Source organism: Marinobacter sp. LV10R510-11A, assembly GCF_900215155.1.
Classification (GTDB): Bacteria; Pseudomonadota; Gammaproteobacteria; order Pseudomonadales; family Oleiphilaceae; genus Marinobacter.
The window spans coordinates 2865521-3092171 of sequence record NZ_LT907980.1 but is presented as its reverse complement, the minus strand read 5'-3'; the positions used below and the strand labels follow the sequence as shown (position 1 = coordinate 3092171).

Here is a 226651-nt window from a genome sequence, read left to right as displayed (position 1 = left end):
GCTATTGGGCAGAAGGGCTGGCCAACCAAGACAGCGACAAAGAGCTGAAAGAGTTCTTCGTTAAAATGTCTGGGGAACTGGAAAAGAACAAGGACAAGATCCTGGAAGAATTGAGTGTTATCCAGGGCCATCCAGCAGATATTGGTGGTTACTACCATGCACCTTTAGACAAGGTGAGGGCGGTCATGCAGCCGAGTGAAACGCTGAATCGGATTATGGAAGATGCCCGCGCATCCGTGAAGTAATCCTGGATCGCCGCCGGGCATTTCGCCCGGTCGTCGGAGGCAGAAACCCGGACAGTCGTTGATGACTCTCCGGGTTTTTTTGGGCTGGCCTTAATCGTCGTCCGGCTCTTCCTCGTAGCCTTTGCCGCTCTCTCCGGCCTTGCTGAGCTGATACATGGTGATCGGTGGCCCGATCAGCTCGAATAACACGGTGGAGCCGATAATCAGCGGCAGGATGAAGGCGATCTCCGGCATGCGGTGAGTTGCGACCAGAGCCAGGCCCATGGCCACCCCTGCCTGAGGTAACAGGCAGGCGCCGTTGCGCCAGCGTACGACATGGCTGGAGCCGGCAAGAACTCCGCCGGTATACCCGCCGAGAACCCGGCCGGCGATCCGGGCAAGGATATAGACGGCTCCAAGCATCCCCAGCGTCGGCAGCAATTCCCAGTCCAGACCGAAACCAGCCAGGAAGAAAAACGTTGCAAGGAAGGGTTCAACGATGCCCTCAATGGAACGGAATGGCCGCACATGATGGTGTGCCCTGTTTGCCACAGTTATACCCAGTGTCATGCAGGTAAGCAGGTAGGACACGTCCAGTAAGCCGGCAATGCCGGCTGCCAGGAAAACAAACCCCGCGGATTCCAGCAGCATCGGCTCGCCCGGTTTAATGCGCCCCGTCATCCAAGCCATGGGCAGGCCCAAGAGCACGCCGAGCACCATGGCACCGAGAACTTCATAGATCCCGTACCCTATGGTTGCGAACGGGTTCATGCCGTTTCCTGAGAACAGTTCGGCAAAGACCAGCAGGATGCTGAACAGAATGGCACCCCAGGCATCGTCGATGGCAACAACCTGTGCCACTACCCGGGTCAGCGGCCCACGGGATCCGGTTTCTCGCATTACATCGAGGGTGGCCGCCGGGTCGGTCGCCGTTGCGATGGCCGCAAGCACCAATGAGGCCGATAAATTTTGCGTGACTGTCCAGGTGGCGGCGAAGATCAACAAGGCCGTCACCAAGGTCACGGTCAGGCTCACGATAATGGCTTCCCGACCCTCCCTGAGATCGCGCAGAGACATGCGCTCGCCGAGCAGAAAACCCACCATCGCCAGAGTAAGCTCGGTAACCAGACCAAAATTATCACTGACCCTGGCTGGAATCAGATTAAGAACCTCGGGGCCGGACAGTGCACCCACCAGTAACAAGAGGGTCACTCTGGGGACATGCACGCGTTGGCCCAGCGTGTGGGCCCCCAGAGCAAGCAACATGATGCCGCCAATTAGCAGCAGATCCAACGCGTGGGACATAGCTTATTCCTGTTGCAACGGCACCAGTTGCCCGCCGGTCAGCCGAGCCAGATCTTCGGGTGAAAGCTCAATCTCCAGCCCCCGACGGCCAGCGCTGATATAGACGGTGTCGAAGCGCTTGGCAGAGGCATCAATGAAGGTCTTCAGCTGGATCTTTTGGCCCAGAGGGCTAACGCCCCCCAGCACATAACCGGTGCGGCGCTGGACTTCCTGGGGGTCGGCCATGCTTGCCTTCTTTCCGCCCGCAGCCTTAGCTATCAGCTTCATGCTAAGCATGCCAGTGACGGGTACTACACCCACAGCCAGGGTTTTGCCATCAACAGCGACCACCAGTGTTTTAAATATTCGTGCCGGTTCTACACCCAGTTTTTCCGCCGCCTCGTTGCCGTAACCCGCGCTGGCAGGGTCGTGCTCGTATTCATGGATGGTGTGAGAAATACCGGCTTTACTCGCCGCATTAATACCGGGCGTCATAAGCTGCTCCTGAAATCGTTGGTGGCTACCATAATCAACTGCCTATGATAGCTCCGGGGGCCGGCCTGCAATACATTATGGCGTGCCGAGCGGTTTTCAGTGTACGCTTTGACGCACAGGCAGGCGGGTTTCGGCCAATGAATTGGATACCCTCCACCTCGAAGATAGGATAGAAGTAGCCACCAATACCAAGGCGTATCCGATGCATTCAATAGCTCGTTGTGCTCTGCACAGCTGCAAGGTTCCTAAGGATCTTTCTACCGTTACTCACCGCGACGCAGCCGGCGAAAACCCGGAAGCAGTTGGCGTTGATGCCCGCATCGTCGACACTATCTGGAAAAGCGTCGAAGCCTTGTATCGCACCGGTGTCCATCCCGGCATCCAGATCTCCGTACGGCACCGGGGCGAGCAGATACTGCACAGGGCGATTGGTCATGCGAGCGGCAATGGCCCCGATGATCCCGCCGATACGCCCAAAGTAGCCATGACCACAGACACGCCCGTCTGCTACTTCTCCGCCTCCAAGGCGGTTACCGCGTTGCTGATGCACATGTTGGTCGAGCAGGGCTTGGTTAACCTGATGGACCCTGTTTCCTATTACTGCCCAGAGTTTGCGACAAACGGAAAGCGCACCATCACTGTGCACCAAATTCTATCGCACCGGGGTGGTATTCCGGCCATTCCGACGGAAACCCCAATTGATGTTCTGTGGGACAAGGATGAGGTCTGGCGCCTGCTTTGTGAAGCCAGAGCGGTAGAGGTCAACGGCTCTAAAGTCGCGTATCACGCGATAACGGGGGGCTACGTACTGCAGCGAGTGCTTGAAAAGGTGACCGGCGACACCATCGAAAACTATCTCGATAAACATCTGCGCCAACCCATGGGTATGAAGTGGTTCACCTATGGGGTTCAGCCTGAAAACCTGCATGAATTGGCAACCAACTACGCCACCGGGCCAACACCGCGCTTTCCGGTGTCTTGGATTGTAAACCGCGCGTTGGGTGGAGACATTGCAACGGTGGAGCAGGTAACAAACGATCCCCGTTTTCAGGAAGCTGTTATTCCTGCAGGCAACCTGTGCGGAACCGCCGAGGAGATCGGGCGTTTCTTCCAGATGATGTTGAACGGCGGGGTTTGGAATGGCCAGCGCATTTGCAAAGAGATTACCGTTCGACGCGCCATTCAGCAGTTCGGCTCGTTACAGATTGACCGCACCATGTTGATGCCAATGCGCTTTAGTGCCGGCATGATGCTGGGCGGCAATCCGATCGGTTTGTGGGGGCAGCAAAGCCGCTATGCCTTTGGGCATGTGGGGCTGATCAACAAGCTTTGCTGGGCGGATGCCGCGCGGGATATCTCCGTAAGCTTGCTCAACACCGGGTTCCCCATCGTCGGGCACCATATTCCGGCATTGGGCAAATTTGTTTATACCATGGCCCGGCAGTTCCCTCTTCTCCCCGAAAGTGAGCGCCCCCTCGTCGCCACTTAAGGCGACGACTCACAGAGTTCTGAGCTGATCCTCAAGAATACCGAGCACGGATGAAAGAATATCGCGGAAGTCAGTCAGCGTCTGAGTGCGCTGAATGATTTCTTCGCGGTTCTCATCCAGCCGTTCCAGCGCTGGCACAACACGACGAATGCCTTCAGTAATCACCTCATAGGGGTAGTGGTGATCCTGAATGCTAAGTTTGTTTATCTCGGATACTTCCTGGCTGAAAATACTGATGGTGTCGTACAGCATGTCTTTGTGCTGAATAGTGGCGGCTTCCCAGTAGGCGTCGTCTAGCAGCTCAAGCAGTGAGAGGTACTCCCGGAGGGTATCGGCAACGGATGTTTGGCTCATAAACAATCCTGGTAGCGTGGGTTGTTACGCGATTATGGCGTAGAAGTGAAAATCTATTCATTTTCTTGCACTTTGTCTGACAGTTGTGCAAACTGAACTTTAGTAAAGGAACTGTTGCCACTCAATGGACAAGCCCACATACCCGCACCAAGAATACCCCTACATGCTCCGAAAGGTACGGCTCGATCATCACGATAGCGTCCGAAGCCATGTACATCAGCAAGTCAGCACAGAAGTAGAACGGCTTGAACGCCGTATTGAGGTTCTGCGCCTGGCCAAAGCTCCCCATGTAGCCGTTATGATCTCAGCCTATGAGCGAATGATTGATCGCAAAAAAGGTTTTTTGCAGAACTGGGATCTTGATGGGCAGCGTCAATACTGACGATTCTCGATCGTGACCATAGCGTACTCCAAAGCCGGCGTTTCGTTTACCTGATTGCCGCAGTGGTTGGGATCTTTCGGTTGCTTGTCTTTGGATATAAACACTCTTACACGCGATGTGTTGTATTGAAACACGGCCTTTACGCAGTCTGGCTCACTACCATTTAGGGTAATGCCCGAGACACCTGTGAGTGTAAGAGCGTCTTTCTGAAACCCGATAAATTCTTGTAGGAGTTCGACCTTTCCTAATGTGCGACCGGTAAGGCTCGTTGCGGCATACTCCGGCGTGTTAAACCCGCTGGAGCCAAAATCCTTTCCATAGCGCCCACTCCAAGCCGCGCTCGCGATTTCTGGCGTTGAGGCGTCGACCTGATCAGGGCTTGTGGCAACAAATTGCATAGCACGGAATACTTTTCCGATGGCAGAGTTGTAAGTCCAATCCAGCATCGTGTAAATCCAAGCCTGGTCTTCCGGAGGCGTATTCTCATCACTGTTGTTTTCCGAAAAGCGGGTTAGAGCCTTGTTTGCTGGCGTGTTGTACGTTGCGGCCCTGTTATCTCTAATGCTTGAGACCATGAGTCGCCGGCCCTCATTAAAATTGTCTACCTGCCCAGAGCGAATCACTTCGTTCATCAGATCAATTGGGTTGCGGACGCTTTTGTAGTCGGTGCCGCTATCATTCGGAACGGCATTCAAAAACGTATTAAGGTGTGCTCGTAGCTCTGTTGAAAAGCCGTCGTCGTCGCCCGCGCTAAGAGGTTCTGCGCCACGATATAGGTCACGGAAAACGGTATAGGGTAAAACTGGCTCAAGGCCTTCCTGGTTTGTCAGCGTAAGAGACGGAAGTGAATAGTCCACATTAGTTGCAGGGTTGAGCGCGGACGATGACCCAGTATCCTCCATCCCACACCCGCTTAGTAGCGTGAATGAAATGGCGGAAAAAAAGCAGAAGTGTCTCATTTCAGAAGGCCCTGAGGTGCGAAACCAGCCGTAAACGGCTAAAGTGAATACCCGCGGGGCTCTGCGCCCCGATCCGACTGCTGACAATAAACCATAAGACAGGCATCTACCCTCGCGGAGATCACATCTTGCAGCAACGGTGCAAACCGGCTTCAGGCAAAGCAGTGCAATGGCTGCTTGTCGCGATATTTTTGGTAACGGCTCTGGTGCCTGGTCTGGTGGCCGCCCAAGAGCAGTGCCAGAATGGCCAACTCGTTCTAAAAAACAGCACTGAAAGCGTCCGTGATTTTGGCGGCTGCATCTCGTACCTAGAAGACGCCGGCCAGCGCTACCTTCTGCCAGATATTCTTGCCATGGAGCCCGAGCGGTTTACCCGGCATGAAAGCGGTGTGCTGAACTTTGGCTATACCGAATCGGCCTACTGGACTCGGTTTGATTTGCGCGCAGACACCGGGGAGTTGGGTACAGAGTGGATTCTGGAGCTTGCACTGCCGTTGGTAGACGAAGTGGTTCTGTACCTGGTGCATGATGGTGAGCTAATCGGCCAGCGCAAGGCAGGTTATCAGGACGACTGGGCAGAGCGCGATCTGGCCGTGCCCAATCCCACGTTCCGCCTGCATCTGGAGCCTGGCAGCGTTACCTCTGTGTATCTGCGCATCATCAACACCAATACCTTCCGCCTGCCTATCAGCCTCTGGAGCCCGGATCGATACATTGAAAAGGTGTCGGTAGACGAAGTTATCCGCGGTGCTCTGTTGGGCAGTTTGCTGGCGATATTGGCGTATAACCTGTTTGTGGCGGTTTCGGTTCGTGAGCGCAGTAACATCTACTATGTGCTGTATCTGGTATCGGCTGCGGTGTTTATCGCGACCGAGCAGGTTCATGGTATCCAGTTGCTAGATAGCCGCCCGGCGCTGCTCAGTAAGGAATACCTGCACTTTCAGATCATCCTGACCTGGTTTTGGGGGCTGTTGATGGCCCGTGCGCTGCTCGAAACCCGCACCCGCTCGATGGATCTGGATCGGGTTATCAAGATGTGCATCCACTCGGTGCTTCTCACGTTCGCGTTGTCGCTGTTCCTTCCCTATCACATTGCCATGGAATGGATTGTTATCGGGTCGGTACTGCTCTGCCTTATTTTGATTGTGGTGAGCTATCTGTCCTGGCGCTATTACAATCCTGCGGCACGCTCCTACTTTTTCGCTTGGACGCTGGCGCTCATCGGCTTTGGCATCTATGCCCTTACGGTTATGGGCTATTTGCCGCTCAATACCTTTACCAGTTATGCGCCCCAGATTGGGCTCACGGCCCAGATTATCTTGTTTTCCTTTGCCCTGGCCGACCGGATCAAACAAGTTCAGGGCCAGGCACTGAGCTGGAGCCGGCGAGCGCTATCCAACCTACAGCGCTATCAGTCACTGTTTGATAACGCCATTGAGGGCGTTTTCCAGATGTCTGCAGGGCGCCAGTTTATAACGGCCAACCCGGCCATGGCGCGATTGATGGGCTTCACTAGCAGCCAAGAGCTGCTAGAACGTAACCCGGATGTGCTGGAGGCATGCATTGCAGATGATCGGCTGCGGGAGCTGGTGATTGAACAGCTGGAGGCACGGGGCACTGTAAAAGGTGTGGAGGCCCGTTACCTAACGCAAGACGGAGAGGAACGCTGGGTTATTATTTCACTTCATACGGCTTACGATGCCGAGGGTGAGCCCACGCACCTAGAAGGAACTTGCGTTGATTCCACTGAAAGCCATCGGCGCCAGCGCATTGAGCGTGAGCGTGAGCAGGAGCGGCTTGAAAAAGAGCTGGCGCGCAATTCTGCAGAGGCTAAGAGCCAGTTCCTAGCCAACATGAGCCACGAGATCCGAACCCCGTTGGCGGCCATCATTGGCTACGGCGAAACGTTGATGGATCCGGACCTGAATGATCAAGAAAAGCGCAGCAGTGCGGAAACGGTTGTCCGGAGCGGGCGGCATTTGTTGGAACTGGTTAATGACATTCTTGATCATTCCAAAATCGACGCCAACAAGCTGGATGTAGATGTAGTCTCGGTGAACCTTCCGGAGCTAATAGATGAGATTCGCGCGTTTTTTGCTCCGCGAGCCCGAGAAAAAGGGCTGGATTTCAATATAATCAGTGAGTTCCCGCTGCCCGAACAAATTCAGACAGACCCAACGCGGTTGCGCCAAATAATTATCAACTTGTGCGGAAATGCGCTTAAATTTACCGATAAAGGGTCGATCTCCCTGTCAGTGCGCTGTGATCGAGACCAAGAAATGCTGGTCGCGCGGGTTGTAGACACCGGAATCGGCATGAAGCCGGAGCAGATTGGCCGGCTGTTTGACCCCTTTGCTCAGGGCAGTGCGGCTATTTCCCGGCAGTATGGTGGTACCGGCCTTGGCTTGAGTATTTCGCGGCGGTTGGCGGAAATGCTGGGCGGTAGCATTCGTGTCAGCAGCACCTACGGAGAGGGCAGCGAGTTTGAGTTGTCGATTCGCACCGGTGGTCTGGAACAGGTGCACTTTCTGCGGGATGCCTCGGAGCTTAGCCAACGGCGGCGAGCTATGCCGGTGGTTTTGGCGCCGCGCCTATCCGGGCGCATACTCTGTGCCGAGGACAACGATGTGAACCGCCGCTTGATTTCGCTGCTGATCGGTCGAACCGGTGCTGAATTGGTGCACGTAAGTAACGGTGCAGAAGCACTGGAAATGGCGGTTAAAGAATCGTTTGATTTGATTCTGATGGATATTCAGATGCCCGTCATGAACGGCCGTGATGCGACGGCGGCACTGCGCGAAGCCGAAGTGAAGACACCGGTGATTGCGCTTACGGCTAATGTCATGTCTGAGGACATTGCCGATTACCGGCTGGCAGGCTGCAACGAACATCTGGCCAAACCCATCGACAAGCAGCGCTTCTATGAGGTTTTGGCCCGCTATCTGAAGGTTCATGCGGGCAGTGTCGAAGAGCCGAGCCGACAATACCATGGCAGGGTATTGGTAGCAGAGGATAACGCCGAAAACCGACAGCTGGTGGAGCGGATGCTGAGCCGCCTGGGGCTGGATGTTGTAACCGTTACCTCAGGCGACGAAGCCGTTCGTAAAGCGCTTTCAGAGCCTGTGCAGCTGGTGCTTATGGACCGGCACATGCCGGAAATGGACGGCGTTGAGGCAACCCATCTGCTCAGGCAGGCAGGCTTCCGGCGCCCGATTATTGCGTTTACGGCAGGCGTTCAGCGCGAAGCCGACGCGCTACGTGATGCGGGCTGTAACGGGGTGCTGGATAAGCCGATAGATGAGCGCCGTCTGCAAGCGCTGTTGGGTCGTTTTCTGGACTCTGCGCCGCCCAGCGCGAACAGTGCTGATGAAGATGAGGATATCAGTCGCCTGGTATTCCGATTCCTGTCAGGGTTGGGTGAACGCCGGCAGAGAATGAACCAAGCAATAATAGACAGTGACCGGAAGGTGCTTGAATCTGAAACACACCAGATAAAAGGCACTGCGGGCGCTATGGGGTACCCAGCTATGACTCATCAGGCGGGCATTGTGGAGGCACTCCTAAAAGCTGCCGACCCGCAATGGAGCCAGGTTCGCAGCGAACTCGCGGTGCTGGACGAAATGATAGAACGCGAACAACCACAGAACAAAACAGGACCGGGCAAATGAGTGAGCGCCAATTACAACATGAACATCGGTCAATGAGCACGATGTACGGCACCTATGCCGATATCCTGTTCGTACTTTTTCCGTTTCTTGTTATCGGCATGCAGCGTCTTTGGGATGGCCGCCTCTATGAGACTCTGATGCAATCAGATTTGAGTGTCGCGGCAGCGATTCTTGCCGGGCTGGCCATTGGAAAATTCGTGTTGGGACTTGTCACGAATCGGGATCTTGGCCGCTACAAGGAGCGTATTGTATTCTTTATTGCTCTGACGCTGTTTGTGGTGTTGGGGCCTGCCATTATCCTGATGCTGAGCATCACCGGGGGGGCGGAAGTGCCGGGGTTTGTGGCGTTTGTGCAGCCTATACTGCTGATTATTGCGATCTCTCTGTACTCAACGGCAGTTAGTATCAGCAATATACTGACCCAGGATGATGGTCAGGAGCCCTACGCAACGGGCGCAGAAGGGCTTTCAGAAAACAATGGCAGCCCCGCTCGGGCCGGGCACGCGCCGCTGGATCTTCCCCGCCACACCGGTACAGATTCATGGTAAATAGTCGCTTTGCAAGGAACTTTGGCAGCCATACGCCCGGCAAAAAAGGAGATATGAATGGATAAATTGACGGTACTGGTTGTGGAAGATGAGCCGGTGATGCGCAAACGGCTGGTTGATATGCTCTATAAGGCTGGAGCTACGGATGTGGCGGAGTGTGAGAATGCCGCCACGGCTCGAAAGGCATTTGATGCAGGCCAGTTCCAGATCATATTGCTGGATCTCGGTTTGCCAGATGGTGACGGGCATGAGTTGATGAAGGCGTTCAAAGTGGCTCGGGCGGAGCAACACATTGTACTGGTTACTGCGGATGACTCCATTGACAGCATTCAGCGAGCAATCAGTGCCGGAGCCAACGGTTATGTGGTTAAGCCCTACTCCCAGGAAAAGATTCACGATGTGGTCGGTAACTATGCGGTGGTGCATGGTGGTGACGCAACCCGGGCATCGAGCCTGAACCGGCACCACTGATCGGCGCAAATGGCTTGCCAGCCAGGCATCCTATTGCCCGGCCTTTACAGAACCCCTTATCCCTTTGCTAGGAGCCTGCATGACTGACACCGTGGTTGTAATCTATTCCGGAGGTATGGACTCCTTTACCCTGCTTCATCGTGCTCGCGCCCGTGGGTTACGAGTGCATGCGCTGTCTTTCAATTACGGCCAGCGCCATGTTCGCGAGCTGGATGTTGCGAGTTCTGTATGTACCGCTCTGGATATCCCCCACAAGGTTATCGATATTCGTGCCATGAGCGAGGTTATGTCTGGCTCTGCGTTAACCTCTGGCGACGACATACCCGAAGGCCATTACGAAGAAGAAAACATGAAGGCCACGGTGGTGCCCAACCGCAATATGATCTTGCTGTCTCTGGCCACCGGCTATGCCGTAACCGTTGATGCTGGTGCGGTTTGGTACGGCGCCCACGGTGGCGATCATGCTATTTACCCTGATTGCCGGCCGGAATTTGTAGAAAAAATGGATGCCGTGTGCCGGGTGGCCAACTATGAGGCAGTGGGTGTCGAGGCGCCGTTTATGCACATGAGCAAAGGCGATATTTTGGCAGAAGGCCTGAAGCTCGGGCTCGACTACGCCAATACCTGGACTTGCTACAACGGGCGGGAAAAGGCTTGCGGGCGCTGTGGCTCTTGCGTAGAACGGCTTGAAGCCTTTGCTGAAAATGGCCTTGCGGATCCACTGGCCTACGAGGCAGGCCGCTAATGTACAAAGTTAAGGAAGCCTTTTACACCTTGCAAGGGGAAGGTGCCCAGGCGGGGCGTGCTGCGGTGTTCTGTCGTTTCAGCAAGTGCAACCTGTGGACAGGCCGGGAAAAAGACCGCGCGACCGCGGTCTGTAATTTTTGCGATACGGATTTTGTGGGGACAGATGGCCAGAACGGTGGGGCTTTCGAAACCGCGGAGGCTCTGGCAGCCCATATTCATAGCTTGTGGCCGGATGCACCCGGGGCGCCCTATGTGGTTTGCACCGGGGGAGAGCCGTTACTGCAGCTGAACGAACTACTGATTGATGCCTTCCATCAACAGGGTTTTGAGGTAGGCGTAGAAACCAACGGCACCTTGCCAGCGCCCGCCGGCATTGACTGGCTCTGTGTGAGCCCGAAGGCGGATGCCCCCGTGGTGATTGAAGCGTGCGATGAGCTAAAGCTGGTTTACCCCCAGCCGAAGGCCCCGCCCGAAAGGTTCACCCACATAAACGCTCGGCACTTTTTTCTGTCGCCCATGGCGTCCCCGTCAGCCCCCGATGCTGGCGCAGACCCGGTGAAGCAGAGCAATACCCGTAAGGCAACGGATTACTGCTTGGCTCACCCCCGTTGGCGCCTGACCCTGCAAATGCACAAAATCATCGGCATCGATTGAACAGGTTATACAGGCGCCAGGGTGCTCGGAACCACGCCGGCTGATTGCTGCTCAGTTACTCTGTAATGGCTTGGGCTGACGCCTGTCCAGCGTTTGAATGCACGGGTAAAATTCGCAGCATCTGCATAGCCTAAAACATCCGCAATCTGGTTCAGGTTCATGCCAGTGCCGGTCAGAAACTCCCGGGCACGTTCTAGCCGCACCTGGTCTACTAGGTTTTGGAAACTGGCGTTTTCTTCCTGCAGCCGACGTTTTAGTGTTCGCTCAGACACAAACAGAGTGGCCGCCACCCGGGCAAGTTTTGGTGGAAACGGATAGCTGGTTTCAATGACTCGGCGCACTCGGCAATCAAAGCCCGCATCTCCAGTTAACTGCTTCAGAGCAGCCTCGCACTGAACACGAGAAGATTCCGCAAGCTGGTCGTCGCTGAAACGGATGGGTTCCGACAGCATGGCTGTTGGGACAACCAATGCATCGTTCGTGGCGCCGTATTCAACCGGAATCGGAATACTCAGTTGGAACCGCTTGAAATACGATGGCTCGGTTCCCTTTCTGAGAATTCTCGCCCCCCCCGATTGCGTTTCCGGTAAGTTGTTCTCCCATGAATGCGCAGCCGAACAGCATAGAATCCATAACAAATCCCATCAGTGGCCCCTGGTCGCCTTCGCAGAGAATGGTGTAATGCATGTTGTCACCGTATTCGCAACGGCTGACACTTAGATGAGGAGCCCGCAAGGTGAGATAACGGGTCATCAAGTCCATTGCATCCTGCAATGTGCGGCTGCTCATGATAGCAACGCCTAAGGCCCCGTGCAGGGGCAGCTTCAGTTCGCTCGCCAGCATAATGCCGAGGCCGGGTTCGCCGCTCTCTATGATGGCGCGGGTAATAAACTCACTGGCCTGCGCTTGGCTTACTCTGACATCGGTAGATTTCAACCGAACCGGATCCAGCCCAACCCGAAGCAGTAGGTCGCGCTCGTCCAGACCAATGGAACGCAACAGTTCGGCCAGTAAATGCAGGTAGATGGCCGGCAGACCCAGATCCTGTGTGATAGAGGCGGAGATACGCATGGGAATCCTTGTTATAAACGGTTCTTGTTGTTTAATGTATTAAACACTGACTGTGATTATGACCTTTGCAGCACCTTGCCCCCATGACTTCAATGACGCGTCAATGGGCGTGAGAGGCCAATTGGCGGGTATCTTGGCGGAATCGTTCAGAAATCTGAGGGTGTGATTAGAGCCGAATATCGATAATCACAGGGTTGTGATCGGAGGAGCGCCAGGGTGACGCGGTCGTGCCCGGCAGGTTGTTTTTGTATCCTAGCGCCCGTGGCTCGTCGGCGTTGATGGCCCAGGTTTGGGCCTCAAGAACCCTTGCCTTGAGCGCAGCTGAGGCGAGCGCGTAATCCAGCGATCCTTTCTCACCCTTGTATCGATATGTGTAATGGTCGCACTGCTGCGCCGTGCAGGGATGAAAGTGATGCACCATGCTAGTGAACCCCGCGTGCTGCAGAACCTGCAGTGGCTCCTCCTGAAAATAACTGTTGAGATCGCCGGTGATCAGTGTGCCGGCAAGATCGGGAATCGGTGGTAGCTGCTCAATCCATTCCACTAGAGCGTGCGCTGCACGGGTTCGGCGTTTGGCGTAGCAGCCTTGGCCATCATTTCGGTCACGGTTGTCGCCCTTTGCGCCTCGGCAGGATTTTGATTTCAGGTGTGGCACGACTATCTGAATGGATATGCGCTGACCTTCAGGCCGAAAGGTCTGTGCCAGTGGAGGCCGGCCTCGCTGGCTAAACAGGCCGGTATTCAGGCGCTCTGCGGGCGTCTCGGCTACGATACGATCGCTACGGTACAGCAAGCCGGTGCGTATCTGGTCGCTGCCATCGGCCCCCGGGGTCTCTACAAAGGCCCATTGCGGGCCGAGCGCGCGGGCCAGCTGTGCTATTGCGCTGGTGTCGCTATAACCGTCGTTCTCCAGCTCAGTAACTGCCAGAATATCCGGATCTGGGCGACGCAAAGCCTCTACCAGCCGCCGACGTTGTATCTCAAGTGTCGGCGCGGTGGTTGCACCGCGGGTTGTTGGAAAACCTTCGCCTTCGCCATTGCCGTTAAAATAGTTTTCCAGGTTCATGGTCATAACACGAACATGGGGATCTTCCGGCCGTGCAGGCGCGGGTGGCCTGGTGTTCACAGGTTCGAAAACCGGTGGCTTTTTCGGCTGTAATCGCCAGGCTCCGAAGCGATAATCAAGAATGCCCAACAGCTCGTGGATCTTATCGCCGCTGCGAACCGTGTTCTTGCCATTAAGGCCGCCCGGGGGCCAAGGGATTGGGTTGGGTTGGCGCACGCCGCGGCCGTCATCCAGCAGTAGTCGTTGCTGTCGGTTTCGATGGGATATTTGCGCAGCCTGTGGGCCGGGTTGCAGGTATTCCGTAGGCACCACCTGATCGCCGGCGGCCAGTGTGAGCTCGCCGTAACGTGCCAGGTTCCAAGAATCGATAATCGTTAACGGCTGGGCCACCTTAACGCGCATGTTTTCGAAGGATTCAAGGGCGTTCGGCCACAGCAGCGTTAGAACTTGAGCTCTCGGGAGAGGCGCGGAGCCACAGGCTGTAATGGATCGGACGTTGGCCAGTTCGGTTAGGCCATGGAATTCCTTTACGCTAGCCGTTACACGCAGGCGCTCACCGGGTTCACCGGTTTTCTTGCGAGTATAAACAAACAGGGCTTCAGAGGTTTCGGGGTTATTGTCGGTTTCGCTGTCAGCCTGTTGCAGATAAAAGCCAGAAAACCCGCCGTCCATGCGAGCGTCGAAGGTGAGAATGCCCTCAACCGTAACGCCTTGACCCGCTAACGGTGAAGTGTCGCCTTGGCCTTGAACTGCAGAAATGGGAGTTGCGGGGCTACCGCAGGCGCCCGCTGCCAGCACGTGAGAGGCTGGCAGCAGCAACAGAATAAGAGCGAAGGCACTAAAACATCGTGTGCTTAAGGTCACGTTGATTGCTTAACGGCTAGCTTAGGCCGGCGACGGCTTTCAGGGCGCGCTCGCGTTTGCTGCCAAACCCAAGCTGATCGGGGTTGGTCAGTTCAAGCTGCTGTATCATCGGGTCCTGATGATGAGTGTCTAGGTTTATTCCGAGCTGCGACAAAACGTACGGTGCCAGGGCTGCCCGGGCATCAACGATCAAACGACCATTCTCCATGCCGTAATCCAGCGCGATGATCTTTTGCTGGGCTGCGGTCAGGCGATTGTCGGGGGAGATCATCATTGTAACGTTGCGGTTCCAGTCGTCATCTTTCTGGCTTTTATGTTTGGCTTTTTGCCGCAGAGCCGTAGGCGCTGTGTGGAAACGGCTGAGGGCAAAATCCCGGAACTCCCGATTGGAGTCACACCAGGCACGCAGGTGCCAGTTGTTGCCGGTACACACCAGTGTATGCGGCTCCAGAATGTCCTCTACGACTTCAGGGCGGCTCAGGGACGAGTAGCTTGCCCGTAGCTGCCGGCCATGGCGGGTGGCACCTACGACGGCGCGCATGGTCTCGGGCGCGACGACACGATTGGGGCCGTATACCACAGTGTTGTCTGGCAGGCCGACCTCAAGGGTTTCAAAGGTGCTGCTAAGGCTTTGCTGGCGTGCGAGCAAATCTTGATATTCGCTGACATGCCCCCGCGTTACGACCGGCTTGTAGTTGGCCGAAGGCACGTAACCCTTGAGGTGGCGATCGTAAACAAGATTGCCAGGGGCGAGTTCGCGCAGGTATGTATTTATATCCTTGGATGCCTGCTGCCGTCCGATACCGAAACTATGGCAGATGTGGTTTGTCGTTAGGCGACCTTCCCACAGTGCGATGGTTTCAATGAGTCGGTAGCGAAGCAGCAAATCCCACCGGATGGGCCAGTCCGTTTTTTTCATAACCAGACGCTCACGGGTTTATTGAATAATTGCCATTTATATTACCTACTATGGCACAGTGGGTCTGTTACGGCGCATTAATGTGAAACATTGTGAAACGGCGGCACAACCGCGCTTTACGCCCACAGGCATTTGGTAAGATGTCGGCAACTGCGTATTAGTCACACCCTGAAAGGGCTGATCTAATACTGCGCCTGCAATATCCGGAGTTTCCGCGATGACCCGAACGGTCGCCTCCCTTTCTGCTCTTCTTTTGAGCATCGTTTTGCTGATCAGCGGAAATGCTTTTCTGACGACGTTGCTGGGTATCCGCCTGAGTGTTGAGTCGGTTTCTCCCGACATTATCGGCTGGGTGCTGGTTTGTTACTCCGTAGGGTTTGTTCTGGGTACTCTTTACGTGCACCAGATCATTGGTCGTGTTGGCCATATCCGGGCATTTGCGGCGTTCGCAGCTATTGCGGCGGTTGTATCACTGATGTACCCCATGGCCATTTCCATGGCGTTCTGGGCGTGCCTGCGAGTGCTCTCGGGCTTCAGTATTGCAGCCGTGCTGGTGGTGATCGAGAGCTGGTTCTCCAGCCGTGCCAGTAATAGCAATCGTGGTTCGCTATTTGCGGTGTACCAGATCGTTTTTTACCTCTCCGCTGCGGGCGGCCAGCTGTTCGTTAACGTGGGCGATCCGTCTAACTTTATGCCATTTTCCCTAGCCGCCATTTTGCTGGCACTAGCCCTAGTTCCTCTCGCCCTGACCCGCATGGAAGCTCCGATTATTGAGAAGGTTCAACGAATCTCTTTTTTCACGCTTGCGCGCGAGTCTTTCACGGGTGTCTCCGGCGCTTTGATCTGCGGTGTGTTGGTTGGCGGTTTTTATGCACTGGGGCCTGTATACGCCACTTTGATGGGCCTTGATGTCGCCAAAACGTCAACGTTTATGGCCAGCGCCATTGTTGCGGCCATGCTTCTTGCTTGGCCATTGGGGCGGCTGTGCGACCGCTTTGATCGCCGCCGAGTGATGTTCTGGGTGGCCATGCTTGCCTCTCTTGCAGCGATTGCTGTCAGCTTTACCGGCGCCAGCAACCTTTGGTTGCTCACGCTTCTTGTGGGGTTGTTCACCGGCCTCTCGGCAATGATTTACCCGATTTCTGTCGCGATAACCAATGACCGCATGGAAAGCACCCGTATTGTTGCGGCCAGTGCCACGCTGCTGCTCAGTTACGGTGTTGGCAGTGTTATTGGCCCCGTCGCGATGGCCGAACTGATCAACCTGATGGGCCCGAAAGGTCTGTTCGTAGGCAATGCCGGGTTCTTGTTGGTTCTTGCGGTGATTACTTCCTTGCGCATAACTTACACGGACGATGTGGCGGTGGAGGATCAGGAGCAGTATGTACCTGCAATGCCCGAGACCTCTGCTGTGCTGACCGAGATGGATCCGCGAAACACGGAGTTTCAGGCGTCTCCAGAGATTGAGGAAATGGTTGAGGAGCCCATGCGTCAGAGCGGCTGACCTGTGGGATTGAGTCATTTTTCGGCTTTACTCGATTCTGTTTTAGTCGCAGATCTGTTTTTATCTCAATTGTTAGCTTACTATTGGTAACATTCGTAAAATGTTAGCCTTTTGGTTGGAGCAGTCATCATGAAAGATCAGTTCCCCTTTGCCGTCGCCCGGGTAACCCGTCGCTGGCGCAAGCTGCTAGATGGACGTTTAAAAGATTTGGGCGTTACTCAGGCCCGCTGGACCACCATGGTCTATTTGCAGCAGGGTGGCGAAGGCCTAACCCAGCGTGAACTGGCCAGCCTGATGGCCATTGAAAACCCTACGCTTGTGCGCCTGCTAGACAGCTTGGAGCAACAAGACTTAATTGAGCGCCGGGCCTGCCCCAATGATCGTCGTGCTCGTCGCTTGCATCTCACCGATACCGGGCGGAGCTTCATGGAGGTACTTTCTGCCCGGGCCGGTCAACTGCGGGACGGGATGCTTGATGGCGTGAGCGATAAAGATATTGAAGTTGCGTTGAAAGTGTTTCATAAAATCATGGAAAACGCTGAAAAGCAGAAGTAATCCTTGAGTGACAATTCTGTTGAGGGCCTGACCGCCCGCTATGGCGCCAACTGGCGATGGCTTGCTGTTTGTACGGTAATGATGGGTACCATCGCGACCGTATTGAGTGCCACCGTGGTTAACGTTGCGCTCCACGATATTATGGTGGAGTTCGGTATCCGCCAGGGCCAGGTGCACTGGCTGGCCACCGGGTTTATCGCGGCCATGACAACCACCATGCTGGCCTCTTCGTGGCTGCTTGATCATTTTGGTGTGCGCAAAACGCTAGCCTTCGCCATGGCGATGTTTACGTTGATCTCGCTGGCTGGCGGGTTTGCTAATGCTCGGAGCCACTGTAGGGCTTTCCCTCGATACCCTAAACCGCTTGCAGGGCCTAGACGGCCAACAAACCCGGGTGGTCATCGAAGGGCTTGTGGCGTTGGTGTTTCTGGTTATGTTTGTGCTGCGCGAAAAGCGCATAAAACACCCCCTGATGAATATCAGCCTGCTGCGCAAACCTAGCTTTCTGTATGCCAACTTAGGCGCTATGGCGCTGGGGCTGGCTCTGTTCGGGTCCACCTACCTAATACCGTTATACGTTCAGACGGCTCTGGGCTATACAGCGACAGAAGCGGGCCTGCTGATGCTGCCGGCAGGCATTGTTCTTGGCATGACATTCCCGTTGGCAGGAAGGCTGGCGGAACGGGGCAGCGCCCGGAAGTTGGTTATCTTCGGAATGGGCCTGTTTGCTTCATCAGCCATCCTGTTTGCGATGTCTGACCTGACGTTGGCCTTCGGCTGGCTAGCGTTCTGGACAGTGCTTGGCCGGATAGGAATAGGGTTTATGTTACCGTCTCTGTCCATAGGCGCGCTGAACCCACTCAAACCCGAAGAACTGGGCGCCGGCTCCAGTACGATCAACTTTACCCGTCAACTGGGTGGCGCTTTCGGGGTAAACATCGTGGCATTGACCATTGAGTTCGGCGAACATAGCGGGGCGTACCCACTATTAATGCCTTTCACACGGCCTGGTGGCTGGTTGCCGTATTTGTAGCCATGGCCGTCGTACCCGTTTGGCGAATGCGGGTGTAGAACCGTGCGTTGCTGGCCCGGAACTCTTGAGGGTATCGGCTGTCACTGCACGTTAAGAAACCGGTTTTTCTGGAATGGAATTTATGGGATTTATCAAATACTCAGTACTGCTGCTGATCGGGGTCGTGGCATTGCAGCCGGCGTGGGCGGAGATGCAGAGCAGCACGCCAGAAAAAACCGAAACACCCGATCTTAGCCCACGCGTGCCAACACTCAAGATAAACGGTGATCTGGCCGGGCGGCTGGATGTATTCACCACCCGTTACGAAGACACGTTTGCCGGAGTAGGTAATCAGCTGGCGCTAGGCTATCTCGAACTGGTTAAAGCCAACCCGGGCGTGGATCCTTGGTTGCCCGGTGAAGGCACCGTTATTACCCTGCCGCGTCAGTATGTTATTCCAGAAGCCCGCAGAGAAGGCATTGTGATTAATCTGGCTGAGTACCGGCTTTACTATTTCACAGGCGACAGCGTAGAGGTTTATCCGGTAGGCGTTGGCACAGCGGAGAACCCATCTCCGCTGACCGATGCCGAAGTGACTATGCCGCTTGAGTCGCCGGCATGGTATCCCCCAGCCAGTATTCGCGCAGATCGTGAGGCCTCCGGTGACCCGCTGCCCCGAATGGTTCCCCCCGGCCCGGGCAACCCGCTGGGCAGCCATGCCCTGATGTTGAGCGAGAAGGGCTACCTGATTCACGGCACCAACAAACAGTTTGGTGTAGGCATGCCCGTTAGCCATGGTTGTTTCCGCATGTATAACGAGGATATATCCCGCTTTGTCTATCAGGTGAGCAAGGGCACGCCGGTTCAGATTGTGAACGATCCCGTCAAATTGGGAATCTCCGGCGGCGAAGTGTGGCTTGAAGTTCATCGCCCCCACGAAGATTACAGCCAACAAGAGCGGGATCGATTGTGGCAGGAGGTGCTGCAAGAGGTTGCGGAATTCCGCCAGAAGCATCCAAACGTTGAGGTTCAACGCAGGGCAATCGAGCTAGCGGTAGACCAGGCGGACGGCATTCCGGCCATGGTTGGTGAACAAATCGCGCACGTGGCGTCTGAAAAGGCGACCAAAGACAAGCAGTCTCCGGAATCGAAAGAGCAGGAACAGAAACTGTATTTCTGACGCTCTAGTCACCGGTGTTCACTATAACGATAAACTAGGAGAGCCCATGAGCCGCACCATTGTGATCACCGGAGCCAGCTCCGGCTTGGGCGAGGGTATGGCCCGCGAGTTTGCAGGAAGAGGTGAAAATCTAGCGCTGTGTGCCCGTCGCACCGAGCGCTTGGAGGCCCTGCGGGACGAGCTTGCTGGCAAGTACCCGCAAATCACCATCAGTCTTCGTGCCCTGGACGTTAATAATCATGACCAGATATTTGAGGTTTTCCGGGTTTTTCAGCAGGAGTTTGGCACCCTCGACCGTATTATCGTTAACGCCGGTATTGGCAAAGGCCAGCCCCTAGGTACCGGTAAGTTCCATGCTAATCGCCAAACCGCAGAAACCAACTTTGTGGCCGCTCTGGCGCAGATGGAAGCGGCTATGGAGATATTCCGTGAGCAAAAACAGGGTCACCTTGTTACGGTTTCTTCTGTCACCGCAGTACGGGGTATGCCGGGCAATGTGAACACCTACGCAGCGACCAAAGTGGGCCTTGCGGCACTTTCTGAAGGTTTGCGTGTCGAATTAAGGAAGGCGAAGTCTGCCATCAAGGTGACAACGCTTTATCCGGGTTATATCCGGACGGAAATCAACGAAAAGGTGAAAAACACGCCTTTCATCGTGGATGCAGAAACTGGCTGTAGGGCGATGGTAAAAGCCATCGAGTCTGGCAAGAACGAATGTTTTGTGCCCGGTTGGCCCTGGACACCTATTGGTTTTGTATTGCGGCGCTTGCCGGTTTCAGTGCTCGCTAAGTTGTTTTGACGAGGCACAAGCAATAAAAAAAGCCGGGAATCCCGGCCTTTTTTCACAACGTTTAAGCCTTACTTCTGGCTTGCACGCTCGAGCATACGCTTAGCGCGCTCGTTTGCTTCGTCAGCAGACTTTTGAGCTGCTTTAGCTGCAGCGAGTGCCTTGTCTGCTGTGTTCTGTGCAGAACGCGCAGAGCTTGCAGCGCTGTTAGCCGTGTTCATTGCCTTATCTGCAGACTGCTCAGCAGAACTGGCAGTTGCATTAGCTTCGTCCATAGCGCCCTGGTCGGAAGTTGCACAACCTGCAGTCAGAGCAGTAGCAAGTGCGATTCCGGCGATTGTAAGTTTACGCATTATAAATCCCCTTATTGGTCGAGTTATTTCCTGTAAGCTTCGGCCCGATAGGCGTTGACTACCGGAGTCGTGAAACAGTGTAAAACACTCTGAGAGGAAATGTTAACTAAGTATACGTAAATTCTCTGACGTTATGACAACAACTTAATGCTGCGGTCATGGGAGTGTGGTTAGGGAATGATGCGTATTGGGGTGCCATCGTTAACCAGTTGCCAGATTTCATCCATCTCCTGATTATTAACGGCGATGCATCCGTTGGTCCAGTCTAAACCTGTATAAGCAAACGCCATGTCTTCTTCGCCATTGGGCAAACCGTGAATCATGATGCTGCCACCAGGGCTTAAGCCCCAGTTTTCTGCCATCTCACGGTCTTCGACGCTTGGGTAGGAAATATGAATAGACTTGTAAAAGCTACTGCCGGAATTGCGCCAATCTAGCGTGTACTGGCCTTCTGGCGTGCGTTCGTCGCCTTCATAAAGCTTGTGCCCCTCGGGATTATCCCCAAGGGATATGCGGTAACTGCGAACGATCTCTTCTCCGTTCATCAGATAAAGCCGGCGCTTCTCTTTTCTTACCAACACTTTGCTAACCATCAGAGATTCGCCTGGTGAGCTGTCGATGACCGGCATGCGGGTGTCCGCTTTCGCCAGCAGCTCTGCGCTGTGTGCTGGAAAGCTTGCGATAACAAACAGAGCCAGAAGGCACCGGGGTAATAAACGAGGCATAGCCATAACCTTAACTTACCAATGATTAATCTTTACGCAGAACTGTTTATAGCATAACCGGTCGGCTAAATGTTAAAGGGTTTTGTTAACTTTTATAGTTATCTGGTGCACGGGTCAGACATGCTGTGAACTTTCCATTTTCAGACCAACTTTCGTGACCTGATCTGCCTCTATGGCTCTTGCCACCAGAGTGACGGGCCCCAGAACAACTGTATCGCCAATAACCGGGTGGCCCTTGGTGCGTTTGGCAAAGCATTCCGCCAGTGACAGCTCTGGGGGCAATTCATGGAACTCGATACCATAAACCTGTTCAACATCCCCAAGCATCGCGTCTCCGTTCAGCACAAAGTCTCCGAAGAACGCTCGTTCCGCCAAGTGCTTTGGAGGTTGCCGGCCGCTGAGGGCCTTGCCCAGCTGTTTTAGTACGCTGGGGGTGGCGAACATGGCAACCACGTCGCCACTGGATACTTCCAGGTCGGCCTTTGGTTGCAGGCAAACACGGTTGCGGAACACACCGGCAACGGCTGTGTTTTCCGGAAAGCGCAGCTGGCCCAACACACGTGGCGTTTCCCAATGCTTCCCGCGCAAAGGGAACAGCATTAGCTCGTGGTCACCGGCTGCTGGAGCATCCAGTGGCAAGCGCCGGTAAGGCTCGCCGTCTGCAGGGACTTCCAAGCGTAACTTGCGGGCAAGAGGGGCGATGGTAGTGCCCTGAACCAGCAAGGACACCAGCACAATAAAGAAGGCGGCATGGAACACCAGTTGCGCTTCCGGCAGGCCGGCAATAATTGGGAACAGCGCCAAAACAATCGGCACCGCGCCCCGGAGCCCCACCCAGCTGATAAAGCCTAGTTCACGACGGTTAAAGCCAAAAGGCCAGACAGTGAGTATGACGGTTAACGGACGAATCACAAAAATCAGAGCCAGGGCTAATATCAGGCCGCTTCCGGCCAGGGGCAGCAAATCCGAGGGGTTTACCAGCAAACCGAGTAACAGGAACAGACAGAGCTGAGCCAGCCACGCCAGGCCATCGTGCACCTGCAAAATCATGGGCATCATCCGCACCTGACGGTTGCCGATTACAACGCCACACAGGTAGATGGCCAAAAACCCGCTGCCCCCGAGGGCGTTGATGGCGGAAAACACCGAAATACCTGCGGCGACCACAAGCAACGGATACAGAGACGGGTTGAGCCGAATGCGGTTGGCCAGTTCTGCGATCAAGAAGCCGCCGACAACACCGCCAACGCCGCCAATGCTGAACTGTTTGACCAGCAGGATCAGGGAGTCCTGAATGGCATGATCGCCATCACTGGCAATCATGGTGACCATCATCAGGGTGAGGAATATCGCCATCGGGTCGTTGCTGCCAGATTCAATCTCCAACGTGGCGCTAACACGCTCGTTCAGGTGCAGGCCACGACCCTGCAACAGTGAAAACACGGCGGCTGCGTCGGTTGATGAGATGATCGAGCCAATGAGCAAGGCGCTCATCCAGTGCAGGTCGAAAACCAGCCAGGCCACGAAACCAGCCCCTAAGGCGGTCATGGCAACCCCAACGGTGGCCAACATCAGTGCCGGCTTTAGCCCTACGCGGAAGGTTTCGGCCCGGGTGCGCATGCCGCCATCAAGCAAAATAACGCCCAGCGCCAGGTTGGCGACCAGAAATGAAAGCTGGAAATCATCGAACTCAATGCCGCCCGGGCCGTCTTTGCCCATCATCATGCCCACCGCCAAAAAGATCAGCAGCACCGGCATACCGACTCGGCTTGAAATAGGGCTAAGAACGATGCTGATAACAAGCATCATGGCACCTACCAAGGTAAGCATTGGATCCATCAGAACTCCATTTAGACAAGGCTTGCCGGGGACCGGCTAAAGCGCTTATATTGCGCGGGTAGTCACGCCTTTTGGCGGGTGTAGTTCAATGGTAGAACGGCAGCTTCCCAAGCTGCACACGTGGGTTCGATTCCCATCACCCGCTCCATACCCCTCAATTTTGCCCATCGCGGGCCCGGTAGACAAGCAAGAGTGAATATCAGATTGTTCATCCTGCTCAATCGCAACGTTACAGGACTCAAGTAAAAATAACTTTTACGCATCTTTATAGGTGGCAAATCACCAATGCCAGAGCTGCGCTTGAGAAAGGTTCATGCGGATCTCTTCAATAGCCGAATGGAATTTAACCATCATTTACAAGTCTGCCTCTCTTTTTGCGTTAAAGTCTGACGTTGATAGTTTTCACAACTGAGCCAGAGCCATGCGAGGGACATACGTTGAGCTTGTTGAAGCCCAGATCGATGTTGCTGATCTGGAAATTGGCATGCATGTGATCCGGTTGGATAGACCTTGGGAAGAAACAGACTTTCTCATGCAGGGGTTTATTATCAAGGACCTGACAGAAGTACACGCGTTGCGTCATCAGTGTGATTTCGTGGTTATACAAGGCGTGGCAGAGGAAAAGCGGAAGCCCACGGAGAAAGTTCCCAGCCGGGGTGCTCTTGCGGGCTTTTTCAAAGGCAAACGGAAGCATACGCAACCGCCGACGCCTGACTCAGCCCGGACTATTCCCCGCAAGCGCGTTTCCTACATAAATCAGGTGAGTGTGGGCCGGGAAATGCAAACGGCCACTATGCGGTTTGAAGAAGCTCAGGGCACGGCCAAGTCCATCATGGCCGGTTTGCGTGTCAGCCGCACCTTGGATTTAAACAACGCCCGGGCTGTCGTGAATAGTTGTGTAGAGAGTGTGCTACGTAACGAAAATGCATTGATGCTGCTCACCAAGATCAAGAATCAGGATGAGTATACCGCCGAGCATTGCCTCAACGTTTCCATTCTGGCCGCAGCGTTTGGAAAATATCTGGGCATGATAGAGGGCGAAATTCAGAATCTGGCCCTATGCGGCCTGCTGCACGACGTTGGTAAAACCAAAATTCCGATCGAGGTTCTGAATAAGCCGGGCAGCCTGACTAACGAAGAGTTTGCTTTAATGCGATACCATACGGTTCATGGCCGTACCATTCTTATGAGCACTGGCGCCTCCCTGCAGACCGCTGTGGATGTGGCGTTTTCTCATCACGAGCGAATAGATGGGAAAGGCTATCCCCGAGGGCTTCCGGCGGAAAACATACCGTACTTTGCGAAGATCATCGCGCTGGTGGATACCTACGATGCGATTACCAGCACGCGCGTTTATCAAAAAGCCCTCGCGTCCATGCATGCTCTGGATATCATCCACAAAAATCGCGGAACCCAGTTTGATGCTGAATTGGCTGATGCTTTTATTCTGATGGTTGGCATATATCCACCCGGATCCATCGTCGAAATGCTGAGCGGTGACGTGGGGATCGTGGTCGAAAGCTATGAGGCGCATAGGCTCAAACCGAAGGTGTTAATGGTTCGGGATGCGAACAAAGCACTGATATCCTCTCCCAAAGTATTGGACCTAAGGGCGGCCCCAAAAGACGATAACGGGATAGCCTATCAAATTGCCAAAGAGGTTCCAGACGGGACCTACGATATAGTTCTGCAGGACTTTGTGAAGGACGGCTTGATCACAGCAGCGCCTTTGTCTTCGCTTGACGCAGACTAGACGATATTGTGCTCTGTCGATCATAAAAGGGTGTTTCCCGGCATGAGCCAATCGGTTGCCTACTACAACGTGCACGCACAGCAGTTTATGGACGAAACACTGCATTTGGACATGTCTGCGCTGTACGATGCGTTTTTGCCGCATTTATCCGAAAACGCCCACATTCTCGACGCCGGCTGCGGTTCTGGCCGAGACTCACGTGAGTTTCTTGTCCGCAACTATCGCGTTACTGCATTCGATGCGTCTGAAAAGCTAGCTACCCTGGCATCCGCCGCCATCTGCCACCCGGTTGCCGTGCGTACGTTTGATCAGGTTAGTGAATACCAGGCCTACGATGGGATTTGGGCCTGCGCCAGCTTGCTCCACCTCCCCCAGCAGCAAATACCCCAAGCACTCGCGACACTCTGGCAGGCTTTAAAACCTGGCGGCGTGTTATACGTGAGCTTCAAGCGTGGTGAGGGGCAGCGGGAACACAATGGCCGTCACTTTACTGATGCTACTGAAGAGCAATTGCAGAGCTGGGCAGACGCCCTACAGCGGCTTGAGAAGATAACGATCTGGCAAACGGCAGATCGCAGGCCGGGGCGTGATGAGCATTGGTTGAATGGTGTGTTTGACAAAAGCCCCAAGCAGTCAGACAAGTTGATTACTGGTGGGAAGCATCGGCATTTCTTGCCTCACCTTTGCGCCAGCATCAACAAATCCAGCGAAATAGACATGGCTGTGGCGTTTGTAAAAGCCACTGGCTTAAAGCTGCTGGTACCCGACCTGCAAGGGGCGCTCGGTCGAGAAGAGTTGCCAGCGCGGGTTCGTGTTCTGACCAGCGACTACATGGACATTACCGACCCAGAGGCGTTACGCAGCCTGATGTTGCTGCAAGAACAGGGTGCCCAAGTGCGAGTGTTTCAAAGCGCTGGAACAAGTTTTCATCTTAAAGCCTACATTTTCACCTATGTTGGCCATGACAAATCTCGTCACGGTACGGCTTTTATTGGCTCTAGCAATATCAGCCGCCAAGCCCTACAAGATGGTTTGGAGTGGAATTATCGTGTTGATTACCCCAGCGATGATGGTTTCTTTGAAGCACTAAGCCGTTTTGAAGAACTGTTCCGGCACGACAATACCGTACCTTTGTCAGATGGCTGGATTGATGAGTACGAGGCCCGTCGGGTTTTGCCACCAACCCCCACGGAAGCCGGAAGCCACGAAGTTGAAGAACCACCAGCGCCCACACCGGTGCAAACAGCTGCTTTAGTCGCCCTGAAGGAGACACGGGCTGAAGGCTACAGCCGTGGTTTGGTGGTCTTAGCGACTGGCTTGGGTAAAACGTGGCTGTCAGCGTTCGATGCGGCCCAAATGGGCGCGAGGCGGGTGTTATTTGTCGCGCATCGTGAAGAAATCCTCCACCAAGCTGCTGAAACCTTTATCCGCATTCGCCCGAAAAGTCGTGTGGGCTTTTACATGGGCAAACAGCGCGACATGGCGGTGGATGTGCTCTGTGCCTCGGTTCAAACTCTGGGTAAAAATGCACACTTGGAACGGTTTTCGCCACAGCATTTTGACTACATAGTGGTGGATGAATTTCACCATGCTGCGGCACCCACCTATTGCCGCTTGCTGAGCTATTTTGCGCCCACCTTCATGCTCGGTTTAACCGCTACGCCAGACAGGACAGATCGCTCGGATATTCTGTCCCTTTGCGATGACAATTTGGTTTACGCCCATAATTTGTTTGAAGGTATTCGCAGTAAGTTGCTAGCACCTTTTCACTACTACGGTATCTACGACGACAGCGTTGATTACGCAGAGATTCCTTGGCGGAACGGTAAATTCGATCCGAGCCAGCTAGCCCATAAACTCGCTACTCTAGGTCGCGCCCGCCATGCCGAGCGGGTGTGGGAAAAGCATGGGCAACAACGCACCTTGGCGTTCTGTGTTTCGATCAATCATGCGGATTTTATGGCTGAGCAGTTCCAGAAAAGAGGGTTTTCTGCCGCGGCTGTTCATGGGCGCTCCGAGCTGTCCCGGGGTGAAGCCCTAGAGCAGCTTAGATCCGGCGAACTGGTCATCCTTTTTTCAGTAGACCTGTTCAACGAAGGCGTGGACTTGCCGACGATTGATACGGTGATGTTGCTGCGCCCTACTGAATCCAAGATTTTGTTTTTGCAGCAGCTTGGCCGAGGTCTGCGAAGGGCAGAAGGTAAAGACAAACTGGTGGTGTTGGACTTTATTGGCAACCACCAAGGCTTTTTGCATAAGCCGCAAGCGCTGATGGGCGCGGATATGAATCACCGGCAGTTAGCGCAATACGCCCGAAAAGCAGCTTCTCAAAAGCTGGACTTACCGGATGGTTGCTTCATCAATTACGACCTGCAGTTGATCGATTTCTTGAAGTCGCTAGACGGCGAAGGCACCGAGAAAGATTACTGCCTGCTACGAGATACCCTCGGTCGCCGCCCGACGCTAACAGAGTTCTACCGTTTCGGAGCCAATCTCAGTCAGCTGCGTAAGCAGTTTGGCCATTGGTTCGCTCTGGTGGCGCACATGGATGATCTGGACGAGACAGAATCCAAGCTTGTGGAGCAGCAATCTGCGTTTCTCACTGAGCTTGAAAAAACGCCCATGAGTAAGTCGTTCAAAATGGTGCTTCTTGAGGCGTTTCAAGAACTGGATGGCTGGCGCAACCCGCCTGAGCTATCAGCGCTGGCAAGCCAATCGCTAAAGGTTCTTCAGCGCCGACGCTCTTTGTTGGGAGAGCTACCGGAAGCCATGCGGGAGAGCCCTGATCAAAAAACTTGGCAGGCGTATTGGCAAAGAAATCCTGTTAAAGCCTGGGTTGGTGGAAATACCAAAACAGCGGGCTCCTTCAAAATCGCTGATGGGTACTTTGCCGCTGCCATCACGCTAGCGAGTGACCAAATAGACACTTTTACAGCTTTGGTTCAGGAGTTGGTGGATTATCGGCTAGCCAGCTATGAAGCTCGGGGGAACATAGAGCCGGTTGATCATAATGTGTCTGTACTGCCGAACAGTGAATTAGCACGCACAGGGTTACCATTTTTCCCCACTTTAAAAATCGCCTGTGGTCATTTTCGCACTAGCTTGGTAGAGGCGGAAGAATACCGCCATCTTGGCGAAGGCTATGGCCAACTGAATCCCAACCGCCATTTTATTGCCCAGGCATCGGGCGACTCTATGAATGGCGGGAAAAATCCAATTCGCGATGGCGATTATTTATTGCTTGAACAAGTTAGCCCAAATCAAGCTGGCAGCATCACTGGTAAGACTTTGGCTATTGAACGAATGGATGAAGCTGGCGACACCCAATATTTGCTTCGTGTGATCGAGAAGACCGCCCAAGGTCAGTACGTTCTAAAAGCTAAGAATCCAAGCTATGACGATATTCTGGTGACAGACGAATTGAGCGAGCAGTTTCGGACGTTTGCGCGATTAGAGTCGGTGATTGATCCATTAGAACTGGCGGTTGGTCAGGACTTTATGCGGGAGGATATCGCTGGCTTGTTTGGTGCAGAATTCAATCGGGGCAGCTGGAACGTTGGGCATGTGTTTTTAGCAGATGCATCTGCACATGTATTGCTGGTGACTTTGAATAAGCAAGGCAAAGCAGATAATCATCGCTATATGGATCATTGGCTGGGTGAACAACGCTTTCACTGGCAAAGCCAAGACAAAACCACGCCTGAGAGCAAGCGAGGCCGGGAGTTGATTAATCACCAAGAGCTTGGCTTAACGATTCATCTATTTGTGCGTGAAAACAGGCTTTTGAACAAACAGGCAGCTCCGTTTACTTACTACGGAAAAGTGGGCTACCAAAGCCATGAGGGCAGCAGCCCCATGAGTGTTATTTTGAAAAGGGTATAAAGGCCGCAGAAGCAAGCGGAGTCAAATCATACTTGGCGGCATACGCTTCAACAGCATCCGCTGCAGGCTCGTCTCCAAAACGATCCAGCCATTCGTCCGCGTCTAACCCAGCATCCTCTAACGAAATGCCGTAGTGCTTTTCGAGAAGCTGGTCGACATCTGAAATATACGTAGCCCGTTTCATCATTCAGCCCTATATTTTATTGTATAAAAAGGCACTCACGATGCCAGCGCATAAACTCGGGTGATGGCGAGAACTTATGGGGCAGCTCAACTGTAGTTCCCGCTAGTTCCAGAAAGGTCTCTCGTATGTGGTTGTTGCTTTTTTGCTTTTCTAAGTCCGGTGAAACCATCAGTTTGTAGTCATCAGCGAACGTAATTAAGCCGATATCAAAGGCTCGGTCATAAAACGTGCTGAGGCATAGACCATTACGAGGGTTTAGGCGGTTGTGCTCATCTTCAGCCCACGGTTTGATGTGACTGGCCACCAAAAAGCGCGTATCGGAAATGCCGGTGACACAGCACTGATAGTCATAAGCAGAAAGCACTGCTTCACGAAATAGATTTTGGCCTTTGCGACGTTGGATGATCGCCGAGGTCGTCTCACCACGGTAGCTGTGCAGGTCGGAAGCTTCTTCGTTACTGGCTGCGGCGGTGTCCAGGCTTTCCAGGGCTACCGCTATCTCGGGCATCATCTGCGCGGGGTGCTGGCTAAACTCCTGCCATAACTCACGATCCGCTTGCGAAGCCCCGGCCAGCCCTTTACGTCCAGAGCCGGTGATAACTGGATCCAGGCTGGCAAGATTGCTTAGCTTCATAGCAACGGAGCTGGGTGATCGCTCTAACTTGTGTGCGACCTCAATTATTCGAGGATGACGCTGGTGAAACTTGCCGAAGGGAAGTTCGCAATAAAGCCCCAAGGCAATCAATAGATCAAATTTCGACCATTTCTTTCTTGTTGTCATGCAGTGCCTTCGCCAGAACGCGGGTGTTTAATTCCTCAATGCAACTTCAACCTAGGCTGCATCGCCCTGCTAATCTTATCCATAAACCAGATAACCCCGGTGCGCAAAAATCCGTGCAGAGCCACCTGGTGCATGCGGTACAGCGACACGTAAAACATCCGGGCCACTTTGCCTTCAATGTACAGGCCTCGTCCAGATAGGCTGCCCATCAAGTTGCCTACGGTGGTGTAGTGGCTGAAGTTGATCAGCGAGCCGTAGTCGTTATAAACGAAGGGTACGGCGTCTTTGCCTTCCAGCCGGTTGCACAGGGTTTTAAATAGGGTGGCGGCCTGTTGGTGCGCCGCTTGGGCGCGGGGTGCTACGGGCTTGTCGGTATTCGGTTGCGGGCATGCAGCACAGTCGCCGAAGGCGAAAATGTTGGAATCCCGGGTGGTTTCCATAGTTTGGTGCACAACCAGTTGGTTGCCCCGGTTAGATTCCAGCCCATCTACGTTGGCGAGAAAGGCGGGGGCCTTAATGCCTGCGGCCCAAATGGTCATGTCTGAGGGTAGCTCTGTGCCGTCTTTCATTACCACAATACCAGGGCGAATCTCGCTTACGGGCTGGCCGTTAAGCACGGTAACATGTTGGTTCCCGAGCTCCTTGGTAGCCGCTGCCGAGAGCCGCTCTGGCAGTGCGGGCAAAATTCGATCGGCGGCTTCAATTACGGTGATGGTTACATCAGAGGCTTTTAGATGGTTCATGCCGTACACCGGCAGTTCCCGTGAGGCTAGCCGCAGCTCGGCAGCTAACTCAACACCCGTGGCGCCCGCACCTATAATGCTGATGTTCAGTGCGTGCTCCTGGCCTTGGCGGGCTTCGTGGTTTTTGCGTAAAAAGGCATTGAGCAGCAGGTTATGAAAGCGGCGGGCCTGTTTCAGGCTGTCGAGGAAAAGGCAGTTTTCTTGCGCGCCGGGAGTGCCAAAATCGTTGGCGGTGCTGCCTACGGCGATAACCAGCGTGTCGTACTGAAGGTTTCGCTCGGGCACCACTTCTTTGCCGTCCTCATCGAGGAAGGGCGATATCACCAGGGTTTTGGTTTCTCGGTTAACGTTGCTCATGCGTCCGAGCTGGAATTCATAATGATGCTGGCGGGCGTGGGCCCGATAGTTCACTTCATTTGAGTTTGCGTCTAGCGAGCCTGATGCAACCTCGTGCAGTAGGGGCTTCCACACATGGGTTAGCCCGGCATCAACAAGGGTGATGCGTGCTTTGCCCTTTTTACCGAGCTTTCTGCCCAGGCTGGTAACAAGTTCGAGACCGCCGGCACCGCCGCCGACCACCACAATATGATGAAGCTTATCCATAGCAATCAGACCTATAAGTAAAGAAAGCCAAACGCTCTTTCAGAAAAACGCTTGGCTGTCGCCACTGGGGCCGGCTTACGAGGTAGGATACTGATGCTGCTAGAATAATGCTAACGCGCTCCAGGCAGCCTGCACAATAACCCGGAACACGTATCTACCCATTCGACACATAGTAAGAGACAGGAAAGTATGAAAGTAGCAGTTTACTGTGGTTCCCGTTCAGGTAATGAGCCGCTATACGCTGAAAAGGCCAAAGAATTGGGCGAGTTTTTCGGTAGTAACGGCATAGATCTGGTGTTTGGCGGCGGGCATGTCGGCCTGATGGGTGTTATCGCCGATGCGGTGCTGGCCAGCGGCGGCAAGGTCTATGGTGTTATCCCGCAGCATCTGGTTAATCGGGAGCTGGCGCACCCGGGCCTTACCGAGCTTTTTGTTGTAAAAAACATGCACGAGCGCAAAGCGAAGATGACCGATCTGGCTGATAGCTTTGTTGCGTTACCCGGTGGGGTTGGCACGCTGGAAGAAATTTTTGAGGTGTGGACTTGGGGCCAGCTTGGTTTCCACCGGAAACCTTGTGCTTTTTATAACGTTGACGGTTTTTATGATTCGCTGCTGGACATGGCGAAAACCATGGTAGCCGCCGGGTTTGTAAGGCAGCAGTACCTGGACATGATCGTGGTGGCGAAAACTCCGACAGAACTGCTCGATGGCTTCAGGAGCTACACGCCGCCTCAGGAAAAGTGGACCTGAGGGGTATGTTTACCCCAGCTGCATTTATGGGCGGCTAACTCTGCCCATTAGCCGGCTCCGAGTATAGTTGCCCCTAGGGCGCCGGTAGAAAACCATCTTTACCATCGGTCAAGTTGAAGGCCGTGCTGGTTAAGATACTCCCCATGCTCTTTCAGATAGTCCTTAACCCATATTGAGTAATCGTTTTTCTCATCTTCAAAAGGCACCGCTTTATAACGCCCCACTTCGATGGCGGTCTCACCCCAATTCATAATCCACATGACAACCGTACCGCCGGGGGCGAGCCCTAGAACCAAGTTATATCGGGGCAAGTTATGTAGTTTTCCCCACTTATGCACGGGCGCGGGCTGTTCCATACGCTCGCGCAAGGCATCCGGGTCAGGGATGTGGATCAGCCGGGTATAGGATTGCTGCTCGGCGAAGGAATACCACGTTACGTGGATGTAGTCGGGCATGGGCTCCAGTTCTCCCCCCCCCGTTCCCCGGCTTTTCCAGCAACAGCCGGTGAGTCCAATTGGCCACCACCAGGCTCGCTCATCTGTTGCCTCAAACTGCAACGGCTTGACCCAGACATCATAATGGCGTGGGACAGCCACTCGAACGCCGTACGTTACAGGGCGATCCCACTTGGGAGTGCCCGCCAGGGTGCAACCGCCTGACAGAGCACTCGTGCAGAGCACTATTGCAAGCATCACGATTTTTTTGATTATTTGAGCCCCCTGTTTGGATGGATACCCCGCACGCCACCGGGTGCAGGTTTGAATGGGAAAAGTGGCCCGGCAATCTGGTAATGGGCGGAGTGATGAATGTAGCGTTGGCGAAGCAGGGCTTCCTCTGCAGCAGACAGTCGCAGTGGCTGGCCTTCGTTGATGTGATGGGTGATGCGGGTGGCGATGGGTTGCAGTTCGTCGGGCAGGGCATACTCTTCCAAGGCAGGGTTCAATTTGTTAAACGGCACCCCCCGCATCTTTTGCCAACCGGTACATCTGTCGCAGGGCCACACGGGAATACTCGGCCTGTACGCGCCGGTCCAGCCAGAGCCGGAATTCCAGCTCCACTTCCCCTTCTTTCAATTGTCGCCGGTAGGCTTCTTCCACCGTTAGCGTGCCATCAGGGTTGTACGGCCCCAGCCAGCCTTCACCGGCTATCCGCTGACGGTCCATCAGGATTCTTGTGTATTCATAGCTGTCTCTGGGGTGGTAACCTCGAAACTCGCGGGGCAGGGCCACTTGAATGTGTTCGTGGAAGTTATCAGGGTAGCCACCACCTATGTCGGAGTGGGCACTAGGCAACACCCACTCGTTAAAATGGCCCGGCAGGCTGCCATCCTGCCCTCGCAGGCTATTGAGGGAAAAGTTGTAACGCCATTCGTCCCGGGCCGTCAGGTGTACTGCTCGTTGGACTGCATCGCCGGTGATATCCACACTCACCGCCAGAGCTTTTATGGGGCTCGCTAGCAAATGTCGTTACCAACGCTCAAGCTGAAGACCGTGCTCCTGGAGATAGTCACCATGATCCGATAAATAGCGTTCTGTTCTCTTCTCATAGTACTCAGGATGAGTTTCTATCTTGGCCGCTTTATAGCGTCCCACTTCGACGGCTGTTTCGGCTTTGTTCATAATCCACATGACAACGGTCCCTCCTGGAGCGAGACCTAGTACCAGGTTATAGCGAGGAAGGTTATAAAGTTTGCCAATCTTGTGAACCGGTGCAGGTTGCTCCATACGTTCACGCAACGCTTCCGGGTCGGGGATGTGGATAAGTCTGGCGTAAGCCTGCTGTTCGGCAAATGAGAACCAACTGATGTAAATATAGTCGGGCATGGGTTCCAGTTGGGGACCTCCACTCAACCCCGAGCTTTTCCAGCAACAGGTGGTGATGCCTCCCGGCCACCACCAGGCTCGCTCGCCGGTCGCCTCCAGTTCCAGAGATTTGACCCAGACATCGTAGTGCCGGGGAGCTGTGACCTTGAGTTGGTACATCACCGGTTGGTCCCATTTGGGTGTACCCGCGATGGAGCAGCCACTTAATAGGAAGCTCGTGCAGAGCACCGTCACAAGCACTACGAATCTTCTGATCATTTGAGTCCCTTGTTTGGATACACTCCCCGTACGCCACCGGGTGCGGGCTTGAATGGAAAAAGTGGCCCGGCAATCTGGTAATGAGCTGAGTGGTGGATGTAGCGTTGGCGAAGCAGGTCTTCCTCTGTGGCAGACAGTCGCAGTGGCTGACGTTCGTTGATGTGGCGGGTGATCTGGGCAGCTATAGATTGGAGTTCATCCGGCAAGATGATATCCGGGTCGGCAGGGTCTACCGGGTCAAGCGGCACACCCGCATCTTTTGCCAGCCGATACATTTGCCGCAGGGCCACACGAGAATATTCGGCCTGCACCCTTCGATCCAGCCAGAGCCGGAATTGCAGTTCAACTTCGCCTTCTTTCAATTGTCGCCGGTAGGCTTCTTCCACCGTTAGCGTGCCATCAGGGTTGTACGGGCCCAGCCAGCCTTCACCGGCTATCCGCTGACGGTCCATCAGGATTTTTGTGTATTCATGGCTGTCTCTGGGATGGTAGCCTCGAAACTTGCGGGGCAGGACCACCTGAATGTGTTCGTGGAAGTTATCAGGGTAGCCACCACCTATGTCGGAGTGGGCACCGGGCAACACCCACTCGTTAAAATGGCCCGGCAGGCTGCCATCCTGCCCTCGCAGGCTATTGAGGGAAAAGTTGTAACGCCATTCGTCCCGGGCCGTCAGGTGCACGGCCCGCTGGACTGCGTCGGCAGCGATATCCACGCGCACCTCACCATTGTTGGTATTGTGAGCTGAAAAGTCGCCATCCAGTACATCGACAACCGCAGCAACGGTATCAAACAGCCCCAGAAAACGAATGGTGACGGTTTTCGGCCAGGCAATGCCCTGCTTCTGAAAAGCTTGGCCCAAAGCTCCGCTGGCACTATCCCGCACCTCGTTCACAAAATGTCGGGCGGTAGCCGCGCCCCGGCTGAAGCCGAAGACATCGAGAATCAGCTCATCCATTTGGGCTGTTAGCATATTGGAAAGATCAGACGACAACTGTTCCACTGCTAACTCAATCTTGGCGAGAACACCACGTTCACCCGTACCGGTACCCATGGCCCAGGCATCGTCCTCTTTACCGGACTTGGTGCCGACACCTGAGACGTAAGTACGAATTCGGTGATTCTCTACGGTGAGCGTGTCGGTGGAAAAGGGTTGATAAAGATCACGCAGCTTCGCCACATTGGTCTCAGCATTAAGATAACTCCCCTCCATCAATTGCGAGATTTCAGCACTGCAAGCTTCCTCACTGATGGCTCCTGCCGCCTGAGCGGTCAGGCATTCATCCACCTTCCGCTCAAAGGCACCGGTGTTATCACGGCTATTGCCGGTGCCATCAAAGAAAACGCCAGCTTCAACAGTCACTTTAGGGCGGAGGTCAGGCTGGCCTTCTGCATGGCGTTTCGAGGCTTCAATTTCTTCCGGGGTCGCGCCTTCCAGGCCTTCGTCTACCAGTGCGCCTTTGGCTTTGGCCCACTCAACAAAGCCGAAAGGGTCTTTATTCAGCGCCTGTTCAGCTTCCGGGGTCAGTTGGCCTTGGCTGTTTAGAGCACCCGCTTTGGCGAAATCCACCACCGGTGCTGTGAAGGTGGCTACGCCTAATATGACACGGGGTTTGCCGGTAATAATCTGGCCACCGTGGGAGGTAGGGCTGCCCATGTGGGCCAGGGGGCGGCCGTCCAGCAGGGCCAGTGGGTAACCCTGAACGATCACGGCACCGCAACCGCAGGCGTCGCCCACCCGGGCGATGGGTACACCATCCACATTGGCGGTAGCGCCGTTCGCAACAATGGGGCTGCTGCCGTGGCCGGGAATGGGGCAAACGTGGGTGTCGCCAACGCAGGCGACCATGAGGTTACTCATGAGGTATTCCTTCCATGGATAAGACCGGTTTTAATCCGAAAACCGGCTTGCATTAGTAAGGCAGAAGACTATACGTTTTTTTATCAAGTTGCCATGATCAGCCTGGCAGCGTGGCGAAGAGCAACTGGGTGAATTCAAAGCCGGCTAACTCTGCCCATTAGCTGGCTCCAGTCGATGGGTAGCCGTTTTTGTAGGCTGACCAATGCGGGGTCTTTTGGATCCATGGCTTCGAAGGGCTGTTTTCTGGCGTACACAACGGTATTGTTGGTTTTGCTTTTGAACGACAGCAGCACGGCAAAGTGTTTTCTCAGCTGGCGGAAATAGGGGCCTTCAAGGTCGGGTGTGCGGTGGTAGTTCAGAACCAGCCAGCCACTGGGGCTTAGTGCCCGGCTGCAGCTTTCTACAAACTGGCGTTGTGCTTGTGCGGGGCTCATGCGGTCTGCGTTGTACAGGTCGGCCAGGATCATATCGGTACTGGCCTCAGGCAGTTCGCTCAGGGCATTGCGGGCATCGGCAATGGTCACGCTCAGGCGTTCACTGCTAGGTAACTCAAAGTATTCCCGGGCCACATCCAACACTGCCTGTCGCAGTTCAACCGCGTGTACGTGGCATTCCGGGTACAGGTGGTGAAACGCACTGGCCATCACGCCGCCACCCAACCCCAAAATGGTGACGTGCCGCGGATTGCTAAAGGCAGCTGGCAGCAGCATCGCCCGGTTGTACTCGTGCACGGGAACATGCGGAAATCGCCGGTCGATCTTGCTTTGTTCAAACATCGAGTTGAAGGTTAGTACTCGGTGTTTGCGGTAGTCGATCACCAGAATGCTGCCGAGTTTGTCCCGGCTGTGGTGAATAATCTCGCCTTTGTTGAACATGCGGTGCTCTTTGAGGAGGTCGGAGGCTTAGCGATCCAAGTGTTTGATGACGTCCTGTGCGCCCATGGCTCGGGCAAGGCTCAGTGCGGTATTGCCATCTGCGTCTTGGAGTTCCGGGTTGGCGCCTTTTTCCAACAGAAGTTGCACTGTATCTACATGGCCGTTGCGGGCGGCAAGCATCAGCAGGCTCTCGCCGTTGCTGGTGCGTATGTTTACGGGCACTCCGGCTTCCAGCATAGGGCGCAGCATGTGGGTGCCGCCGTTACGTGCCAACTCAAAAATCCCCTGAGCGAAGGCGATGGCGTCTTCATCCAATTGGTTCTCTGGTTGCTGTGGCTGGCCGGGCTTGTGCTTGCTCATCTGGGCTCCGTATAACAAGATTACCGAAAAGTGGTTGTAGCCATCGCTGTAGCTGTTGTTGTAAATAGAGGTACGATACCGTTGATACAACCTATTATCACAGAATAAGGTCGTCTCTGGCACAATCATCAGAATAGAGGCGAACTATTAACCGCAATAACCGATAGGAGAAAGCACCATGAAACTGAACGTTGTGGGTATTGAAGAGGGCAAGCCGGTCCCGGAGATATTCGCGTTCGGCGTGTTCCATCCGGACGATCACATGAGCTTTGGCCCAAACCGCAACCCGGAAATATCTTGGAGTGATGCACCCGAAGGCACGAAAAGCTTCGTGGTGATGATGTTTGACCCGGATGTGCCCAGTGTGGCGGATGATGCAAACCAGGAAGGTAAAACGGTTTCAAAGGATATTCCGCGGGTGGATTTCTTCCACTGGCTGCTGGTCGATATTCCCGCCAGTGTTGGCCGTATTCCAGAAGGCGAGGACAGCGATGGTGTTACACCCAAAGGTAAAGACGGCGGCCCCGGCCCGGTAGGCCTGCGTGGGGTAAACAATTTTACACAGTTTTTGGCTGGTAACCCCGATATGGCTGGCACTTACAGCGGCTACGACGGCCCCTGCCCGCCTTGGAACGATGAGCTACTGCACCACTACCACTACGAAGTGCATGCGTTAGATGTGGAGTCTTTGGGGCTTTCTGGCGAGTTTGATGGCGAAGCTGTGCGCAGCGCCATGAAAGGTCACGTTTTGGCCAGCGGCCGGGTGACCGGTACTTATACGCTGAACCCAGATTTGCGCTAACTGTGCGACTGAGGCAGTTTATAAGTCTGCCCAGTCGATGGCTCTGAAATCGAAGTTTTTTTCCAGCGTTGGTTTGATGATTCGAAAATACGGCGATGCATCGAAATCCCGCGGCGTAAACAAGGATGTTTGCCGGATTCGGTAGTGCTCACGAATACAGTCTGCGCAGTTCGGATCGTCTGCTGGCATTGTGTTGATAGTTGGCAGGATCGGATAACGTAGGCGCTGAAACCCCTCGGCAATAAACGTGGAACAGATAGCCCGTGTGGGGTCGCCGCTTCCTAACGACAGCAGTTTGTGTCTGTGCCGCGCAGGAACAGGCGGTGTCTGGATAAGATAGCGCGCCAGATCAAACACATTCTTCATGTCGTACTGGTTGCCCAGTCGGCTCATGGCGTAATCGGTGAGCTGGCGGATGTTATCCTCATCAAGCCCCACCGGGCGGCAGATGCGGGTATGGCTGTTGCGATAAAATGACAGCGCCAGAGGGCGAATGCCGAACTCCAGATCCGCTTCGATCAGTGTATGAGGCTCACCGCTTGCTGAAGTTCCCAGGCCCGCGTCCGGCCCCAAGCAGAGAGCGGCGTGAGACCAGGTGGACTGGGTCAGGTACTTTATCGCCACGCTGATGCGCGTATCGCCCTCCACCAGCAGAACATCTCCGGGCCTGAGTGTTTTTCCCAGAGCGTCATAGGTTGAGGTGGGCACGGAATGCTGTGCCACTTGTTTGGAAAGGTAAGCGGCGAGATGCTTCGCTAGCCAGTTCAGGAACATGCTTCACTCCGGTGGTGTGCGGGGGGTGTTAATAGCCACCTGTTGGCCTTCCACGCAGTAACTCTACACGCAGTAACTCTACACGCAGTAACTCTAGTTGCCCTTGCCGGATTGTTGAATGCTTAGCGCGTCTTCTGCGCTGTCAGTCGGCTCGGTAAGCGTCAAGAATATGCGCCATATCGTCGCCCAAAGCCTCCAAATCCCCGGCAGAGAGATTCCGCTCTGCAATGGAGCGCAGCCCCATGATCTGATTTTGCATCAGCCGGGCCAGGCGGGCGCAATCTGTTGAGTCTTTCAGTTCGCCCCGTTGTTTGGCCTCCTCCAGCAATTCCGAGAAAGATTGCTCGATGGCTCCGAGGATTTCCCGGGCCTGGTCTGAATGCCCGGTGTGTGTATTGCTTGCCTCCAGCAGGGTTTTAACGATGAGACAGGCCCGGGAAGATACTTCGTCTTTATCGGAACAGTTACTTGCGATTTTCCGCAGGTAGCCTTTGAGCCCGTCCACAATGGATTCGTAGCCAGCCATATGCCTGGCCAGCTCCGCACCGCCAGCCTCGGCATAACGCGCCAGGGCTTCAGAATAGAGCCCATCCTTGCTGCCAAACGTTGCGTAGATGCTGCCAGGACGCATATCCAGAGCACGCTCGATCTGCTTCATTGAGCTGCCGTGATAGCCTCTCTTCCGGAACAGGCCAATGGCCTGGCCAAGGGCCGATTCCCGATCAAAACTGGGACTTCTCGCCATGGATGTCACCGTTAATTGCGATTTTGAATGCTTGCTCAATTATATCTTGAATGATCGCTCAGTAACAGTTACGGTAACGATGTAGTTGAACTATCACTCATGAATCTGGAGGTGAACATGACAGATTTTAAAAAGCACGATATGGACAGCGCACCGGAAGGATCCAAGCCGTTCCTGGAAAACTCACAGAAGAACATGGGTATGATCCCAGGACTTCATGGGGTAATGGCGGAATCACCTCAGGTGCTTGAGGCGTATCAGAAGCTGCACCAGCTGGTTCTGGACAGCAGCTTCGACAACGACGAGAAAACCGTGGTCTGGCAAACCATCAACGTTGAGAATGCCTGTCATTACTGTGTGCCCGCACACACTGGCATCGCCAAAATGATGAAAGTGTCTGACGACATTACCAACGCCTTGCGGGATGAAACGCCGCTGCCCAGCGACAAACTGGAAGCATTGCGCACCTTTACGCTGGCCGTTATGAACAAACGGGGCAATGTTAGCCAGGATGATCTGGACGCGTTCTTCAAGGCCGGTTACAAAAACCGCCAGGTGCTGGAGGTGATTCTGGGGTTGTCCCAGAAAGTGATGAGCAACTACATCAACCATATTGCCGACACGCCGATAGACGAGCCGGCCAAGAAATTTGCCTGGAGCAAGAGCCAGTAAAGACTGCTCAGGCCGCGCGGTGCGTTCCGCGCGGCCTGAAAATTTCCGAAAACCCTTCCCGCCCTCAACGTGGCCGGTAGAATACCCTGATGAACCGTTCACAATGGGCTTTCCGTCTCACTATTCTGATCATTGTCGCACTCGTGATGGGGGCCATCTGGCTGATCCTTCGTCAACTGGGCATGCCTGTGAGTCTGGCACCAGTAGCGCTGTCTGAGTGGCTTAACGACCAGGGGATGTCCGGGCCATTGTTGCTGATGCTGTTGATGATTCTCGCAGTGGTTGTCGGGCCGATTCCCACTCTGCCAATCAGTGCCGCTGCCGGGCTCGTTTATGGCATGTTCACCGGAACCGCGATTGCGGTGACTGGCGCCCTGGCGGGAGCCATCATTGCTTTTTATCTGGCGCGGATCCTGGGGCGTGAGGCGGTTCGGCGCAAACTGGGCGACAACCCGGTATTCTCAGCTACTGGCTCCCAGCGTTTTCTGTTCATCGCGGTGACGTTGACGCGCCTGATCCCGTTGTTTTCGTTTGCCCTGATCAGCTATGCCGCCGGCGTCACTGCGATATCGTTCTGGCGCTATGCGCTTGCGACCACGCTCGGCATGCTGCCCATGACCTTCGTATTTGCCGGACTGGGCCGCAGCTTTGAATTCAGTCCCGTGCTGACGGTGGTGGCCGCTGCCGTAATCCTCGTTGTGATGAGCACATTGCCGCTGTATCTCAGCAGGCGCCCCCACTCCCGGCTGTCTCGTTTCCTGCATCTGGATACTGAGGTCTGAGGTTTCCGGCATTGCCTGTTTAACAGAATGGCGTTGTCCTGGTCTGTAGTCATGATTCTGAAGGACTACCTATCTGACTGACCTTGGAGTGATTATGCGTGGATATCGATTAGTGACAGGCTTTGTTGCATGGGTCCTATTGCCCGGCCTGGGTTGGGCGGATATCAATCCCGGCCTCTACAAGCCTTACCAACGGCTGTTATCCGACTATCTCATTGAACGAACAGACATTGCCCGGTAACGGACTGGTCTCCGCGTTTGATTACCAGTCCGCATTGGCGGATACAGGTTTGGCGCAGACGCTGGCACAGCAGCGCAAGGCTCTGGCGGAATTTGATACCGGAACCCTTGAGGCCCGGGAAGAGTCCGTAGCCTTCTGGATTAACGCCTACAATTTTTTCATGCTCGAACAGATTCTTACTGAGCGGCCGCATGGCCAACTGGTTTCATCCGTCTGGGATTATGGCGGCCGAGTGAACCCGTTTGTCGACAGTGTCTTTGAGCGGGAAAACTTTGTGATTGGCGGGGAACGCTTCAGCCTGAACCAGATCGAAAAAGGCGTTTTGCTGGGTGAGGACTATCAATCCCGGGGCTGGAAGGATGCGCGGGTTCACTTTGCGGTGAACTGTGCCTCTGTTGGGTGCCCGCCCCTGCGGGACACGCTCTATACAGCTGACAACATTGAACGCTTGCTGGCCGAGAGCACCCGGCGCGCATTCAATACCGACCGCCACCTGAAAATGCAAGGCGATACCCTCTACTTGACGGAATTGTTCAAGTGGTACGAGGATGATTTCAACGAGGCATCCGGTTCCACAAAGGCTTTTATTGAGGAATGGGCGGATTCCGCAGTGGTGGAAGCGGGTGTTGGAACATCGAATATAAAGTTCATCAACTACGACTGGGCCCTGAACCTGCGAGCTAACTTTCCCGAATTACGCTAGGGTCTGTTGACAATTGCTCGTAAGTCTTTGAAAGGTAAGAGCAAGTTCGTATAATGAAGTTCCACAACAACAATCATACGAGCCCGCAATGCCCAGATACAGGCTCACAGAGGAGCTGTGGTCCAAGCTAAGAGAAATATTGCTTCAATTCAGTCTGTATAACAAGGCAGGTCTGCGCAAAACAGTCGAAGGCATTCTGTTCAGAATGCGGACCGGTGTGCCCTGGAGAGATCTGCCAGACCCTTTCGGAAAATGGAATTCTGTCTACAAAGTCTTCAATCACTGGTCGAAAAAAAGGCATCTGGAAAAAGCTCTTCAACGTGCTGAAAACAGACTCCGATCTGGAATGGGTCTTCATTGATGGCCGCTATGTGAAAGCACACCAGCACAGTGCCGGAGCCGCGGGTGGCTACGACGAGAATATCGGTAAAAGCTGGGCTGGCAACACCTCCAAGGTGCATCTGGCGGTGAATGCTTACGGCCTGCCGGAGGTGTTCACCATGACAGGCGGTCACATCAATGACTGCACTGAAGCGCCAACACTCATCGAAAAAATTGACGCTGCGCAGGTGCTGATAGCGGATAAAGGCTACGACAGCCAGATAATACGTGACAAGGGAGAAGCCCTCGGAATGAGCGTTATTATTCCCAGAAAGAAAAATTCGATCAAGGGCAACAAGGGACTCGACTGGCCGTTGTACAAGCTCAGGCATCTGGTGGAGAACGCGTTTGCCAGACTCAAGCATTATCGGGCCGTCGCCACCCGATATGACAAACTGACTCGTCATTATGAGAGCATCGTGTCATTGGCTTGCGCATTTCTCTGGCTGCCGATGTGAATTGTCAACAGACCCTAATCGGATGGGGATGCGGGGCCGAAAAATACCGGTCTAAGCCTCCGGTAAACCGCTCACGAATGCGTTCGGGCGAATAGAACCAATGACCGGCCTGGCAAGCGCATCGCCGATGAAGGCGCCCTAGAGCGCATTCTCAATGCGCCGGACAACCGGATTGTTCATGGTTCTGCTCTTTCGGTGTCCAGGTTTGGTTAACCAGTGCCTCAATATCCGTGAGGATCGCAGGGGCATCGGTTACCCGGGCCAGCCAGCTCAGAGGAATGCCGCGTTCCCCGCCAACGCCGTGCAGGACTGCCATCGCCGGCCCGATGATCCAGGCCCGCCCGCAGGAATCACCCCCGCAATGGATATTGGCGCGAACGGCCTCAGTAAAACTGTCGGCATGGCTCAGGATATGAAAGATCACCGGCATGGCTTCGCCCAGGTAGCAGGTGCGTCCGTAGGTGTCGCCGGCACCTGGCGCGTCCAGCGAGGAACCGGAACGGGCGTTTGCCAGGCTTTGCGGACCGGTTCCGCCAGTTGATCGCCGCTCAGGTGCCGGGTGTAGGGCAAAACCTTCTGCACCAGCACGCGCTTTTGTTTAACGGTCAGTTCGGCAGTGGTGGTCGATTGCGCCTGCTCAATGGCTTTCTGTTCGATGGCGCTCAGGTTGTTCAGAGTGACCCGGGTCGGGTTGTCAATATAACCCTGCCAGAGGCCGCCGGGGCCAAAGAAAGCGCGAAAGCGCCGCTGGTAATCGCGGATATCCAGAGCCCCTTCACTGGCCAGCAGGCTGTCTGTCAGTACCCGTGTGGCGGCGCCATAATGGCTGGTGTCACCGGAGTGTTTGCCCTCATGGGCAAAATACCCAAACCCACCTTTGAAATAGTCGGCCCGGGGCGGCAGGAATTCAGGTGATTGGCCGCCAACCTCATGGATGCGTTGACTGTCATAGAGCCAGTGCAGACCAAGACTGGCCGCATCTGCGACCCAGCCGCCGGCAAGGGCGTTGATGAGACGTGAGCTCTCTCCGGACTTTGATTCATGATTCATGCGGATGCCTCCTGATGGCACAGTTTTGTAGGCGAGTATGAACAGTCTCAGAACCTGACGTTCATAAGATTGCTTTGTGCCTTATTCACGGGCGCAACGTCAAGTCTGCATTTGCGAGGCCAGGGTATGGGCCAGTTGCTGCAGTTCATCTGCGCGTTCAAGGCCGTCCAGTAACCGCTGCGGAATACCGGCAAGGCCCACCTGCGCGCCCACCAGCGCCCCGGTCAGCATGGCCTGGGACTGATTCTGGCCGCCGCCATTGATGGCGTGGAGTACCGCATTTTCGAAATCATCATTGAAACGTGCCGCAAGGTACCAGGCGGCCGGCAGCTGGTGGTAGAAGGCGCAGGGCATGCCATACAGGTGGGAGACCTTCCAGGCCGGCTCAATACGAACGTTCGGGTTTCTTGCCATGGCGGCGGCGCTGAAAGCGGCCGAGCGCGGCGCGCGTATCACGCTGATTGAGCGAGGGACCATCGGTGGCACCTGTGTGAATACCGGCTGCGTACCCTCGAACAGATCCTGTCTGGATGTCATTGCTGTGTTGATCTCCTTCGAATACTTCGAATCGGTCGTTTGCCAGTGCTGGCAAGGGCGTCCTCAAAGGGAGCCGCCCTGCGCAGGCCGATGGATTACTTACGGGGATCGTGTTCAGGATTGATGTATTCAATACCCCAGGGTCCCGTGCCATGCAGCTGAATGATGGTCTCTTCATCCCCGGAGTGGCCGAACATGGGCTCGCCGGGTGCCATGATAGCCACGCTGCCCGGTGTGAGCGCCTGGGTTTCGCCGGCATTGAACGTTTTGCCATGACCGAAATTCAGGGTGCCGGAAAGCACGGTAACCCGTTCATATTCCGAGTGAATGTGCGGGTCCAGTGTGTAGTTGGCCGGCAGCTTGAGCCGGAAGGTGAACGGGATTTTTTTGGAAAGGTCGCCCTCGATCACGGCGATTTTCGCATCGCCCGTCATGGAGCCGACGGGACCCCACTCAAGCTCATCGGGAGTGATCATGATATGGCCATCGCCCTTGTATGGTGTATCCGCAGCCATGACCGGGAGTGCTAATGCCACTGCAAGAAGAGAGCCGGTCATTGTTTTTATCAGAGTCATGGTGTTCTCCTGATTATTGAAACCATGTGATCACGATGTCCGGTTAATTTTTCTGATATTGAACCAGCGTCGGTCATTTCATGGATATCGACATTCTTTTACGCTAACAAATATCAGAATTTTGGCAAATACTGTGGTCAAGGTGTGAAAGCAGGGATGTAGCCTTGAGCTTCGAGGGGTGCTGATGTCCTGAACGTGCTTTCTCCTCCGTCAGATTGATGTATATCACCCATGACCCGCACTTATGGGTCCACACTGGGCAAACGCCCACCTTTCAGGAAAGGAGATCTCAGAATGGCTCACCTAGATATCCCCAAGACAGCATCCTCAAAACTGCGAGCCCATATTGACGCGCTGGAGGCGCAGGGTGTCGGTGTAACCCCAGACGCATGTGGAGCGGCATCATGCTGGCAAGAATCTGGCTTGGGGCCAGGTTAACGAGCCACCGGCCAGTCAGTCACAACCCGCAACGGTCCATCCATTGAGCGATAGCCTGGCCAATTTTCTGTGGTTGGTCTTCCTGAATGTAGTGCAGGCCAGACCCCACAAACGCTGTTTCCAGGTTGGGTAACTGTTGGCGATACTGGTCCATGAAACCAGCCTGACCAATACTTACTGGAAGTTGCTGGAAGTTGCTGGAAGTTGCTGGAAGTTGATGACGAAGAGGTTCGTGTTCAGGACAATCAACAATAACCCCATCTGATTTTTCGCGACGACGGCCAGGTGGTGGGGCATACCGGCTGCAATAGTCTAATGGGAGAATACAGTGTCAGCGAGGGCAAGCTCGGTTTTCTGGCCATGGCTTCAACGCGTATGGCATGCTCTGGCGACACCACCGAAGGTCTGATGCTGGATGCGATGAAGAATACCGCGGACCTTGTTATTGAGGGCGACCGGATGACCTTGCTGAATGAGCAGGGTGACCGGTTGGCGACACTTGGAGCAGTCTATCTGAATTAGTTTGTCCGTGAGCCTCAGGATCAGGAGGCTTCAGCTGTTGGAGCGCTGCTGAAGGAAAGTTCCTGCTGGCTGGCGAGGCGCCAGATTACGCGGTTGTGGCCTTCGGCTTTGCCTTGATAGAGCCGGTGGTCGGCAACTGAAAGCAGCGCCTTGAGTTCGTTTCCATCCGGCCCGAATTCCGCCACTCCAACACTCATGGTCAAGGCGATGGAATCAGTCAATGTAAGGTAAGAACCGTCAAACTAGTCGAGCCTTGCCATGCTTACAAGATGCCGAAATGACGGATCAGGCTAAGTCATTGATAGTCGTGTTTGGTTACATAAAAAACGACAATTTTCAGGACTAAAGTCTAAGGCGAAATCATGACCCTCAGTCGCAGCATTGAAGATGAATGGCCCAGAACGACAAATAAATGTCTTCGCCGTTTTGTAAGTTTCCACTCTGGCGGAAGAGGTTTTTGCCGTCGCCAACAAAATCTATGTGCCGCTGATTCCGACCTGGCTTTCTATGAACAGTTGGGAACAGCAGCAGGCCTTTATTACCGACAGGAACCTCGACAAGAAGAAATTCGCGCCGTTCCTGTCCATGGTGGACCGACGTAAGAGCCTGCACCGGGAGTTTCTGGACACGCCACTGAAAGCACTCAAACGGTTGTTGGTGGGGTACATTCCTTACGCCAGCGATGTCGAACGCATGGGCGAACATCGCAGCGCAGTCAGCCATTTTGCTCCCCGCTCCACCGCAGCCCTGGCGTACCGGTTAATGTGGAACAACATGAAAAAGTAGTTAAAGCTCTAACCCAGATCGTAGGAGCGACTTCCGTCGCGAATCTAGTCGAGGTGTTGAAAAATCAGTAGGTCCAGATACCTCTAATGACCGCAGCAGCGCCAGCCACGGCTGCTATGCCTAGGATAATGGGCCGCAGACCGCCGAAGGGTACCCGGTTTACCAATAGGCCAGATAGCAGAAAGCCAGCCAGTACGCCAGGAAACGTGACGACAAACAGCATTACCTCACGCATTCCGAGATGGCCCGAGGCCAGCAGGGCAATCGCACTGGCGAAGCTGGCAAACAAAAAGAACGCCGACATATTGGCCCGCACCAGGGGGCCTTGCTCGTTCTGATAGATCAGGGCGATGGGTGGCCCGCCCACTGCAGTAATCGTCCCCATATAGCCGGAGGCGGCTCCGGCAATGACACTATTGCGCGGTGTCAGTGTTGGCCTCAACCCGGCCACACTCAGCGCCACTGCCGCCAGGATCAAACCGCCGAAAATCAGCCCAATGGCCTGGGTGGACACCACCGCGAGGGTCATTCCCGCCAACACCGTGCCCACCACATCACCGCCTATAGCAAACCGCACTTCCCGGAAACTCAGGCTGGCGCGATTGCGGACCAGCATCATGATGGTCAGCAATACAGCGTTGAGAACCAATGGGCCGGGTATCAGCAGCGGGCTGACCAGAAACATCAGCGGTGCTGCCAGGGTGCCGATTCCGTAGCCGACAACCCCTTGCAGGCAGGCGCCTGCCAGCAGGGCGATGTTGGCCAGTAGAATCTGGATCAGGCTGATGTCGGTCACGGCAATCGAAGCTCCTGTTTAGGTCCGTTTTGTCAGAATGGCTCCGTGCAAACCTGGATGAGCAGTGTCGTACGGTTTTGGAAAGACCTGTCCGCTTACTTTGTTATTCATCAGTATGAGAGAGGCCAGTCCACAGCGTCCACTGTGTGTAGCCCCACGGGTTGCTCTGCATCGCCGCCTCAGCGGTCTATGAAAGTGCCGACCGGGTCGTATTGCTGTGTCTGTTTTGCCAGATTGAACTGGCGCAGTCCTCGGGGGTCAGCCCCAACGCCAGCCAGATACTGCCAGTTTCCATAGTTGCTTGCCACATCATAGTCGATCAGTTGTTCTTCGAACCATGCCGCACCGTAACGCCAGTCCTGCCGCTTCTCCGCCCGAAAAAACCACCGGGTGTTGTGGCTCCGGAATCGGCGGGCAATCGCCCCGGTTGTCTTCCGGGAAGCCCGGTGGTGGCGGTAATGCCGTCAAGGTTTCGGGCTCACCGTAAGCAAGATGCACCCGCTGGCCTAATTGTCTCAGATTGCGTTCCAGCACCATCAGGCTTTACCACAGAAAACGCCAGCGATGGCCGCCCATCGCTTTGCAGCGGCGCCGGAGCAAACCAGCGCGGACCCACCACATACACACACAGCAGCATGTCAGAGTTTGATGCGGCCAGCAGCGCTGCGCTGTCGTGCAGACGCAAGTCGCGGGTAAACCAGTAGAAAGTATTCAAGGTAAAACTTCCCTTTTACTGCGTAGTTGATCACGAGTTTACGTTGCTGGCTGTGCAAAAGATTAGAGAGAGTGCGGAATAACAATGCGGGATAGCAGAGAAGTTCAATGGGAAAGCGGGTAGTGCCTCGTCTGATAAACGAATAACCAGACGAGGCACTAGTGTTGCCATCAGCATTCGTTCAGGGCTGATGACAGGTCGGGTTAAAGCTCCTGTGCGGTCGGACGCAGGATGATCTCGTTGATATCCACGTCGTGGGGCTGCTCGATGGCATAGACGATCGCTCGGGCGACAGCGTCGGCATCGATAGCCACTTTATAGAGCTCCTCGGCCGCTTCGGCAGCGGTGGGGTCGGTGATGGTGCTGGTCAGCTCTGTGTCTATCGCGCCTGGCGATATGTTGGTACTGCGAATCTCGTCACCGGCTTCCATCCGCAGCCCTTCGGACAGCGCTTTCACGGCGAATTTTGTAGCGCAGTAAACAGCAGCGCCCGGGAACACTTTGTGACCGGCCACGGAGGACAGGTTGATTACGTGCCCGCTGTGCTGTTCACGCATGGTCGGCAACACAGCTGCGATGCCGTACATGACGCCCTTGATGTTCACATCCACCATCTGATCCCACTCGTCAACTTTCAGTGCGTCCAGCGGTGCCAGTGGCATCAGGCCGGCGTTGTTGATCAGCACATCAATACGGCCAAAGGTGTCTTTTGCGGTTTTGGCCAGCGCTTCCACCTGCTTGCGATCGGTCACATCGGTGGTTTGCCAGATGGCCTCACCGCCGTTGGCTTTGAGTTCTTCCGTCAGCTTGATCAGGCGATCTTCCCGGCGTGCGGCCAGAACGAGCTTGGCGCCGCGCTCTGACAGCCGGCGGGCGGTGGCTTCACCAAGCCCGCTGCTGGCGCCGGTGATAATAACGATTTTGCCTGCGATCTGGTCGTTTGCTGCAGTCATAAAGACTCCTTGTAGGAATGTTTGGAATGAATTACGCGGTGGCTTTTTGCTCGGCCAGCGCCGGGTAATCGGTGTAGCCCTTCGCATCGCCACCATAGAAGGTGCTGTCGTCCCACTCGTTCAGTGGCGCATCCTGCCGGAAACGTTCTGGCAGGTCCGGGTTGGCGATAAACGGACGTCCGAACGTGACCAGGTCGCAGCGACCTGCGCTGATGCGCCGTCTTGCTTCTTCTGCGGTGTAGGCGCCGTTGGCAATGTAGCGGCCTTTGAAGTTGGCCTGGATGGCGTCGATGACGGATTCCGGGCGGCCATTGGCGTGGTTGCCCTGGAACGAATCCTCTACCACTTCGATGTAGGCAACGCCCAGATCATTCAGATGTTTGGCAAGTACGGTATAGGTTTCGAGCGGGTCTTCGTCGTACATGGCGTTGAAACTGCCGGTCGGGCTGACGCGAATACCCACGTTTTCTTTGCCCCATACATCGATAGCCGCTTGGGTGACCATCAAGGTGAGTTTGGCGCGGTTCTCGGCAGAGCCGCCGTATTCATCGGTGCGGTGGTTGCTGCCGCTCTTGAGGAACTGGTCAAGCAGATAACCATTGGCGGCGTGAACTTCCACTCCGTCAAAGCCTGCCGCTTTCGCGTTCTCGGCGCCGGTGCGGAATTGCTCCACAATGCCGGCAATTTCGTCTGTCTCAAGTGCGCGGGGTTCAGCAATGTCGACCATGCCGGAATCCGCGCTGACATAGGTTTTGGCGCCTTCCGGAGCGATGGCAGAGGGGGCTACGGGCTTGCGGCCGTCCGGCTGCAGGTCGGTATGGGAAATCCGGCCCACGTGCCAAAGCTGCAGGTGAATCCGGCCACCGGAGTGGTGAACCGCATCAGTCACTTTTTTCCAGCCGGCAATCTGCTCTTTTGAATGAATGCCCGGTGTGAAGGCGTAGCCTTTGCCCTGGGGAGAAACCTGCGTGGCTTCGCTGATGATCAGGCCAGCACTGGCGCGCTGCTGGTAATACTCGGCATTCATATCATTGGGAACGTCGCCGGGTTGGCTGGACCGCGAGCGAGTCAGGGGAGACATCAGCACCCGGTTTGGCAGCGCCAGATTGCCAAGCTTGAAGGTTTCGAACAGCACGTCCTGGGGGTTGTCGTTACTCATGTAGGTATCTCCTGTTGGATTAACTTTAATTAATTAGACCAGTCTACCAGTAAGAAAGTGAAAATTTATCCGGTGCGCAGGCACTGCTGGAAGAAGACTTTAACGAAACGTTCCATGGGCTCGGTGGATTTCACCACCTTCGCACGCAGAATGGCGCCCTCCCAGCCGGACAACAGAAAACTGGCTACTTCGTCAGGGTCCAGGGTCTGGTCAATGTCACCGTTTGCCTGAGCTTCGGCGATACACCGGGCGAACTTTTTTTCCCAGCCTGAGAATACTTTATCCAGCCGGGTCCGGAATATCTCATGCTGGCCAGCCAATTCCTGCCCCAGATTGCCCATCAGGCAGCCTTGTGAACACTCACATTCGGTCATGGTTTCCAGCCCGGTGTCGAAATAGGCGTAAAGACGATCGATGCAGGATCGGCTGGAGTCTGTAAGGATCTGCTCCAGCTTGATCTCGTATTCTTCTCCGAATGACTCAATGACCGCCAGACCGAAATCATTCTTGCTGCTAAAATAATGGTAGAACGAGCCTTTGGGCACACCCGAAGCTGTCAGCACCGCATTCAGGCCGGTTCCACCAAAGCCTTTGCGGGCGATCAGATCAGCGCCGACCTGAATGATGTGATTGCGGGTATCGTTTGATGTCATGGTCGTTATATTAGACCGGTCGTCTACAATGAGTCAAACACGTAAAACCCGAAACACATTTAAGCTGAAAGATGTTTAATAAGGAGTAACCAGTGATTAAATCTCGCGCGGCCGTGGCGTTTGCCCCCAACAAGCCACTGGAAATTGTCGAAGTGGATGTTGCACCACTTCAAAAAGGCGAAGTACTGGTGCGCATTGTGGCGACCGGCGTCTGCCACACAGACGCTTACACCTTGTCCGGCGCCGATTCCAAGGGCATTTTCCCCGGTTTTCATACCAGGGAAAGCCGGTTTACCACTACATGGGCTGTTCCACCTTTTCCGAATACACCGTACTGCCGGAAGTATCGTTGGCTAAAATCCCGAAAGAGGCCCCGCTGGACGTTTTCATCACCCACAACATGCCGCTGGAAGACATCAATAAGGCGTTTGAGTTGATGCATGAAGGCAAGAGTATTCGGACAGTAATCCACTTCTGACAAGAGCTGCCGATACGTGTTTTGCGCGCGCGGATCTCGCGAATTGAGGGAGGAGGTAATAACGCTATCCCCTGTCCCCCAGATCTTCGAACAATCGCGCCACCGCTTCGGCCCCCGGGTCAATGTGGCCCTGAAGTTGTTCTGCGTTTATGTAGGATGCACGCCCAACCCTAGCTTTGACTATGGTGGAGGTGTGGACTGCGCCCTTGCGAGCATCCACCATCGATCTGTCGCCCAACTGTGCCCCACCAATCTGCTGCATCCGGTCAAGCCCCTCTTTTAACGACGCGACCATGGGTAGCCCGCTGGAGGCCGCGTCAGCCGTCGCCGTGAAGAATATAGAAAGCAGTACACCGCAGGAGCCACCCATGGTTTGGCTGAGTTCTTGTCCTATTGCACGGTAAAGCTGCGTAGGGTCCGACAGGGGCATTCGGTCGAGGGCGCTTATCAATGCTTTGGCAGCTCCAGCCAGCGTGGCACCGGTGTCTCCATCGCCGGATTTTGCATCAAGCGCGTTCAGGTCAGCTTCCGAGTCGATCAGGACCTGGCACCATCTGGTTATAAAATTCGCTGTTGGTTCGTGCCAGGACGGAACGAGTTTAACTGGCGTCAAGCCGTCAGGGAGCTCTTTTATAATAACGGAATTGACCGCTTTGCAGCCGGGCCAGGCGCTGGGGGCGCAGGGCGCGCCAAGCAAGGCTTCATCCTCATTATTAACCGCATAAACGGATACCGAGAACCCTCGCATATCCAATGAGGTCATCATTGGCGCAGGCCCGATGATGAGTTTCAGGTTGTCGGCAATGGAGGACACCAAAAGCTCATTGGCCAGAACCGACATCTCAAGTGTCGACGCGCCGCCGAGGTTATTTAGCAATACTACATGGGTTTTTTTGTCCATGACGGTGGCCAGCTTTGCGGCGACTGCTTCAATGGCATTTTTTGCGCCATTGTAAGCGACCTGCTCGACACCCGGTTCACCGTGAATGCCAAGGCCCAACTCCGCGATGCCGGGCGGAATGCGCTGCTGCCTGGGGGATCCGGGCACAGTGCAGGTATCAAGTGACATGCCGATGCTTTGAGTGTCTCTTACCACCCGCTCGGCGGCTTTCGTCAGAGTGTCCAGATCGGCTCCCTGTTCCGCCAACGCACCTGCTATTTTATAAACAAAGAGTGTGCCAGCAACCCCGCGTGCCTGAGGCAGGTCGGGCAGGGCAATGTCGTCGTCAACCACAACCATGGATACTTTGTAGCCAGCGGCGCGGGCACGTTCGGCTGCCAGCCCGAAATTCAGGCGGTCGCCGGTGTAGTTCTTAACGATCAGTAAACAGCCTGCGGGCCCCGTCACCGCCAATATTCCAGCCAGAACGGCATCGACAGAGGGAGAGGCAAAAACATCGCCGCAGACAGCTGCGGTCAGCATACCCTTACCGACAAAGCCGGCATGGGCTGGTTCATGGCCCGATCCGCCGCCAGAGACCAACGCCACCTTTGACTTGTCCCAGTCGGCCCGCACTACAACGCGAATATGCGGATAACCGTCAAGGCGTGCCAGTTGGCCGCCGGAAGCTCTTATAAGGCCGTCCACGGCTTCGGTGACTATGTTTTCTTTTTTGTTGATAAATTGAGACATGGTATTTTCCCTCAAGCGATACGTGCGCCATTGGCGTTAGAATAGAAAGCGATTAAATAAATCTGTCCCGGTTTTCCCAAGGCTTCGCCGCAGCTGAGCTGGCGCATTAAATGCCGGTTACCGCAAAGTCCAGGGCGCCCGCGATCTGGTCTCGGAAATGCGTTAATGAGCCGACAGAGTGTTCAAGTTGCTTGGTGGACACCGAAGAAATCTGAGGTGTCAGCAAAAGAAGTTTTTGATCATCGAAGGTGATTTCCGGAGTGAGGCCTTGCATCACTTTGTCTCCGAAGGACGAGAGTTTGCCAAGCGGAATAACAATGCGAGTTGTCAGGTCGGCCAAATCTTGGCTTTGGATGTCCACCAGGTAAGGATAAAACGATTTGCTGGTTTTGCTCGGGTTGGGGTACACGTCGAACTGGGCCATCAAAATCCCCGGAACTCGTCACCGAAACAGCCATGCTGTTCAACGAATTCGTTGTAACTTGTGATGGCTGCGCGATTTTCTTCAGCCCATTGAACAAGTCAATTAAGTTCGTTCGGAACTCGCTATATCTCTGCTGGAGCTATGGCCCCAGTGGTGCGACGTTGCAGACAGGAGGGATAGGGTCTGGTGGTGCTCGTCAGACTGGATTGGTCGCCAGAATCTTTTTCAGAAAGTCCTGTGTGCGGGGGTCTTGCGGGTTCGAGAAGATCTCGCTGGGTGGCCCTTGTTCTACAATCCTGCCGCCATCGATAAAAATCACCCGGTCGGCGACATCCCTTGCGAAGGACATTTCGTGGGTGACCACCATCATGGTCTGGCGTTCCGATGCCAATTGTTTCATCAGTCCCAGCACTTCCTCCACCCACTCCGGATCGAGGGATGAGGTGGGCTCGTCAAACAGGATGACGTCGGCTCCAGTGGCCATGGCGCGGCCGATACCCACCCGCTGCTGCTGGCCACCGGACATCGAGGCAGGGTAGGCATCGGCTTTGTCCGCGAGGCCGATACGCTCGAGAATCTCGCGGGCGCGCTGGTAGGCCTTTTCTTTTGGCCACCGATCCACCACCACCAGCCGTTCGGCCACGTTTTCCAATGCGGTTTTGTTAGCAAACAAAGCGTAATTCTGAAACACAAAGGCCGTTCGCCGGCGTAGTGAGAGAATCTCCGCCCGGCTTGCCCGGTTCACATCCACCGTAAGGTCGCCGACGGTGATTTCGCCAGCCGTGGGGTGTTCCAGAAAGTTAACGCAGCGCAACAGCGTGGATTTACCTGTTCCCGATGGACCAATAATGACAATGATCTCTCCCTTATCGACGGTCAGATCAATACCGTCGAGAACCACACTCTTGCCGAAGTGTTTACTGAGAGACTTGAGTTCAATCATCGGCTGTAAGCCTTGTTCAGACGGGTTTCCAGATACTTCTGCAATTGTGAAAGCAGCTCGACCACGATCCAGTACATCACTGCGGCGACGATGAACGCCTCAAAATACAGGAAGCTGCCGGATGCTTCTTTCTGGGTGGCCCCCATCAGTTCCGTGACCCCCAGGGTAAACGCCAGGGAGGTGGCCTTGATCATGTCGATGAAGTAGTTCATCAGGGTGGGCAGAGCAACCCGGGTGGCCTGCGGCAGGATGATGCGGCGCATCAGCTGGCTATTGGTCATGCCAATCGAGAGCGCGGCCTCGGTCTGGCTGCGATCCACCCCGATGATAGCGGCTCGAATCGATTCCGCCATATACGCTGAAAAGTGCAGGGTCAGGCCCATGATGGTCGCGGTGACGCCGTCTATCACGGTTAACACGCTGAACAATTGTGGCAGCCCGTAATAGAACAAAAACAACTGCACCAACAGCGGCGTGCCCCGGAAAAACGAGATGAACACGATGGTGAGTTGATTGAGTACCGGGATACGCAGCACCCGCACCACGGCGAATACACAAGCAAGAATCAATGCCATAACCATGGCAACCCCCGCCAGTTGCAGAGTAAGGGGCAGATAGCCAAGCAGAACAGGCACCAGTCCCAGCATGTACTCTACGTTCAGAACGTCCATAGGGTGTCAGGCCTTGTGGCGCCCATCAGGGCTGGGTGATGTCAGTGCCGAACCATTTTTCGGAAATGGACGCCAGGGTGCCGTTTTCCCGCAAGGTTTTCAGGGCCTGATTGACCTCGTCTCGCAGGGCCCGACCTGTTTCTGTGTCCTGGAACGGATAGGCGTTGGTGATTTGCGAGAAGGGCTTACCGGCCAGTGCCAGCGGCAGGGGTTTGTCTTTGATGATCTGGCTGGCGCTGACCCGATCCATCACAAAGGCATCCACGCGGCCCAGGGCGGTGTCGCGCTCAATATTGCTCTCGTAGGTTTTGATGTTGATCTGATCGGAGTAAGGCAATTCACGCAACAGTGTTTCGAAATTAGAGCCGAGGTTCACCGCGACCGTTTTGCCTTTGAGATCTTCAACATCCTGAATCTCGGCGTTACCTTCTTTGACCACCACCTGGGCGCCGTCGTAAACGTAGGGTTCGCTAAAAATATACGCTTTCTGGCGATCTTCGGTGATGGTGATTTGATTGGCGACGGTGTCGATACGACCGGCTCCCAGCATACCAAACAGCCCCGAGAAATTGGCAGTCTGGAAGGTAATCTCGCGCCCCATCTCCTTGCCCAGCGCGGTCATAACATCTACTTCAAAGCCTTTAAGTTCGTCCAGCTCCACGAAGGTGAACGGGAAATATTGCCCCGACATGCCGACTCTCATCGGGTCTTCCTGGGCCAGTAACTGCGGGCTGACAATGAGCGACAAAACCATGAGTGTGTTGACTAGCCAGAGTTTCATAGTATCTCCTGAGTTTGTGTGCCAGTACGCCAATTATAGGCCGGATTGAAATCGGATATCACTCAACATACAAGATATGAGTAGCGAAATCCTCATGTCCAGGCTAAAGCCGGTAATGGTCTAGAATACCAGCCATGTCCTCGCCCAGCTCGACCACATTGGGGGCGCAAGTGTCTCTCTGTGCAAAGGAGCGTAAACCAATGATTTGCGCCTGGAGGAGGCGGGCAAGACGTTTGCAGTCCACGTCGGGTTTGAGTTCGTGATCGTTTTTGGCCTGCTCCAGTACCTCTCCGAGGCGGTGCTCGATTGCATCAAGTACCCGGTTAACCTCCTGGTTGATCGGCAGATGAGTGTTACTGGTTTCCAGTAGGGTCTTTATCACCATGCAAGCGCGCGAAGGCATTGATCCGCCCGGATTACAGGCCAGTGCAATGTCTCTCAGGTAATCCTGCAAGCCCTCAATAGTAGAGGGGTATGTTGCCAGGTGACGGGAAAGATGGTCGCCGGACTCTTTGGCATAACAGGCCAACGCTTCGAGAAACAGACCGTCTTTGCTGCCAAACGCTGCATAGATGCTCCCCGGGCGCATATCGAGAGCATGCTCGACCTGTTTGATAGAGGAATTGTGGTACCCCTTCTGCCAAAACAGAACGACGGCTTTGTCGAGTGCGGATTGTCTGTCGTAGCGTGCGATTCTTGCCATGGTGTTCAACTTCTCGGTGTCGCTGTGCAGTCCGGGCCAACGGCTCTTGATGTGCTGCACAAGTCATTAAAAGACGTTTAGCGGAAGCAATTGTATATTGAATGATCGCTCAACAACAGGTACGGTGACGAAGTAGCTGAACGATCGCTCATTAGTCTGGAGGTGAACATGACAGATTTTAAAAAGCATGATATAGACAGTGCGCCGGAAGGGTCCAAGCCTTTCCTGGAAAACTCACAGAAGAACATGGGCATGATCCCGGGGCTTCATGCGGTAATGGCGGAGTCACCTCAGGTGCTTGAGGCGTATCAGAAACTGCACCAGCTGGTTCTGGACAGCAGCTTTGACAACGACGAGAAAACCGTGGTCTGGCAAACTATTAACGTCGAGAATGCCTGCCATTACTGCGTGCCCTCGCATACCGGCATTGCCAAAATGATGAAAGTGTCTGATGACATTATCGATGCCTTGCGTGATGAAACGCCGCTGCCCAGCGACAAGCTGGAAGCATTGCGCACCTTCACGCTGGCCGTTATGAACAAACGGGGCAATGTTAGCCAGGATGATCTGGAAGCGTTCTTCAAGGCCGGTTACAAAAACCGCCAGGTGCTGGAAGTCATTATGGTGCTGTCCCAGAAAGTAATGAGTAACTACATCAACCATATCGCCGAAACGCCGGTGGATGAGCCGTTCAAGAAATTTGCCTGGAGCAAGAACCAGTAATGATCGGTCAGACCGCGTGGCGCGTTCCGCGCGGTCTGCAATTTTCCTTCGCCCCTTCCCGCCCTCTACGATACCGGTAGAATACCCGGATGCACCGTCCAAAATGGGTTTTCCGAGTTTCCGTGTTAGTCATCGTCGCGCTCCTGATGGCGGTGATTTGGCTGGTGCTTCGCCAGCTGGGCGATAACCCGGGGTTCCCAGCGCTTTCTGTTCGTTGCGGTGATGTTGACCCGCTTGATTCCGCTGTTTTCGTTTGCCCTGATCAGTTACGCAGCCGGTGTCACTGCGATCTCGCTCTGGCGTTACGCGCTCGCGACAACCATCGGGATGTTACCCATGGCCTTCGTGTTTGCCGGACTGGGCCACAGTTTTGAACTCAATGCGATGCTGACGGTCGTGGCCGCTGCCGTCATTCTGGTGGTCATGAGCACCCTGCCGTTGTATCTCGGCAGACGCCCGCACTCCCGGCTGGCCCGCTGGCTGCATCTGGATACTTAGGGAGGCTCTGAACCTGCGAGCTAACTTTTCCGAATTCCGTTAGTCATTGATCGTCAAAAACCGCCCATTAAAAAGCCGCTATTTCTCATAATAGCGGCTTTTGTCGCTTATCGGATAAAAAATCCAGAGATTTCCTTATAACAAAACGCAATAGATAGGGCTCTATGCATTCCAGAGAATTACAACCATAATGGTCGCTCAAGAATTATCAGCAGAGGAGTAGCACCATGGTTCGGATTTTGGTAGTGGTTTTGGCTTTTGCCGCCAGTTCGCTGGCAATGGCTGAAAGCGACAGAACGCCGCCTCTGGTGGATGCCAGTTGGCTGGACACTAATCTCAATCAGGGTAATCTGGTGATGCTGGACGTTCGTTCCAGCATCGATAACGGTGGTGACCGCAGCAGTTTCCAGAAGGCCCACATTCCAGGATCTGTGTACAGTAGCTACACTGGGGATGGTTGGCGTGAAAGCCGGGATGGCGTGGCTGGCCTCCTGCCACCGGTTACCAGCCTGGAGCGCCTGATTGGTGGCCTCGGGATCAGTAATGACGATGTCGTTGTCATTGTCCCCGCCGGTACTGGCGCGACGGATTTTGGCAGCGCCGCCCGGGTATACTGGACCTTCCGGGTGTTGGGCCATAATGACGTTACCATTCTCAATGGCGGTTTTGCTGGCTGGCAGGCCGCCGGTTTCGAGGTGGCCAGCGGTGAGAGTGGTCAGGGTGCGGTGACCGAATTCAAAGGGTCACTCCAGCGGAATCTGATTGCTTCACTGGAGGAAGTAGAGGAGGCCCGGGGCACCCAGGCCCAGCTGGTAGATGCACGCCCTTCGGATTATTTCCGGGGTGAAAACAAGTCGCCAGCGGTCAAGGCACTGGGCACGATTCCCGGTTCACGAAGCCTGCCCCATGGGGACTTTTTGGGTGAACGCGGTCAAGTCTGGTATCTCAACCAGGCCAGTATCACCGAACGGGTAAACCAGGCCGAACTGAACCCCGGCACCCGCACCATCGCGTTCTGCAACACTGGCCATTGGGCCGCCACAGACTGGTTTGTATTGAGTGAGTTGGCCGGGTTTGAAGAGGTTGCCCTCTACGATGGCTCCATGGCGGAATGGTCTCAGGACAGCAATCGTCCGCTCCAGGTTGCCAAAAAAGGATTGGGTAAAGTTCTGGACTGGTTTAACTGAGAGGCGACGTAATGACTGATTCCGCAGTTCTGCAGCCCAGTATTCAACAGCCGGTATGGCAGGTGGATCGCTTTATTGTATCAACCGCCCTGGTTGGCCTTGCCCTGTTGGGTGGCCTGATCTGGCTGGAAACGGCGCCGTTCATGGTGGCACTGTTTGTGGTGGGCACGGTGCTTGGCATGGCGCTCTACCATGGAGCTTTTGGCTTCACTGCCGGTTGGCGCAATCTGGTGGTGAAAAAGCGCGGTGCCGGCATGCGGGCCCAGTTACTGCTGTTCGGCGTGACCTCATTGATCATGGTGCCCATGCTGCACAGTGGCCAAGAAGGTCTGGTGGGTGCGGTGGCGCCGGTAGGTACCTCTCTGGTTTTGGGCTCTTTCCTGTTTGGTATGGGAATGCAACTGGGTGGTGGCTGTGGCTCCGGCACCCTGTTCACCGTTGGTGCCGGTAATATACGGATGGTGGTGACGCTGGTGTTCTTTATCGCCGGTACCGTTCTCGGTTCCATTCATCTGCCCTGGTGGCTGGATCAGCCAGGGTTCGATCCGGTGCCACTGGTCAACACCTTCGGCGTCAGCGGCGCGATCCTGGTGCAGTTTGTCGCGCTCGGGCTGCTTGCCTGGTGGGTCAACCGCATTGAGCGCAAGGCCCATGGCTCAATTGAACGGGATGAACTGCTGTGGAAAAGCCAACACCACGGCGTGCTGAGAACGTTGCTCAGTGGCCGCTGGCCATTTACTTGGGCGATCCTGATTCTGGCCGCTGGCAATGCCCTCACCCTCGCCATCGGTGGCGCACCCTGGAGCATTACCTTCGCGTTTAACGTCTGGGGTGCCAAGACGCTGGAGGTGGTAGGTGTGAACATGTCCCAGTTCGAATTCTGGCAATGGGACTACCCGGCTATGGCTCTCAAGGATTCAGTGCTCACCAACATCCCATCGGTAATGAACTTCGGATTGCTGCTCGGTGCCATGCTCGCGGCGGGCCTGGCTAACCGCTTCAATGAAGCCAGTCGCAACAGGCCCGAAGGCCGGCAGTTTCTGGCCTCAGTGGTGGGCGGATTGCTGCTCGGCTATGGCGCCAGGCTGGGCTTTGGATGCAACATCGGGGCGCTGTTTTCTGGCATTGCCTCGGCCAGCCTGCATGCCTGGGTATGGTTCGCCAGCGCCTTCGTCGGGTCGTTGATTGGTATCCGGCTACGGCCCTGGTTCCGGTTGCCAAACTGATGCGGGAGAAAACGATGGAACGAGCCTACAATCGCACCCGTATCCTGTTGATTCTCGCAATGATTTTGGCGCTGATCTTGGTGGATCATCTGAACAGTCCAACCTATGCATTTAATTCCGGGCAGGGTAACGTAGAGACGGCGTTAAACCAGAGGGACGAAACGGCTTGCGCGCCTTGTGGAGCACCTTGCCCCTCAACACGAGACTGACCAGTTCCTGACAAACTAGCCGGTGTGACCGACGAGAGAGACAGCAGATGAACAAGGTATGTGTTGTTATGGGTGTTGGGCCAGGCAACGGCGAGGCCTTTGTGCGGCGTTTCAGCGCCGAGGGCTTTCAGGTGGCGATGCTGGCCCGTAGCCAAGACTATCTGAAGCAGCTGGAGCAATTGGTCACCGGCGCCCGTGCCTTTGTGTGTGACATGATGGAACCAGAGCAGATCACCGCAGTGCTGGCCGCAGTCGATAGCGAGCTCGGGCCGGTTTCGGTGATGATGTATAACGCCGGCGGCGGTGTCTTCAAGAACGTGGAAGAGGCCAGCCTAGAAGACTTCGAGGCCAACTGGCGCATCAATGTACAGGGCCTGGTGGCGGCCACCAAAGCAGCGCTGCCTCAGCTGCGCCAGCATGAAACCGCCAGCATTATCATCACCAGTGCCTCAGCGGCGACCCGGGGTCGAGCCAATACCGCACCCTTTGCCTCGGCCAAAGCCGCCCAGCGCAGTCTGGTCCAGTCAATGGCGCGCCAGCTTGGGCCGGAGAAGATCCATGTGGCCAATGTGGTGATTGATGGCGTGGTGGACCTGCCTCGTACCCGCGAGTGGCTCGCGGGCAAGCCGGACGATTTCTTCGTGAAACCTGCAGCCGTGGCTGATGCCGTCTGGAATCTCTGCCAGCAGGATCCCTCAGCCTGGACCTTCGAGCTGGATATCCGACCGTTCGGGGAAACTTGGTAAGGGGTGCCCGTGACTCGCGAAGCGGTTTGTCGGGGTTGAAAATAAGCGAATAGCCAACTTATCAGGGCCTGGACCTTTAGATTATGGATGTCGCCAGTGGTCGGCCTTTGCTTGGTGCCAGTCGCTGGCCCAGGCACTCGGTGCACAGTTGGTGTGCAAGAGGCAGCCCTCATCAATACAGGGATAAAGCTCGGCATAGTTCATAACACTGCCTTGATTGACCCGCCGATTAATATCCGCGGGCTCCAGATCTTCCATCGCGCTTTTCCCGGCCCGGCCCAAAGGACTTGTGGTACCGCTCGTGGTTTCCTCGTCGTTCCTTTTTGGCGTAATTTGTACTATTATCATGGAGTACTTGCTACGTTTTCCTGGAGGGATTATGAGTACTCAGCTAGAAACGGACACCGCTAGCGGGCAGTATGTGACAATTCAGCTAGAAGACTCTGAAGATAATCGAAAGGCAGTAGTGATCGGCAGCATAGACGACCTATTGCGGTTTCGAGTCGGAAATGCGAAGGCTCGGCCGGTCTCTCGTATAGTTACTGCTGAGCTAATATCCAGGGCCCCGGCATCAGGTGGAGCTCTACACGCCATAGCGAAAGCGATTCCTCGGGATGTAGTTGCCGGCTCGCTGGATATCAACCCGACCAATCTCTCAAAACTCTATCGGCGGAAAGCGCTTTCGCGCACGCAAACGGAAGAATTGGATAACCTTACCCAGGTATGGACAGACGCTCTCCAAGGGTTGTTTGAGGGGGATAAGGAGCTAATGGCCCGTTGGCTGGATTCGCCGGTACCGGCGCTCAACCTAAATACCCCTCGTCAGCTAATGAGTTCGCTATCTGGCCGACGCGTGCTGGAGGGTTTCATTCAGGATATTCAGTACGGAGACTACTCTTGATCTTGTTCAAATCAGCGAACAAGAAGTTCGTCGACAAGCTGGCAGACTACAAAAAGGCCAGGAGTTATCGCGAAGGAGCGCGATGGAACAGTGCCAGCATCCCAGTCCAATACTTCAGCAGCAATGTCCAAAACGCGATGCTCGAATTGAGCAATTATATGCCAGACCCGTTGGTGGCGAACAAACTCAACGTTATGGGTGTATACGAATCGCCTTCATTGAGACTGCACCATATAACCCCTGAAGAATTACCGGATGGGTGGCACCTTTACCCGTACCCTTCTGCCACCCAGTTTTTAGGTGACCGCTACCTCCTCGATGAGCGGTTTGATGGTTTTGTAGTACCTTCTTGTGCAATAAATACTGACCTGGCAGAGTCGAATCACAATGAAGTTCGAAACTGCATATATGCCAACATTGTTCTAAACCCCGAGAGGCCTTCGGTCCAACAAATTCGCCTAATGAATTATTGCAGTCCTATATACTCCAATCGGTCGTTCAACGGACCCAAGAAAAAAAGCGGGAAACGCTAGGGAAGCGCTGGTGTTCGGCGCAGTTTTCCGGAGCGGTGCCCTGGCTGTAATGCTCGAACCAGCGCCGCAGGTAAATCTCGGTGTAAGGGTCCCGATCGCCAAGAGAGAAACCAAAGTTACTGTAACTGGTCTGGTCCGGTAAAAGCGGGCGTGTTGATGGAGTATGTCGTAGGGACGCCCGGAAGCCTCGGCCTTCTCCAGGTCCGGTTGATAGGTCATGCCCAGCATGAAGGCATCCGGATGGGGGTGCGGGGCCGGAAAATACCGGTCTATGCCCCCGGGAAACCGCTCACGAATGCGTTCGGTTGAACAGAACCAATGCACCGGCATGGCAAGCGCATCGCCGATGAAGGCGCCCTAGAGCGCATTCTCAATGCGCCGGACAACCGGATTGTTCATGGTTCTGCTCTTTCGGTGTCCAGGTTTGGTTAACCAGTGCCTCAATATCCGTGAGGATCGCAGGGGCATCGGTTACCCGGGCCAGCCAGCTCAGAGGAATGCCGCGTTCCCCGCCAACGCCGTGCAGGACTGCCATCGCCGGCCCGATGATCCAGGCCCGCCCGCAGGAATCACCCCCGCAATGGATATTGGCGCGAACGGCCTCAGTAAAGCTGTCGGCATGGCTCAGGATATGAAAGATCACCGGCATGGCTTCGCCCAGGTAGCAGGTGCGTCCGTAGGTGTCGCCGGCACCTGGCGCGTCCAGCGAGGAACCGGAACGGGCGTTTGCCAGGCTTTGCGGACCGGTTCCGCCAGTTGATCGCCGCTCAGGTGCCGGGTGTAGGGTAAAACTTTCTGCACCAGCAAACGCTTCTGTTTGTCTGTCAGTTCGGTGGTGGTTGTCGACCTGGCCTGTTCAATGGCGTTCTGTTCGATGGTGTTCAAGTTATCCAGAGTGACTCGGGTCGGGTTATCGATATAACCCTGCCAGCGGCCGCCGGGGCCAAAGAAAGCGCGAAAGCGCCGCTGATAATCACGGACATCCAGAGCCCCTTCATTGGCCAGCAGGCTATCTGTCAGCACCCCTGTGGCTGCGCCATAGTGACTGACGTCACCAGGCTGTTTACCTTCATGGGCAAAGTAACCGAATCCACCTTTGAAATAGTCGGCCTTCGGCGGCAGGAATTCGGGTGACTGGCCGCCAACCTCAAGAATGCGCTGGCTGTCATACAACCAGTGCAGGCCCAGGCTGGCTGCGTCCGCGACCCAACCGCCAGCAAGGGCGTTGATGATACGTGAGCGTTGCTCTGACTTTGATTGATGACTCATGCGGATACCTCCTGATGGCACAGTTTTGTAGGCGAGGATGAACAGTCTCAGAACCTGACTTTCATAAGATTGCTTTGTGCTCTTTTAATCAGCTCGCGATCGGTCATTGCTCCGAACCTGACCGTTTCCTCCCATCGCTTACGTCCATTGTGTTCTGCAGAACGGTGAAATAACAGGAGTTGGCCATCCACGATCTTGAAGTTCGTGGGATCAATGGGTTCGCTTCGGCCCATGGCGAGATTGTAAGGGCAGTGATTGGGGAAAGCCGGTGCGAAATTCTCGGGTGCAGCGTCAAAAATTCTCTTTTCTTTGCCATTGGTAAACCAGTAGGTCGTTCCTTGATCCAAGGAACAGCTTTGGCTCGTTCATGGCGGAGTACCGGTTTTAGAACCACCCGATGCGTTGGATTCCGGCTTCATGTCGGCGAGAAACTTTTGGAATGGCTCTGATTGCTGCAGAAGCTCCCCGCCAAGCGCGATCAGAGCGTCGACTTCATCAGCGTCCAGCGCCGCCGTGGGGAGCCCGTGATACTTCTCCCGCCTGGCAAGATCCTCAACCTGATTGAATGTCAGGGTTGTAAAGTAGACATTAACAGGGGACGTTTCGGGTGGACTGCGGCGGTTGAGGCTTTCACCGGAATAACCAGTACTTTTTCGACCTTATCGAGGGCCGTTTCGGTAAAAGCACCGGCCATGCGTTTAACATCGCCACGATGGGCGATCGGGCTCATCATGGAGCCCCGCACCCCTATGTTGTCGGTAATTCCACCGTCGGCCAGTTGCGACGCAGGAAGCGCTCACCGAAATCCTCAAACAGTCTATCCCCGAACAGACCATAGTAGGCAGCGGTATAGCTGCCGCCGGAAACTGCGGAAATCACATCGACCTGATCCAGCAACCGGGTGCTTGCGCCGAAATTTGTGACCTGGCTATCGTCGGGGCCACTAAAATCGCTCTCGCATCCAGTTGATGAGGCCGCCGGCCAGCAATAGGTCCACTTGGCGCGGGGACAACGCGTGCTCCAGCACCAGCTCGTTGCCGTTGGTCAGGCGCGCGCATAGGCGGGCTCCCTTTTGCAGCGCCTGCCGAAGATCGGCGAAATGCAGTCTTTCGCCCTGCTCAAGGTGGTCGTAGTCGCCGGGATCGGCAAAGGTCAGCGGCAGTACGCCGAAGTTCACCAGGTTCTGCCAGTGAATGCGGGCGAATTTCTTGGCGATGACTACCCGCAGACCCAGGTAGCGCGGAGCAAGCGCGGCGTGCTCACGCGAGCTGCCTTGGCCGTAGTTGTCCCCGCCCACGATGGCGTGATCTCCCGTTTCTTCAGCACGCTGCGGGTAAGTCTTGTCTACCTTATCGTAGACGAAGCGGCTGATCTGCGGAATATTGGAGCGGAACGGCAGCACTTCGGCGCCGGCGCGTAGGATTTCATCGGTGGAAATGTCGTCGCCGACCTTAAGCAATATGGGCAATTCCAGGGTGTCGGGCAGCCCCTCGAACTCCGGCAGCGAGGCAATATTGGGGCCCTTGATCAGCTCGATCTTCCGGGCATCCTCTTTCGTGGGCGGCGGTTGCAGCAGATCCTCGTTAATGATGGGATCGTCCGGCTCGGTCACATGAGGGTAGGCGAAATCAAGATCCCGCGGATCGGTGATCTCGCCTTTTAGCGCGCTCGCGGTCGCGGTCTCGGGGCTGCACAGGAAGACCGAGTCCTCTTCGGTACCGGAGCGCCCCGGGAAATTGCGTGGTACGGTGCGCAGGGAGTTGCGGCCGGACGCTGGCGCCTGTCCCATGCCGATGCAGCCGTTGCAGCCGGCCTGGTGCAGCCGGGCGCCGCTGTGGATCAGGTGTGCGAGATGGCCTTCGCGGATCAGCGTCTCCAGGAGCGAGCGCGACGTCGGGTTGATGTCGAACGACACCGCCGGGTCCACCCTGCGCCCGGCCACCATCATCGCAGGCATGGCAAAGTCTCGGTAGCCCGGGTTGGCGGAGGAGCCGATATAGGCTTGGTAAAGCGACTGCCCGGCAACCTCGCGCACCGGCACCACATTGCCCGGCGAGGTGGGTTTGGCGATTAATGGCTCCAGCTCGGACAGCTCAATGGATTCGTGAACGTCGTAGTCGCAGCCCGGGTCTGCCGTCAGCTCGGTGAAGTCCGCTTCACGCTTTTGGGTTTTCAGGAAACGGCGTATTTCGTCGTCAGCGGGAAACACCGTGGTGGTGGCGCCTAGCTCGGCGCCCATGTTGGCGATCACATGTCGATCCATAGCCGACAGATTAGCCAGGCCGGGGCCATAGTACTCAATGATCCGGCCCACGCCACCGTTCACGCCATGCCGACGCAGCATCTCCAGGATTACGTCCTTGGCCGACACCCAGTCGTTCAGCGCGCCGGTCAGTTTGACCCCCCAGATCTCGAGTTATGGTTATAACTGGTGTTTAAGGATTTGAAAAGAAGCGGCGTATCTGGTTGATTGGTAATCGCCAAACAACCCACCCACCAGAGGGACGCCACCATGACGAAGAGTAACGTGATCGACCTGGCAGGTCGAGAAGAGGACAAGGATCCATTGACTGCATTGCTGCGAACAGGAGCCAGGACACTCATTCATAACGCTGTAGAAGCGGAACTGAAAGAGGTCCTGGAAAGCCACCGTGATCGACGCCTGGAAGACGGCAGAGCCGGCGTGGTTCGCAACGGCTATCAGCCTGAACGCCAGCTCCAGACCGGCATTGGTCCGGTGACTGTGCGGATCCCGAAAGTGCGGGCCAAGACGGGTGAACCAGTGACATTCCGCTCTGCTCTGGTGCCGCCCTATGTACGGAAGACGAAGTCACTCGAGGCGGCGCTCCCGTGGCTCTATCTCAAAGGCATCTCAACCGGTGAGATGAGCGAAGCGCTGGAAGTGCTGGTCGGGCCGCAAGCCCGTGGCCTGTCAGCCGCTACGGTGGCTCGCCTGAAGAAAACCTGGGGGCAAGAGTACAGCACCTGGCGTGACAGTCCGCTGGATCGGGACAAGTGGGCCTATATCTGGGCAGATGGCGTCTACAGTGGCCTGCGTAGCCAGGAAGACAAGCTGTGCGCGCTGGTTATCATCGGCGTCAACGAACATGGCCAGAAACGCCTGCTGGCTGTCGAAGACGGTGTCCGTGAATCCACCCAGAGCTGGCGGGAAGTCCTTCTCAAGCTCAAGGGCCGCGGTATGAACGTACCGAAGCTGGCCATCGGTGACGGTGCCATGGGCTTCTGGGCCGCGCTTGAGGAAGTCTACGGCAAGACCCGTCAGCAGCGCTGCTGGATGCACAAGACCATGAACATCCTGAACTGCCTGCCGAAGTCGTCGCAGCCAAAGGCGAAGGGGATGCTGCACGAGATCTGGCAGGCAGAGACCCGAGCTGCAGCGGAGAAAGCCTTCACGCTGTTCGTTCACACGTATGAGGCGAAATACCCAAAGGCGACCCGCAAGCTGCAGACTGATCATGACGAGCTTCTGGCCTTCTACGATTTCCCTGCCATGCACTGGCAGAGCCTGCGCACGACCAACCCGATCGAATCGACCTTCGGCACCATTCGCCACAGAACGAAGCGCTCGAAGGGTTGTCTGAGCCGTGACGGCATGCTGCATATGATGTTCAAGCTGGGTCAGTGCGCGGAGCAGAAATGGAGACGCTTGCGCGGCTATCAATCGCTGGGCCAGGTCATTGCTAACGTGAAGTTCAAGGACGGTATTGAAGAGTCCGAATCAGATCAGAAGGTCGCTTGATGAAATTCTTTGAACACCACTATTGACCATAACTCCCAGATCTCGGGCATCTTGGTGTAGAGTGGTTCGCCGGCCATAGCCATGGCCACCTCCAGGCCGCCGGCGCCGATCGCCAGCATGCCCATGGAGCCTGCTGCGGGGGTGTGACTGTCCGAACCCAGGAGTGTCTTGCCGGGTTTACCGAAACGCTCCATGTGCACTGCGTGGGAGACGCCGTTGCCGGCACGGGAGAACCACACCCCAAAGTGTTGACAGGCGCTGTACAAGAACAAGTGATCGTCGGGATTCTTATGATCTTCCTGGATCAGGTTGTGATCCACATACTGGGCCGACAGTTCGGTCCTGACCCGATCTAGGCCCATGGCCTCCAGTTCCAGCATCACCAGGGTGCCGGTGGCATCCTGGGTCAGGGTCTGGTCGATTTTTAAAGCGATTTCGGTGCCCGGTATCATCTCGCCGTCGACGAGGTGATTGCGTATTAGTTTCTGTGCGACATTGTCGGTCATTGGTTTTTCTCCCTTTGATGTTGACGAATGCAAACTCGTTGGGATGTGGTGAAATCCCTAATAGCGGGGATCATGCATGGACTCGGCAATGGCTTGGGTGATGCGTTGTGAAACGGCGCGGATCTCGCAAACCAAATGCTTCACGCTCTTCACGAGTATAGACGGTTGACATGTTGGTGGCTGGATTTGTCAGTAGCGCTTTTCCATAAAGTTGATTCATGTTTGAGCCTTGTCATGTGCGTGGTGCAGGCGGGTGCCCGTGGTGCTGATCATGCGTGCCTGGAACGATTACAATCCCGGACTCTTGATGACCATCAATTTTTCTCGTGTCATTTCGTGTATCGAGTAGGGAATGCTGCCCATGCCCAGGCCCGAGCTGCCCCGTCCACCAAAAGGCATCCAGTCGACACGAAACGCAGTATGGTCGTTTACCATGACGGCGGTGGCGTTGAGTTTGCGCACGCTATCCATGGCCACATCGAGATCACGAGTAAAAACGGCGGTCTGGTCGCTGGCCGGATCACCCACGGTGAGTTTATCGGCCAGTGCCACCAGCGCGGTTGCGAGCGCATCACAGTCATCCTCATGCACAAAGACCTTTTGTACCGATACGCAGACTTGGCCCGCGTGATAAAAACCGCCTTTAACCAACAACGGCAGCATGGCATCAAAATCGGCGTTTATATCGGCAATGACGGGGGCCACGCCACCGTGTTCAAGCGCGCAACCGGTGCCGGGTGCCAACTGGGAGCGCAGGTGCCAGCCGACGCTGGAGGAGCCGATAAACGACAGGAAGCCGACCCTTGGATCGGTTGCCAATTGTTGCGCTGTGTCATTATCGCAGATGACGGCCTGACACCAATCTTCCGGCATGCCGGCTTCTTTTAGTAACGCGACAAACGCCAGGTTCAAGGGATGGTTAAACGCACTGATGGACACCACCACACCAATGGGTTCTCGGGCGGTGAAGGCAATGCGGTTTGCGTGAGTGATTCCACCCGTTCCGGCATTAGCGCAACCGCGCGCTCGAGGATTTCAATACGGTGATGGCGCGCCAGCCAGCGCGACTGATCTTGAAACAGTTGATGCGCCCTAGCCAGGGCACCCATGACCGTTTACGCCGAGTCCATGGGGATCTCGCGGATCACGCATTGATCATATGGCCGCAACACTTGCAAGCTGTTGGTTGTGTTCACAGTTGGCATGTTTTCTCCTTAAGCATGACGTTGAGGATTTCATGATTGAGTGAGTAATCCACGGGCAGTTCAATGACGTGAACCCCGGTAGACGTCAAGCAGGTGTCCAGAGTTTGTTGAAAGTGCTCATCGTTTTGTATCCGGTAGCCGTGGGCGCCGTAACTTTGGGCGTAAGTAACAAAATCCGGGTTGGCGTAATCCAGGCCAAAATTGTCAAAACCCATGGCATGCTGTTTCCATTTAATCATGCCGTAGGCATTGTCGTTGACGATGATCACCACGAGATTAAGCTTCAGGCGAACAGCGGTTTCCAGCTCCTGCGAATTCATCATGAAACCGCCATCACCACAAACAGCCACGACTTGAGTATTGGGGTACAACATTTTAGCCATCATGGCGCTGGACAAGCCCGCGCCCATCGTAGCCAGTGCATTATCCAGCAGCATGGTGTTGGGGGAATAACATTTGTAGTTGCGGGCAAACCATATTTTGTAAACGCCGTTATCCAGGCTAAGCACTGCATCTTCCGCCAGGGTTTCTCGCAGCACATGTACTAAACGTTGCGGCAGCATCGGGAACCGGGTATCGAAAAAATACTTCGAAAGATGCTGGTCTACTTCTGTTTTGATGGTTTTGAAAAAGGACAAGTCCCAATGTTGTTTGTTTTTAATAAGCCTCGCCAGTTGTTGCACGGAAAAGGCGATATCCCCCACCACGTTGAGCTGGGGAAAGTACACCGCGTCCACCTCGGCGGGTGAGAAATTCACATGAAGTACTTGCTGGCCGTCATGCTCCATAAAGAACGGTGGCTTTTCCACCACATCGTGGCCCACATTGATAATCAGATCCGCCCGGTCAATGGCGCAATGCAGAAAATCGTGGTCGGACAAGGCGGCTGATCCCAGATACAGTGGGTGGCGTTCGTCGACAACACCCTTGCCCATTTGGGTCGTGAAAAACGGCATGCCGGTGGCCTCGACGAAAGCCGTCAATGCCTCGCTGACGCGTTTGCGGTTAGCACCCGCACCGATCAGCAGCAGCGGGCTTTTTGCCGCCTCGATCATGCTGGTTGCTTCGCGCAGTACGTCTTGCGTGGCGTGGGGGCGGCGATGACCAATGGGCGGAAAAACCGTCTCCGCGCATTCCTCGTTGGCGATGTCCTCCGGTAATTCCAGATGCACGGCCCCTGGCCTTTCTTCGATGGCCAAGCGAAACGACTCGCGCACCAGTGAGGCAATGGTGTTGCCATTGACAATCTGCTTGGTGAATTTGGTGACCGAGCGCATCAAATCCACCACATCGAGGATTTGAAAGCGACCTTGCTTGCTTGTTTTGATTGGTTTTTGCCCAGTAATCATGAGCATCGGCATGGCGCCCAACTGGGCGAAAGCCGCCGGCGTGATCAGATTGGTTGCGCCAGGCCCAAGGGTTGCCAGGCAGACGCCGGGCTGACCGGTTAAACGGCCATAGGTGGCTGCCATGAACCCCGCGCCTTGTTCATGGCGGGTGAGAATCAAGCGGATGCTCGAGTTCTTTAATGAATTCAGTAAATCGAGATTTTCTTCGCCGGGAACGCCAAAAATGTACTGGACTCCCTCATTTTCCAACGCTTTTACGAATAAGTCAGATGCTTTCATCAGTCTTGCGCGAGATTTTCTGTCGCTGGGCACGTTGTTGGTCATTGGAAATCCTTATTGGTCAGGCTCAGAATTGGAGATCAAGAAAGTGCACTTCTAGCGCCAACTGTACGCAGTTGCCTGATGCCAGTCGCTGGCCCATGAATCCGGCGCGCAGTCCGTATGCAAGAGGCAGCCCTCATCAATGCAGGGATAAAGCTCGGCATAGTTCTTGAAGCTGTCTTGATTGACTCTTCGATTAATATCCTCGGGCTCCAGATCTTCCAGCTGATCCTTGCCCAGGATGCTGAGCAATTCCGCCAGGGCTTCCAGGGAGGAGTGGTGGTAGTTCGCAACCCGCATGCCCTTGTCGGTAACATCCAGCTGTTTGTAGCGGGCGGGGTTCTGGGTGGTGATACCGGTAGGGCATTTGTCAGTATTGCAGCTGCGGGACTGGATGCAGCCCAGTGCCAGCATCATGCCGCGGGCTGAGTTCACGGTGTTGGCCCCGAGAGCCATCATTCGCAAGATATGAAACGCAGAGAAGGCCTTTCCGGAAGCAATAATTCTGATCTTGTCGCGAACACCGATACCTCGTAAGGCATTGTGCACAAAATGTAGGCCATCGCGCAGCGGCATGCCCACCGAGTTTGTCAACTCAACCGGCGCGGCGCCGGTGCCGCCTTCACCGCCGTCTACGGTAATGAAATCCGGCCGCAGGCCGGTTTCCAGCATGGCTTTACAGACACCCAGGAACTCCCGCCGGTTACCTGGACACAGCTTGAATCCCACCGGCTTGCCGCCCGAGAGTTTGCGGAGCTGGGCAACGAACTGCAGCAATTCCACGGGACTGGAGAAAGCCGAGTGCCCGGGTGGTGACAATACATCCTCCCCCATGGGCACCATGCGGATACGGGCAATCTCTTCGGTAAGCTTGGCGGCTGGCAGCAGGCCGCCATGCCCGGGCTTGGCACCCTGAGACAGTTTGATCTCAATCATCTTGACCACATCCTGTGTCGCCTGCTCTGTAAACAGGTCCGGATCGAATACCCCGTCCGGCGTGCGGCAACCAAAATAACCGGTTCCGATTTGCCAGATCAAGTCACCACCGTACTCAAGGTGCCACTCGCTGATCCCACCTTCGCCGGTGTTGTGGGCAAAATTTCCGAGTTTCGCGCCCCGGTTGAGTGCCATCACGGCATTGCGGCTCAGGGCGCCGTAACTCATGGCCGAGATGTTTAACGGGGAGGCCTCATAGGGCCTGGTGCATTCTGGCCCACCAAAAGAAACCCGCAGATTGACCGGGAGGCACTTCTTGGGTGCCAGGGAGTGGTTTACCCATTCGTAACCGTCGCGGTAAACATCGAAGATGGTGCCGAAGGCGCGGGTATCGTCAGCTTTTTTGGCACGCTGATAGGCCAGGCTGCGAAATTCCCGATTGATCGGGGCGCCATCGAGATCGGACTCTACAAAGTACTGCTGCAGCTCCCTGCGAACGGATTCGAACAGGTAACGGAAGTGTCCGATCACCGGGTAGATCTTGAGCAGGGTATGTTTGTTCTGGATCAGATCATGGGCGCCGATCAAAAGCAGCGGCCCGATAAGCAACCAGACCCAGTTCACTCCCGGCCATACAATACCGGCGAGGAGCAATACAGCGCTTAGCACCAGACCTGAAAGAATAAAAATGTGGCGGAACACCATGAGGCAAACCCTGTTTTCTACTGATGAAATTTTTTTGTTGATCACTAGTAAACGACACGCTGTAAGTCTGATTGTTACAGTGAGTCTTCCCCGCCCGTCTCGGCGTTGGCTCTGAGCGTGCGGGTAAGATCACAATCATTCCGATAGCCTAGCGCCCCAGAGGGCATTCTCAATGCGCCGGGCAACCGGGTTGTTCATGGTTCTGCTCCTTCGGTGCCCAGGTTTGGTTAACCAGCGCCTCTATATCAGCAAGTATAGCGGGAGCATCCGTTGTGCGGGCCAGCCAGCTCAGAGGAATGCCGTGTTCCCCGCCGACGCCGTGCTGGGCTGCCATCGCCGGCCCGATGATCCAGGCCCGCCCGCAGGAATCGCCCCCGCAGTGGATATTGGCGCGAACGGCTTCGGTGAAGCTGTTGGCATGGCTCAGGATATGAAAGATCACCGGCATGGCTTCGCCCAGGTAGCAGGTGCGTCCGTAGGTGTCGCCGGCACCTGGCGCGTCCAGCGAGGAACCGGACCGGGCGTTACTCAAGCTTTGCGGGTCTGGTGCCTCCTGGCTGGCGGCGTCGAGAGCCGCTGACATGGGCTCGCCCTGGAGCAGATGGTCCAGAAGTCGCGCTGCGCACCTTGCCCAGGCCACGGCTTCGTCGTTGTGATTGGTCACCCGGACAGCGGCTTCTGTTACCGCCATCAGGTTACTCTGACCACAATAGCTGGCCACCAGTGGTGGCAGTTTGGAAACCGCCGGCAGTTGCATGTCGTCGGCGCCGCTCTCCGGCAGCAGGTGGCGGTCGATGGTTTCGGCAAGATGCACGCCCGCGTCCTGGATCTTCTTCTCCTGATACGTGAGATTGATGGCCTTGCGGACTGGTTCCGCCAGTTGATCGCCGCTCAGGTACCGGGTGTAGGGCATAACCTTCTGAACCAACAAGCGCTTCTGTTTGTCTGTCAGCTCGGTTGTGGTTGTCGACCTGGCCTGCTCAATGGCGTTGTGTTCGATGGTGTTCAGGTTATCCAGAGTGACCCGGGTCGGGTTGTCGATATAACCCTGCCAGCGGCCACCGGGACCAAAGAAAGCGCGAAAGCGCCGCTGATAGTCACGGATATCCAAAGCCCCTTCACTGGCCAGCAGGCTATCGGTTATTACCCCTGTGGCGGCGCCATAGTGACTGACGTCACCAGGCTGTTTGCCTTCATGAGCAAAGTAACCAAATCCACCTTTGAAATAGTCGGCCTTCGGCGGCAGGAACTCCGGTGACTGGCCGCCAACCTCAAGGATGCGCTGGCTGTCGTACAACCAGTGCAAACCAAGACTGGCCGCATCCGCGACCCAGCCGCCGGCAAGGGCGTTGATTATACGTGAGTTGTCTGCGGACTTTGATTCATGATTCATGCGTGTGCCTCCAGATGGCTCGGTTTTTTAAGCGAGGATGAACAGCCTCAGAACTTGATGTTCAGAAGATTGCTTTGAGCCTTATACACAGGCGCAACGTCAATTCTGCATTTGCGAGGCCAGGGTATGGGCCATTTTCTGCAGTTCATCTGCGTGTTCAAGGCCGTCCAGTAACCGCTGGGGAATACCGGCAAGGCCCACCTGCGCGCCCACCAGCGCCCCGGTCAGCATGGCGCGGGACTGATTCTGGCCGCCGCCATTAATGGCATGGAGTACCGCACTTTCGAAATCATCACGGAACCGCGCAGCCAGGTAATAAGCGGCGGGTAACTGATGGTAGAAGGCGCAAGGCATGCCGTAGAGATGGGAGACCTTCCAAGCCGGCTCAATACGGACGTTCTGGTCCCGTGCCATGGCCGCGATATCGGAAGCAGCGTGCAGGGCATCTCTGACAATGTGTCTTCTGGCCCTGAGTGGCAACTCCGGATGATCTGGGGCTGGTTGGCGGGTGGTGACCGGTTCGAAAGCCAGCGCCCCCTCTGCTATCCACTTCATTGGGTGCTGTGAGATGCCCTCATCCAGTGTATCCCCCTGAATCAGCCGCGCCAGAATACAGCCATAGGCAACGCTCATGGAGACCATGGTTTCGCTGCTTTGGGTCAGTGCTGTGTTGTTGGCAATGGCCTGGGACATCAGGGCGGGCTCGACGGCATGGCGCACGGCAATGGCGAGGGTTCGTTCCATGGCCTCGGTGGTGTCGGCGGCGCCGCCAATATCGTGCCACGGGCGCTTCTGAACTACACGCCGATGCCAGGCGTGGCGAATGGATTCACTGGTGTAGTGGCCAGGGCCGCTTTTGGGCTGGCCATCCAGCAACGGGAATAGCTGGTGATCCAGGCGATGGCAGAAATCGGATTCATCGTAGCCGTCGCGTTCAACCAGCGAACGCAGCATCAGTTCCAGAATAAAACCGGCCTGGGCATTCTGCCCGGCTTTCAGGCCGTGATGAAAACGCCCCGGTTTCGGTGTGGTGTAGTCGTTAATCCAGTCACCGTAGGTTTGATGCAGGTCCTTGACGTCATAATACCAGTGTGGGCCAACGCCCAGGGCTTCTCCCACGAACGCGCCCATGATGGCGCCTATGGCGCGATCCTGATGTGTTGCCCTCATTTTTGTACTTCCTCGGTCGGGGCGTCGGGATTGCCTTGCAATGAGTGAATGATTGGGCATCGCTGTGGGTCTGTACTGCAACGGCAACGTTCAACTAGGCTATCCAGAGTGGATTCCATCTGTCGCAAGCCGGCGATCTTGCGTCGCAAATCATCCAGTTTGCGCTCAGCCAGGGCTCGAGCCTCATCACAATGGGCGCCGTCTTCCAGCTTAAGCAGCCCTCCGATTTCATCCAGACTGAATCCCAGCCATTGGGCCGTTCGAATGAAGTGAAGGCGTGCCAATGTCTGGTTGTCGTAATGACGAATGCTGCCATAGGGTTTTTCAGGTTCTGTCACCAACCCCCTGCGCTGGTAATAGCGGATGGTTTCCACCCCCATACCGGCGGCCTTAGCCAAGACTCCAATGGTCATTGAGCGTAGTTTTTTAGACATATGGGTTGATTCCGTAGCTGACTACGGAAGTAACCTTAACGCGGTCATCCATATCATGAAAGGAGCCATTGTAATGTCAGAGTCCAAATCCGGTCGCGGTTCGCTGTTTGCAGGGGGCGTCGCAGCCATTCTGGCATCCGCCTGCTGCCTCGGTCCCCTGGTGTTAATCACGTTGGGCATTTCCGGCGCCTGGATCGGTAACCTGGCCGCCCTGGAACCCTACCGACCATGGTTCATCGGTGCTGCGTTGGTGGCAATGGTTTTTGCCTGGCGTCGGATATACCGGCCTGCGGAGGCCTGTCAGCCGGGCGAGGTCTGCGCGGTACCGCAAGTGCGCACGGCTTATAAGGTCGTTTTCTGGATCGTCGCGCTGCTCATTCTAACCGCGTTGGCGTTTCCCTTTGTCTTACCCCTATTTTACTGAGAGGCAATACACCATGGAAAAATCACTGATCGCCACTGCGTTGTTCCTACTCTTCAGTTTGCCCGCCCTGGCGGCGCAACAAACGGTCACCTTGTCGGTTCCCGGTATGACCTGCTCGGCCTGTCCGATCACCGTTAAAGCCGCTCTCAACCGGGTCGAGGGGGTGAGCGCTGTCGATGTCCGTTATGAAGAACGTGATGCTACGGTCACCTTCGACGATGCGAAAACCTCCGTTGTGGCACTGACTCGGGCCACGACTAACGCAGGCTATCCGTCCACGCTGAAACAAAGCCAGGCGACACAGGAGTAACCATGCAAAACCCCAAAACCCTGTTGCGAGTGAGTGTCATTGGCACCGTACTGGTTGCGCTTTGCTGCTTTACGCCGATATTGGTGATTTTGCTTGGGACAGTAGGCCTGGCTGCGCTGACCGGTTATCTCGACTACGTGCTGTTGCCCGCGCTCGTCTTTTTTATTGGCCTGACCTGTTATGCCGTATGGCGCAAGAAGAAACACGATGCCTGCTGCGATAGCCCATCTACCAAGGAGTAACGTTTATGAGTGACAACAAACTTCACATTGCAGTGATTGGCAGTGGCGGTAGTGCCATGGCCGCCGCCCTGAAGGCGACCGAACGCGGTGCCCGAGTGACACTGATCGAGCGCGGCACCATTGGCGGAACCTGTGTCAACACTGGCTGTGTACCTTCCAAAATCATGATCCGAGCGGCCCACATCGCTCATTTGCGTCGCAAAAGTCCATTTGATGAAAGCATCACGGCAACTGAACCCACGATCGACCGGCCCCTGTTGCTGGCCCAACAGCAGGCACGTGTCGATGAACTGCGGCACGCCAAGTACGAAGGGATCCTGGCAGATAACCCTGATATTACGGTCGTGCAGGGTGAGGCTCGTTTTATGGATGCCCGCACGCTGCTGGTCAAAGGTACTGACGGCAAAGAACACGAGATCGGCTTTGACCGTGCATTCATTGGTACCGGTGCGCGGCCAACCATTCCCCCGATTCCGGGCTTGTCCGATACGCCGTATTGGACCTCCACCACGGCGCTCGCCAGCGGCACCATTCCGAATCGACTGATCGTCATCGGGGCTTCGGTGGTGGCGGTGGAACTGGCCCAGGCGTTTGCCCGGCTGGGCAGCGAGGTGACGATTCTGGCGCGCAGTCGGCTATTATCTCGTGAAGACCCTGCTGTTGGAGAAGCCATTCAAACAGCGTTCCAGGCCGAGGGCATAAGCGTCATGAATGAGACTCAGGCGAGCCAGGTCAGCTATACCAATGATGAGTTCATTGTCGCCTCGAATGCGGGGGAATTGCGGGCTGATCGACTTCTGGTGGCGGTGGGTCGCACCCCGAACACTGAATTGCTGAACCTGAACGCGATCGACGTAGAGACCGATCATGGGGCCGTGATCGTGAACGAGCACCTCGAGACCCGTGTGCCGGGTGTTTACGCTGCGGGCGACTGCACCAACCAGCCCCAGTTTGTTTATGTAGCCGCCGCCGGAGGCAGCCGGGCTGCGGTGAATATGACCGGTGGCGATGCACGGCTGGATCTCAGCGCCATGCCGGCGGTGGTCTTTACCGATCCGCAAATTGCGACCGTCGGTCTGTCCGAGGCGGAAGCCAAAGCAAGAGGCTACGCCACCGACAGCCGCACCCTGACCCTCGATAACGTGCCACGGGCTTTGGTCAACTTCGATACCCGAGGTTTCATCAAGATCGTCGCCGAGCGTGACAGCGGTCAATTGCTCGGCGTTCAGGCCGTGGCAGGGGAGGCCGGTGAACTGATCCAGACCGCCGTGATGGCGTTGCGCGCGCGCATGACGGTAAATGATATAGCCAATGAGTTGTTCCCCTATCTGACCATGGTTGAGGGGTTGAAATTATGTGCTCAGACGTTTACCAAAGACGTCACCCAGCTCTCCTGTTGTGCAGGATAAGGCGGAGACGCCGATGAACGAGATCCATCAGATCGTATAACGGCCAGGCCTGGCCGGAGAAATGGAGGCAGCTAACAGCACGATATCTTTCAGCAGGAATTCGCCCGGCATACCGGAAAGGATCGGGAAACTCGCACCCTCTGGAACCACGCCCGGCGAGCAGTAAGAGCCCAATAATAATTTCTACCGTCTCTTTTTTCCGTGAGATTATCGCCATGGAGTATGTTGTGCCTTAACTGCGAAACCGGCAGCCAAGTACGAATGTACTTCTTCTAACTTCGACATTATTCGCCTGCGGTCAACAATCTGTCTGTGCGGAACCGCACGCGGCATTTGGTTTTGAGCGTGTAGCGCTTAGGGAAGAGCTGGTGTCTTTGTTTGGACTCATAGCACCCATCCCGCCGATTCCGGGCCTGACGGAAGCGGAGGCCATCAGAAAGGCTTCAAAGTGGACACCCGTTCGCTCGATCTGGGAAACGTGCCACGGGCGCTGGTGAATTTCGAGACCAGCGGTTTTATCAAGATGGTGGCCGAGCGTGGCTCGGGCCGATTACTGGGTGTCCAGGCGGTCACCGGCGAGGCGGGCGAACTGATCCAGACGGCGGTGATGGCATTGCGTGCGCGCATGACGGTACAGGAAATTGGCGATGAGCTGTTTCCCTATCTCACCATGGTGGAAGGGCTGAAGCTCTGTGCCCAGACTTTTACCAAGGACGTTAGTCAGCTGTCCTGTTGTGCCGCATAGTAGAAGGAATGCACCTTGACCTGGGAGCAGGTGCAAGGTTTTAGACTGGTACGACCCAAACGAGGACAGTGTCATGGTCAAAAAACTTACCCTGCTGCTATCGGCTCTGATATTCAGCATGGCTGTGCTGGCGGCCGATAATCACTATGTTCTGGGAGTGGATGGTCTGGCTTGCCCGTTCTGTGCCTACGGTATCGAAAAACGCCTGAACAAGATTGAGGGTGTCACTGACGTGCAGGTCGATGTTGGCGAAAGCGTGGTGCGTGTGGCCCTGCACGAGGGCAAGACACTCACCGAGGAGCGGGCGCGCCAGGCCGTTGACGAGGCGGGTTTTACGCTCAGATCCTACTCGCAAGCCGAGGGCGAAACAGGTGATGGCAATGAACAGTAGCCGTCGGCCAGCTAGCGTGATGGCGCTGGTTGGCAGTTTGCTGCTTATGGGCGGAACCATGGCGCAAGCCGCACCCAACACCTTCAATACCGCCCTTCCGGTGGCCCAGGGCCAAAGTATCTGGCGTGAGCAGCTTGTATTGCGGGAGCGCTCCGACGACGGCCCGATGAATCGCGAAGTCTCGATACAGGCTTTGGGCAGCGTACTGGGTTATGGCGTCACTTCAAGGCTCGCCGTATTCGGCGTGGTCCCCTACTTCTTCTATAAAGAGCTGGACGTTACTATGCCGATGGGGCCCACGGGCCGGATCGAGCGTAAAACCAGCGGCTTTGGTGACCTGTCGCTGTTTGGGCGCTACACGCTTTACAAGAAAGATTTCACCGGTAGCACCTTCCGCGTAGCGCCGGTGTTCGGCCTCACCGCCCCCACAGGCGACCATAACGACAGCGATCGCTTTGGCGAGCTGCCACGCCCGCTGCAAGCTGGCGATGGCGCATGGGACGGCTTCGGTGGTGTGGTAACCACTTATCAGACCCTGCAGTACCAGCTGGATGGGCAGTTGCTTTACCGTGAAAACGGGCGTCACGACGGTTTCGCACGAGGCGACGAGACGCACTTCGACGCCTCGCTGCAATACCGGATCTGGCCGCGAAGTATGAAGGGTGTCTCCGGCACGCCGGCCTTCGTCTACGCTCTGCTGGAATCCAATCTCGTCCATCGTGAGCGCGATGAGTTGGGCAGCGGCACTGATGCCAATTCCGGCGGCACTCAGTGGCTGCTCGCGCCGGGGTTGCAATACGTAACCCGGCGCTGGATCGTCGAAGGCACGGTACAGCTACCCGTCGCCGAAAATCCCCATGGTGACGCCATCGAGGATGATTACATTGTGCGTGTCGGTTTTCGTCGCAACTTCTAGTTTCCGGGGCAGAGCATGAAAAAAATCGGTCAATGGCTGGGTTACAGCGTCCTCGGTCTCGCAGCCGCACTGACCCTGCTCGCCTGGGTGGGCGGAGCGATCAACTGGAATCAGGAGACGCCTTACGCTCTGGCTCTTTCCTGGGGTGAAAAAGGCAGTGGGCCGGGGCAGCTTAATGACCCCACCGGCATTGCCGTAACGAACACCGAAGTCTTCGTATCCGATGCACGCAACGGGCGAATCCAGGTCTTTGATCACGAGGGGAAATTCAAACGGGAATTCGGTGCCACTGGCGATGGCATCGGCGAGCTCGGGCGGCCGATGAACCTGACCATCCACGACGAAAAGCTTTATGTTCCCGAGTACATGAACGACCGGATTCAGGTGTTCAGCCTGGCTGGCGAGCCCCTGGAAATCATTGGTGAACCCGGTGAGGGACCCGGGCGGTTCAATACCCCGGGAGGTGTGGCTGTTGCCGACAATGGCGACCTGTTTGTAACCGACTTCTACAATCAGCGCGTGCAGCATTTGAGGGCGGACGGTTCCTTCGTCAAGCAGTGGGGAACCACCGGCGAGACGGCAAAAGGCGCCGGTGAATTCACCTATCCCACCGATGTGGCGCTCGCCGATGACGGAACTCTCTACGTGGCAGATGGTTATGGTAATCGTGTCCAGCTCTTTGATGCCAAAGGCGACTTTCTGCGCAAATGGGGTGGACCCTTTGCCCTGGGTCTCTACGGGCCATTCAAAGGCTGGCTCACCACCGCAACATCCATTGCCATCGGCCCTAAAGGCAATGTCTTTGTGGCTGACTTTTATAACGACCGTATCCAGAAGTTCACGGCGCAAGGGGACTATCTCACCGCATTCGGCAGCGTACCGGATAACCCCAGCCATACGGCAATGGCCGTCGCCATTGGGAGTGACGGAACAGTGTGGAGCGTGAACTTTGCCGACAACCAGGTCGAGAAGTGGCAGCCCCTACAGAAGTATTGACCGTCTATCCGTTTCACTGGTCTATCCCCTTGGGTGGTTTTGTGTTTGGCATTGGGTCAGCGATCAATGGTACCTGGTTCATCTCCACCTTTTTTTGATCTCATCTTCTATCAACCATAGCCGGTCCTGGCCCCAGCAGCTGACGGTCCCGTAACGGAAACTGGGAACGCCCCAGAGCCCGCAGCCATACATCGCTTTACGGTTATCCTCTGCCCCTTCGCGCCAGCTCTGGTCGGCAAGCAGAGCCTTGGCTTTCGGCCAATCCAGGCCGGCGCGTTCAACGATGATTCGCAGGCCGGTATCGGTTTCCGAACGAATACCTTCGGCGTTGACGGCTCGGGCATAGCTGCGCATGTAATCGATTTCACGCCCAAGGGATCGAGCGTATTCAAACAGCGCATAGCACCTTTCGACCCCCGGCCCCAGTGGGTCCGCGACAAGGCCGTAGGGGATGCCAAGCTTCAGGGCCTCCCGTTTGGTGTCTTGAAAGATGTACCACTTTTTGGTGTCTGGCACGGATTGGCCGCGCATCAGCATGGGCAAGACCGGGCGTAGGCGCAGGGGGATATTCCACGCTTGCGCCAGTGGGGCCGCCCGCTCCAGGCCAAGGTACGAGTAAGGGCTGCGGATGGAAAAGAAAACTTCCAGCTCGATATCCCGGGCCGGTTGGGGATCAACCAGAGCCGTGGCCTGCTGCCCCAGATTGGCCCAGGTTTTGTCCCAGACCGGTTCTTCTGCCGGGTGATGGGCTCGTCCTTCACGAATCAGCAGCCGTTCCAGATGGTCGAGTCGGTCCACGCCCCAGAACCACTCACCCCGAAAATGCAGCATGCTGCCCTGATAGTGACCGAGCTCGGACAGATGTTGCTCGTTCTTCCTAAGCCTTTCCTCCAGCTCGGGCGTTGTTGGCCCACTTTCTCCGATAGCGCCCGATTCGTCCGCCTGCCATAGCACCCCCATGGTAGCGGTGGCCCGGGCCAGATAATCTTCGGAATGTTCAAGGCCCAGAAGTTTATCCCGGCAGGCGATCAGCCTTGCTTCGGTGGGCGGTGCGTGTAATCCGGGACCTTCCAGTCCGTATAGATTGGCCAGTCGCGCGGCATCCCGGATTGCCCAGTCCGTCCACATTGCAGGTTCCGGGAACATATCCCCAGGTTGGTGCCAGACAGTCTGAAAACGCAGCTGAATATCGAACCGGTTGGTCAGGTTAGGCAAGGCGTGTAACAGAACAAAACTGAAAGGATCGCGGGGGTTGATGAACACGTCAACCACTCTACTTTCACCTTTGAGCAGTGACTTCCAGCGGAAGGCAGCTTGACGGTATCGCCGGGTTGTCGGACTGGAAATGATCCGCGCGCCCCATGGCATCAAGTCGGCTTTTTGAGGGAGTCTCATTCACTTACTCATATTGTCTTTGTTTTTGAACAGCCGCGAACGTGCAAGGATAGGAGGTGTAACAACTGTAAGCCTGCAGTGTCGATAGTACGTGGAATCAATGTGCACGCCAAACAACGGAAGACTTCTGTCCCGGTTTTCCCGACCTATCCTTATTTGTTATACCGCATTTCCAACTGGATTTTCGAAGCCGAATCGCTCCCCGGCTTTCCATGCCTCGCGGTCATTTCCCTCGTTCGGGATTCCACCAGCCTCCTTCAGCATATGTGCGATGTGCATGCAATTCCAGGTCATGATCGTGGTATTTTGTTGCGTAAAGTCACTGTCGAAACCCGCACGACCGCCACCTTCAATCTCGTCACCATAGGAGGGTCCAGGACCCGCCTCGCCAATCCATCCACAATCGGCCTGGGGCGGGATTGTATAACCCAAATGGTTGAGCGCAAATCCGATTGTCATCGCCGTGTGCTTGATCCCGTCTTCGTTGCCGGTGATGACGCAGCCTCCGACTTTGCCATAATAAATTGATTGCCCCTTCTCATTGAGCTGTCCAGACATTGCGTAGAGTCGCTCGATCAGTACGCGGCATATCGAGCTTTCCTCCCCCAGCCAAAGGGGGGTTCCCACTATGAGAATGTCGGCCTCCTTTACCTTCTCCCAGATCGCAGGCCACTCGTCTATGGCCCATCCGTATTCGGTCATATCAGGATAGACACCCGGTGGAACGTCGTGCGCAGCCAAATGCAGGTGTTCTACAGAAACACCGCACTTCTTCATGATGGCAGCAGAAGCATTGAGGAGTAATCTGGTGTGGCTTTCGTCTTCTTTCTTCTGTAGAGATGTGTTAACGAAGAGGGCACTAATATCTGCGAAATCAGCCATGGTATGTCTCCGGTTAAATTGTTGGGATTGCGATAAATTGATTGATGCGATCTCCGATTTCAGCAGGCTTCTCGTCAATTAGCCAATGACCGGCATCTTTGATCCAGACAAGCTCTGCATTCGGAATCGCTTTCGCCAGCTTCGGGGCATAATCCGGTTTCTGAAAGGAATCCTTGTCACCCCATATAATGAGCGTTTGATGTGGAAGGTGACTAAGTTCGTCAGCTATGGCCTGAGTATATTCTTTGTTCAACCGTCTAAGATTGCGAAAAAATGCCCGCTTACCGTTTTCGGTTGACCAAGGTGCAAGATAGAGCTCAATAAGCTCATCAGTCATGACGCTCTTGTCATATACGCCGTTTGGCATAAAGCCTCGCATCATGCTCAGAAAACCGTCGAGACTCATTTCAGACTCAGCCCCGGGTTTCTGTAACGGCTCAAACTCTGGTATGGGCCACGAATCGAAGCAGATGCTATCCATCAAAACGAGCTCACGAATTTTCTCTGGATAATTGACTGCCAGCAACTGAGCAACACCTCCACCAATATCATGCCCCACAATATCGGCTCGCCGCACACCCAGGACATCCATGAGTTTCACGAGCATGTGGCTTTGGGCATTGATGGATACATCCGCGCTTTCCGGTTTCGCAGATTGACCATAATTGAGCAGGTCTGGGGCGATGACGCGATGTGTTTTGGCGAGCTGTGGAATAATATTTCGCCACATGAGGCTGTTCGTTGGAATCCCGTGAATCAGGATTACCGGGCTACCCGTGCCCTGTTCCAAAAATGCAATTTTGTGCCCGTCAATGTACGTATGGTTTTCTGTTGTTTGAGTGCTCATTGCATCCTCCTGAAGGTGAGAAGCGACGATCGTGAGGCCAATCAACGATAGGCGCACCCGCGGAAAAGAAAAGGGGACGCGCCAATATCGGAATGATAGGCCGGTGCCGCCGACCAAAACTCGTGTGCGTGAGTCAATGCTATGCCCAGCAACAAGAAAGCTGTTGAAAACAGCTGCAACTGTGTCCAGACATACGTTCGCCTGTCTGTTCGTTAACGCACGCACCATCCTATGAGGTCGCCTGCGACCCTCCATGCTGCAGCGCTTTGCCGCCAAGTGATGCCTAACCCCTCGCTTGCATAGGTAGAGGCAGGTGTTGTCTTTTGCCTTACCTCGCCTGAAAAATAAATCTGTCCCCTTTTTTCGGTCCCCTTTTTTCGTGTTGGCTAACGCACCGAAGGCAGGAAGACATTGGCGTAGGCTCGGATGTACTTCACTTGAAGGCACAACCTGGGGGGAGGGGTACGCAATGACGAACGAAGCGAATTCAAATCGAACATCAGTGACGCGTGAACCTACTGCTGCTGCCCTCGCATTGATGCAAGGGCCGCAAAATAACGATCTCGCGCTTCAGTTGCGCAAGCATGGCATTGGCAAAGTTATTCTGGCCGGTATGTCCGCCAATTTGTGCGTCGAGTCGCACTTGCGCGATCTTATTGAGCGCGGATTTGAAGTGGCAGTGGTCAAGGACGCTACCGCAGCCGCCAAACATCCGGATATGGGCGATGGCTATGAAGCAGCGATGGTGAACTTCCGCTATATCGCTAGCGACGTACTGTCGACCGACGACGCAACAAGCGCCATCTCCAACATGTGATCGTTAGGCGATTCAGGAGTTATTCAGGCTCCCTAATATTCAATCAGGACTGGGAAGAGGTTACTCATATGAGCGACGTAATGCAGAGTACCCGATTTACCAATCAGACACTGGCCAATCGGTTTGCACTTGCGCCCATGACACGGATCAGCGCTGAGCCGAACGGCACGCCCAATGACATAATGGCCGATCACTACGAAGCCTATGCTAAAGGTGGCTTTGGCCTGCTGATTACAGAGGGCACGTATACCGATGACGGTGCCAGCCAGGGCTACGCTAACCAGCCCGGCATTATCAACGACGCCCAGATTGAAGGTTGGAAAGCCATCGTTAACCGCGTCCACGCAGCGGGCAGCAAAATTTTCGTTCAGCTTATGCATGCGGGTGCACAGGTCCAGGCGAACCAGTATACCAATCAACCCGCTGCCCCCCAGCGCAGTCAAACCCAAGGGCGCGCCACTCGGTTTCTATGGCGGTCAGACGGAATGGCAGACGCCAAAGATCATGACCATAGCGGACATCCAGTTCGCGATCAGCGGGTCTGTCCAGTCGGCGGTCAATGCCAAAGCCGCCGGATTTGATGGCATTGAGCTGCACGGTGCAAACGGCTACTTGTTGAACCAGTTTCTGAGCACCCATTTTAACCAGCGCGATGACCGTTACGGTGGCAATCTCGAAAATCGTCTGCGTATTGTGGTTGAAACCATCAAAGCCGTCCGGGAAGCGGTAGGTAAGGACTTCGCGCTCGGTATTCGCCTGTCACAGGTAACAGTAACCGATCCGGACTATCAAATCCCGGAAGGTGAAGCGGGCTTCCGCCAGATCGCCGAGGCGGTGCGCGATGCCGGTGCTGACTTCGTTCATACCACCGACGGGGATGTCCGCCGCACACCCTTCATCGAAGGCACAAATACGCTTGCCGATGTTGTCGCTGAAGTGGATAACCTTGAACTGATCATCAATGGCGGCATCGACGAGACCAACTATCAGGATTTTGCTGCTGACTACCCAGAAGCTTTGCTGGCAGTCGCCAAGAAAGCGCTGGCCAACCCCGACTTTGTTCAGCGACTGAAAGATGGCAAGGAAATTGATGATCTGGACTTTGCCATGCTTCAGCCCAAGGCCACGATTCCTAACGAACTCGCGTGGCGCCGCAAACAGGTCGTCTGAATCAGATCCCCACTCATCCGAACCTCCGAGTTGGTGTTGCGGTGGGCTTCGATCCGGACTGATTTGGCTCACCAGCTAGGCGCGCCTGATTCATCTCCACTTTTTTTGATCTCATCATCTATTAACCACAGCCGATCCTGGCCCCAGCAGCTGACGGGCCCGTAACGGAAACTGGGAACGCCCCAGAGCCCGCAGTCATACATAGCCTTGCGGTTGTCTTCCGCCCATTCACGCCAGCTCTGGTCTGCAAGCAAAGCCTTTGCGTTCTGCCAGTCGAGTCCCGCACGCTCAACGATGATTCTCAGACCCTCATCGGTTTCCGAGCGAATGCCCTCAGCGTTGACGGCCCGGGCGTAGGTACGCATGTAATCGACTTCACGCCCAAGGGAGCGGGCGTATTCAAACAGCGCATAGCACCTTTCGACTCCCGGCCCCAGAGGATCGGCGACAAAGCCGTAGGGTATACCCAGCTTGAGAGCCTCGCGTTTGGTGTCATGAAAGATGTACCACTTTTTGGCATCAGGTACCGATTGCCCACGCATCAGCATCGGTAGAACCGGCCTCAGACGAAGGGGGATATTCCAGTTGCGAGCCAGAGTGATTGCCCGTTCCAGACCGAGGTAGGAATAAGGGCTGCGGATAGAGAAGAACACCTCCAGCGGGATGTCGGAAGCCGGATGATCTTCGGGCAGACCGGCGGAGGTGCATCCCACCCCGGTCCTGGTTCGATTAAAAACGATGTCAACGGAGTCGCCGCGATTGAGCCCCTGGGCAATGAGGCTTCGTTCAAGATGATCAAGCCGATCCACGCCCCAGAACCATTCGCCAAGATAATAGGTCATGCTGCCCTGATAGTGGCCAAGGCGTCGGAGTTTTTGTTCATTCTCTGCCAGAGTTTGTTGTTGATGCTCTGAAAATTCGGTATCTGATGCATTGTGGCCATTTTTGCCCCAGAGATCAGACATCGTCCGCGCAGCCGAGAGCAGCCCGTCGTCCGCCTGTTCCGCCTCAAGTAACCGGACCACCGCGGTTAAAAACTCGTTTTGTGAAGGCAGGGTTGGCCGGTCAGGCGGATCGAGATTGTATAACGTGGAGATCCTTGTGGCGTCTTGTTGAGCCCACAACCGCCAGAGTTCCGGTTCGGGGTACATCTCCTCATCCAGCTGCCAGACGGTGTGGAGCTGGAAGCGCACCATGAAGCGCTTCTGTAACTGGGCAAGTGCTTGCAGCAGGGGTAATCCGAACGGATCCCGGGGGTTCACGAAAGCTAGAACAAGGTCGGTCTCGCCTCTTACCCTGGCTCGTGCGCTGTAAATGCACCGTCGCGGGTTGCGAGCTCCTGTACTGGAAAGCGCGCGGGCAAGCCATGGCATCAGATCCGCCTTTGTCGGGCGACGCATAGGGCAATCCCTTTTTTGTTGTTAACGAACTTTTGACCAAAGCAACCATATCATAACGGCCAAGATGGCCAGCCTGCCAGCCAGACTCGAACAGGTAACTAAAAAATTCAGTTGACGCTGTAACAGTTGCAACTCACATGTGTCTCTATCCTCGAAACGCCAATAAATCACTGTCTTGCAAAGCGTCGAGGCAGTGGCCAATCGGAACGGAGAGCGCGGCACGATGACTCGGTACTACTGGATGGGTGGCAACAGGTCCTACGAGCAGGACAGGTTCTTTGAGCAATCGCTGGACAAATCTCAGTGGCAAAAGGCAGAAAGTGCTGAGAAGTGGGACGCCTGCTGGTATACCGGCATGCCGGATCAGAACGACTTCAGCGAGGTCGGGCCGGAACGGAAAATCAATCACATTCCGGGCAACAATGCGCTCACAGTAAAGAGCCGCCTTTACCGCAGCCTGATGGACCTGCGCGAGCGGGTTGAACAACAGGACAAAGGTAGCGGACACCTGACCGAACGCCTCGGGTTTGTGCCAGGAGTATTCTCTATGCCGGAAGACTACCACGCGTTCCAGCAGGCAGCGCTGGATAATCCGGGTAAACGCTGGATTCTGAAGCCGAAGAACGCCGCGCGAGGTAAAGGTATCCAATTGGTTGGGGACCCGGCCGATGTGCCGCTGGAATCCTCCTGGATGGTTCAGGAATACCTCGAAAACCCCCACACCATGCATGGCCGGAAGTATGTTCTCCGTCTTTATGTTCTGGTGTCCTCGGTATCGCCTTTTCGGGTGTATCTCTACCGGCAGGGCTTTGCCAAGCTGGCTTCCGCGCCCTATAACGAGGAAAACGCTAACAATCCATACAGCTATCTGACCAACCCGGACGTTAATGCCCTGAACCTGGATGCCGAGGTGCCGGTGGAGTTCGTGGACTTTGACCGTTACCGGGAGTGGCTTCGGGAACAGGGCCATGATGACAAGGCCCTGTTTGCCAAGATTGAAGACCTGGTGGCCCTGACCTGTCTGGCAGCCCTGGAACCCATGCGTGAACGCTCAAGGGTGGTGGGTGCGGACACCCGGGGCTGTTATGAGTTGATGGGTATTGACTGTCTGGTCGATGAAGAGCTCAAACCCTGGGTGCTGGAGTGCAACCTGAGCCCCTCTCTGGAAGTGTGCGCCGGGCCGGAAAGCGGCGGCGACATTGAGGAGGGTATCAAGGGCTCACTGGTTGCCGACATGGTTAAAATCGTGAGCCTTAATAGCAAGCCTGTCGCTTTGGAAACCGGCTCTGTGGTTGAGCGGCTAGTCCGGGAATCCCAAGATGAAATAGCCCGCAGCGGCGGCTTCAAGAACCTGGTTCCCGGGGCAGACCCGGCAGCGTATCTGCCTTTCATGGCGCTGCCACGGCTGTCCGACTGGGTGGTGGCCCAGGCATTGTCTGATCGTCCCTTACAGCAACCACGCCTTGAACGCTGGGTGGCGGAAGACACCCTCAGTGAAGACCAGGTGTATCTATATGACACCCGCCTCGGTCACCTGAGCGGTCTAAACGAAACCGCTTCCCTGATCTGGCTAATGGCCACCGAAGGTGCAGGGCCGGACGACATTGCTGCAACCCTTTACGAATCGGCCAGCCGCAGTATGCCCGCCGCTCCGGACGCCTGGGCAATTCGCAACGATGTCTGGAATACCCTCGGCGACTGGGTGAATAACCGATTCCTGATCCAGTCCGACGCATCCGCTAACCAGCCGGCAGCACCGGCAACCTCGCCGAGCCCTGACTCCACGCCGTTTTCGAGAGTACTGGACTGCGGACGCTTCCGGGTGCGGTTGTTCACGGACAGTGCGCCGCTGATTGGCCGGATCGAAGCCTTGCTTGAGCCTATGGCGGTTGCCGGTGTCGCCGGGACCGAGTTGCTTGCCAGGCTGGAGATCGTGCGCGATACACCGGGTTTCACCCTGATTCTGGAGGGCAGGGTGCTTCGTTCCCGTCTGCCCCTGTCCGGCGTTGCCTCAGCGCTCATGGCCTGCCTGGCGACGCATGCCGCCGAAGCGCAGGAAATTGCCATAGACGCCGGTCTGATTGCGGGCCCGACCCTGGCCGGGCAGGCCTTTCTGGTCGGCAACTCCGAACCAGCCGTCCATGATGCCCTGACGCTGGCGTTGTCGGCCTGTCTGAAGGCTGACCATAGCCGCGGCGCGCTGCTGCTTTCGGGCACCGACTACCAGATTTCGGGCCTGGGGTTGCCGCTGCAGGTTTCGGAGGGTTTATCCGAAAGCGTCTTTGGCGACCAGGGTATTGGTGGCCGATTGTCGCCGGAGTCTGGCAAGGGTTGTCTTGTGCCGGCTTCTTCGGCTGTCACCGGCAGTCGCTACACGGTGTCTGCGGTGCTCATTCCCAGTATGGCCCGGCTCCGGGAAGAGGACGGCTTACGGGCAATTCCGGTCAATGAGACGCTGAGGCAGCTTATTTCGGGGTGTTGTTCCGCTGGTGGCCAGCCGCTCGATACCCATGGGTTTACCCGGCTCGCGGAGTGGCTGGAAAGCTGCGATCGGTACCTGGTTGATATGAACAATATTGAGGTCGCTGCCGCGGCACTCGACAAGCGGTGTTCTACAGCACAGCCGCAAAAATCCGGGAGCCTTTGAGGTCCGCTGGACCTCTGGCTCCGGGTATAACGAAAGCCGGGCAACCCGCCCGGCGGTAATGTGAAACAACGGAAGGGGATACATCATGTCCAAAGAAACACAGAAACAGCGGTTGCTTGGCAAGCTCGCGCGGGGTGTCGCGTACACAGGACCCGTTTTCGCCATCATTGTCGGCGCTTCGGCGTTCAACGTATCGGCCGCGGAAACCACCCTTGACGCTAACTATCTGATGGTCGCTGCGGGCGAAGCAGAGGCCGAGGGTAAAGCCAAGGGCGAAGGCGAGGCAGAAGGTAAGGCCAAGGGCGAAGGAGAAGCAGAAGGCAACGCCGAAGGCGAAGGAGAAGGAGAAGGTAAAGCCGAGGGCGAAGGCGAAGCAGAAGGTAAAGCCAAGGGCTGATGAGCGAACAAGTGTGGGCATGAGTCCGTCTTGTGTCCACACGGCCGTTAACAGCGCCGTAAAGAACAACGTAAAACGGATAAATGCGATGAAACAGCCAGTTTCAGACAATAACCGGGCCTTGGGCCAGATCGTTGATGAAAATGTTCATGCGATCGGGCAGCTTGTCCAGCTGCTTGACCAGATGCCGGGAACTTTGTACCGGCAGTGCTTTGGTGCGAGAAATCAACATGTTATCGGCAAGCATGTCCGGCACATTATCGATCACTACAGCGCGCTGCTGACAGCCACTTCTGGTGTTGGCGGTCTGCTTGACTACGAGAACCGCAACCGGGATCTGTCCCTGGAAAAAGACAGAAGGGCGGCACGGGATTGCCTGGAGGAGACCGTTGGGGCCCTTCGCAGTCGATTTGAAGGACCCTGTGCGGATGAGCTGAACATGCGCCATAACAGTGCCGGTAAGCATCAGACTGTGAAGACAAGCGTGGAACGTGAACTGGTGTTTCTGGCCAGCCACACCATCCACCATATGGCCATCATCGGCATGCTGGCCGAACAGGCCGGGGTGAAGGTCAGCTCTGATTTCGGCGTTCATCCCTCAACGCTGCGATATCTGGAAGGCCAGGCGGCAGACCTGGCCCGAAGTGCCTGAACTCAGAAAATGCGCGGCAAGGGTGTCCGTGCTTCAAAGACCTGCATGAAGGGTCTACACCCTGAATAACGAAAATACGACCGGAGGTTGCTGACATGTCCAAAGAAAAAAAAACGAAAGGCGCTTTTAAGCAAGCTGTCGCGAAATCTCATGATATCCGTACCTATGATGACCGTGGTGGCTGTGGCAGGTTTCAACATACACTCAGGCTCTAATCTTGGCCTGATTCCCTCTGCGGAAGCCGCACAGGGAGAGGCTGAAGGGGAAGCAAAGGGCGAAGCTGAAGGCCGCGCCGAAGGCGAGGGAGAAGCCGAGGGCAAGGCGGAAGGAGAGGCTGAAGGCGAAGGCGTATCAGCGAGCCTCAAGAAAGCCGTGCGCCGCCCCGAAGGTTACGCACCCTACCAGGGTGATGTTGCGGAACTGAGAGCCTTGGGCGAAAAGCTGTTCAACGACAATAGTCTGTCCTCCAATGGTTTGTCCTGTGCCACCTGTCATACCAACGGTATGGTCTACCTGGACACGTTCAAGAATCAGTACCCGCATTTTGTTGCCATGGGCAAGCGGGACTTCGGTATGGACATGGTGCACCTGGATGAAATGGTCCAGATATGCATGGTGGCACCGATGGCCGCCGAGCCTCTTGGATGGGGCTCCAAGGAGTTGGCAGCATTGACCGAATACACTCTCCAGGAGCAGCAGAAGTATATCGACAAACAGTAGCGTTGTTCGCATTGACAATTCCATTGTCGATTTTGGGTGGGGCCGCGCGCCCCGCTTTTTTTTGTGATGGCAAAGGACCCTCGAGTGAGTGCTGATTCTTGCGCGCAAGAAAACCCACCGAACGGATCGTTTTGGTGTAATTTTTCGGTATTTACCGTGTCTGTTTAGCAATGTTCGAATTGAGAGTCTGTGGGGTGCGCATGAAATCCGGAGAGGGAACAGAGGCTGAATTGATTGCTGACGTGTCGAAAACTGCCGCTAATCTGGAGCTGCGGCGCTCTTTCAGAGAGTGGGCCAGGCGGCTTGCTGGTTGCGGTCTTTGCAGGAACCTTACTCTCGCGGCTTTCGCCGCTATTCTGACCATTGAAGTGGCGATTCTCTTCCCCTCCTATCGCAATTACGAGGAAGATCTGCTCCGCCAGCGTGCTGAGGTTGCCATCCAGGCGATAACCATGTTTCTTAACAGCAAAAGCGGGCAGGCGGTTACCCCCGGCAGGCTTGAGGTGCTTCTGGCAAATAGCTCTCTGACCGGTATTTCCATGATAGCGGGAGGCACCCGCATTGAAGCGGGTGAGCCGGTTACGCATCCACAACCTGCGAACGGCGATCTTCGAGGTGCAGTACGGCCGGCTGAAGGGGTCATTGACCTATCCTGGAGTACGAGTCCCGGACTGTCAGATTATGAAATTCTGGCCCGGGCGGATGTGAGCGATGTGTCGGGCAAGCTGATCGCGTTTGTTTTTCGTATTCTGGGCCTCTCACTTCTTATCGCGGTGTTTGTCACTGTGGTTACTATGGCTGTGGTCGACCGAATGATGCTGTCGCCCTTACTTAAACTTCGGGAGCGAATTGCCAGGGCTGGCGACGATGCAGAGCACCCTGGGAAATACGTGGCATCTCCGGAGCGAAGTGACGAGTTTGGGGAAGTGGAACGCGCATTCAATGGCATGCTGACACAGAATGCCTCCTACCTGTCACGGATGCAGCTGCTGAATAAAAATCTGGACCAGTTACTCGATGAGCGTACCCGTTCCCTGCGCAAGACCGAACAGGAACTGGAGATCAGAACACTTTACGATCAATTAACCGGCCTTGCCAATCGGAACCTTTTTGAAGACCAGCTGGATCGCCATTTAAATCGTGGTGATCTGGAACAGGCTGGCAGCGAGGCGGTCCTCGTTCTTGGCCTGAATGATTTTCAGGCCCTCAATGGTCTGGCGGGACATGAGACCGGAGACCGCGTTTTGCAAGAAATTGCGCGTCGATTAGCGGGACGTGTAGTAGATCATGGCCATGTCGCCAGGCTCGGGGGTGACGTATTCGGGTTGCTGATCACCGTGGGTTCCCGGGGGGCGTCTGACAGTCTCGAAGCCCGTATTTCCGCGATTATTGAAGCCTGTGAAGCGCCCGTGCGTATTGGCCAAAAAACCTATGGATGCGAGGTGAGCGCGGGTGTAGCTATCACTCCTCTGGACGGAAACTATGCCCGAACGCTGTTGAGTCACGCAGAAATCGCCATGCACCGTGCCAAGAAATCGCCCAGCGAGCGGGTTCAGTTCTTTGCATCGGAGTTTGGTGACCAGATGCATCGCCGGCAGGAAATGATTGGGGATCTGAAACTCGCTGTCCAGAAGCATCAGTTTCAGCTGTATTACCAGCCTCTGTTTGATCGACTCAAGCGTTGTGTCGGTTATGAGGCACTGCTGCGCTGGCATCGTCCTGTGCATGGGCTGGTGTCGCCCGCTGAATTTATACCGTTGGCTGAGCAAACCGGACTGATTTCCGGAGTCGGTGACTGGGTTCTGGAGCAGGCGATCCGTCAGCTAAAAGCCTGGATCGATGAAGGATTTACCGGACGGATTGCGGTCAATGTATCGGCCTTGCAGTTGTCTGATCGGGACTTGAGTCAACGCATTAATGAAATGCTGAAACGGTTTGACGTCAGTGCCGGCCAGTTGGAACTGGAGATTACTGAAACCGCTCTGATGGACGATGTCGAATGCTCAATGGCAACGCTGAAGCGCTTTCGCGATCTGGGTCTGACCCTGGCGGTGGATGATTTTGGAACCGGGTACTCCTCGCTGGCTTATCTCAAGGCCTTGCCGGTCTCGCGGATAAAGATCGATCGTGCGTTCGTGACCGGCTTGCCGGATAACGATCAGGATGAAGCCTTGTGCAGAACCATCATCACCTTGGCTCACAACCTGGGCTTTGAGGTCATTGCCGAAGGGGTTGAAACAGAAGCCCAGGCGAGGTGGCTGGCGGTATCAGGCTGTGATGAGATGCAAGGATTTCTGCTCGGCAGGCCCGCATTGAAAGGTTATCCCCGCAATTCTTGACGTCGGCACAGGATTCGAGGAAGCCTCAGGCTTGCCTGTCCTCCCAGTCGATGGTTCGGTAATCGAATTCGCCTTCAATGGTGGGTCTGACACGTTTTTCATATCGTACTGATGGCTGAGCCTGCCGAGGCGGTGGCTGAAACTGGTTGCCGCGATAGTGTCAGCGTGTCGTATTCCCGTAACAGGAACACGATAAATACGCCGAGTCTGAGTAAAAAAAGGGCGAGGGGTAAATGCTTGGGCATTTCTCTATCCTTTGGTTTTTGAATGATCGTTCCAATGACAAAGGGTTGTAAGGTAAGTTCAAGAAAAATCAAAGATTTGTAACAAATTGGAAGAGCCGATGTCCGGGTATGTCACATCACTCACTATTTTCTGAGGCTTGAATGATTGTTAACCGTAATCTGCACCTGCGCCGGGAAGCCGAAGTCGCAGAGCAGACGGTGCACGAGGAAGCACAGAAAATACAGTTTCAGAAAGGCGCTTCGTAACACTCCGGTTGTTCAGGGGTCTCTCACCTTGTAAGCCGTCAGGCTTGAGTGGAGGTGGTGATTATGAAAATACTGACTATACGGACACAGATAATTGTTATCGCAGCGTTCCTGGCTGCGGCACAGCCGCTCATTGCAGAGCAGAAAAACGGATTTGATCTCAGCACCGCACGGGTGCCGGTTGATGAAATCCTCCGGGGAGGTCCACCCCGTGATGGCATCCCCTCAATAGATGATCCAATATTTGAGAACCCCACGAAAACCTTACTCTGGCGTGCTGATGATTTGATGCTGACCTACGATCATGGGGGAGCCCGGTTTGCTTACCCTGTTGGCATTCTGAATTGGCATGAAATCGTCAATCACGCTATTGACGACGAACCGATATTGATCACCTTCTGCCCGCTCTGTGGCACCGGCATGGCATTTGACCCAGTGGTGGATGGCCGGCATTTGACCTTTGGTGTTTCGGGCCTGCTCTACAACAGTGACTTGCTGATGTACGACCACCAGACCGAATCTCTATGGTCACAGATTGAGGGTCGGGCGGTTTCCGGTGACCCACACCAGCCGGAAATATCACCCGAAAACCTGGGTGTTGGGCTGGACTCACAATGGCGAGAGCAAGGCCTGGCCATTCCCCGAACTGGCTGATCATGGTGCCGTTCTTGAGGATCGGGTAGGCGGTAAGAACGTCAGCATTCATTATAATCCGGACGTACCCTCAGCTGAATTGCGCGATGAATCCGGCCAACTGTTGCCCGCGACCAGGGCTTTCTGGTTTGCCTGGTACACTTTTCACCCGGAAACCCTGATTTTTGAAGCCGATTAAATTTGTGGATGGACGTAATAGCCGAAAAGCCATCCGCAGTTCCTATGAACATCGGCGTACTACCTGGCGGCTTGCAAAGGCGATCGTTACGAGGTTATTTCACTACGGCAAGAGCCGGAAGGTTATTCGTCTCCGCTATTCTCTTTCCAAGCTTGAAGGGCCTCTGCCACCCGTTCATCAATTCGACGCATGAATTCCTCGTTCGGCTTGCCGGAGGAGTGTGCCTTCATAAGATCCGTGCTCGTGCGAAGGTTGCCGATAAACGTGCGGCAGTCCTTGCACATCATCAGATGCATCTTCACAGACAGGTCCTGTCGGCCGGCCAGTTCACCATCGATGTAGTCGCTGGCAATTCCGGCCAAGTCCCTGCACATTAACATTCGCCCGTCTCCTGGAAGGTTTCCACCATGAGAAAGATCTTCTGCCTCGCACGGTGTAAAAGTACACGAAGGTTAGAGGCACTGACATCCAGAATGTTACAGACATCCTCGGATTTGTGTTGGTGGGCTTCGTAAAGCATCAGAGCTGAGCACTGGGTTTCTGGCAATGCCGACAGATGTTTATCCAGGCAATCACTGAGCGCGTCTTTTTCCATCAATATATCTGCAGATTCGTGAAACTTAAGTTTTGGCGGCAGGTCCCAGCGGCCTTTGGCATTGAAACGGTCGGCAAGCGCCGGCTCGAGACTTTCGGTAAAATCAATGGCTACTTCCCTGTTGCTGGATCGGAGCTTGTTCTTGCAGCGGTTGGCGACAATTCGGTGCAGCCAGGTTTTCAGGCCGGAACGGCCTTCAAATTTCTGAATGGCATCGATCACCGTAACCCAACAGTCCTGGACAATCTCTTCCGCACTGGAATGATCCAGATAAAACCGAGCAACGGCCAGCATGCCCGGAGAGTATTCCCGAACGGCCTTTTTGTAGGCAGATGAATCGCCTCTCTTCAGGTCTTCGATCAGTGAATCTTGGGGGGCTGGATGCACCGAAGTTTTCATGGGATTCCGCTCCTTAGCAGCTTGGGGGGAGTCTCTGTATTTGTTTAGGTTCCGGAAAAGTTCCGGTATTCTGGAACGAGTGCTCAAAAATTTTAGTTCAACAGCAATGTAACATCCAGTCGGTGATCGTGTCTTAACGGTATCAACGTATTGGTTTATACATTCTAAAAGGCATGGATATGACTCGTAGCAAGCTCTTACTCATTTTGGTTATCGTCGTGATCGTCGGTTCTTTTCTTGGCTTCGACGGGCACAAGCTGCTGACCCTGGAGAACCTGCAGGCGAATCAGGATGCCCTGGCACAATGGATTGACCAGAATCTTCTGGTGGCCGTTGCGGGTTACGCCGCAATCTATGTGGTGGTGACGGCCCTGTCCCTGCCGGGGGCGACCATTATGACACTGGCCGGCGGCGCCTTCTTTGGCAACCTTTATGGCCTGGCGGCGGTGTCCGTTGCTTCAACCCTGGGGGCTTCCTTGGCGTTTCTGGTGGCAAGATTCCTCATGCGTGACACCCTGCGGGCGCGCTATCGGGAAACCGTTGCCAAAATGGATCGTGGAATTGAAAAGGATGGCGCTTTTTACCTGGCAACACTTCGTCTTGTGCCGGTATTCCCTTTCTTTCTGATCAACCTCGCGATGGGCCTGACGGCGATGAAGTTGCGAACCTATGCTCTGGTCAGCTGGATTGCCATGCTTCCGGGGACCTTTGTTTTCGTAAATGCTGGTACCCAGCTGGGCCAAATCCAGTCCACCGGCGACATCGTTTCTGCGGATCTGCTGATTTCCTTTGCGTTGCTCGGGCTTTTCCCCCTGATTGCCAAATTTGTGGTGGGCTTTATTCGCCGTCGCAAGGTCTATGCCGGCTGGCAGAAGCCCAAAAGCTTTGATTACAACCTGCTGGTGATTGGCGGTGGCTCGGCAGGGTTGGTATCTGCCTACATTGCGGCTGCTGTTAAGGCGAAAGTGGCACTGATTGAAAAACACAAAATGGGCGGTGACTGCCTGAATACCGGTTGTATACCTTCGAAGGCACTGATTCGAAGCGCGAAGGCGGCGGATACCTTGCGCCATGCTAATCGTTACGGTCTTGAATCGGTGACGGTGAAAGGGTCATTCCGGAACATCATGAACCGGGTGAAAGACGTGATTGCCAAAGTAGAGCCTCATGACTCTCCTGAACGGTATCGAGAATTGGGCGTGGATTGCATCTCTGGCGAGGCGAGCTTCGTATCTCCCTGGGAGTTGGAGGTAAGGCACAACGATGGTCACACAGAGCGGCTGACGGCACGGAGTATTATTGTCGCCACTGGTGGCAAGCCGGCCATGCCGCCGATTCCAGGGCTTAAAGATATGGAGCCTTTGAATTCTGACAATCTTTGGGAATTGCAGGCGCAGCCGGAGCGTTTGCTGGTGCTGGGTGGTGGCCCCATCGGTTGCGAACTGGCTCATGCGTTTGCCCGCCTGGGCAGCCAGGTGATTCAGGTAGAAATGGGTGATCGGTTGTTGGCTAAAGAAGACAGCGACGTATCAGAACTGGTGAAAACTCAGTTTGAAAGTGATGGCGTTGACCTTCGCCTGGAACACGCGGCGAAAGAATTCGCCATCGAAGAAGGCGAGAAGGTGGTTTACTGCGAGCACAAGGGCGAGCGGGTTCGTATTGCCTTTGATCAGGTGCTGGTCGCGGTGGGCCGCGCCGCAAACACCAAAGGCCTGGGGCTCGACAAAATCGGTATCGACACTCTGCCCAATGGAACTGTACCGGTGGAAGAAGACATGAGCCTGCGCTATCCGAATGTGTTCGCCTGTGGTGATGTTGCTGGGCCCTACCAGTTTACCCATGCCGCAGCGCATCAGGCGTGGTATGCCGCGGTGAATGGCCTGTTTGGGCAGTTCAAGCGCTTCAAGGTGGATTACCGGGTTATGCCCTGGGTCACCTTTACTTCGCCAGAAGTGGCACGCGTTGGGCTAAGCGAAGCCGAAGCGAAAGAGCAGGGTGTTGCTTATGAGCTTACCCGCTACGGCTTAGACGATTTGGATAGGGCGATTGCAGACAGCGACAACTATGGCTTCATCAAAGTGCTCACTCCGCCGGGCAAGGATAAAATCCTCGGCGTGGTGGTGGTGGGCGCCCACGCTGCTGAAATCCTGGCGGAGTTTACGCTGGCTATGAAACACGGCCTGGGCCTGAATAAGATTCTGGGTACCATTCATCCGTATCCGACTTGGAATGAGTCTGCCAAGTTTGCTGCAGGGGAATGGAAGCGCGCCCATGCGCCTCAGGGTATTCTCAAGCTGCTGGAAAAACTCCATGGCTGGCGTCGCGGAAAGGGCCAAAGCAACTAGGCGAAACGTAAAGAAGTGACCACGGGCTGAAATAACAGGCGGTCGTTGTAACCCTGGATTCATAGAATAAGTGCAGCACCGCCTGTGTCCGTATCCTAATACCATTAACATCAAGGAGCATGTATGCCCCTGGCTGAAACCCGATCTGCCAGAAAACGTATTCCGGCGGTGGAAGTGCTGGAGCCCAGAGCGCGCGATAGCTGGACTCATACCCGCAATGGCGACCCCCGGGGTTACATTGACGCGAATAAGCTGAAAGAGCTGTGGATTCACACCGGTACGGCCTGCAACCTGGCCTGCCCGTTTTGTTTGGAAGGCAGCCATCCGGGCGATGGCCGCATTCCGGGTATGAAGCTGAGTGATGTGAAGCCGTTTATTCACGAGGCCATTGATATGGGCGTGGAGCAACTTTCCTTCACCGGTGGCGAGCCGTTTGTGATTCGCGATTTCGTGAACATTCTGGATTACGCCAGCCAGCACCGGCCCTGTTTTGTGCTGACCAATGCCACCGAGCCTTTATTGAAGCGCCGGCACCAGGTGCTGCCGCTGCTGGATAACCCCTACCCGATTCATTTTCGCGTCAGCCTGGATTTCCCCGACCGCGCCCGCCATGACAAGGATCGCGGAGGGGGCAGTTTTGATCAGGCGTTGGAGGGAATTCAGTGGTTGGTCGAGCAAGGCTTTAAGGTTTCTATTGCTCGCCAGACGGATTTGGATGAAGTTCCGGCTGAGGTGGAAACTGCGTTTCGCGGGATATTCCGAGAATGGCAGATTCCGGAAAACCTGGCGTTTACGGCGTTTCCTGATTTGGGTACTCCGGGTTCGGAGGATGGCAGCCCGGAGATTACTGAGAACTGCATGGAGAAGTTTCCGACCGTCGATAGTCGTGGTCATTTTATGTGTACGTATACGCGGATGCTGGTGAAGAAGGGCGATTCGGTGCGGGTTTATGCTTGTACGCTGGTGGATGATGATCCGCAATATGATTTGGGTGGGTCGCTGGCCGAGAGCATGGAGGAGCGCGTGATGTTGCGGCACCATCGGTGTTTTTCCTGTTATCGCTATGGGGCTAGTTGTTCGGCGCCTGGTTGATTGTTGAAGCCTGCTCGCCGTGCTGTTCGCTGATAGAAACGTGGATTTGTGTGATGACGACTTTTGAAGGCGCCCTGTTCTGGGGGTTTCTGGTGGTTTACGGCATTGTGATGTACGTGCTGTCGCCGAAGAGCAAGAATGCGAATTCGTTCTACAAGGGTGCGGACGATCAGGGCAATCCGGTGAGTCAGTGGTCGCTGACGGCCAGTATTTTTATTAGCTGGATTTTTGCCAAGTCGGTGACCAATGCGGCGAATCTGGGAGCCACATACGGGGTGACTGGTGGGCTGGCCTATGCCAGTTACTGGCTGTCGATTCCGGTGGCCGGTTACATCATCTACCTGATCCGGACTCAAACCGGGGCCCGCAGCCTGCAGGATTTTCTTACGTCGCGGTTTGGGCGTTTTGCGGGGCTGGCGTTCGCGGCGGCGATTCTGATCCGGTTGTATAACGAGGTGTGGAGTAATACCGCAGTGGTGGGTGGTTATTTCGGTCTGCCAGGCGAGTGGGAATACTATGCGTCGGCCATGCTATTTACCGTATTTACCCTTGCCTATAGCCTCAAGGGCGGGCTGCGTTCTTCGATTTTTACCGATGTGATCCAGACCTTTGTGTTTGTGTTTTTCCTGGGTGCGGTGCTGTTCATGATCATTCCGGCCAACGATACCTCTGCGTTGCTGAGCGAGGGCGAGTTCCGGTTGAACGCGGGGTTTGATTTGCTGCTGGTGGCTCTGTTGCAGATGTTCAGTTACCCGTTTCACGACCCGGTGCTGACGGATCGAGGGTTTGTGAACAAGGAAAAAACCATGCTTAAGAGCTTTGTGGTTGCGGGCTTGTTGGGCTTTGTGGCGGTGTTCGCCTTCAGCTTGGTAGGGGTTCATGCGCGCCTGAACGGTATTGATGCCATGGGCAATGCCCCAGCGGCGGTCGGGCAGTCACTGGGCCTTGCGGCGTTGTTTTTTATGAGTGTGGTAATGATGACCTCAGCCGGCTCGACTCTGGATTCCACCTTTTCGTCCTTGGCCAAGTCGCTGGCGGTAGATCTGCCGCGCTTGGCACGAAGGGCAAAGGATAAGTTGCCGAGTATCCGTGTAGGTGCAGTGGTGATGATCGTCTTTGCATTCGCGGGTAACCTGCCGATGTTTGCAGGCACCGATATCCTCAAGGCCACCACCGTTTCCGGCACTATGGTAATGGGGCTGGGCCCTGTATTTCTGTTCTATGGTTTCACCCGCTGGTCGCCCTGGAGTTTCCATCTGAGCTTCTGGACCGGTCTTGGCCTTGGCGTGATGCTGGCGGTGGGGCTGGTTCCGGCCAGTTGGGCCATCGGCGATGGCAAGTACGCTATGTTGCTCGGGGTGAATGCGTACGGCTTCCTGATTTGTACTGGCGGCTTTTTTCTGCCACTGGCATTTCGGCGTTTGGTACGGCGTTCGCTGGCGGCCGGGGAAGTATGAGGTACCACCATGACCGAAGGCCGTAGTTGTCCGTTAGCCTACCGATACAGGCCTAAATCTCTCTGCCAGGAGCCGGACGAGGTATCGGAGGATGTGTTTGATGTTTGGAGGACTAAAGGTTCTGGTTTTGCATGGTGACCCCGAATCTCTTGCCGGTTGGGAGTTGGCCCATGAATCCTTTAGTGCGGCTAACGACTCCGTTGTGCTGCAGTGGCTGCGCGCAACCGATGCCGATGTGATTGCCTGCACTCATACCTGGCTGCCCGTGCTCTGGTCAGCGGGCTCGGATGCCGCTGCATCCTATAGGCGGCGCATCCTGCAAGGTACTTCCCTATGTTCTGAGTAGGTCGTTTTTTCTTCCGATATCTTACGAATTTGTCACTGGCGAAAGCTCTAATCCGGTCTATTCTGAGTGAAAGGGTCGGCGTACTTTGCTGTGGTTCCGTCAAGCCCGACTTGAAATATATTTTGAGGTCTATATAATTTAGCACTAACTTTTAAGGCGAACCCCTCACGTTATGACATCAGAAGGATCGAATACCACCGCCATCACCCTACGCACACCCGTTAAGGATGATGGCTTCAGGCTTCACCAGCTGGTAGCGGAATGCCCTCCTCTGGACGCCAACTCAATTTACTGCAACCTGTTGCAGTGCAGCCATTTTGCCGATACCGGCGTAGCTGCGGAGAAGGACGGCGACCTAGTCGGCTTTATCTCCGGGCACATCCCTCCCCAAAAGCCCGAAACCGTGTTTGTGTGGCAAGTAGCGGTTCACGAGAAAGGTCGTGGGCAGGGCGTGGCCAAGCGGATGCTGAAAGAAATTGTGGCACGGGACGCGTGCAAAAACGTGACCCACATGGAAACCACGATTACCGCCGACAATGAAGCTTCATGGGCATTGTTCCGCTCGTTTGCGCGGGATATGGGTGCCGAGATTGTCCACCATGAGCACTTCAAGAAAGACACCCATTTTGGCGGCCTGCACGATTCAGAATTCCTGCTGCGTATTGGGCCGTTTGCCAAGTAACTCTTAGACAACTCTGAGTTAACTCTGAGACTTTTTTTGGAACGTTTTTAAGGGGCACTTTGTCTGCTCACGCGCCCCAATTCCAGAGCCATCATTAAAGAATTCTATTTAAAAAGCCGAACAGGCTGAGAGGAAATATAATGGACGTTTTCAAAAGTGAATCCGAAGTACGTGTATATAGCCGTGCCTTTCCAGTGGTTTTTAATCGTGCGAAGAACGCGCATCTTTACACTGAAGACGGTAAGCCGTACCTAGATTTTTTGGCCGGCGCCGGTTCCCTAAACTACGGCCACAACAACGATATTCTGAAAAAAGCACTGCTTGAGTACATCGAATCAGACGGTGTGAGCCAAGGCTTGGACTTGCACACCACCGCCAAGCGCGGCTTTATGGAAGCCTATAAGAAGTACATTCTGGATCCCCGTGGTCTGGATTACAAAATGCAGTTTACCGGGCCAACCGGTACCAACAGCGTAGAAGCCGCCCTGAAGCTGGCCCGTAAAGTAAAAGGCCGCACCGGTATCATCTCGTTCACCAACGGCTTTCACGGTGTAACCATGGGTGCGGTTGCCGCAACCGGTAACAAGCATCACCGTGGCGGTGTTGGCGCACCGCTGAGCAACGTAGACTTCATGTTCTACGACGGCTACCTGGGTGAAGACGTAGACACCTTGGCTGTTATGGATAAGTTGCTGTCTGACAGCTCTTCCGGTGTTGAAGTGCCGGCCGCGGTAATCGTGGAAGCGGTTCAGGGCGAAGGTGGTCTGAACGCCGCCGGTGCGCAGTGGCTGAAAGGTTTGGAAACTCTGTGTAAGAAGCACGACATGCTGCTGATTCTCGATGATATCCAGGCAGGTAATGGCCGTACCGGTGAGTTCTTCAGCTTTGAATTTGCGGGCATCAAGCCTGATATCGTAACGGTTTCCAAATCGTTGAGTGGCTATGGTCTGCCGATGGCACTGGTGCTGCTCAAGCCAGAGCTGGACATTTGGGGCTCGGGTGAGCACAACGGCACCTTCCGTGGCAACAACATGGCGTTCATCACCGCCCGTGTTGCGGTAGAGACTTACTGGAAAGATGACAAGTTCGCCAATGAGGTGAAAGAAAAGACTCAGGTGCTGGGTGATGCGCTGCAGGCGATTTGCGATAAATACCTAGGCCAGTTCAAAATGAAAGGGCGCGGTTTGATGCGAGGCATTGAAGCGGCTAACGCGGAGATCACAGGCCCTGTTACTAAGCGTGCCTTCGAGCACGGACTGATCATCGAGACCAGTGGTCCGAATGATGAAGTCATCAAATGCCTGATGCCGCTTACAACCAGCAAGGAGGATCTGAAACTGGGTGCTGAACTGCTGGCAAAAAGTGTGGATGAGATCATGCAGGAAGGGATCAGCGAGGCGTCTTAATACGCCTCACCATTCCGGACATTCATTCTGCAGGTTAGCCAGGGAAGAGTTATGACAAGTCAATTACATACCGTCGAGAAAATCGGCGGTACCTCAATGAGTAACTACGAAGCTGTGCGCGATAATATCATTGTCGCGAATCACAGCAAGGAAGAGCTCTACCAGCGTATTTTCGTGGTGTCTGCATACAGCGGCGTAACCAACGAGTTGCTGGAGCACAAAAAAACTGGCGAGCCGGGCGTGTATGCGCTGTTCGCTGATGCGGAATCAGACTGGGCTTGGGCTTGGGCGGATGACCTTACCAAGCTGATTCAGTTTGTTACCGATATCAACGGTGAACTGTTTGAAGATTCGATGCTTAAGCAGCAGGCAGATCAGTTTATTACCGACCGTATTGAAGGTGTTCGCGGTTGTTTGATCGACTTGCAGCGCTTGTGTTCCTACGGCCAGTTCCAGCTTGAAGAACACCTGCTAACGGTTCGTGAAATGCTTGCGGGCATTGGCGAAGCGCACAGTGCGTTCAACACTACGCTGAAGCTGCAGCAAGAAGGTATCAATGCACGCTTTGTGGATCTTACCGGCTGGCGCGATACAGAGCTGCTGCCGCTGGACGAAAAGCTGAAGCAGGCTTTTGATGCCGTGGATCTCACCCGTGAGCTGCCGATTGTGACCGGTTATGCCCAGTGTAAAGAAGGGCTGATGCGCAGCTTCGACCGGGGCTATAGCGAGATGACATTCAGCCGAGTGGCGGTTATTACCGACGCCCGCGAAGCCGTTATTCATAAGGAATACCACTTGAGCTCTGCCGACCCCAACATTGTGGGCGCGGAAAAAGTGGTTCCTTTGGGCAGCACCAATTACGACGTGGCAGATCAGCTGGCGAACCTGGGTATGGAAGCGATTCATCCCCGTGCCGGCAAGGGCCTTCGCCAGGCGGAAATTCCGCTGCGAGTGATGAACACCTTTGAGCCAGAGCACACCGGCACCCTGATCACTGGCGATTACATCAGTGAAAAACCACAGGTTGAGATCATTGCCGGCGCCAAGGGCGTGTTTGCGATCGAAGTGTATGATCAGGACATGCAGGGTGAGCCGGGATCGGATCGTCGTATTCTGGACATCCTGAGCCGCTTCAAAGTGCGCTTCATGGCCAAGGACACGAACGCCAACACCATTACTCATTACGTGGGCAGCACACTCAAGCACGTCAAGCGCGTGGTGAGCGCGTTGAAACAAGAGTTCTCCAACGGTGAGATTAGTACCCGTAAAGTGGCGATGGTTTCAGCGATTGGCAGCGATATGAAGGTGCCAGGCATTCTTGCACGGTCGGTTAAATCGTTGGCCGACGCTGAAATCAGCGTGTTGGCTATGCACCAGTGCATGCGCCAGGTTGATATGCAGTTTGTAATCGATGAAGACGATTACGAGAAAGCGATCATTGCGTTGCACGGTGCTCTTATAGAGCCCCACAACCATGAATACGCGATTGTAGCTGCCCAGTCTTAACGGTGAAAGCTCGGGTGGATTTGTCGCATGGGCCGGGCTACCTGCGATGAATCCATCGGTGGCATGAGGTCGTATCCTCTTTAAATTGTCACCGGTACCAAGCCATGGTAAATAGCGCAGTGCTGGGCCCGTCCCCTAAAATGCCCAACGATAATGAAAGGGGTTTCTTGGTTGGGCTGTATTTCAGGGATGCGTCCCGTTATGACATGCTCACAGAGGCGTCTGAGCGCCGCCTTTCCCGAAAGTTAACCCTTTGCTTTCGCATCATCAGCGCGCAATTGGTTTTGCCTGATGACACCCCCCAAACCTACCGCGCCGTAATAGGCACGATTGTTGATACCAGCGCCTTCTCGCCTAGATGCCTTCGGGCTTTCCGCCTTGCCAATGCCTGTCGCCGTAAGCTCATTCAGAGCAACTTGCGGTTGGCCGTGCACATTGCCCGCCGTTACAACCAACAAAGTATGCCCATGTCGGATTTGATTCAGGACGCCAATGTTGGCTTGATCAAAGCGGTTGAACGATTCGATCCGACCAAGGGCTTCCGTTTTTCAACCTACGCGTATTGGTGGATCACTGAAGAGGTTAAGCGGTGTTTGCAGCGTGGCGCACGGTTGGTGCACACGCCAGAAAACGTGGTGGACGAAATACGAAATCTGCACAAAGTGTCTTTGCAGATGCACCAGAACCTCGGGCGCATGCCCTCTCAGTCGGAACTGGCGCAAGCCATGGAGGCAACGCCCTCGAGGATCAGCAAGCTGAGGGCACTGGCGTTGCGTGAAGTATCAACGGATGTTCCCTTGATTGAAGACGGCTTAATGACTCTGGGTGACAGCCTTAAGGCAGATGATCAGGCAAGCCCGGAGCAAAGGATGTCGGGCCGCGACGATCGGCGAGCTCTGAAGGCAATGCTCAGTGAACTCACCGATCGTGAGCAGGCCATTCTCTCGCGCCGCTACGGCCTTGATTTGCCAGAGCCGGACACTTTGCAGGTTATTTCAGCCGATATGGGCATAAGCCGCGAACGGGTTCGGCAAATTGAGAAGCTTGCTTTACGTAAGCTCCAGACGTCGTTTGATGGTGGGCTGTACGAGGCTTTCCCAGAACCTAAGAGCCCGAGTACATTTAAAATTATTGAGCCGGTGAGCGGCACTGCATGTGTTGTGGGCAGCTAACCAAATGGTCGTTGACCATGCCCACAGCCTGCATAAATGCATAAACAATGGTTGGCCCCACAAACGTAAACCCCGCTCGCTTTAGCGCCTTAGACATAGCTTCGGATTCTGGGGTAGTAACCGGTACTTCATCGATGCTGCGCCAGTTATTTTGGATAGGGCCGTTCCCCACAAAAGACCAGAGGAACCTAGAAAAACCAGTGCCTTCCTCTTTCAAGCCCAGATAACCTCTGGCATTTTTAATGATCGACTTCACCTTTAGCTTGTTCCGCACAATACCTGGATTCGTCAGCAGTTCCGCAATCTTGTTGTCATCGTACTGAACGATTTTTTCTGGATCAAAAAAATCATAAGCGGCCTGATAGCTTTGCTGCTTGCGCAGAATGGTAATCCAGCTTAGCCCCGCCTGTTGGCCGTCTAAGCAGAGCTTTTCGAACAGGGCCAGGTCGTCGTACTCGGGCCGGCCCCAGACCTTATCATGGTAATCCACATAGAGCCGATCGGTGCCGCACCATGGGCAGCGCTCGGCGGCTTTGTCATCTTTGTGCAAAACAGGCATATGGCTGTCTCCCGGCGAAGTTATCGATGCTATCAGCGCTTTGAACGAATTCTACGCTGAAACATCGGCTCCCAGTGTGTATCCAGTGGCTCTGCTTTACTCAGGCTGTAATCGTCGGGCGGAGGCTCGAGCAGTGTGATCGTGGGCCATGAGCCTGGTCGGTCACCTTCGGCTTGTCTGTAAACCAGTGTGGCCAGAAAACCCTCCGTGTAAAAGCAACAAGCCTGCCAGTGATCGTCTGGCTGGTCGCCGTAGAGCTCAAAGTTCCGGCGCACTTCCAGAGTTTGTAGGTTGCCAGCGATGCCCCGACCCGTGGCCTTTAGCCAAGCCTCTTTTAGAGTCCAAACCCTGAGGAAGTTGTGAGAGTCATCCTCCTGAAACAACCATTCTTGTTCAACGGGAGAGAACCAGCGCTTAACCACTTTTTGCCATTGTGGATGTCGTTTGCTGGGTTCAATATCTATTCCCAGCGCAGAGCCGTATTGAGTACCGCAGGCAGACAGCCCGTGACTATGGCTTAGGGAAAGGTGCCAACCCGACGGGCTGGCAGAAACAGTTGCGCGCCCTTCCATCGGCCAGCACTGATCTGGCCGTACAGAGCCTGCTTTGCTTAAAGCTTGGCGTATCAGCCAACGACTGGTGAGGAACTCTGAGGCCCCCGTGCCGCTGAGCCCGGCAAATCTCTCGCGTTCGTGAGCAGTTAACCAATCCGGTGCAACCTCCGGCAGTTGTCCGGTTTGATGGCACAGTTTGATGGTTGGCTTCTGCCGAACTCCGGCGGAATCAGGGCTGGAGTCGTTGGATGAGCCAGCCATCGCCTTCCCTCACGTATTCAAATCGATCGTGGAGACGGCTAGGGCGGCCTTGCCAGAATTCGATGCGCTCCGGAACAACGCGGTATCCACCCCAAAAACCGGGTAGCGGAACCTCACCTTCGCTGAACTTGCGCTTCATTTCTGCCACCTTCTGCTCCAGCAGCCCCCGTGAGGTAATGGCCTTGCTCTGCTCGGATACCCAAGCGCCAATCTGGCTGCCGCGCGGGCGTGAGGCAAAATACTTCAGGGATTCGGTCTTACTGACCTTTTCAACCCGGCCCTGAATCCGCACCTGTCGGTTTAGGCCTATCCAGGGAAATAACAGGGCAGCCCGGGGGTTCTCATGAATCTCATGGGCTTTGCGGCTTTCGTAATTGGTGTAGAACACGAACCCGCGATCATCGAAGTATTTCAGCAGCACCGTGCGCAAATCTGGCATGCTGTCGGCACCGGTGGTGGCCAATGACATGGCGTTCGGCTCGAGAATACCGGCTTCGCGGGCGTCGCCGAACCAGGATTCGAACTGTTGGGCCGGGTTTTCGCTTAATGCTTCGCGATCCAACCCTTCACTTTCAAAATCGCGACGCATATCGCCGATGTCCATAAACGCCTGCCCCCGTTCGCTAAAAACCAGAAAAGTAGTGTTAAAAAGAGATGACCAAGAAGGTACGGTACGAAAGCTCAGGATATAGAGTTCAGTTTCCCCTGTCAGCGGTTGGCTGACAAACCGGTACCGGGCCGTCTATCCTTATACAAAGGCTACGTACTTTAGTCCTCAACGCCTTAAAGGAGAAATCCGTGGCCCAAAGCCATCAGCGCAGTCGCCTTCCCAGAAACCTGGTGATCGGTGCGCTCGTACTCATCGTGTTATACAGCCTAGCCGGTTTTCTGGTGCTGCCTTGGTGGCTGAAGCGTGCGCTGCCCGATCAGCTGGAACAGCGCATGGGGTGGCAAGCGGATGTTAGCGACATCAGCAGTAACCCGTTTGCGCTGAGTGTGGAAGCTTTAAGCCTGTCTGCGCAAGACAGCGACAACGAAAAGGTTGTGGGTTTTGATCGCCTGTACATCAACCTGAATTTCTTTGAGCTGATTCGTGGGGTGATCGCGTTTGAGGCCATTGAGCTTGAAGAGCCGTTTATCCGGCTGGATCTGCTTGAAGACTACAGTGTGAACTTCGCCCGGGATTTTCAGGCTGCCAACGCAGGCGAGGATAATTCGCCGGCAGAGCAGGCTGAGCCAGAGGACAATCAGGCGCTGCCCTCGCTGTATTTTCAGCAGTTCACCGTAAACGGTGGCGAGCTGTTGTTCCGGGATTTCACTCAGCCAGAAATGGCAGAGTTCCGGATTACACCGCTGGATCTCACCTTAAGCGATCTGGCCACCTGGCAGCGGGACGATCGCAACAGCGATTATTATCTGCAGGCGGCCTTGGGTAACCAGACCATTGAGTGGCAGGGTAACCTCAGTGTTACACCGCTATATTCCAGTGGAAACCTGGCCATCTCCGGCGTTGATCACAAGACCCTCGGGCATTTCCTGGCGCCTTACCTACCCTACGATTTGCGCGGGGGTAAAGTAACGGTGCGTTCAGATTATGAATTGCAGACCAGCGACACTCTGTATCTTTCAACCAGCAAGGGTCGGGTGTCGGTGGAGGATCTGGCTGTTGCGCCGGACAAGCAGAGTGAACAGCCGCGCCTGACCACAGCATCTATTGTCATCGAGGACATCGGGTTTGACCTTAATGCCCGTGAAGCCCGCGTTGGGCAGATTTCCTTGGAACAGCCGGACATTGCGTTAGCGCGTAATAAAGCCGGAGAGATTGATTGGATTGCTACGCTTGCTGCATTTACCAAGAGCAGCGAGACGAAAGAGCCGAACACAGAAGCGTCGGAGCCCGCAGCAGCTGAGCCGCCTTTCCGCTGGTCGCTGGCGGGCATAGAGGTCTCTGATGGCCGTGTGCTCTGGCAGGATCAGCAGCCGGGCTCTGCTGCAGAACTGACACTGGAGCAGCTTTCCCTGTCCACCGGTGACATCAGCAGCGCGATGGAAGACCCCATGTCGTACCAGCTGCAGGCGGCTCTGGCCAGTGGCGGCACTCTCTCCCTGAATGGCCAGGTGACACCTGAGCCATTTACTCTGGAAGCGGCTATCTCCGGCTCCGGAATTGTGCTGGCGGCGTTTGAACCCTATTTGCAGGAGTCGGCTAATTTAGCGGTTACGGGCGGCAACCTGGGGCTGGATGGAAATCTTGATTTGGATGGCCAGCAGGAACCCTTAACGGGCACTTTCAGTGGCACCGCAGAGGTTACTGGGTTGAATCTTCAATTGCCCGGCAGCAGCGAACGGTTGATTTCATGGCAAACGCTGCGCTTGGCCCCCATTGAGTACAACGTGCATCCGGCCAGGCTGGAAATCGGCACGGTTACCTTGGCTCAGCCTGCCATCAACCTGGTTCGCAACACGAACAGTGTTCATAACGTGGCGCAGATTATCCCGCAGTCTAAGGCTGGGGATGCCTCTGCAGCGCCACAACACAACGCTGACGAAGAGGCGCAGTTTATCTTCCGCATCGGCCAGCTAATGGTTGAGAAAGGCGCGCTCGATTACACAGATCGCACTTTAGACCCGGCTTTTACAACGTCACTTGACCAGCTCAACGGCTCGGTTACCGGCCTCAGCAATGTATCGCCCCAGCAAGGCAAAGTCTCCCTGAAAGGGCGAATGGATGGTAGTGCCAGCGTCGAATTTGACGGCACAATTGGTACCTTGGGAACCGAAGAAACCAGCGACCTGAAACTGACGATGAAAGACTTGTCACTGCCAGTGCTTTCACCCTACTTTGGCCGCTACTTGGGCTATGGCGTAGACAGTGGAAAGCTGGAGCTGGATTTGGCCTATCAGATTACCGGAAACCAGATTGACGCATCGAACAGGATTGTGATGGATCGCCTCGGGTTAGGGCAGGCAGTTGCAAGCCAGCAAGCCGTCAATGCGCCGGTGAAGCTCGGGCTGGCTCTGCTGCGGGACAGCAATGGGGTTATCGAAGTGAACCTGCCAATCAGCGGGAACCTGGCCAGCCCTGATTTCGGCGTTGGCCAGGTGGTTATGCGCACGTTTGTGAACCTGCTGGCGAAAGCTGCTACATCGCCGTTTAGTATGCTTGGGTCGATTGCCGAACTGGCGGGCTTAAGTGGTGAAGAGCTAGGCCAGATGAGCTTTGAGCCTGGTACGGCCAAGCTGGCACAGGGTGAGGCTGAAAAGCTGGCTGCTCTGGCGAACGCATTGTTTGATCGCCCGGACCTTTTGCTGAATATCCGAGGCGGTGTTTCGCCCTCTGCTGACGGGCTGGTGTTTCTGCGTGATGAGCTGTTGGCAAGTCAAGGCGGGGAACTTTCTGAGCAGGATTGGGAAGAGGCTCGTGAGGCCTATCTGGCGGGGGAGCGAAAGCTGGCGGCGCCTGAAGTGCTGACCAATCTTGCCAATGCGAGGGGCTCTGCGGTGCAAGAGATACTGCGGGACACCCACGGTGTTCCGGCGAGCCAGTTGTTTATGCTCGACCCCTCGCGCAACGCAGAGGTGTCGGACGAGGGCAACGTCATTGTCGGGTTTACTCTGGATGCCCGCTAAGAAATCGCGGGATTACACCAAGAAGTCACAAAGGATTAAAACGCGTGCCACAGGCCCTGAGTCATTTTTTTGCTTACGTTTCCCGCCTGCGCTGGATCAAACGCTGGGGGTTGATGCGTAATGCGATTGAAGAAAACGTAGCAACCCATTCCTGGGAAGTGGCCACTTTGGCCCACGCCTTAGCGCTAATTCGTAACCGGCACTTCAACGGACAGGTGAATGCCGACAGAATCGCCGCTGCAGCGCTGTACCACGATGCAACCGAAGTGATAACGGGGGATATGCCCACGCCCATAAAGTACCACTCCAAGGTCATGAGGGAGGCCTTTGGCGACATTGAGCACAAAGCCGAGGCGGAACTACTGGCTCTGCTGCCGGCGGATTTGCGAGAGGATTTTTCACCGTATCTTCGGGAATCCCAGCAGCCGGCGGAAGATCGCGAGTTGATCAAGGCGGCAGATCGGCTGTCAGCCTGGCTGAAATGTCAGGCAGAAGTGCGTGCGGGTAACCGGGAGTTTGAACCAGCTGAGAAGCAGATTCGACAAAAGCTCGTGCAGGAGGGGTTACCGGAAGTGACCTACTTTATGGAAGTGTTCGCACCCAGCTATGAACAACCGCTGGACAACCTGCTGGGCTGATCCCAGGAGGTTGTCCGTGCGTTCGTGAGGGTTAAGCGTGGCTGGCGCCGCCTACCAAGCCGCCGCGCAGGCCGTCTTTCTGCAGCGATTGGCGCACCGCATCTTCGGGGCTGCCGGCCAGTTCTCGGAACATGCCCATGGAACCCAGCAGAGCAGAAGACTCGTAGGGTACAAACACCCGCTCGCCGTCTTTCGCCATATTCGGCAATACCTTGATGTAGCTTTGCCCCAGCAGGTAGCCGATAACCGTCTGCTTGTTGTCTTCGGTATCACCTAACGCACTCAGCACCAGACGAATGGATTCTTGCTCGCCCTGTGCACGCAAAATGGCGGATTCTCTGTCGCCTTCAGCGTTGAGGATGGAAGATTCGCGCTGGCCTTGTGCCTTGGCAATAGCGGCTGTTTTCTCACCCTCGGCCTCAGTTACCGTGGCCCGGCGCTTACGCTCAGCGGCCATCTGAAGGCGCATGGCGTCTTCTACTTCTTCGGGCATGTTGATGTCTTGAACTTCCACCCGGGTGAGTTTTACACCCCACTTGGAGGCCGCGTCTTCCATTTCGGCCTGAATGGCGTTATTCACCTCGGCGCGGGATTCAAACAGTTTATCCAGCTCCATTTTGCCGACCACCGAACGCAGAGTGGTTTTGGCGAGCACTTCAACGGCCTGGCTCATATTGGCCACTTCGTAAACGGCACGGCGGGGGTCAATGATCTGGTAGTACAGAGCACCGTTGATTTTCACGGTCACGTTATCGGTGGTCACCACCGGCTGCCCCGGGAAGTCCATCACCGTTTCCCTGCGGTCGATGCGAATTTCATCGGTGGTCATCGGGTGGTATTCCTCGCCCATGCGCATGTAGCGGATCATGGTGATGGGGCGGGGCCGCTCGACAAAGGGGATGATGATGTTCACGCCGCTTTCCAGAACGCGGTTGAACGAACCCAGGCGTTCAATGACCATAACTTCCGACTGTCGGATGATTACTAGCCCTTTGGCGATGATGAAGATGCCGATGGCGACAACAATCAGGCTGATGATTAGCCCCGGTGTAATAAACGATTCCATGCTTACTGTTCCTTGAGTGTGACTGCTTGGATAATGGCAGTGGTGCCATCAAATTTTCTGAAAATGACGTCGGTTCCCGCAGGGAAATCGGTAGCCCCGGTATTGTCGTCTCTCAAGCGATAAAAGTCGCCGTTGACTTTGATACCTGTAGCGCCGTCGAAATCTCGCTTCAGTGTGTGATAGCGCTTACCTTGCTCGACGCCTGTACCAGTGGTTCCATATGCCACCCCTTTTGGGGAAAAGCATGGGCGGATCCAGCGGATAGCGATGGGCACCATCAGACCCGAGAACACGCCCATGCCGACAAGCTGCCACTCGAATGACATACCGACGAAGGCCAGTACTGCGGTAAGAGCGGCAGCAATAGCCAGCGTTAGCAGCACAAGCACGCCGGATGTCAGTTCAGCTAGGCCCAGCACGAGGGCTAGAATCAGCCAAAAATGCGTAAGACTCCATTCCATACAGAAAATCCGCAGGTTCAGGGTTTAAGAAATCCGCAAGACCAAGGCCTGCGGAGATTGGGGATTGTACCGAAAAGCCCGGGCCGAGTCAGAGTGGCCCAGGTGTCGGCAAGACAGGCATTCATAGCCATATGCGGTGCAGGTGCAGTTGTTAGAGTATCTGCTTTAACTAGCACAACACACAACAAGAGGCCTATGGCCATGAAAGATCTGAAAAACAAAGTGGTTGTTGTTACCGGAGCGGGTTCTGGTATCGGGCGAGCTCTCGCGCAAGCGCTGGCCGTGCGCGGTTGTAGGCTGGCGATCTCGGATGTTAAAACCTATAAGCTAGACGTAGGCGATAGGGACGCGGTTTTCCCGCAAGAATTTATATAGCTGACACTAGCCTGCCCGCTCAATTCCGGTATTCTTGCGGTAGAATTCCAGACCCTGCAAGGAGCTGTCTCGTTTTATGTGCGAACTACTGGCCATGAGCGCCAATACACCCACTGATCTCTGCTTCAGCTTTACCGGGCTGACCCGCAGAGGCGGCGACACCGGCCCCCACAAGGACGGCTGGGGTGTGGCTTTTTACGAGGGCAAGGGCGTGCGGGCGTTCCACGATGTGGATGCCAGTGCCAACTCGCGCATTGCCGAAGTGGTTCAGACTCACCCTATCAAAAGCGAAGTGGCGATCTGCCATATTCGCCAGGCCAATGTGGGCGAAATCTGCCTGGCCAATACCCATCCGTTTATACGGGAACTCTGGGGCCGGTACTGGGTGTTTGCCCATAACGGGCAGCTTTCTGAGTTCCGGCCATCGCTGGGGTTTTACGAGCCCGTAGGCGGCACAGACAGCGAGGCGCTGTTCTGCGATATCCTCAACCACCTGCGCAACCACTGTGATCGCAATGACGCGGTAGAAGCTATTACAGAACGCTTGGTTCAGCTTTCAAAGGCCTATGCGGGCCAGGGCATTTTCAATCTTCTGCTGAGCAACGGCGATTGGCTGTTCACCTACTGCACCACCAAAATGGCCAGTATTACCCGCCGTGCGCCCTTCGGCCCGGCAAGGCTGAAAGACGCAGACGTTATTGTGGACTTTGAGTCGGAAACCACGCCGAACGACGTCGTAAGCGTGATCGTAACCGAGCCGCTGACAAGCGATGAAGAATGGGATATCTACCAGCCAGGCGAGTGGCGGTTGTGGCGCAAGGGTATTGTGGAGGCTAAAGGTATCGCGGTGCAATGTGGGCCTGGATCTCAGTTTTAAAACGTGCGATCAGCTCGCTGTTGTCATGATCCCAAGGGTGGTAGCCCGGCTTAAAGTAGCTGAGCCAATTCGGGATCAGGCTGGAGAAGGTGCCGTTCTTTCCCCGCAGACGCCATAGGCCGCCGGCGGTATCGGCAATGGAAAAGCGTTTGGCATCATTCAGCATCATCCGGCAGGTGAAATAAGTGCTCATAACACCCAGAGCCGCCGTACTGAAGGCCAGATAGAAGGTTCGTTCAACGTAGGTGCCTCCGGCCTGCTGAAACACATCGTAAGCCACCGCCTTGTGCTCGGTTTCCTCAATGGCGTGCCATGCCCAGAGCGGGCGCATGCTCTCATGCATGCCTTCACGCACATCGTCGCGCTCCAGAAGCATATCCGCCATCATGGCCGTCATGTGTTCCAGGCGCAGGTAATCGCCAGCTGGTGACGCTTTGGTAGCTTTTTGGCTATACCTAAAACAACAGTTAGATGCTTTTCCATACCTTCAACTGGCATGCCCTGATCCCGTATATGCTGGTTTATGGCGATATGCTCCAGGGAGTGCATGGCTTCCTGTCCAATAAAACGCCGCACGTCGGCTTTCAGCTTGGGATCGCTGATCTGACCTTGAAAGGCCCGCACCGAATCCACAAAAAATTGCTCGCCTTGTGGGAAAAGCACCGACAGTGCATTCATGGTGTGGCTTAGGAAATGGCTGTTCTCCAGCCAGTACTGGGGCACTTTTTCGTTAAACTCAAACCCCATGCGCTGGGCTTTGATGTGGACGCTATCCGGGGTTTTTGATGCCCGACTGGCTGCTGTAGCGTGTTTTTCGGTGGTTTTTGTATTCAGCATGGGTCTACTCCTCACATGGGCTGATGTCATGGCTTCAGTGTGTCGGAGTCCAGCGTTGGGATGAATGCGAAAACGGGACGGCCACCATTCTAAATGGGACAAAGCGGCAGAAAAGTTGGCCAACGCGACGCGGGCCCGGGTGCAACTCGCCCCACTGTAGTGGCTGAGGGCTTCTGCTAGAGTCGTTTTGAGGCTTTCACTCAGGCAATCAGGGAAACCTATGGCGATCACCCGATCGGAAAAAGAACGGCAGATGCTGGGTTTATTCCTGGTGCCGGGCGTGTACATGCGGGTGATGGCTGAGACTGTCAGGCAGCTTGGTCACAATGACAGGTTGCTTTACGAGGGCCTGAATTTTGGCCCGGAAGATCTGAAAGCCAACGACAGCCGGGTGTTCGTTACTGATGCCATGATTATGGCCGAGCGTGCGCTGGCTCTGGCGGGTAAAGACGGCTTGAGCTTTATGCTTGCCCGGGAGCTGCGGGTAACCATTCACGGCACTCTTGGATTTGCTGCGCTAACCAGCCCTACGTTTGCCGGTTCCCTAGATTCTGTGCGCCGTTATCTTCAGTTGCGGGCGCCTTTTCTGAGCATGAGCCAGTCCGAAACTGATGATCATGTACTGGTTAAGCTGCGTACTGAGATTGACGCACCGGGCCTCTATCTGTTTTTGGCAGAAACAGTCAGCGCGACCCTTATTCTGCTTACCGAACAGTTACTAGATCGCAGCGATGCGGAAAAACGCGGATTTGGCCTTGCGGACGGCAAACTGCCGGGCGTAACCGTACGCCTTGGCGGGCCAGAACCAGCTTATTACCGCCAGTTTGCGGATCAGCTACCGGTGCGGTTCGAGTATGACCAGCCCGATGAACTGCTGATGCTCCCGAAAGCGTTGCTGGACGTGCGTATGCGGCTGGCAGATGCCGAGGCCTCCCAGATGGCCCGCGACGAGTGTGAGTTCGAGCTGCAGAAAGCTCTGAAGGAGCAAGGCGACCTCGCGATGGCTGTGCGCAATATGCTGCGCATGATGCCCGGGCCTTTGCCCTCGCTGGAAGCCATGGCAGAGCGTTTTTGCGTGTCTTCTCGAACGTTAAAGCGCCGGCTGGCGGAGAAAGAAACCAGTTACCGTGAAATTGTAGAGGCCGTTCTAAAAGACCGTGCGATTCAGTTGCTGCGCTATACCAATCAATCGGTAAGCGAGATTGGCTATGAGCTGGGTTATGGCGACCTTTCAAACTTCAGCCGTGCTTTCAGAAAGTGGACCGGTAAATCGGCCAGTGAGTTCCGCGAAGGAGGGCCTGATCCGGCTCCGGAAGTAGGGCCATAAATACAACCCTCCGGCCCGGCACCTTACTAGCAGACCTTGTGGAACCAAAGCACTGGCCCCATATTAAAAAAACCTTCGAATTTAATCGTTATCGGAACGTTTTATGGCTAATCGACAGAATACTCACAACATGCTGCTCGGATACCTTATCTGGATCTTTGGGTTTCTTGGTTCCCATCGTTTTTACTACGGAAAACCGATTACGGGAACGATCTGGTTTTTTACCTTTGGTTTGTTTTTCATCGGCTGGATTATCGATCTGTTCTTGATTCCGTCCATGGATGAGGAAGCAGACAGCCGGTTTCGTGAGGGCGAGGTCAATTACAGCATTGGTTGGTTGCTACTGACCTTTACCGGCGTTTTTGGCTTGCACAGGATGTATATGGGCAAGTGGATCACCGGGATTATTTATCTGCTGACCGGTGGCTTGTTCCTGATGGGTATTCTTTACGATTTTTGGACGCTGAATGACCAAATTTCCGAGCGTAACCGGGAAGTAACATTTAGCTGATTGCACCCTGCTCCAGCTCTACCAGCCCATCTTCCAAGTAATCCAGCATCCGCTGGAGGCTTGGTAGCGTGCGGCGACAACCGATCAGCCCGAACTCCACCTGATCGTTGTAACTGGTCAGTGTCATGTTCAGACCTAATCGATCCATGGCGATGGACACGGGGTACATGCCCTCAAGTTTGGCACCGTTCCAGTAACAGGTCTTTTTGGGTCCGGGCACGTTGGAAATCACCACGTTGAATGTCTGCCATTTTGGAGCCATGCCGGTCAGCAGGTGAAACGCCGCTGGCGCCAGCGTCAAGGCGGTGTAATTGACGATTTCTTCGGGCGACATTCGAGAGTAGCGTTCTTTCGCTTCCTGAATGCCTTGGTGAATCTTCCGCAGTCGCGTGCCTGCGTCGCTCTCATCTGTATACAGGTTGGCCAGAATAACGCCCACTTGATTGCCTTCGGCCTGGTTGTTTTCCGCTTTATCGCCGGCAGAGCTCTCATACTTACGCAGCGATACCGGAACCATAGCGATCAATGGTTTATCTGGCAGCGCATCCTGATTCATGAGGTAGGTGCGCAGAGCGCTGGCGCACATGGCCGTGACCACGTCGTTTACGGTGGCGCTATACGCATGGCAAACCGCTTTTATCCGTTTCAGACAATACGACTGGGCGGCAAAACGCCGGGAGCCGGTAATTTTCTGGTTCAGAATACTGCGCGGCGCTTGAAAGACGGAGTTGTAGGCCGGGTCTTTGCGGGCGGTGTTAACCGTGCGCAACAGCTCACGCGCCACGGTCGGCACCGTACCCAGTTGTTTTCCCGATGCTCCCAGAAAATGACTAATACTGCTCCATAGCGAAGGGCCGCTGCTGTCCTCATCCCGCCGTGGTCGTACCGATAAGTCCCAGATCGGTGGCATATTGCGCTTTGAAGGATTGGTAGACAGCATCCTTTGAGTCATCCGCATGGCAGAAATGCCATCCATCAGGGAGTGGTGTATCTTGATATAAACTGCAAATTGCCTTTCGCCCAGCCCCTCTATGAGATGAAACTCCCAAAGCGGCCGTTCCCGATCCATAAGGTGTGAGTGTTCCGCAGAGACAAAACCAAGCAATTCACGGATTCGGCCGGGCGTGGGCAGGGCCTCAAAGCGGAAGTGATGTTCTAGATCCAGATGCTTGTCCTGCACCCAGACAGGCTGCGCCAGCCGGCTGTCCAGGCGCCGGTTAAATGGCGCCGTCACCTCAGTATCGTTTCGAAGTTGCGCGGCAAGCCTGGCCACATAATCATCAGGTGCATCGTCGGGAAACGAAAAAATCTGCAGCCCGCCCACATGCATGGGTTGCTGGCGCTTCTCCAACCAGAGGAAAAGCTGATCGGTGGGGCTGAGAGGCTTCACGGTCGGCGTCCTTTTTATGGGTGTTCTGCTGATCTTAATCCATGCATTGAGAGTAGCAGCGTTTTCACGTTGCGCGCCGCAGCATTTGCATTGGCACTCGGTAACGTGTGCCCCGGGATTTACCTGTGCCATGCACGGTGCAGGTCTTGCGATTGACTCTTACAATCTCGCCCTGAAAATCCCGCAGGCCGTGATCAAAACACACTGCTTCACCCACATTCCAGCCTGCCCGCTGTTGGCTTGGGTTCGGTAACTCAAAGGTCTGCTCAGGCAATGGCATTCCGATTTGCCCCGCACGTTCTGCCAGCTCTTCTCGCACGGCGTTTGCTCCGCCATTTTCATGCAGTTCATCAAGAATCGTGTAGAAATGTCGGTTGTGAACCGAGCCACGAAATCGTTGCCCAGCACTGTGTTGCAGCAGATGCGCGAACTCGTGGCAGCAGGTGTGCGCCAATAAGTTTAGTGTGCTCAGCTCACCGTCGAAATAACCCCGCTTCAGGATCTCCCGGCTGGAGAGCCAGCCACTGGCCGTATTTGGCTGGTGTTTGGCCTGAATCATACGAAGGCCATAGGTAATCTGATGCTGTTTGTACTGCGGATCAAAGCGATGATAGGTGGCCTGACCAGAACCGACTCGGCATACCAGGGTGCTGCTGGGAACGCGGTTTTTGACCCAGGCGGCTGCCGGTTGCCAGAGAGTGCTTTGCGTAACTTCGCACATCAGTTCGCCGAGCCTACGGGCTTGATATTTAGGGTCATTCATAGCAATTAACGAGCTGCAAACCTCATAATCTGAGAAGTAGAGTTCGACAAGTTTAGCGACCAACTTACTTGATTCTTGGTATTGAGTCAGACAAAACGTCGCCAGATGAGAATAAATGGTGACAGTATGTCTGAATTTAGGCCATTAAATGCCGGACGAGACCGTCCCAGCAATTTTATCAAAATCATCTTCCGGAAAGCTGAAAATAAGGATTGAGTCAGGGTTCTCCTCACTGAATAGATAGCCGGTCACGTAGTTACGATACTTTGCTGAAAATCCTCTGAACCCTGATGAAAAGCTCAGCGATTTTGTTTCAACGGTCTCTGATTCAGAGTCGGATCTGAGTTTGCTCAGAAAGTCGGATGTTGAAGCAACATTTTCGGGTACGGGTTCAACCCTAATGAATCCGATGGCTTTTCCGTTGCGAAAGAGGGATGTGTCGTTCTCGTCGATACGCACAGCATCAAATAAAGATGATTGAACCGACACCGCGTAATCTTGACTGGGTGAAAACGATATTGGCTGGGTCGATGCACAGCCGGAGAGAATCAAAATGAGTATGACGGTTGCAATGAGCTTCATTTGTTTCAGGCGTCCTTGTCTTATCCGAGAGAGGCTTCCAGTGGGCTCCTAAATTGTAACCCACGAGTCAATTTGCAGGTAAGGCTGATTTTGACCGAGCCTCGGGCGAATGGCGCTCCAGGTGCTCACTACCAATTTCCCTTTGATAGATGGAATGAAAAAAGAGGGGCCTCAGCCCCCCTCTCTTTGACATCAAGGCGGTGAGTCTTACGCCTCGATTGGCGAACGCCAGTCGTCTGCACCGGAAGTACCGGCAACAGTGTGTTCCCAGGTTACTTTGCGATAGGACACGGAAACGGTAACCAGCTGCGTGAAGTCAGCACTGGCGGTGTCTTGGCAGTGTGGCATGTTGCAGCTGATGTCGATGATGGTGGCATCTTCTAGGATGGTAGAGAAGAAATGCTCCTGCTTACCTTCTACAGAAGTGCGGTACCACTTCAGCTCAACCTTTGGCAGCATTTCGCCCGAAGCCAGAGAGTTGTACATCAGCGGTGTGGATTTGTTCAGTGCCGATGTGAATTTGAACGGCTTGTGTACACGCTGACCGGAAGGCTGACCGGACTGGGGATCTGTAGGTACGGTGACAACGTGGCTGAATTCTTGAACCAGCACTTCGTCTTCGTGGCCTTCAACGTAGATGTTGCCTACGGAATCGGAAGTGAATGCACCAGCGGTGATGTTACCCTGGGTCTTGCCTTCGATAGAGATATAACAAGGAGTTGGCATAGTCTGCTCCGTGACGTTTGAATGAGTAAATGTCCTTGGGTCTTCCCTGGACGACAAGATATATACAAAGCCCGTGCCAGATTCATAAAGATCATATAAAACAATAAGTAAAGAGTATTTATGACAATGTTTGGCCGCGGCGGGCAAGCTTGTGCCCGGGTTTTGAGCGAGGAATTGCTGGCCGAGCGAAAATTTGCCCGGGCAGTGGATGTCAGCGCAATCGCTTGAATTGCTCTCCATAACCAGACAAACTGTCACCACATGTTGATAAGTGGTGACAGTTTGTCTGACTCAGGCTTCGCCCATAACTTCCGGGCACAGCTCCAAGTTTTGTTCCGACAGCACGGCGGCCAACTCCGTATGAGCGAGGCGCTGGCGCAGGGTGTTAGCCGTTACCAGTTCTACCAGCTTCGGGATGAGGGGCAGATTAAGCAGGTTAGTCGTGGACTCTACCGGCTGGCAGATCTACCCCTGATACAGAATCCGGATCTGGTGACAGTCGCCACTCGTTTTCCCCATGCGGTGCTGTGCCTGATATCCGCATTGGACTGGCATGGCATCACCACACAAATTCCCCATGAGGTTCACCTCGCGGTAGAGCGGGGTGCCCGTTTGCCGGTTCTTGATTATCCTCCAGTGGCCGGCTACCGGTTTTCGGGTCAGGCCTTCCGTGAAGGTATTGAGCAGGCGGAGGTCGATGGCATCACTTTGCAGGTTTACAGTCCGGAGAAAACTCTGGCGGACTGCTTCAAGTTCCGTAATCACATTGGAATGGATGTAGTGCTGGAAGCTCTCGAGCTATATCGTACCCGCAAAATTTTTAGGCCAGGCAAGCTGATGGAATACGCCCGAATCTGCAGAGTCGCCAATGTGATGGCCCCGTATGTGGAAGCCAAACTGTAAACGGAATTAGCCTAACGTGAAAGGAGATCACCGTGGCCAAGAATATCGCCGCCTCTGTGCGACAGAAACTGCTGAATAAATCCCAAGAGGAAAAGCGTCCCTTTCAGGAATTGCTTCAATACTTTGCCATGGAGCGGTTTTTATACCGACTGAGCCAGTCAACCCATAACCGTTGCTTTACGCTCAAGGGAGCGCTGATGCTTTGGGTTATACAGGGGCCAAATAGCCGTCCCACCCGAGACATTGATATGTTGGGCCAGACCAGTAATGAGCCTAGGGCTATTTTGGCTCAAGTCCGTGAGGTGATTGCTACCAAAGTCGTTGATGATGGCCTGAGCTTTGATCCGAATACGCTGAAAGCTGAGTTGATTACTGCAGATGCCGATTATCAAGGGTTGAGGGTGACGTTCACTGGAACACTTGATAAGGCGCGAGTTCCCATGCAGCTGGATATCGGCTTTGGCGACACGGTCTTTCCATTACCCTCCTGGCAAGACTTTCCAGCGTTACTGGATTTTCCCTCTGCCAGAATCCAGTGCTACACCCCGGAATCTTCGATTGCCGAGAAGTTTCAGGCGATGGTTAATCTTGGCGAACTGAACAGCCGCATGAAAGACTTTTACGATATCTGGCTGTTGTCGCGCCAGCATGTATTCACGTTGCTTGATCTGTTTGGGGCCGTGGGGCAAACCTTTCAGAATCGGGGCACCGAGCTCCCTCAAATTAGCCCCTTTTCTACTGCTTTTACGGACAGCAAGCAGCCACAATGGCAAGCCTTTCATAAGCGTCTTGGCCAGCCGCATGTGCCGCAGGCGTTCTCGGCGATTGTTGCTGCGGTGGTTACATTCCTTGCTCCTGTGATGGAGAACAAGTCTGCCGAGACCGAGCAGAAAATATGGTACCCACCCGGGCCATGGATTCGGCAGGTTGATGAATAGTTCTATTTCGAAAGGCAACATCATGCGAGCCTTATCGCTTATGTTTTCGCCCTCTATGTCAGCGCAAGCTGAATCTGACGGGCAGTGCGTAGCTGAAAGTGCTGCCGGACATATCATCCGGTACAGGAGGTAGAGGTGCAGCTTGTTCAAGCATGGAAAGAGCCGCTTTATCCAGCAGGGAGTGGCCGGATTTTGTGCGCAGGCTGTGGCCGATAAGTGAGCCGTCTCGGCGGAATTTGAAGGTTATAACCGGCGCACCTTCCTGCCCCAGCCTGCGGGCACGGCGGGGGTATTTATAAAACCGGGAAAGGTGCCTGCTGAGTTTTGCCAGGTACTCATCAACCGCTGAGGGGTTGCCAGCATTTTGCAATGGCACTGAAGATTGCGACTGGGAATCCCCGTTTTCTGGCGCCGGCTCTGGCGTCTCGCTGGCGGAAGCCTCTGGTTGAGAATTATCCGTTCGTTCTTCGGGTGTTGCTTCGGTCGTCTCAGGTTCCGCTACCGTTTCTGGCTCTGGCTCGGGCTTTGGTTTGGCTTTCTGCACAGGTTCGGGCTTTGCCTTCTCTGCAGGCGCGGGCGCTGCCTTGCCCGCAAGCGAGATTTTGATAGCCGGTGCTGTATTGACGGCGGCGTTGCCTAGCTGGTTGATCTCGATGGGTTTCTCTGGCGTGGCAGCCATGAGAATTCCCGCGCTCAATACAACGGCAATTACCAGTAGTCCGAGACGGGCAAGCCTTCCGGTATCCTTCACGTGTCAGGCTCCGTAAGCAGTAGTATTTCCTCGTAACCGCCCTTTTCCAATGTGCGTAAAAGACTTTCTAGGTCGGCCATGGAAATGCTGCTGGCGGCGGCAATTCTTAGTGGGTTCTGTGCATCTGGTTCGGGCAGCCGCTGAAGCAGGGTTTGTGCATCCAGCGTTTCGCCGCTTATTCGCCAATGGCCCCTAGCGTTGACTAACAGATCGGCATGGGGCGACTGTTGCTCGGCACTCGGAGGCGTAGCCGGCAGGTCGGGCAAGGGGTCGTCAGCAAGCTGGCCAGCCACGATGAAAAACATCAGGAGCAAGAAAACCAGATTGATGAGTGGCAGGAGTGCATCTTCTACTCGCTCCATCAAAGACTTGTCGGAGGTGGAGGGCGGTGGGATCAGTTCGGTCATGGAGCTTCTTCGGTTGCACGTTTCCAATGGGTTTGAATGCCGTTGCGGGACAGCTCACCCAGAGTGGCTGTGAACAGGCTAAGCTGGGTATCTGGTGCGGTAGTGAGGTTGACCTCAGAAACGCCTGCACTGCGGAGCTCCGGTAGCAACTGGCCGATAGGCAAAGTAAGTTCCTGCCATGTTACGTCGCCCCCTTGGGCCACCGTCAGCAATGGTAGAGGTTCGCCTGTTACCGTGCTGCGGCTTTCAGTACTGTTGGCAAGCTCCAGATGATTCACCGGCATCAGCCGGCTTGTGAGCATAAAAAACACCAGCAGGATGAACACCACATCAATCAGTGGTGTGATACGGATAGGAACGGGCCGGCTGGGCCTGGGTTCAACCAGTTGCATGGGCGAAATGCTGCTGGGAAGAGGCTTCCGGCGTCACGGTAAGCACAGACACCAACGTGCTGTTAACCACCTTATGAATGCGCCGCAACCGGAACTCAATCCAGGCCGCCAGAGCGGCAAATGGAATGGCGACCACAAGGCCAGCCGCGGTGGTGGTCAGTGCCTCGTAAATGCCGCCACTTAGCTGCGATGCGTTGGCGCGACCTTCTGTCGCAGCCATAGCGCTGAAGGCTTCCATCATGCCAAGAACGGTGCCTAGCAGGCCTAGTAGAGGTGCAAGGGCCGCGATCACTTCAATGATTTTGAGGGGGGCTTCAAAGGGTTCAAGGCCTTGCTGTGCGTCTCGTGCAGCGGTCTCGCGAACCTGTCGATTGTCTTGATTGCTTTGCAGTGACTCAATGGTGTTGGTTACCACATTTTGCAGAGGGTTTAGTTTTCCCCAACGGTTAGCCTGCTGACGAATGACTTGTGGGTTCACGCCGGCGGGGTTCTGTTGCCAAAGCGTAATAATGCTTTTAAGTTTTCTGGACAACCTGGGTGCATAAAGCGCGCCTAGGAGTATCAGGTAGATAAACGTGACGAGGCCCAGAACCGCCATTACAAGCAGCACCGTCATCACTGGGCCGCCCATGACTAGCAGTTGGTTAAGGGGGCCATCTGTCAGCGTGGAGCTGAAGGGTGCCAAGAAATCGCTCATGCGAGATATCGCTCTTACTGAGGTGTGATACAAATCATAACGATTATCATTGTGTTTGCAAGTATGTAAGCTGTTGCATCACCACGCTCTGATAGAATTCATGTCGTTGCTAAACGCATTCTTGAACGATATGACCGAATACGGAGGCTGTACCATTCACATAGAATTCTTGCAGTGCGGAGTGGCTCTGCGGTGCTGATTAGTCGATGGTTAGGTAGCCTCGTTAACCGGGCGGTGCTTCTGGTAGTGGGTGTCGTTGTTCTGACAGCGCTGCTGGTTGCATTCGCGGGTACGCTCATTAGCCGGTCGGAGCTCGAACAGCAGGCGGCAAATCAGGTGACCACTATTTGCCCAGCTGGTTGCAGGAGAGCTAGACGACAAGCTGTCGCAGCGCCTCGACGCACTCAGCCATGTCGCGCAAGGGTTCACTATGAGCGAGACGGCTTTTCAGGTGCGGGCGAAAGTATTGATGCGCTGCCAGACCGCATTGCAGCACTTGTTTGATGGCCTCTATCTGATCGATGCGAAAGGCAACATTGTTGCCGAGTCCCCCGAGGCTTTGAATATGATCGGGATGGATGTTAGTAGCCGTTCATACTTCCAGCAGGCCTCCGGGCAACTGATCCCGTTTATTAGCGAACCCTACCGATCAAACAACGAAGGCAAACCCGCAGTGATGGTGACCGCGCCCGTGTTCGATCACCAGAAGCGTTTTATCGGGATGCTCGGGGGTGCGATTTCGCTTGCGGGCAAGCACCTTATGGAAGGATTTTCCGGTATTCGCATTGGTAAAACCGGGTATCTGGCCGTCGTAGCTCGCAACGGCATCATGCTTGCTCATGGCCGCACGGGCGAAGTCATGCGGCCGTTAAAGGGCATTACCCCGATGCTTCAGAGCGCCATGGATGGTTTTGAGGGTACCGCCCAGAGCCGCGATAGCGACGGTGATCCCGTTATTTTGTCGGTGCAGCAAATGTCTGAGATGCCCTGGTTTGTGGCAGCTGTTTGGCCTGCCCGTGAAGCCTATGCTCCCGTTACTCGCATGAAAGACGCATTTCTTTGGATTCTGTTGGCAGTGATCTTGCTGATTGTGCCCTTGGCCCTGTGGCGCTTCCGGCGCTTGATGGCACCGCTGCACGAATTGGGGCAACAAGTACACGAACGTCACTTGGGTGTGCGAAGCAACCCCGTGGGTGGCTCCGGTGGCTCGGAGATCCGCCAGGTAGCAGATATATTCAACATGGTGATGGACGAGCGCGACGATGTTATGAGCTCTCTGGCCGACCTTAGCGGCACGCATTTGTTCGACTGTGTCTCGGATGATGATCGTGGTGCTGTTATTAATGGCTGGCAGCAAGCCCTTGAGCGGCAGGACGTATTCCGCGACCGCTTGCGATTGCAGGGGCTGAATGCTAGCACCCCGGTTTGGTGCCAGGTAATGACAGCGTCTCTTGAAACCCCAGAAAAGGTTATGGGCACCATTACGGTTGTGCGGGCTAAGACCCTTGCCGAGCGTATCCGCGCCGGTGTTGAGTCTCTCAAGGTAGAACAGAACGGCCGAATGTTTGGCGTTACGGCGAGTATCGGTATGACTGAGCTGATTGTTGCGGACAAGGAACCCAAAGAGGTGGGCGCCCGGGCAGACGAAGGTACCTACGCTGCGAAATCCGAAGGCCGCAACCGGGTTGTGGTAATGCCTGCACCATAGCGATAACACGCCAGGGCTTTATCGGGTCAGGGCTGCTTTCCTGCGCAGAACTCCGTGGATTCGAGCTTGGCCGTTCGACACAGTGCCTCGGTTGCCAGTTGCACGTCGGCAACGTAATACAGTGAGGCCAGCCCCAGCCTGTCTCGGCCTAAATTATGAAACACCATGCCAAAGGCGATGTCGCCCGCGGTAAACCGCTCGTGATTCGATGCAAAATAGTCTGCTGGCTTAGCCAGTATCTCGTCATCCAAAAGCGCCTGAACGCGGCCAGCGCCCCCGTGGTATGCCTGAACCAGCAAGAGTAAGAATAGCGCGTCGCGTTTGCTTTCTGGCAAGTGGCCAAATCTCTCGTCAAAGACCGGCTGCAGGTTGCGGGCATTCTGGTGCATTAGGCGTAACGCGCAATCGATCTGCGCCAGCCGGTGCCAATAGTTTTGTGGCTTGATTTGGCAATCTTTCAGAGCAGAGGGTGAAAGCTGGAGAATGCCCTTGGCATCTGCTCGTGAGTGCGCTCGTGCCTGTCCGCCGCTTTCAATCAAAATTTGTCCGGCCAGATAGTTAGGCAAAACGGCGGGTAGTTTAAAGCGGTTTTGCTCGCTGCGGCGCTGCACGATATACATCAGTGCATCGTGCAGAGAGCCAGGCTGGTCACGGGTTGCGAAAGAGAGGTCGTCCCAGGCACCCCATACACGATCTTTGGTACGGGCGCCCAGATAGCGGCCAACAGCAAGGTCTAGGTTTACATGGGGTTGGTCACAGGCCAAGGCGAACGGATAGCCCTTGGTGTTTGCATCACCGGCAACCCACTCCTCGGTGAGTCCTTTTTTGTGTAGCGACTGGCGAGTATCGTTTAGGCGCTTTTGGGTTTCTGCACTGTCGTCGCCGTTGCTGATCCAGCCCAAGAACTGCCCGCGCATGTCGAACAGAATGTGGCGGTCGGTGCTTGAGCAATAACCGGATTCCTTCAGAACCCAGCGACGGATGGTGAGAATGTTCGTGTAAACGCCCTGGCTGACCCAGTAAGGAGAGCTCCTCACAATGGCAGTCCAACCGGTGGTGTCAGCACCTTCACCCCCAGCCTGATCCTCTTCAGCGAGCACAGGTGCTTGCGCCAATGTTGTCAGGATGAAAATCAGGGCAAGCTGACGTAAGCTTGCAAATCTTGAGTTCATAAACGATGTGTCCGTGGCATTCTGGGCACCACAATAACAAATGGACGCCATTATGAAGCAATCTGAGTATCTTCGTTACGACGCCACCGCGCTGGCGGATTTAATACGCCGTGGCGAAGTAACCTCCAGAGAAGTATGCGAGGCCGCAGTGGAACGGGCAAGCTCTGTGAACGGCTCCCTCAATGCCATCTGCTTTCCCCAGTTTTCCGAAGCTCTGGCGCAGCGTTTTCCTGAGCAAGGGGTGTTCGCCGGTGTCCCATTGTTGCTCAAAGATCTCGCGCAGGAGCAGGCGGACCGGCCGTGCACCTACGGTAGCCGCGGTTTTAGAAATAACATTGCGCCACAAGATTCAGAGTTTGTGCGTCGGGCCCGTGCGGGTGGGTTGGTGTTTTTAGGGCGAACCGCAACGCCGGAATTCGGCCTTAAGGCAGTTACCGAATCCGAGTTGTGGGGGGCTTCCCGCAACCCTTGGAACACCAAACTCACTCCCGGGGGCTCAAGTGGCGGCTCTGGCGCCGCAGCCGCAGCGGGCATTGTGCCTATGGCCGGCGCCAACGATGGCGGTGGCTCGATTCGCATACCTGCAGCCTACAACGGGCTGTTTGGGCTCAAGCCATCTCGCGGGCGCGTCTCCAGCGGCCCCTTGATGGGCGAAACCTGGACTGGCGCGTCTTCGGACCACGTGGTTACCCGCACCGTACGCGACAGTGCTGCCATGCTAGATGTGCTCAGTGGCCCTGCCTCTGGCGATCCATTTATTATTCCCGCCCCCGGTGCCGCCTATGCTGATTTAATGCAAAAGTCGCCCGGCAGCCTAAAAATTGGCGTGTTCACCGCGTCCCCTTACGACACAGAGGTGGCTCCCGAATGCGTTGCAGCCGTTGAGGAAACGGCGCGGATTCTGGAAAACCTGGGGCACAAGGTTGAGTATGCCCGGCCGGAATTCGATGGCATGGCGCTGGCAAGTTGCTACCTTGGGCTTTATTTTGGTGAAGTGTCCGCCATGATGGCGAAAGCCAAAGAGCAGCTTGGTGCATCTGATAGTGATTTTGAGTTGGATACCCGGCTGATGGGTATGTTGGGTAATACCATGCCACTGTCCGACTACGTGCTTCGGCGCCAGCAGTGGAATGAATTCGCCCGGGCTCTGGGTGCATTTTTTAGTGGATACGATCTTTACCTCTGCCCCACAACCGGCCAGTTGCCGGCCCGTATCGGTGAGCTGGAGACCCCGGGGCACCTGAAACTGGCGGCAAAACTGATGCTGACACTTAAAGCCGGGAAAATGCTGCACCGCAGTGGCCAGGTGGATCAGATGGCTATGGAGAGCCTTGCCCGCACGCCGTTCACTCAGCTTGCCAACCTCACGGGAACGCCGGCCATGTCTGTGCCCATGCACTGGACGGCCGAGGGGCTGCCCGTAGGCGTGCAACTAGGCGCACCCCATGGTGGTGAAGATGTGTTGTTGCAACTGGCGGCCCAGCTTGAAGAGGCTGCGCCCTGGTTTGGCTATTACGAGCGGCTTGAAAATGCTTTTCCCGCTGCAGGCTTGTGATCCGTTGATCGAAACCCCACGTTTATCTTTGTGCCCGTAACAGGCTATGCTGTGTGTCAGGGAGACCATCTTCCTGATACATCCTGATGGCATCGAGGAGGCGAGCGTATTATGAACCAACCGATGGCAATCGACGAACTGGTATCAGTAGCACAGGCAGAAGCCATGGGGGAGCTAGACGCCCCGATGATGGCGATTGTTTTGTCCAGCGAACAAAGCTATGACCTGCCCATCAACTCACTTGAAACCGATGCCGACAAGGCACGCTGGGGACTGATTCTCCGCGCTGCCCGCGAGCATGTTGAAGCGGATGCCGTGGCGGTTCTGTACCCCGCCTGGACAACCATTCGCCATAAAAATACGGAAAAAACAGAAGAAAGTAGCGATACAAAAGAAGGTGCTCTTGAGGCTTCGGCAGATGATGATGCCGAGCATGAATCAAACGAGCCGATAGACACGTTGTTTGTACAACTGCATACCCGGGATCACGTGTACTGGCGTGGATTTGAACAGATCCGGGATCCGAAGCATCAGCGCATCATCGGCTTTCGCCGTATCAAGGCGCTGTCTACGGATTACAAGCGCGATGAAGAGCCTTCGATTGCATCCTGGCTCAGCACACTGTTTGAGCCCCTACCGGAGCATGGTGAAGAGAGTGACGTGGATCTTGAACTTTCCGATCTTCTGGAAGAACCCGAAGTAAGTGCGGCATTGTATCCACGGCAATTACGAGCGATGCACTAGGCTTGCCGGTCGCGGTCAGTATTAAGGTGTGTGGGGGAAACCCGGATTCGGGTTTGGCAAGCGAATAGTCTATAATCGCCGGCTTTAATACTGCACCCACAAGGCGCTGACCGTGATTGTATTTAACCAGGTACAGAAGTCGTATCAGGTGGGCGGCCGGGCGATCCCCGCGCTCCACCCTACTGATATGACCATTGAAACCGGCGAGGTGTTCGGCATTGTTGGGCATTCCGGGGCCGGGAAATCTACCCTGGTGCGCCTGATCAACCTGCTGGAGCCAGCCACTGACGGCGATATTCTGGTTGATAACGAGAATATCACCCAGTACAGCGCCGCAGAGCTGCGAGCCTTCCGTCGTAAAGTCGGCATGATTTTCCAGCACTTTAACCTGCTGTCCTCCAAAACGGCCGCAGACAACATTGCCTTCCCGATGAAGCTTGCGGGCATTTATTCCAAAGCGGAAATTCGGGATCGTGTGCAGGAATTACTGGCCCGCGTTAGCCTTATGGATCAGGCCGATAAATACCCTTCTCAGTTATCCGGTGGCCAAAAGCAGCGAGTTGGTATTGCCCGCGCACTGGCCTGCAGGCCCACGATTCTTCTGTGTGATGAAGCCACTAGCGCACTGGATCCGCAAACCACCCAGTCTGTGCTCCGCTTGCTGGCGGAGATTAATAAAGAGCTGGGCCTCACCATTGTACTCATCACCCACGAGATGGACGTGGTACGCCGTGTGTGTGACCGGGTTGCCGTGATGGACGGTGGCCGTGTGGTGGAAATGGGGTTGGTTAGCGACGTATTCCTGCACCCACAGCACCCCACCACCCGGGAATTCGTGTTTGAAAGCGAGAATGTTGATAGCCAAAGTCGGCAAGAAGATCTGCAAAAGGCCAAAGGCCGTATTTTGCGCCTGACGTTCAAGGGTGAATCCACCTATCAGCCGCTGTTGGGCAGCGTAGCTCGCGCCTCCGGCGTAGATTTCAGCATCCTCTCTGGCCGCATTGATCACATCAAGGATACGCCCTACGGCCAGCTGACGCTGTCTTTGGTAGGCGGCGATCTAGCGGTGGCTATGGGCGCACTAGAAGCGGCCGATGTTCACGTGGAGGTGTTGCGCTGATGGAAGCCTTACTGAGTAATGTGGACTGGCCAGAGATTGGCATAGCGAGCTGGGATACCCTGATAATGGTCGGCATGTCGCTGCTGTTCAGTGTGCTGGCTGGCCTGCCGATAGGCGTGTTGCTGTTTTTGACGGGTAAACGCCAGCTGCTGGAGCAGCCGGTCGCCTATGCAGTGCTGTCGTTTGTGGTGAACGTATTACGCTCCGTGCCGTTTATTATCCTGCTGATTGTGATGATACCGTTTACCGTGATGCTTATTGGTACGTCTCTCGGCGTGGCGGGTGCTATCCCGCCGCTGGTTGCAGGCGGTGCGCCGTTCTTTGCCCGGCTGGTGGAAACATCCCTGCGGGAGGTCGACCGGGGTATCATCGAAGCAACGCAAGCCATGGGAGCCAGCGTGCGGCAGATCGTTTTCGGTGCCTTGCTGCCAGAAGCGCTTCCGGGCATTATCGCGGGTATTACGGTAACCGCGATTACGCTGGTGTCTTATGCCGCCATGTCTGGCGTTATCGGTGGTGGCGGCTTAGGTGACTTGGCGATTCGTTTTGGTTACCAGCGTTTTCAGACCGATGTAATGGTGATTACCGTGGCCTTGCTGGTGATTTTCGTGCAGGTGCTGCAGATGATTGGTGATCGATTGGTTCTGCATTTCAGCCGGAAGTAATTTGATCCAAAGTAAATATCAGTTAACAGGAGAGTACATTTATGAAGTTTAAAACAGCCTTGGTAGCCCTAGCTGCCGCATCCTTTTTTTCTGCTGCGGTATCCGCCGAAAAGCTGTCTGTAGCCGCAACGCCTGTACCCCATGCCGAGCTGCTGGAATTTGTGAAGCCGAAGCTGGCTGAACAGGGCGTGGAGTTGGATGTGAAGGTGTTTACCGACTATATCCAGCCGAACGTTCAAGTCGACCAGAAACGTATGGACGCCAACTTCTTCCAGCACCAGCCGTACCTGGACGAGTTCAATGACGGCCGTGGCACCAGCCTAGTCACCGTTGCCGGCATTCACGTTGAGCCATTTGGCGCCTATTCCAACAAGATCGACTCTCTGGATGATCTGAAAAAGGGCGACGTTGTCGCTATTCCAAACGACCCCACCAACGGTGGCCGGGCCTTGTTGCTCCTGCAAAAAGCCGGGCTGATCATGTTGAAGGAAGGCAGCAAGATCACCGCAACCCCGCGCGACATTGCTGACAACCCCAAAGATCTCGACTTCAAAGAGCTGGAGGCGGCAACACTGCCCCGGATTCTTGATCAGGTGGATGTAGCGCTGATCAACACCAACTACGCGTTGGAAGCAGGCCTGAACCCGACGGAAGATGCTCTGATCATCGAAGGCTCCGACTCTCCGTACGTGAATATTCTAGTGGCGCGCCCTGATAACAAAGACAGCGAAGCTATGCAAAAGCTGGCGAAAGCGTTGAAATCTGACGAAGTTCGCGAGTTCATCAAGGAAAACTATAAAGGTGCTGTTGTTCCGGCATTCTGATTAGGGCCCGGGTGATACCGGGCATAATCTGAAAAGTAGGCAAAAAAAGGCCGGGTAGCGAAAGCTGCCCGGCCTTTTACATTCAGTACCTTCTGCACTCAGTACCTTCTAAATTCAGTGCCGGGCGCTCGTGATTAATCACCGCTCCAGTTAGCCGTGGGGTCCGGTGTCATCCGCAAGTAGGATTTCACCGCCTTATAGCCTTTCGGGAAACGCTTCTTGATTTCGTCTTCATCCTGAAGTGACGGCACAATAACGACATCTCCGCCGCGCTCCCAGTTGCCCGGGGTGGCGACTTTGTGGTTGTCGGTCAGCTGCAGGGAATCAATCACCCGAATAACTTCGTTGAAGTTACGGCCGGTGCTGGCTGGGTATGTGATGATTAGGCGAACTTTTTTGTTCGGATCAATCACAAACAGCGAGCGCACGGTAAGCGTGCTGTCGGCGTTGGGGTGAATCATGTCGTACAGCTCAGCCACCTTGCCATCGTGGTCGGCGATGATCGGGAAGTTCACTGCGCAGCCTTGGGTTTCGTTGATGTCTTTGATCCACTCGTGGTGGGAATCAACGGGATCAACGCTCAGTGCGATGGCTTTTACGTTGCGCTGTGCAAACTCGTCTTTAAGCTTCGCAGTTAGGCCAAGTTCCGTTGTGCACACTGGAGTAAAGTCTGCAGGGTGAGAGAACAGCACGCCCCAGCCATTACCTAGCCATTCGTGGAACGAAATTTTGCCTTCACTGGAATCCTGTTCGAAATCCGGTGCGGTATCCCCTAAACGTAAGCTCATATTCGCTCTCCTTTAGTGCAACTTCTCTTGATGTTGCTTGAAATTCCGGCAGCTTGGCTGCCGGATCTATTCACTGAGTGTATACAAGAATCATTGGTGCCGGATGATGGGATTGCAAGGGTCAATCACACCCCCGCCGCCTTTTCCCGTTCAAAGTGCTCTTTGGTCAGCTTGAATACCACTGGGCTGAGGAGGATAAGAGCGATCAGGTTGGGCAGTGCCATCATGGCGTTCAACGTGTCGGCCACCAGCCAGATTAGGCCCAGATTTACCGTTGCGCCAAGAGGAATGGCGAGAACCCAAACCACACGATAAGGCACGATGGCTTTCACACCGAACAGAAACTCGACACAGCGTTCACCGTAGAAGGACCAGCCCAGCAAGGTAGTGAACGCAAACACCGCCAGAGCAATGGCCACTACATAATCACCAACCCCGGGCAGCGCCTTCGAAAACGCCATGGAGGTAAGTGCGGCGCCAGATTCGCCGGATGTCCAAACACCAGAAGTGATGATAACCAAACCGGTGATGGTGCAAATAATGATGGTGTCGATAAAGGTGCCCAGCATGGCCACCAAGCCCTGATTGATCGGGTTCTTGGTTTGCGCGGCGGCATGGGCGATAGGGGCAGAACCTAAGCCTGCCTCGTTAGAAAAGACACCCCGGGCGACACCAAACCGAATGGCGGCCCAAACAGCAGCACCGGCAAAGCCACCTTCGGCGGCGATGGGGCTGAAGGCATGCTCGAAAATCAGTGCAAAGGCGGCGGGGATATCAGCAACGTTCAGTGCCAGTACAACCAAGCCGGTGATCACATACGACACAGCCATGAGAGGAACCAGAGCGCTGGCTACCTGACCGATGCGGCGGATACCGCCAATGAGTACCAAACCTACCATTACCATCAGAATAATGCCGGAAATCCAGTGTGGCAGGCCAAAGGTGGCTTCCATAACGTCTGCCACCGAGTTGGCTTGCACGGTGTTGCCAATGCCAAACCCTGCGATGGCGGCAAAAATGGCAAACAACACACCTAGCCACGCCCATTTTTTGCCAAGACCGTTTCGAATATAATACATGGGGCCGCCAACGTGGGCGCCGCGCTCATCTACCTCGCGAAAGCGTACAGCGAGTACTGCTTCGGAGTACTTGGTGGCCATGCCCACCAGAGCGGTTAGCCACATCCAGAACAACGCGCCCGGGCCCCCGAGGAAAACAGCGGTCGCGACACCGGCGATGTTACCTGTTCCCACCGTTGCCGCGAGCGCTGTCATTAACGCTTGGAATGGCGGAATTTCACCATCCGATTCTGCACCTGTTGCGCTACGGCCACTCCACATTAGGCGTATGCCGGCGCCAAGTTTGAGCATTGGCATCAGTTTCAGGCCGAGGCTCAGAAACAGGCCGACACCCAGAATTAGCACCAGCATGGGTGGGCCCCAGACCAGACTGTTGATTTGCCCTAGAATGTTTTCGATGGCTTCCATGGGGTTCCCCTGTTTTTGCCATAGTTGATGTTTTTGTTGTACCCGTAAGGGTTATAACTGACTGAGTTTAGTCGAATATGGCAATCTGTAAACTTATAGGCTCGGAAAGTTGGAGGATTTGGAGCTAATTGCCTATGTTTACAGTGTAGGGCTTCGGTGGGCATGTGCTGCCGGTGGTTGATGCGGATCGGCGTTTGCTGGGCTTTGTTTCTGAACAGGATTGCATCCACGCACTGTTGGTGAGCGGTTATCACTGTGAGGGAGACCCTATTGTTGACGATGTCATGTTCCGTGAGCCTTTGTCGATTTCACCTGGCACAGCGATTGTTGATCTTGCCCAGAAGCTCGGTTCTGGCAAACCGAAAGTGTACCCTGTAGTGGAACACGGAAAACTCATTGGCATAGTTACGCGCGCTGCTGTGCTAGCGGAGCTGGCTCGCATTGGTTGCGGGATTAAGCTTTCTAAGCGCAGGGGCGCCGACGACTGATTAAGCTGTGCTCTTAAGCGGTGCTCTCATAAACCGCACTTTCAATTGGCACTCTCAATTCGCACTCTCAATCCATATTCTACAGAGGACACTATGGAACTCTTATCCACCAACGTTAGTTTTGACGGGGAGCATCGCCGCTATCGCCATACGTCTGCCACTCTAGAGTGCACGATGGAATTTGCCGTGTACCTGCCCCCGGCCGCGGTGGGGCCAGAACCGAAAACAGTGCCCGCCCTGTGGTGGCTGTCGGGGCTGACCTGTAATGACCAGAATTTCATGCAGAAGGCGGGTGCTCAGAAAAAGGCAGCGGAGCTGGGTATGGCAATTATTTGCCCGGATACCAGCCCTCGCGGCATTAACCTGCCGGGGGAAGATGACAGCTACGATTTCGGAAGTGGAGCAGGATTTTATATCAACGCCACGCAGCAGCCTTGGGCGCCCCACTATCGGATGTACGACTATGTGGTGAAGGAGTTGCCGCAGTTGGTTGAAAACGAGCTGCCGCTAACCGACAAGCGTAGTGTCAGCGGGCACTCTATGGGTGGTCATGGCGCACTGATCTGCGCACTCCGCAATCCAGGTCGCTATGCGTCGGTTTCTGCATTTGCCCCCGTCGCCCACCCCACCAAATGCCCTTGGGGCGAGAAGGCGTTCAGCGGTTACCTTGGTGACAACACGGCGAGCTGGGAAGAGTGGGATGCCACATTGCTTATCCCACAAGCCAGTGAGCGATTGCCCCTACTAATAGACCAGGGCACGGCGGATGATTTCCTTGAAAGCCAGCTCAATCCTGAAGCGTTGGTAGAGGCTTGCGATAAACACAGCCACCCCATTAATCTGCGTATGCGCGATGGGTACGATCACAGCTACTTCTTTATCGCTTCGTTTATTGAAGACCACCTAAACCACCATGCCAAGGCTTTGGGCCTGAGCTGAGCGGTTCACCCGATCTGGGGCTGGCCCGGGAAGCCCCAGATTTGGCTGAAGTTCATGGATGGCATAATGTCGGGCTCTTCTATTGCCTGGACATTGAAGTCCAGCGCGCTGGTGTCGCGCTCTCGGTGGGAGGCCTCGCTTTTGCCCGAAGAATCGAACACAACCCGCACAAAAGGCCCGCGAGCCCGCACTGGCCTGCCTGTTACTACGCCAACTTCGTTGTTTTCTAGCCGCACCAAGGTTCCTGGCGGGTATTCGCCCAGAACTTGGAGCAAGGCTTTGGGAAGGGCTGGCCGGAAGTTTCCGTCTGCCAGGTTGGCTATCAGTTTGCGCGCGGCTGTTACGTTCATCCGCTTGCGATAAGCGCGTTTTGTGATCATGGCGACGTAGCGCTCGGCCAGCGCCAGGATTTCCGCCTCGGGCCGAATGTCCGCACCGCTCAGGCCATTCGGGTAACCGCTGCCGTCTGCCTGCTCATGGTGCTGCGCAATGATGGTAAACAACAGGTCGCTATCAATACCCACCGCGTTCAGAGCGCGAATGCTCCGTTGTGGGTGCTTGCGAATAACGTTTCTCTGCTCACTGCTGAGTATTTTGTTGAAGGCGTTAAGCTTGTCGGCGATTGGCACCAGGGCGAGATTTGCACTCAGTGCGGCTTCTGTCAGTATCGGGATACGCTTCTCATCGAGCCCGAATTGTCGGGCGATAAGCTGGCAGAGAATGGCGTAAAAAATGATCTGTTCGTGGATGGTCGGTCCGACGGAGTACAGGTGTATGAGCGCTAAGCTGGAATCCGGCGCCTGTATGCAAGCCTGCTCCAGAGCGTGAGCCAGATCCTGCAAATGCTTGCGAGCTTCTGGCTCGCCAGCGGCGATCGCGGCCAGAGCTTTTTCAAGTGCGTGAAGATAGTCCGGGTAACGGGCAAACGGGTTGCAGCCCACTTCATCACCAAGTGCCCCGTCGTCTTCCAGCGGTGCCTCAATAACCCGTGGTTTGAAAAGGCCGCGCTCAAACAGTTGTTCGAGCTGTGAATTTGTCTGTATCACATAGCCCTGGCACAGCAACACGTTGCCGTCGGCGTCTAACACCTCCCATGGCAGCGGGCGGCCAATGGTTAATGCGCCGGGGGCTATTCGAACGAGTTCACTCAAAATCCCTTTGATCCCTTTAGAGCAGGTCTGGTTTTAATACGGCTGCGACTATAGTAATGGTAATTGAATTGTCAGAGCTACCCGACTGAGGGTCAAATGCGTCGATAACATGTCTTTTTCATGACACTTTGCGGTCATTTTGTTAAAAAACGTAGGATTCAGCGCTTATTGCGCCTCTCTGGATTATGCTTGAGGGGTAAACTCTGCTTGGCGGGAAGATGACAGGCATGCTAAATCGCCTCAAAAATGACTTTCGGTTGTCGATTATTACTATCTTGGGTGCCAGTGCATTACTGGGGATTACCCCGTTTGCTGCCATGCGCTTTCTGCAGGGTAATGTTGTCGCCGGATTGATAGATACGTCTATTCTGCTGGGTATCTCTAGCGCAATGGCTTATGCGTGGATAACCGGCGACACCCGTCGCAGCGGGATGGTGCTCGCTGTCATCGCCTGCTCTGGGGCAGTTGCGGTAGCTGCGGTGGTTGGGGAGGTAGGTTTGTTCTGGCTTTATCCCTGCCTTGTGACCGCCTTCTTCCTGGTTAGCCCCCGCATTGCCACCTTTCTCAATCTTGCGTCGATCGCCGCCATGATGGTTCAGGGCGATCTTTTTCAGAGCGATGTCCAAATGTGGAGCTTTGCGGCAACCGCCATTGTGGTCAGCGCCACCGCCTATGCGTTTGCCCAGCGTTCAGACGAGCAGCGCGAGCGCTTGGAACAGTTAGCGACCCTGGACCCGCTGACCGGTGTAAAAAATCGGCGCTCCATGGATGAGGAGCTTAACTTGGCAGCAGCCTACGCTGAGCGCACCGGTTTGCTATACGCTCTGGTGATGCTGGATATTGATCACTTCAAGAAGGTGAACGATGAGTACGGTCATGGAGTTGGAGATGGTGTACTGGTTGACCTGGTGACACTGGTTCAGCAGCACACACGCAAATCCGACCAGCTTTTTCGTTATGGCGGCGAAGAGTTTGTACTCCTGCTGCCAGGTGTTGACGGGGATGGGCTGACAGCGGTAATGAATAACCTTCAGCATATTATGCGTAAAAAGATTAAGCATCCGGGGGGCACTATCAGCACATCGTTCGGAGTAGCACTGCTCAAACACGGTGAAGGTGTTGATAGCTGGCTGAAGCGGGCGGATACGGCGCTTTATGAGGCTAAAGAAACTGGCCGCGACCGAGTCGTTTTTTCGGATAATATACCAGCGGCTGACAAGAGCTCGCCTGCTGGCAGCCCCGAGCTAACCGGCTAGTTGCCCACTGGGTTTCGGGCGATAGCGAAATAGCCTCCACCCCAGCAACACACTGGCAGATGCCAGGCCCCCGGTCAGCCCCACCCAGAAGCCTGCCGCGCCCATAGCGGGAGTAATCAAGTCGGTAAACGTTAGGGCATAACCCAGCGGCAACCCCACACCCCAGAATGAGAACAGCATGATCAACATGGGTATGCCCGTGTCCTTGTAGCCTCTCAGGGCGCTGATGCAGGTAACCTGGATAACATCCGCCACCTGGAATATAGCCGCAAACATCAACAGTCTTGTAGTAACCGCCTGAACATCGGCATCGCTGGTGTAAAGAGCTGAGATGCCCTGTGAGAAAGCAAACAGGAGAATGGCGAACACCAAGGCTGTGGTGGCCGCAAGAATCAGTGAACTGCGGGAAATCAAGCGGGCCGTATCTGGCGCGCCTGCACCCAGAAGAAAACTAACTCGCAGTGTAAGAGCCATGCCGATACTCAGCGGCAGCATGAACAGCAGAGACACCACGTTCAATGCCACCTGATGACCGGCCACGACAACCGGCCCCAGTGGCGCAAGAAACAGCGCAATCACCGAGAACATGCTGGCTTCAACAAAAATTGTGAACCCGATGGGTATGCCAATGCTGAGGATATAGCGAATCAGGCGCGCGTTGGGCTTTGCACGGCTGCCAATCAGGTGAAACTGCTTGAAGAGTTTGCTTCGATTCAGATAGATCAGCAGTGCGATTGCGGCGAACCCGTTGGAAAGTGACGTTGCCCAGCCACAACCAATGCCGCCCATGGCAGGCAGGCCCAGCTTTCCATAAATAAAAATGTAATTGAGCGGCAGGTTAATCAGCGTGCTCAGCACAGAAAACGCCATAATCACCCGGGTGTACCCCAGGCCGTCAGTTAGTCCTCGGAGCGCGGTCATCAACAAGAGCGCGGGAATGCCCCAGGCAAAGGCATTCAGGTAACCTTGGGTAATGCGTGCCGTGCTGGCTTCCAGGTTCAGCCCCTCCAGAACCGGGTGCACGTTGGTGAGCAGCAGAATCATGATGATTGCGCCCACACCGGCGATGTATAAGCCTTGCCAAGTGGCCGGCATGATTTTCTCTGGCGTGCGGGCACCGTTGTAACCGGAAATAATGGGCTGCAGTGCTCCGAGCATACCCATAAAAAACAGGAACAACGGCATCCACAGGCTGCTACCGATACCCACGCCCGCAAGGTCTTCGGCACTGGCATGGCCGGCCATGACCGTGTCGATAACACCGTTGGCCATTTGCGCTATCTGGGCAATCAGAATCGGCCCGCCCAGTATTGCCAGGGTTTTCCATTCAATCAGCGTCCGCGAAATTAGCGGCTTGCGGACTTGTGGAAGTGGCTGGTGGGCTTCATCCATAGGGTGTTGTCCGAAGAGCTGAAACTGACAAATGTCTCGGCTGGTTTATTTGCGGGCTGAACATGCTACCGGGTTGCGATGGTTCATGTCATAAGGAATTGCCACTCAGAGACACTGAAACCAGCTTGAAAACCCGCTAAGATACTCGCCCTAATTCATACAGATGGCAGTCATTATGGGACTACTGGTCTTTGTAACAGTGCTCTGGGCTTTTTCCTTCAGCTTGATTGGCGAGTTTCTCGCCGGGCAGGTAGACAGCGATTTTGCGGTACTTAGCCGTGTGTTGCTGGCGACGCTGATTTTTCTGCCTTTTACCCGGTGGCGGGGTGTACCCGGAGGGCTCCGGTTGGGCATTCTGGTAACGGGTATGCTGCAGTTTGGCATTACCTACCTGTGCCTGTATCGCTCGTTCAGCTATCTAACGGTACCGGAAGTGCTGCTGTTCACCATATTCACGCCGCTTTACGTAACCTTGCTTGACGACGCGCTGTTCCGTCGATTTTCCCCAGTTGCACTGGTGGCTGCCGCGATAGCCACACTCGGCGCCGGAATAATTCGTTACGATGGCCTCAGCGAGGATTTCATTACGGGTTTCTTGCTGCTGCAGGTTGCGAACTTCACCTTTGCCGCAGGCCAGGTTGGCTATAAACACGTTATGAAGCGCTACCCGGTTGATATCCCCGCGTATCGTACCTTTGGCTACTTCTTTATGGGTGCGCTGATTATCGCATTGCCGTCTTTTATAGTGTTCGGCAATGCCGACCGCTTGCCCACAACGGCGCTGCAATGGGGCGTTTTGACGTGGCTGGGGCTGGCAGCTTCCGGGATTGGCCTGTTCCTGTGGAACCGCGGCGCCTGCAAAGTGGATGCGGGCACACTCGCCATCATGAACAACGTTCTGGTGCCAGCGGGGTTGCTGGTAAACCTCCTGATCTGGAACCAGGACGCCGATCTGTTTCGGCTTGCCATAGGGGGCGCTGTTTTAGCGTTTTCACTGTGGGTGAACGCTCGCCTTCATCCCCGTGCTTCCCACAGCTATTTTGTGGGCGAAAGTTAGTCCTCCGCGTCGTTTGTGACGGCTTGCAACGCTTTCACGTGGGGTTTGACGGCTTCAATGTCAGCGGGGGGCGCTTCGCTGGCCATTTTAGTAACACCAAGCGCCGCTTCCATCATCGATCGCATTTGGGCTTTTTGCTGATCGCTCATGTTCGGATTATTCTCTAGCTCGGCCATGGCGCTTTGCATTTCCTGATTGATCTCAGGGCTTTGATCCGCCATTTCAATGGCCATCCAGGCAGCGTAAATACGGTCGCCGGTGGCGGCCCATTCGTTTAGGTCGTTGAAGCCATTGTCTTGAACCAAGTCTTCCAAGCGCCCGTAGGCATCCTCGCCTTTTAGTTCTTCAACGGAAGAGCTAAAAATTCGTGAGAGATCAATCGATTCAATGTTCTGTTCGTCATTCAGTTCCTCAAACTCTGGCGCCAAAGTCTGGGCTTTTTCCAACGACGTGATGAAGGCGCGGATTGTGCTGTCCGTTAGCTTCTCTGCGTGGGCGCTGAACGATACTAAAGACAGCATGAGCGCCAGCACAACCGTCAGCTGGCGGTAATGAAAGGTAGTGTGTTGCGTGTTAAACGGATTCATAAGCGGAACCTGTCAACCTCATATGGACAGCTCTTTAAAAAGTTAATATCGATTTGCCCGCGCCAACGCTTCGCGTGCGGCAGACAAAGTCGGGAAGTTCACGGCGGCGCTGTCCTCGCTGCCTGAGTCTTCGGATGTAATCGGGTTGATGTGAGCGGCCTCCGGCGGCAAGGCTGAAGTAGGTTTGCCGCGCACAAAGCGTTCAGAGTGCTTCTCGTAATAGCGTGTCAGGGCACTCGTTTAGGTCCGCTGGCAGTGGCCAGCTCAGACCTGCCTCGGCCGTACGGCGCAGGTATTCGCTCACCGTGGGGCGGCTGACGCCACAGGCCGCCGCAATCTGGCGGTTACTCAGCCCTCGCTCCCACTTGAGGCGAAGAACTTCTTTGATCTTACGCATGGATAACCTTTTCGCTGGCATCTGGCCTTCTCCGGATGAAAAGGGTCAGGTGGTAAATATCAGATAATGCCCCCCGGTGGGTAAAGTCGGTCATGGCGTATCCACGCGTCTTGCTTGAGATCTTGGTCTTGATCAATCAACAAGATACACCACCTTTCCTACCTACCGTCTCCCGTACACAGACTTTAGCTTAATTTCTTGCTGGCCCGAAAAGAGGGTTTATGGTGCCATATCCATGAAACGTTGGTCCCTGGTGAGATGCCGATCTGACTCCGGTTTTTCCTTCGGGCCTGCCACCGCGCAAGAGCGCATTTGGATGCCAGCTCTGGGGCTCGGCGCGATCCTTGTCGGTATCGTGTTGATCGCGCCGGCATTCGCCTACGGGGCGCCGCCCGACCCATACAGCGCATCAGCTTTTACGGACTTGATGATGGCTGCCGGCGTGTCGACGCTGATCCGATTCATCCCTCAGGCGTGCCTGACCCGGCGCCAGCTACTGCTGATGCTGGCTGTCGGGGACGTGTTCCGACTGATGTTCTTCTCGTCTACCCCGATTTATGTAGTAACCGGCCCAACCACTTGCTCAAAAAGCCTTGGCAGCATCGCGGGCTTGGGCTTGCGCCGCGGCTCGGTCTTCATCGGGATTGGCGGTAAGCACAGTCGGCTGGAAGCGGATCTCGGTAATGTCCGTAATGCCGATGAAGCGCAGCCAGTCGTCGAAGAAGCTGCGTTGGAAATCCTGGCCAAAGGCCGGGTGTACGCCGCTGGTGTAGATGGTGGTGGCCTTCTTGCCCTGGATCAGGCCGGTGTAGCCGGCCTCCGGATCGAGTCCGAACGCCCAGCCGGGCTGGGTGATGATGTCGATCCATTGCTTGAGGATGTAGGGAACGCCGGCGTTCCACATGGGCACGCTGAACAGGTAGGCATCCGCTGCAGCGAAGCGATCGAAGATCGCTCTGGCTTGTTCCCACGCAGACACCTGATCATTGCCGGCGGGTTCGCCGCCGCCGAAGACAGCCATCTTCGCGCTGGCCGAATCGAAGCCAAACGCCGGCAAGTTGGCCTGCCACAGGTCGAGGCGCTCCACCTCTACCTCGGGATGCTTGGCGGTGTAGGCATCAAGAAATACCTCGGCGAGGGCCAACGACTCACTTTCCCCACGGCGCGGGGACGAACTGACATGAAGCAGACGGAACATCGTTTTCTCCCATGGAATGACTGAAACTGGCGGTTCCCAGTGTTAGCCGTATTCGGTCGAGGTATGAAGTCGTAGTGCGCAAACCGGTGGCGGATATTGAAGACCCCAGTATAAATAGTATAAAAGCCTTTTCGAACCTGTCAACCTCATATGGACAGCTCTTTAAAAAGTTAATATCGATTTGCCCGTGCCAACGCTTCGCGTGCGGCAGACAGAGTCGGGAAGTTCACGGCGGCGCTGTCCTCGCTGCCTGAGTCTTCTGATGTAATCGAGTTGATGTGAGCGGCCTCCGGCGGCAAGGCTGAAGTAGGTTTGCCGCGTACAAAGCGTTCAGAGTGCTTCTCGTAATAGCGTGTCAGGGCAGCTTGTCGGTTTTTCGCGATACCCGTGAATTCACCGGTATAGACTTGGGCCGGCGTAAAGCCGTTCAAGCCACCGTGGTGGTGTTCATGGTTATACCAGGCAAAGTAATCGGAGGCCCAGAGCCGGGCATGCCCCGGACTGTCGAACCGGCCCGGATAGTCGGGCTGGTGTTTAAGTGTCTTGAACTGGTTTTCACTGTACGGATTGTCGTTGCTGACTCTGGGGCGACTGTGGCTGCAGACCACGCCGAAGTCCGCCATCAGGTCGAGGAAGCTCTTGGCGATCATCGGGGAGCCGCGATCCTGATGCAGGGTGACCTGCTGGTTGTCCAGGCCATAGCGTGTCAATGTCTGCTCCATGAGTTGTTGAGCCAGCTGACTGTTCTCCTTGCGAGAGACCATCCAGGCAACCACATAACGGCTGAACAGATCCATGACCACGTACAAATTGAGGTAAACGCCCCGCCGGGTTGTCGCTAATTTGGTAATGTCCCACGTCCACACTGCGTTGGGCCGTGTGGACGTGAGCCGTGGCATGGCATGCGATTGGGGTGCACGCTGGTTGCGTCGCTCGCCGGTCTGGTTAGCTTCTCTCAGCACCCGATACAACGTACTGAGCGACCCCAGGCATTCACCGCGTTCGAGCAGCGTGTGATAGACCTGATACGGTGTCTGGTCCCAGAACATCACAGGCCAGTGTCAGCGGCATAAGCTCAGGACGCTGCGTCAGAACCCTCATGATGGATCCTTCCCATTGTTCGACAGATCGAGCATCGACAAGGCTTTTTTTTGGAGATCCACACAGTCTTCAGTGACCCGCAACCGGTGTTGCGTTTTCGCCAGTTCCTTTTCCAACTGCTCAATGCGCTTCTGCTCTGGAGTCTTGGCGGCTTTCGGCCCCGGCGAAGACTTGGACAGACCGGCCTCCCCGCCGATCTCAAGCTGCTTGCGCCATTCGCTCAACTGGTTGCTGTAGAGCTTTTCACGACGCAATAACTGGTCCAGTTCACCATGGGCGCATTGATCCGCTTCAGCCAATATTCTCAGCTTGTATTCCGTAGAAAACCGACGACGGGTACGCTTCTCCAAACGGGCATCCGGCTGGACCTGGTTATCAGGGATCTGTGACTCGGGTTTTGGCATAGCTTTTACTCCTCAATCCGCGCCCTGAAATCTATGTTAACTCATAGACTGAGTGTATGGACTGAGGTTGACACACAGGGTAAGGCTCTCCTTATTAGTGACATGTTTCAGGTTCCATCCATCGGGAAGTTTCTTTAGCGTAGGCTCAAAAAGAACAAACTGCCACGTGTGACAGATTCGTGAAGTTTTCACGTTAGACTGCACTAAGAACCCTAAGCGTAATGGGCTGATTGCACAGCACAGACAAATGAGCCGGAGCACCATGACACGAGCCGTACTGATTATTGAGGACAACCCCGGGATCGGCGAGCTGGTCAGTATGCAGATCAAAGATCTGGATATGCAGCCGGTGCTCGTGGATCGGGGAGATTCGTGGGATTCCCGGTTATGTTCCGGTGCTTATGCTGACCGCCAAAAGCACCGAGCTGGATCGAGTGCTTGGGCTAGAAATGGGTGCGGATGATTATCTCACCAAACCCTTCAGCATCGCTGAGCTTTCTGCTCGCATTAAAGCCTTGTTCCGGCGGGTAGATCCGCCCCCTGTTTCAAACCCTTTATGCGCGCCTGGCCCTGGGCCTGTTTTTGCTGCTGGTGATTGTTGGCGGGCTGTTTACGGCGCTAAGCCTATATTCCGTGCGTGAGTACAGCGCAGCCGTAGGCCAGGAACTCAACCGCGATCTAGCCAGCAACCTAGTCTCAGATCGTAATCTGGTGACTAACGGCAAAATCAACCACAGCGAGCTGGAACGCCTGTTTGAGCTTTACATGAGCATCAACCCCAGCATCGAGATTTATCTGCTGGATCAGGCCGGGCGTATTCTTTCCTACTCCGCCGATCCGGCCAAGATCAAACGCAAGCACGTATCGCTGGAGCCTATTCACAAGCTGCTGAATAACCCAGACGCCTATCCTATACAGGGCGATGACCCGCGCAGCCATGACCGGCACAAGGTGTTCTCAGTCACCCCGGTACCCAGCGCCGAACATCCCACTGGTTACCTGTATGTCGTGCTCCGGGGCGAGGAATACGATTTTGCTGAGGGCATGGTGCACAGCGATCGATTATTGCGGATGGGCGGAGGCGCTCTGGCCATCAGTCTTTTTGTGGGGCTGCTGGCAGGCCTGGTGTTCTTCCGGCTACTGACACGACGCCTGTCGGGGCTGACCGCTCGTGTGGAGGCCTTTGAAGCGGAGACAAAAGATACCGCGAGTATTGGCATTGCAGATGAAACCGGTGTCCCGGGGGACGATGTAGATTATCTGGCGATTCGGTTTGATCAAATGGCGGCGCGTATTGCAGGCCAACTGGAACTGCTGAAAGACAAAGATCACCAGCGCCGTCAGTTAGTGGCTCAGGTGTCACACGATTTGCGCACACCGCTGGCGTCGATTCAGGGCTACTTGGAAACCCTGGGAATGAAGCAGCAGGAACTGAGCCCAGATGAGCGCCGGCGCTTTCTTAATGTGGCACTGGCTGAAACCCTTCGCCTCAGCAAACTGGTTGATGAGCTGTTTGAACTTGCAGCCTTGGATGCCCGCGAACGGCAGCCTTTTGCAGAGCCGTTCATGCCAGCAGAACTGCTGCACGATGTGGTGCAAAAGCACAGACCGAAGGCAGAGCAGGCAAGCGTTGCGCTTAACATCACCACGGCTCAGCCTGCGATGGTGCTGGCAGATATCGACCATGTGTTCGACCCGTTTTATCAGGGGCCTGGCGCGAGCCGCACAGGGCATGCTGGCCTGGGCCTTGCCATTGCACGCAGGATGGCGGAATTGCAGCAGGGGCGGGTCTCCGTAGAAAGCCATCCGAGGGCAGGTGCCACGTTCTGTTTCTGGTTGCCGCTGGCTGATTCAGCGGAAAAAGAATCCACAACGTTATAGATTCGTAAGAATTAGGGAACGTTTTGGTGAAGTCACGGCGATAGGATGGCTTACGTTATTACTCTTAGGAGAGTTGTTATGAACCGAAAAATACTCGCTATGGTCGCCGCGCTGCTCGTAGCGGCCACCGGCGCCTTCTATGCCGCCATTGCCACGGCCGAAAAGAGTACAGCTAGTGCCAATGAAAGCGCCAATGAATATGCACCGTCAGATCCCCGCCTGAAGGTCGCGACTGTTGCCGGTGGCTGTTTCTGGTGTGTGGAATCCGGTTACGAGAAAATCCCCGGCGTGGTAGAGGCCGTTTCTGGCTATACCGGCGGGGATGAGACCAACCCGACCTATCAGCAGGTGGCTTCCGGCAGCACCGGACACACCGAAGCTGTGCAGGTTTACTACGACCCGAAAGAAATCACCTACGAAGGTTTGCTGCAAGGCCTTTGGAGAATGATGAACCCCACAGACGCCAATGGTCAGTTTGTTGACCGTGGCAAACAGTACCGCCCGGGTATTTTCTACCACAACGCCGAACAGAAGCGCGTGGCTGAAACCGCTAAGAAAGAGCTGCAGGCGTCTGGTATTTATGACAACCCGGTAGTCATCGAGATTACACCGCTGAAGACCTTTTATGCCGCTGAGAAGTATCACCAGGATTACTACAAAAAGAATCCGGTGCGCTATAATTTCTACACCTTCAACTCGGGCCGTTACCAGTTCATCGAAGATGTTTATGGTGATGATTATGAGCTGGACTTCAGCCAGTTCAAACCAGCCGCCAGTGCCGCAAAGAGCACTAAAGAGAACGTAGGAGCAAGTAGCTCGGGTGGCAAAAAAGGTTTTGATCCACAGGCGTTCGTTAAGCCGGATGCAGACACTCTGAAACAGCGCCTTACCAGCACTCAGTTTAACGTAACACAGAACGACGGCACGGAGCGGGCATTCAGTAATCCGTATTGGGATAACAAACGCCTAGGACTATACGTAGATGTTGTGTCGGGTGAGCCTCTGTTCTCCTCCCGCGACCAGTATAAATCCGGCACTGGCTGGCCGAGTTTCACCCGCCCGCTGAGCACGGATATGGTCGTGGAAAAAGAAGACAACGGGTTTTTTACCACTCGCACAGAGATTCGCAGCCGCTTTGCCGATTCACACGTAGGGCATGTATTCAATGATGGCCCCGCGCCTACCGGCCTGCGTTACTGCATGAACTCCGCCGCTATGACGTTCATCCCTCTGGAAGAAATGGCGGAGGCTGGCTACGGCGACTGGATAGCCCAAGTGAAGGCGTCGCAGTAAAGCCTGAAGAGTGCATCAAAGCCACAAGTCACCAATAGGAGTTTGCGGGCTGAAGTGATGAAGTATCTCGGCCTGCAGTAATTCCGCAGTGGCAATGGCATCAATCAGAGCGTTATGGGCGGCGTAGTGAGGCAGCCCATAGCGTTTTCTGCTGTCTGCCAAGCGGATAGATACCGATTGCTTACCCATAACCCGTTGCACAAAAGACGGTTGCCGATCTGGGTGCAGGTGCGCCTCAATGGCCATGGTGTCGATCACTGGGAAACGAATCCCCTCATTAAGGCGGCTCAGCAAAGCCACATTCAGGAAAGGTCGCTCGATATTCCTGAAGTGCACCACGGGAATGCGGCCGTTCAGGCTGGCAAAGACCTCCTCAAGTATTTCTGACAGATCCGGCGCTGCGTCTATGTCGGCGTGGGTGATGCCGTGAAAGGTAACTGACGTTTGGTGTAGCGGTAGTCTGGGGCGAACTACCCAGTGTTTTGCCTGGTTAAGCTGAATGGCGTCCAGTGTAAAGGGTACCAGCCCAATACTGACGATCGAGTGCCCCTCTGCCTCCATACCTGTGGTCTCAAAATCCAGTGCCACCATGGGCACCTCGGATATTGGGGTTTCCGCAGAGGGGCAGCCAGCTTCGTAAAAGGCTTTCAGTACGGGCGCTTCGGCACTGTTGGCTAGAGCTTGGTACTGCTCTGGCCAAGGCAAGCGTTTTACGGCATCGGGTATGGATGGGATCTCAGACATGCCGAGTCGCCTGGGTGTTGTAACGGAACCGGAGAAACTTCTGGGCGTTGCTAACAACCTGGAAAGCATCCTTCAGATGGCTACGCTCAAATGGCGACAAGTCTTCTGGCCGCACGTTGTTGTCCGGCTCTTCACCCGCCTCGAGAGACAGTGCCTGGTGGCGTATGCGCACAATAGAAATGAACTCGAGCGCGTCTCTCAAGTTACCTAAATCATCTTCAAGGATAAGCTTGGTGCTGCCGATATCCTTCAGACGCTCAAAGGAGTTCTGTGCCCGGGAACCGCATGCCAGAGCGTGAATGCGGATAAGATCAGACAGAGGCGCCGTGCCCCGACGCTTTAGGTTGAACGTTTTCTGGTGCTTGCCGTCTTCCTCGAGCACAAAGGTGCGGAAAAAGCCGAGCGGGGGCGTGCGGTTGAGTGCATTGCGCGCCATCAAGGTTAAGAAAAGCTGACTGTTACTGGCTTTTTCTGCAATCAGAGTTTTGAGATCTTCTGCAAACCCCGTACGGCCGTAGATGCCATCGAGATCAAAGAAGATGTTGCTGTTCAGCAGGGCTTCCGCCTTGGGGTTTCCAATCCAGTCGATAAAGTAACTCCGCCATACCTTTAAAGGTTGGCGCCACTTTGGGTTGGTGGCCATGATATCGCCAGTGCAGTAGATATAGCCGCAATCGGCCAGGCCGTCGGACACAAACTTCGCCAGCGCCAGAAAGTACTCATCGTGCTCTTCCGGCACAAAGCTGTCGTCTAGAATCATGGCGTTGTCTTGGTCGGTCACCACCAACTGTTCGTCCCGCGCCATGGAACCCAGAGCCATGAAGCAGTAGGGCACAGGTGGTGGGCCCAGTTCTTCCTCACCCAACTCCAGCAGGCGCTGGGTAAAGCTGCGGCCAATACCGGCCATGGCACTGCCGATCATGTGCGAGTTGGCATCTTCATTGACCATACGCACAAAGCTGTCGCGGACATCGCGGCTGATTTTCTTCAGGCCTTTTACATGCTTTTGATGGTAGATATTGCTTACTAGGTACAGGCTGCTTTGGCTTTCATATTTCACAATATCCGCAAGCGCGACCACGCCCCGAACCTCATGGCCATCTACCACCGGAAGGTGGTGCACGTTGTTGTGCAACATGGTGAGCATGGCTTCAAAGATATAGCTGCTGGCACGTATGGTGATCAGCCCTTCAGACATGATTTCGCTGACGGGTGTTTCAGAGGGCAGTGCTTCGGTGACAGCGCGGGTGCGCAGATCACGGTCGGTGATAATGCCCGCCAGGCGTGCACTGTCGCCCTCACCGTCCATCAGTAGCAGAGCCGATACGCCGTTATCCGTCATAATGCGCGCGGCTTCCTGCAACCGCACGGTGCTGGGTGCTGACACGGTTTTACGGGAGATCAGGCGGCTAACGCGGGAGGTCATCAGTGCGTTGGACTTTTCCCGGCGTGAGAGCGCCGAGCGCAAACGGCTGCGATCCTCTATCTCCACAAAGTCGGCAAAGCTTTCATCGTTTTCAAACACGGAATGGAAGATCTCGGCTGGCACTCGGTATAGCAGGCTGTCTTCTAGCGCCCGGGCAGGAAACCGCACCTGCCGCTGCATAAGAAGGCCAAACTGGCCGAAAATTTCGCCCTCACCTATGCGGTTATAGAGCTCGCCGGAGCGACGGAAAATTTCCACGGCACCGCTGCGCAAATAATACATGTGGGTGCTGGGTTGCCCTGTTTCCAGGATCTGGGTTCCCGCTCGCACATAGCTGATTTCAATGCTGGCAGTGAGCTGATTAACCAGCTCCTCCGGCATGTCGTTAAACGGCGAATGCTGGACAAGGTGGTTGCGGATATCGATCAGTTCAGCCTGCATGCTGTCTCCCGGATGAAAAAATAGCGCTTTGGCAAAACTATAGCAGAAACCACCGGTTGCGCGGCGAGGCCGGGGTTTTTGCTTTGCGGCGTATCAGCCGGTTAGCATGCCTGCATGATTCTGAGAGAAACACCCAAACATGCATACTCTTGTTCTTGGCGGCATCCGTTCAGGTAAAACCGCGCTTGCAGAGCGCTTGGCATCAAACACAGCAAATAGCTCCGTTGTGTATCTCGCCACGGCAACGGCGAATGATGACGAGATGCGGGCGCGTATTCAGCGCCACCAGCAGCAACGCCCCGCCGACTGGGGGCTGGAGGAAGAGGCGCTTGCTCTGGGGCAGGTGCTTGCCCGCTATGCACAGACACAGAGCGCGCCGTGCCTTCTGGTGGACTGCATGAGCCTGTGGCTGAGTAACCTGCTGCACGCCGGTGAAGAAACGTTTGCCTGTGAGCGAGAAGCGTTTTTACAACACGTAAGCCGTTATCCCGGCGAGCTGGTAATTGTTAGCAACGAAGTAGGGCTGGGTACGATTGGGATGGATCCGCTCACCCGCCGGTTTGCCGATGAGCTGGGTTGGCTGAATCAGTCACTGGCAACGGTAAGCGACAAGGTGGTGATGAGTGTCGCCGGGTTGTCTATGGTGTTGAAGCCGTGAATGCTCCGTGCGCCACCAGGCTTTGAAACCGCCCGTGATCTGAGGTGTCTACCCGTATTCTGCTTCGGCAAGCATAAGGTGTGGTTAGGCTGGAGAATGAGTGCTGCAGTGGGATGTTCATGGCGTTCGCAATAACCATCCTTATGACACCGCCGTGGCAAACAATCAGTACATTCTGGCCCGCAAGCGCTTGTTGCCAGTGATGCCAACTTTCAACAACACGTTGGTTGAAGTGCGCAGCCCGCTCACCGCCCGGTGGCGTGCAGGCAACCGGGTCCGCCCAGAACCGGCTGAGCCTGTCGCCATCGCTGGCCATTACCTCATCCGCCGTGCGCCCTTCCCAATCTCCAAAGTTGATCTCTCGCAGGCGTTCATCTTTGTTTAGAGGGATTCCGTAGCGGTCTGCCAATTCCTGAGCAAAGTGAACGCAGCGCAGCATGGGTGAGGTGACAATCGCATCCCAGGTATCGGTTTCCGTAATAGCGCCCCGCATTTGCTGCCAGCCAGCCTCGCTTAACGGGTCGTCTTTGCTGCCACGATACATGGGCCCACCTTCGGGCTCGCCATGGCGAATGAGATCAAACACTGTGGTGCTATCAGACATCGTGACTGCCCTCTTTATAACTACTCTTTGTTACTACTCTTTGTTACTAACCCCAGCGTCTTCAAAGCTGGCCATGCCGTTGTGTAGCTCACAGGCAATTCTAAGCAGTGGAACGGCTGTAGCTGCACCGCTACCCTCGCCAAGGCGCATGCCAAGATCAAGCAGTGGTTCGGCATTCAGTGCTGACAAAATAGCCTGGTGGCCAGGCTCGGCAGAACGGTGGGCAAATAGTAGCCATGGGCGAATGTCTGGTTGATGGCTTATGGCAATCAACGCGGCTACAGAGACAATATAACCGTCAATCAGCACCGGAATGGATCGCGCTGCACAGCCGGCAATGGCGCCCACCAACGCCGCAATCTCAAAGCCGCCAAAGGCTTTGAGCACGGCCATCGCATCTTCGCCATCATCATCGTTATCGTGGCGCTGAACAGCACTGATAATAACTTCGGCTTTGTGGCGTACGCCGGCTACGTCTAAGCCTGTGCCGGGGCCGGTCAGCTTCATAGGGTTCTTACCCATCAGCGAACACGCCATGGCTGTTGCCGACGTGGTGTTACCTATGCCCATTTCGCCGCCTATAAACAATTGGCAGCCCTTATCTGCCGCCCGCTGAGCCGCTGCATCGCCATGTGTAAGCGCGGCGCATACCTGCTCGGTGGTCATGGCATCAATTTCCGCAAAATTGCGGGTGCACGGAGCGATGCGGGCATCTATTACGCCCGGTAAATCAGGCGCGACGTCTGCAACCGTGCCGAGGTTAACAACTTCCAGCTCCGCGCCCAGTGATTTGGCCAATACACTGATTGCCGCGCCACCACTGGCAAAGTTGGCAATCATCTGGGCAGTAACCGCCTGGGGGTATGCGGAAATCCCTTCCTCACAAATACCGTGATCACCCACAAACACACTAATTTGGACGCGATCAAGCGTCGGCTTGTCTGTGCCCTGAAGCCCAGCAAGCTGAACCGCAACATTTTCCAGCCGGCCTAGAGATCCTGCGGGTTTGGTCAACACGCTTTGGCGCTGTGCGGCCCGCTCAAAAAAACGTGCTTCGGGTTGCTGGGGAGAGGTAGTCCAACTGCTAGGAAACGACATTTCACATACCTTTAGGCATCAATAGACGGTAAAGCGGGTTCTGATTACGGAGGTGGAGCTTGAGTTCAATCCAATACAATGCGGGATCATACTCCGACTGGATGTAATCAGGTAGGCTTGACGGCTTCACCTTTTGACCGGCCCGGGAACACCTGTGTTGTTATTCGCTCCCTTCATTGTTTGTGTGCTTGCTCTCGCACTTGATCACTTATTGGGCGAGCCACGCCGCATGCACCCGATTGTTGGGTTTGGGCGGTTGGTAACCGTTGTAGAAAAGAGGCTCAACATCGCACCAGAAAACCCCTGGCGAAGTCTACCTGCGGGGATGTTAGCGGTGCTTTTGCTAACGGTACCCATGCTGATCTTGGCCGTTTGGGTTTCTGTGGCACTTGAGGGGCTATTGTTGATGCTAGCTCAGGCAGTAATGCTCTGGTTGGCGATTTCTCTTAGAGGGCTGGCGGAGCATGGGCAAGCTGTAGCGCAACCGCTGCATGAGGGTGACCTTGACGGGGCTCGTGAACAGGTTAGCCGTATTGTCAGCCGCCAAGCCAGTGCGCTGGATGAGCAAGGCGTGGCCGCTGCGGCGACCGAGTCCATGCTTGAAAACGGAGCAGATGCGGTGTTTGCCAGCCTGTTCTGGTTCCTGATAGCGGGTATTCCAGGCGTGGTTTTGCATCGAATGGTGAATACCCTGGATGCCATGTGGGGGTATCGCAACCCGCGATTTCTGTATTTTGGCCGGGCTGCAGCGCGGCTGGATGACCTGATGGGCTGGGTGCCCGCCCGGCTGACAGCGCTCACCTATATGCTGTTGGGCGACCGCAAGCTGGCTTGGTGGTGCTGGCGAACCCAAGCGCCACTATGGGACAGCCCCAATGCCGGGCCTGTTATGGCGGCGGGTGCAGGTGCATTAAATGTGCGGCTTGGTGGGCCCTCGCCTTATCCCTCTGGTGTTAAGCAGCGCCCGACTCTGGGTGGCATTCAGGATGCGAGTTCAGCCAGTATTGAAGCTGCAATCACGCTGGTGCGGCACGGGGTTTGGCTCTGGGTTGGTGTTGTTCTGGCAGTGACAGCGCTTATCTTTTTGATGGTGCACTCATAATGATGTTGGAACACGGTGGGCGGTTGAATGAAGCGGCAGAACGTTGGGGCATTCCCCGCGCTGATTGGCTGGACCTGTCCACTGGCATAAACCCGATTGGCTGGCCGGTGCCCGATATACCGGCGGAGCTATGGCAAAGGCTGCCGGAAGCCGATGACGGGCTCGAGGAGATTATTCGCCAGTGGTCCGGCGCGCCTTTCTCTGCAGCCTGTGTTCCTGTGCCCGGCAGCCAAGCGGCCATTATGGCTTTGCCGAGATTGCGCAAACCCTGCCGTGTCGGCATACCTGTGCCTGGCTATCGTGAACATGGGCACAGCTGGCGAAATGCGGGCCACACGGTTATCCCCATAGGGCCTGAGCAAACCCGTTGTGGCGCGTCAGGTTGCGATAATCGTTGGTTAGATCAGCTGGATGTGCTGGTGTGGATTAACCCCAATAATCCCACCGGGGAAATAATCCCGCCCTCTACATTGATGCGCTGGTGCCAGCGGCTCCAAAAGCGCGGTGGCTGGTTGGTTGTTGATGAGGCATTTATGGATGCTACGCCAGCGTTCAGTTTGTGTTCTCATGCTGGGCTGCCAGGTTTAATAGTGCTCCGCTCGCTTGGGAAGTTTTTTGGTTTGGCGGGCGTGCGCGCCGGGGTGGTGCTTGCGGACTCTGCAGTTGCTGATGCTTTAAAGCGAGTGCTTGGCCCTTGGTCGCTTGGTGGGCCGGCTCGCTACGTGATGGCGCAGGCGCTGAGCGATACGGATTGGCAGCTTCAGGCTCGTGCCCGCTTGCAGCGGAGTGCGGGCAGATTGCGCGGGGTGTTGCAGGCAGCCGGGCTTACGCTGGCTGGTGGTAGTGCGCTGTTCCTGACAGTTCGCACTGATTATCCACGGCTGCTGGCGGATCAACTGGCTGAGCAGGGGGTTTTGGTTCGGGTCTTTGAGCAGCCGGGAATGTCGAGGTTTGGCCTGGCAGCAGATGAAAGTCAGTGGCGAAAGCTGGAAATGGCTTTGGTTGGAAAGAGTTGTGATTAGTCATTGACCAAACATTAACGCATTGTTAGCCTTTCCCGGCGTTTGTAGGTGCTGTTGTGGTGCAATCATCGTCGTTACAACAGTGAAACGGGAAGCCGGTTAAAGTCCGGCACTGCCCCCGCAACGGTAAGTGAGTGATCGGCGAAGAGAGATGCCACTGTGCGCAAGCATGGGAAGGCTTACGCTGCTCAGTATTACAACTCACAAGTCCGGAGACCGGCCTGTAAACACACCGAACGCTGCGGAGGGCAGTTGCGGTGGGTAAACACCGGCCTGTCTTACGGAATTTCCCCACCCTTTGTATTGCTCCAGCCTGGCTTGCCGCCGGGTTTTCTCTCCCTTTGCAGCACCAATAATCAGCCATGCGGGTGCGCGTGGTGCGTATTTGAGTGCGTTTTATGAAAGTCTCCCGGCCAGTTATCAGAGCTCTGGTAGTCCCGTTTGCGTTTAGCCCCCTCTCAATTGCCATCGCTCAGGATTCACAGACTCCTCAGTTAGACCCGATTGTTGTCACGGCAACTCTTGGGCCGAAAACGGTGGGCGAAAGCCTGACGTCCGTTACTGTCATTGAGGAAGATGATATTCGCTATCAACAACCCAAAGAGTTTCGTGAGCTCATTGAATCTCAGCCTGGTGTGTCTGTAGTGCCCAATGGCTCTTTTGGTAAAACAACGAGTGTTTTCATCCGAGGGAATTCTTCAGATGCTTCGGTGCTTTTGGTTGATGGTATTCGGATTCGTTCCGCAACTCTCGGCGGGGCTGCTTGGCAGCATCTGCCACCACAATTAATTAACCGAGTTGAGATTGTTCGGGGAAGCCGCAGCAGTCTATATGGCGCTGACGCCACTGGCGGCGTGATACAGGCTTTTACTTTGCCTCAAAATGAGGGGGAGACTGGCTGGCTAGAAGCGGGTGGTGGCAACTATAACAGCCAGCAGTATGCTGCAGGAGCTGCGCTTGCGAACGACTCTTCAAAGCTCAGCATTGGTATAAATCAGTTCCGTACAGATGGTGCGCCTGTAGTTACTGGCGGGGAAGATAAAAGCTATAAGAATACGTCTGGTGTGGCAAGTGGACGTCATCAATTTGATAATGGTGTCCGTCTTGGCTTCACATTCCTGAATGCCGAAGGTAACACTGAGTATGACGGCGGGGAACAAGACTTCGTCTTTCAGGTTGCAGGTGTGAATCTGGATGTTCCAATTACCGCAAATTGGCGCGCATCATTGCAGTTTTCTGATGCGAGAGACGAAATGGAAGATTTCAGCTCATTTCCTGGAGTATTTAATACTAGAACGAGAAATTCTCGATTAGAGAATTGGCTGACCTTTGGGGCGCACGAGTTTGTGTTGGGCGCTGAGTATACGGTGGATCAGGTAGATAGCACCGTAGTTTATGATGAACGTAGCCGTTCTAATAGTGCGTTTTTTAGCCAGGCATTATTGAATTTTGACGCTCTGGATGTCCATTTGAGCTTACGAAGTGACGACAATGAAACGTTCGGTACAGAGCAAACTTGGGGTGTAGGAGTTGGGTATGCTCTGAATAAAAATTATCGGGTACGCGCCAGTGCCGGCACTTCGTTCAAGGCACCGACTTTTAATGATCTCTATTATCCGGGTTTTGGCAATCCTGACCTTCAGCCAGAAGAAGCAACTAGCTATGAGCTTGGAATAGAAGGCCGTTATACAAGATGGTTTTGGGACGCAGCTGTATTCCAATCCGATGTAGAAGACCTATCTCTGCCATCGCAAAATGCCGCTGGGAGTATACCGGAAGCTCGGTTGCGTGGCGTCGAACTTAGTAGTGGTTGGCGTCAAAATGGCTGGAACTTGAGGGCGGTTGCGAGTGTCGGTGATTTCGAGAACAAGGAAGATGGAAAGCAACTGATACGCAGGGCGGAGAACACCATTCGTGTAGATCTAGACAAAGAAGTAGGTACTTGGGTTTTTGGAACAACAATCAGGGCTGAAGACCAGCGCCCTGATCAGTATTACGACATGAGCACTTTTAGTAGCGTGCGTACACAAATGCCAGGTTATGGCGTATGGGATCTTCGCGCCCAGAAAACGTTTGCCTCAGGTTTTGTCGCTTCCCTAACTGTTGGTAACGTGTTGGACAAAGAATATGCTACAGCGAAAAAAGATGTTAGCACCGATTACATCAGCGCTGGTCGCCTTGCATTCCTCTCTGTGAGGTACAATTTTGGCCATTAATATGTGTGGCAACTAGTTTTGTTCAGCCTGGACGATAGTTTGAATACTAGGACGCATGGAATCAATGTATGGCCAGTCTTGGCCATTCTGGTTTTCGTTGTTTTTACGCTATATGGCAGAGAGAGCTTTGCCGCTCTCTGCGTCCAGGATGATCTCAAGAAAGAAGTGTGTCTAACGCAGTCAGCAAAAAGAATAGTTTCGCTGTCTCCTGGCGCCAGCGAGTTATTGTTCTCTGCTGGCGCAGGTGATTTAGTGGTCGCCGTCGTAGCGTACAGCGATTACCCTCCGGCAGCTCAGAAGCTACCCTCCGTTGGTAATCACACCCGAATAGATCTCGAAGCCCTACTGGCACTCGATCCAGATCTGGTGATTACTTGGGTAACGGGCAACCCGCCAGCACAGGTTGAGCTGCTGCAAGAGCTAGGCTTGCCTCTGTTTGCCATTGAACCCCGCACATTCGAAGGGGTTTCCAGTGCTATTGAGCGCCTCTCTGTTTTGGCAGGAACGGAGGCCGAGGGTTTTGCGGAAGCTAAACGCTTTCGTACTGGCATTGCTGAGCTGTCTGAGCAGTACCGCAATGCCGAACCGATACCGGTTTTCTATCAGGTGTGGGAGCAGCCTCTGATGACGATCAATAATGATCATTTGATTGGCAAGGTTCTGCAGTTGTGTGGTGGGGTCAATGTGTTTGGCGATATGCCGCGCCTGGTACCGCGGATCAGCGCAGAAGTTGTGTTGCAAGCCAACCCTCAAGCCATTCTTACCGGAAGTTCCGAAGGTGTAAACGATGGCCAACTCGACCGATGGAAAGGTTATTCTGGATTGGGTGCGGTAGCCCGGGACAATCTTGTTTTTGTTCCAGCATCACCGATTTCCAGACCCACCCCCAGGCTTCTCGAAGCCAGCAAATTGATCTGTCAAAAGCTGGATGTTGCCCGTGAACATTGATGACACGAATGAGCAATTGTGGGCTTGCTGTCAGTGATCCGCTCTCTGCTTGTCCTTGGTGTGCTGGCTTTGGCCGCTATGTTGCTGGCCCTTGCCATAGGCAGTGTGACTATCCCGCTGCCTGATCTCTGGCAGGTTGTTCAGGGCGAAGGCAGTGCATTAAACCGTACCCTCCTGTTGGATCTGCGTCTGCCGCGCGCACTCGCGGCGTTTGCCACCGGTGGTCTGTTGGGTGTAGCAGGCGCGCTTATGCAAGTGCTGCTGCGCAACCCCTTGGCCGATCCCTATATTTTGGGGTTATCTGGCGGTGCTGCCGTCGGGGCTCTGTTAGCTATGCTGGCTGGAATGGGAACACTGCTGATATCGGGTTCAGCCTTTGCCGGCGCCATGCTGGCCATCTTACTAGTATTTGGCCTCGCTCATGGTACCGGCAGTTGGACGCCTACCCGCCTCTTGCTCACTGGCGTTGTGGTTGCATCCGGCTGGGGGGCGGTGATTACGTTAATGCTGGCAATTACTCCGTCCTACAAACTTCCCGGCATGCTGTACTGGCTGATGGGCGATGTTTCATACGCCCGCACACCCTGGCCGGCATTGGTTGTGCTGGTTGTATCCATCGTATTGATTATGCCGCTTGCCCGGAATCTTAATGTGCTGGCGCGCGGCCCTATGCAAGCAGCCGCGCTTGGCGTCTCTGTGCGGCCGTTGGAATGGACGGTTTATCTGTTCGCTGGCCTGCTAACGGCTACTGCTGTAACGACGGCGGGCAGTATCGGCTTTGTGGGCCTGATTGTGCCTCACATGCTCCGGCTGGTGCTGGGCAATGACCAGCGCATTATCCTGCCTGCCAGCGCTTTGGCCGGTGGTACATTGCTGGTGCTTGCGGATACTCTGGCACGTACTGTCGTTGCTCCCGAACAGTTGCCGGTTGGCGTCATTACCGCCTTGTTGGGTGTGCCCATGTTCCTGTACCTGCTGCACCGGAGCCGTTGATGAGCACGTTGCATACGCGCGATCTGATTATAAACATCCCGGGAAGGCCGGATGGCTTTGCACTGAATCTCAGCATTGAGCCTGGCCAGATATGGGGCGTGCTTGGTCCCAACGGTGCCGGGAAAACCACCCTGCTTCATACACTCGCCGGTTTACGTCCCGCTCGCAGCGGAAAGGTGATGCTGAATGAATCGTCGCTATCAGAGCTGAAGCGCCGTGATATTGCCCAACAAGTCGGCCTGGTGTTTCAGGAGCGGCAGGACAGTTTTCCGGCGACAGTCATGGAAGCCGCCCTTATCGGCCGTCATCCTTGGTTGTCGCCTTGGGAAAATGAGCAGGGTGAAGATCAGGAGCGTGCGCAGCAGGCATTGGCTGCGTTGGATGTCGGTCACTTGTCTGATCGCTTGCTGGACACATTGTCTGGTGGTGAGCGTCAGCGTGTCGCCATCGCTACGCTGATGACCCAAAATCCCAATGTCTGGCTCCTGGATGAGCCCACCAACCATCTGGATCTGCACCATCAGGTAAAAGTGATGAACCTGCTTCGTGATCAGGCCCAGTCTGGTAAAGCCGTTTTTATGTGCCTGCACGACCTGAATTTGGCCGCTCGCTGGTGCAGCCATGTTTTGCTGCTTTATACCAATGGCGATGCCTGCTGGGGGCCGGCAGAAAATATGCTGGTGCCTGATGCGCTGGAGCGCTTATACAACCAGCGATTGATGACCCTTAAGGCAGACGGTGTGTTGGTGTTTGTGCCGGCACAATAAATCAATTTTTCTGGGAGACATACACCATGAAGGAACGCGCAAAAGACCCCGAACGCCACGCCAAACGCATGGCAGCCAAGCAGAAAATCATGCACGAACGAATCGCCAATGCTCAGAAAGAGCAGGGCATATTGCTGGTTCTGACCGGTCCGGGCAAAGGTAAAAGCAGCTCGGGTTTTGGCATGGTGGCCCGCTCTTTGGGGCACGGCATGAAAGTAGGCATCGTGCAGTTCATCAAAGGTGCATTCAGCACCGGCGAAGAAGCCTTCTTCCGGGATTTGCCCAATGTGGACTACCACGTGATGGGGCAGGGCTACACCTGGGAGACCCAGAACCGTGAGCAGGACGTGGCCTCCGCCAATGCTGCCTGGGACATAGTTGCCGGCATGTTGAAAGATGATAGCTATGATTTGATTATGCTGGATGAACTCAACATTGCGCTGAAGTACGATTACCTTGATCTGGATCGTGTACTGGATGATCTGCAGGCCCGTCCTGAGATGCAGCATGTGGTTGTCACCGGCCGTAACGCCCCGCAAGAGCTGATCGACATCGCCGATACGGTCACCGAAATGGGCGTTGTGAAGCACGCTTTCAACGATCAGGGCATCAAGGCCCAGAAGGGTGTCGAACTGTAAATGACCACCCTGATGATCCAGGGCACCACCTCCGACGCAGGTAAAACCACCGTTGTTGCGGCCCTGTGTCGCTGGCTGGCCCGTCAAGGTGTGTCGGTAGCACCGTTCAAGCCCCAAAACATGGCTCTGAACAGTGCAGTCACAGTGGATGGCGGTGAGATCGGTCGCTCCACGGCGCTGCAGGCATTGGCCTGTGGCCTTGAACCCCACAGCGACATGAACCCGGTATTGCTCAAGCCCCAAAGCGACTGTGGCGCCCAGGTTATTCTGCGCGGCCAAGTGCATGGCAATATGGATGCACTGGATTATCACGCTTACAAAGCCGAGGCCATGACGGCGGTTATGGAAGCCTGGCGTTCACTCAGCGAACGCTACGATGTGATCATTGCCGAGGGTGCAGGTAGCCCGGCTGAGATTAACCTGCGCGCCAACGACGTCGCCAACATGGGCTTTGCAGAGGCGACGGATTGCCTACCTTCACGGCTTGATTGTGGATTCCGAAGACAGCATCGGTACTTCGGGCACCAGCGAAGCTGAGGCTCTCAACGTGATTGTGCCTGTTGTACCCCGCATCAGTAATCACAACGATTTTGATCCGTTGCGCCTGCATCCAGGCGTGAACCTTCAGTTTATCGGCCCGGATCAGCCCATTCCGCCGGCGGATCTTATTATCCTTCCCGGTAGCAAAAGCACCCGCGCGGATCTGACTTGGCTGCACGCGCAGGGCGGGGCACAGGTGTTGCGCTGGACGATGAGGCGTTGCTGACCAAATTGACAAAGTAAGCGGCTATGAAATTTTATGATACCCACGAGCCTACAATCTGACGATCTGGGGCGCCACGCTCGACGCCGAAAAAACCCACCGCAGCCTTGGCCACGTTAAAGAGTTTCTGGATCCACTGCGTCGCAGCGGTTGGTGACAGGTTTAGTAGTTTGTAAATTTTACTAACGTTTACAAAGCAGGGATTGTTAACAGTCGGTAATGCTGAAATAATATTTTGAGATATTTCTATTGATTTCAATCACAAAGATAACTTAATGCCTCCCCCGTGCACCTCTGCTCATGAGGTTTTTCTTTCGGGATAAGAATCTACATAGTTTGTGTTCGCCTGCTTATACTCGCTGGCTTCAGAAAAGGTATCTGAGAAACTCTATGAACCCGTTGAAGCATTTCGTGAGCATTAATAAATGAGCGACGCCCAGCAACAGGATGAAGCCAACTCAGATACTCGCTTTCGCCAGAAAGTGTTGAGCTGGGTAGCCGCATTAACATTGCCCGTTATTGCTCTTGGCAACTTTTCTGAAGCAATCATGATTGTTGAAAGTGCCACCGACCGTGCCATATCGACCTTTACCAATATTCCCGAATACAAAGACCTAGGTTATCTCCAGTCTGGCATAAGCTTGGATTACGCCAGAGAAATATTCGGTACGCCGCAAGTCAGTCGCAACTTGGAGCGGGAACTAAGCGCAGAATATTTTTTTGATGAAAAATACCTACTTACCCTGCTTGTGAAATCAGATGAAGTTGCTGGTTTTGTTGTGATCAGCCTTCAGGAAGGCTTTGCCCCGTCTGTGTTCGGCGAGTGGGGAGGTGACCTCGGGGAGTTTACCTTTGCAGAGCTGAAAGGTATGCCGGACGAGTTTGTTGCGGACTGGACAAAAAACAGTGCGACTTACCTCGAATCAGTCAATCTTGGGGGAGGGTCGCTGAATCAAAAGGCCTTTGCCGGTTGGGTCAATTACGGTGATGGCAGTCGTGAGCAAGGACTGGCAGAACTTTATCAGAGCGTCTTGCTGGGTGGTGATTCCGAAGCGTTGCGCAAGGTCTTGCGCGAGTCGACCAAACCTAATGTTTATGGTTGGGGCACTGTGTCCCTTGGCGATCTGAAATCGTCAATCCTGAGCCCGGCGGATCTGGGTCATTATCTCTCGGCCTATCAGTAATAAAACGACAATCGAAGGAGCGTGTAATGATTCATTCAAAGATCAAATTAGTAACCGCAATGTTGGCAGCAAGCCTGATGGCAGGTTGTGCCAGCAATCAGGCGCCTGAACAGCCCACATCCAATAGCGGCTTGCCAGCCTGGGTTATGACGCCTGCTAGTGTGGCAGGAGAGGGCGCATTGGCAGCCACGGAGTGCGTTCCCGATAACGCCAACATGAGCATTCTTAAAGCCAAATCCGTTGCTTTGGCTCGAGCGGCATTGGCGCAGCAGATCGGGGTGAATGTCCAGGCGATGGACAAAACCTATCAGACACTCACCGAGAACGGTGACGAAGCGGGCTCAGGCTCTACTTTCGAGAGTGTCTCGAAGCAGGTGGCTGATCAGATGCTCAACGGCGCGATTCCCCAGCGAATGGATTATCTGGAAGGCCCGGGCGACAAGATGCTGTTCTGCAGCATGGTAGTGCTGGCCCCAGAGAAGAATCGCAAGATTTTCGAGCAAATTATCGACAAGTCCAACCGTCAGTTGAACCCCAACAACGAAGCCCTGTTGTATCAGGAATATCGCGCCAAGCGTGCGGCTGAAGAGCTAGACGAAGCCCTAGAAGGATAAGAAATGAGTCGTTTTCGTAGAGCCATGTCTGTGCTGCTGATTGGTTGCCCTCTTGCATTGGGTAGCTACCACTTAGCTGCAAAATCTGAATACAAATCGGGCGACTCGGGCTTTGCGGCGTATAAGCAAGACGTGCAGCAAGGCTACGCGTCCTATCGGGACCAGGTGCAGAAAGAGGCGCGTGAATTCGCAGCGCTTCATGAACAGGTATCGGCTGGTTACGAGAGCCGAATTGCCGATGTATGGGCTGATCCTGAGCAGTCGTCCCAAACCCGCTGGGTGCTCTACGAAGACGAGTATAAACGCAAGCGCGTCGTTGATTTTAAGAAGGGCACGATCGTTTGGTCTACGCCTGAGCGTTACGCCAATTCTGGCTTTGATCTGGCGGAGGCTAAAACCGTGCTTGCTGAGCTGATGTCGCTCACGCATCGGCAAGCTTTTGAGCAGGACGAAGTGGCGAGCGAGGTTGAATCCAAGAGTCTTGCCCAGTTCGATCATCTGGAAACGGCGGAGCTGGATGACAAGCCTGTTTTGCCCGCCTACCTGTTTGGTGATAGTGCGGCGAGCCAGTCACGGGTTGATGGGGCGATTGACTCCATGGTTGCCTCGGCCAAGAAGGTTGAGCGAAATCAACAGGGACAATCAGTTGTCGTTTGGACTTTTCCGATGGCAATTGATGAGGGCTCAATCGAGCCGCCAACAGTCGAAACGCCGCAATCTAAGCCAATGTCCAAGCCTAAGGCTAAACCCAAGATCAAGGCAGCACCGACTCCCATGCTGGGCTCAGGTGAAGTATGGAGGACGAAAGCCATCGACGCGGATCAGCTTAAGCATCTCCCAGCTCGGGCGCGTCCTTTCGTTTCATCTATCAACCGTGAAAACGTGAAGTTCGAGCTTTCAGCAGAACTACTGCTGGCCATTATGGAGACAGAGTCGGCTTTTAACCCGATGGCAAAATCACCGATTCCCGCTTTCGGCCTTATGCAAATAGTACCGGCTAGCGCAGGGCAAGACGCAACCGAGAAGCTGTTTGGTAAGCCTAGGCTGCTTGCACCGTCTTATCTTTACAATCCTGAAAACAATATTAAGGTTGGTGCGGCTTATTTCAATATTCTGTATTACCGCTATTTCCGCGGTATCGAGGATCCGCTCTCTCGCCTGTACTGCTCGATTGCGGCCTATAACACAGGGCCGGGCAACGTATCCAAGGCTTTAACCGGTAACTCCATGGCTCTCAAGCCGGCTACTCGTATCGCCAATACCATGTCGCCCTCAGAGGTTCACGCCCATTTGATGAGCAATCTGCCTTATGAGGAGACGGTTAACTATCTGCGCAAAGTGACCAGTCGTTTGGCCAAGTATGAGGAGGTACTGTCGAGTGATTAACGTGCGTACTAATAGCCCGGCGCTTCTGATTACCCTGTTCTTAAGCCTTGTGCTGAGCGGATGTGCGAGCAACGGCAAATCGGGAGTGTTGGCGGAATGGGTGCTCAGCCCGCCGGTAGATACCTCGTCAACAATTTACGGGGTTGGTGAAGGAATGGCATTGCGTGGCGCGCGAGATGATGCCCTGGCAGTGATTGCGGGGAAGCTTGAAACCCACGTGACGTCCGATGTTCAAACCGAAACAGTGCTGACGGATGGTCAAGAAACTTCAAAAACGCGAAATCGCGTTCGTACGACCACAGAATCGTTAAAATTGTCGGAGTTTCGGACGGTCAATAATGCCCAGGCTGGTAACCGACTGTTCGTGTTGTTATCTGTGGATCGTCAAACCCTAGTCGATTCCATCCTAAAGGATATTGATCGGTTGGGCCGGGAAATTGACGCTCGCCTATCCGATGTAGAAAACAGCACCCGTGTGAAATACCTTTACCGTCTTACCCTTGCCCGAGGCCTGATCACAGAGGCTATCGATAAGGTCTTGCTGGTGCAGTCAGCCGGTCAGGATGGCAGTTTGAGGCAGGGGGCGTTGTCTCGGTATCAGTCGTTGCTGGCAGAGCGCGACCGTATTCAGCAGTCCCTGAACCTGGCAGTAACTTGGGACCCTTACACGTCGAATGTTGGCGAAGAGCTTTTGACGATGCTGTTGGAGCTTGGTTTGCGAGCAGAAGTTGGTACCCCAAATGGAAATTATGATGGCGTGATTGCCGTGACTGGCGACCCTTCCAAACGTGAAATATTTGATGAGTATCACGTTCAGCTGAAGGCACTGATTTCGCTTAATGATAACAAAGGTAGTGAGATCTCATCTGCTCGTTACGACGCTGCCGCCAGCTCGCTTACCGATTTTGATCTGGCGTTGAAAACAACAAACCGATTGGTTGCTGAGGAAATTCAAGAGCGTGGTATTTGGCGTGCTCTGAATATGCATAAAGAGCCTTGAGTGCGGGGCCCGTGTTCAAGTTTTTAAAAAAAGGAGTTAGTTTCATGATGAGAAGTACTTTAACGCTGAGTGTGGTTATTGCTGGTGTGTTGGCTGCAGGCTGCTCTTCAACACCAATTGTTAAGCAAGAGCATCTGACGGATATAATGGATTTGCCGGTTTCCGCGTCGAACCCATCGCCGCGTGGCGCAGATGTCAGTAAGGTCGTGATTTTCGATGTCGACACTTCGAATTCGGGAACAGCGGACAAGGCCCAAGCAGGCGAGCCAATTCGTTTTGCTATTGACGGTTATCTTAACGACGCGGGTGCAGAACTGGTTGATCGCACTCTGGCCGCAGAGCTAAAAGATGAAGTGCTCAGGGCAGAAATGGGCGGAGCAGGAGCTTATAAAGGTGCACCAGTTGCAGACTATGCTATTAAAACAACGGTGACACAGGCAAGTTTCGGTACAAGCTTCACTGAAGCCAGTAGCTGGACTGACGATGACGGTAAACGCCGCACAACCCCGCCCAAGTGCAGCTATTCTGGCAAAGTGAGTATTAGCGTAAACGTCTACACGGTTCCAGAATTGACGCGCGTTAAATCATTTCGTGGCCAGGGCAGTGAGAGCAGCTCTGAGGAAACGCGCAACTCCAATTGCCCGGCTAACGGCGGTAACTTGGTTCGTGCGGCAGCCAAAGATTCCGTTTATGAAGTTCAGGAAGAGTTGAAGGCTTTCTTCTCCCCTACCGGCTACGTTCTTGAAGGTTATAAAACCTCCGAAGGCAAATTTGTACTGAAGACATCTTTGACGTCAGATCTGGGTGCAAAGGCTGGTGGGAATGTTCGCCTGATTAACGTAACGGCCGATGGCGATCGCTATCCGGTTGGTGAAGGTAGAATCGGCGATCCCGTTGTTCGCAGCGGGGCTTTTGTGGTTGTAGACGATGAAGTGATTTCAAAAGTACGCGTCGGTGATGAAGTGCGTGTCGATCACAGCTGCTCATTCATGGGTTGCAATATGGATTCAACTCTTGGGATGAACTGAAGTTTCTATTGTAATTGTTGAATAGAAATCGCATCCGAACCGCAGTCTTAAGGCTGCGGTTTTTTTTGGGCTTCTTCAACGCCTCAAAACCAATAATCACATCCATCAGTTCATTGGTTATTTCGTCTTGCCGTACCGATCTCAACTCACCTTTTACATCTTCTATGCGCTCATCCACGGACTGCTCCGCCTGCTGCATAAGGGCCAAACGCGCCGAGTTTTCAGTGACCATGGCTTCTGCGGAGGCGCGGAAAACACTGGCAAAGATATGGCTGCGAATCAGCGATGACAGCAGGGCTTCCGCCTCCATGGTGTAATCCGGAAGCGAGCGGGAATTCCAGTGTTTTGAGCGTTGTAGCAACGCAGGCTCCAGTGGCAGAAGCCTTTGTGTCACCGGTTCCCGCAGGCCCTGTTCGCCACGCTGGGTGAACGCCAGAGTGACGGCCAGGCGGTACAGTGGTTGTCCCCGGCTGAATTTGTCTATGCGGGTAACTATGTCGCCGGCAATGCGGCCGATGCCTTCGGCAGACGCCGGTGGTAGCAGAACAGCATCGGGCGTCAGGCCCTGATCATCCAGGGCATCGTTCATCTGCGCGCCAATGCAGAGCATGCGTTTTTTGCCGTTTGTTGGTGCTTGGTCGTGCTGCTTAACGATCTCCGCGAGAACCTCGTTGTAGTTGCCACAAAGACCGTGGTCGGAGCCGAACACGATCACCAGATGCTCCAGCGCGTCCTCCTGGCGCAGGGCGATCCCGCCGGTTCGGTAAGCGAAGGCGGCGAAACCCTGAAGTATGGTCTGGTGATAGGCTTCGATTGATCGGGCAGCGTGTTCATAAGGTGACGCGTTAATCGCCGACAGGGTTTTCATGGTGTGGACAATGCCACGAATGCTGGTCAGCGTTTCGCTGTGGCGAGTTAGGGTCTCAAGCGTCTGGGCCATTACTGACCTCGTTTGCGCTGGGTGAACGGCTCGCAGGCAGCGCGTTGCGAGCGGTCGTGATAATCCGTTCTCGGTCTTCTTTGCTTAGCCCTTTGTTTTCACTGATGCGCTCGTCAATGAACTGCAATTGTTTGCTGGCAGCGGCACGGATACGTGCCATGGCATCGGTCAGTTGCTGCTCAGACAAGGTATCGAAAAGTCCTTCCATTGCGGCAATCAAAACCGCCAGTTGCTCAGCGGCCGGCATGGGGTCACGTTCGGCTTGGCGCAACGCTGTGCGAACGGCTGCGCCCCGGGTTAGCCGTGCGCGGGTTGTGTCGTCCAGCCGCGTACCAAAGCGCGCGAAGTCCTCCAGCTCTTCAAACTGCGACAAGGTAACCCGCAAGTTACCAGCCACTTCGCGTAGGGCGCGGCTCTGGGCCTTGCCACCTACCCGAGAGACCGACAGCCCCAGATCAACCGCAGGAAACTGGTTTTTGCGTACCAGCCTTGGCGAGAGGTAAATCTGGCCATCGGTAATGGAAATCAGGTTGGTGGGAATATAGGCCGACAGGTTCTCCGCCTGGGTTTCTACCACCGGCAATGCGGTAATCGAGCCACCGCCGACTTCCTGGGTAAACTGGCCGGCCCGCTCCAGCAAGCGGGCGTGGACGTAGAAAATATCGCCGGGGAAGGCTTCACGTCCCGGGGGCCGGCGTAAGAGCAGCGACAGTTCCCGGTAGGAGCGAGCGTGGTGGGTCAGGTCGTCAAAAATGATCAGCACATCCCGGCCCTGATCTGAAAAGTACTCGGCCATGGCCATAGCGGCATAGGGTGCGATGTAGGCTAGCCCCGGTGTTTCTTCATCACCAACAGACATGATTACGCTGCGTGCCAGCATGTTGCCTTTTTTCACGGCAGCGATCACCCGGGAGACCGCATCACCACGCTGTCCGATGGCGCAATAGATACAGATAACCTGTGATCGCGACTGATTGAGGATGGTGTCCACAGCAATGGAGGTTTTACCTGTCTGGCGATCGCCGATGATCAGCTCGCGTTGGCCCAGGCCAACGGGGACAGCGGCATCGATGGCTTTGATACCGGTTGCCAGTGGCCGAAAGATAGCCGAACGGCTTAAAACGCCCGGCGCTTCCGCTTCAATCGGTGTTTCGGCCACTGCTACGATAGGCCCTAGACCGTCTCTTGGGCGGCCCATGGCATCAACCACGCGCCCGAGCAGTGCGGGGCCAACGGGCACACTCACCACCTTACGTGTGCGCCGCACATCCTCGCCCATGGTTATGAGTTCAGAGGGGCCAAGCAGGATGACACCAAGCCGGCCGGGCTCCAGATCTAGCACTATGCCGCGCACGCCGCATTCAAATATCAGTAACTCATCCGCCAATGCGCGGGCGAGGCCGGTAACAACAGCAACACCGTCGCCCACTTCCGTTACCCTGCCAACTTCGGTCAGCACCGGGGCGGGCGTAGGCGTCGCTAGCAGCGCTTCCCGCCAGCTATCAAACTGCTCGGGAGAATGCAGCTCAGAGTGGGATTGAGGGCGCGGTTGAGAGTGGGATTGAGAGTGCTTTTCCGAAGCGCTGTGATCGGTGTCGGTCATAGCGTTTTATCTATCCTTTTTGTGCACAACGGGGTTTAAGCATCACCGGGCTGAACTCGCCCGGAAGCACCGGCACCCATGCGTTCGCTTAACAGCGCATCAAACTCTTCGGTGTAGCTGTCGACCGTCCAGGCAACTTGCGCGCCGCCAATACGCAGAACCAGCCCCGGCGCTTGCTGCGGGTCGGTTTCAAAGTGCAGAGTCATGCTTGGCAACAGGCTTTTGAGATCTGCCTGCATCAGCGCCTGCGCCGCATCCGGTAAGGGATCGCGGGTGGTGGCTACCGCCTCCTTGCTGTCGCCTGCGGCTTCGGAAAGCTCGCTCGCAATCGGGCGCAGTCTTGCGCTGACGTGGCGAACAATAGCTTCTTCCAGCGATTCATCCGCGAGATCGCGCAGGGCTTTGCGAGTGAGTTCCAGCAGGGTTTCTTCTCCGGCTCGCTGCAGCTGAGCCGTGAATTTCTGGCGCTCTCGTTCAAGGTGTTTGTGCCAGTCTTTCTGCTCTTGCTCAAGCTTGGTGCGTGCTTCGGCCAGCAGAGAGTCACGCTGGTTTTCTGATTCTTGCAGGGCCTGTTCGATTGCCGAATCTTGATCTGACAGCAGCTGTTTTTGCTGTTGGCGAAATTCCGTTTCTGCCGTCTGCGCCTTTTTTTCCGCCTCTCCGGCTTCGGCCATGCGGCGGGTTATCTCAGCCTCGCGGGCATCAATACCGTCAAGGATTGGGCGGTAGAGAAAGCGTTTCAGCAGCCAAACCAGCACCAGGAAGTTGGCGATCTGCGCGATAACGGTAATCCAGTCAATGGACATGATTGGCTCTAGCCTCCTGCGGCGGCTGCCCGTCCTTCGCCCAGAGCGGGGCCAATGGCACCTATGGCGATGGTAAAGCCGGCGGTAAAAATCGAAATGGCCGCAATGATGGCAAGATCGGTCATGACTTATCCTCGTGCTGTGGTGATGAAGGGTCTGGCTCTGCTGTAGCAGATGAGATGTAAACGGTGGCGAGAATGGCGAAAATGTAGGCTTGGATCATGCCGGTTAGTAATCCGAGCATGTCCATTATCACCGGGAAGAAAAACGGCGCGACGGTAAGCAAAATGGCTGCGATAACGGCGCCACTCATCACGTTGCCGTAAAGCCGAATGGCCAGAGATATGCCCCGTGAGAATTCACCGATGATGTTGAACGGCAGCATAATAACTGAAGGCTCAATAAACGTTTTGAGATACCGGCCTACACCGCCGCTGGCAATTCCGAATACAGGTACAGCCACCAACACAGACAAGGCCAGGGCTACCGTGGTGGATAACGAAGAGGTGGGTGGCGAAAACCCAGGTATCACCAGCATCAAGTTTGATAAGGCAATGAACAGAAACAAGGTACCAGCAAAGTACATCACGTGGCGCGCGGAGTTACGGGTAACTTCTTCGATTTGGCCCTGAATCAGCTTTACGATGACTTCCAGAGCGGTGCGCCAGCGATTGGGCGGCACATCGGCCCGTAGATTGCGGGTAATCATCATGGAAATACCCACCAGCAGTGCCATCACGATCCAGGTGTTGACGAGGGTGGCGTTGACCTCCCAGCCGGCAAGCGTGAAAACAATAATGTCATCAGGGGTAAGTTGCATTATGCGCCCTCTTGTTTGGCGGTGGCGGGTGTTTTGCTCACCCTGGCCCAGAGCACGGCAATCAGCCGGGCTAGGAAAAACGCCAGCCCGTAGCCGGCCACTGCCCAGTTGCTCCCGGCGCTTGCGGTTACCCAAAAACCAACGGCCAGCAGTACCGCAATGCGGCAGAAAGAACTGGCCATCAGCCAGAGCCCGGGTCGGTCAGAACCCAGGGCGCGTCGCATACCCCAAGCCAGGCCCGCAAAGAACAGGGCGCTGAAGGGCAAACCCACTGAAACTCCCAGCAGTACCGCTTGCCAGTCTACTGTTATCACCGTTTGTCTCCCTTCTGATTCGGGCCTTCTTTATCGATCCAGCTCCAAGCAATAATGCCCCCGACGACTACGCCACCCAGAATTAATGCAATGGGCCAGGAAAAGGTCTGTGGCACCACCTTGTTCAGCCATAATCCCAGAAATGCGCCACCCACTGTGGGCACCGCGATGGACCAGCCGATGATCCCGAAGGCGCCCAGCCCCCGCAGAGGGCTGAACCCGGGCTCAGTGCGCGCGCGCTTCATGCGTTCAGCACTGCGGCGGATGTCTTCTGCAGAACGGTCGTTTTTCGTACTCATACCGTGGGTTTCCGCAAGTCGCCAAAGCGCCGGACTATGCCTGCTTCAAGCCGTGACAGCGCCGAGCGGGCAACCCGTTCTTCTTCGTCTACTTCGATAAAGGCGGTTTGGATGGTCTCGTGCAGAGAGTCGAGATCCTTGCCCTGAACACCGCGACGTATGGCGATGTCTACCTGGTGGCCTGTTTTCATCAGCACGCCTTCATCAACGCCAAAAAATAGTTCTGTGCCGTCTGCTGAGGTGAGAATCAGCACTGAGGGCACCAGTGCCGTAACGAAGTCCGTATGGTTCGGTAGCATGCCAAACGCACCGTTTTGAGCTGTTGCAAACAGCCGTTGTGCGCTGCCTTCGAACAGCGTGCGGGTTGGCAGCCGCAGCGTTACCTGCATGGTGTTCGCAAGGCTCATGATTTTTTCTCCAGATCCTTCAGCGAGCCAATCATGTAGTAGTCGGTTTCGTTATCGTGGAATTCCGTCTGGTTCAGGATGGTTTCGCAGCCGTCTAGAGTGTCCTTGATGGATACGCGCCTGCCGCTATCACCGGTTAACGCGCCGACGGTGAAAAACGGTTGCGTGAGAAAGCGCTCAAGTCGTCGCGCCCGGGCCACGGTGGAGCGGTCGGCGGCAGAGAGCTCTTCCATGCCCAGCATCGCAATAATATCGCGTAGGTCTTCGTACTCGGCCAGGGTGCGCCTTACCGCGCGGGCAATGTCATAATGGCGTTGGCCGACCATGGCGGATGTAAGCATAACGGAGGCGGAGCCAAGCGGATCGACCGCGGGATACAAGCCCTCACTGGCGCGCTTGCGCGAAAGCACCACAGAGGCGGAAAGATGCGAGAAAATATGCGCTGCTGCCGGATCGGTGAAGTCATCCGCAGGCACGTACACCGCCTGAATAGAGGTGATCGCGCCGTTGCGTGTGGAGGTAATACGCTCCTGCAGTGTGGCCAATTCGGTGGCCAGCGTGGGTTGATAACCAACCCGCGAGGGCATCCGGCCCATGAGCCCCGAGATCTCCGAGCCCGCCTGCACGAAGCGGAAAATATTATCGATGAGCAGCAGCACATCCTGCTTTTGATCATCGCGGAAGTACTCAGCCATGGTGAGCGCGGTTTTGCCCACTAGAAAACGCACGCCCGGGGCTTCGTTCATCTGGCCGAACAACATGACGGTTTTGTCCCGCACGCCGGCGTCGCCCATTTCGCGATATAGCTCTTCTGCTTCCCGCGAGCGTTCGCCAATGCCGCAGAACAGGCTGACCCCCTGATAATGCTGAACCGTGTTGTTGATCAATTCGGTGATCAGTACGGTTTTGCCGACCCCAGCGCCGCCGAACAGCCCGGTTTTACCACCGCGCTCTATGGGTGATAGTAAATCGATCGCCTTGATGCCGGTTTCGAGGATGTCGCTGTGTATAACGCGATCTTCCAAGGCCGGAGGAGGCTGATGAATGGAGCGTCGGATCGTTGTGGCGGGCGCTGGTTTGCCGTCAATGGGTTCGCCAAACACGTTGAGCATGCGCCCCAGTACCGCGTCGCCCACCGGTACTTGGATCGGTGCTCCGGTGGCCCGCACCGACATGCCTAGGCCGAGCCCGCGCACAGGTGCCAAGGCCATGCAGCGCACGGCACCGCTTTCCAGCAAGGAGGTCACTTCCAGCGCCAGCTTACCGGCATAGATCAAGTCGTGGATGCGCGGAGAGGTTCCCGGGAACTTTACATCAACCACACCGCCGCGAATTCCCACGATCTGTCCGGCATCGTCATTGCCAGCATCCGGCATCAGATTCGCATCGTTAACGACCAGACTAGACATAATAACGTGCCTGAATAGTCATGAGTTTTCAGCAGCTGTTCTGGTAATAAGCGTCCCCGCATGGCCATCCAGAATAGCGAGAGCATCCTCCAGCCGGCCAATGCCGCTGATGCCGCCAGCCTCCGCGAAATCGCAGGCTGCTTTCACCTTCGGCCCCATGGAACCGGCTGGCACATCCAGTGTCCTTGCCTGTTCCGGGGTGGCTGTGCGAACCGGGGCTGCCGCTGGTTTGCCAAAGTCGCGATACACCGCATCCACGTCGGTCAGCAGTAGGAGGGCATCCGCGCCCAACTCCCGTGCCAGCAAAGCGCTGGCGGCATCCTTGTCGATGACGGCCTCAACGCCAGTCATGCTGCCGTCGTTACGGCGCAGTACCGGAATACCACCACCACCGGTGCAGATAACAACCACACCCTGAGCCAGTAGCAATTTCAGCACGCGCATATCAGGGATTTCTTTGGGAGCGGGCGAGGGCACTACTCTGCGCCACTTGTCGCCATCGGCTGCGATATGCCAGCCGGCCGCCGCTGCCCGGGATTCTGCTTCTTCTTTATCGTAAACCGGGCCGATAAATTTGGTCGGGTTGGCGAAAGCTGGGTCGTCTCGATCGACAACCACCTGTGTGAGCAGAGTTGCCACCGGGCGATCATGGCCCAGAGCATTCTCCATTTCCTGCTCGATCATATAACCAATCATGCCGCCAGTTTCGGCGCCCAACACATCCAGCGGATAGGCCTCTTCAGGTTTGTAGGCGGCACCCTGTAGTGCCAGCAGACCTACCTGAGGGCCGTTGCCGTGGGTAATCACCAGCTGATGCCCAGCACGCACCAGTTCAGCCAATGATTTTGCTGCGGTTTGAACGTTGGTGCGCTGGGCCTCAGCCGTCAGTGGCTCGCCGCGTTTCAACAGGGCGTTGCCGCCCAGAGCTGCAACAATCAGCATACTGTGCATCCTTTATCAGCATTTCGCGCCGGGATCAGGCCCCAAGGGTGGCTACCAATACCGCTTTGATGGTGTGCATGCGGTTTTCCGCCTGGTCGAAAACAATCGACGCGGGGCTCTCGAAAACCTCGTCGGTCACCTCCATGGCACTGATCCCGAACTCTGCCTGAATTTCTTTGCCAACGATGGTGTCGGTATTGTGGAACGCCGGCAGGCAGTGCATGAATCGGGCGCGGGGGTTGCCGGTTTTTTCCATCACGGCCGCGTTCACCTGATAGGGCATTAACAGCTTGATTCGGTCACCCCACTTTTCTTTCGGCTCACCCATGGATACCCAAACATCGGTGTAGATAAAATCTACCCCGGCGACAGCGGCATCCAAGTCTTCGGTAATGGTTATACGGGCACCGGTTTCCCGGGCAATCGCCTGGGCTTCATCTTGTATCGACTGGTGTGGCCAGCAGACTTTGGGTGCGCACAGGCGCACATCCATGCCCATTTTGGCACCGCCGATCAGCAAGCTGTCGCCCATGTTGTTGGCGGCATCGCCGAGGAAAGCATAGGCCACCTGATGCAATGGCTTCTCCACGTGCTCCTGCATGGTGAGAAAGTCAGCGAGAATCTGCGTGGGGTGGAACTCATCGGTCAGGCCGTTGTAAACCGGCACGCCGGCATACTCTGCCAACTCCTCGACAATTTTCTGACCGAAACCACGATACTCGATGGCATCGTAAACCCGGCCCAACACCCGGGCGGTATCCTTTACCGACTCCTTGTGGCCGATATGGGTGCCCGAAGGCCCGAGATAGGTGACTCGGGCGCCTTGGTCATAAGCCGCTACCTCGAACCCCACCCGTGTCCGGGTGGAGTTCTTTTCGAAGATCAAAGCGATTTCCTTGCCGGTTAGCTGCGGGACCTCGGTGCCAGCGTATTTGGCCGCCTTCAGATCTTTGGACAATTTCAGCAGAAAACTGATCTCCTGCGGGGAGAAATCCCGCAAGGTCAGGAAGTGACGATTCTTCAGATTAAAAGCCATGGTCGTTATCCTTTCCGGTCAGATGGGGTCACGAATCGTAGGGCAGCTCATGCAGCGCCCGCCGCCTCGGCCACGGCCAAGTTCAGCACCGGGAATGGCCAGTACTTCAATGCCCGCCGCTTTAAGTGCCGCGTTGGTGTCATCGTTACGGTCATAACCCACGACCACGCCTGGGCTCAGCGCCAGCACGTTGTTGCCATCGTTCCACTGCTCCCGCTCCCGCTCCGCCGGGTTATCGCCACCGGTGGGAACAACCTCCAGAGATTTATAGCCGAGAACTTCAGCAACCACGTCAAACATCGGCCGAGGATCCTGGTGGAAAGTCAGGTGTTTCTTGCCCTCACCGGCGCGCAGGTCGTAGCAGACCACTTCATCTGCGACTTCTTTGAAAGCGGTGACCACGTTGCCGCCACAGAAGGTGAAGATTGTGTCTAGGTGCATAGCGGTACGAGATTTCGGAATCTGACAGGCAATCACCCGCTCCGCTGTGCCTTTTTCAAACAGGGTGTTGGCCAGTTGCCCGACGGCTTGTGGAGATGAGCGTTCTCCCATACCCACAAGCACGGTGCCGTTGCCCACGGGCATTACATCGCCGCCTTCGAGCGTGGCAAGGCCATGTTCTTTTGTCGGGTCACCCCAGAGTACGTCTACTTTTCCGGCAAATTTCGGATGGAAACGGTACACACCTGCCATCAACAGTGTTTCGGGTTTGCGAGCGGCCCAGTACATGGGATTAAGCGTCACGCCACTGTAAATCCAGGCGCTGTTGTCCCGTGTAAACAGATAGTTGGGCAGCGGCGGCAGCACAAATCCGTAGTGCCCCAGGTGGTTGCCAAAAAGTCCGGTTGGATCAAACGGCAGATCCCCTATCTCAAGGCCGCCAATCAGGTGTTCTGAAAGCTTGCTGCCCGGAAGCTCGTCCATCCAGGCGCGCAGGTCCGAAATCATCCCTACGCCAATATCGTTCCAAGTAATCCGGTGATCCAGGATCCATTTGCGGGCTTCGGGAATGTCCAAGGTCTCGGCCAGCAACTCGTTAACATCAAGTACTTCGACCCCCCGCTCCCGCATCACGCTGGTAAACACATCGTGATCTTTCTGTGCCTGTTTAACCCAGAACACGTCGTCAAACAGCAGAGAATCGCAGTTGGTCGGCGTCAGGCGCCGGTGTGCCAGCCCCGGGCGGCAGACAATGACCTGCCGCAGGGTTCCGGTTTCGGAATGTACTCCAAGCTTGTGTTCAGACATGGTTCAATCCTCCGTTAAACCAGTGCGGCTGCACTGATAACCACCGAAATGAAAATGGTAAGAATCAATAGCAAAGGCCAGATGAATGCGATCCAGCGATCGTAGGACACACGGCCAATCGCCAGCCCACCAACCACTACGGCAAAGGTTGGGTTGATCAGGTTTACCAGGCCGTTGGCAGACTGGTAAGCGGTTACGACAAGATCACGCCCCACGTTAGCGAAGTCCGCAAGCGGTGCCAGAATCGGCATGGAGAGAACCGCCAAACCGGATGAAGAGGGTACGAAGAAGCTCATGCCCACCTCTATCCAGAACATCAGGTTGATAAACGCCAATTCAGGCAGGCCGCCCAGAGACGCTTCAGCGCTGTGCAAAATGGTATCGGCAATCATCCCTTGATCCATGATCACCACAATGCCCCGTGCAAGGCCTACAACAAGCGCAACACCCAAGAGATCACGTGCGCCATCAACAAAGCTGCCGGTGAGCTTTTTCTCGCCAAGACGGGCAACAATACCGATCACAACGGCTGCGCCAAAAAACAGTGCGCCCATACGGGCCATCCACCAGCCCTGTGACGATACGCCCCAGATCATGACAACGAAGGTTGCGGCGAAGATCAGGAGGGCAATAATTTGTGTTCTGGTGAGTGTGGAGTCATGAAATTCATCCTCATGCTTGCCTAGGAACAGCCGGCGGTGAGCATCCCACTGTTTGGCGACAACAGAGCGGGAGGGATCTGCTTTTACGCGCAGTGCGTAACGCATAACGTACGCCGCACAGATCAGCAGGCCGCCAATCAGCAGAATAAAGCGCACGACAATGCCGTCAGTAAACGGTATGTCGGCCGCGTTAGCGGCGATGACTGTGGCAAACGGGTTGATGGTGGAGCCCAGTACGCCGATACCGGCTCCGATCAAAATAATAGCCACCCCGGTTACGGCGTCGTACCCCGCGGCCATCATTACTGGTATCAGAATGGCATAGAAAGCCAGGGTCTCCTCGGCCATGCCATAGGTTGTTCCGCCGATGGCAAACAGGGTCATCAGGATTGGTATCATCCAGATTTCATGGCCTTTGAGATGGCGCATGGCGCTGCGTATACCAGTATCAATTGCCCCCGTGGCGTTCATCACCCCAAGGAAACCGCCAAGGAAGAGCACGAATAGGGCAACATCAATGGCGTTGGCCACATAGCTATCGGGATCATAGAACCCGGCCGTAGGCGCGAGCATAATGTCCATAAAGCCTTGAGGGTTGGGGTCGACGGTCTGGTAGGTACCAGGCACGGCTACCTCGCGCCCGACTTCTTCGTTCATCGCCCGGTCGTATTGGCCGGCAGGTATGATCCAGGTCAGGGCAGCAACGAGAATGATCAGCAGAAAAAGAATGGTATAGGCGGTGGGAAACCGCGTTGCCAAATCCTGCTCTGGGTCGTTGGACTGATCATCTGGCGAGTTATTTAAAGAATTATCTAAAGGGTTATCCGAAGGGTTTTCCGTGGGGCGGTTCTTATCATTCACAGCACTTCTCCTTTATCCACACCGACAGCTATGTATAGAGCCAATGAAATTCCCGATCCAGGCTGTGAATGTTGTTGTTCTTATCCAGCCAAGCGGGACTACGATTTCCAGATCGTTAGCCAACAGGGTAGTTGAGAAGTGACAAATTGGAATTGAGTTAGGTCACTATTAATACGAATGTGATATTAAATTCTAAGAGTTCCATCAATACCCAAAAGACGAGAAATTATGCGTTTTTCGAATATTCATGAGCGCGCAATTGCGCGAAAAGGTGGCGTTGAAGCGCTGAACGCGTTGCTGCCAAAATTGCTACCTGCCACGGAGCTGGAGCTGCGAACGGATGATCGCTACCTTTCAGAGATCACCCGTTGTGTGTTTAAAGCGGGGTTTGTCTGGCGTGTTATTGATAACAAGTGGGCGGGTTTCGAAGCGGCTTTCCACGGTTTTGTACCCGCCTATTGGCAGCAGGTGCCGCCGGATGTTCTGGAAGAGCTGGCCCGTGATGAACGCATTGTGCGCAACATGCAGAAGATTCGAACGGTGCCGGAGAACGCCCGCATGATTGTGGATGCCGCGCGGGAATACGGCAGTTTTGGTGCTTTCTTGCAGCAGTGGCCGTCGGAAGATCAGTTTGGTTTGTTGCTTTGGCTTAAACGCAACGGTGCCCGCTTGGGTGGTAACAGCGCTCAGTATTTTCTGCGCCGTGTCGGCTGGGATGGCTTCATTCTGTCTCACGATGTGATTACGGGTCTTCGCCACGCCGATCTTCTGGATGCCTCGCCAACGAGTATAAAAGGGCTGCAGCAAGCGCAGACGGCTTTTACCGACTGGCACCAGGAAACAGGCCTGCCATACAGCCAGTTATCGCGCATTTTGTCGTATTCCGTGGAGGGTTAGACGCCTACTCTTCGTAAGCGCTATCATGCCTGCCATTATTGGATCTGTTACCACCGAGTCCGTAAAAAGGCAGTTCATGAGCAAGCAGTCTTCCTTCGTAAAAAAGAACACCCGCACCTTCGAACAAACCCTCTGGGATACCGCCGACAAGCTGCGCGGCACGGTGGAATCGTCGGAATACAAGCACGTGGTGCTGAGCCTGATTTTCCTGAAATTCGTCAGTGACAAATTTGAAGCCCGCAAGCAGGCGCTGATTAACGAGGGACAAGAAGCCTACGTAGACATGGTGGAGTTTTACACCATGAAAAACGTGTTCTATCTGCCGGAGCACGCCCGCTGGAATACCCTGCAAAAACAGGCCAAGCAGGACGACATTGCCGTAAAAATCGACACGGCTCTGTATTCCATTGAAAAGCTGAACCCGTCATTAAGGGGCGCATTGCCGGATAACTACTTCTCTCGCATGGGGTTGGAGGCCAGCAAGCTGGCTGCGTTGATTGATTCCATCAACAACATTGCCACCGTGAGTGACCAAAGCAGTACCAAACCCGGAGGCAATGAAGAAGACCTGGTGGGCCGGGTGTACGAATACTTCCTCGGCAAATTCGCTGCCACCGAAGGCAAGGGCGGTGGCGAATTCTATACCCCCAAGTGCATCGTTAATTTGCTGGCGGAAATGATCGAGCCTTATCAGGGCAAAATTTACGACCCCTGTTGCGGCTCCGGTGGCATGTTTGTGCAGTCGGTGAAGTTTCTGCGCAACCACGAGGGCAACCAGAAAGACATCTCCATATACGGCCAGGAATACACCGCCACCACCTACAAGCTGGCGAAAATGAACCTGGCCATTCGCGGCATCGCCAGCAACCTTGGCGACGTACCGGCGGATACCTTCTTCAAAGACCAGCACCCGGATTTGAAAGCCGACTTCATCATGGCGAACCCGCCGTTCAACATGAAAGCCTGGCGCGGCGCGGACGAGCTCAGCACCGACCCGCGCTGGGCGGGTTACGATGCGCCGCCCACCGGCAACGCCAACTACGCGTGGATTCTGCACATGGTGTCCAAGTTGTCAGCACAGGGCACCGCCGGCTTCGTTATGGCCAACGGATCCATGTCGACCAACACCAGCGGTGAAGGCGCCATTCGCCAGAAGCTGATCGAAAACGACCTGGTGGACTGCATGATCTCCCTGCCCGGTCAGTTGTTTTACACCACCCAGATTCCGGTGTGCCTGTGGTTCGTTACCAAGAACAAAAAGGCACAGACCATTACCGGCCACAGCGACAGCAACCACCGTAGCCGCGAAGGCGAAACGCTATTCATCGACGCCCGTAACATGGGCTCCATGATCAGCCGCACCCACAAAGAGCTCACCACCGACGACATCGCCGAAATCACCCGCACCTACCACGCCTGGCGCGGCGAAGCCAAAGACGGCGGTTATGAAGACCTACCCGGTTTCTGCAAAGCCACCACTCTGGCTGACATCAAAGCTAACGATTATGTGCTCACCCCTGGCCGTTACGTGGGCGCAGCTGCGATTGAAGATGACGGCATTCCCTTTGAAGTGAAAATGACCGAATTGAGTAAGACTCTTTATCAACAGATGGCGGAAGCGGAACGGCTGGATGTGGTGATTCGGGAGAATTTGGAGGGGTTGGGTTATGGGGAGTGAGTGGAACTTATCAACTCTTGGTGAAATCGCTCGCGCCGGAAACCATGGCCTAGTTGATGGACCCTTTGGGTCAAATTTACCAGCTTCATCTTATACGGAATCAGGAGTGCCAGTTATAAGAGGGAGTAATTTGACGTTGGGGCTAGGTCGTTTCCGTGCTGCTGAATTTGTGTATGTGTCTGAGGAAACTGCTGAGAGGCTTTCGAGAAGCATTTGTATTCCCAGCGATATAGTTTTTACGAAAAAAGGCACATTGGGTCAAACAGGATTTGTGCCTGATACACCGTTTTCTAAGTATTTAATTTCCTCAAACCAAATGAAGCTTTCTGTTGATCGGCGTAAAGCTGACCCACTCTTTGTGTACTATTATGTGTCGTCTGCGAGTAGTGTCGAGAGAATCATACGCGACTCAGAGTCAACGGGCGTTCCGAAAACAAATCTAAACTATCTCAAGAGTTTTTCGATTCTATTGCCAACTTTGACAGAGCAAAAAGCAATAGCATGTATTCTCGGTACCCTCGACGAAAAAATCGACCTCAACCGCCAAATGAACACCACCCTAGAAGCCATGGCCCAAGCCCTGTTCAAAAGCTGGTTCGTCGATTTCGACCCGGTGATTGACAACGCCATGGCTGCCGGCAATCCCATTCCCGAACCTTTCCGCGCCCGCGCCGAAGCCCGCAAAACGCTGGGTGACCAGCGCAAACCCCTGCCTGTCGCCATTCAGCATCAGTTCCCGGATCGGTTTGTGTTAACCGAGGAAATGGGATGGGTGCCGGAGGGGTGGGAGGTTGCATCTTTTGGGTCCAAAATTGAGCTTGCATACGGTAAGTCACTGGCCGTTTCTGTCCGGGTTCCCGGATTGATCCCGGTTTATGGTTCAGGGGGCGCTACAGGGTTCCATAACGCGGCGCTTGTAAAGGGGCCGGGAATCATCGTTGGAAGGAAGGGCACCGTTGGTTCGCTATACTGGGTAGAGAAAGATTTTTTCCCGATCGACACGGTTTTCTACGTTGTGAATAATTCTGGACTTCCACTGTACTGGATTTATCAAGCTCTTCAGCTGTTCGATATTAGGTCTATGGGCGAGGACTCAGCAGTTCCCGGGGTCAATCGAAACGTAATTTACTCAAAGAAAATGGTGTTTCCTAAGCTCCAAGCGCTCGAAGAGTACAGCAAACAGGTCTCAGCAATGACGAGTCGAAAAAAAGCTCTAGATACTGCAAATGAAGCTCTTATAACTCTGAGAGATACCCTCCTTCCCAAACTCCTCTCCGGCGAACTCCGCATCCCCGAGGGCGAGCAGTAAATCGCCGAGGTGCTCTGATTTCATGGCTAGGTTCATGGATGAGCCAAAGGGGGTGGCTTGCGAGCGCCTATAGGGCGGGGAAACCCTAAGGGTATTCCTGTCGTGAGTGCAGAATTCGCAGGATATCGACGAACTCGACGCCCGCCTGATAGACCACAAGATAATTCGGGTGGACAACCGCCTCGCGAGTGCCGGTTACTCGCCCGCCTTTGAAGATCAGAGGTGCTGCTGGAAGGCTTTCTACGGTGCGCAATATTTCAGAGTGTAGAGATAGCGCCGCTATGGGGTTACGCTGGTCGATGTAATCGATGATTTCAATAAGGTCGCTGGTGGCTTCCTCAGACCAGCGGACGGTTAGCACGGGCTTTCCTGCGTTCTTCAAGTTCAGCCCGCACCTTCGACATGGCTTCGTCATGTGCCAGTTTTGGCTTTGTGCTGTTCATCGCTTCCTGCACCTTGGCGCGGAACCAGTGATCATAGCTGACCGCTTGTTCCTCGGTCTCAAATTCGGACACGATCGGTGATAATTGAGCGCTCATGTTTTGTCTCCTCTTCTCAAAGCAGTATACAGTATCGGTTGATGGTTTGGATTAACTATCCATATCGAGTGGTTTACATCCGTTTTGTCGGTACCCATCGGCAGTACGACGAAATCGATGTACAGACAATCTAAGGTGAATTATGGACATTCGTCCCATTAAATCGGACACAGACTATAGTGAGACGCTTAAAGAAATTGAGTCTCTGATGATGGCGGAGGCAAACTCGCCGGAAGGTGATCGTCTAGACGTTTTAGTGACCCTTGTTGAAGCGTATGAGCGAAAGCATTATCCAATCGACTTCCCCGATCCTATTGAAGCCATCAAATTCCGTATGGAGCAGCAAGGGCTTACGGTAGAAGATCTTGTTCCGGTGATTGGGCGCAAGAATCGCGTCTATGAAATTTTGGCTCGTAAGCGCCCACTGACGCTTCGGATGATTGAGGGTTTACATAGCTCTTTTTCAATTCCAGCCGAAAGCCTGATAAAACACTCGACTCATCGAAACGGCCAAACAGCTTAGGGGCAAACAATGGGCTTTAATGAAGCACGGCTGGAACAGGCCATCATCGAACTGCTGCAGGCTCAGGGTTACCCCTATTGCCCCGGTTCTTCCCTGGTGCGCGAACCCACCGATGTGCTGATTAAAGCCGATTTAACGGCGTTTCTAACCAAGCGTTACGAAGGCGATCACATTACCGCGGCTGAAGTCGAATCCATCATTCGCCGGCTGGAAAGCCTCTCCCCGCTCGACTTGTACGAATCCAACAAAGCGATTCACAAAATGGTCGCCGACGGTTTCTTGTTAAAAAGGGAAGACCGCAGCCGCAAAGACCTCTATATCCAGCTGATTGATTACCAAGGCCTGGCGGAAATGCGCCTGCCCCGTGAAGGGGAGGTATTCACGCTGGCGGCGGAAGTGCCGGAAAGCTACGGTGGCCCCCGCAACATTTACAAGCTGGTGAGCCAGATGGAAATCACCGGCAGCGAGAAGCGCATTCCCGATGCCGTGCTTTACATCAACGGCCTGCCGCTGGTGGTGTTTGAGTTCAAAAGTGCAGTGCGCGAAGAAGCCACCATTCATGACGCCTACATGCAACTGACCACCCGCTATGCCCGGGATATTCCCCAGTTGATGAAGTACAACGCGTTGTGTGTAATCAGCGACGGCGTTAATAGCAAAATGGGCTCGTTGTTTGCGCCCTATGAGTTTTTCTATACTTGGCGCAAAGTGAGCGGCAACGAAATTATTGGGCAAGATGGCATTAATAGCCTGCACACCATGATTGAGGGCTTGTTCAACCAGGATCGGCTGCGCCAGGTGATTCGTCACTTTATCTACTTTCCGGATGTGTCCAATCAGGAAGTAAAAGTGGTGTGCCGTTACCCGCAGTTTTACGCTGCCAACAAGCTGTATGCCAATATCCTGCAACACCGTAAGCCGGAAGGCGACGGCAAGGGCGGTACCTACTTTGGTGCGACCGGCTGCGGCAAGAGCTTTACCATGCTGTTTTTGGCGCGGTTGCTGATGAAAAGCCTGGCTTTTGAAAGCCCCACGCTTGTGCTGATCACCGACCGTACCGATTTGGATGATCAACTGTCCCGCGAGTTTACCAATGCAAAAAACTACATTGGCGATCAAGCTGTTGTGAGTGTGGAAAGCCGCGCCCATCTGCGTGAGCTGCTCAAGGGCCGTAACAGTGGTGGGGTATTTCTGACCACCATTCACAAGTTTACCGAAGACGCCCAGCTACTCACCGATCGTACCAACGTTATTGTCATTTCTGATGAGGCGCACCGCAGCCAAGTCAACCTGGATCAGAAAGTGCGTGTGACCGAGAAAGGCGTTCAGCGCACCTACGGCTTCGCCAAATACCTGCACGACTCTTTGCCCAACGCTACCTACGTAGGCTTCACCGGCACCCCCATTGACGCGACGCTGGATGTGTTCGGCCCGGTGGTGGACAGCTACACCATGACTGAGTCGGTGCATGATGAGATTACCGTGCGCATTGTGTACGAAGGCCGTGCGGCCAAGGTGATCCTGGATAACGGCAAGCTGGAGGAAGTTGAGGCTTATTACGCCCGTTGTGCGGATGACGGCGCCAGCGATTATCAGATCGAGGAAAGCAAGAAGGCCAGCGCGCAGATGAACGCCATTCTGGGGGACCCGGACAGGTTGCGGGCGTTGGCGCTGGATTTTGTGCACCATTACGAACGTCGGGTTGAAGAGGGTTCATCGGTCAAAGGCAAGGCGATGTTTGTGTGCAGCAAACGAGATATTGCCTGGGCGTTGTTTCAGGAAGTGATTGCCCTACGACCACAATGGAACGAAGTGCTGGAGTGTGAAGCCGGAGCCGAGTTGAGCGAACAGGAACGAAAGGCGCTTAAACCTCTGGAGCGGATCAAAATGATCATGACTCGCGGTCAGGATGACGACAAAGAGCTTTACGACTTGCTGGGCACCAAAGACTACCGCAAGGATCTGGCCACGCAGTTCAAAGACCCCAAATCCAACTTCAAAATCGCTATTGTGGTGGATATGTGGCTGACCGGGTTCGATGTGCCATTTCTGGATACCTTGTACATTGATAAGCCCATTCAGCGCCACAACCTGATCCAGACCATCTCCCGGGTAAATCGTAAGTTTGAGGGCAAGGATAAGGGCCTGGTGGTGGATTACATCGGCATCAAAAAACAGATGAATCTGGCACTGGCGCACTACAACAAAGCGGATCAGCAGAATATCGAAGAGATCAACCAGTCCATTGTGGTGGTGAAAGACCACCTCGATCTACTCAACAAACTATTTCACCCGTTCGACAGCCAGCTCTATTATCACGGCAGCCCTTTAGAGCAGCTGCATTGCCTGACCAAGGCGGCGGAGTTTGCCCAGACCACTTACAAGTTTGAGAAGCGCTTTATGCATCTGGTTAAACGCCTGAAAGTGGCCTATGACATTTGCAGCGGCTCGGAGGGTGTCAGCCAGGGTGAGCGTGACCAGATTCATTTTTACCTGGCGGTGCGCTCCATTGTTTTCAAACTGACCCGTGGCAATGCGCCGGACAGCGCTCAGATGAATGCCAAAGTGCGCCAGATGGTCGCAGAAGCGCTGAAAAGTGACGGTGTGGAAGAGATTTTCAAGATGGGCAGTGAGAGCCAAGGCGAAACTGACATTTTTGACGCCGATTACCTGGCCAAGATCGACAAGATCAAACTGCCAAATACCAAAATCAAGCTGCTGCAACAATTGCTGGCGAAGGCCATTGATGACTTCAAAAAAGTAAACAAAGCTAAGGGTGTGGATTTCTCCAAGAAGCTCAAGGCGTTGGTGGAGCACTATAACGAACGCAAGGAAGATGATGTTTTAGTCGGCAATGTGCTGGAAGATTTCACCGATACCATCATCGACCGTTATATGGATCTGATTCAGTCGCTGAAGCAGGAGCTCGGATCGTTTGAAGAGCTGGGCATTGATCTTGAAGAGAAAGCCTTTTACGACATTCTGAAAGACCTAGCCATTAAGTACGATTTCAGTTACCCGGAAGACAAGCTGTTACCGTTGGCGAAAGCCGTCAAAGTAGTGGTACAGGAAAAAGTAAAATACACCGATTGGAACCAGCGCGAGGACATTAAGGCCGAATTGAAAGTTGGTCTGATTCTTCTGCTGGCAAAACACGGCTACCCGCCGGTAGACCGTGATGAGGTGTACAAGGAAATTTTTGAGCAGGCGGAGAATTTCAAGCAGCACCAAGTCAGCGACGGATCTTGAAGCGAGTAAACTCTGGAGCTGCCTTTTGTTGGCTTCTGAGCTTACCCAATAATAACTGAGCCACTTCCTTTGGTTACATGGCCATAACTGATCGCGCTGCCGGTTGCCGCTGCGGCACATCGCTGAGTAAGTGGCGTGGTTCTTAACTGCTAATGAGCGGCGAACTCTAGGATGCTGTCTTTTTCAGTGTATAGCACCACCTCAATAGCATCGTCCGCCAGAGAATCCCGCGCTTCTTCGAAGGCCTGAAATCTGATGTCTGAAGGGGGAACGTCTTCGGGCCCTTTAACTGGAAATAGAACTGGGCCATGAAGCAAGTTACGCTTCCTCAGCTGGTTCACCTTGAGTTTCCAGTGACCGCCGTGCTCGATAATCGCTGTAGAGTCAGCTTGTCCAAGAAATAGGGGTTTTATAACTTTTATAGCTTTATCGTCGTCTTGTTCGACAAATGGGAATGTGACGCTATAAAGATGATCTTCAACTTTGCGTTTTGAGAAGTGGCGAGCCAAGTTGCGTTGTTCAAGTAGTTTTTTGATACCTTTTTCCAGAATAGTTTCCTGGTATTCCCTGGTTACGAAGTTCCGGCCAACGTAATAGTCGAATAACTCTTGCAGGGTTTTCTGTGGATCTTCAGAAAGGATGCTGCGCCGCTCGCTGAATCGCGCGATGGTTTCTCTGGGACGAATCAGCTCGTCGAATATGCCATTATGGAAGCCGTATTCCATGACGTTACCACTAAACTCGGTGGTCTTGTTATGAAGCATCATACTTTGAACCCTAAACAGTTCTGCTTCTATGTTAGCCATGGTTTTCAGGTAAACAGCCTTGTCCAACTCTTCAAAAAACTGGGTGATCCGGGCGTATTTTCGACGCAATAACTTGAAGCTTAAGTGGCGTGTTTTTGGCACCCACAATAATATACCGACATTGGCAAACTCGCCGGTTTCAATGTAAGGCATAAATCGCACTATGGCGTATTGACACGCGAACCTAGTCATTTCCGACTCCAGAAATCACCGTTGTTAAAGCGTTGAAGATTCTCAAGCAGTGAATCCAGATTCAGGTTGATTTTCATCGTCATTTCCTGATCGCTATAAAGCCATTCCTCTGGAATACTATCCATAATGGATCGCCAGTTGTGAAGAGCCTGCTCTGCTCTCGAAGTATAGTGCTCTCGTTCCAATAAGTCATCGGAGATACCAGGTGCGAAATCTTTAAATATATGAAATTTAAAGAACTCCTCGTTAGAGAACTCTGAGTCAAAAGCTTGGTTATGATCAATTACGACTAAGCGCTGGGTATTGGGCTCCCAAAATAGGTTCGGATTTCCTCCGCTCTCTGTCAGCATGCGATCTGCATTGGAAATCCACCAGTCAAAAAACAGGACGGCGCGCCGAAGCTCGGGACCGACGTTGTTAACTTGAGAGTACGATAGCTCCGTCACCATTTGCTCAACGGAGCCGAAAGCTGGCCCAGTACCAAGATCACTAGCTTGTTCGACTGAAAGTAATTCGATTAACTCTTCAGGTACGTAAACGATGCTAAATGGCGCTACAGGTATGCCAAAGTTTTGAGCAAGATTGCCCGCGATCCATTCCTTGATCTGACTATCTCTGCCGGCACCAAACCCTTTCACGAAATACGTATTATCGTCGTCACCACGACAAATAAATGGACGAGTTATACCTTGCTCTGAGCGACGGATAACCTCGACTATCTCGACGACGGATTGTTCTGGAGGCGACACAGGTTAGTTGATTCCTTTCTCTTATGCCTGATAAAGAAGTCACACCACTATAAGGGCATGATACTGGGAGTCAATGCAGTGTCTACACTCCCAAAAGCAGCACCAATTCACAAAACACCACGCTGGCCCCGAGTGCATCGCCGGTGTAACCGCCCAGTTGCCGTTGCAGATACCAACCCCATAGCAGCGCGACAGTAATGATTGCAGTGAGTGCCGCCAGCCACAGCCCTGGCAACCAGAAGCTGAATACGAGCGCGATCAGCGCGGTAAAAGCACAGCTGACCATCAATCGGCGGCGGGAAAAGGCTTCTGCCACAGGCTTACTTTTGCTTTTATCCGGATCGGTTACGTATGGCATAAACGCCATCAATAGCAGTGGCGTTACACGGCTGATAGCGGGCACTAACAAAAGCGCCAGCCAGATGCTTTGGGTGTCCATCAACAGCGCAGCCTTCAAGCCCAGGGCCATCACCAAAGCCACGGTGCCGTAGGTGCCGATGCGGCTGTCTTTCATAATTTCCAAGCGCTTCTCAACCGTATAGCCTCCGCCCAACGCATCCACGCTGTCGGCAAGGCCATCTTCATGGAAGGCGCCAGTAATAAACAGATGGAAGCACATCACCAGCAGCACGCAGGCCAGCGGGCTCCATGCCAAGCTGAGGAGCGTGAATAATCCGGCATAGAGTGCGCCCAGCAAGAGGCCGACCAGCGGAAAGTACATGCTGCACTGATTCATCAGCTTTTGGGAGTAATCGATGCGCACCAGCATGGGAATGCGGGTGAGAAAACCTATGGACAGCCAGAACGCCTGCCATTCACGGGAACGCAGCGAGCTGCGTGGTGGTTCGAATGCTGAGGAGTCAGAATCGGATTGCGAGGTGCGGTCCGTCACGGCCGGCTCCTGTTGCCAGAGAAGAACGCATGATACCGAATACGAAGTATCCGGCAGCTACTAAAAGGTGGAAAGGTAGATTTGTTGCCGGAAATTGGCTGCTACCCTGGTTCCGGCACGCCATTCCATCAAACTGCAACTGCTTGTCACGAAGGGCTTGCGCAATTTTGTCCAGCGATTGTCTTAACCAACCGCCCGTAAGTATGGAAGCTCCCGCTACTAATCCTGTCACAAGCTCTTTCATGCTGGCATTGCACTTTATAAGCTCTTCTATAGCCTGCTCGACAATATATGCGGTATCTTCATTGAAGTTGCTTTTTAATCTACGTAGCTGATTATCATCAAAAAGAATGTCGATAACCGCCAAAAGATCTTCTTTTTCCGTCCTTGAGAGCATGTTTAGTGTTCCTTGATTCCTTTCAAGATCTCGTTTTCAATTTCTTCCCAGCTAAACCTATTTAATACCAGTCGTGTAAACAAGTCTGGCTTATCTGGAGAGGAAAGCATGATGATTGATTTTTCAGGGTTGAAGGCAATGTAGGCTGTAATTTTACCAATTGTCATCACGCTCAAAACCTTTTCTACAGCAGGCTCGAGTGTTATGAGGATTATGCCCTCAAGCTCCTTTCGAAACTCTGGGTCATGGATTGAGGCGAGGTCACGTTTAAAAACATACTCTGGTACGCGGTGAAAATCTGCCAGAGTGGTGCCCCAGTCTTCTTGCGTAACGACACTGGCATAGAGACCTTTGTTACCCTCGTAGACTATCAGTTCCCCTTCGCTACCTATAAAAGTTGCACCGGCAAGAGTTCCTAGAGGAAGCATAATGGGATGGGCTGTGCGGTTTATTGTAATGCCTGATGTTGCTGCTCTTGCTTCGACAGGCACAAGCACATTGAGATCTTGGGAGGCACAGGCAATTTCTGAAAGGCTCAGTAAGATGATTAAGGCTGTCCTGCCTATGTATTTCATATTCGATTCCATTCGCAGTAGGTCAACTCATATTCCAGCAGTCTACTCAATTTTTTTGGTGATTGTAAATTTGTTAAATCTGCCGGATTTCAGCTTTGAGCCCCTCGGCAGCCTGTTAGTACATCTAACCCGGCAACAAGTAGCGCTGCCGTAGAAGGTTGCTAGTACGCGCTGGTGTGCTTCGTAGAAGGCCGCGCGGCGGGTTGGGAATGCCAGCACCATGGCCGCGATTACCGCCATCATTATGTCTGAAGGCTGCATTACCGCATAAAGTCAGAAGCGAATGAATGCGCCGGTTATGAAATAGCCGTGCATGGAACTGTGGACTACACTTTTGGAATCAATCTGGTTTACGCCCGTAAGACGAGTGGTTCATGACAACACAGACCGGCCAGGGGCCGCGATACACCGACTCTGATTATTTTTTTAGAAAGCTGGCTTCGGGCATTCCCGGCGTTCTTTTTACCTATTGGCTGAGTGCCGACAGTGAGTCTCATCGGTATCTGTTTGTTGGCGACCAGGTGAATAGCATTCTGGGGCTCGATCCTGATGTTTTGCGCAAAAATGCCGATCCGATGTTTTCTGCGGTCCACCCAGAGGACATCGACGGTGTTGGCGCCAGCATTGAAGAATCCGCTATGGTCTCCAAGCCCTGGCGGTATCAGGCCCGCATGAGAGTGAGCGCCGGACACTACGAGTGGTTTGAAGCCCACGCAACGCCAGAGCGCCAGGCCGATGGCAGCACGGTTTGGTATGGCCAGCTTCATAATATCCAGCACTACAAAGATCTTGAACGCACGCTCAGGGAGGGCGAGGCCGAGTCAGCTTTTCAAGCCGATTTTCAGAAGTTAATTGCCAGACTGTCCACCGAGTTTATCAACTTGGGCTTTGGCACCATTGATCAGTGTATTTCTGAGTTGCTGAAAACCATTGGCGGTTTCTTCGAGGTGGATCGGGCTTACCTGTATGACCTCTCGCCGGACTATCGCACCATGGACAATACCCACGAATGGTGTGCAGCTGACGTGCCATCGCTTATCGACAGCCAGCGTAACGTACTGACCGTCGATTTTGAGTGGTGGCAGGATAAGATTGATGAGATGGTCGGTGGCAACCGGGTCGTTTTTGTTGAAGAGCTTGAGCAGATACCAGGGGGCCCAGAACGCACCATGCTGGAGAAACAGGGTATCTGTTCCATGTTCTGCGTGCCGGTTCGTGTCAGGGGCCTGGTCACCGGTTTTTTTGGCGTGGACTCCATCCGCAAACGAGCATGGCGTGAAGATCAGGCTGATCTTCTGATTATTGTATCGGGCCTGCTCTCGGGGGCGCTTGAGCGCAGCCGGCTTGAGGGCGAACTTCTTAATCAGTCTGTTCGTGATCCCTTAACTACCCTGCACAACCGCCGCTACCTGATGCCCAGGTTGAATGAAATGCTGAGCCGCTCCAGTCGTTACGGCGAGCACTTCACCCTGGCGATGTTTGATTTGGATCGGTTCAAGCACATCAACGATTCCATCGGCCATCTTGGGGGAGATTTCTGTTTGCGCGAGTTTGCGAACATTCTTCTGGAGCAGACTCGAGACGCAGACGTGGTGGCACGGTTTGGCGGGGAAGAGTTTGTTGTCGCTTTCAGCGATGTGAGTCAGGCAGGCGTTAGGCGCACGGTTAGCCGGATTATCCGCGCAGTGCGTGATCACGATTTTATTTTTGAAGAAAGGATCTTACCGCTAACGGTCAGTGCGGGTGTTGCCTCCATTGGGGAGTTGAGTGGCATTCCAGCATCGCCAGATCCGCTTATCAGCCTGGCGGACAACCGGCTTTATCGAGCAAAGCAGGCGGGGCGAGACTGCCTTGTGGATGCATCAGGGGTATCGCGCATATAAGAAAAGAGAATTTCACCTTATATTCCGTTTTGGTATATCCTTAGAATAAATATCTAAGGCGCCACTCCAACGGAGGTGAATATCGTGAGCAACCCGATCGTTCAGCATTTTTTTGATGAGCCCACCAATACGTTCAGCTATGTGGTTCGTGACCCTGCCAGCCAGGCCTGTGCCATTCTCGATTCGGTGCTAGATTTTGACTATGCGGCAGGAACCACCGATGTGCGCTCTGCGGACGAGATTGTTGAATACGTCCGGTCACATGACCTGAAGGTTGAATGGATTCTGGAGACGCATGTACATGCGGATCACCTTTCAGCCGCGCCTTATCTCCACGAGAAACTCGGTGGTAAAACCGCTATTGGTGCCCACATCCGGGATGTTCAGGAGATTTTTGGCAAGGCGTTCAATGAAGGTACAGAATTCGCCCGTGATGGCAGCCAGTTTGATCGCCTTTTCGGGGATGGCGATACCTTTGCCATTGGTGGTCTTGAAGGCCGCGTAATGCATACCCCCGGTCACACTCCTGCGTGCCTGACCTATGTTATCGGCGACGCCGCATTTGTAGGCGATACCCTGTTTATGCCGGATTTCGGGACCGCCCGCTGCGATTTCCCAGGTGGCGATGCCCGGGTGTTGTACCAGTCGATCCGTAAAGTGCTGTCGCTGCCCTCCGAAACCCGTATTTTCCTGTGCCACGACTACAAAGCGCCAGGTCGGGATGAGTATGCTCACCAGACAACCGTGGCGGAGCAGCGTGAGGCCAATGTTCACGTGCACGACGGCATCAGCGAAGACGAGTTTGTGCAGATGCGCACGGAGCGCGACGCGACCCTCGACATGCCCCGGCTGATTTTGCCGTCAGTGCAGGTCAACATGCGGGCGGGAGACATGCCACCGGCTGAAGACAACGGCCAGGTTTACCTGAAGATACCGGTTAACCTGTTCTGAGCGCCAGATGAACTTCAAACGCTATTTGCCCATTCTTCAGTGGGCGCCAAAATATGGCCGAAGCCAGGCCACCAGCGATTTGGTGGCTGCGGTTATCGTAACCGTGATGCTGATTCCCCAGTCCCTGGCTTACGCGCTGCTGGCCGGTTTGCCTGCGCAAGTCGGCCTGTACGCCAGTATTCTGCCGCTGGTGATCTACGCGATCTTCGGTACAAGCCGTACGCTTTCGGTTGGGCCGGTGGCGGTGGCTTCCCTGATGACCGCTGCTGCACTGGCGCCGCTGGCGCAGGCTGGAAGCACTGAATACGTTGCCGGCGCGGTTCTGCTGGCGGTTATGTCGGGGATCATGCTCACGCTGATGGGTGTTTTGCGGCTGGGTTTTCTTGCCAATTTCCTCAGCCATCCGGTTATCTCGGGTTTTATCACGGCTTCTGGGATTGTGATTGCGGCCAGCCAGCTCAAGCATATCTTTGGAGTACAGGCGTCTGGCCAGAACCTTCTGACGATTGGTGAGTCACTGATTCAGTCGATGGGTGATACCAATATCCCGACCCTGTTGATCGGTACCGGTGCACTGCTGTTTCTAATGTTCGCCCGAAAGCAGCTGAAGCCCCTTCTGATTCGTGCAGGCGTGGGCGCCCGCTCGGCGGACATCCTCACCAAAACCGCACCGATTCTCGCGGTGCTGGTAACCACTTTGGTCGCTTGGCAACTCCGGCTGGACACCCAAGGCGTGCGCTTGGTGGGTATTGTGCCATCGGGGCTTCCCGGGCTGACAATGCCCTCGATGGATAAGGGGCTCTGGCAGCAACTTGCGGTTAGTGCATTGCTGATTAGTATTGTGGGTTTTGTGGAGTCGGTTTCCGTAGGGCAAACCCTTGCAGCGAAACGGCGCCAGCGGATTGACCCAGACCAGGAACTCATCGGCCTGGGCACTGCCAACCTTGGCGCAGGTTTTTCCGGTGGGATGCCTGTAACAGGCGGCTTTTCCCGTTCGGTGGTTAACTTTGACGCCGGCGCGGAAACCCCGGCAGCCGGCGCATACACGGCTGTTGGAATTGCCCTTGCCACATTATTTTTAACGCCTGCCATCGCCTACTTACCCCAGGCGACGCTCGCAGCGACCATTATTGTTGCCGTGGCCACGCTGATCGATTTCCCGGCGCTGGGCCGCACGTGGCGGTACTCCCGAACGGATTTTGGCGCCATGTTGGCAACCATTGTGCTCACCCTTGTACACAGTGTGGAGGCGGGCATCATTGCGGGTGTGGCGCTCTCCATAGGGCTGTTCCTTTATCGTACCAGCCGGCCTCATTGCGCGGTTGTTGGCCGGGTGCCGGGCACGGAACACTTCCGCAATGTGCTTAGGCACGACGTGGAACTGTGCCCGAAGGTCACTTTTTTGCGGGTGGATGAAAGCCTGTATTTTGCCAACGCGCGCTTTCTGGAAGAGACGGTGATGGATCTGGCTATTGGCGAGCCGGAACTGAAAGATTTGGTACTGGTGTGCCCGGCGGTGAACCTGGTGGATGCTTCGGCACTGGAAAGCCTGGAGGCTATAAACGAACGCCTGAAGGATGCCGGCGTGCGGTTGCACCTCTCTGAGGTAAAAGGGCCGGTTATGGATCGTCTTAAGAGTACAGAGCTTCTGTCGCATCTGGGTGGTGAGGTGTTTCTCAGCACCTATGAGGCCTGGCAGGCGCTCACCGATAGCCGAACCCCCTTTAAGGCACTCGTGTGAGATAGGGTTTCGCTGTCTTAATTGCGCCAGCGGGAATGCTTTTGCAGCTTACGCTGCAAGGTTCGCCGGTGCATCTGCAAAGCTCTGGCCGTGGCGGACACGTTGCCTTCATGCTCATTAAGCACCCGCTGAATGTGCTCCCACTCCATTTCTTCCACCGATGGCGGCTCCGGGCGTAGTTCTGGGGTTGTTGCCATTGCTTTAAAGCCGCTGATGAGCTGATGAACGGTCACCGGCTTGCACAAATAATTGGCGGCACCGCGGCGCATGGCTTCAACTGCCGTCGCAATACTGCCGTAGCCAGTGAGCACCAGAATTTCCAGAGCAGGCTGCCGAACAAGGAGTTCGGGCAGAAGCTGCAGGCCGCTTTCGCCTGCAAGGTTCAGATCCAGAACACATTTTTGGAACGCATTTTCGCTCAAGGCACTGAGCGCCTCTGCATGACAATGGGCGCCTGCGGCTTCAATTCCCTGACGACCCAAAGCACGTTGAAGCACTTCTACAAAGGCGGCGTCATCGTCAATAAGCAACCAGCGTTCGTTAGTGGTCACTTCATACCTCCAATCTCTGTTTTATTCGCCCCGGCTTCCGGCAAATCGATGATCATGGTTGTGCCATGCTGATCAACGCGCGCTTTCAGGGCGCCGCCCAAGCGCTGGATGGTTGCATTGGAAAGGAACAGACCGACGCCCAAGCCATTCTCCGAACCCACAATCTGGTCTCCAGGGGCGTCTTGGAAGGCATCGTCTAGGCCATCACCATGGTCTTCTACGACCATTTCGATTCGGCTAGGTTCTGCGCACCGCAAACTAACGGCTACCCATGAAGGGCTTGCAGTTAGCGCGTTGGCAAGAAGGTTCAAAATGGCCTGGTCCACGGTGGCATCTACCGCAACCCAGCAATCTGGAACCGCTGCTGTCCACTCAATGGGTGCCGCCGGCCACAGAAGTGTTGCCGACTCTCTTAACCGTGCCACCCAATCCCGAACGGGGAGGTTTTCCAGTTGCGCGGTTTTTGCCTGTATTGCCGCGCTGGAAAGGTGCTGCAGGTGCTGGCCACAAAGGGCAAGTTGTTTCTCCATCAGACCTAGGTCTTCAGCTAGATCTGGGTCTGGGAAGGCTGAACGAATCTCATCAACGAGCAATGTCATGGTGTTCAGAGGCGTGCCCAAGCGATGGGCTACGGAGGCTGCGGAGAGGCCCAAGGCAATAATTTGCTCATCGCGAAGCCGGGTTTCCCGAATGGTGGATAGCTGCGTCTGTTGCTGGTGTATTCTTCGTGCCAGCGCACCCACAACTAGCAGAAGAATCGCGGCCGTCATGGCGAACGTAACCCACATGCCGGCCAAATGCAGCTGAGCCAGGTTGGCATCGTGTTGATCATGGGTGATGGGCGTGTGCCAAATAACCAGCGCTGTATAAACGGCAATTCCGGATAGGGTTAGTGCAATGCTTTGGCTCAGGGGAACCAGAATAATCGCTACGGCTATGGGCAGTAGCAATAAGGAAACTAGGGGGTTGGTGTAGCCGCCGGTCAGAAACAGCCAGCCGCCGATCAAGGCCAGATCAAGAGCGAGGCCAGCGCTTACGCTAATAGTAGAACGCGGTGGTCTGCGGGTAAACCAGAGCCAGCCCAGTGTTGCAAGAACACCATAGAGCAAGCAAAGCACGAGTGCTTCAGCCCGGTGAGCGAGGGTGACAACAGTTTCCGCCACCGCAATGGCAACAAGCTGGAGGCCAACAACAGCGAGGCGCATGCTCAGCAAATAGCGAGCAGCCTGTTGAAAACCGGTTTGAGAGTGAGTGAGCCATTCCATGGCCCGGATTCTAGCAGGGCGGAGCACGCAGTGTTGGAGCAGGTGCGTGTTTTTAGTCGCTTTTTTTAAATAATTGCGGGATATCAATCCGGGAAATAGCAGGCCAGATTCTGGCTGACAACGTCTGCAGTCAGTTGCAGCGGATCTGCGCGCAGATCAAAGATCTGTATCGCCCGCTCAGGAGAGGCATCCCGAACGTGAGTGTTTATGCCGGGTAGCCGTTCGAGCTGGTAAGTGCAGTTCCGGCCATTGGGGAAAAGGGCGACATAGGCGATTCCGGTTTCGACTAAATCCTGGAAAAAATGTGAGCCGTAGGATAAATCTGGCACCATATCGCCGTCCATTTCCGCCACTTCAACCAGCACGGAAACCCGGGCGATATCGGCAAACCGCACCGGCACACCCAGTTCCGGACTGCTGGTGCCCCAGCGCCCTGGCCCAATGAGCATGGTTTTATCGTCGCCCGTTCGTACCTGCTCGCCGATAAGGCGGGCAACTTCGTACCTCTGGCTGACGGTCAACCGGCTGTAGACCGCTGCATCCACACGGATAACACGCTGGACGCAGAGGTTTATATTGCCTCCCATGAAGTGCCCACGTGTCCGGAATAGAAGCTTGTGGTCGGGTATTTCGGCGGGTATTTCTGCCGCCGTGGTTTCACCGATGGTTGCCAGTGGCCGGCACTGCACAAGGTTAAAAGTCGGCTCACCGATATCGTCGAGGTGCAGGGTAAATTCCACATCCACTGGGTGCTGATAGCCGGCTTCTAGCGTTTTCAGCAGGCTGGAAAGGCGGGCAACAAACTGGCCATTGCGTACCAGTGGCTTAAACGTCAGCCGCCATACCGGCGCAGGCAGATCCAGTTCCTCCGCCCGCCGGCTGGCGGGTTGGTCTACTTCGCCAAGGTGTTCCAGCGGCAGATCCGAAACCTCTAGTGTGAGTTGGCTCAAAGGGCGAGTAGCAAGTTGCCCTTCCCACAGATCCAGTACATCCAGAAGATGCTGGGAAAAACGGTAGCTTTCATCCTGATTGCGGAAGGGCTGGCGGCTGGGGTAGTCCAGTGCCATAACGCATGCATGGTCATCTTCAATCCGGTCAACGGCTCGGGTACCGAGCCCCATAACCAAGCGAACCATGCCGGCGGCCGGGTTCATGTTGGTATCCCAAGCAAAGGTATTGCGGGAAACGCCGACGCCGGCGGCATCCGGCAGATAATAACGCCCGTGGAAGCGGCCATTGACCCGCTGAATCAGCAGGGCCATCGGCTCTTCTCGTTGATCCAGCCCACGTTGCTTTCGGTAAACCAGCGCGTCATCACTCATGGTAGAGGCGTAAACCTGCTGGATCGCATCCTCCAGCGCGGTAAGTCGGTGCTCTGGTGCGCCCTGATTTACCAGGAAAACGCTGTCGTACTTGCCGGCAAATGCATTGCCGAAACCGTCTTCCTGAAGACTGCTCGATCGTACCAGAATTGGGTACTGGCCATAGTGATCCAGCAACCGTTCCAGTTCGGCGCGGATTTCCGGAGGGAATCTGCCCGCCAGCAAGCCTTGGCGAAGATTCGTGGCCTCGCTGAAGTAACCGTCGGCAGAACGCTGTCGCATGATTGCCGGCCACAGTCCATTGTGAACAAGGAATGCGTAATAGGCATCTGAGCCCAGATAACTGGAATCGTGTGGTTCCAGGTTTTTCTGCCAGATATCGGGCTGATTGGCGAGCAGAATGCTGCGAGCTATCAGCATGCCTGTCGCTTTGCCGCCGATATAGCCGCTGCCGATCATTCTGGCGCGTATCGCGAGCAGGCTCTCAAGGCTAAGGTAACGCTTTGCGAGATCCAGCATACGTGGATCCCGGCTGATCAGAACATTCAATACGCGATCTAGAATGTCTGCTGACTGCTCTTTATCGCCAGTCTCAATAGCGCTCGAAACCTGCAGGAACAGCCGATCCCAGTAATCCAGCAGCGGTTGACGGTTAAGTTGGGCTAATTCCAGCCCGGCCTGAAGCCGGGTTGCGTCACTGCTGTCAGTAACCGGCACAAAGCGCCCGTTGAGCTCCCGGTGTGGCAAAAACATGGTAGGCGACTGTCGGCACCAGGCTTTGATGGGCTGGATCTGAACGTCGTGCCCCAGGCGGTGAACATCGACCATCACCTGTGTTGTTTGCCGGATACGGTCCAGTGTGGTGCGAGAGTGCCGATCGGGATAGAGAGCAAACCAGGCGACAGTTTCAAGTTCAAAGAGAAATGGACAGACCACCTGGAAAAAGTTTCCCACCATGACATCAGTGGCCCAGGCATTAAGCAGATCACTCAGACAATCGCACACGTAGAAAGCACCGCGGCCATGCTCTTCAATCAGGCGCCAGACTCTTCCGGTGAAGGCTTCAAAGCCACCCAGGGCGTCTACGTTTTCGATGTGAATGTTGGCTTTCGCGGACACCAGCGGGGGGTGCTGGCCAAAACGCAGGTAGATAATACGGCGCCCGGCGGACGCCGCAGACTCAATGAACGGCGTAACGAATCGGCGGTAATCGTCTAGGTCGCTGACTCGCCAAACGACGTTGTCACCAATTCTCAAACCATCGAGCATATCGTCAAGACTGGGGAGGCCGGTAGAAACTCGGTTATGATCTTGTGAGTTTCCGCCGTTCCCGGTCATGGGCTATTGCTCCTTGATCAGATAACGCCCATGGATGCCATGGCGCGAGCTACTTTGATGAAGCCTGTAACGTTGGCGCCCAGCACATAGTTGCCTTCAGCGCCGAACTCAGCCGCTGTCTCGTAACAGCTCTTGTGGATCTCGATCATGATGTCCTCAAGGCGCTTCTGAGTGTAGTTGAAGGTCCATGAATCACGGCTGGCATTCTGTTGCATTTCTAAAGCAGAGGTTGCCACGCCGCCCGCATTGGCAGCTTTGCCTGGGCCATACATCACCTTGGCTTCCTGGAAGATGGCGATACCTTCCGGGGTGGTCGGCATATTGGCGCCTTCAGCAACTGAGATACAGCCGTTTTCAACCAGGGTCTTGGCGTCGTTGCCGTTCAGTTCGTTTTGGGTAGCACACGGCAGTGCAATATCGCAGGGAATAGACCAGATATTGCCACCTTCGACGTATTTTGCGTCTTTGTGGAACTCTGTATAAGCGCTGATACGGCGACGCTCAACTTCCTTGATGCGTTTGACCGCTGCCAGATCAATGCCTTTCTCGTCCACGATGAACCCGCTGGAGTCAGAGCAAGCAATAACCTTGGCGCCCAACTCATGGGCCTTGGCAATGGCGTAGATGGCCACGTTGCCGGAGCCGGAGACGACAATTTTCTTGCCTTCTATCGAATCGCCACGAGCTTTCAGCATTTCATTGGTAAAGAACACGGTGCCGTAACCGGTTGCTTCGGTACGGGCACGGCTGCCGCCCCAATCTAAGCCCTTACCAGTGAGCACGGCGGATTCGTAGCGGTTGGTGATGCGCTTGTACTGGCCAAACAGATAGCCGATTTCGCGGCCGCCTACGCCAATGTCACCGGCCGGTACGTCTGTATATTCACCAATGTGGCGATACAGTTCGGTCATCAGGCTCTGGCAAAAACGCATGACTTCGTCGTCTGAACGACCTTTAGGATCAAAATCGCTGCCGCCTTTGCCGCCGCCGATGGGCAGGCCGGTCAGGGCGTTCTTGAAAATCTGCTCGAACCCTAGGAATTTGATAATGCCCAGGTATACCGATGGGTGGAAGCGCATGCCGCCTTTATAGGGCCCCAATGCGCTGTTGAATTCCACGCGGAAGGCGCGGTTGATATGGATCTCGCCGCTATCATCCTGCCAAGGCACCCGGAAAATAATTTGGCGCTCGGGTTCACAGATGCGTTGAATGATCTTCTTTTCGGCAAATTCTGGGTACTTCACCAGAACGGGTCCCAGTGTTTCCAAAACTTCGTGTACTGCTTGGTGGAACTCGTTTTCACCCGGATTGCGGTGCAGAACGTCTTCGTAAATCAGTTCCAGTTTCTCATCAAGTCGGGCGGTCATAGAATGTTCCTTGTTTCGGTTCTTGCTTATTGCAGGAAAATGAAAAGACTGTATCGGAAAAAGGGGGCGGTGATTTGACCATATCGCGGCCCGTTTGGCAAGAGAGCCCCCTGTTAGGCTGGAGCAGATACCCCCAGAGAGATGCGGCATTGTGTCTCACGCGCGCGGAAACAAGCTCGTTTATCATGCATTTAATATTTTGATGCAGACAATCCCGCCCACGGGGACGTAGCAGTATGAAGGAACGCAAGTTTATCAGATTTGCCCAGATCGCCATGATTGGTTTTGCAGGTTTCCCGGCGCTGGTGTCTGCACAAGCTGCCAACGAAAACCTGATCATTCGGGTAACTGAGGGGCAGGTTAGCGACAACGCCAGTGTTGTGTTGGCTAGTGAACCCGTAAACCGGCTGGCATCCGACCCCTCAGTATCTCTCTCCCGTATGGGAGGCCGCGGCCTGGAACCTATTGTGCGAGGGCAAAGCCAGGAAAGAGTGGATGTGCTGCTTGACGGCATTCGGGTGGAGGGCGCCTGCCCCAACCGGATGGATCCGCCAACCAGCCGCTTGAGCAGTGCGTTGGCGCCGGCTCTGGAAGTAAGAACCAACAACCGCACCTTGCGATGGGGTCCTATTGCTGGTGGACAGGTCATAGCGACTACCGCAGACCCGCAGTTCAATGGTAATGCGACTACTGGCCACGTGACTATTGGTGGCTCAGACAATGGCAACGGAAAGCTGGTGAATGCTGCCGCAGCCGTAGGTAGTGACGAAGCTTGGTTGCGGTTATCTGGCGGCTACGACGAAGCCGGCGATTACGAAGATGGCGATGGCAACAAGGTGCGTAGCGCTTATAAAAATGCCGAAGGTCGCGCCGACGCTGCCTGGACAGCTGAGAGCGGATTTTTTATTAAGGGCATGATCAGCCGTCAGGAAGAAAACGATGTGAAATACGCCGGTGCCGGCATGGATGCTCCGAAAACTGACACAGATCTTTACCGGATGGAGTTTGGTGCGCCAGTGGCTGACGGCGAGTGGAGCTTACTGGCTTGGCAGGCCGATGTGGATCACACCATGGATAACTTCAGCCTGCGCCCAGCCGGCATGATGAAAATGCAGACGGATTCCACGACGGAAACCCGCGGTCTGCGCTTTATCCTTGATCAGAGCCCCAATAGCTCAACAGACTGGGCAGTGGGCGCAGATCTGGAGACCAACGATTGGGATGCCACTCTGCTTAACGTTACCAGCCCCATGCCCATGGCAGTTTCGCTTATGTGGCCGGGTGTGGAGCGTGAGCGTGCCGGGATTTTTGCTGAAGGTTTCCGGCGCATTGCCCGGGACATAAAAGTTGGGGCAGGCATTCGGTATGACCGTGTGGAAATGGATGCTACCAAAGCGGGTAACGTTGGGAGTATGAGCATGACTCCGGCCATGCTTTATCAGAACGCATACGGCGCAACCGATGTGAAAGCCGAGGATAATAATGTGAGCGGGTTTGTAACCAGTGAATGGCGCCTGCCGCAGAATCAGGCGTTAACCCTTACTGCTAGCCGCAGCCTGCGCAGCCCAAGTGTTACTGAGCGCTATCTTGCCCGGAACACCATGGGGGACAGCTGGATTGGTAACCCTGGACTGGACACTGAAAAGCACCACAAAGTAGAGCTGACCCTCAGCGGCAGTAAAAACCAGTGGAGCTGGAAGCCGGTGGTCTGGGTTGATCAGGTGGATGACTTTGTACTGCGCTATAAAGAAACGCCGGCCCAGTGCGGCAAACCCAGAGGTTGTACCCGCTACCAGAACATTGATGCACGCTTGTTAGGTGTTGAGGCACAGATTGGCTGGACTGACGGCACGTGGAACAGCAGCAGTGCTCTGAGTTCTGTTCGTGGTGAAAACCGTGATGATAATAAAGCGCTGGCGCAGATTCCGCCGGTGCAATTTGTGCAAACCCTGGGCTGGCAGAGCATGGGTCACAGTGTTGAGGCCCAGTGGCAGCTGGCCCGACGCCAGGATCGCATTGATCCGCAATCCGGGCAGGATGCGGGAACGTCACCCGGATATGGTGTGTTTAACCTCTATGGCAGCCACCCGCTGATGGAATATCTCACTTTCAACTGGGCTCTGGACAACCTGTTTGATAACACCTGGGCGCCTCACGTGAGCCGCGCAAATACTGATCCGTTCACCCCTGATGCGGTGCGTGTGAACGAGCCAGGGCGCATGCTGCGCGCAGCACTGACGGCCAAGTGGTAAACCCTGTAATGGCGGTTGCCCGCGACTCATAGCCGGCGGGTGACATTTTGCCCCGTGCAGGACCAACTCCCTGCATGGGGTTTTTTAGGAGCGCCTTTGCGAATTATCACAATTAAGTTCTGGCTACGGGTAGGCTGATATGTGGTCGTATTGAGAACGGTGATAGCCTATAGTTATTAACTTATACCTATTTTCGAGGTTGCTGGTGGTGAAGCATATTGCCGTACTGGGCACGATCGTGCTTGGGTTGGCTTGTTCCGGATTGGCTCTGAGTGAAGAGATATCTGGCAAGCCGGAGACCATTCCTGTTGAGCGCAGTGAGCTGCAGGAAACGCTTGTGCTTGATGGCGTGATCGAGGCGGTTCAGCAGAGCACCGTGTCCGCACAGACCAGCGGCACCGTGCAGAAACTGCCGTTTGATGTGGATGATTCTGTCGTCGCCGGTGACCTGATTGTGCAGCTGGAAAGCAGCGAGCAGCGCTCCCGTGTCAACCAGGCGCAGGGTGGCCGGGACGAAGCGCGGGCAGCCTTTGCCGATGCCCAACAGCAGTTCACTCGGATTGAAGCCGTGCAAGAACGCGGTCTTGTTTCGCGACAGGAATTCGATCGGGCGCAGAACAGCCTGGCTGGAGCCAAGGCGCGGCTTGAGCGCGCCGAGGCAGCTTTGGCTGAAGCTCGGGAGCAGCTGAGCTATACCCGCATACTTGCACCCTACGGTGGAATACTGACCGAGCGTCACGTGGAAATCGGCGAGTCTGTCAGCCCCGGTCATCCCCTGCTCAGTGGTCTTTCACTGGAACAGCTACGGGTTGTTGTGGACCTACCACAGCAGTACGCGGATCTTGCCCGGCGCGAGCGCCAGGCGCAGGTCACCCTTGCCGACGGGCGGGTGCTTGAAACCGGCGATATGACATTTTATCCCTATGCCAACCCGGCTACCCATACCTTCCGTCTTCGCATGCGCCTCAGTGAGCCTAACGGTTCACTGTTTCCCGGCATGCTGGTCAAAGTCGGTGTTCCGGTCGCAACCCGTGATGCACTCTGGATACCCGCCAGCAGCCTTGTCCGGCGCAGCGAACTGAGAGCCGTTTTTGTGCTTGATGATCAGGGCCGCCCGCGGTTGCGGCAGGTTCGGATCGGCATGCAGCAGGAAGACCGCCTGGAGATCCTGGCAGGTTTGAGTGAGGGCGAACAAGTCGTGATCCATCCGGGTGAGGAGACAGGGAATTGAGTCGCGAACTGCCTCCGGTCGGCCCCTCCGGTACCATTGCCCGGATTTTTCAGGATAACCATCTAACGCCTTTACTGGCGCTGTTGGCCATCATTCTGGGTGTGCTTGCGGTTGTCGTGACGCCGAAAGAAGAGGAGCCGCAGATAGACGTCACCATGGCGGACATCATGGTCGCTTTCCCGGGCGCCAGCACGAAGGAAGTGGAAAGTGCCATCGCAACGCCAGCCGAGCAGGTGATGAGTGAAATCGTCGGCGTTGAGCACGTATACTCCGTATCCCGCCAGGGCCAGGCGGTTATCACTGTGCAGTTTGAAGTCGGCATTCCAAGGCAGGAAGCGCTGGTCCGGCTTTATAACCAGGTGTATTCCAATCAGGACTGGCTGCCGCCGGATCTTGGCGCCACACAACCCCTGGTCAAGCCGAAAGGTATTGATGATGTGCCGGTGATGACGCTGACCCTGTACGACCCCGTCAACGGGCATACTGGCGAAGAACTCACCCGCCTGGCCCACACGCTGGAAGTGGCGCTCAAGCGGGTGCCCGGAACCCGGGATGTTTACACCGTGGGCGGAGTGCCCGACCGAGTGGACATCCATTTTGACCCGGCCCTGCTTGCCGGGTTTAACCTTACCCTCAGCGATATCCGCGATGCCCTGAGAGCTGCTAACAGCAGCAGTCAGGAAGCTCGCATTACCCGTGATAATCTCTCCATTCCGGTTCAGGTCGGCACTTTGCTGAAGAGCGTGGACGATGTGCGTGCTCTCGTTGTCGGCATGCACAACGGCGCGGCTGTGTATCTGGATGATGTGGCAAACGTCAGCCGCGGCGGAACCGTTGCTGATCAGAGTGTCATGACCGGCTTCGGGCCGGCAGTGGATGTGGGCAATGTCGGTCAGCCTGGTGATGTCTACCCGGCAGTAACACTGGCGATAGCCAAGAAACCCGGGCAAAACGCTGTGGATATCACAACCGCTATCGAACAGCGGCTGGAGCAGATTCGCAACCACATCCTGCCAGAAGGTGTGGAAGTTATTGTTACCCGGGATTATGGCGAAACCGCCTCTGCCAAAGCACGCAAACTCATTTCTGATTTGATATCCGCCACTCTGTGCGTGGTGTTGCTGGTGCTGGTGGCCATGGGCTGGCGCCAGGCGCTGATTGTTGGTGTGGCCGTGCTGATCACCCTGCTGCTGACGCTGGTGTTCTCCTGGGCCTGGGGCTTCACCCTGAACCGGGTTTCGCTGTTCGCACTGATTTTTTCTATCGGTATTCTGGTGGATGACGGCATTGTGATTACCGAAAATATCAACCGCCGGATCCGCAACTCCAACCTCCCGGTGCGGGATATCATTCCGGTAGCGGTGGACGAAGTGGGCACGCCTACCATTATGGCCAGCCTTACCATTATGGCGGCTTTGCTACCCATGGCGTTCGTAACGGGTCTTATGGGTCCGTACATGAGCCCTATCCCCATCAACGCGTCCGCCGGTATGGTGCTATCCCAGATTGTTGCCTTTGTGGTGGTGCCCTGGCTGGCCTTGCGGCTGCTGAAACACCAAAGAGGCAAAGCCGCGACAGAAGCCGAAGAGGCCGGCAGTTCAGCCGATGGTGTTAGCCCCATGTCTCTGAAAATCTTCGGGGGTATACTTTCGCCGTTTCTGGGTGACCATCGCTGGCGTCGTCGCCTGCTAGCGCTTGGGGTGATCCTGCTGACTCTGGCCGCTTCGTCGTTACCGGTGTTTCAGGCGGTTATCATGAAGATGCTGCCTTTCGACAATAAATCCGAACTTCAGGTTGTGGTTGATATGCCCGAGAGCACGCCGGTTGAGCAGACCCAGCGGGTGCTTATGGAAATGGGGCATTACCTGGAAACCGTTGGCGAAGTGACCAGTTGGCAGAGCTATGCGGGCACCGCTGCACCCATCAATTTTAATGGGCTGGTGCGCCAGTATTACCTGCGTAGCGACCCATACCAGGGCGATATACAGGTAAACCTCAGCGATGAAGATGTGCGATCCCGTCAGTCCCACGTTATTGCCCAGGCGTTGCGGGACCCGCTGACCGTCATCGGCAATCGTTACGACGCCAGCGTGAAAATTGTTGAGGTGCCACCTGGCCCGCCGGTGCTGTCGCCAGTGGTGGCGGAGATCTACGGCGTTGACCCTGACCAGCGCGCTGAGCTGGCTCGCTCTGTAGCGGCTGGTATGGCTGAGGTGCAGGGGCTGGTGGATATCGACACCACGCTGGAAGCGCCCACACGCCAATGGGAAATTGAAGTGGATCGCGCCCGGGCGGCTCGACTGGGCATATCTCAGGCCCAGGTTGTTGGGGCTCTACAGGTGGCACTGGGAGGTATGAATGTCAGCTTTTTGCACGATGATCATGCCAAATACCCTGTGCCTATTCGGGTAATGCTAGACGAGGGCGACAAAGCACAGCCGTCGGTTCTTATGTCCCTTCAGGTGCGAAGCCGCGCCGGCAATCTGGTGCCACTGGCCAGTATCGCCCAGGTGCGCGAAGCCGACTGGATGGGCGCGATCTATCACAAAAACCTGCTACCGGTGACTTATGTGACGGCCGATATGGCAGGCGAGATAGATTCACCCCTGTACGGCATGTTTGCCATGGTTGATCGCCTGAAGCAGCAGGAGGGCGCGCCGGAGCAGTTCTTTATTGACCAGCCGCCGTTGCCGGAAAAAGGCACGCTCAAGTGGGACGGTGAGTGGCAGATTACCTATGAAACCTTCCGGGATATGGGGGCCGCCTACAGCGTGGGCATGTTCATGATTTTCGTGCTGCTGGTTGCACAGTTTCGTTCGTATATTCTGCCATTGGTGATCATGGCGCCTATTCCGCTGACCTTGATCGGCATCATGCCCGGGCACGCTTTGCTGGGCCGGGAATTTACCGCGACCAGCATGATTGGGATGATTGCTTTGGCGGGTATTATCGTGCGCAACTCGATCTTGCTGGTGGTGTTTATCCGGCAACTTCTGGATGAAGGCGTTGAGTTGGACAGGGCCGTGGTTCTGGCGGGTGCGGTGCGTATCAAGCCTATCGCCCTTACGGCCATATCGGCGGTGGTGGGCGCATACTTCATTCTCAATGATCCGATTTTCAACGGTCTGGCTATCTCTCTAGTGTTTGGGCTCGCGCTTTCAACCGTGCTTACGGTTCTGGTGGTGCCTTTACTTTACTACACACTCGCCAGATGCAAGTGGGTGTAATGTCGGGATATTAAACCAGCCCTAACCAGTGCTTCCCGGCCCGCCCATGCGACGTGGCTGTGGCTTTGTTTTCCCGAGCGGGCTAAAAAGTAATGTTCAAACGACTGATACCACTAGTTATTCTTGCAGCCGGTGTTCTGGGCTTCCTGTTTCTGAAAATGACCCGCCCGGAGCCGGCACAAGTGAGCGCCACCGAGCGTAGCTGGCGGGTACAGGTTCAAACCGTTGAGCCAGGCGCTCACACACCGATGTTACCTCTATACGGCGAGGTGGTGGCGCCGGAGCAGATGTCTGTGGTTGCTACTCTGGCCGGTCGCATTGGTGAGCGGCCAGTGGCCGAGGGGCAGCGGGTGAGCGCGGGTGACTTGCTGGTCGCTCTGGATTCTCAGGATATTGAGCCGGTGCTGGCTCAGGCGAGAGCTCAGGTGGTCGACCTCGAGGCGCAGATTCGATCTGAACAGGTGCGCTACCGCAATGATCAGACCGCGCTCAAAAGCGAGCAGGCGATTCTGGCGAATGCGCGCCGGCAGTTGGAGAGAACCCGCTCGCTGGTAGACCGAAATCTTGCCTCCCGTGAAAACCTGGAAAGCGTAACCGACGGTGCCGCCAGAGCCGAACTCACCGTAAGTATTCGCCAGCGCGCGATTGATGAGCACCCGGCGCGGCGGCAGAGCCTGGAGGCTCGGCTGACCCAAGCCGAGGCGACTCTGGCGACAACGCAGCGTGATGCCGAGCGCTCCCGGGTTATTGCTCCTTTTGACGGTGTTATAACGGATGTTCAGGTTGCCGTGGGCGATCAGGTGACCCGAAACCAGAAGCTGCTCTCGGTCTACGCCGTTAAGGGATTGGAGCTGCGGGCCAGAGTGCCCGATAGGTATCGGGCCGAGCTGCTTGGTGCACTGGCCGAAGGCAAAGATCTTTACGCTTACGGTGATAACCGAGAGATTCGTTTCCGGCTTGAGCGCTTTGCGGGCACCAGTGACCCTGCCGGAACGGAGGCGATTCTTGTCTTGGCCGGAGACGCAGCAGGCTTGCGCCCGGGCGCCCTGTTGCCGGTGAGCCTTGAGCGGCCGGAGCGCAGCGAATCGGTAGCCATTCCGTTCAGCGCACTGTATGGCGCAGACAGCGTGTATCTGGTTGCCGACGATAGCCGCATGCGGCGGGTTTCCGTGGAGCGTGTGGGCGAAGTTCTCTCGGAAAATGGCGAACGCAGCCTTTTAATCGCCAGTGAGGCGCTGAAGCCAGGCGCACGCCTGATTATCACCCATCTGCCCAATGCCTTGACCGGCCTTAAAGTAGACGTTGCCGGTGCAAGTGAAAGTGAAAGTGAAGGGAGCTCCGCACAATGAGGCGCAGAAAAGGCGTCATCGGCTTTTTTGTACATCACAAGGTCGCGGGCAACCTGGTGATGCTGATGATGCTACTTGCCGGTACGTTAGCTCTTACCCGCATGAATGTTCAGTTCTTCCCCACCTTTGCACTGGATGTTGTCAGCGTGCGCGTGATCTGGAGTGGCGCCTCGGCGGAAGATGTGGAACAGGGCATTACCAATCCTCTGGAACAGCGCCTGCGTAGCGTGGACGGTCTCAAGAAGATGACCTCCACCTCGGCTCAGAGTGTGGCGTCCATCACACTGGAGTTTCAGGAAGGCACCAATCCGATCACCGCACTGGATGATGTGCGCCAGCAGGTAGATGAGTTCAACAACCTGCCGGCAGACGCCGAGGAGCCCCGGGTTACCCGGATCGAGCGCTACGAGCCCGTCGCCCGCATGCTGGTTTTCGGAGACGTTGATCGCAGAGAGCTGCGAGCCCTGGCCTACCGCTATGAAGACGAACTTCTGCAGCAAGGTATAGACCGGGTGTCTTTCAGAGGCCTGCCAGAGCAGCAGATCAGCATTGATGTTCCCGTGGAAAGGCTGGAGGCACTGGGGCTTACACTTGGGCAGATTGCCGAACGGGTTGCTTCAGTTTCGCGGGATTTGCCCGCTGGGGTAATGGCCCAGCAGGATGCGGCGCGGGAGCTGCGATCGCTAGAGCAACGGCGCAGCCCGCAGGCGTTCGAATCCGTGCCTGTGCTCAGCGGCGAACGCACTCAGTTACGCCTCGGAGACATCGCTACTGTCCGCCAAGAGGATCGCGACAATCAGGTTTCTCTCACCCGTAACGGCTTCCCGGCCATTGAGCTGCAGCTCCAGCGTTCGGAAAACGGCGACTCCCTGGCTGCGGCAAAGGTTCTGCAACAGTGGCTCGACGAGACACAGGCTACACTGCCACCTTCGATACAGCTCGAGGTTTACGACCAGACCTGGCAACTGCTGAATGACCGCATTTCCCTTTTGACCAGCAACGGTCTCAGCGGTCTGATACTGGTTGTGTGCCTGCTGTATCTGTTTCTTCCGGGACGAGTGGCATTCTGGGTGGCCGTGGGGATTCCAACGGCATTTCTTGCGGCTCTGGGCGTGCTTTGGCTCATCGGCGGTTCCATCAACATGATCTCCCTGTTTGCGCTGATCATGGCGCTGGGGGTTATTGTGGACGATGCCATTGTGGTGGGTGAGGATGCGGACGCTCACGCCCGCATGGGTGAAGCCTCTATTTACGCCTCAGAGGGCGCCGCCAAACGCATGGTGTGGCCGGTGCTGGCCTCGTCTCTGACCACGGTCGCCGCCTTTATGCCCTTGTTGGTTGTGGGTGGCGTAATCGGCAATATTCTTGGCGATATACCTGTGGTCATGATCTGCGTGCTTATCGCGTCGCTGCTAGAGTGCTTTATTGTACTGCCAGCGCACTTGCGGCATGCCTTCAGCCCCCGACACACGGGTAAAGGTGCGCCAGAGCCTGCGCGCCCCAGCCGTAATCCGGTTGCGCGTTTCCGTGCTGGTTTCGAACGCCGGTTTGATCGCTTTCGCGAAGGCCCTTTTCGCCGATTCTCCCTGCGCAGTCTGGAGCACCGGGGTATCACCATGGCCTGCGTTCTGGCGTTAGCCCTGGTTACCGTGGGGCTGCTTGCGGGTGGCCGCCTCGGGTTCAACTTTTTCCCGACGCCGGAGCCCTCAGTGCTCTACGCCAATGCCAGCTTTGTTGCGGGCACGAACAGCAAGACCGTTGGTCGGTTTATGGTCGATATGCAAAAGGCATTGAATGAGGCGGAATCGGCGCTTGGCGGCAACCTCATACTGCATGCGGTTACGACGGAGGGGGCCACGTTGGGCGGTGGCGGAAGCTCTCGTGCCGGTGATGAGTTGGGTTCCATAATGATTGAAATGGTGCCTTCGGATCAGCGCCCGGTGCGCAATCCGGAATTCATCAACGAATGGCGCAGCCGCCTGACCCTGCCCGCGGGGCTGGATAACCTGGCCATTTCAGAGCGCCAGTCAGGGCCTCCGGGCCGTGATGTGAATGTGCGGCTGACCGGTGACAACTCGGAAAACCTGAAGTTTGCCGCAGAGGAACTGGCACAGGCGTTATCGACGCTGCCGGGCGTGCTGGATGTGGAAGATGACATGCCCTGGGGCCGGGAACAGCTGATCTATCAGACCAGTGCCTACGGCGAGGCGCTGGGCCTCACTACGACGGACCTGGGCAGTCAGCTGCGGGCAGCATTTGATGGCAGGGTCGCCCAGATCTATCAGGACGGGCGTGATGAGATGGAGGTGCGGGTGCAGCTGCCCCGGGAGCAGCGCGAACGTTTGTCTACACTGTCTCGCGTTACCGTGCGCATACCCGATGGACGCTTTGTGCCCCTGGGGCAGGTGATGAACCTGGACCATCGCCAGGGTTTCGAGGCTCTGCGCCATGCCGACGGCAAGCTGGCCGTGGAAGTTACCTCCGCCCTCAACACCCGGGTAAGCACTACGGCGCAGATTATCGAGAGCCTGCAGGCGGAAGCCTTGCCGGATATTGCCAGCCGCTACAATGTTCGCTACAGCTTCGAGGGCAGGTCGGCGGATCAGCGGGAAACCATCGCGGATATGAAAACCGGTTTGTTGATCGGCTTGGCGTTGATGTACGTGATACTGGCCTGGGTGTTCGCTTCCTGGAGCCTGCCGCTGATCGTAATGGCGATTATTCCCTTCTCCCTAGTAGGCGCCTTGCTGGGCCACTGGCTGATGGGGCTGCAGCTTACGGTTCTATCGCTGTTCGGGCTGTTTGGCCTGGCCGGCATTGTGGTGAACAACGCGATCATTCTGGTGTCTTTCTACAATCAGCAGCGCCAGAAAGGACTGGGTATTAACGAGGCGCTGAATGAGGCGGCGGTCCAGCGGGTGCGTGCGGTGCTGCTGACCTCGCTGACCACCATTGGTGGTTTGCTGCCTCTGCTGTTTGAAACCTCACTACAGGCCCAGTTCCTGATCCCTATGGCCACATCCATAGCCTTCGGCCTGGGGCTGTCTACCGGGCTGGTACTGCTGGTTATCCCCGCTCTGTTGTCTTGGCTGGAGCAGTTCCGGGAATGGCGGGCCAGGCGCCACGGTGGTGAGCTTGTATGACTGACTCTCTGCTGGCTGTTCGGGGTCTGAGCAAGCATTTCGTCAGCGGTAACGAAACCGTCCCGGTTATTGAAAAGCTGTCGTTTACCCTGGGGCAAGGCCAGTCGCTTGCGCTGACCGGCCGCTCCGGTTCTGGCAAGAGCACTCTGCTGAATCTGCTGTGTGGCCTGGAACTGCCGGATGCCGGCACCATCGCTCTGCGCGATCAGGTTTTCGAGGCTGGCGGCGCAGCGACACGGCGAAAGGCCGCGGCCTGGTCTGCGTTGCGCCGGCAGCATATCGGGGTGGTGTTTCAGGAGGCTAATCTTATGCCCGCTCTGTCACTGCTGGACAATGTGCGGCTTCGGGCCCAGCTTGCAGGGCGGGACCCGGTAAACAGTCAAGACTGGCTGACTCGCCTGGATATCGGTGAGCTGGCGCAGCGCTACCCGGATCAGGTATCTGGCGGCCAGCGCCAGCGGGCGGCTCTGGCCATGGTTTTTGCCATGGAGCCTGCGCTGATACTGGCGGACGAACCCACCGGAAGCCTCGATCGCCATACGGCCGACGAGGTTACCCGGGTATTGTTCGATCTTCAGACGCGCCACGGCTGCGGCCTGATTCTGGCGACCCACGACGCCGAGCTTGCCGCCGGTTGCCAGCAGCACCTGGATCTTGGCCACCTGAGTGACCTATGAAAGGCTTTCTGTCTCTCTTCAGGTCTTTCTTCAGTCCTCACTTCAGGCCTCTCATCCCACCTTTCTACATGCCTCGGGCTTTGTTCAGCCACTATCGTCGGCACCCCCTGCAACTGCTCGCCCTTGCAATCATGATCCTTCTTGCCACCATGCTTTGGACGGGCGTTAGCCATTTAACCAGCCAGGCGAGAGACAGCCTGGATCAGAGTGAGCAGGCTGTGGCGGAGCGCCAGCAGGTGGTGCGAGACGATGGCGAGGCCCTGGCGATCGACGACTTTGTGTCGCTGCGCCTTGCCGGCGTGTGTGTTATGCCCTGGTTGGAGGTGACACCTGAAGCCGGCAATCGCCTTATCGGGATCGATCCCTTGGCTGCCCATTGCTTCGGAGCGGGAACCGGCATATCTCAAGCTCTGGATCAGCCTCTGGATGGCAAACCTTTTGTGGACATTCACTCCGCAGCGAGCATTAGCGCCCGGCAAAGCCGATTTTTCCTGCTGACACCTGACACCACGCAAGTCTCTGACCTGCATCCCGATTACACCCTGCAAACCTTCGCAACCAGCCCAGACACCGGAGAACTCGGAGACAGCTTTCTGCTCAACCTGGAGGCCTTGGGTGTGCTGGTATTGCTGATCACGGCACTGCTGTTGCGCAGCGTCTACCTGTTGGGTCTGGCACAGCGCCGAGATAGCTTTGCCCTGCTGCATCGTTTTGGTGTGTCGCCAGGGCAGGTTCAGCGCTGGCTGGTGCTGGAAATTCTTGTGCTGGCGTTGGTGTGTGTCGTGCCCGGCGTCTGGCTGGGCCGATGGCTGGCGGCAGGTCTGGGTAGCGGATTCGGTCAGGCTCTTGACGGACTGTTCGATATTCCCCTTTACGCAGGGCAAGGGCAGGGCTGGTTAACGCCGGTTCTGGTTATGCTGGCTGTGGTCGTCATTGCGTGCCTGGGAGATCTGCTTTTTCTCAGGTTCCGCGAGCGCCTTTCCTTGCCTGTGCCCGCTCGGGCAGGGTTGGCAACAGCTTTGCTGGCAGTCGGGCTGGTGATGGCTTGGCTTGCACCGTCGCTGCCGTGGGTGTTCGTTGCGGTTGCCCTGGTGTTCGCCGGTGCCGGCTGGCTGACACCGACCGCCGTCACGCATCTGGCCCACTGGCGAGCCGGCCGATCGAAAGCGTCGCTGGCTCGATGGCGCTACCGGGAGCTTGCTGTGTTGGTTCGCAGGCTGACACTGCCACTGGTTGCCCTGCAGTTTGCCCTGGCTATGGTGCTTGCTGTTCAGGCTCTGGTCACCACGTTTGAAGATACGTTTGATCGCTGGTTGGCGCAGCGGTTGGAGGCAGCCTATTACATTGAAGTGCCGGCCGGAGCTGACAGCGATAAAGCAGCCGATTGGCTCGTCAGCCAGCAGGCGAGCGCTCCGGGTTTGCAGTGGCATCGGGTGATTCGGGGGCACGCTCAGCTGCCAGATGCCGGCAGCCAGCAGGTGGATGTATTTGCGATCACACCTGTAGGCTCTTTGATACGCGGATGGACATTGTTGGAAGCGGCGGATCGCCCTTGGGGAACCTTGGCAGCCGGTGAAGGGATCATGATTAACGAGCAGTTGGCGCGCAGGGAGAACATTGGGGTTGGTGACAGTGTGCAGCTGCGTCTCGGCGATCAGCCAAAGGCCATGCCAGTGTTGGGCGTTTACCCGGACTATGGCCGCCCGGTTGGGGAAGTTCTGGTGAACGGTGAAACCCTTCCCGAGACTTTTGACATCCGTTTCGAGAGCCTGTCTGTTACGCCGGGAGAGCCCGGGATCACGCATATTACCGATGCACTTCAGCAAATCTGGGGCGTGGAAGCGTTATCCATGAGAGACAACGGCACCATCCGCGAGCTGGCAACCGGTGTGTTTGATCAAACGTTCGCGCTCACCCGCGCGATGACGCTGCTTACCCTGATTCTGGCTGCCTCGGCGTTGCTGATGATGGGTTGGGTGTTTTTCTCTACCCGTGCCTGGTACTTCCGGTTGTTGGTGGTTTGGGGTTTGCCACAACGGGAGGTTGCAGGCCAGTTGCTGAGGCTGGCGCTATTGCTGACAGGCGGTATCGCTGTATTGGCTTTGCCACTGGGCATCTGGCTGACCTGGGTATTGGTACACAGAATCAATCCCCTGGCATTTGGCTGGTCTCTGCCCATGGCTGTCTATCCGGCTTTCTGGCTGGAGCTTGCCATTCTGAGCCTGGCGATTGGTCTGAGCATTGCGGCGCTGATGCGCCGGCAACTTGGCAAATCCGCTGTTGCGCCTGTGTCTGCCAGTGCTCTGACGGGAGGTGAACGATGACTCGGTACTTGGGTTTTGCACTGGTTCTGTTGTTGCTGGCCGGTTGCTCCGGAGATGCCGGAGATGAGGGCTTTGCCGGCCTGACAGGGCTTGAGAATAACGGTGGCACGAATAATAAAGCCGATACGCCGTATTTGCAGCCAGGCCCGGGAGACCAACTGACGTTTCCCGCCGACTTCGGGCCGCATCCGCAGCACCGTATTGAGTGGTGGTACCTCACCGCAAATCTCGAAACTGCGGCCGGCGAGCCGGTAGGGCTGCAATGGACGCAGTTCCGACAAGCACTCCAGCCCAGAGCGGCGGCCGAGCCCGCGCCGGCTGCAACCGACTGGCCACTGCAAGCTGCCTGGATGGCCCACGGCGCGGTTAGCTGGAAAGGCCAACATTATTTTGCGGAAAAACTTGCCCGAGGCGATATGGGTAATGCGGGTGCAACGGCGGTACCTTTTAAAGTGTGGCTTGATAACTGGCGGCTGACCAGCAATGCCGATAATAATCGCTGGCAACTGCAAGCTGCCGGGGAGGGTTGGAGCTATGACCTGACTCTAAACATTGAGGGGCCTCCGGTGGCTCACGGCGAGGGCGGATTCAGCGCCAAATCCGCCAACGGGGAAGGCTCGATGTACTTCAGTTTGGTGGATATTGCCATCTCCGGCGAGGTAACACTGGATGGTGAAGTGCTAGCGGTTAGTGGCAAGGGCTGGTTTGATCGGGAGTGGAGCAGCCAGCTTTTGAAAACTGGGCAGAAAGGCTGGGACTGGTTTGCGCTGCATCTGGATAACGGCGACAAGCTGATGGCTTTTCGTTTGCGGGATGACAGCGGTACCTTCCAATCTGGAACATGGCTCCCTGCGGAAGACGATCCTGTTCGACTGGGCCCTGAGGATCTGAGCCTGCAGGAGCTGGAACGGCGCGAGGGTGTGCCTGTGCGCTGGCAGCTTAGAATTTCTGACTATCAGGTAGATCTGGAGCTGAGTGCGCCATCCGGTGATTACCTCAACCGGGGGCTTTATCCGTATTGGGAAAGTCCCGTCAGCGTGTCTGGAAGCCATCAGGGAGAAGGCTATATGGAGCTGACCGGGTATGCCGACTAAGCACCGATTTGACTGGTGCCCATATTTATCAGATGGCTTTATTCACCAGGTAATACTACCCGAATCCGAATCCGAATCAGGGTTAATGGGGCAAATATCGATGATAGCCTCGCGCTCATCGGCATCTTTTTCAATCAGTTCCCGAAGCCGTAAACGCTGCTCCTCCAGTGGGCCAGACATATTGATTATGATTTCAACACGTCGGTTCTTCGCGCGATTTTCCGAAGAGACATTTTCCACCGCCGCTGAGCGTGCCGCAGAAAGATCCCAGTTGCTGTAGAAGCGGGCCGTCCGGATAGGAACGTCGTCGGTGTGTCCTTCAACCGCCAGCTCGCCAGGCATATCGGCCAGCACTTTCGCCATCTCCAGAAGCAGGCCCTCAAATTCCCAGGTGAGCTCTGCAGAGCCAGAGGGAAACGAGCCTTTCTCCTCTACCCGTATGACGATGCTGCGCTGATCCTGATCTTTTTCTACCGTAATGCGGCCGTCTTCAAAGTCTGCAGTTCAGGCTGCTGATCGGTTGTGGTATGCCTCACTTCATTGACCAGCGTTGGTTCAGGGGGCGCCGGCGAGAACTTATCGAAGATCGGGCTGGTGCCCTGCGGAATCTCCAGCGCCGGTACCTCACGCTGAACCCCGAAGGCTTGTGAGAGCTCACCGGCAATCTGCTTGAACTTCTGCGCGTCGATTTCAGAAAACGACAGCAGAAGCACATCAGCAGCGACATCAGGTCTGCAAAGGTAACAACCCAGGCCGGGATGCCCGGCTTTTCCTCTTCTGGCAGCTCGTCCATGGGGCTTATCCGCTGCTGGCCTCCGCCTCAGGCGCTGTGTCACGCTGGTTCGGGGGCAAGTAGCTGGAGAGCATCTGTTCGATAATACGTGGGTTTGTGCCTTGCTGAATGGCCACCTCTCGGTCTTCGAGCCCGAGCACTCCCTCTTTGCGGGAAACATTAGCAACGTCCACCAACTTTTCAATGCTGGCCTGGGTCTCCGGGAGCTTGAATTTGAACGCCCGCGCAGCCGCTTTAAAAGCCCCGAGAAACTGTGGAATGCTGAACTTGGCGAGCACAACAAGCATGGTCCCACCAACAACGATCAGCAGTGATGCAGAATTCAGGAAAACATCAGGTGATACGCCGAGAATAACGGCGGATGCGATGAGTGCAAGGGCGCCAACAAGTCCGATCAGGGTGGCAAAATCCACGTGCTCTCCGGGGGTGTAGCGGTTAAAGGTCAGGGCGGTGAGATTACCTGTAGTTCATTATTCAATCAATGTGCTTATGCGAATCGCCCGGCGTCATCTTTGTGTTCTTTCCAGGCCGCGTATTTGTGCAGGTCGGATTCCACCAGTTTCAGGCACAGTGCAACCACGCCGGCATCGTCCAGAAAACCAAATCCAATTATAAGATCCGGGATGAAATCCAGAGGGTTCATTACGTATAGAAGCGCACCCGCGATCGCGGCAATGCTTTTCCAGGGGACATCGCGGTAACTGCCGTTCCAGTAATCCCGGATCATGGAGAACATCAGTTTGATATCGGCGCTGAACCGGTTCAGTTTTCCGCTGCCTTTGACCTTGTCTTCAATCGCCCGCTGTCGCTCAAGCAGAGTCTCCAGATCGGCACGATTTACCTTTTCTGCTTCGGCATTCAACTGTTTCTGCGCGTTCTTCTGGCTGAACAGAGCCATGAACAAGTATCCTCTCTTGATTAAGTTGGATAGCCAACTGCAATAATGTCATGAAATCGGCCAGTCTGCCGCATCCACTGTGTGCAATCCCACGGGTTGCACACAGTGGCCACGCCACTTGTTAACAAAGATACCTGCCGGGTTGTACTGTTGTGCCTGCTTTTCCAGGTTGAACTGGCGCAGGCCCCGGGGGTCTGCACCGACACCGGCCCGCGTTTGCGTTGCACGCCTTTACGCCGGAAAAGGTCAGCCCCGTGCTTCATGGCGTACCAGTAGAAATATTCCCGCCAGAGCAGCTCGAACCACAGCCAGTACGTGGATTCGTTTCGCGTTTGCTTATAGTTATCGATTGCGTGGTTGCCGAACAGGAGCTCCTGCAGGCGCGCCAGGCCGGCTTTTTCTCCTCCGGTGAAGAGGCTAAGGGTTTCAAATTGCTGGAACAGCGTGTCGGGTAGCAGGCCCTTGATCCACTGCCACTGTCCGGTCTCCTGTGTGCCCGGTTGTCTCGAGCGAATCACCCGGGCAATGCGGTGTTGGTGAACCAGGTTTTGGATCACCTTCTCCGGTTCACCAAAGGCGATGTGTAGCCTCTGGCCAAGGAGCCTGAGGCTGCGCTCAAGCGCGATCAAGCTTTGCCAGAGGAATCGCCAGCGATGTTCGCCCATAGCCTTGCTTTGCAGCGGGCCGGACTGGAACCAGCGTGGGTCCACGACACTGTTAATCGGATCGTTAGTGTTGCTCATAGTCTTGCTCCTGCTTCGATCAAAAACTTCTGATCAGGCGTTAGTTTCAAGTTCTTCCAGTGTGGGGTAGTCGGTATACCCGTGCTCATCGCCACCGTAGAAGGTGCTGTCATCCCACTCGTTAAGCGGCGCATTCTGGCGGAAGCTCTCGGGCAGATCCGGGTTGGCGATAAACGGCCGGCCGAAGGTCACCAGATCGCAACGCCCTTCGCTGATACGGGTGCGGGCTTCTTCGGCGGATTCCAGTGCCCGAGGCTCAGGCACGTCAACCATGCCGGAGTCTGCGCTGATAAAAGTCTTGGCACCTTCCGGCTTGATAGCGGAGGGTGCGACTGGCTGGTTGCCGTTGGGCTGCAGGTCCAGGTGGGAAATGCGGCCCACGTGCCATGGCTGCATGTGGATGCGGCCACCGGCCGTGTGAACAGCACCGGTAACCTTTTTCCAACCATCAATCTGGTCCCGGGAGTGAATGCCCGGTGTGAAAGCGTAGCCCTTGCCTTGAGGAGAGATCTGAGTCGCTTCACTGAGAATCAACCCTGCAGTTGCCCTTTGCTGGTAGTAGTGCGCGTTCATGTCGTTCGGGATATCGCCTGGTTGGCTTGAGCGCGAACGGGTAAGCGGAGACATCAGTATGCGGTTGGGCAGAGGGGGATAGTTTCAATCAAAAAATGGTAGTGATTGCGCATCAGGCCGCAGGCGTGGCATTCCCAGTTGAAGGTCTCACACACTTCGTCGAAAACTGAAAAAAAGGCGCGGCGGTCATCGTTAGATTCAAAAATCATCTCACGCCGATTTTCGCGAGACGTCACATGGTACAACGCACCGGCAAATTCCAGTCGCAGCGGTCTGGCTATTCCCTGGCTCCTTCCGTGGTTCTAATTGAGGCCGGACAGACTGAGACGATTACAACGAAAGGGCAAGGCAGGGGCAAAACGCAAGACCTGACCCCGGCACACTCATTGCCCCTTATCCGCCAACGAGCCTAAGCACCCGCTCCAGCATCGGATCTTTCCCTTCTTCACGACCCTTTCGACCAAGATATTGCAGGCGGATATGGGGCGGGATACTGACATCTTCGTACAGCTGGCCATCGTAGACCCGGTAGATTTCGTTGGATAACGTCAGGTGCCAGCCATTTGGCAGGTGGCGCTCAAGGGTGTCGGCGGCGTCATTGAGGTGCCCCCACTCCAGTAGCCGGTTGCCGCCATGGCTAACGCCATTCCCGAGGTAGTCCTCGTGGATCACATCGTGCAGCCATTCTTTCAGATCCCCCAGATAGCTTGCGAGTTCCCGGTCATCGTTGGCATCTTCAAGCTCCTGTGTCAGCCGCTGGTAAAGTGCGGGGTGAGCGCCGGCATTGTAATGGCCCCAGGGTGTATTCAAACGGATGTGGCCATCCTTCAGCGGCCGCAGCATGGTTGCCATGGTTGCCATGGTTGCAAACAGGGTTTCTCGTGAGCTGCGCGCGTTAATTTGCGGGTGATAGCTGTGGTACGCCTGGTCCCAGGCCACGCTTTTCAGTTCGAACAAGGCGTACTGCTCGTCGAACGTTCTCCAAAAGAATTCGAAGTTGTATTCCGGATCCTTCGAGGCATGGTTCCGGGTTGCAGTGGCATTCGCCGGCAATGCTTTGAGGCGCCGAAAGCTGATGCGCGCCACGCCGCTAACACGATGGGCACTGAACGCCCGCCCAGTTGCGGACACTACCAGATCTTCGTAATAATGATTGAGCTCTGCGATGGCGCCCGTATAAAGCTTCCGGCAACTGATGGTGGTTTCTTCAAACAGGGTGTATTGGTCGCTCTCTATCAGCAGTATTTTGCCGTAACCCTGAGAACGCCAGGCACCCTGGAGGTCTCTGAAAACAGGGGCCGCAGGGGAGTGGTCACGTTTTCAGCCAGTCTTCATAGAAAACTCCAGGTCCGTTTGTGCGACGCATGACGGGTCTCCCCCATAAGATAGGATTTAATCCTACTCCATCCTGCGGAGATAATGACGACTGCGGCGACCAAATTTAGTTCACCACTACACGCTAGGCCGCTCGCTCCAGCAGTCGGGATTCAGGTCCCGATATGACCTATGTCATATCATTCCGCCGGTTTGAGGCTACACTGAAAGTTCGCCACACCCTCTCACCCTCTGATTCAGGAGTACATATGGCACGTCAAGACAAGACTGGCATTCCTTGGCTGGCACTAGGGCTACCCATAGCGCTCGGGCTCGCCTGGGTCACCCAGGGCAGCGGGGTGATCGAGGACGACCCGGAGCGCAACATCTCAATCCCCGATGAGCTGACCATGCCGTTGCAGGTTCAAGCCGCGTACAACGACGAGCGGATCTTCTTCCGCTATCGCTGGCCCGCCGAACAGGCCCATGTCTACCACGACATGCTGCGCTACGAGGACGGCGAGTGGATCCGCCACGGCAGTTCCATGCCAGGCCCCAACCCTGACGGCACCTATGAGGACCGGGTCGCCATGCTGGTGGACGATGGCGGTGTGCCTGATTTCGGTCGCTATGGCGGCTATATCACGGTGGGTGACCAAATGCGCTTCTTCAGCGACTCGGCGAGCCCGGCGGAAGTCTCGGCGCACCCCCACCTCGGACAGCAGCTGGGGCAAAGCGACGTCCGCAAGTACCTGCCAGACACCCGCACCGACCGGGGCGACTGGCGCAGCGTCGCGGATGCCGACGTGCTCGCCGCCCAGCGCGAGGCCGGCTACTTCCTCGACCTCTGGCACTGGCGAGCCGGGCGCTCCAACCCCATCGGGGTCTCCGACGATCAGTGGGTCGGCGAGTATCGCAACAGTGACGCCGGCTCTGGCCCCTACACCACCAACTGGGATAGCGAAAGCGATCGTCCGCGCTGGATGCTAGACCCCGAGAAAACGGGCCAGCGAGCCCTGCGCTGGGAGGATGTGGTATCCGGCGAGGTCGACTTCGACGGATTCTACTACCTCTCCGAGGACAACCGGACCGACTTCGATCCTGACCACGACTGGCAGGAAGGCGACGTGATCCCTCGCCGCCTGCTGCGCCAGCCCGAGGGCTCTCGGGGCAGCATCGCCGTCCAAGGCCAGGCGCGCTGGGAGGACGGCTACTGGGACGTGACGCTAGTGCGCGACCTGGATACAGGCAGCCCGCTGGATGACAAGATCCTCGCCGACCAGGGAGTCTACGACATCGGCTTTGCCGTACATCGCAACGCCACCGGCAGCCGCTGGCATTATGTCTCCCTACCCTACACCCTGGGGCTCGGGCGGCAGGCGGACCTCCAGGCCACCGCCTTCACCGGCAGCGCCCCCGACTGGGATGATGAGTGGTTCGACATGACCCTGTTCTATCCCGGTCAGGTGGACTGGCCGCTACTGGTCAGCCGCGCCCATGCCGGCGCACCGGACATCGCCGAGGGTACCCCGGTTCGCGCCCGGCACAGCGAACGTCAGCTGGCGATCTACGGCGTAGAGATGGAGTTTAACGACGCCATCATCCGCCAGTGGATCCTGACCCTGATCGCCGGACTGATCGCCATGTTCGGCGTGGTGGTCGCGTTGCTCCCAGCCTTCCGCAACACCTCCAACAACCGCAAAGGAGAACCATCATGAGCGGCTTGCACCATATGCTTGTTCACTTTCCCCTGGGCTTCTGGGCACTCGCCACTCTGATGATCCTGATCGGCGCCCTGCTGCCCGGCCGGATGGCCGAACTCAGCCGCGCCGCCCTGTTGCCGGTGCTGGTACTGAGCCTGCTGGCCGCTCTGGTTGCCATCACCAGCGGCTTACTGGTCTGGCCGATCGAGGCCAGCACCTCCAGCCCCCTGGCCCGCAACCACATTCTCACGGCGCTCTGGTCGCTGGGGGTCTTCAGCATGTTGACCGTGCTCGTCTGGCGAGCCGGCAGCACAGCATTCGACGGTGCCCGACGCTGGGTACTGCTCCTGCTGGCGTTGATCGGCATCTCAATCTTTGCCACGACCGGCACCATAGGTGGCCACTTGGTGGGGGCAACGACCCAGTTCTCCGAACTGCTGAAACTGTTCGGCTGGGACGTCTACCACACCTTCTTCGTGCCGACCTGGGTAATCGCCGTGATGGTGCTCATCGGAATCGTCTGTGCCGTTTTGGGCCTCAAGGGGCGACGGGCAGCCCTCTGATCCAACTCGAAGCACTCGAAGCGTGAACAGGCGCTTGTAGCGATAAGGGGACGGATTTGAAATCCGTCCCCGGGAGTGCCGCAGCTAGTTCGCTAAACTATCCAGCGCCTGCTCCAGATCCGCAATCAAATCCCCCGTATCCTCAAGCCCCACTGACAATCGCAGTAAGCCATCGCTGATTCCCCTTTGTGCCCGGTCTTCGGGTGTCAGGCGGCAGTGGCTGGTGGCGATTGGCTGGCAGAGGGGGTGAACGTCAGCGGAAAACTCGTTTAAAAGTTGGAGCAGGGAGTCAGCAGCCATAAAGGAGCCGCGCTTAAACAATCGTCTGCGTGTTCTGCGGAATCCCGCCGTTGAGTCCTAGTTTAAGAACCCTGCGTTTGATCTCCGCTACTCTGGCTCCTAACCAGATGCTGGCTTTGTTTGAAGCTTCTTTATCATCGGGCTCTTTTGAAACCAATCCTTTCAAAAATAAGTGATATTTCAGCCGAGCTTTTCTCAAATAAAACCAATTCTCAAAATAGATTAGAGAAAGGGTCAAGTGAATCGCAATGAAAAAACCGAGGCCGACAACGAACCAAGATGGGATGGTGTACACTACTCTCCTCCGATCTTTCTTTTAAGTTGATTGCGGATATCTTGAAGAAGATAGAAGATCGTGAGAAGAATCATTCCGAGGAGTAATGCTTTTTATTGGCACATATCCTGCCAATATTCGTGCTCAGCCCTTCAAGGAGAAATCAGTTGGCGCTCTTGAGTTTCGTGATCGACCGGTCGGACCAAATCTGGTTCGCCTCGTGGCAACATTTATCACTCGTGGTGCAATCCCTGACGTTAGCAGTCGCACTGTCATTGATTCTCGCCTTCCTCGTCTATGACAGCCAGAAACTGAGCGCGGTGGCAAACGGGCTGTCTGCGGTGGGGCTAACCATTCCCTCTTTTGCGTTGATCGGCCTTCTTATTGCCCCGCTCGGGTTTGGCGTGACACCGTCAATGGTGGTTGTCACCTTTTTTGCCGTACTGCCAATTTTGCGCAATGCGATTGTCGGGCTCAACGGTGTCGACAAAGACATTGTCGAATCGGCGCGTGGCATTGGCATTAGCCGTACACGCACGATGCTGACCATCGAACTTCCGCTGGCGTGGCCAATCATTCTCACCGGTGTCAGAATATCGGCTCAGATGACGATGGGTATTGCTGCCGTGGCCGCATACGTTCTGGGCCCCGGGCTTGGGAGTTTTATCTTCTCCGGGCTGTCACGGCTGGGTGGGGCAAATTCACTCGAGGCCGTTGTGGTCGGTGTGGTCGGCGTTATCTTATTGGCTTTCATTTTGGATCTTTTTCTTGTCGGCATCGGCCGCCTGACTATCTCGCGAGGTATTCGTGTCAGCAACTAACACTACACAGAGCAACGATCAGGCCTCACGTACCATCCTGCTCGACAAGGTAACCAAGCACTACCCGGGGCAATTGAAACCCGCCGTTGACGGCCTTACGCTGGAAATACCCGCCGGCAAGATCGTGATGCTGGTTGGTCCCTCCGGGTGTGGCAAAACAACGACACTAAAGATGATCAATCGGCTTATTGAGCCAACGTCAGGTCGCATTATGCTGGGGGACGAAGACGTCACTGATCTGGACGGCGACAAACTCAGACGTCGAATGGGTTACGTGATCCAGGCCGGCGGCCTGTTTCCGCATATGACAGTGGCCGCGAACATCGCGATTGTCCCTAAGATGCTGGGCTGGTCGAAAGACGCGATTTCCAAGCGGATCGATGAACTGCTGGATCTGGTGTCGCTCGCCCCTGCGCTCTACCGCGATCGTTACCCGAAAGAGCTGTCCGGCGGCCAGCAGCAGCGAGTTGGCGTTGCCCGCGCGCTGGCAGCAGACCCCCCGGTGCTGCTAATGGATGAGCCGTTCGGAGCCGTCGACCCGATCACACGACAGCGCTTGCAGGACGAGCTAATCCGGATTCAGGAAGAGGTGCAGAAGACGATCGTTTTTGTCACCCACGACTTCGATGAAGCAGTAAAATTGGGTGACTGGATTGTGATCTTTGGCGAAGACGGGCAGATCGTACAATATGACAGCCCGGAACGAATTCTGGCACAGCCGGCGAATGATTTTGTTGCAGACTTCATAGGCGCGGGTGCAGGGCTCAAGCAGTTGACGCTGGCCCGGGTGCGAGACGTGCAGCTTGACGACGCCGTTACTGCTTCGCCCGGTGAAAAAGGTACCGAGGTGCTGGCGCGCATGCAGCAGACCAATCACGATTATGTCGTCGTTATTGATGGCCGGGACCGCCCTATAAGCTGGCTGTCGCGGCGCCAACTGTCGCGTATCGACACCATCGGGCAATCGGAAAACCCCGATCTACCGCTGGTGGCAGAGGGGTCTACGCTGAACGATGCACTCGACGCCATGCTGGCCTCCAGGCTTGGCGCCGCATTGGTTACCAACCGCAGCAAAGCTCTGGTTGGGGTGATCACGTTCGATATTGTCATGAAGTCCATAAACCAACTACGCGCTGACGTGCAAACAGCCGATGACGAGTCACCCGCTGGCACCAATACCGACTCCCCGGAAGTCGCAGAGGTGCCAAATGAATGATGCTCCACGCAACAAGGTGGCAGCCAGCGACGCGAGCGGCACAACCGGGCGCAGCCTGGTTATTCAACTCGTTGCAATCCTGCTGGCTCTGGCCGCTTTTGCAATCTGGCTGGCGACGGCGAATCTGTCTTCAACGGAACGGGCCACTCTTAATCCTTCCGCTTTACTGGCCTATACAGGCGAGCACCTGGCGCTGACGTTTGTTTCGACCATTATTGTTCTGACGATCACTATCCCACTGGGAATTCTGCTGACGCGGCGACCGTTCGTGCGCGCCAGCGGCACCATTTTGGCCATCGCCAATTTTGGCCAGGCGGCGCCGATCATCGGATTGGTGGTGCTGCTTGCGTTTTGGCTCGGATTCACATTCTGGACGGCTGTGGTCGCCCTAGTTGCCTACGCCGCACTGCCCGTGCTGAGGAACACGATGATCGGCATTCAGAGCGTGGATGCCCAGCTGGTTGAAGCGGGCCGGGGCATGGGCATGAGTGCGACTTCGGTGTTGCTGCGCGTTGAATTGCCACTCGCAGTGCCGGTGATGCTGTCCGGTATCCGCACCGCCCTTGTGTTGGTGGTGGGCTCGGCAACACTTGCGACATTTATTGGCGCTGGGGGCCTGGGGCTTCTGATTACCACCGGTGTGAACCTGTTCCTACCCAGCGTACTGGTGTCAGGTGCCCTGCTCGTCGCACTACTTGCCCTGTTCATCGACTGGTTTGGTCGAGTGTTTGAACACTATGCCCGCCCAAAAGGACTTTAGATTATGATCACCGACCGCCGAACTCATGCAATGTGGCGTGGCACATTAACCGGTGCCGGGCTCGCGGCAGCGCTGTCGCTTGCCGGATGTGGCCTGGAGCCGGCAGGCTCCTTCGTGCCCGCTGCCGCACCCGGTTCAATACAGGCCATTGAGGGCCTGCCCGCCAGCGCAGCTATTACCATTACTTCCAAGAACTACACCGAAGCGCTAATCCTCGGCAAAATGGCTGTACTTGCAGCAAAAGTGGCCGGCTTTCAGGTTACCGATATGTCGAATGTACCGGGCAGTGTGGCTGTGCGCGAGCTGATGCTCAACGGCGATGTCGATTTTGTCTGGGATTATACCGGAACAGCCTGGCTGGCCTATCTCGGCAACGAAGCAGGCATACCCGGTGAGCGCCCGCAGTACGAGGCGGTTCGCGATGCCGACCTGAAAAATGGCATAACCTGGCTGGAGCCCGCAGAACTTAACAACACCTACGCATTTGCCGTAAAAGCCAGCGCGGTGCCTGAACTTAATGGCATCACCAAACTATCAGAAATCAAAGACCTTCCTTTGAGCGAGCGTTCGTTCTGCGTGGAGTCAGAATTTAATTCGCGGCAGGATGGTTTCAAACCTATGCTGGAAGAATACAACCTGACGCTGGGTAGCGCAGACGGCGTGAACCGGTCCAATGTCAAAATTCTTGACACCGGCACCATCTACGCGGCTACCGCTCGCGGTGCGTGTAACTTTGGTGAGGTGTACTCCACAGACGGTCGTATCGTGGCGCTTGATCTGGTGGTTCTGGAGGATGACAGAGCTTTCTTCCCCGCTTACAACGTGGCCCCGGTGGTGCGCAGCGAAACCCTA

The 226651-nt window shown here is 55.2% G+C and carries 226 protein-coding genes, 1 tRNA gene, 15 pseudogenes and 1 riboswitch (2 of these 243 cut by a window edge); of the genes and pseudogenes, 119 read left to right on the top strand and 123 right to left on the bottom strand.

Annotation, left to right across the window (positions count from 1 at the left end; genetic code table 11):
• Positions 1–245: the 3' end of an NADP-dependent isocitrate dehydrogenase gene (locus CPH80_RS14895; protein ID WP_096278995.1), read on the top strand. It extends 1999 nt beyond the left edge of the window; the window shows 245 of its 2244 coding nt (coding positions 2000–2244); its start codon lies beyond the left edge, outside the window; its stop codon occupies positions 243–245.
• Positions 246–335: 90 nt separating this feature from the next.
• Here the strand turns inward: CPH80_RS14895 and CPH80_RS14890 are convergent, their stop codons facing one another.
• On the bottom strand, positions 336–1529 hold the full coding sequence (locus CPH80_RS14890) for a cation:proton antiporter (protein WP_096278993.1): 1194 nt from the start codon (positions 1527–1529) through the stop codon (positions 336–338).
• 3 nt (positions 1530–1532) lie between these two features.
• On the bottom strand, positions 1533–2003 hold the full coding sequence (ybaK, locus tag CPH80_RS14885) for a Cys-tRNA(Pro) deacylase (RefSeq protein ID WP_096278991.1): 471 nt from the start codon (positions 2001–2003) through the stop codon (positions 1533–1535).
• Positions 2004–2205: 202 nt separating this feature from the next.
• Here ybaK and CPH80_RS14880 point away from each other — a divergent pair, with 202 nt between their 5' ends.
• Complete coding sequence (locus tag CPH80_RS14880) at positions 2206–3492, top strand: serine hydrolase domain-containing protein (RefSeq protein WP_096278989.1); 1287 nt, start codon at positions 2206–2208, stop codon at positions 3490–3492.
• Positions 3493–3501: 9 nt separating this feature from the next.
• Here CPH80_RS14880 and CPH80_RS14875 read toward each other — a convergent pair whose 3' ends face one another.
• Complete coding sequence (locus tag CPH80_RS14875) at positions 3502–3846, bottom strand: hypothetical protein (protein WP_096278987.1); 345 nt, start codon at positions 3844–3846, stop codon at positions 3502–3504.
• Between the two features lie 124 nt (positions 3847–3970).
• Here CPH80_RS14875 and CPH80_RS14870 point away from each other — a divergent pair, with 124 nt between their 5' ends.
• On the top strand, positions 3971–4228 hold the full coding sequence (locus CPH80_RS14870) for a hypothetical protein (protein ID WP_172898609.1): 258 nt from the start codon (positions 3971–3973) through the stop codon (positions 4226–4228).
• On the opposite strand, the gene CPH80_RS14865 is transcribed toward CPH80_RS14870, so the two are convergent.
• The gene (locus CPH80_RS14865) at positions 4219–5130 is read right to left on the bottom strand and encodes a hypothetical protein (protein ID WP_096278985.1); all 912 of its coding nucleotides are present in this window, start codon (positions 5128–5130) and stop codon (positions 4219–4221) included. The two genes, CPH80_RS14870 and CPH80_RS14865, sit on opposite strands and share 10 nt — an antisense overlap.
• Positions 5131–5315: 185 nt before the next feature.
• Between CPH80_RS14865 and CPH80_RS14860 the strand changes: the two genes are divergently transcribed.
• The 5 genes from CPH80_RS14860 to queE all read left to right on the top strand — a co-directional run bounded on the left by CPH80_RS14860 (position 5316) and on the right by queE (position 11275).
• Positions 5316–8855 carry a response regulator gene (locus CPH80_RS14860; protein ID WP_227520193.1) on the top strand — a complete coding sequence of 1180 codons (3540 nt, stop codon included), beginning with the start codon at positions 5316–5318 and terminating at the stop codon, positions 8853–8855.
• The gene (locus tag CPH80_RS14855; protein WP_096278981.1) at positions 8852–9403 is read left to right on the top strand and encodes a hypothetical protein; all 552 of its coding nucleotides are present in this window, start codon (positions 8852–8854) and stop codon (positions 9401–9403) included. The genes CPH80_RS14860 and CPH80_RS14855 overlap by 4 nt, the downstream gene beginning before the upstream one ends.
• Before the next feature lie 57 nt (positions 9404–9460).
• On the top strand, positions 9461–9874 hold the full coding sequence (locus CPH80_RS14850; protein ID WP_096278979.1) for a response regulator: 414 nt from the start codon (positions 9461–9463) through the stop codon (positions 9872–9874).
• A 79-nt stretch (positions 9875–9953) separates the two neighbouring features.
• Positions 9954–10619, top strand: a complete 666-nt coding sequence (gene queC, locus CPH80_RS14845; RefSeq protein WP_096278977.1) for a 7-cyano-7-deazaguanine synthase QueC — start codon at positions 9954–9956, stop codon at positions 10617–10619.
• Entirely contained in the window at positions 10619–11275 is a 657-nt protein-coding gene (gene queE / locus CPH80_RS14840) for a 7-carboxy-7-deazaguanine synthase (RefSeq protein WP_096278975.1), read from the top strand. The genes queC and queE overlap by 1 nt, the downstream gene beginning before the upstream one ends.
• Positions 11276–11280: 5 nt before the next feature.
• Here the strand turns inward: queE and CPH80_RS22625 are convergent, their stop codons facing one another.
• The 4 genes from CPH80_RS22625 to CPH80_RS14825 all read right to left on the bottom strand — a co-directional run bounded on the left by CPH80_RS22625 (position 11281) and on the right by CPH80_RS14825 (position 15195).
• A complete protein-coding gene (locus CPH80_RS22625; protein ID WP_227520192.1) occupies positions 11281–11745 on the bottom strand; it encodes a helix-turn-helix transcriptional regulator in 465 nt (154 codons plus the stop codon).
• Positions 11746–11767: 22 nt separating this feature from the next.
• Positions 11768–12346: an AraC family transcriptional regulator ligand-binding domain-containing protein gene (locus tag CPH80_RS22620; RefSeq protein ID WP_227520191.1), complete on the bottom strand. Its 579-nt coding sequence runs from the start codon at positions 12344–12346 to the stop codon at positions 11768–11770.
• 166 nt (positions 12347–12512) lie between these two features.
• The gene (locus tag CPH80_RS14830) at positions 12513–14276 is read right to left on the bottom strand and encodes an ExeM/NucH family extracellular endonuclease (RefSeq protein WP_096278973.1); all 1764 of its coding nucleotides are present in this window, start codon (positions 14274–14276) and stop codon (positions 12513–12515) included.
• Positions 14277–14292: 16 nt separating this feature from the next.
• A complete protein-coding gene (locus CPH80_RS14825) occupies positions 14293–15195 on the bottom strand; it encodes a helix-turn-helix transcriptional regulator (protein WP_096278971.1) in 903 nt (300 codons plus the stop codon).
• 217 nt (positions 15196–15412) lie between these two features.
• On the opposite strand from CPH80_RS14825, the gene CPH80_RS14820 reads away from it, so the two are divergent.
• The 5 genes and pseudogenes from CPH80_RS14820 to CPH80_RS14800 all read left to right on the top strand — a co-directional run bounded on the left by CPH80_RS14820 (position 15413) and on the right by CPH80_RS14800 (position 20245).
• Positions 15413–16699, top strand: coding sequence for an MFS transporter (locus CPH80_RS14820; RefSeq protein WP_096278969.1), 1287 nt, complete (start codon positions 15413–15415; stop codon positions 16697–16699).
• 129 nt (positions 16700–16828) lie between these two features.
• On the top strand, positions 16829–17254 hold the full coding sequence (locus CPH80_RS14815; RefSeq protein WP_096278967.1) for a MarR family transcriptional regulator: 426 nt from the start codon (positions 16829–16831) through the stop codon (positions 17252–17254).
• Between the two features lie 3 nt (positions 17255–17257).
• Positions 17258–18325: pseudogene (locus CPH80_RS14810) on the top strand (MFS transporter).
• A gap of 83 nt (positions 18326–18408) precedes the next feature.
• Positions 18409–19446 carry a L,D-transpeptidase family protein gene (locus CPH80_RS14805; protein ID WP_096278965.1) on the top strand — a complete coding sequence of 346 codons (1038 nt, stop codon included), beginning with the start codon at positions 18409–18411 and terminating at the stop codon, positions 19444–19446.
• A gap of 46 nt (positions 19447–19492) precedes the next feature.
• Positions 19493–20245 (top strand): SDR family oxidoreductase, encoded by a 753-nt coding sequence (locus tag CPH80_RS14800; protein WP_096278963.1) that lies wholly within the window; start codon positions 19493–19495, stop codon positions 20243–20245.
• Positions 20246–20304: 59 nt separating this feature from the next.
• Here CPH80_RS14800 and CPH80_RS14795 read toward each other — a convergent pair whose 3' ends face one another.
• The 3 genes from CPH80_RS14795 to CPH80_RS14785 form a co-directional block, all read right to left on the bottom strand.
• Entirely contained in the window at positions 20305–20586 is a 282-nt protein-coding gene (locus CPH80_RS14795) for an Lpp/OprI family alanine-zipper lipoprotein (protein WP_096278961.1), read from the bottom strand.
• A 170-nt stretch (positions 20587–20756) separates the two neighbouring features.
• Entirely contained in the window at positions 20757–21317 is a 561-nt protein-coding gene (locus CPH80_RS14790) for a L,D-transpeptidase family protein (protein WP_096278959.1), read from the bottom strand.
• Positions 21318–21425: 108 nt separating this feature from the next.
• On the bottom strand, positions 21426–23150 hold the full coding sequence (locus tag CPH80_RS14785) for a potassium/proton antiporter (protein ID WP_096278957.1): 1725 nt from the start codon (positions 23148–23150) through the stop codon (positions 21426–21428).
• A 74-nt stretch (positions 23151–23224) separates the two neighbouring features.
• Between CPH80_RS14785 and CPH80_RS14780 the strand changes: the two genes are divergently transcribed.
• The 3 genes from CPH80_RS14780 (at position 23225) to CPH80_RS14770 (ending at position 28785) form a co-directional block, all read left to right on the top strand.
• A tRNA-Gly gene (locus CPH80_RS14780) sits at positions 23225–23298 on the top strand.
• Positions 23299–23571: 273 nt separating this feature from the next.
• Entirely contained in the window at positions 23572–24903 is a 1332-nt protein-coding gene (locus CPH80_RS14775) for an HD-GYP domain-containing protein (protein WP_096278955.1), read from the top strand.
• Positions 24904–24945: 42 nt separating this feature from the next.
• Positions 24946–28785 (top strand): DUF3427 domain-containing protein, encoded by a 3840-nt coding sequence (locus CPH80_RS14770; protein ID WP_096278954.1) that lies wholly within the window; start codon positions 24946–24948, stop codon positions 28783–28785.
• Here the strand turns inward: CPH80_RS14770 and CPH80_RS14765 are convergent.
• Genes CPH80_RS14765 through CPH80_RS14755 form a run of 3 tightly spaced genes read right to left on the bottom strand, consistent with a single transcriptional unit; the run spans position 28766 to position 31096 of the window.
• Entirely contained in the window at positions 28766–28972 is a 207-nt protein-coding gene (locus CPH80_RS14765) for a hypothetical protein (RefSeq protein WP_143752929.1), read from the bottom strand. The genes CPH80_RS14770 and CPH80_RS14765 overlap by 20 nt on opposite strands.
• Before the next feature lie 13 nt (positions 28973–28985).
• Positions 28986–29750, bottom strand: a complete 765-nt coding sequence (locus tag CPH80_RS14760; protein ID WP_096278950.1) for an HNH endonuclease — start codon at positions 29748–29750, stop codon at positions 28986–28988.
• A gap of 35 nt (positions 29751–29785) precedes the next feature.
• The gene (locus tag CPH80_RS14755; protein ID WP_096278948.1) at positions 29786–31096 is read right to left on the bottom strand and encodes an NAD(P)/FAD-dependent oxidoreductase; all 1311 of its coding nucleotides are present in this window, start codon (positions 31094–31096) and stop codon (positions 29786–29788) included.
• Positions 31097–31285: 189 nt separating this feature from the next.
• On the opposite strand from CPH80_RS14755, the gene CPH80_RS14750 reads away from it, so the two are divergent.
• A complete protein-coding gene (locus CPH80_RS14750; RefSeq protein ID WP_096278946.1) occupies positions 31286–31846 on the top strand; it encodes a TIGR00730 family Rossman fold protein in 561 nt (186 codons plus the stop codon).
• Positions 31847–31944: 98 nt separating this feature from the next.
• Here CPH80_RS14750 and CPH80_RS14745 read toward each other — a convergent pair whose 3' ends face one another.
• From CPH80_RS14745 to CPH80_RS14720, 7 genes are all read right to left on the bottom strand, one after another.
• Entirely contained in the window at positions 31945–32538 is a 594-nt protein-coding gene (locus tag CPH80_RS14745) for a DUF2931 family protein (protein WP_227520506.1), read from the bottom strand.
• A gap of 14 nt (positions 32539–32552) precedes the next feature.
• Positions 32553–32804, bottom strand: a complete 252-nt coding sequence (locus CPH80_RS22610; RefSeq protein ID WP_227520188.1) for a hypothetical protein — start codon at positions 32802–32804, stop codon at positions 32553–32555.
• A complete protein-coding gene (locus tag CPH80_RS14740; RefSeq protein ID WP_227520187.1) occupies positions 32794–33306 on the bottom strand; it encodes a DUF2235 domain-containing protein in 513 nt (170 codons plus the stop codon). The genes CPH80_RS22610 and CPH80_RS14740 overlap by 11 nt, the downstream gene beginning before the upstream one ends.
• A 6-nt stretch (positions 33307–33312) precedes the next feature.
• Positions 33313–33927, bottom strand: coding sequence for a DUF2931 family protein (locus tag CPH80_RS14735; protein ID WP_096278943.1), 615 nt, complete (start codon positions 33925–33927; stop codon positions 33313–33315).
• Positions 33924–35786 (bottom strand): phospholipase effector Tle1 domain-containing protein, encoded by a 1863-nt coding sequence (locus tag CPH80_RS14730; protein WP_096278941.1) that lies wholly within the window; start codon positions 35784–35786, stop codon positions 33924–33926. The genes CPH80_RS14735 and CPH80_RS14730 overlap by 4 nt, the downstream gene beginning before the upstream one ends.
• A 134-nt stretch (positions 35787–35920) precedes the next feature.
• The gene (locus tag CPH80_RS14725) at positions 35921–36661 is read right to left on the bottom strand and encodes a spermidine synthase (protein WP_096278939.1); all 741 of its coding nucleotides are present in this window, start codon (positions 36659–36661) and stop codon (positions 35921–35923) included.
• A 27-nt stretch (positions 36662–36688) separates the two neighbouring features.
• Positions 36689–37021, bottom strand: a complete 333-nt coding sequence (locus tag CPH80_RS14720) for an ankyrin repeat domain-containing protein (RefSeq protein ID WP_096278937.1) — start codon at positions 37019–37021, stop codon at positions 36689–36691.
• A gap of 178 nt (positions 37022–37199) precedes the next feature.
• On the opposite strand from CPH80_RS14720, the gene CPH80_RS14715 reads away from it, so the two are divergent.
• A complete protein-coding gene (locus CPH80_RS14715; RefSeq protein WP_096278935.1) occupies positions 37200–37823 on the top strand; it encodes a YbhB/YbcL family Raf kinase inhibitor-like protein in 624 nt (207 codons plus the stop codon).
• Positions 37824–37841: 18 nt separating this feature from the next.
• Here the strand turns inward: CPH80_RS14715 and CPH80_RS14710 are convergent, their stop codons facing one another.
• Positions 37842–38597, bottom strand: a complete 756-nt coding sequence (locus tag CPH80_RS14710; protein ID WP_096278933.1) for a lipo-like protein — start codon at positions 38595–38597, stop codon at positions 37842–37844.
• Positions 38598–38739: 142 nt separating this feature from the next.
• On the bottom strand, positions 38740–39342 hold the full coding sequence (locus CPH80_RS14705) for a TetR/AcrR family transcriptional regulator (protein ID WP_096278931.1): 603 nt from the start codon (positions 39340–39342) through the stop codon (positions 38740–38742).
• Between the two features lie 117 nt (positions 39343–39459).
• On the opposite strand from CPH80_RS14705, the gene CPH80_RS14700 reads away from it, so the two are divergent.
• The 4 genes from CPH80_RS14700 (at position 39460) to CPH80_RS14685 (ending at position 42579) form a co-directional block, all read left to right on the top strand.
• Positions 39460–40014, top strand: a complete 555-nt coding sequence (locus CPH80_RS14700; protein ID WP_096278928.1) for a carboxymuconolactone decarboxylase family protein — start codon at positions 39460–39462, stop codon at positions 40012–40014.
• An 89-nt stretch (positions 40015–40103) separates the two neighbouring features.
• Complete coding sequence (locus tag CPH80_RS14695) at positions 40104–40796, top strand: TVP38/TMEM64 family protein (RefSeq protein WP_096278926.1); 693 nt, start codon at positions 40104–40106, stop codon at positions 40794–40796.
• Positions 40797–41011: 215 nt separating this feature from the next.
• A complete protein-coding gene (locus tag CPH80_RS14690; RefSeq protein WP_227520186.1) occupies positions 41012–41740 on the top strand; it encodes a DUF547 domain-containing protein in 729 nt (242 codons plus the stop codon).
• Positions 41741–41828: 88 nt separating this feature from the next.
• Positions 41829–42579 (top strand): IS5 family transposase gene (locus tag CPH80_RS14685; RefSeq protein WP_096278924.1). Its coding sequence is split into 2 segments (ribosomal slippage): positions 41829–42029 and positions 42031–42579, totalling 750 coding nucleotides; the frame shifts between segments, so codons are not numbered across the junction.
• A 151-nt stretch (positions 42580–42730) separates the two neighbouring features.
• Here CPH80_RS14685 and CPH80_RS22605 read toward each other — a convergent pair.
• The 4 genes from CPH80_RS22605 to CPH80_RS14670 form a co-directional block, all read right to left on the bottom strand.
• Positions 42731–43009: an ADP-ribosylglycohydrolase family protein gene (locus CPH80_RS22605; RefSeq protein WP_264754791.1), complete on the bottom strand. Its 279-nt coding sequence runs from the start codon at positions 43007–43009 to the stop codon at positions 42731–42733.
• Positions 43000–43629 carry an ADP-ribosylglycohydrolase family protein gene (locus CPH80_RS14680; protein WP_227520185.1) on the bottom strand — a complete coding sequence of 210 codons (630 nt, stop codon included), beginning with the start codon at positions 43627–43629 and terminating at the stop codon, positions 43000–43002. The genes CPH80_RS22605 and CPH80_RS14680 overlap by 10 nt, the downstream gene beginning before the upstream one ends.
• A 99-nt stretch (positions 43630–43728) precedes the next feature.
• Positions 43729–44043 carry an ADP-ribosylglycohydrolase family protein gene (locus CPH80_RS14675; protein ID WP_227520184.1) on the bottom strand — a complete coding sequence of 105 codons (315 nt, stop codon included), beginning with the start codon at positions 44041–44043 and terminating at the stop codon, positions 43729–43731.
• A 218-nt stretch (positions 44044–44261) separates the two neighbouring features.
• Entirely contained in the window at positions 44262–44741 is a 480-nt protein-coding gene (locus CPH80_RS14670) for a cupin domain-containing protein (protein WP_197703558.1), read from the bottom strand.
• A gap of 294 nt (positions 44742–45035) precedes the next feature.
• Here CPH80_RS14670 and CPH80_RS21695 point away from each other — a divergent pair, with 294 nt between their 5' ends.
• Positions 45036–45179 carry a hypothetical protein gene (locus tag CPH80_RS21695; RefSeq protein WP_157746903.1) on the top strand — a complete coding sequence of 48 codons (144 nt, stop codon included), beginning with the start codon at positions 45036–45038 and terminating at the stop codon, positions 45177–45179.
• 19 nt (positions 45180–45198) lie between these two features.
• On the opposite strand, the gene CPH80_RS22990 is transcribed toward CPH80_RS21695, so the two are convergent.
• Positions 45199–45333, bottom strand: a complete 135-nt coding sequence (locus tag CPH80_RS22990; protein WP_264754793.1) for a hypothetical protein — start codon at positions 45331–45333, stop codon at positions 45199–45201.
• A gap of 107 nt (positions 45334–45440) precedes the next feature.
• On the opposite strand from CPH80_RS22990, the gene CPH80_RS14665 reads away from it, so the two are divergent.
• Complete coding sequence (locus CPH80_RS14665; protein WP_096278922.1) at positions 45441–45701, top strand: META domain-containing protein; 261 nt, start codon at positions 45441–45443, stop codon at positions 45699–45701.
• A 20-nt stretch (positions 45702–45721) separates the two neighbouring features.
• On the opposite strand, the gene CPH80_RS21690 is transcribed toward CPH80_RS14665, so the two are convergent.
• Positions 45722–45922 carry a hypothetical protein gene (locus tag CPH80_RS21690; protein ID WP_227520183.1) on the bottom strand — a complete coding sequence of 67 codons (201 nt, stop codon included), beginning with the start codon at positions 45920–45922 and terminating at the stop codon, positions 45722–45724.
• A gap of 286 nt (positions 45923–46208) precedes the next feature.
• Between CPH80_RS21690 and CPH80_RS14660 the strand changes: the two genes are divergently transcribed.
• The gene (locus CPH80_RS14660) at positions 46209–46487 is read left to right on the top strand and encodes a ParA family protein (RefSeq protein ID WP_134031251.1); all 279 of its coding nucleotides are present in this window, start codon (positions 46209–46211) and stop codon (positions 46485–46487) included.
• Positions 46488–46551: 64 nt separating this feature from the next.
• On the opposite strand, the gene CPH80_RS14655 is transcribed toward CPH80_RS14660, so the two are convergent.
• From CPH80_RS14655 to CPH80_RS14635, 6 genes are all read right to left on the bottom strand, one after another.
• On the bottom strand, positions 46552–47283 hold the full coding sequence (locus CPH80_RS14655; RefSeq protein ID WP_096278918.1) for a sulfite exporter TauE/SafE family protein: 732 nt from the start codon (positions 47281–47283) through the stop codon (positions 46552–46554).
• 179 nt (positions 47284–47462) lie between these two features.
• Positions 47463–47702 carry an FAD-binding domain-containing protein gene (locus CPH80_RS22600; protein WP_227520504.1) on the bottom strand — a complete coding sequence of 80 codons (240 nt, stop codon included), beginning with the start codon at positions 47700–47702 and terminating at the stop codon, positions 47463–47465.
• Between the two features lie 59 nt (positions 47703–47761).
• The gene (locus CPH80_RS22595; protein WP_227520182.1) at positions 47762–47998 is read right to left on the bottom strand and encodes a deoxyribodipyrimidine photo-lyase; all 237 of its coding nucleotides are present in this window, start codon (positions 47996–47998) and stop codon (positions 47762–47764) included.
• 203 nt (positions 47999–48201) lie between these two features.
• Positions 48202–48951 carry an SDR family oxidoreductase gene (locus tag CPH80_RS14645; RefSeq protein ID WP_096278916.1) on the bottom strand — a complete coding sequence of 250 codons (750 nt, stop codon included), beginning with the start codon at positions 48949–48951 and terminating at the stop codon, positions 48202–48204.
• 31 nt (positions 48952–48982) lie between these two features.
• Positions 48983–50110: an alkene reductase gene (locus tag CPH80_RS14640; protein WP_096278914.1), complete on the bottom strand. Its 1128-nt coding sequence runs from the start codon at positions 50108–50110 to the stop codon at positions 48983–48985.
• 65 nt (positions 50111–50175) lie between these two features.
• Entirely contained in the window at positions 50176–50763 is a 588-nt protein-coding gene (locus CPH80_RS14635) for a TetR/AcrR family transcriptional regulator (RefSeq protein WP_096278912.1), read from the bottom strand.
• Between the two features lie 92 nt (positions 50764–50855).
• Between CPH80_RS14635 and CPH80_RS14630 the strand changes: the two are divergent.
• Positions 50856–51145 (top strand): annotated as a pseudogene (locus CPH80_RS14630) (S-(hydroxymethyl)glutathione dehydrogenase); the annotation flags it as partial.
• Positions 51146–51305: 160 nt separating this feature from the next.
• On the opposite strand, the gene CPH80_RS14625 reads toward CPH80_RS14630, so the two are convergent.
• From CPH80_RS14625 to CPH80_RS14595, 7 genes and pseudogenes are all read right to left on the bottom strand, one after another.
• Positions 51306–52874: a dihydroxyacetone kinase subunit DhaK gene (locus CPH80_RS14625; protein WP_096278910.1), complete on the bottom strand. Its 1569-nt coding sequence runs from the start codon at positions 52872–52874 to the stop codon at positions 51306–51308.
• A gap of 106 nt (positions 52875–52980) precedes the next feature.
• Positions 52981–53298, bottom strand: coding sequence for a CcdB family protein (locus tag CPH80_RS14620; RefSeq protein WP_096278908.1), 318 nt, complete (start codon positions 53296–53298; stop codon positions 52981–52983).
• A pseudogene (locus CPH80_RS14615) lies at positions 53298–53378 on the bottom strand (type II toxin-antitoxin system CcdA family antitoxin); the annotation flags it as partial. The gene CPH80_RS14620 and the pseudogene CPH80_RS14615, both read right to left, overlap by 1 nt.
• A gap of 116 nt (positions 53379–53494) precedes the next feature.
• Positions 53495–54241 carry an amino acid ABC transporter ATP-binding protein gene (locus CPH80_RS14610; RefSeq protein WP_096278906.1) on the bottom strand — a complete coding sequence of 249 codons (747 nt, stop codon included), beginning with the start codon at positions 54239–54241 and terminating at the stop codon, positions 53495–53497.
• Positions 54238–54912 (bottom strand): amino acid ABC transporter permease, encoded by a 675-nt coding sequence (locus CPH80_RS14605; RefSeq protein WP_096278904.1) that lies wholly within the window; start codon positions 54910–54912, stop codon positions 54238–54240. Before CPH80_RS14605 ends, CPH80_RS14610 begins: the two co-directional genes overlap by 4 nt.
• 25 nt (positions 54913–54937) lie before the next feature.
• Entirely contained in the window at positions 54938–55693 is a 756-nt protein-coding gene (locus CPH80_RS14600) for an amino acid ABC transporter substrate-binding protein (RefSeq protein ID WP_096278902.1), read from the bottom strand.
• Between the two features lie 103 nt (positions 55694–55796).
• Entirely contained in the window at positions 55797–56396 is a 600-nt protein-coding gene (locus CPH80_RS14595; RefSeq protein ID WP_096281650.1) for a TetR/AcrR family transcriptional regulator, read from the bottom strand.
• Positions 56397–56564: 168 nt separating this feature from the next.
• Here CPH80_RS14595 and CPH80_RS14590 point away from each other — a divergent pair, with 168 nt between their 5' ends.
• The 8 genes and pseudogenes from CPH80_RS14590 to CPH80_RS23370 all read left to right on the top strand — a co-directional run bounded on the left by CPH80_RS14590 (position 56565) and on the right by CPH80_RS23370 (position 62419).
• Positions 56565–57119 (top strand): carboxymuconolactone decarboxylase family protein, encoded by a 555-nt coding sequence (locus CPH80_RS14590; RefSeq protein WP_096278900.1) that lies wholly within the window; start codon positions 56565–56567, stop codon positions 57117–57119.
• Between the two features lie 192 nt (positions 57120–57311).
• Positions 57312–57617, top strand: a pseudogene (locus tag CPH80_RS14585) (VTT domain-containing protein); the annotation flags it as partial.
• Positions 57618–57844: 227 nt separating this feature from the next.
• On the top strand, positions 57845–58804 hold the full coding sequence (locus CPH80_RS14580; RefSeq protein ID WP_096278898.1) for a sulfurtransferase: 960 nt from the start codon (positions 57845–57847) through the stop codon (positions 58802–58804).
• A gap of 11 nt (positions 58805–58815) precedes the next feature.
• Complete coding sequence (locus CPH80_RS14575) at positions 58816–60030, top strand: YeeE/YedE family protein (protein WP_096278896.1); 1215 nt, start codon at positions 58816–58818, stop codon at positions 60028–60030.
• Positions 60031–60044: 14 nt separating this feature from the next.
• Complete coding sequence (locus tag CPH80_RS14570) at positions 60045–60239, top strand: hypothetical protein (protein WP_096281648.1); 195 nt, start codon at positions 60045–60047, stop codon at positions 60237–60239.
• Between the two features lie 47 nt (positions 60240–60286).
• Positions 60287–60985, top strand: coding sequence for an SDR family NAD(P)-dependent oxidoreductase (locus CPH80_RS14565; RefSeq protein ID WP_096278894.1), 699 nt, complete (start codon positions 60287–60289; stop codon positions 60983–60985).
• A gap of 379 nt (positions 60986–61364) precedes the next feature.
• Positions 61365–61886, top strand: a complete 522-nt coding sequence (locus CPH80_RS14560; protein ID WP_157746901.1) for an antitoxin Xre/MbcA/ParS toxin-binding domain-containing protein — start codon at positions 61365–61367, stop codon at positions 61884–61886.
• Positions 61883–62419: an RES family NAD+ phosphorylase gene (locus CPH80_RS23370; protein ID WP_096278890.1), complete on the top strand. Its 537-nt coding sequence runs from the start codon at positions 61883–61885 to the stop codon at positions 62417–62419. The genes CPH80_RS14560 and CPH80_RS23370 overlap by 4 nt, the downstream gene beginning before the upstream one ends.
• 370 nt (positions 62420–62789) lie before the next feature.
• On the opposite strand, the gene CPH80_RS22590 is transcribed toward CPH80_RS23370, so the two are convergent.
• From CPH80_RS22590 to CPH80_RS14530, 6 genes are all read right to left on the bottom strand, one after another.
• Positions 62790–63068 carry an ADP-ribosylglycohydrolase family protein gene (locus CPH80_RS22590; RefSeq protein WP_264754791.1) on the bottom strand — a complete coding sequence of 93 codons (279 nt, stop codon included), beginning with the start codon at positions 63066–63068 and terminating at the stop codon, positions 62790–62792.
• On the bottom strand, positions 63059–63688 hold the full coding sequence (locus tag CPH80_RS14545) for an ADP-ribosylglycohydrolase family protein (protein ID WP_227520181.1): 630 nt from the start codon (positions 63686–63688) through the stop codon (positions 63059–63061). Before CPH80_RS14545 ends, CPH80_RS22590 begins: the two co-directional genes overlap by 10 nt.
• Positions 63689–63735: 47 nt before the next feature.
• Positions 63736–64035, bottom strand: coding sequence for a hypothetical protein (locus CPH80_RS14540; protein ID WP_227520180.1), 300 nt, complete (start codon positions 64033–64035; stop codon positions 63736–63738).
• 221 nt (positions 64036–64256) lie between these two features.
• On the bottom strand, positions 64257–64421 hold the full coding sequence (locus CPH80_RS22585) for a hypothetical protein (protein WP_227520179.1): 165 nt from the start codon (positions 64419–64421) through the stop codon (positions 64257–64259).
• A 14-nt stretch (positions 64422–64435) separates the two neighbouring features.
• Positions 64436–64585 carry a hypothetical protein gene (locus CPH80_RS22580; RefSeq protein ID WP_227520178.1) on the bottom strand — a complete coding sequence of 50 codons (150 nt, stop codon included), beginning with the start codon at positions 64583–64585 and terminating at the stop codon, positions 64436–64438.
• Between the two features lie 46 nt (positions 64586–64631).
• Positions 64632–66098 (bottom strand): aconitate hydratase, encoded by a 1467-nt coding sequence (locus CPH80_RS14530; protein ID WP_096278888.1) that lies wholly within the window; start codon positions 66096–66098, stop codon positions 64632–64634.
• A gap of 102 nt (positions 66099–66200) precedes the next feature.
• On the opposite strand from CPH80_RS14530, the gene CPH80_RS14525 reads away from it, so the two are divergent.
• Positions 66201–67448 (top strand): IS256 family transposase, encoded by a 1248-nt coding sequence (locus tag CPH80_RS14525; protein WP_096278886.1) that lies wholly within the window; start codon positions 66201–66203, stop codon positions 67446–67448.
• Here the strand turns inward: CPH80_RS14525 and CPH80_RS14520 are convergent.
• The 8 genes from CPH80_RS14520 to merR form a co-directional block, all read right to left on the bottom strand.
• A complete protein-coding gene (locus CPH80_RS14520; RefSeq protein WP_197703557.1) occupies positions 67433–67954 on the bottom strand; it encodes an aconitase family protein in 522 nt (173 codons plus the stop codon). The genes CPH80_RS14525 and CPH80_RS14520 overlap by 16 nt on opposite strands.
• A gap of 288 nt (positions 67955–68242) precedes the next feature.
• Complete coding sequence (locus CPH80_RS14515; protein WP_218972032.1) at positions 68243–68893, bottom strand: aldehyde dehydrogenase family protein; 651 nt, start codon at positions 68891–68893, stop codon at positions 68243–68245.
• On the bottom strand, positions 68863–69063 hold the full coding sequence (locus CPH80_RS22575; protein WP_227520177.1) for a hypothetical protein: 201 nt from the start codon (positions 69061–69063) through the stop codon (positions 68863–68865). The genes CPH80_RS14515 and CPH80_RS22575 overlap by 31 nt, the downstream gene beginning before the upstream one ends.
• Before the next feature lie 83 nt (positions 69064–69146).
• On the bottom strand, positions 69147–70832 hold the full coding sequence (locus tag CPH80_RS14510) for an acetolactate synthase large subunit (protein ID WP_264754790.1): 1686 nt from the start codon (positions 70830–70832) through the stop codon (positions 69147–69149).
• A 51-nt stretch (positions 70833–70883) separates the two neighbouring features.
• On the bottom strand, positions 70884–72470 hold the full coding sequence (locus tag CPH80_RS14505; RefSeq protein WP_096278884.1) for an FMN-binding glutamate synthase family protein: 1587 nt from the start codon (positions 72468–72470) through the stop codon (positions 70884–70886).
• A gap of 169 nt (positions 72471–72639) precedes the next feature.
• The gene (locus CPH80_RS14500; protein WP_096278882.1) at positions 72640–73863 is read right to left on the bottom strand and encodes an ADP-ribosylglycohydrolase family protein; all 1224 of its coding nucleotides are present in this window, start codon (positions 73861–73863) and stop codon (positions 72640–72642) included.
• Positions 73864–73962: 99 nt separating this feature from the next.
• Positions 73963–75033: an ADP-ribosylglycohydrolase family protein gene (locus tag CPH80_RS14495; protein ID WP_096278880.1), complete on the bottom strand. Its 1071-nt coding sequence runs from the start codon at positions 75031–75033 to the stop codon at positions 73963–73965.
• Positions 75030–75467, bottom strand: a complete 438-nt coding sequence (gene merR / locus CPH80_RS14490; RefSeq protein ID WP_096278878.1) for an Hg(II)-responsive transcriptional regulator — start codon at positions 75465–75467, stop codon at positions 75030–75032. Before merR ends, CPH80_RS14495 begins: the two co-directional genes overlap by 4 nt.
• A gap of 73 nt (positions 75468–75540) precedes the next feature.
• Here merR and merT point away from each other — a divergent pair, with 73 nt between their 5' ends.
• The 8 genes and pseudogenes from merT (at position 75541) to CPH80_RS14450 (ending at position 80900) form a co-directional block, all read left to right on the top strand.
• A complete protein-coding gene (gene merT, locus CPH80_RS14485) occupies positions 75541–75891 on the top strand; it encodes a mercuric ion transporter MerT (RefSeq protein ID WP_096278876.1) in 351 nt (116 codons plus the stop codon).
• A gap of 13 nt (positions 75892–75904) precedes the next feature.
• Positions 75905–76201: a mercury resistance system periplasmic binding protein MerP gene (gene merP / locus CPH80_RS14480; protein ID WP_096278874.1), complete on the top strand. Its 297-nt coding sequence runs from the start codon at positions 75905–75907 to the stop codon at positions 76199–76201.
• Positions 76202–76203: 2 nt separating this feature from the next.
• Positions 76204–76443: a mercury resistance system transport protein MerF gene (gene merF / locus CPH80_RS14475; RefSeq protein ID WP_096278872.1), complete on the top strand. Its 240-nt coding sequence runs from the start codon at positions 76204–76206 to the stop codon at positions 76441–76443.
• Positions 76444–76448: 5 nt separating this feature from the next.
• Complete coding sequence (gene merA / locus CPH80_RS14470) at positions 76449–77852, top strand: mercury(II) reductase (RefSeq protein WP_096278870.1); 1404 nt, start codon at positions 76449–76451, stop codon at positions 77850–77852.
• Between the two features lie 410 nt (positions 77853–78262).
• Positions 78263–78597 (top strand): annotated as a pseudogene (locus CPH80_RS14465) (mercuric reductase); the annotation flags it as partial.
• A 73-nt stretch (positions 78598–78670) separates the two neighbouring features.
• Positions 78671–78988, top strand: coding sequence for a heavy-metal-associated domain-containing protein (locus tag CPH80_RS14460; RefSeq protein ID WP_096278868.1), 318 nt, complete (start codon positions 78671–78673; stop codon positions 78986–78988).
• The gene (locus CPH80_RS14455) at positions 78978–79904 is read left to right on the top strand and encodes a hypothetical protein (protein WP_096278867.1); all 927 of its coding nucleotides are present in this window, start codon (positions 78978–78980) and stop codon (positions 79902–79904) included. The genes CPH80_RS14460 and CPH80_RS14455 overlap by 11 nt, the downstream gene beginning before the upstream one ends.
• A 15-nt stretch (positions 79905–79919) precedes the next feature.
• Positions 79920–80900: an NHL repeat-containing protein gene (locus CPH80_RS14450; RefSeq protein ID WP_096278865.1), complete on the top strand. Its 981-nt coding sequence runs from the start codon at positions 79920–79922 to the stop codon at positions 80898–80900.
• Positions 80901–80978: 78 nt separating this feature from the next.
• Here CPH80_RS14450 and CPH80_RS14445 read toward each other — a convergent pair whose 3' ends face one another.
• From CPH80_RS14445 to CPH80_RS14435, 3 genes are all read right to left on the bottom strand, one after another.
• Entirely contained in the window at positions 80979–82295 is a 1317-nt protein-coding gene (locus CPH80_RS14445) for a DsbA family protein (protein ID WP_096278863.1), read from the bottom strand.
• 159 nt (positions 82296–82454) lie between these two features.
• The gene (locus tag CPH80_RS14440) at positions 82455–83177 is read right to left on the bottom strand and encodes a flavodoxin family protein (RefSeq protein ID WP_096278861.1); all 723 of its coding nucleotides are present in this window, start codon (positions 83175–83177) and stop codon (positions 82455–82457) included.
• 13 nt (positions 83178–83190) lie between these two features.
• Entirely contained in the window at positions 83191–84024 is an 834-nt protein-coding gene (locus tag CPH80_RS14435) for an alpha/beta fold hydrolase (protein ID WP_096278859.1), read from the bottom strand.
• Positions 84025–84568: 544 nt separating this feature from the next.
• Here CPH80_RS14435 and CPH80_RS14430 point away from each other — a divergent pair.
• The 3 genes and pseudogenes from CPH80_RS14430 to CPH80_RS22980 all read left to right on the top strand — a co-directional run.
• Positions 84569–84841, top strand: a pseudogene (locus CPH80_RS14430) (isochorismatase family protein); the annotation flags it as partial.
• Positions 84842–84909: 68 nt separating this feature from the next.
• Positions 84910–85422, top strand: coding sequence for a hypothetical protein (locus CPH80_RS22985; protein WP_264754789.1), 513 nt, complete (start codon positions 84910–84912; stop codon positions 85420–85422).
• Positions 85346–86011, top strand: coding sequence for a hypothetical protein (locus tag CPH80_RS22980; protein WP_264754788.1), 666 nt, complete (start codon positions 85346–85348; stop codon positions 86009–86011). Before CPH80_RS22985 ends, CPH80_RS22980 begins: the two co-directional genes overlap by 77 nt.
• A 68-nt stretch (positions 86012–86079) precedes the next feature.
• On the opposite strand, the gene CPH80_RS14420 is transcribed toward CPH80_RS22980, so the two are convergent.
• A complete protein-coding gene (locus tag CPH80_RS14420) occupies positions 86080–87411 on the bottom strand; it encodes a DsbA family protein (protein ID WP_096278857.1) in 1332 nt (443 codons plus the stop codon).
• A gap of 223 nt (positions 87412–87634) precedes the next feature.
• Between CPH80_RS14420 and CPH80_RS14415 the strand changes: the two genes are divergently transcribed.
• The 7 genes and pseudogenes from CPH80_RS14415 (at position 87635) to CPH80_RS22570 (ending at position 95489) form a co-directional block, all read left to right on the top strand.
• Positions 87635–90058 carry a hypothetical protein gene (locus CPH80_RS14415; RefSeq protein WP_227520176.1) on the top strand — a complete coding sequence of 808 codons (2424 nt, stop codon included), beginning with the start codon at positions 87635–87637 and terminating at the stop codon, positions 90056–90058.
• Between the two features lie 85 nt (positions 90059–90143).
• Positions 90144–90455, top strand: a complete 312-nt coding sequence (locus CPH80_RS14410) for a hypothetical protein (protein ID WP_096278853.1) — start codon at positions 90144–90146, stop codon at positions 90453–90455.
• An 88-nt stretch (positions 90456–90543) separates the two neighbouring features.
• Complete coding sequence (locus CPH80_RS14405) at positions 90544–91107, top strand: DinB family protein (protein WP_096278851.1); 564 nt, start codon at positions 90544–90546, stop codon at positions 91105–91107.
• Between the two features lie 150 nt (positions 91108–91257).
• Positions 91258–91827 (top strand): cytochrome c peroxidase, encoded by a 570-nt coding sequence (locus tag CPH80_RS14400; RefSeq protein WP_096278850.1) that lies wholly within the window; start codon positions 91258–91260, stop codon positions 91825–91827.
• Between the two features lie 200 nt (positions 91828–92027).
• On the top strand, positions 92028–94166 hold the full coding sequence (locus CPH80_RS14395) for a putative bifunctional diguanylate cyclase/phosphodiesterase (RefSeq protein WP_096278848.1): 2139 nt from the start codon (positions 92028–92030) through the stop codon (positions 94164–94166).
• A gap of 554 nt (positions 94167–94720) precedes the next feature.
• Positions 94721–95191: pseudogene (locus CPH80_RS14390) on the top strand (DUF3179 domain-containing (seleno)protein); the annotation flags it as partial.
• A gap of 61 nt (positions 95192–95252) precedes the next feature.
• Entirely contained in the window at positions 95253–95489 is a 237-nt protein-coding gene (locus CPH80_RS22570) for a DUF3179 domain-containing protein (protein WP_227520174.1), read from the top strand.
• Between the two features lie 122 nt (positions 95490–95611).
• Here the strand turns inward: CPH80_RS22570 and CPH80_RS14385 are convergent, their stop codons facing one another.
• Entirely contained in the window at positions 95612–95869 is a 258-nt protein-coding gene (locus CPH80_RS14385) for a zf-HC2 domain-containing protein (RefSeq protein ID WP_096278846.1), read from the bottom strand.
• Positions 95863–96483 carry an RNA polymerase sigma factor gene (locus CPH80_RS14380; RefSeq protein ID WP_096278844.1) on the bottom strand — a complete coding sequence of 207 codons (621 nt, stop codon included), beginning with the start codon at positions 96481–96483 and terminating at the stop codon, positions 95863–95865. Before CPH80_RS14380 ends, CPH80_RS14385 begins: the two co-directional genes overlap by 7 nt.
• Positions 96484–96662: 179 nt before the next feature.
• On the opposite strand from CPH80_RS14380, the gene CPH80_RS14375 reads away from it, so the two are divergent.
• The 8 genes from CPH80_RS14375 (at position 96663) to CPH80_RS14340 (ending at position 106489) form a co-directional block, all read left to right on the top strand.
• Positions 96663–98828: an FAD-dependent oxidoreductase gene (locus CPH80_RS14375; protein ID WP_096278842.1), complete on the top strand. Its 2166-nt coding sequence runs from the start codon at positions 96663–96665 to the stop codon at positions 98826–98828.
• A gap of 123 nt (positions 98829–98951) precedes the next feature.
• On the top strand, positions 98952–99920 hold the full coding sequence (locus CPH80_RS14370; protein WP_096278840.1) for a radical SAM protein: 969 nt from the start codon (positions 98952–98954) through the stop codon (positions 99918–99920).
• A gap of 53 nt (positions 99921–99973) precedes the next feature.
• On the top strand, positions 99974–101377 hold the full coding sequence (locus tag CPH80_RS14365; protein WP_096278838.1) for a sodium:solute symporter family transporter: 1404 nt from the start codon (positions 99974–99976) through the stop codon (positions 101375–101377).
• 100 nt (positions 101378–101477) lie between these two features.
• Positions 101478–101723, top strand: coding sequence for a hypothetical protein (locus CPH80_RS14360; RefSeq protein ID WP_096278836.1), 246 nt, complete (start codon positions 101478–101480; stop codon positions 101721–101723).
• Positions 101724–101895: 172 nt separating this feature from the next.
• Complete coding sequence (ectA, locus tag CPH80_RS14355) at positions 101896–102405, top strand: diaminobutyrate acetyltransferase (RefSeq protein WP_096278834.1); 510 nt, start codon at positions 101896–101898, stop codon at positions 102403–102405.
• A gap of 140 nt (positions 102406–102545) precedes the next feature.
• Entirely contained in the window at positions 102546–103811 is a 1266-nt protein-coding gene (gene ectB / locus CPH80_RS14350; RefSeq protein WP_096278832.1) for a diaminobutyrate--2-oxoglutarate transaminase, read from the top strand.
• Between the two features lie 51 nt (positions 103812–103862).
• Complete coding sequence (locus tag CPH80_RS14345) at positions 103863–105317, top strand: aspartate kinase (protein ID WP_096278830.1); 1455 nt, start codon at positions 103863–103865, stop codon at positions 105315–105317.
• 104 nt (positions 105318–105421) lie between these two features.
• A complete protein-coding gene (locus tag CPH80_RS14340; protein ID WP_096278829.1) occupies positions 105422–106489 on the top strand; it encodes an RNA polymerase sigma factor RpoD/SigA in 1068 nt (355 codons plus the stop codon).
• Here the strand turns inward: CPH80_RS14340 and CPH80_RS14335 are convergent.
• From CPH80_RS14335 to pdxH, 3 genes are read right to left on the bottom strand one after another with little or no spacing between them, the layout of a single operon-like run.
• Positions 106446–107048 carry a DNA-3-methyladenine glycosylase I gene (locus tag CPH80_RS14335; protein WP_096278827.1) on the bottom strand — a complete coding sequence of 201 codons (603 nt, stop codon included), beginning with the start codon at positions 107046–107048 and terminating at the stop codon, positions 106446–106448. The two genes, CPH80_RS14340 and CPH80_RS14335, sit on opposite strands and share 44 nt — an antisense overlap.
• Before the next feature lie 32 nt (positions 107049–107080).
• Positions 107081–107863, bottom strand: coding sequence for a 4'-phosphopantetheinyl transferase family protein (locus CPH80_RS14330; RefSeq protein WP_096278825.1), 783 nt, complete (start codon positions 107861–107863; stop codon positions 107081–107083).
• Positions 107832–108467 (bottom strand): pyridoxamine 5'-phosphate oxidase, encoded by a 636-nt coding sequence (gene pdxH / locus CPH80_RS14325; RefSeq protein WP_096278823.1) that lies wholly within the window; start codon positions 108465–108467, stop codon positions 107832–107834. Before pdxH ends, CPH80_RS14330 begins: the two co-directional genes overlap by 32 nt.
• 194 nt (positions 108468–108661) lie before the next feature.
• Between pdxH and CPH80_RS14320 the strand changes: the two genes are divergently transcribed.
• Both CPH80_RS14320 and yfbR read left to right on the top strand, forming a co-directional pair.
• Positions 108662–111493, top strand: a complete 2832-nt coding sequence (locus tag CPH80_RS14320) for a DUF748 domain-containing protein (protein ID WP_096278821.1) — start codon at positions 108662–108664, stop codon at positions 111491–111493.
• A 44-nt stretch (positions 111494–111537) separates the two neighbouring features.
• Positions 111538–112131: a 5'-deoxynucleotidase gene (gene yfbR, locus CPH80_RS14315; RefSeq protein WP_096278820.1), complete on the top strand. Its 594-nt coding sequence runs from the start codon at positions 111538–111540 to the stop codon at positions 112129–112131.
• Positions 112132–112162: 31 nt separating this feature from the next.
• Here the strand turns inward: yfbR and CPH80_RS14310 are convergent, their stop codons facing one another.
• Both CPH80_RS14310 and CPH80_RS14305 read right to left on the bottom strand, forming a co-directional pair.
• Positions 112163–113197 (bottom strand): SPFH domain-containing protein, encoded by a 1035-nt coding sequence (locus CPH80_RS14310; RefSeq protein WP_096278818.1) that lies wholly within the window; start codon positions 113195–113197, stop codon positions 112163–112165.
• Between the two features lie 2 nt (positions 113198–113199).
• The gene (locus tag CPH80_RS14305; protein WP_096278816.1) at positions 113200–113658 is read right to left on the bottom strand and encodes an NfeD family protein; all 459 of its coding nucleotides are present in this window, start codon (positions 113656–113658) and stop codon (positions 113200–113202) included.
• A 201-nt stretch (positions 113659–113859) separates the two neighbouring features.
• On the opposite strand from CPH80_RS14305, the pseudogene CPH80_RS14300 reads away from it, so the two are divergent.
• Together CPH80_RS14300 and CPH80_RS14295 are read left to right on the top strand one after the other, a co-directional pair.
• A pseudogene (locus CPH80_RS14300) lies at positions 113860–114015 on the top strand (SDR family NAD(P)-dependent oxidoreductase); the annotation flags it as partial.
• A gap of 94 nt (positions 114016–114109) precedes the next feature.
• Entirely contained in the window at positions 114110–114910 is an 801-nt protein-coding gene (locus tag CPH80_RS14295; protein ID WP_096278814.1) for a class II glutamine amidotransferase, read from the top strand.
• On the opposite strand, the pseudogene CPH80_RS14290 reads toward CPH80_RS14295, so the two are convergent.
• Positions 114867–115657: pseudogene (locus tag CPH80_RS14290) on the bottom strand (metal-dependent hydrolase). The gene CPH80_RS14295 and the pseudogene CPH80_RS14290 sit on opposite strands and share 44 nt — an antisense overlap.
• 310 nt (positions 115658–115967) lie before the next feature.
• On the opposite strand from CPH80_RS14290, the gene CPH80_RS14285 reads away from it, so the two are divergent.
• Together CPH80_RS14285 and CPH80_RS14280 are read left to right on the top strand one after the other, a co-directional pair.
• Positions 115968–117074, top strand: coding sequence for a helix-turn-helix domain-containing protein (locus CPH80_RS14285; protein WP_096278812.1), 1107 nt, complete (start codon positions 115968–115970; stop codon positions 117072–117074).
• Positions 117075–117177: 103 nt separating this feature from the next.
• Positions 117178–117585, top strand: a complete 408-nt coding sequence (locus tag CPH80_RS14280; protein WP_096278810.1) for an NINE protein — start codon at positions 117178–117180, stop codon at positions 117583–117585.
• Here CPH80_RS14280 and CPH80_RS14275 read toward each other — a convergent pair.
• The 4 genes from CPH80_RS14275 to CPH80_RS14260 form a co-directional block, all read right to left on the bottom strand.
• Positions 117578–118975, bottom strand: coding sequence for a WS/DGAT/MGAT family O-acyltransferase (locus CPH80_RS14275; RefSeq protein WP_096278808.1), 1398 nt, complete (start codon positions 118973–118975; stop codon positions 117578–117580). The genes CPH80_RS14280 and CPH80_RS14275 overlap by 8 nt on opposite strands.
• 64 nt (positions 118976–119039) lie before the next feature.
• Complete coding sequence (locus CPH80_RS14270) at positions 119040–119696, bottom strand: hypothetical protein (RefSeq protein ID WP_227520173.1); 657 nt, start codon at positions 119694–119696, stop codon at positions 119040–119042.
• A gap of 186 nt (positions 119697–119882) precedes the next feature.
• Entirely contained in the window at positions 119883–120320 is a 438-nt protein-coding gene (locus tag CPH80_RS14265; RefSeq protein WP_096278806.1) for a hypothetical protein, read from the bottom strand.
• Between the two features lie 207 nt (positions 120321–120527).
• The gene (locus tag CPH80_RS14260; protein ID WP_096278804.1) at positions 120528–121046 is read right to left on the bottom strand and encodes an Hcp family type VI secretion system effector; all 519 of its coding nucleotides are present in this window, start codon (positions 121044–121046) and stop codon (positions 120528–120530) included.
• 282 nt (positions 121047–121328) lie between these two features.
• On the opposite strand from CPH80_RS14260, the gene CPH80_RS14255 reads away from it, so the two are divergent.
• Positions 121329–121949 carry a type IV toxin-antitoxin system AbiEi family antitoxin domain-containing protein gene (locus tag CPH80_RS14255; protein WP_227520172.1) on the top strand — a complete coding sequence of 207 codons (621 nt, stop codon included), beginning with the start codon at positions 121329–121331 and terminating at the stop codon, positions 121947–121949.
• Positions 121950–121981: 32 nt separating this feature from the next.
• Positions 121982–122887, top strand: a complete 906-nt coding sequence (locus tag CPH80_RS14250) for a nucleotidyl transferase AbiEii/AbiGii toxin family protein (RefSeq protein WP_096278800.1) — start codon at positions 121982–121984, stop codon at positions 122885–122887.
• A gap of 58 nt (positions 122888–122945) precedes the next feature.
• Here CPH80_RS14250 and CPH80_RS14245 read toward each other — a convergent pair whose 3' ends face one another.
• The 5 genes from CPH80_RS14245 to CPH80_RS22565 form a co-directional block, all read right to left on the bottom strand.
• Complete coding sequence (locus tag CPH80_RS14245) at positions 122946–123638, bottom strand: TonB family protein (protein WP_227520171.1); 693 nt, start codon at positions 123636–123638, stop codon at positions 122946–122948.
• Complete coding sequence (locus CPH80_RS14240) at positions 123635–124045, bottom strand: ExbD/TolR family protein (protein WP_096278798.1); 411 nt, start codon at positions 124043–124045, stop codon at positions 123635–123637. Before CPH80_RS14240 ends, CPH80_RS14245 begins: the two co-directional genes overlap by 4 nt.
• Positions 124042–124437: an ExbD/TolR family protein gene (locus CPH80_RS14235; RefSeq protein ID WP_096278796.1), complete on the bottom strand. Its 396-nt coding sequence runs from the start codon at positions 124435–124437 to the stop codon at positions 124042–124044. The genes CPH80_RS14240 and CPH80_RS14235 overlap by 4 nt, the downstream gene beginning before the upstream one ends.
• Complete coding sequence (locus CPH80_RS14230) at positions 124424–125134, bottom strand: MotA/TolQ/ExbB proton channel family protein (RefSeq protein WP_096278794.1); 711 nt, start codon at positions 125132–125134, stop codon at positions 124424–124426. Before CPH80_RS14230 ends, CPH80_RS14235 begins: the two co-directional genes overlap by 14 nt.
• A gap of 210 nt (positions 125135–125344) precedes the next feature.
• Positions 125345–125515 (bottom strand): hypothetical protein, encoded by a 171-nt coding sequence (locus CPH80_RS22565; protein ID WP_227520170.1) that lies wholly within the window; start codon positions 125513–125515, stop codon positions 125345–125347.
• A 49-nt stretch (positions 125516–125564) separates the two neighbouring features.
• Here CPH80_RS22565 and CPH80_RS14225 point away from each other — a divergent pair, with 49 nt between their 5' ends.
• The gene (locus tag CPH80_RS14225; RefSeq protein WP_227520169.1) at positions 125565–126842 is read left to right on the top strand and encodes a cache domain-containing protein; all 1278 of its coding nucleotides are present in this window, start codon (positions 125565–125567) and stop codon (positions 126840–126842) included.
• 26 nt (positions 126843–126868) lie between these two features.
• Here the strand turns inward: CPH80_RS14225 and CPH80_RS14220 are convergent, their stop codons facing one another.
• The gene (locus tag CPH80_RS14220; RefSeq protein ID WP_096278792.1) at positions 126869–128014 is read right to left on the bottom strand and encodes a transglycosylase SLT domain-containing protein; all 1146 of its coding nucleotides are present in this window, start codon (positions 128012–128014) and stop codon (positions 126869–126871) included.
• Between the two features lie 52 nt (positions 128015–128066).
• On the opposite strand from CPH80_RS14220, the gene CPH80_RS14215 reads away from it, so the two are divergent.
• The 5 genes from CPH80_RS14215 to CPH80_RS14195 all read left to right on the top strand — a co-directional run bounded on the left by CPH80_RS14215 (position 128067) and on the right by CPH80_RS14195 (position 132922).
• Entirely contained in the window at positions 128067–129569 is a 1503-nt protein-coding gene (locus CPH80_RS14215; protein ID WP_172898607.1) for an amidase, read from the top strand.
• A 111-nt stretch (positions 129570–129680) separates the two neighbouring features.
• Positions 129681–130313, top strand: coding sequence for a hypothetical protein (locus CPH80_RS14210; RefSeq protein WP_096278788.1), 633 nt, complete (start codon positions 129681–129683; stop codon positions 130311–130313).
• A gap of 112 nt (positions 130314–130425) precedes the next feature.
• On the top strand, positions 130426–131433 hold the full coding sequence (locus tag CPH80_RS14205) for a methionine ABC transporter ATP-binding protein (RefSeq protein ID WP_096278786.1): 1008 nt from the start codon (positions 130426–130428) through the stop codon (positions 131431–131433).
• A complete protein-coding gene (locus tag CPH80_RS14200) occupies positions 131433–132098 on the top strand; it encodes a methionine ABC transporter permease (protein WP_096278784.1) in 666 nt (221 codons plus the stop codon). The genes CPH80_RS14205 and CPH80_RS14200 overlap by 1 nt, the downstream gene beginning before the upstream one ends.
• A 41-nt stretch (positions 132099–132139) precedes the next feature.
• On the top strand, positions 132140–132922 hold the full coding sequence (locus tag CPH80_RS14195; RefSeq protein ID WP_096278782.1) for a MetQ/NlpA family ABC transporter substrate-binding protein: 783 nt from the start codon (positions 132140–132142) through the stop codon (positions 132920–132922).
• A 134-nt stretch (positions 132923–133056) separates the two neighbouring features.
• Here CPH80_RS14195 and CPH80_RS14190 read toward each other — a convergent pair whose 3' ends face one another.
• Positions 133057–133710 carry a peroxiredoxin gene (locus CPH80_RS14190; protein ID WP_096278780.1) on the bottom strand — a complete coding sequence of 218 codons (654 nt, stop codon included), beginning with the start codon at positions 133708–133710 and terminating at the stop codon, positions 133057–133059.
• A 125-nt stretch (positions 133711–133835) separates the two neighbouring features.
• Positions 133836–135197 carry an alanine/glycine:cation symporter family protein gene (locus CPH80_RS14185; protein WP_096278778.1) on the bottom strand — a complete coding sequence of 454 codons (1362 nt, stop codon included), beginning with the start codon at positions 135195–135197 and terminating at the stop codon, positions 133836–133838.
• A 164-nt stretch (positions 135198–135361) separates the two neighbouring features.
• On the opposite strand from CPH80_RS14185, the gene CPH80_RS14180 reads away from it, so the two are divergent.
• Both CPH80_RS14180 and fghA read left to right on the top strand, forming a co-directional pair.
• On the top strand, positions 135362–135685 hold the full coding sequence (locus tag CPH80_RS14180; RefSeq protein ID WP_096278776.1) for a CBS domain-containing protein: 324 nt from the start codon (positions 135362–135364) through the stop codon (positions 135683–135685).
• A gap of 93 nt (positions 135686–135778) precedes the next feature.
• Complete coding sequence (fghA, locus tag CPH80_RS14175; RefSeq protein WP_096278774.1) at positions 135779–136624, top strand: S-formylglutathione hydrolase; 846 nt, start codon at positions 135779–135781, stop codon at positions 136622–136624.
• A 5-nt stretch (positions 136625–136629) separates the two neighbouring features.
• Here fghA and CPH80_RS14170 read toward each other — a convergent pair whose 3' ends face one another.
• Positions 136630–137775: an HD-GYP domain-containing protein gene (locus CPH80_RS14170; protein WP_096278772.1), complete on the bottom strand. Its 1146-nt coding sequence runs from the start codon at positions 137773–137775 to the stop codon at positions 136630–136632.
• Positions 137776–138002: 227 nt separating this feature from the next.
• On the opposite strand from CPH80_RS14170, the gene CPH80_RS14165 reads away from it, so the two are divergent.
• Entirely contained in the window at positions 138003–139031 is a 1029-nt protein-coding gene (locus CPH80_RS14165) for a GGDEF domain-containing protein (RefSeq protein ID WP_096278770.1), read from the top strand.
• Here the strand turns inward: CPH80_RS14165 and CPH80_RS14160 are convergent.
• A complete protein-coding gene (locus CPH80_RS14160) occupies positions 139020–140423 on the bottom strand; it encodes an MATE family efflux transporter (RefSeq protein WP_096278768.1) in 1404 nt (467 codons plus the stop codon). The two genes, CPH80_RS14165 and CPH80_RS14160, sit on opposite strands and share 12 nt — an antisense overlap.
• A 175-nt stretch (positions 140424–140598) precedes the next feature.
• On the opposite strand from CPH80_RS14160, the gene CPH80_RS14155 reads away from it, so the two are divergent.
• Positions 140599–141480 (top strand): carboxylate/amino acid/amine transporter, encoded by an 882-nt coding sequence (locus CPH80_RS14155; RefSeq protein ID WP_096278766.1) that lies wholly within the window; start codon positions 140599–140601, stop codon positions 141478–141480.
• On the opposite strand, the gene CPH80_RS14150 is transcribed toward CPH80_RS14155, so the two are convergent.
• The 5 genes and pseudogenes from CPH80_RS14150 to CPH80_RS14125 form a co-directional block, all read right to left on the bottom strand.
• Positions 141477–142067, bottom strand: coding sequence for a hypothetical protein (locus CPH80_RS14150; RefSeq protein WP_227520168.1), 591 nt, complete (start codon positions 142065–142067; stop codon positions 141477–141479). The two genes, CPH80_RS14155 and CPH80_RS14150, sit on opposite strands and share 4 nt — an antisense overlap.
• 235 nt (positions 142068–142302) lie before the next feature.
• A pseudogene (locus tag CPH80_RS14140) lies at positions 142303–142485 on the bottom strand (helix-turn-helix domain-containing protein); the annotation flags it as partial.
• Positions 142486–143047: 562 nt separating this feature from the next.
• Positions 143048–143662 (bottom strand): FMN-dependent NADH-azoreductase, encoded by a 615-nt coding sequence (locus CPH80_RS14135; RefSeq protein WP_096278761.1) that lies wholly within the window; start codon positions 143660–143662, stop codon positions 143048–143050.
• A 170-nt stretch (positions 143663–143832) separates the two neighbouring features.
• Complete coding sequence (locus CPH80_RS14130; protein WP_096278759.1) at positions 143833–144711, bottom strand: IS3 family transposase; 879 nt, start codon at positions 144709–144711, stop codon at positions 143833–143835.
• Between the two features lie 48 nt (positions 144712–144759).
• Entirely contained in the window at positions 144760–145167 is a 408-nt protein-coding gene (locus tag CPH80_RS14125) for a transposase (RefSeq protein WP_096278757.1), read from the bottom strand.
• A 262-nt stretch (positions 145168–145429) separates the two neighbouring features.
• Between CPH80_RS14125 and CPH80_RS23185 the strand changes: the two are divergent.
• The 3 genes and pseudogenes from CPH80_RS23185 to msrA all read left to right on the top strand — a co-directional run.
• Positions 145430–145700: pseudogene (locus CPH80_RS23185) on the top strand (response regulator); the annotation flags it as partial.
• 7 nt (positions 145701–145707) lie between these two features.
• On the top strand, positions 145708–147048 hold the full coding sequence (locus tag CPH80_RS14115; RefSeq protein WP_096278755.1) for a sensor histidine kinase: 1341 nt from the start codon (positions 145708–145710) through the stop codon (positions 147046–147048).
• Positions 147049–147126: 78 nt separating this feature from the next.
• Positions 147127–148341 (top strand): peptide-methionine (S)-S-oxide reductase MsrA, encoded by a 1215-nt coding sequence (gene msrA / locus CPH80_RS14110; protein ID WP_096278753.1) that lies wholly within the window; start codon positions 147127–147129, stop codon positions 148339–148341.
• A gap of 15 nt (positions 148342–148356) precedes the next feature.
• Here msrA and CPH80_RS14105 read toward each other — a convergent pair whose 3' ends face one another.
• Together CPH80_RS14105 and CPH80_RS14100 are read right to left on the bottom strand one after the other, a co-directional pair.
• Complete coding sequence (locus CPH80_RS14105) at positions 148357–149085, bottom strand: 3'-5' exonuclease (protein ID WP_096278751.1); 729 nt, start codon at positions 149083–149085, stop codon at positions 148357–148359.
• The gene (locus CPH80_RS14100; protein ID WP_096278749.1) at positions 149078–150952 is read right to left on the bottom strand and encodes a putative nucleotidyltransferase substrate binding domain-containing protein; all 1875 of its coding nucleotides are present in this window, start codon (positions 150950–150952) and stop codon (positions 149078–149080) included. Before CPH80_RS14100 ends, CPH80_RS14105 begins: the two co-directional genes overlap by 8 nt.
• Positions 150953–151091: 139 nt before the next feature.
• Between CPH80_RS14100 and cobU the strand changes: the two genes are divergently transcribed.
• Complete coding sequence (cobU, locus tag CPH80_RS14095) at positions 151092–151610, top strand: bifunctional adenosylcobinamide kinase/adenosylcobinamide-phosphate guanylyltransferase (RefSeq protein WP_096278747.1); 519 nt, start codon at positions 151092–151094, stop codon at positions 151608–151610.
• On the opposite strand, the gene CPH80_RS14090 is transcribed toward cobU, so the two are convergent.
• Both CPH80_RS14090 and cobT read right to left on the bottom strand, forming a co-directional pair.
• Entirely contained in the window at positions 151591–152214 is a 624-nt protein-coding gene (locus CPH80_RS14090; protein ID WP_096278745.1) for a histidine phosphatase family protein, read from the bottom strand. The two genes, cobU and CPH80_RS14090, sit on opposite strands and share 20 nt — an antisense overlap.
• Positions 152215–152247: 33 nt before the next feature.
• Positions 152248–153312 carry a nicotinate-nucleotide--dimethylbenzimidazole phosphoribosyltransferase gene (cobT, locus tag CPH80_RS14085; protein ID WP_096278744.1) on the bottom strand — a complete coding sequence of 355 codons (1065 nt, stop codon included), beginning with the start codon at positions 153310–153312 and terminating at the stop codon, positions 152248–152250.
• Between the two features lie 154 nt (positions 153313–153466).
• Between cobT and cbiB the strand changes: the two genes are divergently transcribed.
• The 13 genes and pseudogenes from cbiB to CPH80_RS14020 all read left to right on the top strand — a co-directional run bounded on the left by cbiB (position 153467) and on the right by CPH80_RS14020 (position 166973).
• Positions 153467–154414 carry an adenosylcobinamide-phosphate synthase CbiB gene (gene cbiB, locus CPH80_RS14080; protein WP_172898606.1) on the top strand — a complete coding sequence of 316 codons (948 nt, stop codon included), beginning with the start codon at positions 153467–153469 and terminating at the stop codon, positions 154412–154414.
• Between the two features lie 2 nt (positions 154415–154416).
• On the top strand, positions 154417–155436 hold the full coding sequence (cobD, locus tag CPH80_RS14075; RefSeq protein WP_096281638.1) for a threonine-phosphate decarboxylase CobD: 1020 nt from the start codon (positions 154417–154419) through the stop codon (positions 155434–155436).
• A gap of 29 nt (positions 155437–155465) precedes the next feature.
• A riboswitch (cobalamin riboswitch) is annotated at positions 155466–155676 on the top strand.
• 158 nt (positions 155677–155834) lie between these two features.
• Positions 155835–157652, top strand: a complete 1818-nt coding sequence (locus tag CPH80_RS14070; protein ID WP_096278740.1) for a TonB-dependent receptor domain-containing protein — start codon at positions 155835–155837, stop codon at positions 157650–157652.
• Between the two features lie 165 nt (positions 157653–157817).
• Positions 157818–158600: a cobalamin-binding protein gene (locus CPH80_RS14065; RefSeq protein WP_227520496.1), complete on the top strand. Its 783-nt coding sequence runs from the start codon at positions 157818–157820 to the stop codon at positions 158598–158600.
• 33 nt (positions 158601–158633) lie between these two features.
• Positions 158634–159593 carry a FecCD family ABC transporter permease gene (locus tag CPH80_RS14060; protein WP_096281636.1) on the top strand — a complete coding sequence of 320 codons (960 nt, stop codon included), beginning with the start codon at positions 158634–158636 and terminating at the stop codon, positions 159591–159593.
• Entirely contained in the window at positions 159593–160360 is a 768-nt protein-coding gene (locus tag CPH80_RS14055) for an ABC transporter ATP-binding protein (RefSeq protein WP_096278736.1), read from the top strand. Before CPH80_RS14060 ends, CPH80_RS14055 begins: the two co-directional genes overlap by 1 nt.
• Positions 160361–160386: 26 nt before the next feature.
• A complete protein-coding gene (cobO, locus tag CPH80_RS14050) occupies positions 160387–160998 on the top strand; it encodes a cob(I)yrinic acid a,c-diamide adenosyltransferase (RefSeq protein ID WP_096278734.1) in 612 nt (203 codons plus the stop codon).
• A pseudogene (locus tag CPH80_RS14045) lies at positions 160999–161725 on the top strand (AAA family ATPase); the annotation flags it as partial.
• A 461-nt stretch (positions 161726–162186) separates the two neighbouring features.
• Positions 162187–162945 (top strand): ETEC_3214 domain-containing protein, encoded by a 759-nt coding sequence (locus tag CPH80_RS14040; RefSeq protein ID WP_096278732.1) that lies wholly within the window; start codon positions 162187–162189, stop codon positions 162943–162945.
• A gap of 26 nt (positions 162946–162971) precedes the next feature.
• Positions 162972–163559 (top strand): hypothetical protein, encoded by a 588-nt coding sequence (locus CPH80_RS14035; RefSeq protein WP_096278730.1) that lies wholly within the window; start codon positions 162972–162974, stop codon positions 163557–163559.
• 3 nt (positions 163560–163562) lie between these two features.
• Positions 163563–164945: a transglycosylase SLT domain-containing protein gene (locus tag CPH80_RS14030; protein ID WP_096278728.1), complete on the top strand. Its 1383-nt coding sequence runs from the start codon at positions 163563–163565 to the stop codon at positions 164943–164945.
• Positions 164938–165945 (top strand): LPP20 family lipoprotein, encoded by a 1008-nt coding sequence (locus tag CPH80_RS14025; RefSeq protein WP_157746899.1) that lies wholly within the window; start codon positions 164938–164940, stop codon positions 165943–165945. Before CPH80_RS14030 ends, CPH80_RS14025 begins: the two co-directional genes overlap by 8 nt.
• An 11-nt stretch (positions 165946–165956) precedes the next feature.
• Positions 165957–166973, top strand: coding sequence for a hypothetical protein (locus CPH80_RS14020; RefSeq protein ID WP_134031561.1), 1017 nt, complete (start codon positions 165957–165959; stop codon positions 166971–166973).
• Here CPH80_RS14020 and CPH80_RS14015 read toward each other — a convergent pair.
• From CPH80_RS14015 to CPH80_RS13955, 12 genes are all read right to left on the bottom strand, one after another.
• On the bottom strand, positions 166933–167913 hold the full coding sequence (locus tag CPH80_RS14015; protein ID WP_096278722.1) for a F0F1 ATP synthase subunit gamma: 981 nt from the start codon (positions 167911–167913) through the stop codon (positions 166933–166935). The genes CPH80_RS14020 and CPH80_RS14015 overlap by 41 nt on opposite strands.
• Positions 167897–169516: a F0F1 ATP synthase subunit alpha gene (locus CPH80_RS14010; protein WP_096278720.1), complete on the bottom strand. Its 1620-nt coding sequence runs from the start codon at positions 169514–169516 to the stop codon at positions 167897–167899. Before CPH80_RS14010 ends, CPH80_RS14015 begins: the two co-directional genes overlap by 17 nt.
• Before the next feature lie 35 nt (positions 169517–169551).
• The gene (locus CPH80_RS14005; RefSeq protein WP_096278718.1) at positions 169552–170322 is read right to left on the bottom strand and encodes a F0F1 ATP synthase subunit B; all 771 of its coding nucleotides are present in this window, start codon (positions 170320–170322) and stop codon (positions 169552–169554) included.
• 121 nt (positions 170323–170443) lie between these two features.
• A complete protein-coding gene (locus tag CPH80_RS13995; protein WP_096278716.1) occupies positions 170444–171142 on the bottom strand; it encodes a F0F1 ATP synthase subunit A in 699 nt (232 codons plus the stop codon).
• Positions 171142–171456, bottom strand: coding sequence for an ATP synthase subunit I (locus CPH80_RS13990; RefSeq protein ID WP_227520166.1), 315 nt, complete (start codon positions 171454–171456; stop codon positions 171142–171144). Before CPH80_RS13990 ends, CPH80_RS13995 begins: the two co-directional genes overlap by 1 nt.
• On the bottom strand, positions 171453–171755 hold the full coding sequence (locus CPH80_RS13985; protein ID WP_096278714.1) for an AtpZ/AtpI family protein: 303 nt from the start codon (positions 171753–171755) through the stop codon (positions 171453–171455). Before CPH80_RS13985 ends, CPH80_RS13990 begins: the two co-directional genes overlap by 4 nt.
• Positions 171752–172162, bottom strand: coding sequence for an ATPase (locus tag CPH80_RS13980; protein WP_096278712.1), 411 nt, complete (start codon positions 172160–172162; stop codon positions 171752–171754). The genes CPH80_RS13985 and CPH80_RS13980 overlap by 4 nt, the downstream gene beginning before the upstream one ends.
• Positions 172159–173541, bottom strand: coding sequence for a F0F1 ATP synthase subunit beta (atpD, locus tag CPH80_RS13975; RefSeq protein ID WP_413772271.1), 1383 nt, complete (start codon positions 173539–173541; stop codon positions 172159–172161). The genes CPH80_RS13980 and atpD overlap by 4 nt, the downstream gene beginning before the upstream one ends.
• A 48-nt stretch (positions 173542–173589) precedes the next feature.
• Positions 173590–174513 carry a carbamate kinase gene (gene arcC, locus CPH80_RS13970; protein WP_096278711.1) on the bottom strand — a complete coding sequence of 308 codons (924 nt, stop codon included), beginning with the start codon at positions 174511–174513 and terminating at the stop codon, positions 173590–173592.
• A gap of 34 nt (positions 174514–174547) precedes the next feature.
• Entirely contained in the window at positions 174548–175549 is a 1002-nt protein-coding gene (locus CPH80_RS13965; RefSeq protein WP_096278709.1) for an ornithine carbamoyltransferase, read from the bottom strand.
• A gap of 18 nt (positions 175550–175567) precedes the next feature.
• Entirely contained in the window at positions 175568–176797 is a 1230-nt protein-coding gene (locus CPH80_RS13960) for an arginine deiminase (RefSeq protein WP_096278707.1), read from the bottom strand.
• A 14-nt stretch (positions 176798–176811) separates the two neighbouring features.
• Positions 176812–178320 (bottom strand): YfcC family protein, encoded by a 1509-nt coding sequence (locus tag CPH80_RS13955; RefSeq protein WP_096278705.1) that lies wholly within the window; start codon positions 178318–178320, stop codon positions 176812–176814.
• 228 nt (positions 178321–178548) lie between these two features.
• Here CPH80_RS13955 and CPH80_RS13950 point away from each other — a divergent pair, with 228 nt between their 5' ends.
• From CPH80_RS13950 to CPH80_RS13940, 3 genes are all read left to right on the top strand, one after another.
• Positions 178549–179217, top strand: coding sequence for a DNA-3-methyladenine glycosylase I (locus tag CPH80_RS13950; protein ID WP_096278703.1), 669 nt, complete (start codon positions 178549–178551; stop codon positions 179215–179217).
• Positions 179218–179293: 76 nt separating this feature from the next.
• Positions 179294–180895 carry a type I restriction-modification system subunit M gene (locus tag CPH80_RS13945; protein WP_096281631.1) on the top strand — a complete coding sequence of 534 codons (1602 nt, stop codon included), beginning with the start codon at positions 179294–179296 and terminating at the stop codon, positions 180893–180895.
• Positions 180885–182204 (top strand): restriction endonuclease subunit S, encoded by a 1320-nt coding sequence (locus CPH80_RS13940; RefSeq protein ID WP_096278701.1) that lies wholly within the window; start codon positions 180885–180887, stop codon positions 182202–182204. The genes CPH80_RS13945 and CPH80_RS13940 overlap by 11 nt, the downstream gene beginning before the upstream one ends.
• A gap of 85 nt (positions 182205–182289) precedes the next feature.
• Here CPH80_RS13940 and CPH80_RS13935 read toward each other — a convergent pair whose 3' ends face one another.
• Together CPH80_RS13935 and CPH80_RS13930 are read right to left on the bottom strand one after the other, a co-directional pair.
• Positions 182290–182565: a type II toxin-antitoxin system RelE/ParE family toxin gene (locus CPH80_RS13935; protein ID WP_096278700.1), complete on the bottom strand. Its 276-nt coding sequence runs from the start codon at positions 182563–182565 to the stop codon at positions 182290–182292.
• Positions 182543–182743, bottom strand: coding sequence for a stability determinant (locus CPH80_RS13930; protein WP_096278698.1), 201 nt, complete (start codon positions 182741–182743; stop codon positions 182543–182545). The genes CPH80_RS13935 and CPH80_RS13930 overlap by 23 nt, the downstream gene beginning before the upstream one ends.
• Positions 182744–182772: 29 nt before the next feature.
• Here CPH80_RS13930 and CPH80_RS13925 point away from each other — a divergent pair.
• The 3 genes and pseudogenes from CPH80_RS13925 to CPH80_RS13915 form a co-directional block, all read left to right on the top strand.
• A pseudogene (locus CPH80_RS13925) lies at positions 182773–182877 on the top strand (type II toxin-antitoxin system HigB family toxin); the annotation flags it as partial.
• A gap of 8 nt (positions 182878–182885) precedes the next feature.
• A complete protein-coding gene (locus tag CPH80_RS13920) occupies positions 182886–183266 on the top strand; it encodes a helix-turn-helix domain-containing protein (RefSeq protein ID WP_096278696.1) in 381 nt (126 codons plus the stop codon).
• Between the two features lie 9 nt (positions 183267–183275).
• Positions 183276–186515 carry a type I restriction endonuclease subunit R gene (locus CPH80_RS13915; RefSeq protein ID WP_096278694.1) on the top strand — a complete coding sequence of 1080 codons (3240 nt, stop codon included), beginning with the start codon at positions 183276–183278 and terminating at the stop codon, positions 186513–186515.
• Positions 186516–186664: 149 nt separating this feature from the next.
• On the opposite strand, the gene CPH80_RS13910 is transcribed toward CPH80_RS13915, so the two are convergent.
• The 5 genes from CPH80_RS13910 to CPH80_RS13890 all read right to left on the bottom strand — a co-directional run bounded on the left by CPH80_RS13910 (position 186665) and on the right by CPH80_RS13890 (position 190126).
• Positions 186665–187513 (bottom strand): DUF3037 domain-containing protein, encoded by an 849-nt coding sequence (locus CPH80_RS13910; RefSeq protein WP_227520164.1) that lies wholly within the window; start codon positions 187511–187513, stop codon positions 186665–186667.
• Positions 187510–188262, bottom strand: a complete 753-nt coding sequence (locus CPH80_RS13905) for a HipA family kinase (RefSeq protein ID WP_096278692.1) — start codon at positions 188260–188262, stop codon at positions 187510–187512. The genes CPH80_RS13910 and CPH80_RS13905 overlap by 4 nt, the downstream gene beginning before the upstream one ends.
• Before the next feature lie 82 nt (positions 188263–188344).
• Entirely contained in the window at positions 188345–189091 is a 747-nt protein-coding gene (cobS, locus tag CPH80_RS13900) for an adenosylcobinamide-GDP ribazoletransferase (RefSeq protein ID WP_319823055.1), read from the bottom strand.
• A 31-nt stretch (positions 189092–189122) separates the two neighbouring features.
• On the bottom strand, positions 189123–189551 hold the full coding sequence (locus tag CPH80_RS13895) for a hypothetical protein (protein ID WP_096278688.1): 429 nt from the start codon (positions 189549–189551) through the stop codon (positions 189123–189125).
• A gap of 2 nt (positions 189552–189553) precedes the next feature.
• Complete coding sequence (locus CPH80_RS13890; protein WP_096278686.1) at positions 189554–190126, bottom strand: hypothetical protein; 573 nt, start codon at positions 190124–190126, stop codon at positions 189554–189556.
• Positions 190127–190500: 374 nt separating this feature from the next.
• Here CPH80_RS13890 and CPH80_RS13880 point away from each other — a divergent pair, with 374 nt between their 5' ends.
• From CPH80_RS13880 to CPH80_RS13870, 3 genes are all read left to right on the top strand, one after another.
• Positions 190501–192009 carry a diguanylate cyclase gene (locus CPH80_RS13880; RefSeq protein WP_096278684.1) on the top strand — a complete coding sequence of 503 codons (1509 nt, stop codon included), beginning with the start codon at positions 190501–190503 and terminating at the stop codon, positions 192007–192009.
• Positions 192010–192093: 84 nt separating this feature from the next.
• Entirely contained in the window at positions 192094–192960 is an 867-nt protein-coding gene (locus CPH80_RS13875; RefSeq protein ID WP_096278682.1) for an MBL fold metallo-hydrolase, read from the top strand.
• 7 nt (positions 192961–192967) lie between these two features.
• A complete protein-coding gene (locus CPH80_RS13870) occupies positions 192968–194701 on the top strand; it encodes a SulP family inorganic anion transporter (RefSeq protein ID WP_096278680.1) in 1734 nt (577 codons plus the stop codon).
• A 17-nt stretch (positions 194702–194718) separates the two neighbouring features.
• Here CPH80_RS13870 and CPH80_RS13865 read toward each other — a convergent pair whose 3' ends face one another.
• The 4 genes from CPH80_RS13865 to gdhA all read right to left on the bottom strand — a co-directional run bounded on the left by CPH80_RS13865 (position 194719) and on the right by gdhA (position 200544).
• Positions 194719–195252, bottom strand: coding sequence for a response regulator transcription factor (locus CPH80_RS13865; RefSeq protein WP_096278678.1), 534 nt, complete (start codon positions 195250–195252; stop codon positions 194719–194721).
• Positions 195249–196517, bottom strand: a complete 1269-nt coding sequence (locus CPH80_RS13860; protein ID WP_096278676.1) for a sensor histidine kinase — start codon at positions 196515–196517, stop codon at positions 195249–195251. Before CPH80_RS13860 ends, CPH80_RS13865 begins: the two co-directional genes overlap by 4 nt.
• 83 nt (positions 196518–196600) lie before the next feature.
• Positions 196601–199177, bottom strand: coding sequence for a PEP/pyruvate-binding domain-containing protein (locus CPH80_RS13855; protein ID WP_096278674.1), 2577 nt, complete (start codon positions 199175–199177; stop codon positions 196601–196603).
• A gap of 17 nt (positions 199178–199194) precedes the next feature.
• Complete coding sequence (gene gdhA, locus CPH80_RS13850) at positions 199195–200544, bottom strand: NADP-specific glutamate dehydrogenase (RefSeq protein ID WP_096278672.1); 1350 nt, start codon at positions 200542–200544, stop codon at positions 199195–199197.
• Between the two features lie 236 nt (positions 200545–200780).
• On the opposite strand from gdhA, the gene CPH80_RS13845 reads away from it, so the two are divergent.
• The 8 genes from CPH80_RS13845 to CPH80_RS13810 all read left to right on the top strand — a co-directional run bounded on the left by CPH80_RS13845 (position 200781) and on the right by CPH80_RS13810 (position 215841).
• Complete coding sequence (locus CPH80_RS13845; RefSeq protein WP_227520163.1) at positions 200781–202796, top strand: TonB-dependent receptor domain-containing protein; 2016 nt, start codon at positions 200781–200783, stop codon at positions 202794–202796.
• Positions 202797–203004: 208 nt separating this feature from the next.
• A complete protein-coding gene (locus CPH80_RS13840; RefSeq protein WP_172898605.1) occupies positions 203005–204027 on the top strand; it encodes an efflux RND transporter periplasmic adaptor subunit in 1023 nt (340 codons plus the stop codon).
• Positions 204024–207254: an efflux RND transporter permease subunit gene (locus CPH80_RS13835; RefSeq protein WP_096278668.1), complete on the top strand. Its 3231-nt coding sequence runs from the start codon at positions 204024–204026 to the stop codon at positions 207252–207254. Before CPH80_RS13840 ends, CPH80_RS13835 begins: the two co-directional genes overlap by 4 nt.
• Before the next feature lie 92 nt (positions 207255–207346).
• Positions 207347–208603 (top strand): efflux RND transporter periplasmic adaptor subunit, encoded by a 1257-nt coding sequence (locus CPH80_RS13830; RefSeq protein WP_096278666.1) that lies wholly within the window; start codon positions 207347–207349, stop codon positions 208601–208603.
• On the top strand, positions 208600–211746 hold the full coding sequence (locus CPH80_RS13825; protein WP_096278664.1) for an efflux RND transporter permease subunit: 3147 nt from the start codon (positions 208600–208602) through the stop codon (positions 211744–211746). The genes CPH80_RS13830 and CPH80_RS13825 overlap by 4 nt, the downstream gene beginning before the upstream one ends.
• Positions 211743–212423, top strand: a complete 681-nt coding sequence (locus CPH80_RS13820) for an ABC transporter ATP-binding protein (RefSeq protein ID WP_096278662.1) — start codon at positions 211743–211745, stop codon at positions 212421–212423. Before CPH80_RS13825 ends, CPH80_RS13820 begins: the two co-directional genes overlap by 4 nt.
• A 68-nt stretch (positions 212424–212491) precedes the next feature.
• Positions 212492–214747, top strand: coding sequence for an FtsX-like permease family protein (locus CPH80_RS13815; RefSeq protein WP_096281625.1), 2256 nt, complete (start codon positions 212492–212494; stop codon positions 214745–214747).
• Positions 214744–215841 (top strand): lipocalin-like domain-containing protein, encoded by a 1098-nt coding sequence (locus tag CPH80_RS13810; protein WP_096278660.1) that lies wholly within the window; start codon positions 214744–214746, stop codon positions 215839–215841. Before CPH80_RS13815 ends, CPH80_RS13810 begins: the two co-directional genes overlap by 4 nt.
• A 42-nt stretch (positions 215842–215883) precedes the next feature.
• On the opposite strand, the pseudogene CPH80_RS22975 reads toward CPH80_RS13810, so the two are convergent.
• The 7 genes and pseudogenes from CPH80_RS22975 to CPH80_RS13775 all read right to left on the bottom strand — a co-directional run bounded on the left by CPH80_RS22975 (position 215884) and on the right by CPH80_RS13775 (position 219979).
• Positions 215884–216634 (bottom strand): annotated as a pseudogene (locus CPH80_RS22975) (flagellar motor protein MotB).
• Positions 216635–216744: 110 nt separating this feature from the next.
• Positions 216745–217047, bottom strand: a pseudogene (locus CPH80_RS13800) (flagellar motor protein PomA); the annotation flags it as partial.
• Positions 217048–217121: 74 nt separating this feature from the next.
• A complete protein-coding gene (locus tag CPH80_RS13795) occupies positions 217122–217532 on the bottom strand; it encodes a YkvA family protein (RefSeq protein WP_096278656.1) in 411 nt (136 codons plus the stop codon).
• A 20-nt stretch (positions 217533–217552) separates the two neighbouring features.
• A complete protein-coding gene (locus CPH80_RS13790; RefSeq protein ID WP_227520162.1) occupies positions 217553–218275 on the bottom strand; it encodes a deoxyribodipyrimidine photo-lyase in 723 nt (240 codons plus the stop codon).
• A 33-nt stretch (positions 218276–218308) separates the two neighbouring features.
• A complete protein-coding gene (locus CPH80_RS13785) occupies positions 218309–218920 on the bottom strand; it encodes a hypothetical protein (protein WP_096278654.1) in 612 nt (203 codons plus the stop codon).
• Positions 218902–219084 carry a transposase gene (locus tag CPH80_RS23365; protein WP_197703553.1) on the bottom strand — a complete coding sequence of 61 codons (183 nt, stop codon included), beginning with the start codon at positions 219082–219084 and terminating at the stop codon, positions 218902–218904. The genes CPH80_RS13785 and CPH80_RS23365 overlap by 19 nt, the downstream gene beginning before the upstream one ends.
• A gap of 157 nt (positions 219085–219241) precedes the next feature.
• Positions 219242–219979: a hypothetical protein gene (locus CPH80_RS13775; RefSeq protein WP_096278651.1), complete on the bottom strand. Its 738-nt coding sequence runs from the start codon at positions 219977–219979 to the stop codon at positions 219242–219244.
• A 452-nt stretch (positions 219980–220431) separates the two neighbouring features.
• Between CPH80_RS13775 and CPH80_RS13765 the strand changes: the two genes are divergently transcribed.
• Entirely contained in the window at positions 220432–221880 is a 1449-nt protein-coding gene (locus CPH80_RS13765; protein ID WP_096278647.1) for an ethylbenzene dehydrogenase-related protein, read from the top strand.
• The gene (locus CPH80_RS13760; protein WP_096278645.1) at positions 221877–222428 is read left to right on the top strand and encodes a heme ABC transporter permease; all 552 of its coding nucleotides are present in this window, start codon (positions 221877–221879) and stop codon (positions 222426–222428) included. Before CPH80_RS13765 ends, CPH80_RS13760 begins: the two co-directional genes overlap by 4 nt.
• An 84-nt stretch (positions 222429–222512) precedes the next feature.
• Here CPH80_RS13760 and CPH80_RS13755 read toward each other — a convergent pair whose 3' ends face one another.
• Both CPH80_RS13755 and CPH80_RS13750 read right to left on the bottom strand, forming a co-directional pair.
• Positions 222513–222728, bottom strand: a complete 216-nt coding sequence (locus tag CPH80_RS13755; protein WP_413772237.1) for a PLP-dependent transferase — start codon at positions 222726–222728, stop codon at positions 222513–222515.
• A 13-nt stretch (positions 222729–222741) separates the two neighbouring features.
• Positions 222742–223023, bottom strand: coding sequence for a hypothetical protein (locus CPH80_RS13750; RefSeq protein WP_096278643.1), 282 nt, complete (start codon positions 223021–223023; stop codon positions 222742–222744).
• A 95-nt stretch (positions 223024–223118) separates the two neighbouring features.
• Between CPH80_RS13750 and CPH80_RS13745 the strand changes: the two genes are divergently transcribed.
• The 4 genes in view from CPH80_RS13745 to CPH80_RS13730 are tightly spaced (at most 3 nt apart) and all read left to right on the top strand, a layout consistent with a single transcriptional unit that may run on beyond the window.
• Positions 223119–223823 (top strand): ABC transporter permease, encoded by a 705-nt coding sequence (locus CPH80_RS13745; protein WP_227520161.1) that lies wholly within the window; start codon positions 223119–223121, stop codon positions 223821–223823.
• Positions 223810–225039, top strand: a complete 1230-nt coding sequence (locus CPH80_RS13740; RefSeq protein WP_096278639.1) for an ATP-binding cassette domain-containing protein — start codon at positions 223810–223812, stop codon at positions 225037–225039. Before CPH80_RS13745 ends, CPH80_RS13740 begins: the two co-directional genes overlap by 14 nt.
• Positions 225032–225799, top strand: a complete 768-nt coding sequence (locus CPH80_RS13735) for an ABC transporter permease (protein ID WP_096278637.1) — start codon at positions 225032–225034, stop codon at positions 225797–225799. Before CPH80_RS13740 ends, CPH80_RS13735 begins: the two co-directional genes overlap by 8 nt.
• A 3-nt stretch (positions 225800–225802) precedes the next feature.
• Positions 225803–226651: the 5' portion of a glycine betaine ABC transporter substrate-binding protein gene (locus CPH80_RS13730; protein ID WP_197703552.1), read on the top strand. The gene runs 168 nt beyond the window's last position; only the first 849 of its 1017 coding nucleotides appear in the window; its start codon is at positions 225803–225805; its stop codon lies off the right edge, out of view.

Bases quoted from the DNA above. Each gene is read 5' to 3' on its own strand.
- CPH80_RS14855 (WP_096278981.1), top strand. From the start codon at position 8,852: ATGAGTGAGCGCCAATTACAACATGAACATCGGTCAATGAGCACGATG.
- CPH80_RS14440 (WP_096278861.1), bottom strand. From the start codon at position 83,177: ATGGCTGATTTCGCAGATATTAGTGCCCTCTTCGTTAACACATCTCTA.
- CPH80_RS14410 (WP_096278853.1), top strand. From the start codon at position 90,144: ATGTCCAAAGAAACACAGAAACAGCGGTTGCTTGGCAAGCTCGCGCGG.
- CPH80_RS14135 (WP_096278761.1), bottom strand. From the start codon at position 143,662: ATGTTCCGTCTGCTTCATGTCAGTTCGTCCCCGCGCCGTGGGGAAAGT.
- CPH80_RS14820 (WP_096278969.1), top strand. From the start codon at position 15,413: ATGACCCGAACGGTCGCCTCCCTTTCTGCTCTTCTTTTGAGCATCGTT.
- CPH80_RS14155 (WP_096278766.1), top strand. From the start codon at position 140,599: ATGGGACTACTGGTCTTTGTAACAGTGCTCTGGGCTTTTTCCTTCAGC.
- CPH80_RS13960 (WP_096278707.1), bottom strand. From the start codon at position 176,797: ATGTCTGAACACAAGCTTGGAGTACATTCCGAAACCGGAACCCTGCGG.
- CPH80_RS14015 (WP_096278722.1), bottom strand. From the start codon at position 167,913: ATGGCCCAGACGCTTGAGACCCTAACTCGCCACAGCGAAACGCTGACC.
- CPH80_RS14495 (WP_096278880.1), bottom strand. From the start codon at position 75,033: ATGAGGGCAACACATCAGGATCGCGCCATAGGCGCCATCATGGGCGCG.
- CPH80_RS14230 (WP_096278794.1), bottom strand. From the start codon at position 125,134: ATGAGCGATTTCTTGGCACCCTTCAGCTCCACGCTGACAGATGGCCCC.
- CPH80_RS14415 (WP_227520176.1), top strand. From the start codon at position 87,635: ATGACTCGGTACTACTGGATGGGTGGCAACAGGTCCTACGAGCAGGAC.
- CPH80_RS14745 (WP_227520506.1), bottom strand. From the start codon at position 32,538: ATGCTTGCAATAGTGCTCTGCACGAGTGCTCTGTCAGGCGGTTGCACC.
- CPH80_RS14870 (WP_172898609.1), top strand. From the start codon at position 3,971: ATGGACAAGCCCACATACCCGCACCAAGAATACCCCTACATGCTCCGA.
- CPH80_RS13890 (WP_096278686.1), bottom strand. From the start codon at position 190,126: ATGAAATACATAGGCAGGACAGCCTTAATCATCTTACTGAGCCTTTCA.
- CPH80_RS14460 (WP_096278868.1), top strand. From the start codon at position 78,671: ATGGTCAAAAAACTTACCCTGCTGCTATCGGCTCTGATATTCAGCATG.
- merR (WP_096278878.1), bottom strand. From the start codon at position 75,467: ATGTCTAAAAAACTACGCTCAATGACCATTGGAGTCTTGGCTAAGGCC.
- CPH80_RS14710 (WP_096278933.1), bottom strand. From the start codon at position 38,597: ATGTTCCTGAACTGGCTAGCGAAGCATCTCGCCGCTTACCTTTCCAAA.
- cobO (WP_096278734.1), top strand. From the start codon at position 160,387: ATGAAGGAACGCGCAAAAGACCCCGAACGCCACGCCAAACGCATGGCA.
- CPH80_RS14220 (WP_096278792.1), bottom strand. From the start codon at position 128,014: ATGAACTCAAGATTTGCAAGCTTACGTCAGCTTGCCCTGATTTTCATC.
- CPH80_RS14215 (WP_172898607.1), top strand. From the start codon at position 128,067: ATGAAGCAATCTGAGTATCTTCGTTACGACGCCACCGCGCTGGCGGAT.
- CPH80_RS14345 (WP_096278830.1), top strand. From the start codon at position 103,863: ATGACAAGTCAATTACATACCGTCGAGAAAATCGGCGGTACCTCAATG.
- CPH80_RS13870 (WP_096278680.1), top strand. From the start codon at position 192,968: ATGAACTTCAAACGCTATTTGCCCATTCTTCAGTGGGCGCCAAAATAT.
- CPH80_RS14635 (WP_096278912.1), bottom strand. From the start codon at position 50,763: ATGACATCAAACGATACCCGCAATCACATCATTCAGGTCGGCGCTGAT.
- CPH80_RS14375 (WP_096278842.1), top strand. From the start codon at position 96,663: ATGACTCGTAGCAAGCTCTTACTCATTTTGGTTATCGTCGTGATCGTC.
- CPH80_RS14720 (WP_096278937.1), bottom strand. From the start codon at position 37,021: ATGAGCAAGCACAAGCCCGGCCAGCCACAGCAACCAGAGAACCAATTG.
- arcC (WP_096278711.1), bottom strand. From the start codon at position 174,513: ATGCTGATTGTTGCAGCTCTGGGCGGCAACGCCCTGTTGAAACGCGGC.
- CPH80_RS14105 (WP_096278751.1), bottom strand. From the start codon at position 149,085: ATGTCTGAGATCCCATCCATACCCGATGCCGTAAAACGCTTGCCTTGG.
- CPH80_RS14360 (WP_096278836.1), top strand. From the start codon at position 101,478: ATGTTTGGAGGACTAAAGGTTCTGGTTTTGCATGGTGACCCCGAATCT.
- CPH80_RS14590 (WP_096278900.1), top strand. From the start codon at position 56,565: ATGACAGATTTTAAAAAGCATGATATAGACAGTGCGCCGGAAGGGTCC.
- CPH80_RS14445 (WP_096278863.1), bottom strand. From the start codon at position 82,295: ATGAGACTCCCTCAAAAAGCCGACTTGATGCCATGGGGCGCGCGGATC.
- CPH80_RS13965 (WP_096278709.1), bottom strand. From the start codon at position 175,549: ATGGCTTTTAATCTGAAGAATCGTCACTTCCTGACCTTGCGGGATTTC.
- CPH80_RS14185 (WP_096278778.1), bottom strand. From the start codon at position 135,197: ATGGAAGCCATCGAAAACATTCTAGGGCAAATCAACAGTCTGGTCTGG.
- CPH80_RS14680 (WP_227520185.1), bottom strand. From the start codon at position 43,629: ATGAATCATGAATCAAAGTCCGGAGAGAGCTCACGTCTCATCAACGCC.
- cobT (WP_096278744.1), bottom strand. From the start codon at position 153,312: ATGTCGTTTCCTAGCAGTTGGACTACCTCTCCCCAGCAACCCGAAGCA.
- CPH80_RS14800 (WP_096278963.1), top strand. From the start codon at position 19,493: ATGAGCCGCACCATTGTGATCACCGGAGCCAGCTCCGGCTTGGGCGAG.
- CPH80_RS14880 (WP_096278989.1), top strand. From the start codon at position 2,206: ATGCATTCAATAGCTCGTTGTGCTCTGCACAGCTGCAAGGTTCCTAAG.
- CPH80_RS14435 (WP_096278859.1), bottom strand. From the start codon at position 84,024: ATGAGCACTCAAACAACAGAAAACCATACGTACATTGACGGGCACAAA.
- CPH80_RS14280 (WP_096278810.1), top strand. From the start codon at position 117,178: ATGGCTAATCGACAGAATACTCACAACATGCTGCTCGGATACCTTATC.
- CPH80_RS14150 (WP_227520168.1), bottom strand. From the start codon at position 142,067: ATGAATCCGTTTAACACGCAACACACTACCTTTCATTACCGCCAGCTG.
- merA (WP_096278870.1), top strand. From the start codon at position 76,449: ATGAGTGACAACAAACTTCACATTGCAGTGATTGGCAGTGGCGGTAGT.
- queC (WP_096278977.1), top strand. From the start codon at position 9,954: ATGACTGACACCGTGGTTGTAATCTATTCCGGAGGTATGGACTCCTTT.
- CPH80_RS22620 (WP_227520191.1), bottom strand. From the start codon at position 12,346: ATGCGTATCTCCGCCTCTATCACACAGGATCTGGGTCTGCCGGCCATC.
- CPH80_RS13765 (WP_096278647.1), top strand. From the start codon at position 220,432: ATGGCACGTCAAGACAAGACTGGCATTCCTTGGCTGGCACTAGGGCTA.
- CPH80_RS13815 (WP_096281625.1), top strand. From the start codon at position 212,492: ATGCCTCGGGCTTTGTTCAGCCACTATCGTCGGCACCCCCTGCAACTG.
- CPH80_RS14675 (WP_227520184.1), bottom strand. From the start codon at position 44,043: ATGGCAAGAAACCCGAACGTTCGTATTGAGCCGGCCTGGAAGGTCTCC.
- CPH80_RS14660 (WP_134031251.1), top strand. From the start codon at position 46,209: ATGAACAGTTGGGAACAGCAGCAGGCCTTTATTACCGACAGGAACCTC.
- CPH80_RS14520 (WP_197703557.1), bottom strand. From the start codon at position 67,954: ATGACCGACAATGTCGCACAGAAACTAATACGCAATCACCTCGTCGAC.
- CPH80_RS14765 (WP_143752929.1), bottom strand. From the start codon at position 28,972: ATGATGAAACGGGCTACGTATATTTCAGATGTCGACCAGCTTCTCGAA.
- CPH80_RS13790 (WP_227520162.1), bottom strand. From the start codon at position 218,275: ATGAGCAACACTAACGATCCGATTAACAGTGTCGTGGACCCACGCTGG.
- CPH80_RS13795 (WP_096278656.1), bottom strand. From the start codon at position 217,532: ATGGCTCTGTTCAGCCAGAAGAACGCGCAGAAACAGTTGAATGCCGAA.
- CPH80_RS14195 (WP_096278782.1), top strand. From the start codon at position 132,140: ATGAAGTTTAAAACAGCCTTGGTAGCCCTAGCTGCCGCATCCTTTTTT.
- CPH80_RS13920 (WP_096278696.1), top strand. From the start codon at position 182,886: ATGGACATTCGTCCCATTAAATCGGACACAGACTATAGTGAGACGCTT.
- queE (WP_096278975.1), top strand. From the start codon at position 10,619: ATGTACAAAGTTAAGGAAGCCTTTTACACCTTGCAAGGGGAAGGTGCC.
- CPH80_RS14210 (WP_096278788.1), top strand. From the start codon at position 129,681: ATGAACCAACCGATGGCAATCGACGAACTGGTATCAGTAGCACAGGCA.
- CPH80_RS14335 (WP_096278827.1), bottom strand. From the start codon at position 107,048: ATGCCTGTTTTGCACAAAGATGACAAAGCCGCCGAGCGCTGCCCATGG.
- CPH80_RS14580 (WP_096278898.1), top strand. From the start codon at position 57,845: ATGGTTCGGATTTTGGTAGTGGTTTTGGCTTTTGCCGCCAGTTCGCTG.
- CPH80_RS14595 (WP_096281650.1), bottom strand. From the start codon at position 56,396: ATGGCAAGAATCGCACGCTACGACAGACAATCCGCACTCGACAAAGCC.
- CPH80_RS14365 (WP_096278838.1), top strand. From the start codon at position 99,974: ATGACGACTTTTGAAGGCGCCCTGTTCTGGGGGTTTCTGGTGGTTTAC.
- CPH80_RS14510 (WP_264754790.1), bottom strand. From the start codon at position 70,832: ATGACCAACAACGTGCCCAGCGACAGAAAATCTCGCGCAAGACTGATG.
- CPH80_RS13845 (WP_227520163.1), top strand. From the start codon at position 200,781: ATGAAGGAACGCAAGTTTATCAGATTTGCCCAGATCGCCATGATTGGT.
- CPH80_RS14305 (WP_096278816.1), bottom strand. From the start codon at position 113,658: ATGGAATGGAGTCTTACGCATTTTTGGCTGATTCTAGCCCTCGTGCTG.
- CPH80_RS14705 (WP_096278931.1), bottom strand. From the start codon at position 39,342: ATGGCGAGAAGTCCCAGTTTTGATCGGGAATCGGCCCTTGGCCAGGCC.
- CPH80_RS22605 (WP_264754791.1), bottom strand. From the start codon at position 43,009: ATGCCGGTGATCTTTCATATCCTGAGCCATGCCGACAGTTTTACTGAG.
- CPH80_RS14730 (WP_096278941.1), bottom strand. From the start codon at position 35,786: ATGAGTAACCTCATGGTCGCCTGCGTTGGCGACACCCACGTTTGCCCC.
- CPH80_RS13820 (WP_096278662.1), top strand. From the start codon at position 211,743: ATGACTGACTCTCTGCTGGCTGTTCGGGGTCTGAGCAAGCATTTCGTC.
- CPH80_RS14455 (WP_096278867.1), top strand. From the start codon at position 78,978: ATGAACAGTAGCCGTCGGCCAGCTAGCGTGATGGCGCTGGTTGGCAGT.
- CPH80_RS14200 (WP_096278784.1), top strand. From the start codon at position 131,433: ATGGAAGCCTTACTGAGTAATGTGGACTGGCCAGAGATTGGCATAGCG.
- merP (WP_096278874.1), top strand. From the start codon at position 75,905: ATGGAAAAATCACTGATCGCCACTGCGTTGTTCCTACTCTTCAGTTTG.
- CPH80_RS14890 (WP_096278993.1), bottom strand. From the start codon at position 1,529: ATGTCCCACGCGTTGGATCTGCTGCTAATTGGCGGCATCATGTTGCTT.
- CPH80_RS14090 (WP_096278745.1), bottom strand. From the start codon at position 152,214: ATGTCTGATAGCACCACAGTGTTTGATCTCATTCGCCATGGCGAGCCC.
- CPH80_RS14260 (WP_096278804.1), bottom strand. From the start codon at position 121,046: ATGCCAACTCCTTGTTATATCTCTATCGAAGGCAAGACCCAGGGTAAC.
- CPH80_RS13855 (WP_096278674.1), bottom strand. From the start codon at position 199,177: ATGACCGGGAACGGCGGAAACTCACAAGATCATAACCGAGTTTCTACC.
- CPH80_RS14100 (WP_096278749.1), bottom strand. From the start codon at position 150,952: ATGCAGGCTGAACTGATCGATATCCGCAACCACCTTGTCCAGCATTCG.
- merF (WP_096278872.1), top strand. From the start codon at position 76,204: ATGCAAAACCCCAAAACCCTGTTGCGAGTGAGTGTCATTGGCACCGTA.
- CPH80_RS14570 (WP_096281648.1), top strand. From the start codon at position 60,045: ATGGAACGAGCCTACAATCGCACCCGTATCCTGTTGATTCTCGCAATG.
- CPH80_RS14235 (WP_096278796.1), bottom strand. From the start codon at position 124,437: ATGCAACTGGTTGAACCCAGGCCCAGCCGGCCCGTTCCTATCCGTATC.
- CPH80_RS14500 (WP_096278882.1), bottom strand. From the start codon at position 73,863: ATGAATCATGAATCAAAGTCCGCAGACAACTCACGTATAATCAACGCC.
- CPH80_RS22985 (WP_264754789.1), top strand. From the start codon at position 84,910: ATGAGCGACGTAATGCAGAGTACCCGATTTACCAATCAGACACTGGCC.
- CPH80_RS14760 (WP_096278950.1), bottom strand. From the start codon at position 29,750: ATGACAACAAGAAAGAAATGGTCGAAATTTGATCTATTGATTGCCTTG.
- CPH80_RS14600 (WP_096278902.1), bottom strand. From the start codon at position 55,693: ATGAAACTCTGGCTAGTCAACACACTCATGGTTTTGTCGCTCATTGTC.
- CPH80_RS13950 (WP_096278703.1), top strand. From the start codon at position 178,549: ATGCGTTTTTCGAATATTCATGAGCGCGCAATTGCGCGAAAAGGTGGC.
- CPH80_RS14700 (WP_096278928.1), top strand. From the start codon at position 39,460: ATGACAGATTTTAAAAAGCACGATATGGACAGCGCACCGGAAGGATCC.
- CPH80_RS14010 (WP_096278720.1), bottom strand. From the start codon at position 169,516: ATGACCGACACCGATCACAGCGCTTCGGAAAAGCACTCTCAATCCCAC.
- CPH80_RS13825 (WP_096278664.1), top strand. From the start codon at position 208,600: ATGAGGCGCAGAAAAGGCGTCATCGGCTTTTTTGTACATCACAAGGTC.
- CPH80_RS14160 (WP_096278768.1), bottom strand. From the start codon at position 140,423: ATGGATGAAGCCCACCAGCCACTTCCACAAGTCCGCAAGCCGCTAATT.
- CPH80_RS22990 (WP_264754793.1), bottom strand. From the start codon at position 45,333: ATGGACCAGTATCGCCAACAGTTACCCAACCTGGAAACAGCGTTTGTG.
- CPH80_RS14385 (WP_096278846.1), bottom strand. From the start codon at position 95,869: ATGTTAATGTGCAGGGACTTGGCCGGAATTGCCAGCGACTACATCGAT.
- CPH80_RS14565 (WP_096278894.1), top strand. From the start codon at position 60,287: ATGAACAAGGTATGTGTTGTTATGGGTGTTGGGCCAGGCAACGGCGAG.
- CPH80_RS14125 (WP_096278757.1), bottom strand. From the start codon at position 145,167: ATGCCAAAACCCGAGTCACAGATCCCTGATAACCAGGTCCAGCCGGAT.
- CPH80_RS13810 (WP_096278660.1), top strand. From the start codon at position 214,744: ATGACTCGGTACTTGGGTTTTGCACTGGTTCTGTTGTTGCTGGCCGGT.
- CPH80_RS14190 (WP_096278780.1), bottom strand. From the start codon at position 133,710: ATGAGCTTACGTTTAGGGGATACCGCACCGGATTTCGAACAGGATTCC.
- CPH80_RS14370 (WP_096278840.1), top strand. From the start codon at position 98,952: ATGCCCCTGGCTGAAACCCGATCTGCCAGAAAACGTATTCCGGCGGTG.
- CPH80_RS21695 (WP_157746903.1), top strand. From the start codon at position 45,036: ATGGCTCACCTAGATATCCCCAAGACAGCATCCTCAAAACTGCGAGCC.
- CPH80_RS14340 (WP_096278829.1), top strand. From the start codon at position 105,422: ATGGTAAATAGCGCAGTGCTGGGCCCGTCCCCTAAAATGCCCAACGAT.
- ectB (WP_096278832.1), top strand. From the start codon at position 102,546: ATGGACGTTTTCAAAAGTGAATCCGAAGTACGTGTATATAGCCGTGCC.
- CPH80_RS14875 (WP_096278987.1), bottom strand. From the start codon at position 3,846: ATGAGCCAAACATCCGTTGCCGATACCCTCCGGGAGTACCTCTCACTG.
- CPH80_RS14035 (WP_096278730.1), top strand. From the start codon at position 162,972: ATGATTCATTCAAAGATCAAATTAGTAACCGCAATGTTGGCAGCAAGC.
- CPH80_RS14005 (WP_096278718.1), bottom strand. From the start codon at position 170,322: ATGTCCATTGACTGGATTACCGTTATCGCGCAGATCGCCAACTTCCTG.
- CPH80_RS14130 (WP_096278759.1), bottom strand. From the start codon at position 144,711: ATGTTCTGGGACCAGACACCGTATCAGGTCTATCACACGCTGCTCGAA.
- CPH80_RS14725 (WP_096278939.1), bottom strand. From the start codon at position 36,661: ATGTTCAACAAAGGCGAGATTATTCACCACAGCCGGGACAAACTCGGC.
- CPH80_RS14795 (WP_096278961.1), bottom strand. From the start codon at position 20,586: ATGCGTAAACTTACAATCGCCGGAATCGCACTTGCTACTGCTCTGACT.
- CPH80_RS22590 (WP_264754791.1), bottom strand. From the start codon at position 63,068: ATGCCGGTGATCTTTCATATCCTGAGCCATGCCGACAGCTTTACTGAG.
- CPH80_RS14865 (WP_096278985.1), bottom strand. From the start codon at position 5,130: ATGGAGGATACTGGGTCATCGTCCGCGCTCAACCCTGCAACTAATGTG.
- CPH80_RS14640 (WP_096278914.1), bottom strand. From the start codon at position 50,110: ATGAGTAACGACAACCCCCAGGACGTGCTGTTCGAAACCTTCAAGCTT.
- CPH80_RS14610 (WP_096278906.1), bottom strand. From the start codon at position 54,241: ATGATTGAACTCAAGTCTCTCAGTAAACACTTCGGCAAGAGTGTGGTT.
- CPH80_RS14575 (WP_096278896.1), top strand. From the start codon at position 58,816: ATGACTGATTCCGCAGTTCTGCAGCCCAGTATTCAACAGCCGGTATGG.
- CPH80_RS13910 (WP_227520164.1), bottom strand. From the start codon at position 187,513: ATGACTAGGTTCGCGTGTCAATACGCCATAGTGCGATTTATGCCTTAC.
- CPH80_RS14525 (WP_096278886.1), top strand. From the start codon at position 66,201: ATGACGAAGAGTAACGTGATCGACCTGGCAGGTCGAGAAGAGGACAAG.
- CPH80_RS14750 (WP_096278946.1), top strand. From the start codon at position 31,286: ATGAAAGTAGCAGTTTACTGTGGTTCCCGTTCAGGTAATGAGCCGCTA.
- CPH80_RS14040 (WP_096278732.1), top strand. From the start codon at position 162,187: ATGAGCGACGCCCAGCAACAGGATGAAGCCAACTCAGATACTCGCTTT.
- CPH80_RS14770 (WP_096278954.1), top strand. From the start codon at position 24,946: ATGAGCCAATCGGTTGCCTACTACAACGTGCACGCACAGCAGTTTATG.
- cobU (WP_096278747.1), top strand. From the start codon at position 151,092: ATGCATACTCTTGTTCTTGGCGGCATCCGTTCAGGTAAAACCGCGCTT.
- CPH80_RS14735 (WP_096278943.1), bottom strand. From the start codon at position 33,927: ATGATCAGAAGATTCGTAGTGCTTGTGACGGTGCTCTGCACGAGCTTC.
- ybaK (WP_096278991.1), bottom strand. From the start codon at position 2,003: ATGACGCCCGGTATTAATGCGGCGAGTAAAGCCGGTATTTCTCACACC.
- CPH80_RS14055 (WP_096278736.1), top strand. From the start codon at position 159,593: ATGAGCACGTTGCATACGCGCGATCTGATTATAAACATCCCGGGAAGG.
- CPH80_RS13980 (WP_096278712.1), bottom strand. From the start codon at position 172,162: ATGAGCCTTGCGAACACCATGCAGGTAACGCTGCGGCTGCCAACCCGC.
- CPH80_RS14420 (WP_096278857.1), bottom strand. From the start codon at position 87,411: ATGCGTCGCCCGACAAAGGCGGATCTGATGCCATGGCTTGCCCGCGCG.
- CPH80_RS13830 (WP_096278666.1), top strand. From the start codon at position 207,347: ATGTTCAAACGACTGATACCACTAGTTATTCTTGCAGCCGGTGTTCTG.
- CPH80_RS14805 (WP_096278965.1), top strand. From the start codon at position 18,409: ATGGGATTTATCAAATACTCAGTACTGCTGCTGATCGGGGTCGTGGCA.
- CPH80_RS14695 (WP_096278926.1), top strand. From the start codon at position 40,104: ATGAACCGTTCACAATGGGCTTTCCGTCTCACTATTCTGATCATTGTC.
- CPH80_RS22980 (WP_264754788.1), top strand. From the start codon at position 85,346: ATGACCATAGCGGACATCCAGTTCGCGATCAGCGGGTCTGTCCAGTCG.
- CPH80_RS14825 (WP_096278971.1), bottom strand. From the start codon at position 15,195: ATGAAAAAAACGGACTGGCCCATCCGGTGGGATTTGCTGCTTCGCTAC.
- CPH80_RS14240 (WP_096278798.1), bottom strand. From the start codon at position 124,045: ATGACCGAACTGATCCCACCGCCCTCCACCTCCGACAAGTCTTTGATG.
- CPH80_RS14330 (WP_096278825.1), bottom strand. From the start codon at position 107,863: ATGGCTGGCTCATCCAACGACTCCAGCCCTGATTCCGCCGGAGTTCGG.
- CPH80_RS14790 (WP_096278959.1), bottom strand. From the start codon at position 21,317: ATGGCTATGCCTCGTTTATTACCCCGGTGCCTTCTGGCTCTGTTTGTT.
- CPH80_RS14400 (WP_096278850.1), top strand. From the start codon at position 91,258: ATGATATCCGTACCTATGATGACCGTGGTGGCTGTGGCAGGTTTCAAC.
- CPH80_RS14070 (WP_096278740.1), top strand. From the start codon at position 155,835: ATGAAAGTCTCCCGGCCAGTTATCAGAGCTCTGGTAGTCCCGTTTGCG.
- msrA (WP_096278753.1), top strand. From the start codon at position 147,127: ATGAACCGAAAAATACTCGCTATGGTCGCCGCGCTGCTCGTAGCGGCC.
- CPH80_RS13945 (WP_096281631.1), top strand. From the start codon at position 179,294: ATGAGCAAGCAGTCTTCCTTCGTAAAAAAGAACACCCGCACCTTCGAA.
- CPH80_RS14405 (WP_096278851.1), top strand. From the start codon at position 90,544: ATGAAACAGCCAGTTTCAGACAATAACCGGGCCTTGGGCCAGATCGTT.
- CPH80_RS13895 (WP_096278688.1), bottom strand. From the start codon at position 189,551: ATGCTCTCAAGGACGGAAAAAGAAGATCTTTTGGCGGTTATCGACATT.
- CPH80_RS13860 (WP_096278676.1), bottom strand. From the start codon at position 196,517: ATGGAATGGCTCACTCACTCTCAAACCGGTTTTCAACAGGCTGCTCGC.
- CPH80_RS14395 (WP_096278848.1), top strand. From the start codon at position 92,028: ATGAAATCCGGAGAGGGAACAGAGGCTGAATTGATTGCTGACGTGTCG.
- CPH80_RS14225 (WP_227520169.1), top strand. From the start codon at position 125,565: ATGAGCGAGACGGCTTTTCAGGTGCGGGCGAAAGTATTGATGCGCTGC.
- CPH80_RS14605 (WP_096278904.1), bottom strand. From the start codon at position 54,912: ATGGACGTTCTGAACGTAGAGTACATGCTGGGACTGGTGCCTGTTCTG.
- CPH80_RS14310 (WP_096278818.1), bottom strand. From the start codon at position 113,197: ATGGAATCGTTTATTACACCGGGGCTAATCATCAGCCTGATTGTTGTC.
- merT (WP_096278876.1), top strand. From the start codon at position 75,541: ATGTCAGAGTCCAAATCCGGTCGCGGTTCGCTGTTTGCAGGGGGCGTC.
- CPH80_RS14670 (WP_197703558.1), bottom strand. From the start codon at position 44,741: ATGACTCTGATAAAAACAATGACCGGCTCTCTTCTTGCAGTGGCATTA.
- CPH80_RS13880 (WP_096278684.1), top strand. From the start codon at position 190,501: ATGACAACACAGACCGGCCAGGGGCCGCGATACACCGACTCTGATTAT.
- CPH80_RS14380 (WP_096278844.1), bottom strand. From the start codon at position 96,483: ATGAAAACTTCGGTGCATCCAGCCCCCCAAGATTCACTGATCGAAGAC.
- CPH80_RS14165 (WP_096278770.1), top strand. From the start codon at position 138,003: ATGCTAAATCGCCTCAAAAATGACTTTCGGTTGTCGATTATTACTATC.
- CPH80_RS14715 (WP_096278935.1), top strand. From the start codon at position 37,200: ATGAAACTGAACGTTGTGGGTATTGAAGAGGGCAAGCCGGTCCCGGAG.
- pdxH (WP_096278823.1), bottom strand. From the start codon at position 108,467: ATGGACATCGGCGATATGCGTCGCGATTTTGAAAGTGAAGGGTTGGAT.
- CPH80_RS14620 (WP_096278908.1), bottom strand. From the start codon at position 53,298: ATGGCCCAGTTCGACGTGTACCCCAACCCGAGCAAAACCAGCAAATCG.
- gdhA (WP_096278672.1), bottom strand. From the start codon at position 200,544: ATGACCGCCCGACTTGATGAGAAACTGGAACTGATTTACGAAGACGTT.
- CPH80_RS13930 (WP_096278698.1), bottom strand. From the start codon at position 182,743: ATGAGCGCTCAATTATCACCGATCGTGTCCGAATTTGAGACCGAGGAA.
- CPH80_RS14285 (WP_096278812.1), top strand. From the start codon at position 115,968: ATGGCGATCACCCGATCGGAAAAAGAACGGCAGATGCTGGGTTTATTC.
- CPH80_RS14270 (WP_227520173.1), bottom strand. From the start codon at position 119,696: ATGTGCGAAGTTACGCAAAGCACTCTCTGGCAACCGGCAGCCGCCTGG.
- CPH80_RS13995 (WP_096278716.1), bottom strand. From the start codon at position 171,142: ATGCAACTTACCCCTGATGACATTATTGTTTTCACGCTTGCCGGCTGG.
- CPH80_RS14030 (WP_096278728.1), top strand. From the start codon at position 163,563: ATGAGTCGTTTTCGTAGAGCCATGTCTGTGCTGCTGATTGGTTGCCCT.
- ectA (WP_096278834.1), top strand. From the start codon at position 101,896: ATGACATCAGAAGGATCGAATACCACCGCCATCACCCTACGCACACCC.
- CPH80_RS14850 (WP_096278979.1), top strand. From the start codon at position 9,461: ATGGATAAATTGACGGTACTGGTTGTGGAAGATGAGCCGGTGATGCGC.
- CPH80_RS22585 (WP_227520179.1), bottom strand. From the start codon at position 64,421: ATGATGAGCCCGATCGCCCATCGTGGCGATGTTAAACGCATGGCCGGT.
- fghA (WP_096278774.1), top strand. From the start codon at position 135,779: ATGGAACTCTTATCCACCAACGTTAGTTTTGACGGGGAGCATCGCCGC.
- CPH80_RS13760 (WP_096278645.1), top strand. From the start codon at position 221,877: ATGAGCGGCTTGCACCATATGCTTGTTCACTTTCCCCTGGGCTTCTGG.
- CPH80_RS14755 (WP_096278948.1), bottom strand. From the start codon at position 31,096: ATGGATAAGCTTCATCATATTGTGGTGGTCGGCGGCGGTGCCGGCGGT.
- CPH80_RS14625 (WP_096278910.1), bottom strand. From the start codon at position 52,874: ATGTCTCAATTTATCAACAAAAAAGAAAACATAGTCACCGAAGCCGTG.
- CPH80_RS14450 (WP_096278865.1), top strand. From the start codon at position 79,920: ATGAAAAAAATCGGTCAATGGCTGGGTTACAGCGTCCTCGGTCTCGCA.
- CPH80_RS14645 (WP_096278916.1), bottom strand. From the start codon at position 48,951: ATGACTGCAGCAAACGACCAGATCGCAGGCAAAATCGTTATTATCACC.
- CPH80_RS13755 (WP_413772237.1), bottom strand. From the start codon at position 222,728: ATGGCTGCTGACTCCCTGCTCCAACTTTTAAACGAGTTTTCCGCTGAC.
- CPH80_RS22575 (WP_227520177.1), bottom strand. From the start codon at position 69,063: ATGGGTGCCCTGGCTAGGGCGCATCAACTGTTTCAAGATCAGTCGCGC.
- CPH80_RS14545 (WP_227520181.1), bottom strand. From the start codon at position 63,688: ATGAGTCATCAATCAAAGTCAGAGCAACGCTCACGTATCATCAACGCC.
- CPH80_RS14785 (WP_096278957.1), bottom strand. From the start codon at position 23,150: ATGGATCCAATGCTTACCTTGGTAGGTGCCATGATGCTTGTTATCAGC.
- CPH80_RS13735 (WP_096278637.1), top strand. From the start codon at position 225,032: ATGAATGATGCTCCACGCAACAAGGTGGCAGCCAGCGACGCGAGCGGC.
- CPH80_RS14265 (WP_096278806.1), bottom strand. From the start codon at position 120,320: ATGAAGCTCATTGCAACCGTCATACTCATTTTGATTCTCTCCGGCTGT.
- CPH80_RS14815 (WP_096278967.1), top strand. From the start codon at position 16,829: ATGAAAGATCAGTTCCCCTTTGCCGTCGCCCGGGTAACCCGTCGCTGG.
- CPH80_RS14505 (WP_096278884.1), bottom strand. From the start codon at position 72,470: ATGGTGTTCCGCCACATTTTTATTCTTTCAGGTCTGGTGCTAAGCGCT.
- CPH80_RS14295 (WP_096278814.1), top strand. From the start codon at position 114,110: ATGTGCGAACTACTGGCCATGAGCGCCAATACACCCACTGATCTCTGC.
- CPH80_RS13915 (WP_096278694.1), top strand. From the start codon at position 183,276: ATGGGCTTTAATGAAGCACGGCTGGAACAGGCCATCATCGAACTGCTG.
- CPH80_RS13940 (WP_096278701.1), top strand. From the start codon at position 180,885: ATGGGGAGTGAGTGGAACTTATCAACTCTTGGTGAAATCGCTCGCGCC.
- CPH80_RS14775 (WP_096278955.1), top strand. From the start codon at position 23,572: ATGCGAGGGACATACGTTGAGCTTGTTGAAGCCCAGATCGATGTTGCT.
- cobD (WP_096281638.1), top strand. From the start codon at position 154,417: ATGTTGGAACACGGTGGGCGGTTGAATGAAGCGGCAGAACGTTGGGGC.
- CPH80_RS14560 (WP_157746901.1), top strand. From the start codon at position 61,365: ATGAGTACTCAGCTAGAAACGGACACCGCTAGCGGGCAGTATGTGACA.
- CPH80_RS13985 (WP_096278714.1), bottom strand. From the start codon at position 171,755: ATGAGTACGAAAAACGACCGTTCTGCAGAAGACATCCGCCGCAGTGCT.